The organism is Pseudomonas sp. B392_1p (assembly GCF_052245235.1).
Lineage (GTDB): Bacteria > Pseudomonadota > Gammaproteobacteria > Pseudomonadales > Pseudomonadaceae > Serpens > Serpens gallinarum.
Genome location: NZ_JBQPXM010000003.1, coordinates 1 through 230,686, shown reverse-complemented (window position 1 = coordinate 230,686; position 230,686 = coordinate 1). Strand labels below are relative to the sequence as shown.

The following is a 230,686-nucleotide window of genomic DNA, read 5'->3' as shown; positions in this document are numbered from 1 at the left end:
GCCAACTGCCGCTGAACCCGCTCGACTCCACCGTCGGGTTTGAAATCCTTGAATACGAAGAGGATGCGCATCCTGGCCACGGCCGGAGTTGATTGCACAATGTTGATGGCTACTTTTCGTCTGGCGAGCATGGCCAGTAAATGCATGAAGTTCCTGGGGTAATCGAGCAGGTAACGCTTGATAGTGTGGGGCTCCCTGTACATGCGATAGAAGGCCCGAAGGTTATAGCGATCCACCCAGGTCGGATAAAAATAACCAGGGGTCATGGCTTCCTGACGAATGAATCCACCGCATGAAAAAGCCACGCCAGTGAAACCGTTTGCGCGTGCTTGACGAATGAAGCGCTCTTGATGCCCCGCACCCAGCCCAACAATAAGAATGTCGCTCCCAGCATCACGAATTTCTGCGCAAACTCTCTTTGCCTGTTGCTCTTCAAAATACCCATGGTGGTATCCGGCAATTAGCAAGGCGGGAAAACGCTTTTTGAGCTTGTCGATAAAGCGATCCAACTCTGCAGGTCGAGCACCAACGAGATAAACCTTCTTTTGCTGCGATTCGGCGCGCTGAAACACCTGTTGGGCTATGGAGGTAAAGTCGAAGCTGACCCTGACGATTTTCTGGCCCGTTACTTTCGACAGAAAATATGACAGCAGCATTCCGTCGCAGAAGAAGGCCATGGAATCCTCCTGCGTAGCGTTGAACAAGACACCGATGGATGCAAAATTCAAAAAAGAGAACGAGCTGGCACCGTCCAGCTGGCAATCCGAATAGCTGTCGAGAATGTCGAGTGTAAACATCTGCGCTCAGTAAATATCCTTGGAAAGCAGCGTGAAGGGCGTTTTGAGAAGAATCTTGAAATCCAGCCAGAACGACCATTGGTTTATGTAGAGGAGGTCCTGATTGACGCGCTGCTGCATCTTTTCCACGGTTTCGGTCTCACCGCGATGGCCGGTGATTTGCGCCAGGCCGGTAATACCCGGCTTGATTCGATGGCGAGCCATGTAAGCGCGGATCTTGCCGATGTAATACAGGTTGTGGGGCACCGCATGGGGACGCGGCCCCACCAAGGCCATTTCCCCGGCCACCACGTTGAACAGCTGCGGCAGTTCATCGAGCGAAGTGCGCCGCATGAAACGGCCTACGGCAGTTACACGCTGATCGCCTCGGGTCGCCTGTTTGACCTGATCGTCCTGGTGTTCGCGCATGGTGCGGAACTTCCAGATGTTGATGACTTCGCCATTCCAGCCGTGGCGTTTTTGCTTGAACAACACCGGGCCGGGGGAGGACAGCTTGACTGCAAGGGCGGCAGCCAGCAGCAGGGGACTCAGGAGCAGAATGGCGAGCGCCGCCAGGCTACGCTCCAAAATCTCTTTGCCTAGCTGGGCGCCCGGATGTGAGCTGAGGGGCGTTTCGTTGAGGTAGATAGCCGGAATGGGGCCGATTTCTGCGATCGAATGATTGAGCAGCAGCATGCTGCCAAAATCAGGTATCCAGACCACATCGACATGCAAATCCAACAGGTCGATGTAAATGCTCTCGATGCGCGGCATTTCATTCAATGGCAGGGCGATGTAAACACGACGAATGTGCTGTTGTTGCAGAATGTCCCTCAGATCGGACAGCTCGCCGAGAATTGGCAGACCAACACCGTCTTGGGTGTTTTCCGTGGCAATCATGCCCACCAGCGGCACCCGGTGCGGCTTGCTCAAGTTCCTCGCCAGTTCTTGCGCCAGGGGACCGGTCCCAACGATTACCGAGCGCCTTTCGTTACGCAGCTTGCGGGCATGCAGGCGATTCATCAGATGGAGCGGCACGTAGCTCAGCACCTGGGCAACGAAGCCCAGGACGGCCCAGCTGAACACCAGATCGAGCGAATAGTGATGCAGGGTGTGGGTTACACCTGCGATTGCCAGCAGGCTCCCGATCAACAAGAACCAACCCGCCAGCAGACGCAGCAATCCGGAAAGAAGCCGGTGTCGTTTGTGATAAACCTGCAGCAACGCATAGACATGCACCGAGCCGAGCAGGGTAAGGATGCCCAGCACGCGGTACTGACTGAGGAGCGTGCCGTAACGCGCCTGTACCACCAGAGTCAGCAACAAGCACACCAGCAGCATACCCGCAGCCCACTGAGTCCAGAAGGTCAGCCCGCGGCGCTTGGCGATCAGATTGCGGTGTTGCGGAGCCATCGAATATCAAATCCGCGAGGGTTGATGAGTGATTTTTTCCGCTGCGGCCAAATAGCCATAGTTTTCGTAGTAGTAGCCGTACTTGCGCGCCTTGTTCAGGTCGATCTGATTCAGTACGGCACCCACGATGGGCGCCTTGTCCTGTAACTGCGTAACGCCTTTCATAACCAGCGAGACGGGCGTGCTCTCGGCACGAATGACGTAGAGCACAGCACTGGACAGGGTGGCCAGCAGCATCGAGTCGCTGACCACCTGGGTCGGCGGAGAGTCGATGATGATCCGCTGATAGCGGTTTTGCAGAGTGCGCAGGATTTTCACCAGTCGCGGCGAGGAGAGCAGTTCCTGGGGATTGGTCGGAATCATCCCGGCAGGCAGCATGCTGACTTTGCCAATGGTACGAATGCAATTCTCGAACCTGGCGGTGCCGGCGATCAGATCCGCCAGGCCTGGGGCGCCAACCGGGAAATCAAAGTTGCGCGCCAGGGTCGGGCTGCGCAGGTCGGCCTCGATCAGCAGGACACGTTCGATATGCGCGACGGCAAAGGCGAGGTTGTTGGCCACGGTGCTCTTGCCTTCGTTCGGCACGGACGAGGTGACCAGGATGATCTGCCGCGGAGTATCGGGGTCAGCCAGCACCAGCCCGGTGCGCATGTTGCGGATGGCCTCGCAAAAGCGTCTGTCCTCGTTACGTTCGAACATGTGAGAAAGCTGGTGGCGGGTCTTTTTCGGCACCAAGGGGATAATGCTGAGCACCGGAATGTTGAGCTTGGTCTCGATTTCCTCGGTTCTGCGGAACGTGTTGTTGAGGCCCTCGCGCACGAAGGTCAGGACGATGCCGGTTGCAGTAGCGGCCACGGCAGCGATCAGCAGAATCAGGGGTTTGTTCGGCTTGCTCGGAATGCCGGGAGGAAGGGCCCGGTCAACCACGCGCGCATTGGCGGCATTGATGTCCGAAGTGGCGGCGGTTTCCTTCAGGCGCGTCATGAAGGTCTCGTAGAGCACGCGGTTGCTGTCGACCTCGCGTTGCAGCTCGCGCAAGCGGAATTCCTTGCGGGAAATTTCCTGGATCTGCTCCTTGTTGTCGGTAAACGACTGCGACAGTGAGTCCTCGTTGGCCTGGGCCAATTGATAGTTGCGTTCGATGCCGGCCACGACTTGCTGCACCTGGGCATGCAGGCTGGCAGTCGCCGCAGCCAGCTCCGTGCGGGCGGAGATCATGTTCGGGTGCTTGTCGCCGTAGCGGCGCGACAGCTCCTCCACCTTGGCGCGGGCCTTGGCTTCTTCGGCCTTGAACTGCTGAATCAGGGGATGGCCCAACACCGCCGGCACGCTGGCCAGGCGCTGCAGTCCGCCGGCGCTCATGGCCTGCACCTGGCGATACTGGCTCTCCGCTTCGGCGCGCTGCCGGCGTGCGTCGATCATGCGATTGCCGGTCATGGACAGCACATCCGCACTGATCGTGGCCACACCGTCCACGTCCACCAGGCCTTCGCTTTCCCGGTAAGCCTGCAAGCGGCTTTCGGCGCTGCGCAGCGTGTCGCGCAACTCGGTAAGGCGGGAGTTCATCCAGTCAGCCGAAGACAATGATTGGCTCATGTAGGCATCCAACTGGCTGGCGATAAATCCTTCGGCAAACGCATTGGCCATCTCGGCGGCCAGAACAGGGTCGGGGATTTCGATATGCACGGCCAGCAACTGGCTCTTGTCCAGTACTTGCACGCTCATGCTCTGCATCACACGGTGCGTAACGCCTTTTGCAATGGCGGCTTCGTCCGGTGCAACAACAGGCTCATCGATGTCGGTGCGCAGGTTACGCCACCAGCCCCGTACATCGACGAGCGGAGCGGGCTGCTGCCTTGGATCGAACAGCGGGTGGGTGGTCAGGTTCAAGCCCTTGACGACACGTTCGGCCAAGGCCCTGGCCTTCAACAGCGCCAGTTGAGTCTGCAGGTACTCGCTGGTACTGGCGGAAGGATCATAAAGCTGCTGAAACGTCAGGACCTGGGGCGTCTTTTTTTCGATCAGCAGCGTGGCGGTGGCCTTGTAGAGGGGCGTGAGGTTGACGAGCACTGCGGCCGTCACCAGGCAGACGATGACGACCAGGGCCGCGATATACAGCTTCGCCTGCCACAGCACATTCCAGATCTTCATCACATCGATGACGTCATCGTCTTCATTGGCAATGCGTGCCAGCCCACGATGGTCCTCGCTGAAACCTTGAACACTGTTCATCAAAAGAAGCCCTGCGCGATGGTGATGGTGTCGCCGGGAAGGATGGCGGTGTCGATGGTGGCTTTCTCGGCGATTCGGGTTTCGCCCTGGCCACGTACGATGGTCACGCGCTTGAGCGAAGCCCGTTCCGTCAGGCCGCCGGCCAGCGCGATGGCGCGATCAAGCGTCAGGCCAGGCTGGTAGGGATAACCGCCGGGTTTTTGTACCTCGCCACTGATGTAGAACTCCCGGTAGGTGATCACGCTGACCGTTACCCTGGGTTCGACCAGATAGCCCTCCTTGAGCTTGTCGGTGATCAGCTGCTCGATCTGGTTGGGAGTTAGCCCACGCGCCTTGACCTGACCGATAAAGGGATACGAAAAGGTGCCCGCATCGTTGAGGCGAACCTGGTCGAAGCTCAGGTCCGCCTCGCCGTATACGCTGATGCGTACCACGTCACCCGAAGCCAGCCGATATTGCGCGTCGCCATCCGCAAGGCCCGTGTGTACCGGCACCAGGGCCATCAGGAGAGTGAGTAGAATTCGGCTGATCATGAGCATGAGAGGCTCCGCAAGAGGGGCTCAAAGGCTGCCAGCAACGCTGATTCTGTAGATGTTGCGCTGGTAGCGTTCGTCCGGAACGGTGGAATCGTTATCGCGATAGCGGTATCCCAGCGATACATCGAGCCAGCGTCGCGGGCTGTAAATCAGTTCCAGGCCGGCGCTGAGCAGATCGTCGTCGCGGTCCTGGCCTTCGTATACATACTCGGCCAATCCCAGCGAGAGGTTGGTGGTCACGCGCTCAATCCATTGGTGTCGCCAGGCGAGGGAGGCGCTGCTGGCCTGGATGGCATCGGAGCCGTCGTCGCCTTCGTCGAAGGCCCGCCGGGCTTTCAAGCTGAAGGTTGAATAACTGCGCGGCTCCCAATCGATACCCACTTCCCACATCGGGCTTTTCAGCTCGTCCCGTCGATCGTCGTCGAACTCCTTCTGCTCATAACCGACAAGCACCTTGCCGGTGGTTTTGGCCGTAGCCTCCCACGTGGCGCCAACCAGGATGGCGGTGTTAGTGCTGTTGCGCGGATTGTTGGCGAGCTTGTAGTCGTAATCGGTGTGGCGGACCTCAACCTGTGTGCGGGTATTGCCACCAAGGCGGTGAAACCAGGCGGTGCTCAGACCCGTGGTGTCCCGTTCCTTGTCGGCGTTGAGCAAGCCGCGATTGTCGTAGCGCAACTCTGAGTAGCTCGCGCCAAACTTCAAGCGATTGCGTGCGCTTTGTGCGCCAAAGGCATAGAGGCCGTGCAGCGAGCGACTGTGAAATTTGTCGTTCTCGGTTCGTGCCGCGGTGGAGGTGGTTTCTTCAGCCTTGCGGTAGGTTGCTTCCAGGTCCAGGCGGTGGCGATCGGTGAACTCCATGATGCTGTCGAGCCGGGCCAGGTGATTGGTATGACTGGCCCCATCGGCATCGTGGTAACTGTTGCGAACACCGGCGTAAATCAGGCGATGAGCGCTGTTGCGATCTTCGGCGATCAACTGAAAACCCGGGGCTATGCGGGTGATCCACGAGGATGCTTCGTCAGAAGCCAGTTCGCGAAAATTGTCGTCGTAGGTTTCAGCCAGACTGAGCGTGGGCAGAAATTGAAAGCCCAATACGTTGATTGGCTGTGGCTCTAGGGACCAGGCTGTCAAAGGCAGCACAGGCATCATTAACACGAATGGGAACCTGATTTTTTTCATAAGCATATCCATTGCTTGAGTCCTGTCGGCTCGTCCTTGCAAGTCGTTGAAACTGACTGCGTGCCGCCGGGCACGCTACCGCCCCAAGGTTGCTCGTTGATCCCTGAGAACGGGGTGGTAAAAACGGGAACTGCTGCTTACGGCGGTTTTCGGCCCAAGCCGGTCGGGTAAGTCGAGCTTCGCTGGCGAAGCCGCACCCGACTCAAAACCATGCCATCCAGCAATGCAGAAGGAAGGAGGCACTTAGCAGACCGCAACGAAACGGCTTGATTGCGTTTCAGCCGATCAACGGTAGCAGTGAATGAATGCAGTTAGGGTGGTTTGCCGAGATCGCGACTGTTGGGTCTAAGATGATGACTCTGATGCATGGGTAATCAGGGCACGCGATGCTTTTTTGTGATTGCGCTTCGCTGGCCAATCCTCTGGACTACTCAGGAGAATCTGAGATGGGTCAACAGAAATACGAAGGCTCACGTTCAACAACCGGCGCGGGCGCCCCGGCCCCAAGTGACCGCCATTCTCTAACCATTAATCCCGACGGTCCCATCCTGCTTCACGATGTACATTTCCTTGAGCAGATGGCCCACTTCAATCGAGAAAAAGTGCCCGAGCGCCAGCCCCACGCCAAAGGCGCCGGTGCGTTCGGCGTCTTCGAGACCACAAGTGACATCAGTGCCTATACCAAGGCCGCGCTTTTCCAGCCGGGCAGCAAGACCGAAATGCTTGCTCGTTTTTCGACCGTAGCGGGGGAGGCCGGAAGCCCTGATACCTGGCGTGACGTGCGTGGCTTTTCACTGAAGTTTTACACCAGTGAAGGTAACTACGACCTGGTGGGAAACAACACGCCTATTTTCTTCGTGCGTGACCCGATGAAGTTCCCTCACTTCATTCGCAGTCAGAAACGGCTACCGAGCTCAGGCCTGCGCGACAACCACATGCAATGGGATTTCTGGACCCTCAACCCGGAAAGCGCCCATCAGGTCACCTATCTGATGGGGGATCGCGGGCTACCCCGCACCTGGCGGCACATGAACGGCTATGGCTCGCATACGTTCATGTGGGTAAACCAGGCCGGCGAGCGGTTCTGGGTCAAATATCACTTCCATACGCGGCAGGGCATGGAGTTCTTCACCAACGCCGGAGCCATGGAGATGGCCGGTCGGGATGCCGACTATCATCGCCGTGACCTGTTCGAAGCCATCGCCCAGGGCGATTTTCCCAGCTGGAACCTGCGGGTCCAGATCATGCCATACGAGGATGCGAAGGGTTACCGCATCAATCCCTTCGATCTCACCAAAATCTGGCCGCACAGCGATTACCCGCTGATTGATGTCGGCGTCATGACGCTTAACCGCAACCCCGATAACTTTTTTGCCCAGATCGAGCAGGCTGCATTCTCGCCGGGCAACCTGGTTCCCGGTATTGGCCTATCACCTGACAAGATGCTGCTGGGCCGTGCTTTCGCTTATAACGATGCGCAACGCAACCGCATTGGGACCAATTTCCACCAGCTTCCGGTCAACCAGCCAAAGGTTGCCGTAAATACCTATATGTTCGATGGGCAGATGACCTACGCGCACAGCGGCAACCAACCCGTGTATGCGCCGAATTCGGCCGGGCGATCCTGGGCCGATGAAACGGGACAGGTCGACAACGGCTGGGAGACTGATGGTGGAATGGTGCGTGACGCCTATACGTTACGCGCCGAAGACGATGACTTTTCACAACCGGGCGCATTGGTGCGTGAGGTATTTGACGCTGCGCAACGGGACCGCCTCGTGGAAACGGTGTCGGGCAGTCTGCTGGGAGGCGTACGCAGCCCAGTGCTCGAACGCGCCTTGGACTATTGGAAGCACATCGATCCTGATGTGGGCCGGCGTATCGAGGAGAAGGTTCGAACCGGCGCGGCGGCGGAACCAGCCGCGGGCATGAGCGAAGCGTAATGCGAGGACGCCGCCGGCGGTGGTGCTGGCGGCGCGCAGCTACGGTCAATGATGCGTGCAGTGCGAAACGCGGAGCCGTAGTCATGAAAGTGCGCTGACAAGAACGACAGCCGTGAGAAGAGGCGTTTGTTAAGAGACTGTTACTAAAGAAAGCATATGCAATATCCGATAATCACCAGACCCGGATATTGCATATTGCGTGTTTTGCCGTACCATGCGGTGCGTGATCCAAAGCCAGCCACTGCCAGAAAAACGCCCCATGCCCAAAGTCCCGTTTCCCTTATTCGAAACCTACCACCGCTTCCTGGAGCTGAACTTTCAACAGTTCACCGAAGAGCTGCCCATTGTGCGTGACTATCTGGGCCGCTTTGCGCCCGAGCTGCTGGCGTTCGAGGGTTACCAGGCCGTTCGCGGTTTTTTGAAGTCGTATGCAGGCAACGAGACGACGTTTACTTCTTACCGGACCCATGTCGAGCGCTTGCTGTTATGGGCACTGTTGGTGGCCAACAAGCCCTTGCTGGAACTGCGCCGACGCGATGCCGAAGCATTCATGGAATTCTGCCTGCGGCCTCCCAAGGACTGGGTCGGCCCCATGGTCAAGTCACGTTTTGTGCGCATTGGCGGTCGCAAGAAGCTGGAATCGGACACCTATCAAGTCAACGAAGCCTGGCGCCCGTTCAGTGTCACTGTGCCCAAACGCAATCGGACCCTGGATGGCACAGCCGCCCAGGATCTCGCCGAACGCCCCTATAAAATGTCCCAAGGATCCGTGGCTCAGGTGTTTGCCGTGTGCGGTAGCTTCTTCCAGCACGCCATTGATGAGGGCCTCACCGAGGTCAACCCGTTCCGCGCAGTCAAGCAGAAATCGGTGTACAAACAACGCAATACTCTGGATGTCGCCGGACGCTCGCTCACGCCCTTGCAATGGAGCTACGTGATCGAAACGGCGGAAAAAATGGCCGATGAGGATGAAACCTACGAGCGCACCCTGTTCATCCTTACGACGCTGTTTGCCATGTATCTGCGCGTGTCCGACCTGGTGGGCCGGGACAACTGGGAGCCAACCATGGGTGATTTTCGCAAGGATACGCAGGGCAACTGGTGGTTCAATGTGGTCGGTAAAGGCAATAAAGCGGCCAAAATCAGCGTGCGCGATGACTATATCCAGAATTACCTGCCCCGTTATCGACGCCACCTGGGGCTGCCTGCCCTGCCCTCGCCCCATGAAACCCACCCGCTACTGACCACCCTCAAAGGCCGCGGCGGGCTTTCTGACCGGCATCTGAGGCTGTTACTGCAGGAGGTGTTCGACCGGTCGCTGGAACGCATGCTTGCCGAAGGATGGAGTAACGATGAAGTCGATCACCTGCGTTCAGCTTCGCTGCACTGGCTGCGGCATACCTCGGCCACCTTCGATGCGCCGCGTCGCGACATGAAGGATCTCCAGGCCGACCTGCGTCACAACAGCCTGAGCACTACGCAAAACACCTATTACAACTCCCTGGATGAGCAACGGGCGCATTCGGTGAAAAATCTGCGCATCAAGGAAGACTCCTAAGGAATGACCCCTAAATCATCCTGCGGTCCACGGCCGGCATTCTGCAGGCGCTGAAAATACGCCGGCAAATGCTGTAGCCCATGGCGCGCCGCAGCCTTGCGCACCTCATTGCGCGGGGCGTCGAACTTGACGGTCTCACTGACCACTTTGATGTTTTCCTCCAGACCCATGGCGCACGCAAAACACACGACGCCGTCCATCGACTCATCATCGGCTTCAGCCAGGCCGGTGTTGGCCAGCGCAATGGTTGCGCTACTGATACGCAAGGCACCCGCGGCCATTTCCCGGGCGACTTCTTCGCTGGTCAAGCCAAAGGTCTTGATCGTCTCCAGACTGACCCCCAGGCAGGCGCGTTTAGCCGTCACGGAATACACCACGTAACCGCTTTCCAGTACCCGACCGCAGCCAGCGATATCCGCCAGCATCGCGGTCATCAGGCCTGCGGTGCAGGATTCGGCCGTGGTCAGCATCAGCTGATTTCTCTGCAGAAACTCGACCACGTTCTCAAGGCTGCGCATACGAGATCTCCCGGTGATTGGGTGGCATGGGCTATGGATGCCCAGCAGGCCTGGCAAGTTCACCCGACAGACGCCACTACCGTTGGGGAGGGCAGCGAAACTTTCTCAACGACTGGCCAGTCAGGACTGAGGATGGGGAGACTCCTCATTGCGATGTCACGCCTGGAAGCGCGCCGTCATACGCTTGGTTTGTTGGGGGAAAGAAGATGGGAAACGCTGTTGCAACCGCTCGTCTTGTTGAATCTGAGAAGGCCGCCACGCTGCTGAGCCCTCCCAGGCTCAGCGTTGAAAGTCTGCACACCGATACGAAGAAAATCCTGTTCGTCACCTCGGAATTCGCTGAACTGGTCAAAGTGGGTGGGCTGGGCGATGTGTCCGCTGCGCTGCCCAGGGCCCTGCGCGCCCAGCACGACATCCGGGTACTGATACCCGGTTATCGGCAAGTACTCGAAAGTGGCAATGTCATCCGCATCATTGCCCAACTGCCAGGCCAGGCCGCCTTGCCGCCCTGCCGTATCGGGCGTATGGACCTGGATGATGGTCTGATCATTTACGTCCTGCTGTGCCCGGAGCTTTATGAGCGCGACGGCAAGCCCTACGGCGATAACCATGGCCGGGATTGGGACGACAACCACATTCGCTTTGCCCGTCTGGGCCTTGCCGCCGCGGAAATCGCCGCCGGCTGCCTCAGTTGGCAGCCCGAACTGGTACATGCCAACGACTGGCCGGCCGCATTGGCTCCGGCCTATATAGCCTGGAAAAGACTGCGCACGCCGAGTGTCTTCACCATTCATAACCTGGCTTACCAGGGCTTGTGCGACCCGGCCTGCGGACCGGAACTCGCCCTGCCTGCCGAAGCGCACTCACCGGACAGCATGGAGTTCTACGGCAAGCTGTCGTTTCTCAAGGCCGGCATCGTCTATGCCAGCCACATCACTACCGTGAGTCAGACCTACGCACGGGAAATTACCACCGAGGCTTTTGGTTGCGGCTTGCACGGCCTGCTCAAACGTAAGGAAGAACAAGGCCAGCTCAGCGGCATCACCAACGGCATTGACGAAAGCTGGCAGCCGAAAACCGACCCGCACTTGCTGCAAGGTTTTCAGATCCATGAATGGGAGCTGAAACGGCGCAATGCCCGCCATGTGGACAAGATGTTTGGCCTGCTGCCTTGCGAAGGACCGCTGTTCATCGTCGTTTCGCGCCTGGTGCATCAAAAAGGCCTGGATATGACGCTGAAAATCGCCGACAGCATTGTGGCCGGTGGCGGTCGCCTGGCCATTCTCGGCCAGGGTGAGCCAGCACTGGAGGCTGAATTGCTTGCGCTGGCCGGACGGCACCCTGGGCACATCGGTGTACACATTGGCTTCAACGAAACCGATGCGCGGCGCATGTTTGCTGGCAGCGATTTCCTGCTCATGCCCTCGCGCTATGAGCCCTGTGGGCTGAGTCAGATGTATGCCCAGCGCTTCGCCTCGCTGCCGATTGCCCGCCGCACCGGCGGGTTGGCCGATAGCATCGAGGATGGCGTTACCGGTTTCCTGTTCCAGCATGGCGATGCCGAAAGCTACTTTGAGGCTGTGCAGCGTGCGCTGAATGTCTTCAAACACCCCCAATTGCTCAACGCCATGCGCTGCCAGGCCATGGCAGCGCCGCAATTCTGGGCGCAATCGGTAGAGCCTTACGATCGCCTCTACAAGCGGCTGCTTCAGGAGCAGGCCGCCGTTCGCGTGAGGGGCCGATGAATGCATGGTTCCTTGCTACACGGTGCGGTAATGCAAGGCGATGGCATGACCCGCTTTGCCTTGTGGGCGCCGGACGCCGCTGATGTAGAGCTTGAACTGGGAGATGGCGAACGACACGGTTTGCAGGCACAGGCCGAAGGTTGGTTTGTCACGCACCTGCAATGTTCCGCAGGCACCGCTTACCGCTACTGGATCGACCGCCACCTTCCGGTGGCCGATCCAGCCTCGCGGGCACAGTTGGAAGATGTCGAGGGTTGGAGCCTGGTGGTTGACCACCAGGCCTATCGCTGGAACGTTCCCGACTGGCAAGGCCGGCCTTGGCACGAATGCGTGTTCTACGAGCTGCATGTCGGCCTGCTCGGTGGCTATGCGGGCGTCGAAGCGCACTTGCCGCAGCTGCAACAACTGGGGGTGACGGCCATCGAATTGATGCCGATCGGCGAATTTCCCGGCCAGCGCAACTGGGGGTACGACGGTGTACTGCCGTTCGCGCCGGAATCCACCTACGGCACGCCCGAACAACTCAAGCATCTGATCGACACCGCCCATGAATTGGGGTTGATGGTGTTCATCGATGTGGTCTACAACCACTTCGGCCCGCAGGGCAATTACCTGCATCAGTACGCCAGCCCCTTCTTTCGCAACGATATTCAGACACCTTGGGGCGCCGCCATCGATTTTCGCCGCGCTCAGGTGCGGGATTTCTTCTGCGAAAACGCCCTGATGTGGTTGCTGGATTACCGGGTGGATGGCCTGCGCCTGGATGCCGTACACGCGATTCTCGACAAGGAATTTCTGGTTGAACTGGCCAATCGGGCGCGCGTGGCCGTGGGTGTCGAACGTCAGATTCACCTGGTACTGGAAAACGAGGACAACCAGGTGCGCTTGCTGGAGCAAGGCTTTACCGCGCAGTGGAATGATGACGGCCACAACGTGCTGCACAGCCTGCTGACAGATGAGCGTGAAGGCTATTACGCGGATTTCTGCGAAGAGCGCACCGCCAAACTGGCTCGCGTGCTGAGCGAAGGCTTCGTCTTTCAGGGCGAAACCGACCGCCGCGGTCGGGCACGCGGCGAACCGAGCTGGAAGCTGCCGCCCTACGCCTTCGTGCTGTTTATGCAGAATCACGATCAAGTCGGCAATCGTGCTTTCGGCGACCGCCTGGTAACACTGGCCGATCAGGACGCCCTTAAGGTAGCCGTGGCGCTGATGCTGCTCAGCCCGATGATCCCGCTATTGTTCATGGGCGAGGAATGGGGCTCGGCCCATCCCTTCCTGTTTTTCACCGATTATCACGACGAACTCGGCCGTGCCGTACGTGAAGGGCGCCAAAGCGAATTCGCCGAATTCACCGCCTTTGCAGGGTCCGGCGCGCAGAAGCAGCTTCCCGACCCAAACGCACTGAGTACCTTTGTCAGTTCACAGCCAGAACTCAGCGCCTCACAGCCTGAGCACCATCATTGGTGGGCGTTCTACCGCGACCTGCTGGATTTGCGGCATAGGCATATCGTGCCGCGATTGCGCGGTACTCGCCCGGCTGACGTGAAAATCCTTGCCGAACAGGCTGTTTCGGCCCGTTGGCGCATGGGCGATGACGTGCGCCTGCGCATCGACCTGAATTTTTCCGACACCGACGCCAGCACCGGTCCACTGAGCGAGCGCGCGCAGCTGTTGTTTGGTCTGCGTATCGATGCCGAGCAGCCTGGCACTTTGCCCCCACATAGTCTGCTGGCGACCCTGGAGCCCATGCCATGAGCGATCGGCGTCTTGCTGACCTGGCCTGCGCAGCAGGCTTTAACTTGGAATGGCAGGATGCCCACGGAAAGCTGCAGCACGTAACCCCGGAGGCCCAACGCGCATTACTGGAAGCGCTGGGTTTTCCGGCACAGAGTCCCGAGCAGATCGAGGAAAGCCTTGCCGCCCTGGCCGAACGCCACCGCAACAGCAGCGTCGGCCCGCTGATCCTTGTCGATCAGGGACAGGCTGTATCTCTAGCAGATCATTTCAAGGCCAACACGCCGTTTCGCCTGCAAATCGAAGGGGATCTGCGCATCGAAGGCCGCCTGGATGCCAACATCTGCCTGCCGCCGCTCGACGATTGCGGTTATCACAACTTGATGATCGGCGACGAGCAACTGACCCTGGCGGTGGCGCCTCCGGCTTGTCCTAGCGTACGCAGCCTGAGCGATGGCCAACGTGGGCATGTGTGGGGCATAGGTGCACAGCTTTATGCCCTGCGCCGTGCGGGCGATGGCGGCTTGGGCGACACGCTGGCCCTGGAAGCCCTGGTGCGCCAGGCCGCGGATCACGGCGCCGATGCCCTGGCACTCAGCCCGGTGCATGCCATGTTTACGGCGCTCCCCGAGCACTACAGCCCGTATTCGCCCTCTAGCCGGCTGTTCTTCAATGTCCTGCATGCCTCGCCAGGCTGCATTCTCGGCGAACATGCCGCCGCCCAGGCGATCAAGGCCTGCGGCCTTGAGACTGAATGGCAGCGCCTGGAAGCCCTTGAGCTGATCGACTGGCCGGCCGTGAGCCGGGCCCGGTTGCAGGTTTTACGACAGCTGTATACCAGCTTCAGTGGCGCGGAAAATCTGCTGAGCCCGGATTTCGACAGTTTCTGCGCCCATGGCGGCGAGGCCTTGCTGCAGCATTGCCGCTTCGAAGCGCTGCATGCTCACATGATTGGCCAGGGGCAGCCTGGCGACTGGCGTGTCTGGCCCGAGCAGTACCACGACCCAAAACACCCGGCGGTCAGTCAGTTCGCCAGTGAACATGCCGATGACGTGAAATTTCACGCCTTCGCTCAATGGCTGATCGACCGCTGTCTGCAGCGCGCCCACAGCGCCGCCAAAAGCGCTGGCATGCACATCGGTCTGATTGCCGACCTGGCGGTCGGCGCGGAGCCGGGCGGCAGTCAGGGCTGGTCGCGACAGACCGAGTTGTTGCCGTCGCTGAGCGTGGGCGCGCCGCCGGACATCATCAATCGCGCGGGTCAGAATTGGGGCATCGCCGCGTTCTCCCCTGAGGGTCTGCAGCAGAATGGCTACCGCGCCTTTATTGAGATGCTGCGCGCCAACCTCGCCCATGCCGGCGGGTTACGCATCGACCATGCCATGGGCCTGCAGCGCTTGTGGGTGATTCCCCAGGGCGGCTCGCCCGAAAATGGCGCCTACCTGCGTTATCCCTGTGAGGATTTGCTGCGCCTGATCGCCCTGGAAGCGACACGGCATCAAGCATTGATCGTGGGCGAGGACCTGGGCACGGTGCCCGAAGGCCTGAGCGAACAGTTGGCGCGGCGCGGCGTGCTCGGCATGCGCGTGCTGTATTTCGAGCAGAAAAAGGGACGCTTCACCCCGCCCGAAAAGTGGTCCGCCGACGCCCTGGCCACCACCACCACCCATGATTTGCCGAGTGTCACCGGCTGGCTGGGTGGCCGGGATATCCAGCATCGCCAGGACAATGGTCAGATTGACGCCGAGCGCGCCCGTCTCGACCTGGAGCAACGCGAAGCGGAGAAACACGCCCTGGGCGAACTGTTGCGCCAGCGGGGCCTGCTCGACGAGGGCGTCGAACGCCCCGACGCGCAGCTGGACGCCTGTATTCAGCTGCTCGGTCGCACGCCTGCGCCCTTGGTGCTCCTGCCGCTGGAAGACGTGCTGGCCAGCGAAGAACAACCCAACCTGCCCGGTCCCGGCGACCGCCATCCGAACTGGCGGCGGCGCTGGCCCTGGGACGTAAGCGATCTGCTCGAACGACCCAAGGCCGGTGCCCGCTTGCAGTTGCTCGAGCGCACCCGCCTGGAACAGGATGATCCCGATACGGAAAACGCCCTCAATGACTGATGTGCGCGCCACTGCCCGTTTACAATTTCACCGTGGTTTTACCCTCGACGACGCCTTGCCCCTGGTGGATTATTTTGCCGAGCTGGGCATCAGCCATCTCTATGCGTCCCCGCTGTTCACGGCGCGTCCTGGCTCCCTGCACGGTTATGACGTGCTGGACCCGACGTGCATCAACCCCGAACTGGGCGGCGAAGCGGCGCTGGTACGCCTGGTAGAGGCACTGCACCAGCGGGGCATGGGCCTGATTCTGGATATCGTGTCCAACCACATGGCCGTGGGCGGCGACGGCAATCCCTGGTGGCTGGACGTGCTGGAATGGGGCCAAGCCAGCCCTTATGCGAAGTTTTTCGACATTCAGTGGCGCTCCCACGACCCTTTGCTGCGTGGCCAGCTGCTGGTGCCCTTTCTGCGCAGTGATTACGGCGAAGTGCTCGCCGCTGGTGAAATCGTCCTGAACTTGCAGGCCGAGACCGGCCAGCTCTACGTCAGTCATTTTGATCACCGCTTCCCCCTGCTGCCCGCCTCCTACGCGCGGGTATTGCGGCGCTGCGACCACCCGGCGCTAGGCGCCCTTGCCTCACATTTCGAGGCGTTGTCCAAGCGCAGCCAGGCGCGGCACAAAGCCAAGGCCTTACAGGCGCAACTGGCCGACACCCTGGAAAATGAACAGGCGCTGGCCAGCCTGCAGAACGCCATGAAGAGTTTTCGCCCGGACGCGGAACGGGGCTTCGAACGCCTGCATGCCCTGCTCGAAGCCCAGCATTATCGGCTGGCCAGTTGGCGCACCGCAGCTGATGACATCAACTGGCGGCGCTTTTTCGACATCAATGAGTTGGGCGGCTTGCGAACGGAGCGCACTGAAGTGTTCGAGGCCATTCACGCCAAGGTGTTCGAGCTGGTCGAGCGGGGTTTGCTCGATGGTTTGCGCATCGACCACGTTGATGGCCTGGCCAATCCTCGCGCCTATTGCCGGCGGCTGCGCCGGCGCATCGACCGATTGTGCCCCGACCGACACCTGCCTATCTATGTGGAGAAAATCCTCGGTGCCGGCGAACGGCTGCGCGAGGATTGGGGCGTGGATGGCACCACGGGCTACGAGTTCATGAACCAGGTTTCGCTGCTGCAGCACGACGCCCGTGGCGAGCCGCTGCTAACGGCGTTCTGGCAGGACATCAGCGGCAGGTCCGCAGCCTTTCTCGAAGAGGTCGTCGAAGCGCGGCAATTGATGCTCAGCACTACCTTGGCCGGTGATCTGGAAACCGTGGCCCAGGGGCTGCTGCAGGTGGCGCGTCAGGACATTGCGACCCGCGACCTGACACTCGGCGCAATCCGCCGGGCCTTGCTGGCGTTGATCATGCACTTTCCCGTCTATCGCACCTATGTCGGCGTCTGCGGGCGATCCGATGCGGACCGGGAGGTTTTTCAACAGGCCCTGGACGGCGCACGCGAGGATCTGCCGAAAACCGACTGGCCGTTGCTGGAGCATCTGGATCGCTGGCTGGGTGGCCAGCCGTTGCGCGAACTGCCACCCGGCCAGGCCCGAAAGGAGCGCCGCAAGGTGCTCACCCGCTTTCAGCAACTCACCGCCCCGGCGGCCGCCAAAGCCGTGGAAGACACTGCCTGCTACCGCTCGGCGGTGCTGCTGTCGCGCAATGACGTCGGTTTCGATCCGCAGCATTTCAGCGCGCCACTGTCAGCGTTCAATGCCGCCTGCGCCGAGCGAGCGGAACGTTTTCCGGGCAACTTGCTGGCCACCGCCACGCACGATCACAAGCGCGGCGAGGATAACCGCGCACGCTTGGCAGTGATCAGTGAGCGGGCCGAATGGTTTGTCGAGCGAGCCCGCCATTGGCTGCAACTGGCCGAACCCTTGCGCACCCGAACGGATGCCCTGGTTGCGCCGGCGCCCGCCGACGAGCTGATGCTGTACCAGACCCTGCTGGGCAGCTGGCCGCTGCAGTTGGAGGAAGACGATGGCGCCGCGCTGCAAAGCTACTTGCAGCGGTTGCTGAGCTGGCAGGAAAAAGCCTTGCGCGAAGCCAAGCTGCACAGCAGCTGGAGCGCTCCCAATCAGGCCTATGAAGGGGCCTGTCGCGAGTTCCTCACCCGCCTGCTGACTGACGCCGCCGGCGTGCCGTTGCGACGTGAAATCGCCGCCGCAGCGAACAGCCTGGCGCCGGCCGGTGCCCTGAACGGCCTGGCGCAATGCCTGCTGCGCCTGACCACGCCAGGCGTGCCCGATCTGTATCAGGGCTGCGAGTTCTGGGACTTCAGCATGGTGGACCCTGACAATCGCCAGCCGGTGGATTTTGCCGCCCGCCAGGAGGCGCTTTCCGCTGCGGAAGATCTTCCCGTGCTGTTGCAGGCCTGGCGCGACGGGCGCATCAAGCAGCGCCTGATCCAAGAGGTATTGCGTTTTCGCCAGGCCCATGACGCGCTGTTTCGCCACGGCGCTTACCAGCCTTTGCGGATCAGCGGCGACCAGGCCGACCAGGTCATGGCCTTCGCACGTGTCTGGCGGAACACCTGGGTGATTGTCGTGGTGCCGCTGCAGGCGGCCGGGCTGCTCGGCGACCGGCAGGTTCCCCATATCGATCCGCTGCGCTGGGGTGACACGCAGATCCATCTGCCCGCAGAGCTGGCGGCCACGGAACTGGTCAGCCTGCTCACGCCCGCCCGGCTCATGCCACAGCAAGGCTGTCTTGCCGCGCAACACATACTCGCCGACTTTTCCCTCAATCTGCTGCATGCCCTGGAGACTGCGTCATGAGTGATGAACAGCGCATTCGAGAACTCGCCTATCAGATCTGGGAATCGGAAGGTAAACCCGCGGGCCAGGAAGACCGCCATTGGGCCATGGCCAGCAAGTTGGTCCAGACCGAAAGCGTGCCCGCCGGCAAGCCCAAGTTGAGTTCCCGACGGGCCGGCAAACCACAAGCCACCATGGTGCCGCCCAGTTCGCCCGAAGAAAAAGCCGCCGTGGTCAAGGAACCAAGAAAGCCACGACAAAAGCCTGGCGCGACACCTTTATAGCCCGCCTATAGCCCGCCGCCCTTGAGAGGGGAAACCCTATGCCAAGATCAAAAGCTGGACTGCACCACCCTGCCCCGCAGGTTCTACAGCGCTCGCGGGTTTCTGAAGGGCAGCCCTACCCACTTGGCGCCACGTGGGACGGTCTGGGGGTCAATTTCGCCCTTTTTTCTGCCCATGCTACGTGCGTGGAACTGTGCCTGTTCGATGACAAGGGCACGACTGAACTCGAGCGCATCGAGTTGCCTGAATACACCAACGAAATCTGGCATGGCTACTTGCCCGATGCCCATCCGGGCCTGATTTACGGCTACCGAGTACACGGTCCGTACGAGCCTGAAAACGGCCATCGCTTTAATCCCAATAAGTTGCTCATTGACCCCTATAGCAAGCAGCTGGTGGGCAGCTTAACCTGGTCGCCGGCCCTGTTTGGCTACACCCTTGGCTCCCACGATGCGGACCTGAGTTTCGACACCCGGGACAGCGCCCGTTTCATGCCCAAGGCCAAGGTCATCGACCCCGCCTTTACCTGGGGTGAGCAACCCCCGGTGCGTGTGCCCTGGGAAAACACCATCCTCTATGAAGCGCATCTGCGTGGCATCAGCATGCGCCACCCGGAGGTGCCTGCGGAGCTGCGCGGAACCTGCGCCGGCTTGAAGCACCCGGCACTGCTCAAGCACCTGCGCTCGCTGGGGGTGACCAGCATCGAACTGCTGCCCGTGCATGGCTATCTGGACGACCAGCATTTGCTCGAACAGTCGTTGAGCAATTACTGGGGATACAACAGCATCGCCTTTTTCGCTCCCCAGGCGTCATATCTGGCGAGCGGTAAAATCAATGAATTCAAAGAGATGGTTGCGCATCTTCACAACGCAGGTCTCGAGGTCATCCTCGATGTGGTCTACAACCACACCGCCGAGGGTAACGAACTGGGCCCCACGCTATCCATGCGCGGCATCGACAACGCCACCTATTACCGGCTGATGCCCGACGAGCGTCGCTTTTATATCAATGACTCTGGTACCGGCAATACGCTGGACCTGAGCCATCCCTGCGTATTGCAAATGGTCACCGACTCGCTGCGCTACTGGGCGACGGAAATGCGCGTGGACGGCTTCCGCTTCGATCTGGCAACCATCCTCGCCCGCCATAGCCACGGCTTCGACGAACGCCATGGTTTCCTCGTCGCCTGTCGCCAGGACCCTGTCCTGAGCAAGGTCAAACTGATTGCCGAACCCTGGGATTGCGGCCCCGGGGGGTATCAGGTCGGTGGTTTCGCGCCCGGCTGGATGGAGTGGAACGACCGTTTTCGTGACACCGTACGGGGGTATTGGCGCGGCGACGAGGGACAGTTGCCCGAATTGGCCAGCCGCCTGACCGGCTCGGGCGACAAGTTCAATCAGCGTGGGCGCAGGCCCTACGCGTCAGTCAACTTCATCACCGCTCACGACGGCTTCACCTTGCGTGATCTGGTTTCCTACGAGCAGAAGCACAACGAAGCCAACAACGAGGACAACCAGGACGGCAACGACAACAACATTTCCTCCAATTACGGCTGGGAAGGTCCGACTGACGACCCGGATATTCGTGCCCTGCGCCTGCGCCAGATGCGTAACCTGCTGTCGACACTGCTGCTTTCCCAAGGCACGCCGATGCTGCTGGCCGGCGACGAATTCAGCCGTACCCAGCACGGCAACAACAATGTCTACTGCCAGGACAACGAAGTGGGTTGGGTCGACTGGGACCTCGACGACGAAGGCCGCAGCCTGCTGGATTTCACCCGTCGGCTGATCAAGCTGCGCCGAGCCTACCCGATCCTCCATCGTGGCCGCTTCCTGGTGGGTGAATACAACGAGGAGCTGGGCGTCAAGGACGTCACCTGGCTGTCCCCGGACGGCAGTGAAATGAGCGAAGAGCAATGGCACGATGGCAATGCCCGCTGTCTCGGCATGCTTCTGGACGGCCGCGCTCAGCCCACGGGTATCCGCCGGCGTGGCGACGATGCCACCCTGCTGCTGATTCTCAACGCCCATGACGACGTGGTGAACTTCCATTTGCCGGGAGTCACCCAGGGCACTGCCTGGGAATGTCTGCTTGACACCTACCGGCCCACCCTGCGTCCCCGTGAGCTGCATGACTTTGGCAGTGAGTTCCTGGTGACCAACCGTTCATTGCTGCTGTTCGAGTTGCAACGGGACGAGGCGTAGCGGGCGTATCAATGGACGGACGGACCCTGGCGATCTGAACCCCCCTCCCTTCCCTCAGTCGGACGTTATATCGGCCACCGTACAGCTACCCCAGTGGAGGATCCCATGAAGATTCGCGACGTCATGACCCGCAATGCACAAACCATCTCGCCCGAGCAGAGCATCCGCGAAGCCGCCGACCTGATGGCGCGCATCGACAGCGGTGCCTTGCTGGTCAATGAAGGTGATCGCCTGGTGGGCATGGTCACCGATCGCGATATCACCATTCGTGCGGTGGCCCAGGGGCTGGGCAGTGACACGCCGGTGCGCAAGGTCATGACCGGTAATATTCGCTACTGCTTCGAAGACGAGGACGTGCAGCACGTGGCGCAGAACATGGCGGATATCCAGGTACGTCGTCTGCCGGTGCTCAACCGTGAGAAACGCCTGATCGGTGTGGTGTCCTTGGGCAACATCGCCAGCTCCAACGATGCCAAGACCAGCGACACCGTGCTGCAAGGCGTAACCGAGGCGCATTGATAGCCAAGGTGATCCGGCTACGGGCAGCCGTCGGTGGATGCGCGTGGGGGAGCGGCGGTCGCGCCGCGAAGGCAAAGGCATGGTCGAAGCCCGTGGTAACGCTTCGCTCCAAAAGCCTACCGCCCCTTAGCCGGTCAGACATTCAGCCAGAGGACAGGTGCCATGAAAGCTGTGGTTTTTCACGATGTAGGCGACATCCGACTCGACGACGTTCCTGAACCCACCCTGCAAGCACCCACTGATGCCATCGTGCGGCTAACGGCATCGGCCATCTGCGGCACGGACTTGCACTTCGTGCGGGGGACCGTGGCCGGTATGCAACCAGGCACCATCCTCGGGCATGAAGGCGTCGGCATTGTCGAGGCGCTGGGCGAGGACGTGCGCAACCTGCAGATTGGCGACCGGGTCGTCATCGCCTCGACCATTGCCTGTGGCAACTGCGTCTATTGCCGGGCCGGTTATTACGCGCAATGCGACGTGGCCAACCCCAACGGCCCGCAAGCCGGTACCGCATTCTTTGGCGGCCCGGCCTCAACCGGTCCTTTTCAGGGCCTGCAGGCTGAGAAGGCACGCATTCCTTTCGCGCACATCGGCCTGGTCAAATTGCCCAGCGAAATCAGCGACGACCAGGCGATTCTAATTTCGGACATCTTCCCCACTGGGTATTTCGGCGCCGAAATGGCTGAAATCACCCCCGGGGACAGCGTGGCCGTCTTCGGTTGCGGCCCGGTCGGCCAGTTCGCCATTGCGAGCGCCAAACTGTTGGGCGCTGCGCGCATCTTTGCCATCGACCGGCTGGATGACCGGCTGCGCATGGCCTGTCAGCAAGGCGCCGAAGTCATCAACTTTGAACATGAAGACCCGGTTCAAGCGCTGCATCGCCTGACCGATGGCATTGGCCCGGACCGCGTCATTGATGCGGTGGGCGTGGACGCCGAACACCCCCATAGCGCAACGCCGCAGCCGGACGACAACCGTTTCCATCAGGAAATGGCCGACATCACGCCTCATACCCACCCGGACGGCGCGAACTGGCACCCGGGCACGGCCCCCAGCCAGGTCCTGCAGTGGGCCGTAGAAGCGCTGGCCAAAGCCGGTACGCTGTCGATCATCGGCGTTTATTCAGAGCAGTCGCGCAGTTTTCCCATCGGGTTGGCGATGAACAAGAACCTGACCATCAACATGGGCAACTGTCATCACCGCAAATACATCCCACGCCTGATTGAGCTAGTGCAGAGCCGGCGTATCGATCCGGCGAAGATCATCACCCAGATCAAGCCGATGAGCGATGCCATTGCCGCCTTCGAGGCCTTCGACCGGCGCGACAGCGGCTGGGTGAAAGTGGAGCTGCATCCCCAGCGACAACAATCGCGTAGCGGTGATGAACAGATAACCCCCGGTGAGGCACAACTCGACGATGCCATCGAGGACTCTTTTCCTGCCAGCGACCCTCCTTCGATGACCTCGCCCAAGCGTTCGTGACCGCAAAAAAGACGAAAAGGCCTATGACTGAAGTTCGCATCGGCATTTCCGGCTGGCGCTACGCGCCCTGGCGGGGTGATTTCTACCCCAAGGGCCTCGCCCAGAAGAACGAGCTGCATTTTGCTTCGCGCGCCGTCAGGAGCATCGAAATCAATGGCTCCTTTTATGCGCTGCAGACGCCGCAGCGGTATGCAAGCTGGTACGCCGACACCCCCGACGGGTTCGTATTCAGCGTCAAGGCGCCGCGTTTCATCACACATGTAAGGCGCCTGCGAGAGGTAGAAACCCCAGTGGCAAATTTTTTTGCATCCGGGGTGCTTAGCCTGCGAGACAAGCTTGGGCCCATCCTCTGGCAGTTCCCGCCCAGCTTCAAATTCGACGCCGAGCAGTTCGAGCATTTTCTTAGCTTGTTGCCGCAATCCACCGATTCAGCTAGAGAAACTGCGCAGCACTGCAACGCTGAACTGCGCGAGCCCGGTTATCTGGACCACGATAAAAAGCGCCCACTGCGCCATGCCGTGGAGATCCGCAACAAAAGTTTCGTGGATCCGGCTTTCGTGGCATTGCTGCGCCGTTATCGTGTCGCCCTGGTGGTGGCTGACACAGCGGGCAAATGGCCCTATGCCGAAGACTTGACCGGTGACTTTGTCTACATGCGCCTGCACGGGGATGCCGAGCTGTATGCCAGCGGCTACAGCGAAGAGGCTCTGACACGCTGGCAAAAACGCATCGAAGCCTGGACCCAGGGACGCGAGCCGGCCGATGCCAAGCTGATCAGCGAGGAGCGGGACCAGACGCGTGCGTCTCGTGATCTCTATTGTTATTTTGATAATGACATCAAGGTGCGTGCACCCTACGACGCCCGGCGCTTGCTGGAAAAGCTCGGGCTGGCCGAGGGGCTGGAAACCGTACCGGGACAGGAGGCGCCTCATGACTCATCCTGATGCCCGACTCCGGCAAGCAGCGCTGCCCGCGGTGCAGCGACTGCACATTCTCACCGTAAATACGCACAAGGGCTTCACTCCGTTCAACCGCCGTTTCATTCTCCCCGAGCTGCGCGAGGCGGTGCGCACCTTGTCCACCGACCTGGTGTTTCTGCAGGAAGTCCATGGCACCCATGAACACCATGCCGCGCGGCTGAGCAATTGGCCGCCCACGCCGCAGTACGAGTTTCTTGCCGACAGCATGTGGCCGGAGTACGCCTACGGACGCAATGCCGTGTACCCCCACGGCGACCACGGCAATGCCCTGTTGTCGAAATTTCCGATACTGGCGTTCGATAACCACGATGTCTCCATCGGTCGCCATGAACAGCGTGGCTTGCTGCATTCCGAACTGGATGTGCCGGGCCCCAGGGAAGTGCATGCCATCTGCGTGCACCTCGGCCTGCGCGAAGGCCATCGGCGGCGGCAGCTCAAGCTGCTGTGTCGCTTGCTGGAGGGCTTGCCCAAGGATGCCGCAGTGATCGTTGCCGGTGACTTCAATGACTGGCGCCTGCGTGCTGATCAGCTACTGGCACGCTGTGGCCTGGAAGAAGTGTTCACCCGCGCTCAAGGCACGCCGGCGAAAAGCTTCCCAGCCAGACACCCTTTGCTGCGCCTGGACCGTATCTACCTGCGCAATGCCACCGGGCACGATCCGCAAGTGCTGAGCCACCGGCCTTGGTCCCACTTGTCGGACCATGCGCCGCTGGCTGTAGAGGTACGACTATGACTTTTGCCTGGCGCGGCGGTAATGACGTACAGCTGCTGATCAATGGCGAGGAGTTTTTCCCCAGCGTCTTCGAGAGCATTCGTGCGGCACGCCGGGAAGTCCTCTTGGAAACCTTTATCATTTTCGAGGACAAGGTCGGTATCAAGCTGCAAAAAGCGCTGATCGAGGCCGCCGAACGCGGTGTGACCGTAGAAGTGACCGTCGATGGCTATGGCACCGCGGACCTGAGCTCCGAGTATATTTTGGCTATGACCCGGGTCGGCATCCGAGTGCACATGTTCGATCCCCGTCCTCGGCTGTTAGGCATGCGCACTAACCTGTTCCGGCGCCTGCACCGGAAGATCGTGGTTATTGACGGCGAGCTGGCTTTTATCGGCGGGATCAATTTCTGCATCGACCACCTGGCTGAATTCGGGCCGATGGCCAAGCAGGATTACGCGGTTCGGGTGCGTGGCCCCATCGTTGCCGACATTCATTCGGCTAGTCGCGAGCTGCTCGAACACACCCCTGAGGGCTATCCGGGCGTCGTTCAACCGCGCGATGACCAACCGGCCGGCCGGGTCGCCATGCTGCTGGCGATACGCGATAACGAGGATCACAACACCGACATTGAGGAACAGTACCTGCGCGCCATCCGCAGGGCCCAGCAGCGTTTATTGGTGGCCAATGCCTATTTCTTTCCGGGTTATCGGCTGCTGCGCGAACTGCGCAATGCCGCCCAGCGCGGCGTGCAAGTCACGTTGATTCTGCAAGGCCAACCGGATATGCCCTGGGCGCGAATCTGTGGACGCTTGCTCTACAACTACCTGCTGCGCGACGGTGTGGTGATCCATGAGTATTGTGAAAAACCGCTGCACGGCAAGGTGGCCATAGCCGACCGGGAATGGTCGACGGTGGGCTCCAGTAACCTTGACCCGCTCAGCCTGTCGCTGAACCTGGAAGCCAATCTGTTCATCCGCGATGCGGGCTTCAACCAGCGTCTTTACGAGCATCTGCAACAACTGGCCATAAGCAGTTGCAAGCAGGTGACCTTGCAGCGGGTCATGCGCGGCTACTGGTGGCGCGCTCCGCTGGTTTTTCTTGGTTATCACTTCACCCGTCGTTTTCCGGCGATCGTCGGCTGGCTCCCGGCGCACCAGCCGCGCCTAAAATCCCTGCATCCGGAAACTCCTGTCGAGCATCCGTACAAGCAGGAAAAAACCTCATGACCACGGTCGGCACGTCAGACGCCACCCGCAAGCCCGTCGCGCGCAAATGGCGGCTGCTGAGTCGTTTCTTGTCGCTGGGCCTGCTGATCCTGGTGCCGTTGATGTTATTCCTGCTGGTCAGGAACCTCGACTGGCAAGAGGTCAAGCAGGCGCTCTATGCCTACAGCCCTGGCACTTTGCTGGCTGGGATCGGCATCAGCCTGGCCAGTTATGTGGTGTTCAGCAGTTTCGACCTGCTCAGCCGAACCTATACCGGCCACACCCTACCCGCGCGTCAGGTGCTGCCGCTGGCGTTTGTCTGCTACGCCTTCAACCTCAACCTGGGGTCCTGGGTGGGCGGAGTCGCGCTGCGCTATCGGCTCTATTCCCGACTGGGGCTGGATATCGCCACCATTACCCGAATCTTGAGCATGAGCCTGATCACCAACTGGCTGGGCTTTTTCGTGCTGGGTGGGGTTATTTTCTGTCTGGGTCTGCTTGAACTGCCGGAGAGCTGGAGCATCGGTGCGAAGGGTTTGCGCCTGTGCGGCGTCCTGCTGCTGCTCCTTTCTTTCGCCTATCTGTCGGCATGTGCGTTTGCTCCGAAGCGCACCTGGCATTGGCGCGGCCACCGCATCAGCCTGCCTTCGCTGCGCTTTGCCCTGCTCCAGGCTGGCCTGGGCGCCCTCAATTGGATGTTGATGGCTGGGGTGATTTATCTGCTATTGCCGGAACAGGCCTTTTATTTCTCGGTTCTGGGCATCCTGCTGATCAGCAGCATCGCCGGCGTCATCACCCATATTCCCGCCGGTCTCGGCGTTACCGAGGCCGTGTTCATGGCCATGCTTCAGCACCAGTTTTCCAAGGGCACGATCCTGGCGGCCATGATCGGCTACCGGGCGCTGTATTTCCTGGTGCCGCTGGGCATCGCCTGCGCGGCGTATCTGGTGCTGGAGAAACGCGCCAAGAAAATGCAAGCGCAGACGGCTGGACGTTAGCGAAGTGTGGGTCTCTCTAACACGCCTTATGCTCCTTTGTGTTTTACGTGCTTTTCCATAAAGCCCATGGCAAAGGCAGAGACCACGAAGGTCATGTGGATGATCACGTACCACATCAGCTTGTCGTTGGAGATCTTCTGGGCATCCATGAACATGCGCAGCAAATGAATGGACGATATCGCCACGATCGAAGCAGCAACCTTCAGTTTCAGTGAGCCCGAATCCATCTTGCCAAGCCATTCCAGCTTTTCCATGCCGGCCTTGATGTTCAGTTGCGAGACGAAATTCTCGAAGCCGGAAATCATCACCATCACCACCAGCCCGCCGACCAGGGCCATGTCGATCATCGACAGCACCACCAGGATCAGCTCCGCCTCGCTACGCTCGAACACATGGGGCAGCACATGGAATATTTCCTGGAAGAATTTCAGGGCCAAGGCCAGAAGCGCCAGCGAAAGGCCCAGGTAGATGGGCGCGAGCAGCCAGCGGGCGGTGTAGAGCAGATTCTCCAGAAAGGATTCGATCATTTTCACGGGCAATGAAACTCGGTAGAAAAGCGAAGGGCGCGAAGTATACCGAGCGTCATGGCCCGCAAAAAAGCGAATATTGGTGTATCGCTCTAGAGCGCTTGCGGCCGCAAAATCAGACTTCCTAGCGGCGGCAGGTCCAGACACAGCGACTGCGCCTCGCCGTGGCTGACTTCGTCCAATGTCGCGACTTCGCCCATGCAGCCCGCACCGGAGCCGGCATATTCCTCGGCATCGCTGTTCAAGGCCACCGACCAGGTGCCCGGTAGCGGTACACCGATGCGGTAGTTGGGGCGTGGTACCGGCGTGCAGTTATGCACCACCAGCAACGGTGCGCCATGGGCGCCGCTGCGCAGCCAGGCGTAAACGCTATTACTGCGGTCATCGCCAATCAACCATTGGAAACCTTCCTCTTGCCCATCCAGCTGGTGCAGGGCCGGCTCGTGGCGGTGCAGGTAATTCAGATCGCGGACCAGCCGCTGCACGCCTTGGTGATCGCCGTAACGCAGCAGGTACCAGTCCAGTTCATGGTCATGGTCCCATTCGCGCCACTGGCCGAACTCGCAGCCCATGAACAACAGCTTTTTGCCCGGATGGGTCCACATGATGCTGAGATACAGCCGCAGATTGGCGAATTGCTGCCAGCGATCGCCGGGCATCTTGTCCAGCAACGAGCGTTTACCGTGCACCACTTCATCATGGGAAATCGGCAGGATGAAGTGCTCGGAAAACGCGTAGATCAGCCCAAAGGTCAGGCGGTCGTGGTGATGATTGCGGTTCACCGGGTCTTCCTGGATATAGGCCAGGCTGTCGTGCATCCAGCCCATGTTCCACTTGTACGCAAAGCCCAGGCCGCCTTCCCCGGTTGGCCGGCTTACGCCCGGCCAGGCCGTCGACTCCTCAGCAATTACCAGCGCACCGGGTACTTCGCTGTTGATCACGTCATTGAGGTGGCAGAGAAAATCGATGGCCTCGAGATTTTCCCGGCCACCATGGCGGTTGGGAATCCACTCGCCCTGGTTGCGTGAATAGTCGCGGTAGAGCATCGAGGCCACCGCATCGACGCGCAGCCCGTCGACGTGATAGACGCGCAGCCAGTGCAACGCCGAGGCCAGCATGAAGCCATGCACTTCGGTGCGGCCCAGGTTGTAGATATAGGTATCCCAGTCCTGATGAAAGCCTTCGAACGGGTGCGCATACTCGTACAGCGCGGTGCCGTCGAAGCGCCCGAGACCGTGGGGGTCGGTGGGAAAATGTGCCGGGACCCAATCCAGGATCACGCCGAGCCCTGCCTGGTGGCAGGCGTCGATAAAGGCAGCAAAGTCGCGTGGGCTGCCATAACGTGCGGTGGGTGCGAACTGCCCCAGCGGCTGGTATCCCCAGGAGCCACCGAACGGGTGTTCCATGATCGGCAGCAGTTCGATGTGCGTGAAGCCCAGGTCCAGCGCATACGGAATCAACTGTTCTGCCAGCTCGGGCCACGTCAGTGAGCGACCATCGCGACCGCCCTCGCGCCGCCAGGATCCGACATGCACTTCGTAGATGGACAGCGGGCGCTGATGGCCTTGCACCGTGGCGCGGCGCTGCATCCAGTCATCATCATGCCAGTCGAAGTCGAGAGGTGCCGACACCACCGACCCGGTTGCAGGAGGCGGCTCGCTCGCCAGCGCCATGGGGTCGGCCTTCAACGGCAGCACGCCACCCTGACCGAGGATTTCGTACTTGTAAACTTCGCCGGCTCCCAGGCGCGGCACGAACAGCTCCCAGACCCCGGAAGGATGGCGCAGGCGCATGGGATGGCGGCGACCGTCCCAGGCATTGAAGTTTCCCACCACCGACACGCGCCGCGCATTCGGCGCCCAGACCGCGAAACGCACACCCTCGATGCCTTCATGCCGGGTCAGTTGGGCGCCGAATACCTGGCCCAGTTCGCGGTGGTTGCCCTCGCTGAACAGGTAGATATCCATCTCGCCAAGCAAGGGGCCGAAGGCATAGGAGTCTTCGGTTTCCTGTACTCCACCACTCCAGTGAATGCGGTATCGATAAGCACGAAAGGTGTCGAGGTGCTGGCAGAACAGCCCCGGTGTGGATTGCTGCATGTCCCCCAGACCTTCGCCGCTCTGCGCATCCAGCAGCTCGACGCGCAGCGCACCGGGCAGGTAGGCGCGAATCACCGTACCTTGCACGGTGGCATGGGGGCCCAGAAAGGCGAAGGGATTGCCGTGCTCGGCCCGTACCAGCGCATCAATGGCCGCACGTTCTCCCGCCGACCAGCCGTGTACGTCACTCATGGCTCTGAACTCCCAACGTCTGGCGCGCCAAGGCCGCTAACCCGTGCAAGGGCACCTCAAGCCAGTCGGGACGGAAACGGGCCTCGTAGCAGACTTCGTAGGCGGCCTTTTCCAGGGTGAATAACGCCAGCGCCGCGTCTTCGGCATCGTCTCCCCAGGCATGGGGCACCGGCGCGGCCGCGTGTAGGTAGGCGTCGAGAAAGGCGGTTTGGGCCTGCTGGCGGTACAGCTCGGCAATGGTGCGGCGAGCCTGCTCGGCCTCGGCGGAGCTGTCACTGCCGTGGGCGTTGCGTCTGGCCATGGCGGCGGCATAGTCGATGGAGCGCAGCACGCCGGCGACATCCTTATAGGGACTGTGTCGGGCGCGCCGCTCTTCCAGGCTGCGCACCGGTTCGCCTTCGAAGTCGATCAGATAGGCATCGCCCTTCACCACCAGCACCTGGCCGAGATGCAAATCGCCATGCACGCGAATGCGCAAACCACCACGCAGACTCCCGGCCAGCGTTTCAATCTGGCGCAGTAGCGCATCACGTTGCCCCACCAGCCAGTCAGCGGCCTTGCGCGCTGCGCCGGTCAGCGCATCACGTCGCTGCGCCACGGCGTCCAGGGCATCGTTCACCTGCGCGGCAATGCTTCTGTTCCACTCGGCGCAGTTCTGCTCGTTACTTTGCAACGCCCCAAAATCCGCGTTATCCGACGGTTGAGCGAGCATGTCGTGCATTTCGCCCAGGCGTCGCCCCAGCAAGGTGGCGAAGGACTGCAGCTCGCCCAGGGCGGTGTACTGGTTTTCCTGTTCGGACAATCCCCCTGTCAACTCATCGCGAATGGCGCGCTCCAGATTGTTCTGCGTCCATTGCCAGGCATCGCCCTGATTGCTCAGATAGCCCTGCAGAACCATCAACGTATGCGGCGTGCCCTGCTCATCGACTCGACGTACCTCACCCAGCAGCGGCGCGATATTGGTGAAGCCTCGCTCGGTCAGGAAACCACCCATCTCGGTTTCTGGATGAATGCCCGGCATGACCCGGCGTACCAGCTTGAGCATCATCCGTTCACCGATGAGCACCGACGTATTGGATTGCTCAGCCGCAACCAGTTCGATCTCTTCATCGGGCTGGTCCTGCACACCTGCAAACGCAGAGCTGGGTAAAAACTGAATTTCAAAACCGTTACCAATCAAGGGTTTGGGGTTTCTAAGCTGATGCAGTACCTGTCGAGTGAAATCAGGCAGTGTCAGTGCATCGGTCAGCAGCCCGGCGTGGCGTTTGCGACGCAAGCGCGCAAGGGCCAGTTGCTGTGGCAGCGTGTTGCCGGGTTGAAACTCCGGCACGAAGGCGAGCGGCAGTTGATAGTGCATCGGGCCTTCGTTACTGGTGACTTGCACTTCGCTCAGCACGCACAGATCTTCCGGTGCACCGAATGGAATGGCGTACAACAGCGATACGCCCTCTGCCTGTTTGCCGGCGAACCAGCGCCGCTTGGGCAGATACGCCGGCAGTGACTCCTTCTCTAGCAACGTGCGGGCCGGCGGCTGCAGAAGTTCGAGCAAATCACGCGAGATGACCAAGGTCGGCAGCTCGGGCATGCGTTCGACCGGTGGGGAATGCCAACTGGGCATATGCGCCTCCTCGGCAAGCAAGAACCAGTAAAAACCATAGGGGGGGAGCGTCAGCAGGTAATTCAGCTGGCCAATGGGCGGGAATGAGCTGCCGCCGAGCATTTCCACCGGCACCTTGCCGGCATAGGCGGACAAATCCAGCTCAGCGGCCTGGGCCGCCCGCGACACGTTGGCGACGCACAGGATGATTTCGTGCCGGCCGTCGACACCGGTGTATTCGCGCAGGTAGGCCAGAATGCGCCGGTTGGCCGGTGCGAGCATTTTTAAAGTGCCACGGCCGAACGCCTTTTGCTGTTTGCGAATCGCGAGCATGCGCCGCGTCCAGTTGAGCAGCGAATGGGGATCGCGCGTCTGTGCCTCGACGTTGATGGTCTGGTAGCCATACAGCGGGTCCATGATCGGCGGCAGCACCAGGCGCGCGGGGTCCGCCTGGGAGAAACCGCCATTGCGGTCGCTGGACCACTGCATGGGCGTGCGGACGCCGTCGCGGTCGCCCAGATAGATGTTGTCGCCCATCCCGATTTCATCGCCGTAGTACAGCGTCGGCGTACCGGGCATGGAAAACAGCAGGCTGTGCAGCAACTCAATGCGCCGGCGGTCGCGCTCCACCAGGGGCGCCAGGCGCCGGCGAATACCCAGATTGATCCGCGCGCGCCGGTCGGCGGCGTAGAAATTCCACAGGTAGTCGCGCTCATGGTCGGTGACCATTTCCAGGGTCAGCTCATCGTGATTGCGCAGGAAAATCGCCCACTGACAGTTGGCGGGAATATCCGGAGTCTGGCGGAGAATGTCGGTGATCGGGAAGCGGTCTTCCTGAGCAATCGCCATGTACATGCGCGGCATGAGGGGAAAGTGGAACGCCATATGACATTCGTCGCCGTCCCCCCCTTCCGTTCCACCAAAATACATCTGGGTATCTTCCGGCCACTGGTTGGCTTCGGCGAGCAGCATGCGGTCCGGATAATTGGCGTCGATCTCGGCGCGGATTTTTTTCAGAACGACATGGGTTTCCGGCAGGTTCTCGTTATTAGTGCCGTCGCGCTCGATCAGATACGGGATGGCATCCAGGCGCAGGCCGTCGACACCCAGGTCCAGCCAGTAACGCATGATGCTGATCACCGCACGCAGTACTGCCGGATTGTCGAAATTCAAATCCGGCTGGTGGGAATAAAAGCGGTGCCAGAAGTACTGACCTGCCACGGGGTCCCAGGTCCAGTTGGAGGTTTCCGTGTCCAGGAAGATGATGCGCGTGCCGGCGTATTTTTTGTTGCTGTCCGACCACACATAAAAGTCGCGGGCGCGAGAGCCTTTCTTGGCGTTGCGGGCACGCTGGAACCAGGGGTGCTGGTCCGAGGTGTGGTTGATGACCAGTTCGGCGATGACCCGCAGGCTGCGCTTATGTGCCTCGCTGATGAAACGGCGCACATCGGCCAGGTTGCCGTAATCGGGATGGACGCCCCGGTACTCGGCGATATCGTAACCATCATCGCGGCGCGGTGAGGGATAGAACGGCAGCAGCCAGATGGTGTTCACGCCAAGACTGGCAATGTAATCCAGCTTATTGATCAGGCCGGCAAAATCGCCAATTCCGTCCTGATTGGTGTCGGAATAGGACTTTACGTGCACCTGGTAGATGACGGCGTCCTTGTACCACAGCGGGTCGTTGAGAAAGGCGGCCGGCCTGGGTTTCCTCGCCATGCATATCTCCCTATCAACTGGCCGGACGGATGCGCCAGATCCCGAACGGCAGGTGCCACGGTTCGATGCGCATCCACTGGACCTTGCCATGCCAGGTCCAGCGATGGCCGCTCATGAGATCTTCGCCATGCAGGCTGGCGTTGTCGGGCAAGTCGAATTCCCACAACGGCAATTCGAAATGCGCTTCCTGGGCATGGTGGGGGTCCAAACTGACCGCCACCAGAATGAAGTTATCCAGTTCCGCCGTGCGTTTACCGAAATACAGGATGTTGTCGTTCCACGCGGTGTATGCCTGAAAGCCCAGGTGCGTGTGCAAGGCAGGGTTACGCCGGCGAATCAGGTTCAGCTGGGCGATTTCGCCGACGATGTTCCCAGGCGCACGGAAGTTGCGCGGTTTGATCTGGTACTTCTCCGAGTCCAGGTATTCCTCGCGGCCAGGGATAGGCGCCGACTCGCAGATCTCGTAGCCCGAATACATGCCCCACAGTCCTGAACCCATGGTGGCCAGCACGGCGCGAATCAGAAAACCCGCGCGCCCTGATTCGTGCAAAAAGTAAGGATTAATGTCCGGCGTATTGACGAAGAAGTTCGGTCGATAGCAGTCCCGCCACGGCGGCTCGTTGAGCTCGGTGAAATAGGTCTGCAGTTCTTCCTTGGTGTTGCGCCAGGTGAAATAGGTGTAGCTCTGGCTGAAACCGAGCTTGCCCAGGCGCGCCATCATCGCGGGGCGCGTGAAGGCCTCGGCCAGGAAGATCACCTCGGGATGCCGGCCACGGATATCGGCGATCAGCCATTCCCAGAACGGCAACGGCTTGGTGTGCGGGTTGTCGACGCGAAACAGCGAGACGCCGTGCATGACCCAGCCTTCCACGACGTCGCGCAGTGCCAGCCACAGCTCGGGAATCGCCCCCTCGGCATAGAAATCGACATTGACGATGTCTTCGTATTTTTTCGGTGGGTTTTCCGCATGGCGAATGCTGCCGTCCGGTCGCCAGCTGAACCAGCCAGGATGTTCGCGCAGCCAGGGATGATCCGGGGAGCACTGGATGGCGAAGTCCAGGGCAATTTCCAGGCCCAGGGAACGGGCCACGGCCACCAACTCGTGGAAATCCTCGAAGCTGCCCAGCTGCGGGTGTAAGGCCTCGTGACCGCCCTCCTCGCTGCCGATGGCATACGGACTGCCGGGATCGCCTTCCTTGGCCAACAGGGCATTGTTGCGGCCCTTGCGGTGGGTGTGGCCAATAGGATGAATGGGCGGGAAATACACTACATCGAAGCCCATGGCGACAATTTCCGGCAGCCTGCGGATCACATCCTTGAAGGTGCCGTGGCGGTGCGGGTCATTAGTGACCGAGCGCGGAAACAACTCATACCAGCTGGCGAACTGCGCCAGCGGTCGCTCCACCTCCAATGGAAATACCGGACTGCGGGTGCGGTGCGGATGTTCGGCGGCCAGCGCGATGGTGCTGATCGTCTGCTTGGCCAGCATCACGGCGACTCGCGCGTCATCGCTGCGCGCCGTGCGCAGCTCATCGAGCACCTGCTGCACCTCGGTACGGTGTTCGGCGGGCGCTGTGTGCGCAACGCGACGTATCAGGTTTTCGCCTTCGGTCAGCTCCAGGCTGATCGGCACGCCTGCGCGGTGTTTTTTTTGCAGTTCGTTACAGAAGGACCCGTATTGGTCCCACCAGGCTTCAATGGCAAACACCCAGCGCCCCGGATGGGCCGGCAGCAGCTCGGCCTGCCAGTGGTCGTTGGTGATGAAGGTCAGCGGTACCCGCTGCCAGTGGGTGTAGTTGACCGGTCGCCAGAGCAGCTCGGCGGCAAGCTGATCATGGCCATCGGCAAAGATCACCGCCGATACGGTCACGGGCTGACCACTGATGGCCTTGGCGGCAAAGCGTCCGGCGTCGACCACAGGCTCGACCGATTCGATAGCGATTCGCGGCAAGGTCAGCGCTTCCTCCAGGCCGACGTTACCGTTCAGGCGCCAGGAAGGCTCATGGGGGGTGTCTAGGGGCATCGACGATTCCTTGGTGCTGCGAGCGACTCGAGCAGGCTGGCATGCTGGATCAAGCAACAGCCGACCTGTTATTCCGAGCCCCTGCCCAAGGCAAAGTTCAGCCCTCAAGCCGGGTGGTGCGGTGCCGCGCCAGGCAACATGCGCGGATGAAGACGTATACTCGCGGCCCTTGTTAGCGCCATGAGCCGGTTTTCCATGACGGACGTCCCTACCCCGCTGATGCTGTACCGCCAGGCCATCGAACAGCACGGCTTTCACTCCGATCCCGCCCAGTGGCACGCTGCGCAGTCACTGGATGATTGCCACCGCACTCTGCACAGTCAGTCGGAAAAACCGCAGACCATTGCAGGGATTTACCTGTGGGGCCCGGTCGGGCGCGGCAAAACCTGGTTGATGGACAGTTTTTACCGCAGCCTGCGAGTGCCCGCGCGGCGACAGCATTTCCACCATTTCATGCGCTGGGTGCATCAACGACTGTTTCAGCTGACCGGCACGCCCGATCCGTTGCAGTCGCTGGCCCGGGAACTGAGCGAAGAGGTGCGGGTACTGTGCTTCGATGAACTGTTCGTCAATGATATCGCCGATGCCATGCTGCTGGGCCGGCTGCTGCGGGTGATGTTCGAGGAAGGTGTGGTGCTGGTCGCCACCTCCAATCAGCCCCCGCACCAGCTGTATGCCGAGGGCTACAACCGCGAGCGTTTTCTTCCCGCCGTGGAGGCCATCGACCGTCACATGCAGATTGTCAGCGTGGACGGTGGCCAGGATCACCGTTTGCATCCGGGCGCTGCGCAACAGCGCTACTGGGTTACCGAAGCCGGTCAGCCCAGCGCGCTGGCCGTCTTGTTCGAGCAACTGGCCGGCACCGATCCGGCGTGCAGCGAAGCCCTGTCGATCGGCCACCGCTCCATTGCCGTGGTACGCCAGAGCGAGTCGGTACTCTGGTGCCGGTTCGCCGACCTGTGCGAGCATCCCTTGTCAGCGCTGGACTTCATTGCCCTGGGCGACCGCTTCAGCGCCATTCTGATCGGCGAGGTGCCGAATCTCAGCGCCGCGCCGCGCGAAGGTCGCATCGCCCGTGGCACCGAGGACGGGGTGGAACGGGTCGCGGCCGGTGATCGTCAACTGCCGGAACTGTCGGTGCATGACGACAGCGTGCGGCGCTTTATTGCCCTGGTGGATGAGTGCTATGACCGACGTATCCCGCTGTATCTGGAAGCGGCGGTACCGCTGGATGAGCTGTACACCGAAGGCTACCTGGCGTTTCCCTTTCGCCGCACCTTGAGCCGCCTGCGGGAAATGCAGCTGCAACGCTTTGGTGAATGTATCGAGTGACAGCACATCTGTAGGATGGCGTTGAGCGCAGCGATACCCGTCGCGTGGGCTTGTGACGCTGATGGGCCGAATGATTCAGCAGAGGTGTGCAAGCGTACCTGTAGGGGAGAATTCATTCGCCATTGCACAAGCCATCCGATGTCCGTTGGGCGGTGACGGATGGCAGATGTTCGGCTGTCATCCATACCTTCGATGTTCGTCGCCGCAACGATGTGCTGGGTGCGCAGTGTCCGGCGAATAAATTCGCCCCTACACAAGTCCAGCACCTGGCCTTGCTGATCGTTCCACGCTCCGCGCCTCAGCGAACGCAGCGCTTCAACTCAACCTAAGCGCGCGGCGATCACCCATTCACCACGCTGCCGCCGTTGACATGCAGCACCTGCCCGCACACATAGGACGAGTCGTCGCTGGCCAGGTAGACATAAGCCGGTGCCACCTCGGCCGGCTGTCCGGGACGACCGAGCGGAGTCTCGGCGCCGAAGCTGGCCACCTGTTCGGCGCTGAAGGTCGAGGCGATCAAGGGCGTCCAGATGGGTCCCGGCGCCACCGCATTGACACGAATACCCCGGGACGCCAGGTTGATGGCCAAGGAACGGGTGAATGAAGTGATCGCGCCTTTGGTGGAAGAATAATCCAACAGTTTCGGATTGCCCTTGTAGGCCGTGATCGAGGTAGTGTTGATGATGGTCGCCCCCGGCTTCAGGTGCGGCAGCACCGCCTTGGTCAGCAGAAACATGCCGAAAATATTGGTGCGGAAGGTCTTTTCCCACTGCTCCACGGTGATGTCTTCCAAGGATTCCTGGGGATGCTGTTCACCGGCATTGTTGACCAGGATGTCGATCTGTCCCCATTGCTTAAGTGTTTCCTCGACCACCTTGTCGCAGAAGTCTTCGCCGGCAACATCGCCGGCAAAACCGATGACCTCGCTGCCGCTCTGCTCGATCTCGCTGCGGGTCAGGTCGGCATCTTCATATTCATTCAGATAGAGCATGACGATGCGCGCGCCTTCTCTGGCGTAATGCACGGCCACGGCGCGGCCAATGCCACTGTCCGCTCCGGTGATGATGGCGACCTTGCCTTCAAGCTTGCCGGCAGGCTTGTAGGTTTTTGCCAGATAGACAGGCTGCGGGATCATTTCCTCCTCCGAGCCTGGGCGATGGTCCTGGTGCTGAGACGGCAGGGTTTTCTTGTCTTGCTCGGCCATGATGGTCTCCGGTGGATAGGTGATACATACAAAGCCGACTGAGTGGAGGACCAAGGGTTCAGCTCACCAGACGCACAGCCCGCTACTTCTCTTCCACGCCCAATTGCTCCCACATCGCCCGAGTAATCCGCTGGCGATTGGCATAGCCCTTCCAGGGATCACCCTTCATGTTGTCCAGCCGCTCGTGCAGGTTGTGAATCGTCCACTGGTTTGAGCCGTGTAGCTCGGTCAGTTCGTCACGGGCGATGGGCACTGACACCGCCAGGCCCGGTCGGGCGCGTACCGAGTAGGCGCACACGGTGCTGGCGCCGCGCTGGTTGCGCAGGTAATCGATAAAGATCTTGCCGACCCGGTTCTTCGGCCCCGACGTGGCGGTAAAACGCTCCGGCAACTGACGCGTCAGGAACTGGGCAATCGCCTTGCTGAAGCGTTTCACGGCGTCCCAGTCGTCGCGGCGAGCCAGGGGCACGATGATGTGCAAACCCTTGCCGCCGCTGGTTTTCAGGAACGCTGTAAGTTTTAGCTCATCCAGTACCGTCAGGGTCAGCTGCGCCGCTTCCAGCATGCTGCGCCAGGGCAGCGCCGGGTCCGGGTCGAGGTCGAGGACAAAGTGGTCCGGCGTTTCGATGCGGTCGTGGGTGGCGCCCCAGGTGTGCAGCTCGATGGTGCCCATCTGTACGGCGCCAATCAGCGCCTGCAGGCTGTCGATTTCCATGAGCTGATCGTGCTTGGGGTCCAGCGCGCGATCGAGGTGCTTGATGTGCGGGATGGCCAGGCGCACCGCGTGTTTCTGAAAGAATTGTTCGCCACCTACCCCGTCCGGGGCACGCAACAGGGACACCGGACGGTTGTCCAGCTTGGGCAGAATCCACTCGGCAATGCTGGCGTAGAAGCGCGCCAGGTCGAGTTTCGTCGCGCCGCTTTCGGGGTCAATCACCCGCTGCGGATTACTGATGCGGATCTCCGCCACCAGATCGCCGGCCACCGGGCTGCCGGCCACCGGGCTGCCGGCCACCGGATTGCCGGTGGGCGCGGCCTTAGTGGCGCTGCTTTTCAGCTCGGCAGGTTTCACCGCCCGTTCATGAACAATTTCCTCGGCTGGTTTGTCGCTGCGCTGGGCGATGAACGCCGCCTGGCGCACGATTCCTTCACGGGTCCATTCGGCAAATTCCACCTCGCCCACAAGCTTGGGCTCGATCCAGTGCACGTCCTTGATGGCGGCGCCACGCGGTGGGTTGGCGAGCGGTGCGTCGGCACGTTCCAGTTTGCGCATCTGGGCGTGCAGGGCTTTTAGGCTGTGTTCGTTGAACCCGGTGCCCACCCGTCCGGCGTAGCGCAAGCCGTCCTTGTCATTGACGGCCAGCAACAGCGCACCGAACCCGCTGCGGCTGCCCTTGGGCTTGCTGTAGCCGATAATCACGAATTCCTGGCGCAAGCGGCACTTGAGCTTGATCCAGTCGGGGCTGCGTCTTGATTGATAAGTGCTGCCGGCGCGCTTGCCGATTACGCCCTCCAGGGACATGGCACAGGCACTGGCGAGGATGTCGTGGTGGCTGGCCTGAAAGGCTTCGGAAAAACGCAGCAATGGCTGCGGCTTGTCCATCAACGCCTGTTGCAGCGCCGCGCGCCGTTCCTCTACGGGGCGTTCACGCAGGTCTTCGCCATTCAAAAAGGGCGCATCGAACAGGTAATACACAATTTCCTGGCTGCGCCCCAGGTCAAAGGCATTCTGCAGTGACTGAAAATCCGGCAAGCCTTTCTCGTTGAGCACCACCACTTCCCCGTCCAGCCAGCTGTTGGGCAGGCCCAGCTCGGCAATGGCTTCGGCCTGCTGCGACAAGCGTTCGGTCCAGTCGTTGCCCTTGCGGGTATACAGGCGCACCCCATCGTCGGTAATGCAAGCCAGCATGCGATAGCCGTCAAATTTGATCTCGTACAGCCAGTCGCCCGGTGGCGGACGGTCCACCAGCGTGGCCAGTTCCGGGGTCAGGCTGTCCGGTACCGCGACCGCTGCCTTGCGGGGCTTGGCTGCAGTGGATTTGGCTGTCTTGCTTGTTGGCTTTTTCTCCGTGATCCGCGCGCTGCTCAACACGCTTTCCGGGCGCGCCTGCACGATGTCGTAATCGCTGGCGGGACGCGCCGTACTGTCGCGCTCCTTGATCAACAGCCATTGCTCCTTGTCGCCGCTGCCACGCAGGTGGGTGCGTACCAGCGTCCAGTCGCCGCTGAGTTTTTCGCCCACCAGGGTGAACTTCAGCTTGCCGTCCCGGTACGCCGCGACCGGATCCCCGTGGGGCTGCCAGATGCCATGATCCCAGACGATCACGTCACCCGCGCCGTAATGCCCCGCGGGAATGCTGCCTTCAAAGCTCGCATATTCCAGCGGGTGATCTTCCACGTGGACGGCCAGGCGCTTGTCGTTGGGGTCCAGGCTGGGGCCCTTGGGCACTGCCCAGCTTTTCAAGGTGCCGTCCAGCTCAAGGCGAAAGTCATAGTGCAGACGTCGCGCATCATGCTTCTGAATCACGAAACTCAGCGCCTTGTCGCTGTTGCGGCTCTTTTTTCGCTTCGTGTCGCCGCTCGGCTCAGGCGTGGCGGCGAAGTTGCGCTTGCGCTGGTAATGGCTCAACGAGTCGGCCATGGATGATCCTCACTTGCGCGCGGTCTGGACAGACCGTCGAAAACTACCTGCGTTGGCAAGACGTTGGTAAAACAGCCTCAGCAAGCCGCTTGCGGCTAACGCGCTTTAGCGCGGCCCGAAGGGCGAAACGCAGTGAGTCATGCTCATTTAGAACACCTAAACTGCGCTTCTTCGGCTGTTTTGCCTCGTCTTGCCTGCCTCGCCTACGTTTTCGACGGCCTGTTGCCGGTTTTCTTGCGCGGCGCGGGTTTCTCTTTTGCCGTGTCGGCCTCGTCATCCTTGGGGCTTTCCCCGCGCTTGCCGCTCAGGCTGCGCTTGAGCAGTTCGGTCAGGTCGATGACATCGGCGCTGCGCCGCGCCTCGCCTGCCTCGACACCTTCGACATGGGTGATCTTGCCGGCGCTGGCCTTCTCTTCCACCAGCTCCATGATTTTTTCCTGGAAGGTGTCGCGGTAGTCGTCGGGTTGCCAGTCGCCGCTCATGTCCTCGATCAGGCGCTTGGCCATGTCCAGCTCCGCCTTGGCCAGGTCCGGTTTGCTGACCGCGCCGCCCAGTTCGAGGATCGCCAAGCTGCGCACCTCGGCGGGCCAGCGCAGCTTGACCAGTACCAGCGCATCTTCCAGGGGCATCAACGCCGCCAGGTATTGCCGGGTATGCAGCACGACGCGGGCCAGGGCCACCCGGCCGCTGCCTCTCAAGGCCTCACGCAACAGGGCGTAGACCTTCTCGCCACGCTTTTCTGGGCTCAGGTAATACGGTGTGTCGATGTTCTGCAGCGGGATTTGCTCGCGTTCGACGAAGGTGAAGATATCGATGGTCTGCGTCGATTGCGGATGGGCCGTGCGGATTTCCTCTTCGCTGAGGACCACATAACGCCCCTTCTCGAACTGCACGCCCTTGACGATATTTTCCGAGGTGATTTCCTTGCCGGTCACCTTGTTGATCCGCTTGTAACCGACCGGGTCCATGCTGCGCTTATCCAGCCAGTCGAAGTCCACGCCCTGGCTGGAAGTGGCCGACACCAGGCCCACCGGGATGTGTACCAGGCCGAAGCTGATTGCGCCTTTCCAGATGGATCGAGGCATTGTTGCGATCCTCCAAATTCCTGAAAAGTGACCGCTTACTCCTTGGTTTTCTTTTCCAGACGATCGACAAGGTGCGGCACCAGGTTGAGCACAATCAAGCCCAGCAAGGTACCCAGCACGGCTGTGGCTTCACTGCCCATGCCCACCGACATGCCAATGGCCGCGGTGAGCCAGATGCCGGCCGCCGTGGTCAGTCCTTTGACCTCATTGATGTGGTCGTTTTTCAGTATGGTTCCGGCGCAGAGAAATCCAACTCCGGCGACGACACCCTGAATGACTCGGCTCATGGCGTCCTCAAGGGCACCGTCCAACTGCGGTACCAGCACGAACATCGCTGAGCCCAGCGCGACCAGCATATGGGTACGCACTCCGGCCGCCTTGCCACTATGCTCACGCTCATAGCCCAGCAAGGCGCCCAATAACGCAGCCAGAAACAAACGCAGGGTGACGCGAACGGCCTGGTCCAGCTCGGCGATATCGGAAAACTCATCTGTAAGCGTTTCGACGATTACCGCCCATGCGCTCATCCCGACAATTCCTGCCCCACTGATCTGTAGCGAGTGCTGGCGCAGCGAAGGCAGCGCTGACAAAACATATCTTCCTGACCAAGGCGCACCTGAATGGGTTGTGTCCAGCTGCATCCAGCCAACAGGCAACGGAAAACCATAACGCCTCCTTATGCGGGTTCACCGCAGGATTAGAGCTCAAGGTTTCGACTGCGAAAAGCAAACGATGGTTGCCTCAAGAGACGAAACCGAGCACAAACTTGCGAGACTTCAGCGATGCGGAGGAAAACATAGGAGCAGAATGCCCCAGCCAGCCTGCTTGCTTTTCACCTCCCATAACGGGTCCAGGCGAGTCGTATGACCTGGGCTCATCATTTCCGCCCTCCCACGGGGAGGCCTGCGCCGGGCTGGGAAATCTGGCGGGAATGCGAAAGGAATAAAACGGCTGCGAAATCGATGATTCGGCGGCTGGCCCAAAGAGGAAAACGCGCATGGCAAAATTCAAACTCTGTATATCTATACAGTAATCTGAAAAAAAACCATTTTGTGCAGCCCTTGCGAACGCAGGGGGACAATCGTTGAGGTTTTGCGCGGGTAGAAACGCCGGAGAATGCGGTGGCTTACAACAGCCAAGGCCTCATTCAATCTTCTCGCCGGTTGGGATTTAGTTGCTTACCCCTGTTCCGTTGGTTTTGATCGTATTGCCGATTGGTGCCCTTCGTTCCCTGGTTGGCGTTTTGCTGATTTGCGCTGTTGTCGGCGGGATCAATACGCTTACGGGGCATGACACCCCCCTCAGCGGGTGGCGGAAGCTTCCCGCTTCCGCCGCGCGCAACTTACAGGTTAGTTGCGCTTGCTGCTTTGACCCCCTTTCTTGCCTGCTTCAGAGGCACGTTCGGGGTCATTCTTGAAATTGCCACCACTGACGTGGCCCCCTTTTTTCCCCGCTTCGGAAGCGCGTTGCGGGTCCTCAGCGAAGTTGCCTTTACCACCTTGACGGTCAGCCATTTCTAAATGCCTCTTTTCAGGTTTGGTAAACAGGCGCGTTACGCACCTATATCCATGGATGCCCCTCTCATGAGGAAGTTCGCCTCTTTTTAAGAGCAACATTGCATCGATAACAGTGTTTCAGGCATAGGATGGAACAAGGCAGCTGGCCATGGCGAAGCGCTGAATTGGTGATGCGACCTGTTTATTCAGGTGCGCTTCGTGACTACTCGCCAAGCTTTCCACTACCCCCTGGCATGACGTTCCAAATGTCGGCCGCATATTCGCGAATCGCGCGATCCGATGAAAACCAGCCCGTGCGCGCGGTATTCAAGACCGAAGATTTCCACCAGTGCATGGGACGTTTCCACATCGCTTCGACCCGCAGTTGCGCTTGCCAATAGGCCTCGAAGTCGGCACAAACCAGGAAGCGATCGTGATACTGCAACCCCTCGACCAAGCCGGCATAGCGATTCGGGTCGTCGGGGGAAAACACCCCGTTGCGAATGGCTTCCAGAGCACTGGCCAGGCGCTGCGAGTGGGCGATTTCCGCTGACATGTCCAGGCCGGCCAGCCGACGCATGGCGACTTGCTCAGCGGACATGCCGAAGATGAACATGTTTTCGGTACCGATACGCTCGCTCATTTCCACATTGGCGCCGTCCATGGTGCCGATGGTAAGGGCGCCATTGAGGGCGAATTTCATGTTGCTGGTGCCTGAGGCCTCCATGCCGGCGGTGGATATCTGCTCGGACAGGTCGGCGGCCGGGATGATCACCTCCGCCAGAGTGACGTTGTAATTGGGAATGAACACCACCTTGAGCAGGCCGCGCAAGGTAGGGTCATGGTTGATCGTGCGGCTGATGTCGTTCGCCAGTTTGATGATCAGCTTGGCTTGGTAATAGCTGGCCGCCGCCTTGCCGGCGAAGATCTTTACCCGGGGCACCCAGTCGGTGGCCGGGTCGTTGCGGATCGCCTGGTACAGCGCCACACAGTGCAGCAGGTTGAGCAACTGGCGCTTGTACTCATGGATGCGCTTGACCTGCACATCGAAGATCGCCTCGGTATCCAGCGTGATCCCTAGCCACGACTGCACCAGGTTGGCCAACGCCTGCTTGTTGTGCTGGCGCTGCTCCATGAAGCGTTTGCGAAACGAGGACTTCTCCGCGCAAGGCTCCAGTCTCTGCAGCAACCGCTCGGGGGAATCCAGCAGTTCATCCCCCAGGTGCTCGACCAGCAGGCTGGTCAGTTGTGGGTTGGACTGGTACAGCCAGCGCCGAAAGGTCACCCCGTTGGTCTTGTTGTTGATGCGGTTGGGGTACAGGCGATGCAGGTCGCGGAACACGGTCTCGCGCATCAGTTCGGTGTGCAGTGCGGAAACGCCGTTGACGCTGTGGGAGCCCAGAAAAGCCAGGTTGCCCATGCGTACACGGCGGCCCTGGTCTTCTTCGATCAGCGACACGGAGCGCAACAGCGCAAAATCGTGAATGTCCTTGGCGCGCAACATGTCGATGTGGTGCGCGTTGATCAGATAGATGATCTGCATGTGCCGTGGCAACAGGCGCTCCATCAACGAGACCGGCCAGGACTCCAGCGCCTCGGGCAACAAGGTGTGATTGGTATAGGCCAGGGTGGCTACAGTCAGTTGCCAGGCCTGCTCCCAGGCCAGCCCATGCTCATCCACCAGCAGGCGCATCAACTCGGCTACGGCGATGGCTGGATGGGTATCGTTGAGCTGAATCGCCACCATGTCGGGCAGGCGCTGGATGTCATGGTGTTTGACATGCCGGTGCAGCAAGTCCTGCAGCGAGGCGGAAACAAAAAAGTATTCCTGGCGCAGGCGCAATTCCTGGCCGGCCTCAGTGATATCCGCAGGGTACAGGACCCGGGAAATGCTTTCGGCCTTGACCGCTTCGGCCACGGCACCGAGGTGATCCCCAGCGTTGAAACGCTCCAGCTGTAGAAAACGTTCCGCCCGCGATCGCCATAAACGCAATGTGTTCACGCTGGCGCGCTTCCAGCCGATGATAGGCGTGTCGTAGGCAATGGCCCGCACCGTTTCGGTGGGCTGCCAGCTTTGCCGGCCGAGGCCGTGACTGGCAGCTTGAACCGTGCTGACACTGCCCCCGAAGCCGATGGTATAGCCGACCTCCGAACGTTCAAACTCCCAGGGATTGCCAAAATCCAGCCAGGTTTCGGTGTGCTCGTGCTGCCAGCCGTCGATGATCACCTGGCGGAACAAGCCATGCTCGTAACGAATGCCGTAGCCATGGGCGGCCACGCCCAGGGTCGCCATACTCTCCATGAAACACGCCGCCAAGCGACCCAGACCGCCGTTGCCCAGCGCGGCATCGGGCTCCAGTTCGCTGATGTCCTGCAAATCGACATTCAACTCGGCCAGCGCCTCGCGGGCCGTTTCCATCAGGCCCAGATTGCTCAGATTGTCGATCAGCAACCGGCCGATAAGGAATTCCAGCGACAGGTAATAGACGCGCTTTTGCTCGCTGCGGTCGATTTGCGCAGAAGAGTCTTCCCAGTTGTCAATCAGATAATCACGGGTTGCCAGGGCCACGGCTTCAAACCAGTCATGCTTGCAGGCCGAGGTTAGGTCCTTGCCGGTCGCATATTTGAGTTTTGACAGAATGCGCTCGCGGAACACCGCGACACTCTCGAGGCTGGAACATTCTGGCCGGGACATGAGGACGCCTCTCTCTAGTCGTGGCATTGAGCACCTTCATGCCGTGATGCCTACTGGATGACTAAGCGTGAGGCTGCCGCGAGCGGGCGGGAGTTCCCTCGAACCAATTCCTGGCCCGCCGCTCCACATGGATGACGCTGTGCATTTTGTGTGGGTTTTAGGAGAGTGCCGCCATGCCTCGCGGAAGCAAAGAGAAATACACCGACAAGCAAAAGCGCAAGGCCGAGCATATCGAGGACGGCTACAAGGAAAAGGGCGTTTCTGAGGATGAAGCCGAGGCGCGCGCCTGGGCGACGGTCAATAAGCAGTCCGGTGGCGGTGAGCGCAAGGGTGGCTCTGGTCAGAAGAAGTCGTCGACAGCCAAGACTCAGGATCGCCAGCAATCAGCGCGTCGCGCGGTGGCCACCAAGCACGGCGTGCCCCGCTCCAAGTCCGCCAGCCTGGAAGAGCAGACCAAGGCGCAGCTGCTGGAAAAAGCCCGCGCAAAGAATATTCCCGGCCGTTCCACCATGCGTAAGCAGGAGCTGATCGAGGCGCTGCGAAAGGCTTCCTGAAAGGCTCAGGAAGCCTGACCATCCCACAGCCTGCTCACAGAGGCGCTACCAGCATCTTATCGTTGGCTGAATATAAGCGACTCTCACGCCTCGCCGGCTCGGAGCGCGCCATTTGCGCGGGAACGAACGCTCATCCTTTTGAGCACGGGGCGGGTCGCAAGCGCTGACAACAGGATCAAGGTATATCCCAAGAGCTCTGCTATCTCTTCAAACAACACATAATGTTCAAGCGCGCTGGTTTTCTCGAAAACATCTCCGAGCAACATAAAAACACCCCCAGCCACCAGCAGCGCACCCCCTCTCGAACGGGCAAACTGAATGCCCGCCTTATAATGACGGGAAAACCCACTCAATCCGGCGTATACACATATAACTAAAAGCGCGAGCAGCAGCGACACGTTACGGCCGATACCGGCCCCAATGAATATGACTATATCCGGCAGGTTAAAATCCTCGACATCCAGCTCTCGTAGGAAAAACCCATAACAAAGCAAGGAACAGAACAGTAGCACTAGTCGATCCGGGCGCTTTCCATAAAAAGCCGCCATAAGGTAGACAAAACTGGCCATAGCTAGCAAGCCGGCCTGCAGCGTTTCAATAGGACCATTTTCGTCATAAACAGTGACGTTGTTATTAACAAATACAGCATGGCAGGCCCATAAGGATAATATTAGAAAAGCACTTAGTATCAGCGTGCTCGCCATATTGAGCTTAAGCTTTTTAAACATCGTTTGTTATCCTGTTGAGTTTACTTTAAAAAAAAGCGTAAAACGGCCAGGTGCAGCAAAAAATTGCCCAAGTGATTTAAAGAAGTTGCCAGCAGGCAGCACGGAACGTAATCGCAACTTGATGACTTAATTTCTGGATAAGCCAACCACTTGTATAAGAATTTCACAACATACATGTGTGTGAATGGATAATGAGGAGCGTCTTTATCGCTGCGGCCAGATCAGGTCATGACTATACTTAACTGCCGATTTTCAACAATCCGGGCAATTTGCTATTCTTCGTTGCACACATGCAACAATCGGCAAGATTCATGGACGATGCTAACGATCTGCGCTATTCCGCTGTCACAGTGGCCCATGGCGGTTTTTCCACCACATCACGCGCTACGGGGATTGAAAAATCACGTCTGCTGCACCGCACCACGCGCAGCCTGGCCTTGACCGAAGCAGGTGAACGCTTCTACTTACATCGCCAGTCCACTCTGGAGAGCGTACGCACGAGAGCCTGCCCGCGCTGCAAAGCGAGCCGTCGGGCACGGTGCGCATCAATTGTTCGCTTCTGGTTGCCCAGAGCTACCTGACGCATATTCCCGACTTTCTGCGGAACACCCCAAGGTTGCCGTGGTGATCGACGCCAGCGACCGGGATGTCAATCTGGTGGAAGAACGCTTCGATATCGCCTTACGTTCCACGACCAACCCCTGAATACCCCGGCCTGGTCGCCAGGCCTGCTTTCCTGCACCGCGAGGGTCGCTCCAACCACGTTGAACCGTTATCCACGCTCCCCACCATCTGCGGGCCTTAGCGATTTTTCCCAGTCCGTGCGGGATTCTCCGGTCGGTGTACAACTTATTGATTACATCACATGCACATTCCCGCCGCCTTAGAGCAGCGGGAGTTTTACGCCGAATTTATAACGGGTCGGCAAGAACCCCACGCTATTGATCCGCCTCCGGCGTGGCCAGGCGCTGTGTGTTGTCAGCCTTCAGTAACGGCGCCTTCGCTGCCAAGCCGCCAAAGGAAACAGACGGGTCGACATAACGCATCGCCGATTTCATGTCCTTCCAGCCGATATAGGTCATCAGGGTTTTTAGGTCCCAGCCATTGGCGGTCGCCCAGGTCGCGAAGCCGCGACGCAACGAGTGGCTGGTGTACAGCTCGGCCGGCACGCCGGCGCGCTGCAAAATCTGCCGCAGCAGCGCGATCATGCTGCCGGGGTGCAACCCCTCCTCGCCCAAATGCCCCCAACGGCTGATGCGCCGGAACGCCGCGCCCTGGCTGATCCCCGCGACACCAATCCAGGCCAGATAGGCCTGCACCGGGCACAACTGTTTCAACGCCGGCGCCTGGTAGGTGGTGCCGAGATTTTGCCGGTCACCTTTACCGAACGGCAGGTAGAGCGTCATGCCACTCCCCGCCTCGGCCTGAATGTGTTCAATTTGCAGGCGACACAGCTCATCGCTGCGAAACCCCCGCCAAAAACCCAGCAACACCAACGCCGCATCGCGCCTGCTGCGCAACAGTCGCGCGCTGTTTCCTGCGTTCAGGGCGTCGTCCGCCTCCTGTTCCAGCCAGGCGACGGTCTGCTGCAGATGCTGCAACTGCAACGGCGCCGCCTGTTTTTCCTGGGCTGGATGCAAGGTACGGATACCTTTCAACACCTGGCGCACCAGCGGCGCTTTGGTCGGATCGGGAAAGCCCTGACTGACATGCCACTGCGCCAAAGCCGCCAGGCGTTGCTTGAGCGTGTTCAGCGAAAGCGTCTGCGCGTGGGCTGCCAGGTAGCGCGCGACGCTCTCGCTGGTGGCCGGCAGAAAGCCGCCCCAGCTCACTTCGAAATGCTCAATGGCCGACTGATAGCTACGCCGCGTGTTCTCCCGCGTACTCGCCTGCAGATAGCGCTCGATATCGCTCATGGTCTACTCCCGCCTGCCCAGGCGTACTGAATTGCATCCCCCAGACACCGATTTGCGTGATGACACGGGATAATGCGCCGTTATTCTATCTCATGAATCACAAAATATGAGATGAAATTATATACGTACTAGTATGTAATTACGTGGTATGTAATCCAGTACGAAATAGTAGGAGCGAAGCATGGCCCGTGGCGGCGTTAACAAGGCAATCGTGCAGCGGGCCCGTCAGGCTCTGCTGGATCGCGGCGAGCATCCCAGCATCGACGCGGTACGCGTCGAACTGGGTAATACCGGCTCGAAAACCACCATTCATCGTTATCTGAAGGAGCTGGACGACCAGCCAGCCGCTGCATTGCGCGCCGACCAGCCGTTGAATAAGCAGCTTGCCGGCTTGGTCAACCAACTGGCCGAACAGTTGGCCGAGCAGGCGCAAGAAACCGTGAGTGATGAGCGCGCAGAGCTGGCGCGCGATCGTCTGGCCTGGCAGCAACGCTTGCGGGAGGCGGAACAACGCATTCAGCAACTCGGCGCCGAATGCGAAGCGCTGACGGCACAGTTGCAGGCGGAACAGCTTGCCCACCAACACACGCGTGAGGAATTTCAGCGCCTGCAAGTGGACAATGCACGCGCCCTGCAAGCCTGCCAGGACCTGCAGACACGCGTGCTGGAACGGGATGAACACATTCGCTCCCTGGAAGAAAAGCATCAGCATGCCCGCGATGCCCTGCAACATTACCGCGAGGCCAGCAAGGAGCGGCGCGAACAGGAAGAGCGCCGCCATGCCGCCGAGGTCCAGCACTTGCAGATGGAAATGCGTCAGTTGCAACAGACCTTGATCGTCAAGCAGGACGAACTGACGCGCCTGAATCGCGACAACGAACGCCTGACCAGCGAATCAGGGCAATTGCGCCGTGAAAATCATGCCCGGCAGGACGCTTTACAACGCCAGACAATGGAAATGGCGGAGGTGAAGGAACAACTCATCCAGGCTCTGACAGGTAATCAGGTATTGCAGGCGCGTCTTGAGGCCCAACAAGTCGAAACCCAGCGTCAGGACAGCAGATATGCTGAACAGCAACAGGCCATGGCGACAGCCCAAGCCATGCTGCACGATGAGCGCCTTGAGTTTTACCAGCACCACGCTGCGCAGCGACAGCGCTTGCAGACGTTGAGCGCGCTTCTATCCCGAGCGTCCCAAGCGTTGTCCAAGGATAAAGTTGACGCGCCTGGCGCTTTAGCGGTTGGCGATGGCGCGCTGCTGGGCTGGTTGAGCGAAGCTCAATCGCTGCTGGCGGAAGACACCAGCAGCGAGCCGTAACAGGCCGTTTAAAGTACGGACCTACGTCAGGCCTCTTGGGCGGCGAGGGTTTTCTTGAGTTCGTCCTTGCGGCTTTTCATCTCCAGACCCAACTCATCCAGACGGGCTTTATCGAAGAGTTTCTGGGCTTGCGGGAACAGCTCCTCTTCCTCCTCTTCAATGTGGTGCTCCAGCAATTCCTTGAGCACCTTGAGCCGCCCGGTGAACGGAATGCTGCCCGGGTCGGTATTCAGCAGATCTGGAAGCACCAGGGAATCGACCGTGCGATGCTCCTCCTTAGCTTCGGCCGCCATGACCGCCTCTTCCTTGCCTCCCGCCTGGGTGTAGGCTGGGTAGAAGATTTCCTCTTCGAGGGTGGTGTGTATCTGTAATTCGAGCTGCAGTTTCTGCAGCATTTCCGCGCGACTTTTTACCGCGCGCTCAGTGGTTTTTTCAAGACGATCAAGCAGCTCGCGAACTGTTTCGTGATCTTGTTTGAGCAGGTCGAGGGCATTCATGGTGGCATCCTTGGGCTGATCCGGTTTGTTTAAAGCAGACCCGGCGGGGCTTGCTTGGTTCTGGCCTTTTGGATTAATGGCGCGGACGCTAATGACATGCGCCGCCAAGCGGCGGCGCTGTGTTCACGGGATGTCAAAGTCCCGCCGTGGGCGCTTGCACACTGGTTTCGCAGTGGCAGTCAGCGCTGGGGCACGGCGCTCCGTTCGGATGGCGGTCAGCGCAGGCCTGGCTGCAAAACTGCTGGCCGTCCCGGCTGACCGCATTTCCCGAAACGTCACAGGTGCAACCGGGGCAGGCGCACTTGGATTCAGCCATGGTGTTAATCCTCCTACTAAACGCTTGGTTACCTGCAGGCGTATACCAATGGAATGAAGATTTATGTACAAGTTCCAGAGTTCTTCCAAACGGCTGAAAACGTGCCGTCTGCATGTTTTTCTGAACCCTCCCCGATAAAGACGAGTCCTTTAAAGGAGCCAGCGCGCTGCTGCACCTTAGTTGCATGAGTTGCATGGCGCACACCCTTCATCTACAGGAGATCGATCGATGCCTATTACCACGCTGCTCCGCTCGTTTTTTTTCACAGCACTGATCGCCGCGGTTCCGGCTGCTTGGGCGGCGGATGAAATTCGCGCCCAAGATTTCGTCGATCAGGCATCTGCTGCTGGTGTGGCCGAAATTGAATCGGCCAGAATGGCCCTGCAAAAGAGCCAGTCGCCTGAAGTGCACAACTTTGCGGAACAAATGATCAAAGATCACACCAAGGCCAATGAAGATTTGAAAGAGCTGGCCATGAACAAGCAATTGGAGGTAGCCAGCGAAGCGGACCTGATGAACAAGGCCAAGGCGATGATCCTGGAAATGCGCGAGGGTGAATCCTTTGATCAAGCCTACGCCAACAATCAAGTCAAAGCCCATGAACAGGTGATTGAACTCTTTACGCGTGCATCACAAGGCAGCACTGATAGCGATGTGCAGAAGTTTGCCGAAGATCGACTTCCCGAACTGAAAGAGCATTTGGAAATGGCCAAAAAACTGGCCACAGGTAATTAAGCGGAGCGGCAGGCTGGCCATACTCGGCCACCTGCCAAACCTGCCTATCGGCTTGCAAAGAGCAAACCCTAACAAGGCCCACCGTGCAAAATGCAAGTATCGCTTTAACATTAACCCTGCATTAACCCTGTTAAATCAAGCGCTTGCAGGGCTCACGGATTGGAACGAATAATGCTTGTACTGAAGGGATCTCAACCCACATCAGGAACGGATGATATGAGCGCATCAGACAGTCCCGTCGATTACCTGATCAAGGAACTCGCCAAGGATTACACGATAAAAAGCGAATTCCGACCCGATTCAGCCTTGGTATTATCCTTGAGCCGCCGCACGGACGGCTGTCACGTACTACATAGGGTCATCACCGCTGCGGAGCTTAAATCCCCGGTTCTTATTAATGATGTACTCGAGCGAATGCGTCGCGATCTATTTGTCCAGCAAGGGCCGCTACAACAGAGTCAGATTGGTTATTTTCGAAAAAAACTGCATTTACCTTATTTTAAAGCTCTTTAGTTCTGAAAAAAGCGCCTAGCCGGGCGCTTTTTTTTCGTCTGGGCATTACCGCTGATCCTTCTTTGCGAACCTGCAGCCCGTGTGAGTGCCCCATCAGAAAGGATATCTAGAGCAGGGATAAATGTTCCCTCACGCGGAGAAACCTAATGCGAGCATTGACCTATCACGGCGCCCGCGATGTCCGGGTCGAAGATGTTCCCGATCCCAAACTGCTGCAGGCGGACGATATTATTCTTCGGGTTACCGCCACGGCGATCTGCGGTTCTGACTTGCACCTCTTTCACGGCAAGATTCCCGAAACCCGGGACGGCGATATCTTCGGCCATGAGTTCATGGGCATCGTCGAAGAAACTGGCAGCGCTGTGTCAGCCTTGAAAACCGGCGATCGGGTCATCGTGCCTTTCGTGATTGCCTGCGGTGACTGTTTTTTCTGTCAGCTGAATCTTTATGCCTCCTGCGAAACCACTAACCCAGGGCGTGGTGCGATCCTCAATAAAAAGCAGATCCCACCCGGAGCCGCTTTGTTCGGTTACAGCCACTTGTACGGCGGAATACCAGGTGGGCAAGCGGAGTTTGTGCGGGTGCCGAAGGCCAACACCGGGCCGTTCAAGGTCCCCACGGCCCTGCCGGATGAACATGTTCTGTTCCTTACCGATATCCTCCCCACCGGTTATCAAGCCGTGCTCAATGCCGGAATAGGTCCCGGCTCCAGTGTCGCTATCTACGGGGCGGGCCCGGTGGGCTTGATGAGCGCCGCCTGCGCGCGCCTAGTGGGCGCCGAGCAGATTTTCATGGTCGATCAGTTTGCCCATCGACTCGAGTTCGCCCGTGACGCTTATGGCGTAATCCCTGTCAACTTTGCCGATGACGACGACCCTGCAGCGACTATCATCGGACAAACTGCCGGGCAGCGCGGTGTCGATGCCGCCATTGATGCCGTCGGCTTCGAGGCCAAGGGCAGCACCACCGAAACGGTTCTGTCCACGCTGAAGATCGAAACCAGTGTGGGCAAGGTGCTTCGTCAATGCATTGCCGCCGTACGACGTGGCGGCACCGTGAGTGTTCCTGGGGTGTATGCGGGTTACCTGCATGGGTTCCTGTTCGGTGATGCCTTCGACAAGGGCCTGACCTTCAAGATGGGGCAAACCCACGTACAGGCGCTGTTGCCGGAATTGCTTGAACACATCGAGCAAGGCCGACTGGCCCCCCATGCAATCATCTCCCATCGCCTGGCACTGGAAGATGCCGCCGAAGGCTATGAAATGTTCGACAAGCATCAGAACGAATGCCGCAAGGTCATTCTGTTGCCATGAAACAACCCGAGCAACGAGCCAGTGCCTCGCCACCCGACGAGTTCGTTTCGCGCAATTATCCGATCAACGATGAAATAGCCTTTCAGCGCAAGAGCTGGCGTTTCGAGCGCATCGGGTGGTTCTTGCTGGTTCTCATCGTGCTGCTTACCCTGCTCGGGTTGTTCTCCAAGGGGCCACTGAGTACCGGTCACGTCAGCACTTTCGATGGCGCGTTGCGGGTCGAGTACCAGCGGTTTCAGCGCCATGGGGCGCACGGTCAATTGGTCGTTACCGTGCATGTCGCACCGTCAAGCAGCGCCGCTGTGCGGTTCTCACCGCAACTGCTCGAAAACTTCACGCTGGAAGGTATCTATCCCGAACCACTACACAGCTCCACGCAGCAAGGCGGTTTGTTGTTGGAGAGCCGTGCCGACACCCAGGGTGCCCTGAAATTTTATCTGGCATTGCGCCCTGAGGGGCTGGGCAGCATTCGGCAAAGCGTTCGCCTGAACGAGCAAAAGGTGGAGTTTTTCCAATTCATCTACCCGTGAGGAGGACGCTGCATGGATGCCGTATTGCGAGCCGCTGCCATCTATTTTGCCCTGCTGATCCTGTTCCGCGTGGCTGGACGGCGATCGCTGGCGGAAATTACCTCGTTCGATCTGATTCTATTGTTGATCATTGGCGAGGCGACCCAGCAAGCCTTGCTGGGCGACGATTTTTCGCTCACCAACGCCATTGTGGTGATCGTCACGCTGATCGCTATTGATGTCGGATTGTCCTTGCTCAAGTTACGCAGTCGCAAAATCGATTTATTACTGGATGGCGCGGCGACCATCATTGTTGAGGACGGGAAACCCATGAGGGGACGGATTGCTGAAGCGCGTCTGCAGGAAGCGGACATTTTGCAGGCTGCTCGCCAGGGTCAGGGATTGGAGCGGATGGATCAGATCAAGTACGCCATTCTGGAAAAGAACGGCAAGATATCGATAATTCCTTATTCGTAATGCAAAAGCCGCCGAGCGGAATCCGCGCGACGGCCTTCTTTGCTTAGTGGTCTATCAACTGCGAGCGCGAGCAGCGTCACGCAATGCCTTGATCTGATCGTGATTGCGCAGCACGCCGTCGTACTGGCGCTGGACCACGGCACGAATCTCCGCAGGCAGCGTTTTGTCCAGGGCATTGCGGTAGCTTTTCTTGGCGACATCCTCGCCACGCTCGCATTCGTTGAGGATCGCCTCTTCATCCTTGCCGGTGACCAGTGACTTGAGGTCAACCCAGCGCCGATGCAGATCGCCTGCGACACTGGTACTGCTTTCCGGATCACCGCCCAACTGACGGACCAAACCCTGCAACTCTGCCGCCGCCGCGGCGCAATCCCGGGCGCGATTATTGAACAGCGTTTTCAGGTCCGCCCGTTGCACATCTTCGGCACACACTTTAAAACCGGCCTCACCATCCTTGCTGGTCTCAATCAGGTCGTTGAGTACGGAAATGACTTCTTTAGCATTTTCAGTAGTGATCATACGAAACGTCTCTCCCGGTATGGTCTTGGTAGGGGTTCCATTTCTTGACTGCCCGAACGGGTGCGGAATTCAGTTTTCAGGACTGGCGGTGCACAATCCGCTTCAGGGCGCCTGGATCAGACTCAGCCGTTCGCCCACCACCATCTCGGTCACCCAGTCCACCAGCAGCGTGGTATAGGCCTCTCTAGACACGTCTTCGCTCAGCGAGTGATCCGCGCCGTCGATAATCCGGTGCGTCAATGAATGCGTGCTCTGGAAAGCCGCCCGGTAACTCATGATCGTTGCGTGGGGTACATGCTCGTCATGCTCGGACTCGACAATCAGCACATCGCCGCGAAATTCCGCACAGGCCCGCAAGGCGCGGTTGTCTTCCACCGGAATCAGACGGCTGCGATAACGCGCCAGGTCGGCTTTGTCCAATTCCCGCTTGGGCGTCTGCCACTGGCTATCGCGATAGATCGCCGGCACGCGCAACGCCAGCCATTTGACTGGCCGCAGGCTGGTGAGGATCGCGGCCAGGTAACCGCCGTAGCTGGTGCCGACTACGGCCACCGCCTCCGTGTCGATGGCCGGATGAGCAAGCAGTCGGTCATAGGCGGCCAGCAAATCGCGCAGATTGTCCTCGCGCGAGACCTGTCCCAGTCGCGCCTCGGCTCCCGCATGGCCGCGCAAATCGAACGTCAGGCACACACAGCCCAGCCCGGCAATTCCTTTGGCGCGGATCAGGTCACGCTGCTGACTCCCTCCCCAGCCGTGCACGAACAGCACCCCCGGCACCTTGGCCTTGGGGCTCAGGAAGGTCGCGTCCATGTGTTCGTTATCGATTTCGATACGGGTTTTCTCAGTTCTCGCCGTCATAGGGTTCAACCATTGCGTATTTGATCAGGAAGCCCAATTCCTCGTCGTGTCCGCGAAACACCTCGATGGCGTTGGCTGGCAGCACCTTGTCATGAAAGATTTCGAACGAGGAGGCGCGCACCACTTGCAGCAAGGGATTGTCGATGAATGCCTGCAGGGCACCCACTTCCGCACTGCTGGCCCCGCCCAGTCGCCAGGACTGCTCGAGCACTGCGTTGCGTGTCTCGCCGCGGGCATCGGTGCCGCGAATCAGGTCGTAGTTGCGTCGCGAGGCGAAGAATGACGGGAAGGCTGCACTGACTGCGGCATCGAAAGCTCTGGCCTGCTCAATGCTCTGTTGCACCTGGCCGGCCAGGTCCAGTTGCAGCAAACGCGGGTAATCCCCGCGCACCACTACCAGATCCGAGCCGCCATACATCTGTGCCCCCCGGCCATCTTCGGTTAGGTGCTGAGTGCCGAAATAACTGAGCAGATGCTCGCCCACGCGGATTTGGCCAACGCTGTGGGTGCTGACATTGCTCAGCTCCTCTTCCAGCACGACGCCTTCACTGAAGCGCGCCGCCACGTCCGGAGCGCCGATAAAAGGCTGGAAGGAATGCAGGTCCTTGAACACGCGCTGGTCACGCCCGCCGCTGGCCTGTACAGGTTTGAAGCGCAACGGGCCCGTCGCCAGCAGTGTGCGGGCGGCACGTTCTGCATCCTGTGGCGAAAACACGGTAAAGCCCCTGAGGACCAACCCGGCAATCTGCTCGGCAAAGCCCGGCACCCAGCCCGTGGGGGCGACAGCATCCTCCGACACCAGCGGATGGGTAATTGCCTTGGTGGCAATGAAAGCATGATCTACATAACCACCGAACAGATCGTCTGGCCCTTGCACATTCATTTCACGCGCTTGCTCGCGGCCGACGATGCAGCGGCTGGGCACCAGATAGCAGGGGCGGCCTGCATGTTGCTGGGGGTCGTAACGGCCGCCGTATTCGAGTCCCTGGATATCCGCCAACCAGCGCGCAAGGGTCTGTTGGGTTTCCACCCCATGCCGGGGCGCCTGGGGGTTGGGTGAATAGGTCAGCACCAAGCGCCGTTGCGTTTGTGCCATGGACGCCTCCTGATGAAGCAGTCGAATCGCCCTGCGAACCGAGGGCATGGTCAGGTCAGCAGCATTCCCGCCGCTTAGTTTACGGACCCTGACAACCCCCGCTTTGTTCGTCGATTGGCTGCAAGCAGGTTCGCCAGTGCCTGCCTATATTCAAAGGCATCGGCGCTGATGGACGTTCCCATGTCTTCACTTGATGCTCACCTGAGCCGCTTCACCCGTCTGGATCTGATTCGAGTGGCCACCCCGCTGGAAAAACTCGAACGCTTATCCACTCACATGGGGCGCGATATCTGGATCAAGCGCGATGATCTGACGCCGCTGGCCATGGGCGGCAACAAGGTACGTAAACTGGAATACCTGGCCGCCGATGCACTGCGCGCCGGTGCGGATACCCTGGTCACCGCCGGCGCCATTCAGTCCAATCATGTCCGCCAGACGGCCGCGCTGGCCGCCCGACTGGGGCTGAGTTGCACGGCGCTGGTGGAAAACCCTATCGACAGCGCTGACCACAACTATTTGACCAATGGCAATCGTTTGCTGCTCGACCTATTCAATGCCCAGGTCGAGCCAGTAGTTATGCTGGATGAGCCCGACGCGCAATTGCACACCTTCGCCGAACGGCTGCGCAGCAATGGCAAGCGCCCCTATGTGATCCCGGTGGGCGGCTCCAATGCGCTGGGCGCCCTGGGCTATGTCCGCGCCGGATTGGAACTCGCCGCACAGATCGCTGCCAGTGGCCAGTCCTTTGCCGCCCTGGTGCTGGCCTCCGGTAGTGCCGGTACCCATGCCGGCTTGGCCCTGGCGCTGGCGTATACGTTTCCGCAGCTGCCGGTCATCGGCGTTACCGTGTCGCGACGCACCGAAGAGCAGCAACCCAAGGTGCAAAGCCTGCTGGAACGTTGCGCCGCCCTGCTGGGCGTCGAGCTGCCGGCCCGTTGCCAGGTAACACTCTGGGACGACTATTTCATCCCGCGCTACGGTGAGCCTAACGAGGCCACGTGGGCCGCGATCCGCCTGCTGGCAGGTATGGAGGGCGTCCTGCTCGACCCCGTGTATACCGGCAAGGCCATGGACGGACTGTTGGATGGCATCGGCCTGCAGCGCTTCGCTGACGGCCCGTTGCTGTTCCTGCACACCGGCGGTGCCCCTGCGCTGTTCGCCTATCACCCCGCAGTACTCGACTGACTTCCTTTGGATGGAGTGCGCCATGAACCTGACCCTGTTTCGCGATTTCTTTCTCGTCCTGCTACTTGCCGCCGGCTTCGCCGGCCAGGCCAGTGCCGGCGAACTGCTCAAGCAGATCCAGGCCAACGGCCAGATCCGCGTCGGCCTGGAAGGCACCTACCCGCCGTTCAGCTTTCAGGATGCCAATGGCCAGCTGGATGGTTTCGAAGTCGAATTCGCCCGCGCACTGGCCAAGGAACTGGGTGTGGAGGCGCAACTGCAGCCGACCAAATGGGATGGCATCCTTGCGGCGCTGGAATCCAAACGACTGGATGTGGTGATCAACCAGGTCACCATCAGCGAGGAGCGCAAGCAGAAATACGATTTCTCCACGCCCTATACGGTTTCCGGGGTGCAGGCGCTGGTGCGCAAGGGGCAAGAAGCACAATTCGCCTCGCCGCAGGATCTGGCCGGCAAGAAGGTCGGCGTCGGCCTGGGCACCAACTATGAACAGTGGCTGCGGGAAAACGTTCCGCAAGCCGATGTCCGCACCTATGACGATGACCCCACCAAGTATCAGGACCTGCGGGTCGGCCGCATCGATGTCATTCTCATCGACCGCCTGGCCGCGTTCGAGCTGATCAAGCAGACCCGCGGCGACTTGGCCATAACTGGCGAACCCTTCGCACGGCAGGAAGCCGGAATTGCCCTGCGCAAAGGCGAGCCGGAATTGCTGGCCGCACTCAACCAAGCCATCGACACCTTGCGCGCCAATGGCACCCTGGCGACCTTGTCGAAGAAGTGGTTCGACGCTGACGTCACGCAATGATCGAGCCGTTGCAGCTGGTCTGGGATTCAGCGCCCTTTCTGCTTCGGGGCGCTGGCTACACCGTGTTTCTCAGCCTCGGCGGCATGTTCTTAGGGTTACTCCTCGGTTTTGTCCTGGCCTTGATGCGCCTGTCGCGCTTCAAGGCCCTGGCGTGGACTTCCCGCATCTACGTGTCGTTCATTCGCGGCACGCCGTTACTGGTGCAGCTGTTCATGATCTATTACGGGTTGCCGCAACTGGGCCTGCAACTCGATCCCCTCCCCTCGGCCTTGATCGGTTTTTCCCTGAATATGGCTGCGTATATCTCCGAGATTCTGCGCGGCGCCATCGCCTCGATCGATCGAGGCCAGTGGGAAGCGGCAGCCAGCATCGGCATGACCCCGGCACAGACCCTGCGCCGGGCAATCCTGCCTCAAGCCGCGCGCACTGCCTTGCCCCCGCTGGGCAACAGCTTCATCTCCCTGGTGAAAGATACCTCTCTGGCCGCCACCATCCAGGTGCCGGAGCTGTTTCGTCAGGCGCAACTGATCACCGCGCGCACCTTCGAAATTTTCACCATGTACCTGGCTGCCGCCGTGATCTACTGGGTGCTCGCCACCTGTCTCTCCAGCGTGCAGAACCGCCTGGAAGCCCGGGTCAACCGGCACAGTCGGGATACCTGACGCCATGATCGACGTGCATGGACTGAGCAAGAGCTTCAAGGGGCAGCAGGTACTCAAGGGCATCGACCTTAAGGTGGCGGCTGGTGAGGTGATAGCGATCATTGGCCCCAGTGGCTCGGGCAAAACGACGCTGCTGCGCTGCCTGAATCTGCTGGAAGTACCCGATGGCGGCAGTATTCGGGTAGGAAGCATTCAGATCGATGCCAATCGACCTCTCCACCGTCAGAAAGAACGGATCCGCACGCTGCGCCAGCATGTCGGTTTCGTCTTTCAGAACTTCAACCTGTTCCCGCACCGCACCGCGCTGGAAAACATCATGGAAGGCCCGCTGGTCGTCAAGAAAGAACCACGCAGCAGCGTTCTTGAACGTGCCCTTCAGTTGTTGGCAAAAGTCGGCTTGGCGGGCAAGGAAGACGCCTACCCGAGGAGCCTTTCCGGTGGGCAGCAGCAGCGCGTCGCTATCGCCCGTGCGCTAGCCATGCAACCCGATGTGATTCTGTTCGATGAGCCCACCTCAGCGCTGGACCCGGAACTGGTCGGCGAAGTGCTGGCGACCATTCGCGACCTGGCCGCTGAAAAACGCACCATGGTGATCGTCACCCATGAGATGAACTTTGCCCGCGACGTGGCCAACCGGGTGATCTTCATCGACCAGGGTGTCATCGTCGAGCAAGGCGAAGCCAAAGCCCTGTTCGCCTCTCCGCAGCACGCACGCACCCGCCAATTCCTGCACAAGTTCCTCGGCGATTCTTCGCACTGACCTTTTTGATACCCCGCCCACAACCTTTGGCACCGCCTTGGCGTGCATTGAACTTCATTCAGCACCCAATGCCTGAACATTGTGTCGATTTCATTGTGCAGCCTGGGTTAAGGAAAACCCTGTTCTGCCGTTAATAAGTAAAGGATGGCTGAAGCACAGTTTCATTACGCGGTGCGTCACACGCCATTCTCAAAAACTGCTTGCATGAGGCCGTAGGGATATGGACGCGAAGACTGCCAGTGAGATGCAACCCCGGCTGGGCGGCCCATGCCGTCAACTTGCCCTGATTGAAGACGTTAATATCGATGCACTGGTGCCTCCCGGCCGACGCGCAGTGATCCTAGCGGCTCACCCAGGCGATGAAGTGCTGGCCTGCGGCGGGCTTTTGCAGCTTCTCAGCCATCGCGGTCATGCCTTGCAGCTGATTTCCATCACCGATGGCCAGGCTGCGCCAAGCAGGCAGTCCTCGCCTGAAGGACACAGCGTGGCCTGTGCAATGGAAAGCACGGACTCGTTACGCCGTCTTGGCATTCCGCTGGTCCAGTTGAAAACCATACGCGGCCGTTTTCAGGCCGGCGACATCGAAAACCAAGAAAACGCCCTGCTGGATTTCCTGATGCGCCACCTGCGCCCCAATGATGTGGTCTTCTCACCCTGGCGTAGCGACAGTAGCGCAGACCATGAAGCGGTTGGCCGGGTCGCGCAAAGCTGCACGGTGTTACTCGGCGCCCAGCAAGTGGAAATGCCGCTCAATGCATGGCGCGGCACGTCAGTGGATGATCCGCGTATTCCCTGGTGGCGGGCCCGCAAGCTGGCACTCGACATTACGGCCTTGGCGCGCAAACGGCATGCCATGAATTCCCAGGCCAGTCATTGTCTGGCCCCCAAGACCGTCGACCGCAACACCAATGAACGCGAGCAGTTACAGCTGCATTGGGAGCTATTCTTCGTCTGAGCTTTTGCCTGCGCCAGGCAGTCTTTCCTTTTTCGCTTTCCCTTCTTACGTAGTGCGATCGTGGCTAACCCGCCTGGGGATCGAGCATGGCTGTCTTATTGCCATCTTCGCCAGGTGCCTTACCGACGATCAAACGCTAAACTGCGCGCCTTTTTAGATGCCGCCTTATGGAGAACACTATGAAACAGCCGTTGGATACAGGAATAACCCCCAGCGCCGAAAGCCTGAAGGGGCAAACAGGCATGGCCCGCATTCTGAAAGCGACGGGTTACTCGATGGCCGGACTCAAGGCAGCGTTCACCGGCGAAGCAGCATTTCGGCAATTGATCATGCTCAACCTGATTCTGATCCCCGTGGCCTTCTACCTGGACGTCAGCAAGGCAGAACGGGCGATATTGATCGCTGTGGTGTTTCTTGGCCTGATCGTGGAGATTCTCAATTCGGCCATCGAGGCGACAGTGGACCGTGTGTCCTTGGATATCCACCCGCTGGCCAAGCGCGCCAAGGACATGGGCAGCGGCGCGCAGTTTCTATCATTGTCGCTGATCGCGTTGATCTGGGCGGTCATTCTGTTCTGATTGACGCTCGTGTCGTTTATCCCCGCGATCACCACTGATCAACACTCCCGGAACTTCCTCACACTGACTCTCTCCATTGTGATGGAGACCGCCCCAACCTGCCGGGAGATGATCATGACTATCCATCCCGATATTCCCCAGCCGGACCCCATCGTCTATGACACGCCCAGTGACTATGGGCATTCGCCCAGCCATGAACCCATGGATGAAAGCCATCCCTGCGAACCCGGCAGTGGCAAGGTCAAGCCCAGTGAGGAACCGCTGAATTCCTGATTCCACGATCGCTTGATTGACTCTTTGTGATCGTGCGCACCCGCAAGGTGGGCCGTGATAGGTGCTCAACTTGTCGCTTGGGCATGCCTGTTAATCAGCCCTGCGATTCAGAAATCGTACCCATAGCGTGACCATCTCGGCCTACCTCACAGGCCCCCCCGCAGCAGCCACGGCTACAACCACCTATTTTCATTCATTTTTGTAAAACAGCCGAGAATGGGCGGAACCTTGTGTTGTGCACGATTGCCGGCACAGGACTTGCAGTAATGTTGTGGTTACGTCTTCGTGCTAAAGGTTCTATTTATAAAAAGGGAACTCATGAATAAAAGCCTTTCCATAAGTCTTTGCCTAGCAGCAGCGCTGCTGAGCGCCTGCGCGCTAGCCGAGCCCATCACCATCAAGTTCGCCCATGTGGTGACCGATAGTACGCCCAAGGGTCAAGGCGCGAGACTGTTCAAGGAGCTGGTGGAACAACGTCTCGGCGATCAAGTGCGCGTCGAGGTATACGCCAACTCCAGCCTCTACGGCGATGCTGACGAAATGGAGGCGTTGCGCGAGAACAAGGTGCAGCTGCTCGCCCCTTCGTTGGCCAAATTCGAGACCTATACACCGCAACTGCAGGTGTTTGACCTGCCTTTCCTGTTCGATGACCTGGCGGCGGTAGACCGTTTTCAGCGTCGTGCCAAGGGGCGTCAACTACTGCAATCAATGGCTGATCACAATATCGTCGGACTGGCGTATTGGCACAACGGCATGAAACAGCTCTCGGCCATCCGTGCGTTACGCACGCCCCAGGATGCAAGAGACTTAAATTTCCGCATTCAACATTCCGCCGTATTGGAAGCACAGTTTCAGCAGCTCGGCGCAAAAACTTCCAAACTACCGTTTTCCAGCGTGTATACCGCCCTCAAGAGCGGTCAGGTACAAGGGGCGGAAAATCCCTGGTCGAATATCTACAGCCAGAAATTCCATGAAGTGCAGCCCTACATCATCGAAACCAACCACGGCGTGCTGGACTACATGCTGGTGAGCAACTCCCGCTTCTGGTATTCAATTCCTCATCACATCCGCGTCGAGCTGGAAGGGATCATCGATGAGGTGACCTATGCCGTGAACCAGCAGGCTGCTGAGCTCAACATCGGCTACCGCCAGAAAATCCAGCAATCCGGCTACAGCCAGGTACTGCAACTTAGCAGCGCCGAACGGCAAGCCTGGCGCGAGGCAATGGAGCCCGTCTGGCGTCACTTCGAGACCCAGATCGGCACGGACATCATCAAGGCCGCTCGCGCGGCCAATCGCAAGCCGCAATAAGCCATAGCCTGGCATGGAAGCCGGGCCGCAGGGCTGAGCCATAACTGCCCCATCCATCCTCATCCCGCGGGCGGAGCGGAACTATTCGTCTTGCGCCAGGTTGCGACTCTCCCAACCGCCTCCCAGCGCAGCAATCAAACGCACGCTGGCGCTGAGCCGACTTCCCAAAAGTGTCAGGTTGTTGCGCTCATTGTTGAGTGCGCTGGCCTGAACGTTGACCACACTGTTGAAATCCACCGTACCGGCGCGGTACTGGTTCTCGATCAGGCGCAGGGATTCGCGGGCAGCCTCCATCGCTTGTTGCTGTAATGCTTGCTCGGTTTCCAGCACGCGCAATTGCACCAGCGCATCTTCCACCTCACGAAACGCATCCAGCACCGTTTGCCGATACTGCGCAACGGTCTGTTCCCAGGCCGCTTCGCTGCGCTCAAGCTCGGCACGCCGGGAGCCTCCATCGAAAATCTGTGCCGCCAATGCCGGTCCCAGCGACCAGTAGCGATTCGGCAGGCTGATCCAGTCGGCGAAACTGCTGCTGCGATAGCCACCGCTGGCCGACAGGCTCAAGTCCGGAAACCAGGCGCCTTTCGCCACGCCAATCTGCGCGTTGGCGGCAATCACGCCGCGCTCAGCTGAAGCAATGTCGGGTCGTCGTTCCAGCAAGTGCGAAGGCAGCGCTGGAGGAATGACCGGCAATGGCGGAATCTGTTCGCTGGGAGTAATGGCGAACCCGGCGGGTGGCGCACCGGTGAGCACAGCCATGGCGTGCTCCAACTGGGCGCGCTGCCACTCCAGGTCCACGGCTTGGGCCTGGGTGCTTCTCAGCTGGGTCAGCGCCTGGGTCACGTCGGATTTGGGCACGATGCCCGCGCGGTACTGGTTTTCGGTCAGGCGCAGCGAACGCTGGTAAGCATCGACCGTGGCGTCGAGTAGCCGCTTCTGCTCATCGAGCACACGCAGTTGCAGGTAGTTCTGCACCAGCTCCGCCTGCAAACTGAGCTGCGCCGCCGCCAGGTCCGCCTGGCTGGCTTCGGCGCTGGCGCGGCTGGCTTCCAGACCTCGACGCAGGCGACCCCAGACATCCAGCTCCCAGCTCAGCCCGAGGTTGGCATCGAAAACCTCCCCGGGACCCGCTCTGAGCTGCGTATCGCTAAGTTGCGTGCTGCGGCTGCCAGAGGACGCGCGGCTCACGCCAACCCCGGCGGACAGGATGGGAAAGAACGCCGCCCGCGCACCGCGTACCAATGCTCGCGCCTGACGGTACTGGGCTTCAGCCACGGCCAGGTTCTGGTTAGACACATTCAGCTGGGATACCAGCGCATTGAGTTGAGGATCGCCATACAGCTCCCACCAGGCACCCCGTTCCAGGGCGTCGCTGGGCGCGGCGGGCTTCCAACCTTCGACCTGACGAAAGTGCGCAGGCGTTTCCACTTCCGGACGCTGATAATCCGGGCCGATGGCGCAGCCTGTCAGCAGGGCAACAATGACAAACAAGGGGCTCAGGGCAAATGCGTTCATAACACCCGATTCAGTTTTAGGGGCTTGGCGAAAGGAAAGTTTCATAACAGCCGCTCCAGTGCCGCATCACTGCGCGCACCGCGCCGACGGTTGAAGCGGTGGCGCAGGTGATCAAAGAACAGATAAACCACCGGCGTGCTGTACAAGGTCAGCACTTGGCTGAGCAACAGACCGCCAACAATGGCCAGGCCCAGTGGCTGGCGCATTTCCGCGCCTTCGGCCATGCCCAGCAGCAGCGGCAAGGCGCCGAGGATCGCGGCCAGTGTAGTCATCAGGATGGGGCGAAAACGCTGCAGGCAGGCGCGGCGGATCGAGTCCTCGGGACTCAGGCCTTCCGTGCGCTCCAGCTCCAACGCCAGATCGATCATCAAAATGGCGTTTTTCTTGACCACGCCAATCAAGAGGAACAATCCGAGCAGCGAGATAAGGCTGAACTGCCCGCCCGTCAACTGGATGGCCAGCAAGGCACCAACACCGGCCGAGGGCAGCGTTGACAGGATGGTCAGCGGATGGATATAGCTCTCGTAGAGCACGCCGAGCACGATATACACCACCAGCAGCGCGCCAAGAATCATCAGCGGCTGAGCCTCCTGGGTCTGCTGCATGGCGCCGGCCGTACCACCCAGCAGGCCTTGCACCTCGGTTGGCAGGCCAACCCGCGCCACCGCTTGTTGAATCGCCAGGTTGGCTTCATCGGCGCTGTAGCCCGGCGCGATGGAGTAGCCGATGCTTTCCGCGGCAAACTGCCCGCGGTGGTGCACCCGGTCCTCTTCCAGGCTGCGTTCCCAGCGGGCCAGCATGGACAGCGGGACCCGTGCGCCCTCGGCAGCAATCAGCTGGACCTGATCCAGCGCCTCGGGGTACTGGGCATAACGCGGGTCGATCTCCATCACCACGCTGTACTGGTTGAGGCTGTCGTAGATGGTGGAAATCTGCCGCTGGCTGAAGGCGTTATTGAGCACCCCGGTGATCATCGCCATGTCCACGCCGAGGCGCTTGGCGATTTCGCGGTCGATCACCAGGCTGATCTGCTGGGCACCCTCGCCTTCGCTGGCGTCGATGTCGGTGAGCTGCGGCAGCGCCCGCAATGCGTCGCGCACCCTGGGCAGCCAGGTGCGCAGATCGTCCAGATCGCCAGCCAGCAGGGTGTATTCGTTGTCTGTGGCGCGGCCCTGACGGCCGCCGAATTGCAGGTCCTGATCGACCATCAGGAAGATCCGCCCGCCGGGAATCTTCGGCAGGCTGTTACGCAGCCGATCGACCACCTGCTGGGCGCCGATGCGCCGTTCGGCAATGGGCTTGAGGCGCACGATCATGAACGCGTTATTGATCCCGCCACTGCCGCCGATGAAGCCGGCCACGCTTTCCACCGCCGGATCGGTCAGCAGTGCCTGGCGGTAGCGTTCCATCTTCGGCTGCATGACCTGGAACGACAGGCCATCATCGCCACGGATAAAGCCGACCAGTTGGCCGGTGTCCTGCTGCGGCATGAAGGTCTTGGGCACGTCGATGTACAGGTAAACGTTCAACGCAATGGTCGCCAGCAAACCAACCAGCATCAGTCGGGCATGGGCCAGCGCCCAATCCAGGCTTCGCGCGTAACCACTCAGTACCCGTGCCTGCAGCCGTTGGCCACAGCGCGCCAAAGCGCCGGGCTCGTTCGCTTTGGCGGGTTTCAGCCAGCGCGCGCAGAGCATCGGCGTCAGGCTCAGCGACACCACCAGGGAAATCAGGATAGCCACGGCCAGAGTAATCGAGAACTCGCGGAACAGTCGCTCAACGATGCCACCCATGAAGAGGATGGACAGGAAGACCGCCACTAGCGAAGCGTTCATCGCCAGCAGCGTGAAACCCACCTCCTGCGCACCCTTGAGTGCTGCCGTCAGAGGCTTTTCGCCGTTCTCGATATGCCGAGAAATATTCTCAAGCACCACGATAGCATCGTCCACCACCAGTCCTGTCGCGACGATCAACGCCATTAGCGACAGGTTGTTCAGCGAGAAACCCAGCAGGTACATGGCGGCGAAACTGCCGACCAGCGACACCGGCACCGCCAGCGCCGGAATCAGCGCCGCCCGCCAACGGCCCAGAAACGCGAACACCACCAAAATCACCAGCGCCACGGCAATCAGCAGCGTGCGTTCGGCTTCGTGCAGGGTGGCGCGGATCACCGAGGAGCGCTCCATGGCAACCTCCAGCTCCACGCTGGCGGGTATGACCTCGCGCAACGCCGGCAGCAACCCGTTGATCGCGCCGATGGTTTCCAGGATGTTGGCGCCGGCCTGGCGATTGACCACCACCAGCACCGCCTCCTGGTCGTTGTAGAAGCCGCTGTTGTAGCGATCCTCCACCCCATCGCTGACCCGAGCCACATCGCCCAGCCGCAAGGCGGCGCCGTCCTGATAACGAATCACCAGCGAGCGGTAGTCGGCGGCCTTGTCGAGCTGATCGTTGGCTTGAATCTGCCAGTGCCGGTCATCATCCGAAACCGCACCCTTGGGTCGCTGGGCATTGGCGGCACTGATGGTCTGGCGCACTTCGTCCAGGGCTACGCCGTACTGGTCGAGCAGGCGTGGCTGCAATTCGACGCGCACCGCAGGCAGCGAGCTGCCGCCCACCTGCACCTCGCCCACGCCGGCCACCTGGGACAACTTCTGACCGATGATCGATGAAGCGACATCGTAGAGCTCGCCCTTGCCAAGCATATTGGAGGTCAGCGACAGCACCATGATCGGCGCCTGGGACGGATTGATCTTGCGGTAGGTGGGCATGCTGCGCATGCCGCTGGGCAGCTGGTTGCGCGCCGCGTTGATGGCAGCCTGCACCTCGCGGGCGGCAGCGTCGATGTCGCGGTCCAGATCGAAAAGGATCGTGATGCGCGTGTTGCCCTGGCTGCTGCGGCTGGTCATCTCGCTGATCCCGGCGATGCCGCCCAGCGAGCGTTCCAGCGGCGTGGCCACGGTGGCGGCCATGATCTGCGGACTGGCGCCGGGCAGGTTGGCCTGCACAGTGATCGCCGGAAAATCCATCTGCGGCAGCGGCGAGACCGGCAACAACCCGAAGCTCAACGCACCGACCAACAGGATCGCCACACTGAGCAACAGCGTGGCAACCGGGCGGACGATGAAGGGCGCTGACAAATTCATGAGCGGCAGCCACAAGCGGCAAGCGGCAAGCCGCAAGACAAAAGCACCGAGGTGCAGGCGCGCGACAATCCGGCGTTCGCCCCTAGCTTGCCGCTTGAAGCTTGAAGCTTGCAGTTCATACCACCGCCACCCCTGCCGCACTGCGCCCCATGAATCGGCGGCTGAGGCGGTCGAAGTACAGGTAGATCACCGGCGTGGTGAACAATGTGAGCACCTGGCTGAGTAACAGGCCGCCGACCAGAACCAGGCCCAGAGGCTGACGTAATTCGGCACCGGAACCCGTGGCCAGCATCAGCGGCACAGCGCCAAACAAGGCCGCCAAGGTAGTCATCAGGATCGGCCGGAAGCGCAGCAAGGCGGCCTGATGGATAGCCGCCTGCGGGTCCATGCCCTGATGGCGTTCGGCTTCCAGGGCGAAGTCGATCATCATGATGGCGTTTTTCTTGACGATACCAATCAGCAGGATGATGCCGATGATGGCAATCAGGCTCAGGTCGTTGCCCGAGAGCAGCAAGGCCAGTAAGGCGCCGACCGCAGCGGAAGGCAGCGTGGACAGAATGGTGATCGGGTGGATATAGCTCTCGTAGAGTACGCCGAGCACGATGTACATGGTTGCCACGGCGGCGATAATCAGCAGCAAGGTACTCGATAGCGAAGCGCGAAACGCTTCAGCCGCGCCCTGGAACTGGCTGACGATGCCACCGGGCAGGCCAATCTCCTGCTCGATCCGCTCGATGACGTCCACCGCTTCGCCCAGCGATACGCCCGGCGCCAGGTTGAAGGACAGAGTCACCGCCGGGAATTGGCCGATATGGTTGACCAACAGCGGCGTGGCGCGCTCCTCGATGCTCGCTAGGGAGGACAATGGCACCTGCCCTCCCGCAGCAGTGGCCACATGTACCTGACGTAGCGCTGCCGGACCGAGACGATCGGCGGCCTGGGTTTCCAGCACCACGCGGTACTGGCTGGCCTGGGTATAGATGGTCGAGATCTGCCGCTGACCGAAAGCGTCATAGAGCGCGTTGTCGATGTCAGTGACGCTCACTCCGAGGCGTGCGGCAGCATCACGGTCGATGTTGAGGTACACCTGCAGGCCACGGTTCTGGAGATCGCTGGCCACGTCGCGCAGCTCCGGCTGCTGACTCAGCGCCTCCACCAATCGGGGCGTCCATTGCCGCAGCAGCTCGTCTTCCGGTGACTCCAGGGTGAACTGGAACTGCGTGCGGCTGACCCGATCTTCAATGGTCAGGTCCTGTACCGGTTGCAGGTACAGCTCGATGCCCGGGATCTGCGCCAGACCCGAGCGCAAGCGGTCGATCACCTGGCTGGCGGTGACGTCGCGCTCGGCATGGGGTTTGAGATTGATCAGCAGGCGACCGCTGTTCAAGGTGGCGTTATCACCGTCGACACCGATGTAAGAAGACAGGCTGGCCACCGCTGGGTCCTCAAGGATCACCGCCGACAGGCGCTGCTGGCGCTCGCTCATGGCGCGGAACGAAATGCTTTGCGGCGCCTCGGAAATGCCCTGAATCACACCAGTGTCCTGCACCGGGAAAAAACCCTTGGGCACAATCACATACAGCAGCACGGTCAGCCCCAGAGTGGCGATGGCGATCAGCAGGGTCAGCGGCTGGTGACGCAGAACCCACTGCAGGCCAACGTCGTAACGGGCAATCAGCCCATCGATCCAGGCGCCGCTGGCACGGTAGAAGCGGCTTTGCTCTTCCTCGCGTTCATGCTTGAGAAACAAGGCGCACATCATTGGCGTCAGGGTCAGCGACACCACCAGGGAAATTAGGATGGCCACCGCCAGGGTGATGGCGAATTCCCGGAACAACCGGCCGACCACATCGGCCATGAACAGCAGCGGAATCAGCACGGCGATCAACGAGAAGGTCAGCGAGATCAGCGTAAAGCCGATTTGCTTGGCACCCTTGAGTGCCGCCTGTAACGGCGTCTCGCCCTCCTCCAGGTGACGGGCGATGTTCTCCAGCATAACGATGGCGTCGTCGACCACGAAGCCGGCAGCCACGGTCAGGGCCATCAGCGTCAGGTTGTTGATCGAGAAACCGGCCAGGTACATGAAGCCGAAGGTGCCGATCAGCGACAGCGGCACGGCAATTGACGGGATCACCGTGGCCGACAGTTTGCGCAGGAACAGGAAGGTCACCAGCACCACCAGCGCGACGGCAAGCATCAGCTCGAACTGCACGTCCTTGACCGCCGCGCGGATGGTCTGGGTACGGTCGGTAAGCACCATGACGTCGAGATTGGCCGGCAGGCTGGCGGTAATTTGCGGCAGCAGCTCCTGAATCCGATCGACCACCTCGATGACGTTGGCGCCCGGCTGACGTTGGATGTTCACCAACACCGCGGCGTTCTGGTTGGCCCAGGCAGCCAGGCGCTCGTTCTCGGCACCGTCGTGAATGGTCGCCACATCCTTGAGGCGCAAGGCGGCGCCATTCTGATACGTGAGGATCAGTTGCTGGTATTCCTCGACGGATTTGAGCTGGTCGTTGGCATCCAATTGGGACACCCGCGTCGGGCCGTCGAAGTTGCCCTTGGGCTGGTTGACGTTGGAACTGGTGATCAGCGCACGCACATCGGAGAGGTTCAGGCCGTAAGCGGCCAGCGCCTCGGGATTGACCCGGATACGCACCGCCGGGCGCTGCCCGCCGGCCAGGCTGACCAGGCCGACGCCGCTGATCTGCGCCAGTTTTTGCGCCATGCGCGTGTCCACCAGATCATTGACCTGGGGCAGCGGCATGCTGGGAGAGCTGATCGCCAGCGTCATTACTGGGGTATCCGCCGGGTTGACCTTGTTGTACACCGGCGGGGCCGGCAGATCGTTGGGCAGCAGGTTGCTGGCCGCGTTGATCGCCGCCTGGACCTCCTGTTCGGCGACGTCCAGGTTCACCTCCAGCGTGAAGCGCAGGGTAATCACCGAGGCGCCACCGGAACTGGTCGAGGACATCTGCGAAAGGCCCGGCATCTGCCCGAACTGGCGCTCCAGCGGGGCGGTCACCGCACTGGTCATCACCTCGGGGCTGGCGCCCGGATACAACGTCATGACGCGGATGGTCGGGTAATCCACCTCGGGCAAGGCCGAAACCGGCAACAGCCGGTAAGCGATCACCCCGCTGAGGAAGATCGCCACCATGATCAGCGTGGTGGCGACCGGACGAAGAATGAAGGACCGCGAGATGTTCATGCGTTGGGTGCTGCGGAATGGGTTACCTGGGCCGGGGTGTCGGAAATCACCTCCACCACCGAACCGTTGCGCAGGCGGTCGGTGCCTTCCAGCACCAGGCGCTCACCGGGCTCGACGCCACTTTCCACCAGCGTGGTTGCGCCGTCGCTGAGTCCGACTCGCACATCGCGCAGTTGTACCTTGTCGCCCTCGCCCACCACATACACGAAGGTGCCGCGCGAGCCGTACTGCAAGGCGGCGGAAGGAATCAGCAAGGCCTGCTCGCGGGTGCTGACGCGCAGGCGGACATTGACGAACTGATTGGGGAACAGACGCTGATCGGCATTTTCGAACCGTGCCTTGAGGCGCAGGGTGCCGGTAGCGGTGTCGATCTGGTTGTCCAGACTGTGCAACTGCCCCTCGGTCAGAAGGTTGCGCTCGCTGCGATCCCAGGCTTCCACCTGCAGCTCGCGGCCGTTGCGCAATTGTTCAAGCACTTGCGGCACGTCGCCCTCCGGCAAGGTGAAACTCACCGCAATAGGTTGGGTCTGGGTAATGCTCACCAGCACGGTGCTGTCATTACTGGCCAGCAAGTTGCCGATATCGACCTGGCGCAGGCCGAGACGCCCGGGAATGGGTGCGCGGATTTCGGTGAATTGCAGATTCAGGCGTGCCTCTTCCACCGCCGCCTGATTGGCCTTGATCTGCCCCTGATACTGGGCCACCAGTGCCTGCTGGGTATCCAGGGTCTGCTTGGCAATGGAGTCTTCGGCATACAGTCCCTGATAGCGGGACAGATCGATTTCAGCGTTTTTCAATTGCGCGCGAGTCTGCTGCAACTGCCCTTCTGCGAGACGCAGCGCAGTCTGGTAAGGGCGTGGATCGATCACCGCCAGCAGGTCGCCGGCCTCTACCTTCTGGCCTTCCTCAAACAACACCTTGACCAGTTCACCCCCGACGCGGGCACGCACATTGGCGGTGTTGTAAGCAGTAACAGTGCCCAGCGCCTTGAGCTCGACAGGAAAATCGCCACGGCTGACCTCGGCCACCCGCACCGGCACCGGACCGTTGAAACCGAAGCGGCCGCCCGGACCGGCAGGCGCCTTGCTGCCACTGCTCGGCCACAACCACCAGACCAGCGCGGCGGCCACCACAAGGGCCAGCACCCACCACCAACGGCGGAAAGAACGTGAAGAGGAAGACAGACTCGACTCGGACATGACGGGCAATCATCAACAAAGGAGTCAGCACGATAAGGACAAGCGGCAGACAAGCAAAGGAGATTTACCGCTCCTTTACCCCTAACAGCTAAAGGGTCGCCGTGATTTTGCTACTGGGGTGAATAGGTGCGGGTCGCGCTGGCTTTCCGAACGCAGTGGCTAGCCAGGCTCTTTGATCCACATCGGAGTCAGCCGGCTCACCTCGGGAGCGCCCGCCAGCAGCGGCTCGACGGCTTCGAGGTAAACGGCATAGTTGGGATGAGCCAGAAACGCCTCTGCTGCTTCCGGCGAGGCATAGCACTGGAAGGCACAGATCGAGTTCGGATCGGCATCATCGAAGCAGTAGAAATAGTCAGTATGCCCGGCGTTGGCTGCAATGGCGGGAGCCATGTGTTTCATCCATACAGCCCGTACCTCATCACGCTTGCCGGGACGGGTCTTGTGCCTGATAAACAACGCGGTCTGCGACATTTTGCAATCCTCGGTGTGCGGTGAAAGCGAAAAGCGGCCTGCGGAAGACTCCGCAGGCCGCAGGCACTTACAGCGCAGCCAGGGCAGACGTGTAATTGGGCTCCTGGCCGATTTCGCTGACCAGTTCGCTGTGCAGGACCTTGTCCTGCTCGTCCAGAACCACCACCGCACGGGCGGCCAGACCGGTCATCGGACCTTCGGCAATGGCGACGCCGTAGGTTTCCAGGAACTCGCGGCCACGCATGGTCGACAGGTTGACCACATTGTCCAGGCCTTCGGCGGCGCAGAAGCGCTTCTGGGCAAACGGCAGGTCGGCGGAGATGCACAGCACGACTGTATTGCTCAACTTGCCGGCTTCAACGTTGAATTTGCGCACACTGGTGGCGCAGGTCGGCGTGTCAACGCTCGGGAAGATATTCAGCACTTTGCGCTTGCCGGCAAAGCTGGCGAGGGTGACGTCGGCAAGATCCTGGCCCACCAGGGTGAACGCCGGCGCCTGCTGGCCAGCCTGCGGGAGGTTGCCGGAAACTTCGATGGGATTGCCACGCATGGTCACTTGAGTCATTGGATATATCCTTCTTGATGGGAATTGCTGACCTGCTATTTAAGCAGGTCCGGTAGACATCCGGACGACGAGCTTAACAGCCGCATTCGGTCTCCACAGCAGTAACCGCACGGATGATCGAAGCCGAGCCGGAGTATTGTTGGCCGCCTGGATCAGAAATCCCTTCGATAGAAGATATCCAGCGAGCTGGCCAGCCCGCTGGCTGCTTCCAAAAACACCCGGCGGCTCAAGCGGTAGCGCAGCGCCAGGGTATTGACTGGCTCGAACACGCCTACCCCGTAGCTCAGGCTCAGGCGATCGGAAATCCGCCCGCTGGCCACCACGCTGGTGCTGCCACCGCTACCTTCAGTTTCCAGCAGGAAATCCCTGATCCCCAGTTGGCGCGCGATATTGCCGGTGATGCCCGCACTGCCAGCCAATCCCAGCCCCAGAGCTGCCTGAGCAAGCAAGGCGCTGTCTCCCGTGTCGTCGTCACCACCCCCCAGCGGTCGCCCGAGAACCAAATAAGACAGGGCCTGCTCCTGGCTCATGGCCGGCTCGGAAAAAATCTGCGTGCGCGGCGCAGCGGCGCTGCCGCTGATTCTCAACCCGGCAATCACGTCATCAACCCGGCGAATGGCTTCGACATCCAGGAAAGGCTGATCGATGGGACCCACAAACAACAAGCGTGCCCGGCGAATGGTCAGGCGCTGACCATAGGCGCGGTAACGGCCTCGGTTCAAACTGAGCTCGCCACGAGTGTCGAGGTTGTCGCCGATATGAATGCCACCGGCCACCTCTGCGGTTAACCCAAAACCCGAAAAGCTTAGTTCTTCCTGGCCAACCACGACGTCGATATCCATGCGCAGGGGTAATGCTGCCTTCTGCTCCGGTGCTTCCTCGCCGACGATCACCGCATCCGAAGACAATTTCACGGTCGAAGGCGGCAATTCGCGGATGGTGATGGCGCCTCTGGGCACCTCCACCCTGCCGCTCAAGGACAACGCCTCATCCGTCATGGCAATACGCAGGTCAGGCGCCACTTCCAGCTCGGCGTAGGGGGCGATTACCACAGGTAAGCGGCTGCCCTGAATACTCACATCCACTTGCAGGGTTGGCTGCCACGCAATGCTGCCGCCGATACGGCCCTGCCCTTGGCTGCCGCTGCGCCAGTTGCCGTTCAGGCTCATCTGCTGGCCAGCAATGCGCGCCTGCACCTGCAAGTCTTCAATGGCCATGGGGAGCTCGCCGCCGGACACATGGCCGTCGGACAAGCGCACTGCGCCTTCAACCAGCGGCGCTTGCAGGCTGCCGGCGAGGCGGCCACTGCCGTTAATCTGTCCTTCCAGGCGCGCCACCTGCGGCACGAAGGGGCGCGCCACAGCCAGATTCAGCCCGCGCAGGGAGAAATCACCGCTCAGGGGTTTGATCTCCTGGCGCGGGTCAATACGCGCCTGCAACGTCAGCTCACCCAGCTGGCTGCCATCGAAACGCAGGTTCACGTCGACCTGTTCAGGCTTCAATTGGCTGTCCAGGCGCAACTGGCGATAGGGAAACTCCACCCATTTGTCCTGTTCGCGTTCAGGGTCGCGCAAGCGCAGGGTACCCTGCCCGGCATCGACCAGAATCCGCCCATTCGGGCCGCGGGCCGGCAGGTCCAATGCAACCTCGGCATTCAACTGCCCCTCCCACCGGAAATCGTCCGGCAACCAGGCCGCCAGGCTGTCGAGGGGGAAATCACGCAAACGGTAGCGAATCCGCGGATCCGGCATCAGCCGCTGCTCTTCGCCACACAAGCTGGCCGCCCCGGACCGCCAACAATGCGCCCCGACCGTCAACTGGCCATCGGCGAGGCGTTCGATCGGTGCGGCTTGCTGTAGTTGCCAGCGCTGTCCTGCGGCAGCGAGCAGCGCTTCACTGAGCTGACCCTGCCAGTGCCAGCCGCGCTCAGAATCACCTTCCAACTGGCCGGCCAGGTCGAGTTCGGCCTGTAGGTTTTCTCCGTCCAGGCGCAGGATCACGGCCTGTTCCTGTAGGTTTCCCTGGCCGCTCAGGATCAGCTCGCCCAGCTCGGTTTCGCCGGAGCGAATCCCCTGCGCCTGCACATTGAGATGGGCTCGCTGCTCCTGATCGAGGCGCGCCTTGAGGACCAGGCTGGCGATACGTTGCTCATCCAGACGCAATTGCTGGCCTTGCAGGTCCAGTCTGGCCTGCGGCACCTCGCGCGAACCGGCCAGGTCCAGGCGGCCATTGACGCTGCCGCGCAAGCCGGGCCACAGCTGGTTGAGTTTGCCCAGGGAGATATTCACCTGGCCTTGCAGTTGCTCATTCAGTCCGCCCTGCCCCTGGATACGGTTGTCGCCCAGGCGCAGATCCAGTCGTGGCAACTGCCAGAAAGGCCCCGCTGCGCTGGCCTCGAGCTGCAGCACCGTAGGCTGATCACGCAGCTGGCCCTGCAGCTGGATGCTCGCGTGCGCGTGCAGATCTTCTCCTTGCAGGCGACCTTCGCTGCGCAGCGGGCCGCCCAGCAGCCCCGGCAGTTCGGCAACCCAGTAGGACGGATCGAATTGCTCCAGCTGCAAGGCGGTTTTCCAACTGATGGTATCGGCGAAGCCCAGACTCAACTGCCCTTCGGCGCGGCCCTGCCCCGCCTGTACCTGTAGCGAGGGCAGATGCACTTGGGTCAGGTCGCCGCTGACCGGGCTGGCCACGCTGAAGGGCCCCGCCGGCCCCTGCAGCTGAGCATCAAAATGGCCCAGGTAATTGCCGTCGCGGTAATGCACCTGGGCGTGCAACTGCTCCAGGTCCACCGGCGGCTCGTCCATGGGATACAGCCGCAACCAGGGGAAGGCCTGCCAGTCCAGTGTCGCATCAGCAACAAATCCTTCCTGCCAGTCCAGCTGGCCCTCGAGTTGCACGTGCTGTTGCTCACCGGCGTCCAGGCGCAGTGCCTCGATAGTCGCCCCTTGGGCCGTTACCCGGCCGGCAAGGCGCAGCTCCATCGGCGCCTCGCGGGCGGGCAGGCGCGCCGAACCATTGATGCGGTAGCCGGCCTGCAGATCCCCCTCCGCCTGCAGGTTGAGTCGATCGAGCGTCAGGGTGTCGGGCAACGCCGTGCTCGCTTTGAAACCGTCGGCGCGTAAACGCAGGGTGGCTGGAAGATTTTCTACCAATGGCTGCACATCGCCTTCGAGCCGCCCTTGCAGATAGCCCGTGCTGTTGACGATCACCTGCAAATTTCTTTGCAGCTCGCCACGGGCTTGCAGCGTCAGCGACCAGTCGCGTCCATCCGGCGCGGGCAACTTTAGTGTGCCGGACGTCGTCAGGGGCCAGTTTCCTTGCGGGTCGAGTTGCCCCTGCAGAACCAGCTGCAGCTCATCACGTCGTACGCGCAGGCTGTCGATGCGCAGCCCGGTCGCGGTCCAGTGGGCGTTGAGTTGCAGGTCGCGCAACTGCTCCTGGCCATTGAGCACCAGGCGATCAATGCGCGCGTTGGTCACCTGTATGGCTAGTGGCAGGCGCAGGGTCGGCAGCGACAGCGGGCCGCTGTCTTCGGAGGGCTCACCGGGCGGGAAGTCGAGAATAACCTCTTCGGCCGACAACTCCTTGATGCACAGCCTCAGGCGCAATAAACAGCGTGGCGACCAGTTGAAGCCCGGCGCCACCACCTCGACACGGCTTTCGCCCTGCTGCCAGGTCAGCTGTTCGGCGCGCCACTGGGTCGCCAGTCGGCCCTCGAACCCTTGCATGCTCAGGCCCGGCACTCGCGTCATCAGCCAACGGCTGCCCGCCTCGCTGCCCAGCAGTATCGCCAAGGCCACTACCAGCAAGGCAATAACCGCCAGCAGACCCATCAAGGTCCATTTCACGCCCGTCCTCACAACTCCGGCCCCATGGAAAAGTGCAGGCGTACGCCCTTTTCGCCATCCAAAGGCGTGGCCAGGTCCAGGCGCAATGGTCCGACCGGGGATACCCAGCGAATACCGAAGCCAACACCCGTCATCAGCGACGGCAACTCCAGCGAATTGAATGAATTGCCCTGGTCGACAAAGGTCGCCAGGCGCCAGGTGGGGGTCAGTGAATATTGATACTCGGCGCTGACAGCGACCATGTAGCGGCCGCCAATGCGATCGCCCTGGGAGTTGGTGGGCGACAGGCTCTGGTAGTCGTAGCCGCGTACGCTCTGGTCACCCCCGGCGAAGAAGCGCAGCGAGGGCGGCACCGTGGTGTAGTCGTCGGTCCAGCTGCCGCCAAGCTGCACGCGTCCGAGCAGGCGATGGCGGTCAGCCAAGGTGGTGAGGCCCCGCAACCCCGCCTCGCCGTGCACCAGGCTGGCATCTGAAAGAATGCCTTCCTGGGCTGCGGAGACCTCGAACTGCACACGATAGCCTCGGCTGGGATCGAGCCGATTGTCGCTGTTCAGGTAGGAATAACCGATGCCCGGCATCAACAGGGTACTGATTCCTGAGTCATCGCCCAGGCGGTATTCTTCATGTTGCCACTTCAGCGAAATCACCCGCTGCCAGCCGTTCGGGCGCAGGCTGTGCCATTCCGGCCCGACGGTCAGCAAGCGGCTCAGGCTGTCAGTATCGGCCAATTCTTCATACTGATAACCGCCGGCCAGACGCAACTTGTCGGTCAGCGGTTTATCGCCGGGCATGTCATACCACAGGCCGATGTTTTGCCGTGGGGCAGACAATTCGGTTTCCACCCCGTAGCTGTGTCCCTGAGGATTGCGCCAGTGACGCGTCCAGTTGAAGCGTCCACGCGGGCCCACGTCGGTGGAGTAACCCAGACCGACACCAAAAGTGCGCGGTTTGCGCGTGGTCAATTGCACATCGATGGGCATCACGCCGCCCTGCGCCGTGGCCGGTGTGGCGTCGACCCGCACACTTTCGAAGTAGCCACTGGACTGCAAATTCAGGTGCAGCTCGGCAATCAGCTCGCTGTCGTAAGGCGTGGCGGGCTCGAACGGCACCATGCGTCGCAGCAGCTCATCATCGAAGGGCGAATCGCCACTGAAGCTGACGTCGCCAAAACGGTAACGCTCGCCGCTCTGGTAGATCAGCTCGATGTCGGCGTAACCTTCTGCCGGGTCGATCTGCAGTTGCTGACGGTCGAAGCGGCCGGAAAAATAGCCATAGCGCGCGGCCTGGCTCTCGATGCGGCTTTTGACGCTTTCATAGTTTCCATGGTGCAGCTGCTGGCCAGGCCGCAGCTCGGAAAGATCCGGCAAGGTAAAGGTGCGTTGTTGCGCAGCCGGCCCCTCGATGCGCACGGTAACGTTGCGCAAGGTTACCGGCTCTCCCCGTTCAATGCGTACCGTCAGCCTGGGTGTTGCGCTGTCACTCACTTCGGTCGTAATCCGCGTCTGGTAATAACCGAGGGCCTCGGCAGCCTGACGGGCCTGAGCGGCGGCGGTGCGGCTGCGTTGTAGCAGCGCGGCGCGGTCCAGGTCTTCCAGCTCACCGATATAGCCTTCGACGTTTTCCTTGAGGGCGGCATTATTCGGCGTGACACGCACACGCAATTGGTCGGCAAATATCGGCGCTGCCAGCAGAAACAGCAGCACGCCGAAGCCTTTTCTACGAATCGACATGGCCGCGCATGCTAACACGAGGTTTATGGGGCCCCTCTAACCAAATGTGGGCATTGGGGCTCATCCTTGCGAACTGGACAGCACGTGTGGACTGGCATGGAAAAAGACCTGTTCACGAATCGGCCCAAGCGCCACTTCGCCAATATTCTGATAGCCGTGGCCCCGGAAAAACTCCAGGTTACGGTTGTTGCTAGTAGACAGCACAATGCCCCGCGAGTGGGCATCCTGGGCACACCAGTCATGCACTGCAGCAAGCATTTGCTCGCCGTAGTGCTGACCCTGCTGGCTGGGCTGAATGCCGAGCAGCGGCAGCAGGTGAAACGCATCCGACGGCACACAGGCCATGACCGCCTCGTGATAGTCCAGGTAGCGCCGGGTGGAACGAAAGCCTGCGGTGAGCAGCATGCGCAGCCGCCAGGGCCAGCTTTCAGTGACCTCCAGGCGCCGTTGGGGCGGTGAAATCAAGGCCACGCCAATCAGGCGATCATCGAGCATCAGCCCCAGCGCAGGACGCTGTTCACCGACGTGCTTGCGCATCAATTCGCGAATCGTCGCGCGCAGCCGATGGTCATAACCGGGACGATCGGCTTCGAACAGGTACCTGAAGGTGGGATCATCGCGGTAGGCGTGATACAGCAGCGAACTGGCTTCGGGGCCATAGCCGCGGTCAAGTGCGCACACGTTGGCAGGTCTGGCGGGCTGGCTTCCGGGCATGGAGGTCTCCCCCTTGTCGTTATGGTTGGTAGTCGGCAAAAGGACGGTAGCCGGTCGCCATGGACACTGCCATGGCAGGGTCTATTGATGCTTCATCGCGACCGCGCCGGAGCCTGTCCGCGAGGCAAGGCACGAGGCGCAAAGTTTGGTCATTCCAAATGAGCGACGAGAAACGCTGCATCGCGGAAAAACAGGCCCGGCCCATGGGGTTGCGCGAAAAATCTCGCCATGCGGTGTTGTGGGACTTGGCAAGGGAACAACCATTGCCTGCGTCCCACGCCTAGCCTGGCGAGATTTTGCGCAGCAACGCGGCTTGCGATGAAGCATCAATAGACCCTAGCATCGCAGTTTTCTCAGGACCTGCCGCAATGAAGTTGGTTTCGTTCAATATCAATGGTCTGCGCGCTCGCCCGCATCAGCTGGCGGCCCTGATCGACAAGCACCAGCCCGACGTGATCGGTCTGCAAGAGACCAAAGTCTCCGATGAGCAGTTCCCTCTCGCCGATGTACAGGCACTGGGCTATCACGTGCACTACCACGGCCAGAAAGGCCATTACGGTGTGGCCCTGCTCTCGCGTCAGGCGCCGCTGGAGGTCTACAAGGGCTTTCCTACCGATGGCGAAGAATCCCAGCGGCGCTGGATCGGCGGCCGTTTCGCCACCGCCGACGGACAGACCATCCATGTTTTCAACGGGTACTTCCCACAGGGCGAAAGCCGCAATCACCCGGTGAAGTTTCCAGCCAAAACGCAGTTTTATGCCGACCTGCAGCGTCTGATGGAAGAGCGATTCCAGCCGCAAGAAGCGGTGGTGGTAATGGGCGATTTCAATATCTCCCCCCAAGATTGCGACATCGGCATCGGTGCTGAGAATGCCAAGCGCTGGCTGCGCACCGGCAAATGCAGCTTTCTGCCTGAAGAGCGCGAGTGGCTGGAGCGTTTGAAGGGCTGGGGTCTGGTGGACAGCTTCCGCCACTTGTATCCGGAGGTTAATGATCGCTTCAGCTGGTTCGATTACCGCAGCCGCGGTTTTGAAGACGTACCCAAGCGCGGCCTGCGCATCGACCTGATCCTCGCCTCGCTGGGCTTACAGGAGCGGATCAAGGACGCCGGCATCGACTATGAACTGCGCGGCATGGAAAAACCGTCTGATCATGCACCGGTCTGGCTGGAAATTATCTAGGTTCCGACCGAAAAGGACCTGTTCGGCAATTGCGATAGAACGTCACATGATTGACACATTACGAATCTAGCCTGCGCGGCATTATTTACACGGAAAAGTAACCATGCCGCGCGCTGTCGCACACCGATTCGGACGTCTCACCCACACGTTTTGTGTATCCCTCGCGCTGTGCGGCTGTGTACTACCCAGCGTGGTACAGGCCGAAAGCCCAACCGAGACCGTCCTGCGTATCCAGGGCTCCAACACCATTGGCGCCAAGCTGGCTCCGGCGCTGGTCGAAGGGTTGTTTCAACGACAGGGATTACGAGGCATCCGTACTGTGCAGGGGGCCCGCGCGAACGAACAGCGCGTGGTCGCCTACACCCCCCAGGGGCGGCTGGTGCAAGTCGTCATCGCCGCCCACGGCTCCAGTACCGGTTTCACCGCCTTGCACTCCCATACGGCCGAATTGGCCGCTTCCTCCCGCCCGGTCAAAGACAGCGAGGTCGCAGCTCTGGCGGCTTTCGGCGATCTGCGCTCCGCCAGTGCCGAACAGGTGATCGCCATCGATGGCCTGGCGATCATCGTGCATCCAAAGAACCCCCTTCAGCATCTGGATACGAAGCAACTGGCCGCAGTGTTTGCCGGCGAGCTGAACAACTGGAGCGCAGTGGGTGGTGCCCCTGCTCCAATCACTCTGTATGCCCGCGATGACCAATCCGGCACCTACGACACGTTCAAGGAGCTGGTGCTCAATGCCGATGGCCGCACGCTGGGGCCGGCTGCCCAGCGCTTCAAGTCCAATGACCGCCTCGCCCAAGCGGTGCTGGCTGACCGTCACGGTATCGGCTTTGTCGGCCTGGCATCGGTCGGCCAAAGCAAGGCGCTGTTGATTTCCAACGGTGAAGGCCTTCCCCTGCCGCCCAACGCCAACACTCTCGCCACCGAGGACTATCCGCTGTCCCGGCGTTTGTTCATTTACAACCTGCCAGGCGAGCAAAACCCGTGGGCCCAGCGATTAATCGACTTCGCGCATGGCCCGCAAGGTCAGGCCATCGTGGAAAATGTCGGTTTCATTTCCCAGAACGTGCGCACCATGCGCATCACGCCCAGCGAACAGATGCCCGTTGCCTACCGGCAGCTGGCGCGTCAAGCGCAGCGTCTATCAGTGAATTTTCGTTTCCAGGAAGGCAGCGCCCAGCTGGACAACAAGGCGCTGCGCGATATCGATCGGGTACGCGAGTACCTGCGCGCCCACGAGATGTCGGGAAGCCAGGTGACATTGGTGGGGTTTGGCGATGCCAAGAACAACGCGCAGCGTGCCGACCTGCTGTCGCGACTGCGCGCCATGGCTGTGCGTCGAGAATTGCGCAGGAATGGCGTCGTTATCAGCAGTATTGTCGGCATCGGCGATGAAATGCCGGTGGCAGCGAACGACCTGGAAGACAGTCGCCTGAAGAATCGACGCGTGGAGGTCTGGGTCAACCGAGCCTTCGGCAACGATCTGTTACCTGAACCCATTGCCGTGACGCCTTGAGAGGCATAGCCTATATGGGTTGTGACGCCGGGCCCCTCTGGCGATGAGTAAGCGTTTCTCATCGTGATGTCGGAGTCACTTTTTTTCCGACACCTTTGAAGGGGCCTGCGCAATGCTTGAATTCCTCACGACTCCATTATTTGGTACAGCCACGTGGCTGTGGCTGTGCTTCCTGTTCATTGTGATTGCACTGCTGGTGCTCGACCTGGGCGTCCTGCATCGCACTGAACGCGAAATCGAAATGCGCGAAAGCCTGCTGTTGTACAGCGGCTATTTCAGCGTGGGTGTGCTGTTCGGGGTGTGGGTCTGGTTTGAACTGGGCTCGCAGAGCGCGCTTGAGTTCTATACCGGCTTCCTGGTCGAACAGTCGCTGTCCATGGACAACGTGTTCGTCATGGCGATGATCTTTGCGGCCTTCGGCATTCCCCGCCGTTACCAGCACCGCGTGCTGTTCTGGGGCATTATCGGGGTGGTCGTGCTGCGCGCCATCATGATCGGTCTGGGCGCCGCCCTGGTAGCCGAGTTCGCCTGGATTCTCTACCTGTTCGGCGCCTTCCTGCTCTACTCCGGCGTGAAGATGTTCCTCGAGAAGGAAGAGGAACACCCGGACATCGAAAACAACCGCTTCGTTCGCTTCGCGCGTAAACACATCCGCGTGACCGATACCCTGCATGGCGGCAAGTTCCTGGTGCGCGTGCAGCCGGAAGGCGCTTCCCATCCGTTGCTGTACGCCACACCGCTGCTGCTGTGCCTGGTGCTGATCGAGCTGGCCGACCTGGTGTTCGCCGTGGACAGCGTGCCAGCGGTGTTCTCCATTACCCAGGATCCGTTCATCGTCTACACCTCGAATATCTTCGCCATTCTCGGTCTGCGTTCGCTGTACTTCGCCCTGGCCGCGCTGATGCACCGTTTCGTGTACCTCAAGTACGCGCTGGCGTTGGTGCTGGTCTTCATTGGCGGCAAGATCCTTCTGCACGACTTCTACAAGGTACCGGCGCTGCTCTCGCTGTGCATGACCTTTGGCCTATTGGCCGGTGGTGTACTGCTATCGTTGATCAAGACGCGTAATCAGCCAGCCGAGGTGAAAGTCGAGGCCAAGGAAAGCCATAGCTGACAACACAAACAGGGCGCCGCCAGGCGCCCTGTTTGTATCGGTAGTTCGCTTACACTGCATCTTTGGCCTGCTGGCCACGCGCCGACCGAAACCTGGGCAACAGCTTGGGCACTTGATGCCGGTAGTCCCTGTATTCCGGGTGCGCATCGATCAGGTCGCGCTCCTCAAAGCTGATCGCCGCGACAATATAGGCGGCGGTCACCAAAGCAAACAGCATATGGGTAACGCTCATCTGCGGCGTGCACCAGATGGCAAAGAACCAGCCTACGTATAAGGGATGGCGCACCAGTCGGTAGGCGCCCGGCGTCTTGAACGGCAAGTCGGTGTAAGCTTTGCCCCGCAACTGCAGCCACACCTGGCGCAAGCCGAACAGATCGAAGTGATTGATCAGGAAGGTGCTGTACAGCAACAACACCCAACCGAAGGCGAAGCCTGCATACATCAGCCATTGCCCGGCCCGACTTTCCAGTGTCCACACGTCCCCGCCCAGCGGCTGCCAGAAATAAAACAGCAGAATCAGCGCCAGGCTGGAGAACAGCACATAGGTGCTGCGTTCGGCGGCTACGGGGATGATCTGCGTCCACAGCGCCTTGAAAGCCGGGCGCGCCATCAGGCTGTGTTGCACGGCGAAGATTGTCAGCAGCAACAGATCGATGGCCAGGGCCGGGCCTGACGCCAGCTCGGGAGGACCATCAATGGTGCGCGGCACGCCGGGCAGATTGCCGAGAAAGGCAATGGCATAGAGAAAGGTGGCAAAGAACACGGCATAGCTGGTGATGCCATAGAGGAAGATCAGATAGCGCTTCATGGGATAAATCCTGCCTCGTCGTGAAGAAACTGCGGATGTGCAGTCGAGGTCAGGGTGCGCCGGCTGTGTATCGGCACGATGTCGGGGTGCAGCGGTTTTGTAGCCTTTTGGTTTCAGCCGGTCATGCCGGCAGGTTGGTGCGTAGCCAGGTATATAGCGCCGATTCGTCCAACGGTTTGTGCCACACCGCACGCACGCCAAGGGCCTGCACGTGCGCTTTATCGAGCTGATCACTGAAGCCGCTATAAAGCGCAATGGGAAGATCGGGCCGTGCGGCCAGTAGACGCTCGGCCAGTTGCAGGCCGGTCAGGCGCGGCATGCATTGATCCAGGATCAGCAGATCCCAGGCCGCTGGGTCCAGCTGTAGCTCACCACAAGCCTGCTCGGCATCCGACCACACCTGGACATCCAGGCCCCACTGCCGCAGCCGCTCGCTCATGAACTCAGCCACCAGCGGCTCGTCATCAACTACCGCCACGCGCCCATGCAAGGGCCTGCAGGCGTGCTCCATGGACAGCAATGGCGGAATCAATACCTGGAAGCAGGTGCCCTTCCCCGCCTGTGTGCTCAGCTGCAGATGTCCGCCGTATTCGTGAACAATGCCGTGCACCATGGACAACCCCATGCCACTGCCCTGCCCCGATGCCTTGGTGGTGAAGAACGGCTCGAACATCTGCCGCTGCACCCACTCGGCGATGCCAGGCCCGGAATCTTCAACGCCCAGCACCAGGTAATCGCTGACAAACGCCTGCTGGCACGACGCGCAGATGCCACGCTGTGGTCCGCCACGGCGCAGCGCAATGCGCAGCTGACCGCAGCCGCCCATGGCGTCGCGGGCGTTGATGCACAGGTTCATCAGCACTTGCTCCAGTTGCACCGGGTCAAACAGCACCGGCGGCAGATCGCGGGACAATTGCAGGTCGATCTCGATACCGGGCGGCATCGTCGACTGTAGCAGCTGCCGAAACTCGCCAATCAACCGCTCCAAGTCCAACGCTTGCGGCTGGCCGTGACTGCCGCGACTGAAGATCAGCATCTGCTGGATGAGGTCGCGGGCCTTCTCCGCCGAATGCCGGACCCGCGCCAGGTAATGCCCAAGCTGTGCATCGTCGCGCTCCTCGGCGTGCTCCTCGGCCATGTGCGTGTAGCCGAGCATGCCGGTCAGCAAATTATTGAAGTCGTGGGCGATGCCACCGGTGAGATGGCCGATAGCTTCCATACGTTGCGCCTGGCGTAAATGCTGCTCCAGCTCGGCGCGCTGCTGCTCGGCCTGCTTGCGCTCGCTGATGTCGCGGGTAAACGCCAGGATGCGCTCGACTCCGGCAATACTCGCTCGTTTCAGGCACACCTCGTCCCAGTGCAGGCTGCCATCGCGGTGGCGGCGCAGCCACTCGAAACGCTGCGGCCCCTGCTCGCGAGCCAGAGCCAGCCAGCGCTGGACATCCGCGCCGCTGTACGGCGAATACCCGACGCTGAAGGCCTCTACGCCCTGAGCCAGCATTTCTTCATAGCTGTAGCCGTAGATGGCGCAGGCGCTCGGATTCACATCCACCAGCGCACCGCTGTCCAGGTCGTGCACGAAAATCGCATCCATCGAGGACTCGAAGATCGACCGGTAGCTGGTTTCGGCATCCAGGCGCTGCAATTCGGCGGCGGCACGTACGGAAAAGATCTTCAGAACCGCCTCGACACGGCTGCGCTCCGGCAGCGACTGGCTATGGCCCACGGAAATCAACCCCAACGCTCGTCCATCGCTGGCGAACAGCGGGTAGCCGGCATAGCTGTCGAGGCTGAACAGACGCAAGGCATCACTGGCGGCATATCGCTCGCGGGCGCCTTGTTCGACGAAATGAAAGCGCTTGCCGAACACTTCCTGGCAGGGTGTGCCGGCCAGCTCATAGCGCACATTGGGGATCAACCGCCCCGCATGGTAGAGCGCCAGGGTATCCAGGCTGTCACTGTCTGGGCGCGCGGCACGACTGACGAAGGCGAAATCGGCGTGCAGCGACAACGCCAGGTAACGGGCGATGGCCGCGAAAACAGCGTCGCCGGTGGCGGACGAAACGCCCAGCGCAACATGGCTCAGCGCTTCTTCGATGCGCTTGCGCTCGCTGATGTCGGTGGCGATGCCGCACACGGCGATGACCCGCCCTGCAGCGTCGAACACTGGGAACTTGCTGGACAGGTACACCCAATTGCCATTGGGGGACTGCACCTGTTCCTCCACCTCAATGGGCTGGCCTTGGCTGATCACCAGCTGGTCATTACAGCGCAGGGCATCGGCTACTTCAGGAACAAACAGTTCATGGTCACTGCGTCCCAGCACCTGTTCTGCCGTGCGCTGGAAGAAACGTTCGAACGCGGGGTTGACCAGCCGATAGCGGCCGGCAAGATCCTTGATGAAGATCACCGCGCTACTGTTGTCAACGATCTGCCGCAGCGGATGATCCACGTCCGTGGCTGTCAACGGTGGGAACGACGGGTGCATGGTTGTGCTCCGCCCACTGGCTATGCCCTGAGTATAGAGAGGCACCGTCTGCTGCCAGACCTAGTGGGCGTGGCTGAAACAATTGAAACAGAGGGTTGCGCATCAGAATCAGCCAGAAACCAGCATGTAGCCGACTCCACGCAGAGTGCGGATGATCTGCGGTTTTTCCGGATCGTCCTCCAACTTGCGCCGCAGACGGGCGATGCGGATGTCGATGGAGCGGTCGTAGGGATTCCAGTCGCGGTGCTGGGTCAGATTAAGCAATTGGTCGCGGGACAACGGGCGGTTCGGACGCTGGGCAAACGCTTGCAACAGGTCGAACTCCATGGCGGTCAGTTCGATTTCAGTATTTTGGTCGTCGCGTAATTGGCGGCGTTGCATGTCGAGTCGAAACCGCCCCAGACGCAGCGTATCGGTATTTTCTGTTGGCTTCGTGACGGGCAGTGCCGGCCGGTAACGGCGCAGCACGCTCTTGACCCGTGCCAGCAGCTCACGCGGATCGAAGGGTTTGCCCAGGTAATCATCGGCGCCGACTTCCAGGCCGATGGTGCGATCCAGCGGCGTACCGGCGCCGGAAATCATGATCACCGGCAAATCGTGACGCTCGCGCAGAAAGCGCGCCAGGCTCAGGCCATCCTCGCCGGGCAGGCCGAGGTCCAGCAGCACCAGGTCAGGCAACTCCTGCTCCAAGGCCTGGCGCAGCGCTGTGCTGTCGGCGCACAGCTGCACCTGATAACCGTGACCGCCGAGGTAGTCGTGCAACAACTGCCGCACCTCGGCGTCATCATCCACCACCCATACCCGCGCCTGGCCCGTCATACACAGCCCTCGCCGCCTCACTCACAGCATAGTCAGGGCCCGTCGGCATTCCCGCTAAGCGGCGCTCAGCGGCTGGCGCGCAGCAGCTCCTTGGGCACGTATTTGCGCAGTTCATGCTTGCCGATCGTGGCGCGGTGCACTTCGTCCGGGCCGTCGGCCAGCCGCAGAGTCCGTTGCATGGCGTACCAGTAGGCCAGCGGGAAATCACCGGAAACTCCTGCGCCGCCGTGCATCTGGATCGCTCGATCGATCACCTTCAACGCCACGTTCGGCGCCATCACTTTGATCTGTGCGATCTCGCTGGCCGCCACCTTATTGCCCACAGTGTCCATCATGTAGGCGGCGTTGAGGGTCAACAGCCGCGCCATGTTGATCTCCATGCGCGAGTCGGCAATGAGGTCGAGATTGCCGCCCAGGCGCGCCAACGGCTTGCCGAATGCCTGACGCGACACCGAGCGCTTGCACATCAGCTCCAGCGCGCGTTCGGCCATGCCGATCGAGCGCATGCAGTGGTGGATGCGCCCCGGCCCGAGACGCCCCTGGGCGATTTCAAAACCCCGGCCTTCGCCCAGGATCACGTTTTCGTAGGGCACCCGCACATTCTCGAACAGCACCTCGGCGTGGCCGTGGGGCGCGTCGTCGTAGCCGAACACCGGCAGCGGGCGGACGATGGTCACGCCGGGCGCATCGCTGGGCACCAGGATCATCGAATGCTGCTGGTGACGCGGGTTATCCGGGTTGGTCAGACCCATGAAGATCATGACCTTGCAGCGCGGGTCGCAGGCGCCGGAGGTCCACCACTTGCGACCGTTGATGACCCACTCGTCACCCTCGCGCCGGGCGTTGGCCTGCATATTGGTGGCATCCGAGGACGCCACGTCGGGTTCGGTCATGGCAAAAGCGGAACGGATTTCGCCGGCCAGCAGCGGTTCCAGCCATTGTGTCTTCTGCTCGACACTGCCGTAGCGCACCAGCACTTCCATGTTGCCGGTGTCTGGCGCCGAGCAGTTGAACGGCTCGGGACCGAGCAGCGAGCGGCCCATGATCTCGGCCAGGGGTGCGTATTCGGTATTGCTCAGGCCCGCGCCGTAGTCGGATTCCGGCAGGAACAGATTCCACAGGCCCTCGGCTTTGGCCTTGGCTTTCAGGGCTTCCATGATCGCGGTTGGCTGCCAGCGATCCCCTTCGTTCACTTCGCGCTCGAAGACTGCCTCGGCGGGATACACATGGTTTTCCATGAACGCAGTGACACGTTCACGCAGCGCCTGAACCTTGGGGGAGTACGCGAAATCCATGGCCGGTTACCTTTAAGGATGAGGTGTGACTCGATGCTAGGACACTCGGCCATGATTTATCTAGATTATTGTCTGCGTGTATTGCTATTCATAAGCTGGATATGATCAGGCTGCTAGAGACAACCGCCTGATAAAAATAAAGCGTGCCGGAGGGCCCATATGAACCTGCAAAAGGTCGATCTCAACCTGTTCATCGTGTTCGATGCCATTTACAGCGAAGCCAACCTGACCCGCGCCGGGCAAATCGTCGGCATTACCCAGCCGGCGGTATCCAATGCGCTGTCGCGCCTGCGGGAAACGTTCAACGATCCGCTCTTCATACGCACCGCCCAGGGCATGGTGCCCACCCCCATGGCACAGAACATCATCGGCCCGGTGCGCAATGCCTTGCAGCTGCTACGCGTTTCAGTCCAGGAAAGCCGGGTATTCAATCCTGCCGGGGCCAGTAAAACCTTTCACATCAGCATGACCGACCTCAGCGAGGCGCTGCTGCTACCGCCGCTGCTGCAGCGTCTGAGTCGCATGGCGCCGCAGGTAAAGATCGAAAGCATGTTGTCGCGCCGCCGGGAGACCACCAAGGAGCTGGCATCGGGGCGCCTCGACTTCGCTGTCGACCTGCCCCTCAACAGCGATCCGCAGGTCCGCCACGTCAAGTTACTGGATGACCGGTTCGTCTGCACCCTGCGCCAGGGCCATCCCCTGGCCAAGGAACAACTCAGCCTGGAGGAGTACCTTTCGCTCAGTCATATCCACATTTCCAGCCGGCGCAACGGACTCGGCTATGTCGATTTGGCCCTGGGCAAGCTAGGCCTGCAACGCAAGGTGGTGTTGCGTTCCCAGCATTATCTGATGGCCTCCAGCGTGGTGCAGCAAACGGACCTGGCCATGACCGTCCCCGAGCGTTTTGCCCGTCAGCACGGGCTATTCGCCGTTGAATTGCCGGTGCTGGATGTGCCGCGCCTAGCGAGCCATTTGTACTGGCATGAAAGCACCGAGCAGGATCCCGCCAATCGCTGGATGCGTGAACAGCTCATCGACATTGCTCAGAAAGTGAACTCTCAGGCTTAGACTCACCATCAAATAATAATCTCAACCTACTGATATATACCGAGATTGTATTAGCTAATTAAAGCGAACGATGAAGCCAAGAGGCATCAAGTTTCTTGCTTGACGTTAACGACAAGTAAGCTTAACGTTAACGTCAACGCAACACAGGATTTTCGTGCATGGGTGTACCGATTTACAGCATTTCCGATCTGGCCCGCGAGCTGGATATCACCACGCGCGCCATTCGCTTTTATGAAGAACAAGGCATGCTCAGCCCCCAGCGGCGCGGTCAGGAACGTATCTACTCCCCACGCGACAAGGTGGCGTTGAAGCTGATCTTGCGCGGTAAGCGCCTGGGTTTCTCGCTGGCCGAATGCAAGGAACTGATCGACCTCTACGAGCCAAGCAGCGGCAACCGCAAGCAATTGGAGACCGTCCTAGCCAAAATCGGCCAGCGCCGCGCGCAGCTTGAACAGCAGTTGCTGGACATCCAGCACATGCAACTGGAACTGGATACCGCCGAGGAGCGCTGCCACGCCGCCATGGCCGCCACTACCTGACAAGTAGCCCAGCTCTAAGCTTCATTTCCCGACTCTAAAAACAACAGGTGAACCATGAGCTACCCCACCCTCGATTTCGCCTTGGGCGAAACCCTCGACATGCTGCGCGAGCAGGTGCAGGCCTTCGTCGCAGCCGAGCTGGCCCCGCGCGCCGCGCAAATCGACCGCGATAACGAATTCCCCGTGGACATGTGGCGCAAGTTCGGCGATATGGGCCTTCTGGGCGTGACTGTGGGTGAGGAGTATGGCGGTGCCGGCCTGGGCTACTTGGCCCACGTGATCGCCATGGAAGAAATCAGCCGCGCCTCGGCGTCCGTAGCCCTCTCCTACGGCGCCCACTCCAACCTGTGCGTCAATCAGATCAATCGCAACGGCAGCGCCGAGCAGAAAGCCAAGTACCTGCCCAAGCTGATCAGCGGTGAGCACATTGGCGCCCTGGCCATGAGCGAACCCAACGCCGGCTCCGATGTAGTGAGCATGAAGCTGCGCGCCGACAAGCAAGGCGACCGTTACGTGCTCAATGGCAGCAAAATGTGGATCACCAACGGCCCCGATGCCGACACCTATGTGATCTACGCCAAGACCGACATCAATGCCGGCCCGCGCGGCATCACCGCGTTCATCGTCGAGCGCGACAGCAAAGGCTTCTCGCGCAGCCCGAAGCTGGACAAGCTGGGCATGCGCGGTTCGAACACCTGCGAGCTGGTGTTCCAGGATGTCGAGGTCCCGGAAGAGAACATTCTCGGCACCCTCAATGGCGGTGCTAAGGTGCTTATGAGCGGCCTCGACTACGAGCGCGTGGTGCTCTCCGGCGGACCGACCGGGATCATGCAGGCGTGCATGGATGTGGTGGTGCCGTACATTCATGACCGCCAGCAGTTCGGCCAAAGCATCGGCGAGTTCCAGCTGATCCAGGGCAAGGTTGCCGACATGTACACTCAGCTAAACGCCAGCCGCGCCTACCTGTATGCCGTGGCACAAGCCTGCGACCGTGGCCAGACCACCCGCAAGGACGCCGCCGGCGTGATTCTCTACACCGCCGAGCGCGCCACCCAGATGGCCCTGGACGCCATCCAGATTCTCGGCGGCAACGGCTACATCAATGATTTCCCCACCGGCCGCCTGCTGCGCGACGCCAAGCTCTACGAAATCGGCGCCGGCACCAGCGAAATCCGCCGCATGCTGATCGGCCGCGAGCTGTTCAACGAGACCAAATAAAGCCGTTGGAGGCGTGAGGCTGCAGGCTGGACGCAAAACCACTACAGCCTCGTTCAGCCGCAGTCGTAGGGCGGAAAACCGCGAAGCGTTTTCCGCCAGAGCCGGTGGATGGACAAAGCGCCATTCACCCTACGGAATGAATCGGAGCCAGACCATGGCCATCCTGAATACCCAGATTAATCCCCGTTCCCCGGAGTTCGCCGCCAACAGCGCGGCGATGCTCACTCAGGTCAACGACCTGCGTGCCCTGCTGGAACGGGTCCAGCAAGGTGGCGGTGCCAAGGCGCAGGAGCGCCACACCTCGCGCGGCAAACTGCTGCCCCGTCAGCGCATCGACCAGTTGCTTGACGCCGGCTCGCCCTTTCTGGAAATCGGTCAACTGGCCGCCCACGAGGTGTACGGCGAAGACGTGCCGGCCGCCGGCGTCATTGCGGGTATCGGCCGCGTCGAAGGCATCGAATGCATGATCGTGGCTAACGACGCCACGGTAAAAGGCGGCAGCTACTACCCGTTGACTGTGAAGAAGCACCTGCGCGCGCAGACCATCGCCCAGCAGAACCGCCTGCCGTGCATTTACCTGGTGGACTCCGGCGGCGCCAACCTGCCGCGGCAGGATGAGGTGTTCCCGGATCGCGAACACTTCGGGCGGATTTTCTTCAACCAGGCGAACATGAGTGCCATGGGCATTCCGCAAATTGCCGTGGTGATGGGGTCGTGCACGGCCGGTGGCGCCTATGTGCCGGCCATGGCCGACGAAGCCATCATGGTGCGTAACCAGGCGACCATTTTCCTCGCCGGTCCGCCACTGGTGAAGGCCGCCACGGGCGAAGTTGTCAGCGCCGAAGCGCTAGGCGGCGCTGACGTGCACTGCAAGATCTCCGGTGTGGCCGACCATTACGCAGAAAATGATGAACATGCCTTGGCACTGGCGCGGCGCTGCATCGCCAACCTCAATTGGCGCAAGCTTGGCCAGGTACAGAGCCGCACTCCAATTGCACCACGCTACGCAACCGATGAGCTGTACGGCGTAATTCCCGCAGATAGCAAACAGCCCTTCGACGTGCGCGAGGTGATTGCACGCATCGTCGATGATTCGCAGCTGGACGAATACAAGACATTGTTCGGTACCACGCTGGTGTGCGGCTTCGCTCACCTGCACGGCTACCCGGTGGCGATCCTCGCCAACAACGGCATCCTGTTCGCCGAGTCGGCGCAAAAAGGCGCGAATTTCATCGAACTGGCCTGCCAGCGGGGGATTCCGCTGCTGTTTCTGCAGAACATCACCGGTTTCATGGTCGGCCAGAAATACGAGGCCGGCGGCATTGCCAAGCACGGTGCCAAGCTGGTGACCGCCGTGGCCTGCGCCCAAGTGCCGAAATTCACCGTGATCATCGGCGGCAGCTTCGGTGCCGGTAACTACGGCATGTGCGGGCGCGCTTACGATCCGCGTTTCCTGTGGATGTGGCCGAACGCGCGCATCTCGGTGATGGGCGGCGAACAGGCCGCCGGCGTGCTCGCCCAGGTCAAGCACGAGCAGGCCGAACGTGCCGGGCAGTCGTTTTCCGCTGAAGAGGAGCAGCAACTCAAGCAGCCGATCCTCGATCAGTACGAACACCAGGGCCATCCTTATTACTCCAGCGCTCGCCTGTGGGACGACGGCGTCATCGATCCTGCGCAAACCCGCGACGTACTGGGCCTGGCGCTGTCAGCCAGCCTCAACGCCCCGATCGAGCCGACCCGCTTCGGCGTGTTCCGCATGTGAAGCAGCGACAAGCAACAAGAAAAACTGCAGAACCGCTTGCGGCTTGTAGCCTGAAGCTTGCAGCTCAAAACGGAGTTTTCCATGAACGACTTCCAGACCATCCAGCTCGAAACCGACCCGCGCGGCTTCGCCACCCTGTGGCTGAATCGCCCGGAGAAGAACAACGCCTTCAACGCTCAGATGATCCGTGAGCTCACTGCGGCCATCAAAACCTGCGGCGAGGATGACTCCTTGCGCTTCCTGCTGCTGCGCGGGCGCGGCAAGCATTTTTCAGCCGGTGCGGACCTGGCCTGGATGCAGGAAAGCGCCCACTTGAACTTTCACGCCAACCTGGAGGATTCACAGCGCCTGGGCGAGCTGATGTACAGCCTGCAACAGCTGCGCGTGCCAACCTTGGCCGTGGTCCAGGGCGCCGCCTACGGCGGCGCGGTGGGCCTGATCGCCTGCTGCGACATGGCCATTGGCACCGAGAGCGCGCGCGTCTGCCTGTCGGAAGTCCGCGTCGGTCTGATGCCGGCGGTGATCAGCCCATTCGTGGTGCATGCCATTGGCCGCCGCGCGACACGTCGCTATGCCTTGAGCGCCGAAGCCTTCGACGGCGAACGTGCGCGCGAGCTGGGCCTGTTTGCCGAATGCTATGGCGAGGACGGCCTCGACGCGGCCGTCGAACACTGGATCGGGCAATGGATGCTGAACAGCCCGCAAGCGATGGCCGCGTGCAAGGACCTGCTCAACGAAGTGGGTCATGGCGCCTTGAGCCTTGCCCTGCGCCGCCACACGGAAAGCGCCATCGCCCGCATCCGCATCAGCGAGGAGGGCCAGGAAGGCCTGAAAGCCTTCCTCGAAAAGCGCAAACCGAACTGGCAGAGCCACTAGCTGCAAGCTGCAAGCTGCAAGAAAATACTGGAGCGGAAAATAATGATTACAACGCTGCTGATCGCCAACCGGGGCGAGATTGCCTGCCGCATCATGCGCACGGCCAATGCCCTGGGTATCAAGACCGTGGCCGTGCACAGCGACATCGACCGCCAGGCGCGCCATGTGCGCGAGGCGGACCTGAGCGTGGATCTGGGGGGCGCCAAACCGGCGGAAAGCTACCTGCGCATCGACGCCATCATCGCCGCCGCCCAGGCATCCGGCGCCCAGGCCATTCACCCCGGTTACGGTTTTCTGGCTGAAAATGCCGCCTTTGCGCGCGCCTGCGAGCAAAACGGCCTGCTGTTTCTCGGACCACCCGCCTCGGCCATCGACGCCATGGGCAGCAAGTCCGCCGCCAAGGCCTTGATGGAAACCGCTGGCGTGCCCTTGGTGCCCGGTTACCACGGCGAGGCGCAGGACGTGGAAACCTTCCGCGCCGCCGCCGAGCGCATCGGCTACCCGGTGCTGCTCAAGGCCGCTGCCGGCGGCGGCGGCAAAGGCATGAAAGTGGTGGAGCGCGAGGCTGACCTGGCCGAAGCCCTGCAATCGGCGCAGCGCGAGGCGCAGTCGGCCTTTGGCGATGCGCGCATGCTGGTGGAAAAATACGTCCTCAAGCCGCGTCACGTGGAAATCCAGGTATTCGCTGACCAGCACGGTAATTGCCTGTACCTCAACGAGCGCGACTGCTCCATTCAGCGTCGCCACCAGAAAGTCGTCGAAGAAGCACCCGCGCCGGGCCTGTCCGCTGAACTGCGCCGCGCCATGGGCGAAGCGGCGGTCAAGGCCGCCCAAGCCATCGGGTATGTCGGCGCCGGCACCGTGGAATTTCTGCTGGACTCCCGCGGTGACTTCTTTTTCATGGAGATGAACACCCGTTTGCAGGTCGAGCATCCGGTGACCGAAGCCATCACCGGCCTGGACCTGGTGGCCTGGCAGATTCGCGTGGCGAATGGCGAAGTGTTGCCGATCACGCAGGATGAAGTTCCTCTGAACGGCCATGCCATTGAAGTGCGTCTATATGCCGAAGACACCGAGCAGGACTTCCTGCCCGCCTCGGGCACGCTGACGCTGTATCGCGAACCCGCCACCGGACCCGGACGCCGGGTGGACAGTGGCGTCAGCGAAGGCGACAGCGTCTCGCCCTTTTATGATCCGATGCTGGCCAAGCTGATTGCCTGGGGTGAAACCCGCGAAGAAGCCCGGTTGCGCCTGCTGAGCATGCTGGACGAGCTGGCGGTGGGCGGTTTCAAGACCAACCTGCCGTTCCTGCGTCGCGTCTTGGCTCATGCGGCCTTTGCTGCGGCCGAGCTGGACACCGGCTTTATCCCCCGCTACCACGCCGATCTGCTACCGCCACCGACTGAGCTGCCACAGGATTTCTGGCAACTGGCCGCTGCAGCCTTTATAAACAGCGAACCTGCTCGTCAGCGCACGGACGATGCGCATTCGCCCTGGACCTCCACCAATGGCTGGCGTGCCGGACTGCCGGCACAACGCATCGTGCACCTGCGCTGCAACGGCATTTCCCAGGTCATTCGCCCGTCTGGCAATGCGCAGTTGTGCGGCGATCAACTGCTGTACACCAACGCCTCCGGCGTCCAGCAACGCCTGCAGGCCATCCGCCAGGGCGATACTCTGTACCTGGAATGGAACGGTGAATTGCAAGTGGTGACCCGTGTCGATGCCATCGCTGAAGTAGAAGCCAGTCATGCGCACCACGGCGGCCTTGTGGCGCCCATGAACGGCAGCATCGTGCGTGTATTGGTTGAACCCGGCCAGGCCATCAAGGCCGGTACGGCGCTGGTGGTACTGGAAGCCATGAAGATGGAACACAGCATTCGCGCGCCGCAAGCCGGGACGATCAAGGCGCTGTATTGCGCAGAAGGCGACATGGTCAGCGAGGGCGCGGCCCTGGTGGAGCTGGAAGAATGAGCCTGCCGCAACGCGCCCGCCTGGTCGAAGTCGGCCCACGGGACGGTCTGCAGAACGAGAAACTACCGATCAGCGTGGCTGACAAGGTGCGCCTGGTCGATGACTTGAGCGCTGCAGGACTGAGCTATATCGAAGTCGGCAGTTTTGTATCGCCCAAATGGGTGCCGCAGATGGCCGGCAGCGCCGAGGTGTTTGCGCAGATACAACCCAAGCCTGGCGTCACCTACGCAGCCCTGACGCCCAATCTGCAGGGCTTTACAGCGGCTCTGGAGGCGGGCGTCAAGGAAGTCGCTGTATTCGCCGCCGCCTCGGAAAGCTTTTCGCAAAAGAACATCAACTGCTCCATTGCCGAAAGCCTGCAACGCTTCATGCCGCTCATGGGCGCCGCGCGGCAAAACGGCATTCGCGTGCGCGGCTATGTGTCCTGCGTGCTGGGCTGCCCGTATGAAGGCGAGATCTTCCCGGCGCAGGTGGCCCAGGTGGCCCGGGAGCTGTTCGCCATGGGCTGCTACGAGATTTCACTGGGCGACACCATCGGCGTCGGCACGCCGGGCAAGACCCGTCAGCTGCTCGAGGTGGTTGCCCGGGACATCCCCCGCGAACGCCTGGCCGGGCACTTCCACGACACCTACGGCCAGGCGCTGGCAAACATCTATGCCAGCCTGCTGGAAGGTATCGCGGTGTTCGACAGCTCCGTCGCCGGCTTGGGAGGTTGCCCTTATGCGCGGGGCGCCAGTGGCAATGTGGCCAGCGAAGACGTGGTTTACCTGTTGCAAGGACTGGGTATCGACACCGGCGTGGATCTGCAACGACTGATCGCCGCTGGCGAGCGCATTTGCGCGCTGCTCGGCCGCCAAAATGGCTCGTGTGTGGCACAGGCGCTCGCCGCAGCTCGGGCTGATCCCTGACTGAACCACCCCATAACGGCGGCGCGTCCAGCGCCGTTATGGATTAGCCGAATACCGCTCGAGCAAAGGGTTGCCGAAGCGTTGCAGATAAGCCCGTGCGATTTCCCGGGCGCCCAGGTTATTCAGATGGTCCGCATCCCGATAGAGAGGTATGCCGTTGAGCACCGTCTGGCAACGCGCTTCGTCGCAGATGACCTCGCGGGGATTGATCCAGGCCACCTGGGGATATCCAGCGCGTATCTCCGCCTTGAATCGTTCGAAGTTGGCCAGGCGTTGACGGACCGGGGCGACGTCGATGGAGCAGTCCGGCATGTTCTTGAGCAGGCAATGAGCATGGGCCGATGAGGGCAACGTGGGAACATCCTCAAGCATGATCACCTCATGCCCCTGCTCCACCAGCCAGCCAATGGCCGCCAGAAAAGCGCGGTGATGGGTCGAACTGGCCAGGTAGGCATCCCAATACGCCGACACGAAAACCGTCATCGGGCGCTTGCTCAGGTATTCGGTCAGCGCACGGCTGCGATCTATTTTCTCGCTGTCATTCCCGAATACCGTGGCTGCATGCTCGGCCAGAACGAAAGGCGTAGAGGCCTGGGTCACCAGCAGCAGTGAGCGGTCCGTACCGGCAATCAGCTCTTCGACAAACCCCATCAGCGCAATGGCGTGGGAGTCGCCAATCAGAATGCTGTTGGGCTCGCCTTGCGGTGCCGGTACGCCGAACAGACATTTGGCCGAGGTATTGAACTGGTAATAAGGTCCTTTGAAACAGGCTTTATACAGGTCCGTATCGTCATTCTGCTCGATGATCTTGTAGAGCTCGCGGCGCTCTTCCGGAATACGGAAACTGATGTCATCTGCCAGTCGGATGGTGACCTGCACCGCCCACATCAACACCGCAGGCGCCAACACCATCAGCAGAAGCAGCTTGCCCAGTCGCCACTGCGTGTAGCGGAAAGGGTTTTCCACCAAGCGATAACTGAGCCAGGACAGCAGAATGACTCCGGCGACCATGGACAGGCGGATCGGCCAGGTGAGCTCCACCAACTGGTAATGGAGCAACGCCACAATCGGCCAGTGCCAGAGATACAGCGAATATGAAATACCACCCAGGAAGACCATCCAGCGCAGGCTGAGCAGCCGCGCCACCCAGGTACCAGGCTGGTGCAGTCCTGCGTAAATGATCAACGCGGTGCCCAAGGTCGGCCACAAGGCGTTGTAGCCGGGGAAATGATCGCTGTTATCCAGCAGCAGGCCGGTGGCGACGATCAAAACCAAGCCCGTGGTCGCGACTATCTGTGCCATCCAGGATTGCAACACCGGCAAGCGGCTTGCGTGCAGGGCGACGCCGGCGCCAAGCAGCAACTCGAACAACCGGGCCGGCAACAGGTAATAAGCGGCCTTGGGGGCTGTTTCCGCCAGATACACAGACAGCAACAAAGCAAGCAGCACGATGAACAGGAAGACGCGTACGCCACCCCAGCTCCGGAAGCAGCGCCAGACCAACAGCAGCGTCAGCGGCCAGAGCAGGTAAAACTGCTCTTCGACCGCCAGCGACCAAGTATGCAGGAGCGTGAGTGATTGGGTTTCAGGCGCGAAATACTGATTCAGCTCGCTGAAATAATAAAAGTTGCTGACGCCGACCAAAGAACTCAGCCAGCTCTTGGAAAAAACGTAGTAGTCGTCGTCTAGGTAATACGGCGAAATCAGCAGGAAGCTGGCCGTGGACACCAGCAGAAACACCGGAACCAGGCGTCGGATTCGGCGTGCATAGAAATCAGCGAAGCTGAACGTGCCTTGCGCCATGGAGCGCATCAGCAACTGGGTGATGACGAAGCCGGAAATGACGAAGAAGACATCGACGCCAATAAACCCGCCGGTGATGCCAGGAAACTGATAGTGGTAAGCAATGACCAGGAGAACGGCAAGCGCCCTGAGTCCTTCGATATCGGTGCGGTAATGCATGGCAACCTAAAGAGATACCGGAAACCCGGCCAGAAAAAGTCCGGCATTATGCATAACACCCGGCAGCACCTGCAATCCGCGGATTGATATCGGCCTGATATCGCAAGAGCCGAACCCAGCATAGCGCCACTCATTCAGCTGCCGGCAAGCCCCTTACGGATATGCCGGGTACGATCTGCCGCTGGCCGAACCAGCCCTGGTTGGCCTCCACGGCAAACCGCGCAGGCGCGCTGGAGCATTTGACTTGCAAGTCATGGGGTTCGAGGTCGATGAGATTGATAACCCGCCCCTGCTCATCAAGGAAGGCTGCCGACAGCGGCAATGGCGTATCTTTCATCCACAAACATTGACGCTTCAAGTCAGGGAATCTGAACAGCATGCCGGCTGATTCCGCCAGCTCGGTGCGCCCCATCAGGCCCTGTTGACGTTCTTGCTGACTGGACGCGAACTCGACCTGCAGGCGATGCTCTCCGAACAACAGGGGTAAAAGTCCGGGTTCGGCCAGTGCCGGGCCGGCCAGAATACTGGCCAATAGAAACAGGCGCATGGAGTGGTTCCTTGTCACAGGATCAAAGATCAGGACTATAGGCGAGGCTATATCGCTCGCCAAACCGCCCTTCCTTTTCGAATCGCATCGCTGCAGGTAACGCATGGATACCAGCCTCAAGGATTACCAACGGGTACGCCAACTCGCCATCCGCTCGCTGTTTGAAATCGTCGAGCAGTCCAGCGCGGGCACGATCATTGTCGACCGCAATGCCAATATCGTCTGGATGAACGAGCGCTATGCCCAACGCTTCGGCCTGGCCAGCGCCCAGGAAGCCATTGGCAAACCTTGCGAAAGTGTGATTCCCAGCAGCTTGATGCGCGAAGTGGTAACCACAGGCCAACCCCTGCTGCTGGACATGCTCGATACGTCCACCGAACCGCTGGTGGTGATGCGCCTGCCGATTCGTGACGATGCCGAACAGGTCATCGGCGCCATCGGCTTCGCCTTGTTCGGTCGGTTGAAAAGCCTGGCCCCCTTGCTGACCCGCTATCAACAGATGCAGGAAGAACTGGCCTCGACCCGTTCGTTATTGCGCGCACGCCAGGCCAAGTACAACTTCGCGAACTTCATCGGTACCAGCGCCGCCAGCCTGGAGGTCAAGCGCCGCGCCAGACGCAGTGCAGGCACGGATTCGCCCGTGCTACTGCTGGGCGAAACCGGCACCGGCAAGGAGCTCCTGGCCCACGCCATCCACAGCACCTCCCCGCGAGCTCACAAGGCTTTTGTCAGCGTCAATACCGCAGCCATCCCGGAAACACTGCTGGAGGCCGAGTTCTTCGGCACCGCACCGGGGGCGTTTACTGGGGCGGATCGCAAGGGACGTGCCGGCAAGTTGCAGATTGCCCAGGGTGGCACTCTGTTTCTTGATGAAATTGGCGACATGCCTTTGCCACTGCAGAGCAAGCTGTTGCGCGTATTGCAGGAAAAAGAATTCGAGCCGGTCGGCTCCAACGAGGTGATCAGCAGCGATATTCGCCTGATTGCCGCAACCTCCATCGACCTCGAAGTAGCAGTGCAGCGGGGCGAGTTCCGCGCCGACCTGTATTACCGCCTCAACGTTCTACCGATTCGCGTACCACCGCTGCGCGAGCGCCTCGAAGACTTGCCGGCCCTGTGCGAAGCCATCTTTGATGAGTTTGGCAACCACCATGAGCTTGCTCCTCAAGCTCTCGAACTTCTCTCTCGCCATGCCTGGCCGGGGAATATCCGCGAACTGCGCAACGTGCTGGAGCGCGCCGCACTGCTCAACGACGAGGCCGTGTTGAGCGAGGAAGCGCTGCGCACCGCCATTGGCGTCCTGCACCCGCTAACCGCGCCCGCGTCGTCACGGCACACCCTGCCCGCCTTGGGTGACTTCCAGCAGGCACGGCTGCAGTTCGAGCGACAGTTCATCTCAGCGGCACTGGCCGAGCACTGCGGGAATGTCGACGCGACGGCCCGCCAACTGCGGATGGGGCGCTCGACCCTATACAAGAAAATGGCTGCGCTGGGCATTGTGTCTTGATAGCGAGACACCAGTCTCGAGAAAGAGACAGCGCGGGACCCCTGATGCAACCTGGCTTTGTCTTGGATTTAGTCAGCGATTTTTCTCCGTTTGGAGAAACCACTGCCCAGCCCTTATCAAAAATAAGCAAAAAATACTTATAAATCAGCGTGTTACCGATATGGCACAAAACTCGCTATAGCTTCGCTGCGGCTCGTTCCGCACCTAAAACAACAACAAAAATGCCTGCCACGAAGCCGCCCGCCTGGAAACACCACACCCGCGCCAGATTGCTTCGTAGCAGTGCCCAAGGAGAATTCCGATGAGTGTCATCGTCGCCCTTGCTGCATTGATACTGCTGATGGTGGCCGCCTACCGCGGTTACAGCGTCATCCTCTTTGCCCCCATTGCCGCCATGGGGGCCGTCCTGCTCACTGACCCTTCTGCCGTGGCACCCGCCTTCACCGGCCTGTTCATGGACAAAATGGTCGGCTTCGTAAAGCTGTACTTCCCGGTATTCCTGCTCGGTGCCGTGTTCGGCAAACTGATCGAGCTGTCCGGTTTCTCGCGCTCGATCGTGGCCGCTGCCATCCGTCTGCTCGGCACGCAACAGGCGATGCTGGTCATCGTCCTGGTCTGCGCCCTGCTCACCTACGGTGGCGTCTCGCTGTTCGTGGTGGTGTTCGCCGTGTATCCCTTCGCGGCGGAGATGTTCCGCCAGAGCAACATTCCCAAGCGCCTGATACCGGCGACCATCGCCCTAGGCGCCTTCACCTTCACCATGACTGCGCTGCCCGGCACGCCGCAAATCCAGAACATCATCCCGACCGCCTTTTTCAGCACCAATGCCTGGGCAGCGCCCTGGCTCGGCGTCGCCGGTACGTTGTTCATGTTTTTCGTCGGCATGCTGTATCTGCGCCGGCAGCTGAACAAGGCCCAGCGCGCGGGCGAAGGCTATGGCACAGACCTGCGCAACGAGCCAGACACACCGGATGACATCAAATTGCCGAACCCCTGGCTGGCCCTGTCGCCGCTGCTGGTGGTGGGAGTCTCCAACCTGGTGTACACCAACCTGATTCCGCAGCTGTATGGCCAGAGCCACATCCTGCAATTGCCGGGCATGAGCGCGCCTATCCAGACCGAAGTAGCCAAAATCACCGGCATCTGGGCCGTTGAGGCGGCGCTGCTGACCGGGATTGTGCTGGTGCTGGTGTGCTCGTTCCGCACCGTCAAGGACAAGCTCGCCGAAGGGACCAAGACTGCCGTCGGCGGCTCGCTGCTGGCTGCCATGAACACTGCGTCTGAGTACGGGTTCGGCGCGGTGATCGCCGCTCTGCCCGGGTTCATGCTGGTGGCCAATGCCCTGGAAAGCATCCCCAACCCGCTAATCAACGAAGCGATCACCGTCAACCTGCTGGCCGGGATTACCGGTTCGGCGTCCGGCGGCATGAGCATCGCCCTGGCCGCCATGTCGGAAAGCTTCGTCAGCGCCGCCAATGCCGCCGCAATTCCCCTGGAAGTTCTGCACCGCGTGGCGTCGATGGCCAGTGGCGGGATGGACACCCTGCCCCACAACGGCGCCGTGATCACGCTATTGGCGGTCACCGGCCTGACCCACCGCGAGGCGTACAAGGACATATTCGGTATTACGCTGATTTCCACCGTCGCCGTGTTTTTCATAATCGGCGTGTACTACGCGACCGGCATCGTCTGATCCCCATCGATGCGGCGCAGGCGAGCAGACCGCCTGCGCCCCCTGAACGAGACAACACCCATGATCTTGAAAGGCAAGACCGCTCTGGTCACCGGCTCCACCAGCGGCATCGGCCTGGGCATCGCCCATACCTTGGCCGCCGCAGGTGCCAATTTGATTCTCAATGGCTTCGGCGATGCCGACGCTGCGATTAGCGACGTAAAACGCCACGGCGGCAAGGTCGCTCACCACCCGGCGGACGTTGCCGATCCGGAGCAAATCGCCGCCATGAGCGACTACGCGCAACGCGAATTCGGCGGCATCGACATCCTGGTCAACAATGCCGGTATTCAGCATGTGGCGCCGGTGGAGGAGTTTCCGGCGGAACGCTGGGATGCAATCCTGTCCATCAACCTGTCCTCGGTGTTTCACACCACGCGCCTGGCTCTGCCGGGGATGCGCCAGCGCGGCTGGGGGCGGATCGTCAACATCGCCTCGGTGCATGGGCTGGTGGGTTCTGCGCAGAAATCTGCCTATGTCGCCGCCAAGCATGGAGTGATCGGCCTGACCAAGGTCGTGGCGCTGGAGACCGCGACCACCGCCATTACCTGCAATGCCATTTGCCCGGGCTGGGTACTGACGCCGCTGGTGCAAAAGCAAATCGACAGTCGCACCAGTCAGACCCAGGGGAATGTCGCCCAGGCCCGCCAGGAGCTACTGGCTGAAAAACAGCCTTCGCTGGATTTCGTCACACCTGAACAACTGGGCGAGCTGGTGTTGTTCCTGTGCAGCCAGGCAGCCAATCAGGTTCGCGGCGCCGCCTGGAACATGGACGGCGGCTGGACCGCGCAATAACAAACCTCAAGCGTGACCCGAGCCGCTCCGCTGGAGCGGCTTTCGGTGATGGTTTACCACGCGGCTAGAATCCAACAAGAAATTGCACACTGAGGCCTTTCCCATGCCTGCGCCCCTCTGGTCTCCCTCTATTGAGCACATTGCCAATACCCGAATGGAGGCGTTCCGACGATATGTCGAGCAGCGCCACGGCCAATCGCTACCCGATTACCCCACTCTGCATGCTTGGAGCGTGGAACACCGCGCCGAGTTCTGGCAGTCCATTGTTGAGTTCTTTCAGATTGCTTTTCACGAGCAGCCCCAGAGCGTGCTCGACGAAGGCACGTCTATGCCTGATGCGCGCTGGTTTCCCGGCGCCACGCTGAATTTCGCTGAACACCTGCTGCGCCGCCGCGACGATCATCCGGCGCTGGTGGCCGTGGGCGAAGACGCAACGCGCGAGCAGCTCAGTTATGCCGAGCTGGCCAGGCATGTCGCCGGTCTGCATGAGAGTTTGCGTGAAGCAGGCGTCGGGGTTGGTGACCGGGTTGCCGCCGTCATGCCCAATACCTGGCAGACGGTGGTGGGCATGCTCGCCACCGCCAGCCTGGGTGCGACCTGGTCCAGTTGCTCACCGGATTTCGGTACTCACGGTGTGATAGACCGTTTCGGCCAGATCGAACCCAAGGTGCTGCTGGCCTGTGCCGGCTATCGCTACGCCGGCAAGACCCTCGACCTGACCAGCAAGCTCAACGAAATCCTTGCCGAACTACCGACGCTGGAACTGCTGATCCTGGTGCCCTACGCCCGCCCCGAAGCGCGGGCTGGCGAATTCAACACCGCGGCGCGGGTTGTGCTGTGGCAAGACGTTTACCAGCCTGGCGGTGAGCCTAGCTTTACGCCAGTCGCCTTCGCCCAACCGCTGTACATCCTGTATTCCAGCGGCACCACCGGCGTGCCGAAATGCATTGTGCACAGCGTGGGCGGCACCTTGTTGCAACACGTGAAGGAACTGGGGCTACATACCGATCTGCGACCGGATGACACCCTGTTCTATTTCACCACCTGTGGCTGGATGATGTGGAACTGGCTGGTATCCGGGCTGAGCCAGGGCGCTACCCTGGTGTTGTACGACGGCTCGCCCCTCCACCCCGCTCCGGAACGCCTGATCGATCTGATCGACAGCGAGGACATCAGCATTTTCGGCACCAGCGCCCGCTATCTGGCCGCTCTGCAGAAAGCCGGCGCCAAGCCCATCGATACCCACCGCCTCAGCCGCCTGAAAGCCATTCTGTCCACCGGCTCGCCCTTGGCTCACGAAAGTTTCGACTACGTGTACCGCGGGATCAAAGCCGACCTGTGTCTGTCATCCATTTCCGGCGGCACCGATATCGTTTCGTGCTTCGCTTTGGGCAATCCAACCTTGCCCGTGTGGCGTGGCGAGTTGCAATGCAAGGGCCTGGGCATGGCGGTCGAGGTGTGGAACGAGCAAGGCCAACACGTGATTGGCGAGAAAGGCGAGCTGGTCTGCACTCGACATTTTCCGTCGATGCCAGTGGGTTTCTGGAACGACCCGCAGGGAAGCCGCTTCAAGTCAGCCTATTTCGAGACCTATCCCGGCATCTGGGCCCACGGCGATTATGCCGAAGAGACCATCCATGGCGGTCTGGTAATTCACGGCCGTTCCGATGCCGTCCTCAACCCCGGCGGCGTGCGCATTGGCACGGCGGAGATCTACCGCCAGGTTGAAAAGGTCGAGGACATACTGGAGGCCATCGCTATTGGCCAGGAATGGCAGAGCGATGTGCGCGTGGTGCTCTTCGTACGTTTGCGCAACGGCTTGTTATTGAACGACGAACTGCAGACCCGTATCCGCCAGGTGATCCGTGCCAATACCTCGCCGCGACATGTGCCGGCGAAGATCATCCAGGTCGCGGACATTCCTCGCACGCTCAGCGGCAAGATCGTCGAGCTGGCCGTGCGCAATGTGGTGCACGGCCAGCCGGTGAAGAATACCGATGCCCTGGCCAACCCCCAGGCGCTGGAGCTGTTCCGCGATCTACCGCAACTACGGGACTGAGCGACCCGGCAGCTCAGACCCGGTTGTGGTTGACATTCAATCCGAACGTCCAGCGGCCAGTGCCCGAATTCGCTGTTCCTGCTCGCGCAATTCGGGAGTAAGTGCCTCGCCAAAATCCTCCACGTCGAAAATCGGTCGGATCTCGATCTCCGAGTCGCCAGGCATCGGGTTGGGACATCGCTTGACCCAGTCAATGGCCTCGGCCAAAGAGGACACCTGAAGTATCCAGAAGCCCGCAATCAGCTCTTTGGTTTCCGCAAAGGGCCCGTCGATCACGGTACGCTGGCTGCCGGAAAACCTAACCCGAGCGCCTTTCGAGCTGGGCTGCAAGCCTTCTCCGGCCAGCAACACGCCGGCTTTGGCCAACTCTTCGTTGTAACGACCCATGGCGGTCAGCAATTCCTCGCTGGGCATAATGCCCGCTTCGGAGCTTGGGTCGGCTTTGACAATCACCATAACGCGCATGGCTTTGCCTCCTGTCGGTTTGGTTGAGACCGGCTGAGCGGCCCGTGCACTTAGTCGAACAGGACGAAGTGGAATCGACAGCGTTGGATCAGGACTTCGATTTGCGCAACTGGATATACAGGGATTCGACCTTCTCGCGTGCCCAGGGCGTCTTGCGCAGAAAGGTCAGGCTCGACTTGATACTCGGATCGCTTTTAAAGCAACGGATATCGACGCGTTGCGCCAGCCCTGGCCATCCGTAGTGACCAACCAGTTCGGTAAGCAGAGTTTCCAGGGTGACGCCATGCAGAGGATTGTTCGCGGCGGGTTTCATGTGGCACTTCAACTGAATAAAGTTGGCAGCTTAGTGGACCGGACTCTGTGCGCCTAGCCCACTCTATTACCATGTTCGGTTGCCTGGCGTTGAGCACCACGCGGGAAGCCGGCAGAATGCCGACCCCGGAATCGAGGAGAACCCACATGGCCAAAGCCATGGCGCGCCATATCCTGGTCAAGACCGAAGCAGAAGCCGAGCAGTTGAAGAAGCGCCTGGCCAATGGCGACGCATTCGATGTGCTGGCCAGAAAACACTCTATTTGCCCCTCCGCAAAACGTGGCGGCGACCTGGGCGAAGTCCGGCCCGGGCAGATGGTCAGGGTAATTGACCAGGTAATCTTCAAGAAACCCATCCGCATCGTCCACGGCCCGGTGAAATCCCAGTTTGGTTATCACCTGGTTCAGGTCTTTTACCGCGACTGAGCACACGCCCCTTCCACTGATCAACCGGGCTCTCACGCGGAGGTTCGTGAAACGTCCAACGCCGGTATAGGGGTGGTATTAAGTGAATGGTATCCATCGACGCAGCGCTGCACATGAACTACCGGTCCATAAACAGAAAAACCGGCACAAGCCGGTTTTTCTGTTTATGGATGCGGAGCTCTAGCGTCGGTTAAACCACAACGCCCTGGCTGCGCAGGTAATCGTCGTAGGACCCGCTGAAATCGGTCACGCCATCTTCCGACAACTCAATGATGCGGGTGGCCAGGGAACTGACGAACTCACGATCATGGCTGACGAAGATCAGCGTGCCCGGATAGTTCTCCAGCGCCAGGTTGAGCGCCTCGATCGACTCCATATCCAGGTGGTTGGTCGGTTCGTCCATGATCAGCACGTTGGCCTTTTGCAGGATCAGCTTGCCGAACAGCATGCGGCCCTGCTCTCCCCCGGAAATCACCTTCACGGACTTGAGGATGTCATCGTTGGAGAACAGCATGCGGCCCAAGGTGCCGCGCACCAGTTGCTCGCCGCCTTGAGTCCACTGTCCCATCCAGTCAAACAGGGTGACATCGTCCTCAAAGGCGTCGGCATGATCCTGGGCGAAGTAGCCGACCTCAGCACTCTCGGTCCACTTCACTTCGCCACTCATCGGCGGGACTTCGCCGACCAGCGTACGCAGCAGCGTGGTTTTGCCGATACCGTTGGGGCCGATAATGGCTACATGCTCACCCGCCTCGATCTGCAGGTTCAGGTTGCTGAACAGCGGCACGCCGTCGTAACCCTGGCTGAGCTTCTCCACGGTTACGGCTTGGCGGTGCAGCTTCTTGGTCTGCTCAAAGCGAATGAAGGGGCTCACGCGGCTGGACGGTTTGACCTCGGCCAGCTGGATCTTGTCGATCTGTTTGGCGCGGCTGGTGGCCTGTTTGGCTTTCGAGGCGTTGGCCGAGAAGCGGCTGACGAAAGTCTGCAGTTCGGCGATCTGGGCCTTTTTCTTGGCGTTGTCGGAGAGCAGTTGTTCACGCGCCTGGGTGGCGGCCGTCATGTACTCGTCGTAGTTGCCCGGAAACAGGCGCAGCTCGCCATAATCCAGATCCGCCATGTGGGTGCACACGCTATTGAGGAAGTGGCGGTCGTGGGAAATGATGATCATGGTGCTGTTGCGTGCGGTAAGGACGCTTTCCAGCCAACGGATGGTGTTGATATCCAGGTGGTTGGTCGGCTCGTCGAGCAGCAGCACATCCGGATCGGAAAACAGTGCCTGGGCGAGCAGCACCCGCAGCTTCCAGCCCGGCGCCACTTCGCTCATCGGACCAAAGTGCTGTTCCAGCGGAATGCCCAGACCAAGCAGGAGTTCACCCGCGCGGGACTCGGCCGTATAGCCGTCCATCTCGGCAAACTCGGTCTCCAGCTCCGCCACGGCCATGCCATCTTCTTCGGTCATTTCCGGCAGCGAATAAATGCGATCGCGCTCGGCCTTGACCTTCCACAACTGTTCATGGCCCATGATCACCGTGTCGATCACGGTGAAGTTTTCGTAGGCGAACTGATCCTGACGAAGTTTGCCCAGACGAGTATTGGGTTCGAGCATCACCTGACCCGCAGAGGGCTCCAGCTCGCCGCCGAGAATTTTCATGAAAGTCGACTTGCCGCTACCGTTGGCACCGATCAGGCCATAACGGTTGCCATTGCCGAATTTGACGGAAACATTCTCGAACAGAGGCTTGGCGCCAAACTGCATGGTGATATTGGCGGTTGAAATCACGAATCTGGATCCTGCTTGAGCACGCGCGAGCGCAAAAAGGGCGCGATTGTAGCGTGTTTATGCTCGGTCAGGGTGGTCAGCCTCCCAGTGGCAACACCAGCCGCTCGACCCAGAACAGTTGATGCACTAGCACGATGGCCCAGAACACCAGTTGAAAGGATTGCTTGCGGGTTTTGTGGCGAAACTTTTGCTGGGCGAGCAGCGCGCCAGGCCAACCGCCGAGCAGTTCACCGAGGTGCAGCAGGTTTTCCGGCACACGCCAGCCGGCCACACGCGCGCGACGCTTGTCATGCCAATAGAGAGCAAACATCAGCAGACTGGCCACCCCGTAGAGCGTCAGAATCCAGGGAGCGTCCCACACCCACCAGACCCGTAGCGAACCATACAGCGGCAAGGCGCAGAGCAAGCCGAAGGCCAGCCATTTCAACGCCCTGCCCCGCCCGGCTTTTATCCGCCTGCCCATTATAAGGCTGTTGAAAACGTAGGCGAGGCAGGCAAGACGAGGCAAAAACAGCCGAAGAAGCACAGTTTAGGTGTCCTAAATGAGCATTCTGAGGCTGCTTTTAACGACGTATCGCCAACGTGGGTAGTTTTCAACGGTCTTAGCCCTGCGCCGTGCTCCAGTCGATAACGCCGAACTGCCAGGTGGCGAGGATCAGCAGGCCAAAACCAATGCGGTACCAGGCAAAGGATGCATAACTGTGACTGGCGATGAACTTGAGCAAGGCCCGCACGGCCAGCATGGCGAAAATAAACGAGGTGACAAAGCCGATGGCGAAAACTGGCAGATCGCCCGGCTGGAACAAATCACGGTACTTGTAGCCGGAGTACACCGCCGCCCCCACCATGGTCGGCATGGCCAGGAAAAAAGAGAACTCGGTCGCCGCCTTGCGCGACAGACCAAACAGCAGGCCACCAATGATTGTCGAGGCCGAACGCGAGGTACCGGGAATCAATGCCAGGCACTGGGCGCAGCCGACTTTCAGCGCATGGGTCCAATGCATGTCATCGACCGTATCGGCTTGGATGGCGTGGCTACGTTTTTCCGCCCAGAGCATCACCACCCCGCCAATGACCAGCGCGGTGGCCACGGTAATGGGATTGAACAGAAAATCGTGGATCAGGTCGGAAAAAATCACCCCGATCACGGCTGCGGGCAAAAAAGCGATCAACAGATTGGCAGTGAAACGCTGAGCCGAGCGTTCCTTGGGCAACCCCACCATCACATCCAATATCTTGCGGCGGTATTCCCAGACCACCGCGAGGATCGCGCCCAGCTGGATGATGATATTGAACGCCAGAGCACGTTCACCACCAAAGCCGATCAGGTCCGCGACGATGATCTGGTGTCCCGTGCTCGATACCGGCAAAAACTCGGTGAGTCCTTCGACAATACCCAATATCAACGCCTGAACGGCAATCCAAAGATCCATAAAGCTCCCTAGTCCGCGCGGCCTTGCCACACGGGCAAACTCAAAAAATACGTGGGAAAAGATGCCGGCAGGTCTCCCTCCCAGCGGCCGGCGGAAATCCTACCAGAAGCAGACCTGCATGCGGCGGCTTCGTCTAAAGGCTCATGGACTTTATGTCACAGCAGCCGCAGGCTCATTCATTGATTCAGGGCAAGTTAGCCGATTACGACGCTCGTATTCTGCAACTTATAAATAGTTTTTTATAAGAGTTAACCCCCCCATGATATCTCTACGCAATCTTCGCATTCGACATCGTCTCTGGCTGATCCTCGCCGTCTCGATCGTCATGTTGGTCTTGCAGGGGGCACTTCAGCTTAATCAGCTGAACAAGGACCTGCACAGCAACAAGGCAGAAAAAAATCAGCATTTGGTAGAGAGCGCCATTGGCATTCTCAGCCATTTTCATCTGCTGGAAACCGAAGGACTGCTGAGCCGCGAAAAGGCGCAGGAATTGGCCAAGACGCAGGTTGGCAAGTTGCGGTATGGCGACAACGACTATTTCTGGATCAATGACCTGTTTCCACGCATGGTCATGCACCCGACCAACCCGAAACTGGACGGCCAATCGCTGAAAGAATACGCAGACCCTAATGGCAAACTGCTGTTCAACGAAATGGTCGCGGTGGTACGCAAGCAGCAAGCCGGCTCAGTGAACTACAGCTGGCCAAAGCCAGGTGCCGACGCGCCGGTTCCCAAGGCCTCCTATGTACAGCTGTTCGAACCCTGGGGCTGGGTGCTTGGCACGGGCGTGTATACCGATGATGTAGAGGCGCAGTTCCTGTCGCAGAGCATTGCGGCGTCAACTACCGGCCTGGGTATCACCTTGTTGATGGCGCTGTTACTGGCGCTCATAGCCCGCAGCATTGTACGGCCGGTAAACGAGGCGGTCGAAGCCATGGCCAATATCGCCAGTGGCGAAGCCGACCTGACCCTCCAGTTGGATGCTCGCGGGCGCGATGAAATCTCCAACCTGGCTCGTCATTTCAACACCTTTACCGGCAAGCTCCATGGCACTGTGCAACAGATGCTCACCGCTGCGCGCTCAATGGACCAGTCCGCGCACTCCCTGGGCACGGTCGCCAACAACGCCAAGCAAACCAGCCAGCAACAGTCCGAACAGATGGAGCAGGTGGCCACGGCAGTCAACGAAGTCAGTTATGCCGTGCAGGATGTAGCCAAAAATGCGGATCAGGCTGCAGAAGAAGTGAAGCAGGCAGAAAGCCTGGCATCCCAGGGCCAGCACAACATTGACCAAAGCCTGCAGCAGATCGATCACCTTTCCACCACCATCTCCGAGGCCGTGGACGTCATGCAGGGTTTGGCGGGCGAGAGTACGCAGATCGGCAGTGTCGTCGAGGTCATTCGCGGCATTGCGGAGCAAACCAACCTGCTCGCTCTGAATGCCGCCATTGAAGCCGCACGCGCCGGTGAACAGGGACGTGGATTCGCCGTCGTTGCCGACGAGGTGCGCCTGCTCGCCCAACGCACCCAGCAGTCGACGTCGGAAATCCAGGCCATGATCGAGCGGCTGCAAAGCAACTCCATCGCAGCGGTACGCGTCATTCAGGACAGCAGCCAGGCCACACAACTCACCGTTGAACAGGCCGGCCAGGCCCGTGACAGCCTGAGCCAGATTGCTCAGAGTCTTCGCACCCTGGCAGACACCAACTCCTCGATCGCCAGCGCCACGCTGCAGCAATCCCATGTGATCGACGACATCAACCGCAATGTCACCCAGGCCGCCAGCTTGGCCCATGACACAGCCGAAACTTCAAATCAGACCAGCAGTGCCAGCCAGCAATTGGAGCAGTTGGCTGGCCAGTTGAACAAGCAGCTGGGGCAGTTCCGGCTGTAAGACCCTTGCCCCGTCGCGCTGATTGGCGTGGCGGGGCTTTTTCACTGGGTATAGGCCCAATCCCTAGCGCCAAATCCGGTAGGCTGCTTCTTCCAGGCGGGTCAGACCTTGCTGGTGATACTTCCAGTTGAGTTCAAGCACATCCTTCTGTGCCATCCACTCGACTGTCCAGGCGGCGCCAAACAAGCGCCGCACCTCTGCTTCACTCACCGCAAAGGGCGGCCCCGCCTTTTCTTCCTGGGCATAGTCGAGAGTGACCAGCAAACCGCTGCAGGTCCCGGGCAGGATGGCCGTGAGATGGGCCGCATAGCGCTCGCGCATCTCAGCAGGCATGGCAATCAGCGCCGCCCGATCGTAGAAGGCGCGACAGTTAGCTACATCGTCAGCAGTTAACGCGAAGAAATCGCCGCACCAAAGCTCGATCAATCCGCTCTGGTAACGGGTGAATGCCCCCGTCTGGCTAATCTCTGGCTGCAAGCCATGCTCGGTAAAAAATGCCCGTACCGCCGTCTCCGCCAGCTCGACGCCCAGCACCGCATGGCCTTGGCCCGCCAGCCACGACAGGTCAAGGCTTTTGCCGCACAACGGCACCAGCACACGCGCCCCTGCCTCCAGCTGCAACGTTGGCCACAATTGCTCGAGCCAGGGGTTTACCTTGTTCAGGTGGAAGCCGATTTCGTTGCGACTCCAGCGAGCCTGCCAAAAATCTTCATGCATGGTCCATATCCCTTAAGGGCTGTATGAAAATCAACTGAGCGCAGGCACTCCTCATAGCCCACCCGCAGAGCCAGATTGTCCCACGTCCATAGTCGTGGAACGACAGCAGGCGATACAGGTTCTACTTCTGACACCCAGTAAATGGAGCGGATTCGTCATGAGCATCATGGTCACCACTCAATCCAGTGACAGCTATCGCCATACCATCATGGTGGATGAAGAGCATGAACTGATCACTGATATGCCCAAATCAATGGGTGGCGAAGGCAGCGCACCAGAGCCACACGACTATTTCGACGCAGCCCTGGGCGCCTGTAAGGCTCTCACCGTGACCCACTACGCCCGCCAGCACGATATTCCGCTGACAGGCGTCAGTGTCGAGGTGAGCCACGACTCCAGTCGCGAGAAGGAAGGTTTTTACCCGATGACGGTCGAGCTCACTCTCAGGGGTAATCTGACTGACGAACAGCGCGCCGAATTGAAACGAGTTGCTGATCGCTGCCCCCTGCATAAACTCATGACCCAGGTTGAAGTGAGCATTGAAACCCGGCTCAGCCAAGGAGCGTTCAGCCAGTAGCGGTGCTGCACCTCGTATCGGAACAGCGCCGCGCAGGTCCATGCATTCGAAGGATAAAAAAACCGCCGTCCCAAACGGGACAGCGGTTTTTGACTTTGCTTGACGAATCAACCCGCAAGGCTGATCCGACAGGTTCAGGCCGACAACTCTACCAGCAACTTGTTAAGGCGCTGCACGTAAGCAGCCGGATCCTTGAGGCTGTCGCCCGCCGCCAGGGCAGCTTGATCGAAAAGGATGCGCGAAAGGTCGGCGAAGCGGTCTTCGTCGGCCTCGGCATCCAGTTTCTCAATCAGCGGATGCTGCGGATTGAATTCGAAGATCGGCTTGGAGTCAGGCACTTTCTGTCCGCTGGCTTCAAGGATCTGGCGCATCTGCAGTCCCAGATCCTGCTCGCCGATGGCAAGAATTGCCGGCGAATCGGTCAGGCGGTGCGAGACGCGAACGTCGGCAACCTGTTCGCCCAGCGTGGTTTTCAGCCGCTCGACCAGCCCTTCTTTGGCCTTGGCGACTTCTTCCTGGGCCTTCTTGTCCTCTTCCGAATCCAGGTTGCCCAGATCCAGGTCGCCACGGGCCACGTCGACAAACTGCTTGCCGTCGAACTCCGTCAGGTAGCTCATCAGCCACTCATCAATACGATCGGTGAGCAGCAGCACTTCGATGCCTTTCTTGCGGAACACTTCCAGGTGCGGGCTGTTCTTCACCTGATCGTAGGACTCGCCGGTCAAGTAGTAGATCTTGTCCTGGCCTTCCTTCACGCGGCCCAGATAGTCAGCCAGGGATACCGACTGCTCGGCGGAACCGGCATGGGTGGACGCAAAGCGCAGCAAGCCGGCGATCTTTTCCTTGTTGGCAAAGTCTTCCGCCGGACCTTCCTTGAGCACCTGACCAAAGGCTTTCCAGAACGCGGTGTACTGCTCGGGCTCGTTCTTGGCCATCTTCTCCAGCATGTCCAGCACGCGCTTGGTCAGCGCCGACTTCATGCTGTCGATGACCGGATCTTTTTGCAGGATTTCGCGAGAGACGTTCAGCGACAGGTCGTTGGAGTCGACCACGCCCTTGATAAAGCGCAGGTACAGCGGCAGGAACTCGTCGGCCTGGTCCATGATGAACACGCGCTGCACATAGAGCTTCAGGCCCTTGGGCGCTTCACGCTGGTAGAGGTCGAACGGCGCACGGCCCGGCACGTAGAGCAGCGAGGTGTATTCGAGTTTGCCCTCGACCTTGTTGTGACTCCAGGTCAGCGGATTTTCGAAGTCATGGGCGACGTGCTTGTAGAACTCCTGGTACTCCTCGTCCTTCACTTCAGTACGCGGGCGGGTCCACAGCGCACTGGCGCGGTTGACGGTTTCCCACTCGGGCTCCGCAGGTTTGTCCTTCTCTTCCCCAACGTGCTCTTTAGGCAATTCGATGGGCAAGGCAATGTGGTCGGAGTATTTCTTGACGATGTTGCGCAGGCGCCAACCGTCGGCGAACTCTTCTTCACCGCTCTTCAGGTGCAGGACGATGCGTGTGCCACGCTCGGCTTTTTCGACGGTGGCAACGTCGAACTCGCCCTCGCCTTTCGATGACCAGTGCACGCCTTCGCTGGCGGGCGTACCGGCACGGCGACTGTAGACATCCACCTTGTCGGCGACGATGAAGGCCGAATAGAAGCCCACGCCAAACTGGCCAATCAGCTGGGAATCCTTCTTGGCGTCACCGGAGAGGTTTTTCATGAAGTCGGCAGTGCCGGACTTGGCGATGGTGCCCAGGTGAGAAATAACATCCTCACGGCTCATGCCGATGCCGTTGTCTTCGAGGGTGACGGTCTTGGCGTCCTTGTCGAAGCTCAGACGAATTTTCAGCTCGGCGCCGCCTTCCAATAATTCGGGCTTGGCCAGCGCCTCGAAGCGCAGCTTGTCGGCGGCGTCGGACGCGTTGGAAATCAGTTCACGGAGGAAAATTTCCTTGTTGGAGTACAAGGAATGGATCATCAGGTGAAGCATCTGCTTCACTTCGGTCTGGAAGCCCAGGGTTTCTTTTTGAGTTTCCACACTCATGGTCATCAAACTCCACGTGGATGGTACGGATCGCAGTTGCGACGGATAACCCAGCAAATGGGGTCACCACCAGCCATTTCAAGGGCTTGGAGTTTATTACTGCAACAATTCGATGCGCTGGATTTCCTGGGTGGCCAGATTGAACCGTACCTCACCCGGCCCTCCCCGCACTTGGCGAATCTGCATTCGGCCCTCCTCATCCAGCCCCAGGAAGACCCCTTCGGCGACATGCCCGCGCAAGGTCTGCACCCGCAACCGGCGATTGGTGAAGTCGCCTGGAGCCGCCTGCAGGCGCTCCAGGGAAAAGTCGCTCGACATCTGAGGAGACGCTATCGACCGCAGGCGCTGTTCATTCAGCTGAACCGAGGCCGGAGGCCGAGTCGCGGTCACGGGTAATTCTGGATAACGGTCACCCAGAACCTGCCAGCCATGGTTAGGATGTTTTTGCATTTTCAAGGGCAGACGCACGGTGCGCGCACCCATTTTCACGCGCACATGCACATCCAGATATTGGGCTGACCAGTCCAGCCCCGAGATGCTCAAAACTTCCACTTCGGGCTGTACGAAACGGCGCTGCAAGTAATCACCGATGACATGCAGAACGGTGTCCTCAGAGTCGAAGTGGGTGTCGACCTGACCATCTTCGCGATAACGCAGGTGATCGGTAAACAGTTCGACGCGTCCGGTCAAGCGCGTCTGGTACGGTGCCGGCAAGGCCAGGTGTAGATCACCGACCATGCGGTTGGGCGCCTTGCGCTGCAGATGGAGGTGCAAGGTATAACCCTGCTCAAGATGGTGGGCTTCGGGCAGATTTTGCTCAGGCAACAGGCGGCTGATTTCCACCACGGGCACATCGACGTGATCCTGCGGAAGGATGTCCAGGCGCAGCGTTTGCTCTTCCTCGCCTTGCGGCAGGCGGATCAGTAATTCACGCCGGGCAAAAAAATCGCGTCCTTCGCGCAGACGCAACACGCCATTGATCAATTCGCCCTGCTCGGGCTTGAACTTCTCACCCCAGAGCTGGCCTTGCAGGGTGGTTTGCAGTTGGGCCTGCGGTGGCTGTAGCCACTGCAGGGACAGAATGGCGCGCAGGCGCTCGGTATCGCGGCTGGCCAACTGGCTCAGTCCACTGAACAGCACCACACAGCCGAGCGCACCGATGAACAACGGCAAACGCCCTCGCGACCAGTGACGCCACGCAAACGCAAGCCCCAAAGGTGGCACCAGGCTCGCAATGCCCCAGCCAACGCTCACTGAAAAGGCACGCAGGCTTAGCCAGACGAGGCACAGCATGATCAGCAGCAGGCCGCCCAGGATCAGCAAGGCATCCATGAAACATCCTTAAAAAATGCGGCCATTACCTACTGTCAGGGTTCGTCGACCTTGAAGTGGACGCGCGCGGTGGCAATCGGCTCGGTTTGCGTTGTTTGCCAGGCGGTGATCGACACGTTAGCGACGCGGCGTCCCTGACGCCACACCTGGCATGAAGCGTAGGTGTCACGATAATGACCGGCCCGCAGGTAATCTATCGAGAAGTCGATGATTTTCGGCAAATGTGGCGTACCCATGAACATCAGCAGGTGCAACATGGCCGCATGTTCCATGAAACCTGCGATAACGCCACCATGCAGTGCCGGCAATACCGGGTTGCCAATATTGTCGGCATTAGTCGGCAGGCGGAACACCATATCGTCTCCCAGGCGTAGGCATTCGATGCCGATGAGCCGCGCATAAGGCACCAGATCGAGCAGAGCCGAGTAATCGTTCTTCTCATTGGCTTCTTGTACCAGCGAGTTAAAATTCTGCGGACTCATGTCTTGTCCCTCAACGTACCCGCCTTGACGTGTGCGCCCTTGCCTAAGCGCATGAAGGTGCCGACTGCGTGAGCGATTGGCTGCTGCGGATCATCCTGATAGGCATAGCCGCGGGTGAAGATCACCGTCGGAGTGACCCGATAGCACTCGGCGAAGCTGTAGACATCCTTATGCGGATCGGCCGGATGCATGTAGTCGATACGCAGGTCGAGGGTCGGGCAGATTTCCATTTCAGGCAGGAAGCAGACGGTTGAAATTCCGCAGGTGGTGTCCATGAGCGTGGTGATCGCCCCGCCGTGGATCACGCCGGTCTCCGGATTGCCGACGATTTTTTCGCTGTAAGGCAAGCACAGAGATAAGCCCTGGGCATCCGCCTGCATTATCCGCAAGCCAAGCACTTGGCAATGTCGCAAAGCATTCAGAAACTGCTTTCCCCGTTCAACGATGAGAATGTCACTCATGCAACAGCAACCACGTCAGCTGAAAAGGGGCGAAATGATAGCGCAGGGGTTGATTCACCAATGTAACTATCCGTAAAGGGGGCGCGAGCAGCCGCTCACTCTATGACCGCCCTCCTCACCGTACCTACCTTGCGCTGATCTCTGAGCCGTCTCAGACGTCTCGCGGCTCATCGTCTACGGCAGTCTGTGTGTAGAGCATTACCTGCAAGACTTTTGAATGAAATTCACGCCGATACAACACCAGTACCACGCCTGCGGTAACTCCCATGTAGACCCAGGGATGAATGAACCAGGTCAGGGTAGCCAGGCCGAAATAATAGGCGCGCAAACCGAAGTTGAAGTGATTGGCCGCCATCGAAATCACCCTGGCGGAACGATTGGCGAATGACTTGCGCTCCTGGTCGCTGACATTGCGCTCACCGATCAGAGGCGCCGAGCCGATCAGTACGGCGGCAAAGTTGTATTGACGCATGCACCAGCTGAACGTGAAGAACGCATAGACAAAAATCAACGCCAGGGCCAACAGCTTGAGCTCGGACAGCTGACGACTCACCGGTTGGGTCAAGGGCAGTTCCGCCAGCAACGAGAAGGCCTGTTCCGAAGCGCCCAGGGCGGTCAGCACACCGGCGAGGATGATCAGCGTACTCGATGCAAAGAATGACGCGTTGCGTTCTAGACTGCCGATCACGTTGGCATCGGCGATCCGGTTGTCACGCAGCAACATGCGCCGCATCCAGTCTTCTCGATACAAATGCAGCACGCTGGCCAGGCAGGGGGTGTCCCTGCCCTTCCAGATCGCGTAACGGGTATACCCCGCCCAACACAAGGTGAACCAGAGAAAGGCCAGCACGTCCGGCAGGTTTATCGCGAAATTCGACATAGGGGAATCTCCTTCTATGCCGAACGATTATACCCATAGGCCGGCCTGTCCCAGCATCAGGCCGGCGTGCGTAGCGGCCCTGGCAGCATTCGGTCAACCGCCACAGCAACCAGCAGCGTAATCAGCACCGGCACCACCCAGCCTATGCCCAGCTCAGCCCATGGCAATTGCGAGAACACGCCCGGGACCAGTGCATCAAAACCGGCGGCAACCAGGCCGTCGACGATGCCGAACAGCAGCGTGACCCCCATCACAGGACGAAACACCCGTGCTGACGAACGCCACAGCCGATCCGCCAAAGCCAGACCCACCAGCACAATCGCCAAGGGGTAAAGACCAACCAGCACGGGGACCGACACTCGGATCAACTCGTTCAACCCCTGGTTGGAGACCAGCAGGCTGAACAGAACGAACACCCATACCACCTTGGCGTAGGACACCTGCAACAGCTCACTGAAGAACTCGCCGCAGGCTGTGATCAGCCCAACCCCTGTGGTCAGGCACGCCAGAATGATGACCGCAGCCAATAGCAGCAAGCCAGGATTACCAAAGGTCTGCTGTACATAGGCCGTGAGAATTTGCCCGCCATTACTGGCCTGGCCGGCGATGGCCTGGCTGGTAGCTCCGAGGTAGAACAGTGACAGATAGACCAGCGCCAGGCCGGTACCGGCGATGATGACCGCAATGATCGAATAGCGGGTGACCAGGTTGGGCATGGTCACACCTCGATCACGGATTGCCGTGGCGATCACCACGCCAAACACCAAGGCACCCAGAGCATCCATGGTCAGGTAGCCTTCTAGGAAGCCTTTCATCAGCGGCTGAGCCTGATAGGCCTCGACGCTACCACCGACCGGCCCGGCTGGCGCGAATACCGCTGCGACACCCAGCAAGATCAGGGCTATCAGCAACACCGGCGTGATCACTTTCCCCACACGGTCCAGCAACTGGCCAGGCTTGAGGGACAGGAACAGCACAACCCCAAAATAAACACAGGTGTAGGCGAACAATGCCAAGGCGCTGTCGCCGGTGAACGGCACCACGCCAATCTCGAAGGAGACAACGGCCGTACGTGGCGTGGCGAACAGCGGGCCAATGGCCAGATAGACAGCCACCGCCAGCAGCGTGCCCGCCCATTTGCCCAGCGGCGCAGTGAGCGCCGGCATACCGCCACCGACCCGCGCCAGCGCCACCACCGTCAGCAACGGCAGGCCGACGCCGGTGAGCAAAAAGCCCAATGCCGCTTTCCAGACATACTCTCCCGCGGCCATACCGGCGCTGGCGGGGAAAATGATATTGCCGGCGCCCAGAAACAGCGCGAAGGTCATGAAGCCTAGGGCAAGAAGATCAGAACCTTTAAAACGAGTCATGAAGAGAAGTACCACTTCCAGAAAAAACAATAAGGAGTCCGTGGGGCTTCCCGAAGGATGGGGGAAACTCAGGTTCCGCGTGATGAACGGAACGGGTAGCAGGCCACCTCTTGTGAAGGCGGCAGGCCAGGTCGCAGAGCCTAGCTGCTCGACGCACACATATGCCCTGATACGGATCAAGTTGACGCGTGAAGCGTGGAGTACGACAGGCTCCGGTGAACTCAATCACGATCAAGCTCGAAACAGGCCTGTGACGGGGTATTGTGCCGGAGTCCACCCAGCACGTCCCGCGTATTTGGTCAGAAAAAAAGAGGCCACCTCAAGGGTGGCCTCTTTCTATTCAGCAACAGACTCAGGCCTGCTTGATCGGCCAGCCCGTCAGCTCGGCCAGTGCCTTACCGATATCAGCCAGCGAACGCACGGTCGTCACCCCTGCGTCCTGTAGAGCTGCGAATTTTTCGTCTGCCGTACCCTTGCCTCCCGAAATGATTGCCCCGGCATGCCCCATGCGCTTGCCGGGCGGTGCGGTAACACCGGCAATGTAGGAGACCACCGGCTTGGTCACATTAGCCTTGATATAAGCTGCGGCTTCTTCCTCGGCGCTGCCACCGATTTCGCCGATCATGACAATGGCTTCGGTTTGAGGGTCTTCTTGGAACAGCTTGAGAATGTCGATGAAGCTGGAGCCCGGGATCGGATCGCCGCCGATACCCACGCAGGTAGATTGGCCGAAACCGGCGTCAGTGGTCTGCTTCACAGCTTCATAGGTCAGCGTGCCGGATCGCGAGACAATGCCCACTTTGCCGGGCATGTGAATGTGACCAGGCTGAATGCCGATCTTGCACTCGCCGGGCGTGATCACGCCCGGACAGTTCGGGCCGATCAGGCGCACGCCCATCTGGTCGCACTTGATCTTGACCTCGAGCATATCCAGGGTCGGGATGCCTTCGGTGATGCAGACGATCAGCTTGATGCCGCCGAACGCCGCCTCCAGGATCGAGTCCTTGCAGAACGGTGCCGGCACATAAATCACACTGGCGTCGGCGCCAGTGGCCTCCACAGCTTCCTTGACCGAGTTGAACACCGGCAACCCAAGGTGTGTAGTGCCACCCTTGCCCGGCGTTACGCCGCCGACCATTCGGGTGCCGTACTCGATGGCTTGCTCGCTGTGAAACGTGCCCTGCGAGCCGGTAAAGCCTTGGCAGATAACCTTGGTGTCTTTATTGATCAGGACGCTCATTGGTTGCCCTCCGCGGCGTTGACGACCTGCACGGCGGCATCGGTCAGACTGGATGCAGGAATGATGTTAAGGCCACTATCAGCCAGCACCTTGGCGCCCAGCTCGGCATTGTTGCCCTCCAGGCGAACCACCACCGGCACCTTGACGTCGACTTCTTTCACCGCGCCGATGATGCCCTCGGCAATCATGTCGCAACGCACGATGCCGCCGAAGATGTTCACCAACACGGCCTTCACATTGCTATCGGAAAGAATGATCTTGAAGGCTTCGCTGACCCGCTCCTTGGTCGCACCACCGCCGACATCGAGGAAGTTGGCCGGCTTGCCGCCGTGCAGGTTGACGATGTCCATGGTGCCCATGGCCAGGCCAGCGCCGTTGACCATGCAGCCGATGTTGCCATCGAGCGCTACATAGTTGAGTTCGAACTTGCTCGCGTGAGCTTCGCGAGGATCATCCTGCGACGGGTCGTGCATGCCACGCAATTTGGGTTGGCGGTACAGGGCGTTGCCGTCAATGCCAATCTTGGCATCCAGACAATGCAGGTTGCCGTCGGCCTTGATCACCAGCGGATTGACTTCCAGCAGCGCCAGGTCGTAGTCCTCGAACAGCCTGGCCAGGCCCAGGAAAATCGTGGTGAACTGCTTGATCTGGTCACCTTTCAGGCCGAGCTGAAACGCCAGATCGCGTCCCTGAAACGGCAATGCGCCGACCAGCGGGTCGATGGTCGCCTTGAGAATCTTCTCGGGCGTTTCGTGGGCAACTTTTTCGATTTCCACGCCACCTTCGGTGGAGGCCATGAATACGATGCGCCGGGTGGAGCGATCAACCACCGCACCGAGGTAGAGCTCCTGAGCGATATCGGTGCAGGACTCGACGAGAATCTTGCTCACCGGCTGGCCGTTGGCATCGGTCTGGTAGGTCACCAGGCGCTTGCCCAACCAGTGGGCAGCGAAGTCCCTGGCCTCTTCCCGGCTTTTCACCAACTTCACGCCGCCGGCCTTGCCTCGTCCGCCAGCGTGCACCTGGGCCTTGACCACCCAGATGTCACCGCCGATCTTGTCGCAAGCTTCGGCAGCCTGTTCCGGGGTATCCACGGCGAAATGCCTAGACACCGGCAGGCCGTACTCAGCGAAAAGCTGCTTACCCTGATACTCGTGAAGATTCATGCTTACCTACCATCTTTTGGAGAATTGTTGGTATTGCGCAAGGGATGCCGCCTATTTTAAGGGCACCCTTCCCGACGTGCTGATCGGGAAAACATAGTCAATCCAGAGCGGTTTATCGCGCTAAACCTAAAGACTTTACTGAGTCCTACGTAAAAAAACCAACCCTCGTATCCAGATAGCAAAAAATCCCCGGGGCTTACGCCCTCGGGGATTCTGATACCGCAGAATCAGATTCTGCGACGCTACCCTTTCGCTATTAACGCTTCTTGCGGTTAGCCACGTGAATGGCATGACCGTTTACAGCCAGAGCCGCCTCATGCAGCGACTCGGAGAGCGTCGGGTGCGAGAAGACCATCATACCGAGGTCTTCGGCGCTGGTGCCGAATTCCATCGCAATGGCGCCTTGCTGAACCAGCTCGGCAGCACTTGGGCCAATGACATGCACACCGAGAACGCGGTCAGTCTTGGCATCGGCAACGACCTTGACGAAACCAGCGGTTTCGTTGGCGGCCATCGCACGTCCGCTGGCCGCGAACGGAGCGACGCCGACGTTGACGTCAACGCCTTCGGCCTTCAGTTGCTGCTCGGTCTTGCCGACCCATGCGATTTCCGGGTGGGTGTAGATGACGCTCGGGATCAGGTCGTAGTTCATTTGGGTCTTGTGACCGGCGATACGCTCAGCAACCATCACGCCCTCTTCCGAGGCCTTGTGGGCCAGCATCGCACCGCGTACCACGTCACCGATGGCATAAACGCCCGGTACGCTGGTCGCGCAGAAGTCGTCGACGAACACAAAGCCGCGCTCATCCATGGTCACACCACTGTCAGCGGCCAGCAGATTGCCGGTCACTGGACGACGGCCCACAGCGACGATCAGCTTGTCGAAGGTCAGCTCCTGTTCGCCGGCGGCGTCAGTAAACTTCACAGTGACCTGCTTGCCCTTGATTTCCGAGCCGGTAACACGAGCACCCAGACGGATGTTCAGACCCTGCTTGGTGAGAATCTTCTGGGCTTCCTTGGCAACTTGATCATCGGCGGCCGGCAGGAACTTGTCCATGGCTTCGATGACGGTCACTTCCGAACCCAGACGGGCCCATACCGAACCCAGTTCCAGGCCGATCACGCCCGCGCCGATCACGCCCAGCTTGGCCGGAGCGCTCTGGAAATCCAGTGCACCAGTGGAGTCGACGATGATGTCCTGATCGACCGGAGCCGGCGGGATGTCTACTGGCTTCGAGCCAGAGGCCAGGATCACGTTCTCGGCTGCCAGGATTTCAACACTGCCGTCGAGCTTGGTGACTTCAACCTGCTTGCCCGCCAACAACTTGCCGTGACCTTCGAACAGGGTCACGCCATTGCTCTTGATCAGCGCCGCAACACCGCCGGTGAGGTTTTTGACGATTACGTCCTTGCGGCCGACCATCGCCGGTACGTCCATGTTGACGTCACCGGTGGTAATGCCGTGAACCTTGAAGCCTTCGCGGGCTTCATGGAACTTGTAGGAGCTGTCCAGCAGCGCCTTGGAAGGAATGCAGCCTACGTTCAAGCAGGTGCCACCCAAGGCGGTCTTGCCTTCCTTGCCCTGGTACTTTTCGACCAAGGCAGTCTTCAGACCCAGTTGAGCAGCCCGAATCGCAGCCACATAGCCGCCAGGGCCCGCACCGATTACAACGACGTCGAATTTCTGACTCATGACGTTTCCTCTTTGAATGTTTCAGGCAGAAGCAGCAGAGCCCGGTCTTGCCGGGTTCTGCCTTGTGCGATCTTCGATTAGATGTCCAACAGCAGGCGTGCCGGGTCTTCCAGCAGTTCCTTGATGGTCACCAGGAAGGTCACGGCTTCTTTGCCATCAAGCAGACGGTGATCGTAGGACAGGGCCAGGTACATCATTGGCAGAATCACGACCTGGCCATCAACGGCCATCGGGCGCTCCTGGATCTTGTGCATGCCGAGAATAGCCGACTGCGGCGGGTTGACAATCGGGCTGGACAGCAGCGAACCAAAGACACCACCGTTGGAGATCGTAAAGGTACCACCGGTCATCTCTTCAATGGTCAGCTTGCCTTCTTTGGCTTTCTTGCCATAGGCAGCGATGCCGCCTTCGATCTCGGCCAGACTCATGAACTCGGCGTTACGCAGCACCGGTACCACCAGGCCACGGTCGCTGGATACGGCAACGCCGACGTCCTGGTAGCCGTGATAAACGATGTCGTTACCGTCGATGGAGGCGTTGACGCCCGGCTGACGCTTCAGCGCCTCGACAGCGGCCTTGACGAAGAAGGACATGAAGCCCAGGCGTACGCCATTGTGCTTCTTCTCGAACAGGTCCTTGTACTTCTTGCGCAGGTCCATGATCGGTTTCATGTTGACTTCGTTGTACGTGGTCAACATGGCCATGGTGGACTGTGCTTCGACCAGGCGCTGAGCAACCTTGGCACGCAGACGGGTCATCGGCACACGCTTCTCGACACGGTCGCCTGCGGCAAATATCGGCGCGTCGCCGGCCGGAGCAGCCGGCTTGGCAGCTGCTGGGGCAGCCGGCTGAGCAGCAGCGGCAACGGCGTCTTCCTTGGTGACACGACCGCCCTTGCCAGTGCCGGCAATGCTGTTGCGGTCGATGTTGGCTTCGTCAGCGATCTTGCGCGCAGCGGGCGACAGGATCTGCTCACCGCCAGCGGCAGCAGGCGCTGCTGCCGGAGCAGCCGCGGCGGCGGCAGCAGGAGCGGCCGGAGCTGCGGCAACAGCACCGGCGTTCAGGGTGCCCAGCAGTTCGCCGGACAGCACGGTTTCACCCTCGCCCTTGACGATTTCGCCAATTACACCGTCGGCTTCGGCCAGCACTTCCATCACAACCTTATCGGTCTCGATGTCAACGATCAGCTCGTCGCGCTTGACGGCTTCGCCCGGCTTTTTATGCCACGTGGCAACGGTGCCATCGGCGACCGATTCCGGGAAAGACGGGGCTTTGATTTCAATAGCCATTTGCAAAATTCCTATCTATTCGTTTTCTTCTGGACGAGGGCTTAACCCGCGAAGGCGTCTTGAAGCAATTTTTCTTGCTGTTCAGCGTGCATCGATGCGTAACCACAGGCAGGTGCGGCAGAGGCTTCACGGCCGGCATATTCAAGGAACAGGCCCTTCTGGTGAGCACTTGCGACACGACGCATGTGGTGCTGGCTGCAATACCAGGCCCCTTGGTTCATCGGCTCTTCCTGACACCAGATGACGCGCTTGAGGTTCTTGTAGGCCGAGATGGCTTCGGCCAGATCCTCTTCGGGGAACGGATACAGCTGCTCGATGCGAACAATGGCGACATCTTCGCGACCTTCGTTACGACGCTTGGCCAGCAGGTCGTAGTACACCTTGCCGGAACACAGGATCAGACGCTCGACCTTGGACGGATCGAGAGCGTCGATTTCCGGGATTACGGTCTGGAACGAACCTTCAGCCAGATCTTCCAGCGTCGAGATTGCCAGCGGGTGGCGCAGCAGCGACTTGGGCGTCAGCACGATCAGCGGCTTGCGCAGCGGACGAATGACCTGACGACGCATCAAGTGGTAGATCTGCGCAGGGGTAGTCGGCACACAGACCTGCATGTTCTGCTCGGCGCACAACTGCAGGAAGCGCTCCAGACGCGCGGAGGAGTGCTCCGGGCCCTGCCCTTCAAAACCGTGCGGCAGCAACACGGTCAGACCGCACAGACGGCCCCACTTGTGTTCGCCACTGGAAATGAATTGATCGAACACTACCTGTGCACCGTTGGCGAAGTCGCCGAACTGAGCTTCCCAGATCACCAGCGCGTTGGGCGTGGTAGTGGCGTAACCGTATTCGAACGCAAGCACGGCTTCCTCGGAAAGGAAGGAATCGTACAAGTCGAAACGCGGCTGACCTTCAAACAGGTTTTTCAGCGGGATATAAGTCCCGGCGTCCTTCTGATTATGCAGCGCCGCGTGGCGGTGCGAGAAGGTACCGCGGCCGACATCCTGGCCGGTCATACGGATCGGATGGCCATCATGCAGCAAGGTGGCGTAGGCCAGAGTCTCGGCATAACCCCAGTTGATCGGCATCGCACCGGCGGTCATCTTCTGACGATCTTCGTAGACCTTGCCAACCTGGCGCTGCATCACAAAGCCTTCCGGGATACGGGTCAGGCCAGTGGCGATCTCGCGCAGCTTGTCCAGCGGCACGCGAGTGTCGTGGCGAGCAGTCCAGGCATGTCCCAGATAACGGCTCCAATCAACGAAGAGCTCTTCGTTCGGTTCTAGCACCAGACTCTTGGCCACATGCTGACCGTTGTCCAACGCGGTGCGGTACTCGTCGATCTTTGCCTGGATACGCTCGGCACTCAGCACACCGGCCTGCGCCAGGGCATCGGCATACTGCTCACGAGTGGTCCGCTGTTTGGCGATCTTCTGGTACATCAGCGGCTGGGTGCCGCTCGGCTCATCGGCCTCGTTGTGACCGCGGCGACGGTAGCAAACCAGGTCAATGACCACATCGCGCTTGAACTGCATGCGATAGTCGATGGCCAACTGAGTCACGAACAGCACAGCTTCCGGATCATCGCCGTTCACGTGCAGGATCGGCGCCTCGATCATCTTCGCCACGTCGGTTGCATACTCGGTGGAACGAGCATCCGCCGGGTTGCTGGTGGTGAAGCCGACCTGGTTGTTGATCACGATATGGATCGTGCCACCGGTCTTGAAGCCGCGAATCTGCGACATCTGGAAGGTTTCCATAACCACGCCCTGACCGGCGAACGCCGCGTCACCGTGGATGGAAACAGGCAAGACTTTGTCGCCGATCGGGTCGTTACGACGATCCTGACGGGCGCGCACCGAGCCCTCGACCACGGGAGAAACGATCTCCAGGTGGGAAGGGTTGAACGACATCGCCAGGTGAACTTCGCCACCGGGAGTCATCACGTTGGAGGAAAACCCCTGGTGATACTTGACGTCGCCGGAGCTCAGGCCTTCGACCTTCTTGCCCTCGAATTCGTCGAACAGGTCGCGCGGGTTTTTACCGAAGGTATTGACCAGCACGTTCAGGCGGCCACGGTGGGCCATGCCAATGACGATTTCCTTGAGACCATAAGAACCCGAACGCTGGATGATCTCATCCATCATCGGGATCAGGCTTTCACCGCCTTCCAGACCAAAACGCTTGGTACCCGGGTACTTGGTGCCCAGGTATTTCTCCAGGCCTTCAGCTGCAGTCAGACGCTCGAGCAGGTGGCCCTGAACGTCAGCAGAGAAGGTCGGACGACCACGTACGCTTTCCAGACGCTGGGCAAACCAGTTGCGCTGCTCGGAATCAACGATATGGTTGAATTCGGCACCAATGGTGCGGCAATACGTCTCTTGCAGGGCCTGGTGAATTTCCCGCAGAGTTGCCTTTTCCTTGCCAATGAACAATTCACCGGTACGGAATGTGGTATCCAGGTCAGCATCCGTCAACGCGTAACGGCTGACCGATAGATCGGCAGGCACGGCACGTTCCCACAGCCCGAGCGGATCCAGCTTCGAGGCCTGATGGCCGCGTGTGCGATAGGCTTGGATCAGGCGCAGGACTTCAACCTGCTTCTTTTCGTGCTCGCTGCTGACACTCGCGGCCGAGACCGGCTGCGCGCGACGCTGATTCTTGGCAAGCAGAACGAAATGATCACGCACGGTGGAATGCGCTACATCGGTGGCGGGACTGCCATCGGTCGGCAGTTTTTGGAAATACGTGCGCCACTCTTCAGGCACAGCATTGGGGTCGTGCAGGTAGAGCTCATAAAGCTCTTCCACATAGGCAGCGTTACCACCAGAAAGGTGGGCACTGTTCCACATGCGCTGCATTACGCTTTCTTGCATGCTTGGTCACCCTCGGTAAGGGGACTCCATCGGCGTGAGACCGCAGTACGGCGTGCCTGAGCTCTGAAGCGGCTTCAAGTAAGCCCCACGGGACCCGCGATAGCCGGGTTCTTGCCCGGATGCCCCTGATAATTCAGTACTTTCAAAGGGGTCAAGGCTTTGTGAGCTTCAACCCCGCTTAAAACTACGCTGCCGGGATAAGCCGACAGCGTAGGTGTAACGGGTACAGCGCGCTTTTTGTATCAGGTACCGCTCTGCAGCAACATGTTGCGAATGTGACCGATGGCCTTGGTCGGATTCAGACCCTTTGGGCACACACTCACGCAATTCATGATGCCGCGGCAACGGAAGACACTGAACGGGTCATCCATTGCAGCCAGACGCTCTTCAGTCTTGGTATCCCGGCTATCGGCCAGGAAACGGTAAGCTTGAAGCAAAGCAGCCGGACCCAGGAATTTATCCGGGTTCCACCAGAACGACGGGCAGCTAGTGGAGCAGCACGCGCACAGAATGCACTCGTACAGTCCGTCCAGCTTCTCACGCTCCGCAGGGGTCTGCAGGCGCTCGATGGCCGGAGCCGGGGTATCGTTCTGCAGATACGGCTGCACCTTCTCGTATTGCTTGTAGAAGATGCTCATATCGACGACCAAGTCACGAATGACCGGCAGACCGGGCAGCGGGCGAATCACCAGCTTATTGCCCTTCACCACGGCAGACAGCGGAGTGATACAGGCCAGGCCGTTCTTGCCGCTCATGTTCATGCCATCGGAGCCGCAAACGCCTTCACGGCAGGAACGACGGTAGGAGAACCCTTCGTCCTGTTCCTTGATCAGCGCCAGCACGTCAAGGACCATGATGTCCTTGCCGTCGATCTCGACATTGAATTCCTGCATGAACGGAGACGAATCACGTTCTGGGTTGTAGCGATAAACGCTAACTTGCAAAGTCTTGGGCAGCGACATATCCATCACCCTTAATAAGTACGTACTTTCGGCTCGAATGCCGGGACGGTCTTCGGCGCGAAGTTGACGGCACGCTTGGCAACGCGCTTCTCACCCGGGAAGTACAGGGAGTGGCACAGCCAGTTCTGGTCGTCGCGCTCTTCAAAGTCTTCACGAGCGTGAGCACCACGAGACTCGGTCCGGGTATCGGCTGCGATTGCAGTCGCTTCGGCCACTTCCAGCAGGTTCTGCAGCTCGAGCGCTTCGATGCGCGCGGTGTTGAAGGCCTGGCTCTTGTCATTGATCTTGACGTTGGCGATACGCTCGCGCAGGTCAGACAACTGAGCGATGCCCTTCTTCATGTATTCGCCGGTACGGAATACACCGAAGTAGTTCTGCATGCAGTTCTGCAGTTCTTTACGCAACGGCGCCACGTCTTCACCGGTGCTGCGCTCGTTGACACCCGCCAGGCGAGCGAGGGAAGCATCGATATCGCTCGAGCTGGCGCCACGCGCGTCGACGCCTTCTTTCAGAGCCTTTTCCAGGTGAATGCCGGCGGCACGACCGAACACCACCAGGTCAAGCAGCGAGTTGCCACCCAGACGGTTGGCACCGTGCACGGAAACGCACGCCACTTCGCCTACGGCGAACAGGCCTTCAACAATCTTGTCGTTGCCATTGGCATCCTGAGTGATTGCCTGACCATGGATGTTGGTGGCGACACCACCCATCATGTAGTGGCAGGTCGGCACAACCGGAACCGGAGCGACAACCGGATCGACATGGGCGAAGGTCTTGGACAGCTCGCAGATACCTGGCAGACGGCTGTGCAGCACTTCTTCGCCGAGGTGATCAAGCTTGAGCATCACGTGATCGCCATCCGGACCGCAACCGTTGCCAGCCAGGATTTCCTTGACCATGGAACGTGCCACGACATCGCGGCCAGCCAGGTCCTTGGCGTTCGGAGCGTAACGCTCCATGAAGCGTTCGCCATGCTTGTTGATCAGGTAACCACCCTCGCCGCGGCAACCTTCGGTCACCAGCACGCCAGCACCGGCAATACCGGTCGGGTGGAACTGCCACATTTCAATGTCCTGCACCGGCACGCCAGCACGCAGCGCCATGCCCACACCGTCACCGGTGTTGATCAGGGCGTTGGTGGTGGAGGCATAAATGCGACCGGCACCGCCAGTGGCGAGAACCACGGCCTTGGAGCGGATATAGACGGTTTCGCCGGTTTCGATGCAGATCGCGATCACACCGACGATGGCACCATCCTGGTTCTTGACCAGATCGACCGCGTACCACTCGTTGAGGAACGAGGTGCCGGCCTTCAGGTTGGCCTGATAAAGCGTGTGCAGCAGGGCGTGACCGGTACGGTCGGCCGCAGCGCAGGTACGGGCGGCCTGGCCACCCTTACCGAAATCCTTGGACTGGCCACCGAACGGACGCTGATAGATGCGGCCCTGCTCGGTACGGGAGAATGGCAACCCCATGTGCTCGAGCTCGAACACGGCTTCAGGGCCTACGGAACACATGTATTCGATAGCGTCCTGGTCACCGATGTAGTCGGAGCCTTTGACGGTATCGTACATGTGCCAGCGCCAATCGTCGTTCGGGTCGGCCGAAGCGATGGCACAGGTAATGCCACCCTGGGCGGAAACGGTGTGCGAACGAGTCGGGAACACTTTGGTCACGACAGCGGTCTTGTGACCACCTTGCGCCAGCTGCAGCGCGGCACGCATGCCGGCGCCGCCGCCACCAACGATGATGGCGTCATAAGAAAGAGTGCGAATGCTAGACATGAATCAGATACCCCACAGAATCTGCACACCCCAGACGAACAGCACGAACTGAAGCACGCCGCATGCTGCCTGGAAGAAAAAACGCAACACAGTCGCCCAACGACCAAACGCCATCGGGGTCAGGTAGTCAGTCGAGATGGTCCACATGCCAACCCAGGCATGCACGACAATCGCCAACATGGCCAGCAAACTGAAGATGCGCATTGCATTGTGGGAGAACAGAGCGTGCCATTCGGCATAGCCCAGGTTCGGATTGACCAGCAGAAAACCAATCAAAAATACAAAGTATGCCGCCAAAACAACAGCAGAAACACGCTGAGCCATCCAGTCATAGAGGCCCGAACGCGAAAAATTTGTGACGTTGGTTACCATACCCACACCCCAGCCAGGACAATCAACACAACGGACAGGGCAATGACGATTTTGGAACCCGCCTTGCCACCTTCCAGCGTCTCACCGACACCGGCATCCATGAACAGATGGCGCGTACCGGCCACCAAGTGATACAGCAGAGCGGACAGCAGACCCCAGGTCACGAACTTGGCCAGCGGACTGGTCAGACACGCCTTCACCTCTGCGAAGCCTTCCTCGGAAGCCAGGGACTTGTCGAGTGCAAACAGCATCACGGCAAGGCCAAGGAAAAGGATGACTCCAGAGATACGGTGAAGAATGGACGTGTAAGCAGTGACAGGGAGTTTTATTGTCCTAAGGTCTAGGTTTACAGGTCGTTGGCTATTCACGGCTTCTTTTCACACTGAGAGCCCTAAAAAACAGGGCATAGTTGTCGGGAAGTGCACTGGTCAGGTACCAACCCACTGGGAGTGACAACCACCAGAAACACAGGCGCAAAGCCCCTGGCGGCCGGTCGCAGAGTATAGACAGTTAGCCCACTAATAACAACGCAGCCCTCCTCCACCAAGGGCGAATAGCCATCCATTTGCAATTCGCGTAAAAAGCACCCCCACCCAATGGATAAGGAGAAAAATTCCTTCATTCATATGGGGTTGCGCAAATTGACTTTCAAGCTTATCGCTCTATAGTGATGCCGGCCCTGATGGGGGGCCGTCTGATGATTCCAAGCAAAACTAGGAGGCCATTCATGGCTGACAAAAAAGCGCAGTTGATCATCGAGGGCGCTGCCCCCGTAGAACTGCCCGTTCTTACTGGCACCGTAGGCCCTGATGTAATTGACGTCCGTAGCCTGACCTCCACGGGTCGTTTCACCTTTGACCCAGGTTTTATGTCGACCGCCTCTTGTGAGTCGAAAATCACTTATATTGATGGCGACCAGGGCATCCTACTGCACCGCGGTTATCCGATCGAACAGCTCGCCGAGCAGTCCGACTACCTGGAAACCTCCTACCTGCTGCTCAACGGCGAACTGCCGAACGCCGAGCAGAAGGCCAAATTCGTCAACACCATCAAGAACCACACCATCGTTCATGAACAGCTGAAGTCCTTCCTCAATGGCTTCCGTCGTGACGCACACCCGATGGCTGTCATGTGCGGCATTGTTGGTGCGCTCTCTGCCTTCTATCACGACTCGCTGGACATCAATAACCCGCAGCACCGTGAGATCTCCGCGCATCGCCTGATTGCCAAGATGCCGACCATTGCCGCCATGACCTACAAGTACTCAATGGGTCAGCCCATCATGTACCCGCGCAATGATCTGAACTACGCGGAAAACTTCCTGCACATGATGTTCAACACCCCGGCCGAGATCAAGCCAATCAGCCCGGTGTTGGCAAAGGCCATGGATCGCATTTTCATCCTGCATGCGGACCATGAACAAAACGCATCGACTTCCACCGTTCGTCTGGCAGGCTCCACTGGCGCCAACCCGTTTGCCTGTATCGCCGCTGGTATCGCCGCGCTGTGGGGCCCGGCACACGGTGGCGCCAACGAAGCCGTGCTGACCATGCTGGACGAGATCGGCACCGTCGAGAACATCGATAAGTTCCTGGCCAAAGCCAAGGACAAGAACGATCCGTTCAAGCTGATGGGCTTTGGCCACCGCGTGTATAAGAACTTCGACCCGCGCGCAAAGGTCATGAAGCAGACCTGTGACGAAGTACTGGGCGAGCTGGGCATCAACGACCCGCAGCTTGAGCTGGCGATGAAGTTGGAAGAAATCGCCCTCAAGGATCCCTACTTCGCCGAGCGCAACCTGTATCCGAACGTTGACTTCTACTCGGGCATCATCCTCAAGGCTATCGGCATCCCGACCAGCATGTTCACCGTGATCTTCGCCATGTCGCGTACCGTTGGCTGGATCTCGCACTGGAAGGAAATGATCGAAAGCGGCCAGAAGATCGGCCGTCCGCGTCAACTGTACACAGGTGCAACACCGCGTGATTTCGCTCCGCTAAACGAGCGCACGTAACACGCACCCATAAAAAAGGCTGCTTCGGCAGCCTTTTTTATGGGCGGAGGTTCATCACGTGCGCCGCCCCAGCCAACGCACGTTGACCTCAGGGCTTTTCAGCCAGGTCGCGCAATCCTTTCAGTGTGTTGAACGGCGCATCAACGACAAAGCTGTTGGCCAGCCAGGACGGAACACTGCCGCCTGGCTCGGTATGCAACTGGTAGGTCACTTGCACCGCATCGTCACCCTTCGGCTCGAGTTTCCACAGCCCATCGACCTTGGCAACACGCACATAACCCTTCTCTTCTGGCAGATAAGAGGGAACGCCCAAGAGATGGCGAACCAGCCCACCGTCAGGGGTCGTTTCGGTACTGACTTCGATAATCGAATCCCGCGGTGTTACCGGCCAAGGCGTATTGAAATAACTGTGAGTCCAGCTTTTCCCACCCTCCTGCTTGATCAATTCCTGCTTCTTGCACTCACGGATCCATGAGCATGAGCCTGCCACATCATCTTGCAGCGCCTTGACCTCGGCCATCTCGGCCTTGATGGTCACCACACCACGATAAGCCTTGTATTTCGAGCCCTCGACGGGCGCCAGATACACTTGTATGCCCTCTTCATCCTTCGCCAGTTGCCAATCTTCTGCCTGCACCGCTCCCGCAACCAGCAAGGCCAGCCCTATGCACAGAGATGAAGAATGAACGTTTCCCATGTTGTTTTTCCTTCTTCTTGAGTTCATCACCCAGCATAATCGGACTTACGCTACGCCTACGTCATGCAGTTGCTTGTTCCAGCCAGCCCAACAGCTGGATGGCCTCTTCCCGACTGTCACCACAAACCGCTCTGTCCGCCTGAAACGCGGCACACACGGACGGCCGTCCGGGCTGATCGAATATTCCACATAGATTCTCCTCGGTCAGGTGCAGGCATCGCTGGCCAGCGGCCTTGCCATTGGGCATGCCCGGAATGGGCGAACTAATGGAGGGAGCAATACAGCAGGCACCACAACCCGCGCGGCACTTCATGGCTACGGATCTCATCGAGTGTCAAAACAGGGGCGTGATTCTACCCGCCCAATAATTTTCTTTGGAATTCTTCGTTACGGCGCAAGACGCTTACCCAAAGCGAGAGTGGCCGCTCACTCGGAATTGGCCCACCAGCTGTTGCAGTTTGCGAGTGGTTTGCCGCACTCGCTCGGCGCTGTCATTCAATACACCGAGGGTCGACCCCATGTCTGCCGAAGCCTGTTCCACACCCCTGATCGTCTGCCCGTAGTGCAGGCTGCGCTCCTTGAGCTGATGGATGATTTCGAAGATGCGCTCAACAGCAACTTGTAGCTGGGCGGTCTCGGTGGAGGCTGTTTCGTTCAGCGCCAGGCTGTTGTCGACGTTCTGTATGCCCTCATCCATAAAGGCCACGGCCCGTCGGGTTTCAGCCTGCAAGCTGCCGACCATGCGGCCGATTTCTTCCGCAGCCTGGGCCGTTCGCTGCGCCAAGGTACGCACCTCTCCCGCCACCACGGCGAAACCGCGACCATGCTCGCCTGCCCGCGCTGCCTCAATCGCTGCATTGAGGGCGAGCAAATTTGTTTGCGCGGTGATATCACCGATGATCCCTACGAACTTGTCGATTTCCGCCATACGACTATCGAGCAACCGCACACTCTGCGCCGAATGCTCGACCACGCCGCGGATCGACTGAGTACCCTGGCGCACTCTCTCAAGGCGCTCGCGGGCGCCTACCATCACTTCATCCATGGCCTGTTGCATTTCTTCAGCCGTCATTGACGCCTGCTGGATCTGACCCAGCTGCTCCTCCACCAGCAACAGCAGCTCATGCACCGTTTCGGCAACGTCGCGTGTGGTGTGCCCCGCCTCGCTGCTGCGTGCGAGCATCACATCGTTATCCTGGCGCACGCGGGTAGTGACCTGAATCACCTGACCAACAATTCCATCCAGACTATCGAGGAAACTGTTGATCCAGCGCCCCATATCGCCGGTCTCATCGTTGCCTAGACGCGCGGTATCCAGGCGCTGCTTCAAATTGCCCTCGCCTTCAGCCAGGGTCCGGATCAGCTCGGTCATCTCCTGCATTCGGGCTTCCAGCCGACTCGGTCCAAACAGGGCGAAAGCGCCCGCACCCAGCACGACCAGGCCGGCATCGAGCGCATCCAATGCCAGTAAAGACAAGCCGCTGTAATGGTGCAGAGCGCTGCGGATGACAAACAGCACCAGTGCCGTGGCCAGGTAAACCTTCATCAACCCCGTGCTCAGCGAGCGCCTGCGATACACCTCCTCCAGGTCGGCCTCGCACATCATGCCCCAGCGGTCCGGAGAACCCGGCAACTGGAAACTCAGGCCCTTACCGATGACCGGCACATGGCGGTAGTCCGCATACCCCGGATAAGTCACGAACAGGTTGCTTCCGTGAGCGATGGTATCCCGCACGCCGGGATGCAACTGACCCGTAGCCGGGTCGGTAAAGCGCAGCTCCAGTTCGGTGTGTCGACGCACTCGCACCAGGCCCCAGGCGGTATGCACACCTGCCTTGAGGTTTTCACCGTGACTGAAGGTGCCATCTTCGAAGCGCGAACGCGACAAGGCCGTACCCGCAGTGATTTCCGGTGCGAAGACAGACTCCACCATGAACAGATAGTTATCGCCAGATTCGGGGAACACATGCCCGGCCTCGCGCTGGATCAAATCGCCCAGCACATCGTTCGGCACCCGCGCGCAGAGGCAGCCAAGCACGCGTCCGTCGACTCGGATCGGCTGATAGAACATCACGGTCACAGCATCGTGAAACGACGACGTGGTCGGCCCGATTCGCTCGGTCAACGGATCACAGTACGGGCCGTGCAAAAAGGGCTGGCGTAGCCCCTGGGCTAACGCCTTGGTGTGCCGCACAGACTGACCAACATGCTCCTCCCACGTGGACGCCAGCACACTGCCCTCGCTGTCCACCACGAACAATTCAGCGCAGTCGGGCACATGATTCAGCTTACTCACCAGCGTGGCGCGGTCGATCGCCGGAAAACATACCGCGAGGTTCTCAGCCAGCTCGGTCAACTGCTCCCAGTAACCTTGCGTCCATTGCTGAAGACGCTTGACCCGCACCTGGGCAATGCCTTCAAACGTCTGCTCCAACTGAGGCTGAATACCCCGATTCAACCAACATGACCAGCTCATTGCCAACTTGCCGGTCTTTCCGGTCCAGGGTAGCCAGCCGCGCTCGGCCGGACTCAGGTGTGCCTGTGAATTACGAGAACGGGTCATGCAGATTCCTTACTGCGATAGCAATCACAAAAGGACATAGCAACTACCGGACCAGCCCACTTACACGCACCCAAACAGCAAACACAGGGAACGCTACGCACCAATCAGGTGCACCCAACAAAACCCCGCGCATAGCAATGCGCCATTATGGATCACCTCAACTGGCTGGCCGCAAGGCGTCCAACAACGTGTCCAGGCTGTAACCCAGACGCGGCGCCAGTGCTTCAGCACGTGCCCGCAGGCCTTGCATATCCAGCTCCTGATCCAGGTCAGCCGGCACCAGCAACGCCACGTTGCCTTCCTTGACCGGGCATTCCCAATAATGGCGATGGAACAATCCGCGCAACAAGGGTGCGCCCAGCGGTTTGCCGTCATTGGTGGCCCACTGATTGATCACCAGCCAGCCGTCCGGATTCAGCTTGGCCTGGCACGCCTCGAGGAAGGTCCAGGCCAGATGCCCGGCGCCTGGCCCCTGATCGGTGTAGAGGTCGACGAACAGCAAATCGGTGGTTTCCGCGCTTTCCAGCAATTTCAAGGCATCGCCGATTCGAATGGTCAGGCGTGGATCATCATCCAGTCCCAAGTACTCAATGGCCAGGCGCGGCACGTCCGGGCGCAGCTCAATGACCTCGACATCCTCAAGTGGCAGGAATTTCAGGCACGCCTGGGTCAGGTTGCCGGCGCCAAGACCAAGAAACAGCGCTGACTCCGGCGCCGCGTGGCACAGCGCGCCGAGTAACATGGCGCGGGTGTAGTCGTATTCCAGCCAGGCTGGATCGGCCGTAAATACGCAGCTTTGCTCGACGGCATCGCCAAATTCGAGAAAGCGATACTCGCCCACCTCCACCACCCGCACCACACCAAAGGCATCATGCACCTCGGCCAGTAGTACTTCTTCGCGCTGATCACTTTCGTTCACGGACGCACCTCCGGATGCCACGGTGTACAACAGCCCACTGTACCGCCCAATCGCCGCGCCACTATGGAAATAGCCTGTGCCCGATGCGCCAGCACCAGAAGAATAGGTTTCATTGACCGCCTGACCTGCTGGATATGTCGTCCGCCGCTGGCGGACCCAAAGACTGCCTATGCTTGCGGAAGCTGGACAGAAACACAATCGGCACAACCCGCCGGAGATCTGTCTGCCTGACTTGATCAGCCGCCAGCCTCGCGTTTGCGTGTGCCGCAAACCACGCTGGCACTGCGCCAATCTGTCAAAGATCAACATCGCCAAAGCCCTGATCGGGTTACCATGCCGCTCTTTCCGATCCGCCACAGCGAGTACCCTGATGTCGCAAGCCTGGAGTCCTGAAAGCTGGAGAACCCGCCCCATCCAGCAGCAACCCGAATACCCCGATGCGGCCCACTTGGCCCAGGTTGAACAAACACTGGCCAGCTATCCGCCGCTGGTATTTGCTGGTGAAGCCCGTGAACTGCGCCGTCAGTTCGCCGACGTCACCCAAGGCCGGGCCTTTCTGCTCCAGGGCGGCGATTGCGCGGAAAGCTTTGCCGAATTTTCTGCTGCGAAGATTCGCGACACCTTCAAGGTCTTGCTGCAAATGGCGATCGTCATGACCTTCGCCGCCGGCTGCCCGGTAGTGAAGGTCGGACGCATGGCCGGCCAGTTCGCCAAACCGCGTTCTTCCGGCAGCGAAACCATCGGCGATGTTACCCTGCCCGCCTACCGTGGCGATATCGTCAACGGTATAGGCTTTGACGAGACAAGCCGCGTACCCGACCCCGAGCGGCTGCTGCAGGCCTATCACCAATCCACTGCCAGCCTCAACCTGCTACGTGCCTTCGCCCAGGGCGGCTTTGCCGATGTGCACCAAGTGCATCAATGGAACCTGGATTTCATCGCCAATTCGACCCTGGCCGAGAAATACCAGCAGTTGGCCGGCCGCTTGGATGAAACCCTGGCCTTCATGCGCGCCTGCGGCTTGGACGGCGCACCGCAGCTGCGTGAGGCCAGTTTCTTCACCGCCCATGAGGCGTTACTGCTCAACTACGAGCAAGCCTTCGTGCGCCAGGACAGTCTCACCGGCAACTGGTACGACTGCTCGGCGCATATGTTGTGGATCGGCGATCGCACCCGCCAATTGGACGGCGCCCATGTAGAATTCCTGCGCGGCGTCGGCAACCCGATCGGCGTCAAGGTCGGCCCGAGCATGGACCCGGACGAGCTGATTCGCCTGATCGACATCCTCAATCCGGACAACGACCCCGGCCGCCTCAACATGATTGCGCGCATGGGCGCAGGCCATGTGGAGCAGCACCTGCCCGCACTGATCCGCGCCGTACAGCGGGAGGGCAAACAGGTGCTGTGGAGCTCCGACCCTATGCACGGCAACACCATGAAGGCGTCCAGCGGCTACAAGACCCGCGACTTCGCAAGAATTCTCACCGAAGTGCAGCAATTCTTCGCTGTGCATCACGCTGAGGGGACCTATGCCGGTGGCATCCACATCGAAATGACCGGCCAGAACGTCACCGAATGCATCGGCGGCAGCCGACCGATCACCGAGGCGGGCTTGTCGGACCGTTATCACACCCACTGCGACCCGCGCATGAATGCCGACCAATCCCTGGAGCTGGCCTTTATGATTGCCGAAAACCTCAAGCAGATTCGCCGCTAGCCTTTTGCGAGACTGGGTGGGATCTCCATCCAGTCGTGTCGGCGGCAGAGCCCAGTAACCGTCAAGCGAACCGCTTACGCAACCAGGCCCCACTGCTCACCAGGCTGATGCCCAGCAGCACCAAGACCGCCCCGCCCAAAAAGCTGATGCTCAACGGCTCGTCCAGCAACAGCACGCCAAAGCCCACCCCGAACAGCGGCGTCATGAACGAGAACACCGCCAGGTTGGACGCAAGATAGCGGCGCATCAGCCAGAACCAGGCGAAATAGCTGAAGAACGACACCACCACGCCCTGGAACAGCACGCTGGCAACCGCCACCGGGGTTATCCGTATGGGAGTGATTTCACCCAACGCGATGGCAATCCCAGCCAATAGCACGGCAGCCACGGCCAACTGATAGAACAAGGTCAGCGCCGGCGGTGCTTCAGACAGCCGAGAACTGCGCACCACGACGGTGGTCAGTCCCCAGGAGAGCCCCGCCAACAGCCCCAGACCATCACCGAGCAGCATGTGGCGGTCGAGAGTCGTGCTGAGCACGCTGCCGCCGAACGCAAGACAGATACCAATGAAGCACACGCCAATGCCCAGCCATTGCAGCGGCAGCAGCCGTTCGCTGGGCAACAGCAGGTGCAGTGCCAGGGCGGAAAAGATCGGTGCCGTATAGAGAAACACCGCCATGTGCGAGGCGGAGGTGTAGCGCAACCCCAGGGCAATGAACAAAAACTCCAGGGCAAACAGCACACCGGCCAACAGTCCGGCGCCCAGATTGTCCCGGCCCATGGCGCTCCAACCGCCCCGCCAGAGCATCAGCAAGGCGACCAGAAAAGCTGCGATGCCCGAGCGCAGGGTCGCCTGCAATACGGGCGCCACATCGGCGGCCGCCAGTTTGATCGCCACCTGCTGGAAACCCCAGATCACGCACAAACCCAGCATCACTTGGAACAAAAAACCATCCGCACTTTTCCGGCTGCCGGTCATGGCTGGGCCTCGAGACCATCTGGGCAAGAACACATCAACACATCACATTCCATCAATCCGAGCATCAAAAAACGGAGCCCCGCCAGGCAGGGCTCCGTCACTGTTTTCGCTGACCACGTGCGTGGCTCAATGTTTCAGCGGATCATCCCAGAATGGCCGCTGGCTCTCCACTTCGATATCCGCGCGGCTCACGCCGATGTCCTTGAGGGTGGCATCGCTGAGCGCTGCCAGTTGTTGCCGTTGGCGGTACAGCTGATGCCAGCGGCGCAGCTGCCGGGCCGCTCCGGACGCCAGCGCCGACAGTGAGGCACCGCTGTTGCGCCGCATGTCGATGACGTGGATATAACCTTTTTGACCTTTCATCTGTCTGCCCTCCGAGTGGGTTGGCAACAGTTTCTCGCCGGGCCTAAGATCAATCCAACGAATGTTTCTTATGCTATCCATCTGGAGGATTGATCAATGGCCACCTACCCCGGCATCGATACCGAATTGCTGCGCAGCTTCGTCGCCATCGCCGACCACGGTGGCTTCACCCGCGCGGCGGATGTGGTTAATCGCACGCAATCAGCCATCAGCATGCAGATGAAGCGCCTGGAAGACGACGTGCTGGAACGCCAGCTGTTCGAGCGCGACGGTCGTCAGGTTCGGCTTACCGCCGAAGGCCAGGTACTGCTCGGCTACGCGCGGCGCATCCTCAAGCTGCAGGGTGAAGTGATCACCACCCTGCGCCAGCCGCATATGGTCGGCGCGGTACGCATCGGCACCCCTGACGATTATGTGATGCGCTTTTTACCCGGCATCCTGTCGCGCTTTGCCCAGGCCTACCCGCTGGTCCAGGTAGAAGTGCATTGCGAGTCGTCTACCCAGTTGCTGCAACGCCAGGACTTGGACTTAACCATCGTCACCCGCAAGCCAGGCGATGAAATCGGACAACTGTTGCGTCAGGACCCTTTGCTCTGGCTCGAGGCGCCCGGCTTCGATGTGCATGAACAGCGGCCGCTTCCCCTGGCGATGTTCAATACCGACTGCTTCTGCCGCGCCTGGACCTGCAACGCGCTGGACGCCCAGGAAATCGATTACCGAGTTGCCTATACCAGCCCCAGCCTCTCGGCGATCATGGCCGTGGTCAGCGCCGGCCTCGCCGTAACCGCCCAGATGCAGAGCGTGATCCCTTCGGATTTGCGCGTTCTCAGCGAAGCCGATGGCTTGCCGAAATTACCGCAAAGCAGCATTGTGCTGCTGCGCAACCCGCACAACGTCTCGCCCGTCAGCGAGACCTTGGCCGAGCATATCGTCGAGGGGTTCCGGCTTTGATCTGAGCGAAAAAACCTGGCATGGCGTGTTAAGCGCCATGCCGGATGGGATTCAGGCCTTGAGACCCAAGCCCACCGCGCAGATCACCAGGAAGCCGCAGAACAGCAGTTTCAATTTGCGCTCGGGCAAGCCATAGGCCAGCTTCACGCCCCAGCTGATGCTGAGCAGTCCGCCGATGGCCAACGGTATGCCCATGAGCCAGTCGACCTGGCCGTGCAGGCTGTAGCTGACCAGGGTCACTGACGTGCTCGGAATAGCCAATGCCAAGGACAGCCCCTGGGCCATCACCTGGGTGGTGCCGAACACGCTGGTCAGCACCGGTGTCGCCACCACAGCTCCACCCACGCCCAGCAACCCTCCGGCCGCGCCGGCCACCGCACCCAGTGGCGCCAGCCAGGGCCAGGAATAACGCAAGGTAGTGCTGCCCGCCTGAGGACGGAAATAAATCCGCGTGAAGTTGTAGGCCGCCAGCAGGATCAGAAACACCACGAATGCCTTGCGCATGAAACCGGGATCCTGGGTCACCGCCCATTTGGCCCCGATCACTGCGAAGAAGAAACTGGTGATCCCCAAGGTCAACGCATAGCGCAGGTTAATGCGGTTACGCTGGTTGTAACGCCACACCGCCAACAGCACGTTGGGCACCACCATCACCAGCGCCGTGCCTTGGGCCATCTGCTGATCCAGCCCGAACAGCACACCCAGCGTCGGAATGGCAATCAACCCGCCACCAATGCCGAACAACCCACCCACCGTACCAAGCAACAGACCAAGAACCAGATTGATGAGCAGATCGAGCAAATTCATGAAGACTCCTTTAAATCAGGCCGCCATGCTAGCCAGCGGCCGCTATTCTGGAAACGTGCTATCGCGCACAATGGCTTTGCGTTTTTTGCATAAGCGATAGCCATGAATCCCGATCAGCTCACCAACCAACTGACCCTGTTTCTTGATGTCCTGGAATGCGGCAGTTTTTCTGCCGCCGCTCGCCGTCATCCGCTGACCCCTTCTGCCGTAGCCCGGCGCATCGACTCGCTGGAAAAGTCCCTCGGCAGCAGTCTGTTCCTGCGCAGCACCCACGCAATCCGCGTGACACCGGCCGGCCTGGCTTTTGCGCAGCGGGCACAACGCATTCTCAGTGAACTGCACCAGGCACGTGCAGAGGCCGTCTCATTGAGCAGTGTTCCGGAAGGTCAGATTCGCATCGATGCCCCGGCCCCCTTCGGACGCCGTCGCCTGGCCCCAGTCATCGCCGAGTTTCTGCAGCTGTACCCCGGCCTCGATGTACAGCTGCGCCTGATCGACAGCTTTGTCGATCTGCGCGGCGACCACTTGGGCGAGGTTGATCTGGTGCTACGCATCGGCCCGGTGGCCGACACCCGCCTGATTGCCACACCCCTTGCACCGCTGATCCGCGTGGTCTGCGCCAGCCCGGCCTATCTGGAACGTCGCGGAATTCCCAGCCACCCCAGCGAGTTGCTGGAGCATGATGGCCTCGACTGGGACGGCCTGACGCCACAGTACGCCTGGCGCTTTATGGTGGATGAACAATTGCAGCAATTCCGACCTCGCCGTCAGCGCATGAGCACCAACAATGCCGAAACCCTGGTATATGGCGCCCTCGCCGGCCTGGGTATCGCCCACCTGCCGACCTGGCTGGTCAGTGAGCACCTGCTGCGCGGCGAACTGGTGCCTGTGCTCTGCCCGGATGGTCTGCCGGCCCCAGAACCCAGCAGCATCTATGCCCTCAACCTCAACCGGGAAACCCACTCACGCACCCGATTGTTGCTGGGCTTCATGCGCGAGCGTTTTGGTGAGCTGCCGCCCTGGGACCAGGCACTGCGTGCCCGCCTGCAGCCGGCAGGGGCAACCTCGAATACCCATCAGACAGAGGAGTAGCAATGGACGGGCACCGCTCGTCGCAGGTGATTCATACGCCCTGGCAATCGCTACGCTGTAGGTATCGACCTTCCCATCAAGGACATTCCCTTGGCCGGATCCAGTCTGCTCGCGCTAATCGACGACATCGCCACCCTCCTCGACGACGTATCGGTAATGACCAAGGTGGCCGCGAAGAAGACCGCCGGGGTCCTCGGGGACGACCTTGCCCTCAATGCCCAACAGGTCAGCGGGGTCAATGCCGAGCGCGAACTGCCCGTCGTCTGGGCGGTGTGCAAGGGCTCGCTACTTAACAAGGTCATTCTGGTCCCCGCCGCGCTCCTGATCAGTTTCTTCCTTCCTTGGGCGATCACCCCGCTGCTGATGATCGGCGGTGCGTTCCTATGTTACGAAGGCTTTGAAAAAATCGCTCACAAGCTATTGCACAGCCCCACAGAGGAGGCCACCGAACGCCAACTGCGAATCGAGGCCATCGCCGACCCCGCCGTCGACATGCGCACGTTTGAACGCGACAAGATCAAAGGCGCAGTGCGTACCGACTTCATCCTGTCAGCGGAAATTATCGCCATCACCCTGGGGGCCGTTGCCGGGGCGCCCTTCGTGCAGCAAGTCATAGTGCTGTGCGGCATTGCCCTGGTCATAACGGTTGGGGTTTACGGGCTGGTGGCCGGCATCGTCAAGCTTGATGACCTGGGCCTGCTGCTCACCCAGAAAACCTCTCAACTTACCCAGTCCATCGGGCGCGGCATTGTTGCGACGGCGCCATATCTGATGAAAACCCTGTCTATCGTCGGCACCGCAGCCATGTTCATGGTCGGCGGCTCGATCCTGGTGCATGGCCTGGCGCCCGTGCATCACGTCATTCAGCACAGCGCTGAGTTGGCTGGCAACCTACCGGCTGGCGGTCTTGTTTCGATCCTCACCCCGACGCTGCTCAGTGCGCTGTTCGGAATTCTTGCCGGCGGTGTGGTGGTCGCCGCCGTCATGCTGTTTAAGCGCTTGCGCACCGCGGTCGCCTTGTGACGGTATCGTCATTCTGGATTGAATACCCACGCATGAAACAGCTTCTTGTCTCCCTGTTCTGCATAACCGGTGCGCTGCTCAGCGCACCGCTTCACGCCCTTGAGGTGTGGCACTCCAACACGGTGTGGGCCGGTCAGGGCCAATGCGCCGCGGTGTTCTCCTTCGACAGCGATCTGCAAGACGTCAGTGAGCTGCGCCTCAGCGTGTCCGGACTCAACCCGGCCGGGGAAACCATCCTCAGCGGTGAATTGGAAATTGATCAGTTCGGTCAATCCTCGGCCGATCGTTACGCTGAAGCCTACCTGGAAGGCGAAGCGCTGTGCGGTAGCGACCTGGTCATTCAGGTCGAACAGGCCACCGCGCTCCTGAATGGCAAACCCACCGATCTACTGACGACCGATACGCTCAGGGTGCTGGACTTCAAACCGCTGAAAATTCAGCTCTGACAGGCAGTTGCCCTTCAGGGCTGATTGAAGGCTCCACCACTGTCGCTGACGATTCGTCCATCCACCAGCTCGATGCTGCGCCGGCAACTGCTGGACAAGCGTGGGTCATGGGTAACGACTAGCACCGCGCAGCCGTATTCGCGGTTGATGCGGCGAAACAGCTCGAAAACGCTTTCCGCCGTCCGGGTATCCAGGTTGCCGGTGGGTTCGTCGGCCAGCAGCAAGGCCGGGCGCGTCACCAGAGCGCGAGCAATGGCCACGCGCTGTTGCTGTCCACCGGACAGCTGGTTGGCTTTCTGGCCGGCGAAATCCGCCAACCCCACCTCGGCCAGCAGGCCGCGTGCCAATTCGATGTCCTGCGCGGTCGGTTTGCCATGGCGGATCATCAGCGGCATCAGCACATTGTCGAGCACGCTGAACGCCGAGATCAGGTGGTGAAACTGAAACACGAAGCCGATGGCTTCGTTGCGCAGGCGGGTGCGGGCTTCGTCGTCCATGTCGCGGGTCGGTCGACCGAGCAGGTACAGCTCGCCGTCCGTGGGTGAGTCCAGCAGGCCGATGACATTGAGCAAGGTGCTTTTGCCCGAGCCGCTGGGCCCGATCAGCGCTGTCAATTCGCCTCGTTGCAGGCGCAGGTCCAGACCGTGCAGCACTTCTAATTCCAGCGGTGTGCCGGGGTTATACGCCTTGCGCAGCCCCGTCAGGCGCAAGACGTCTTCGGGATCAGACATAGCGGATCGCCACAGCCGGGTCATAACGTGCGGCGCGCCGTGCAGGCGCCGCGGCGGCCAGCACGCCGGTCACCGTGGCCACCGCCATGGCGATCGGCACCAGGCTCGCGTCGACATTGATGATGAACAGCTTGGGGCCGAAGATATTGAACACCTGAATCAGCGACCAGCCGACCAGCCCGCCAAACCCGGAACCCACCAAGCCGAGCAGGCCGCCCTGCACCAGAAACACCCGCAGGATCTGCCGACGGGGGCTGCCCATGGCACGCAGAATGCCGATTTCACGGGTGCGCTGCACCACGCTGACCGCCAGCACACTGGCAATCCCGAAGGCCACCGACAGGCCGACAAAGATACGGATCATCTGCGTGGTCATGCTTTGCGAGCGCAGCGCATTGAGCAACTGGCCGTTGGTGGCCATCCAGCTTTCCGCCTGCAAACCCGTGAGTCGCGCCAAGCGCTCGGCAATGACCTGCGCCTGGAAAATCTCTCGCACGGTAGTGTCGATGACCGTCACACCGCCAGGCAGATCGAGCAGACTCTGGGTTTGCTTCAGGTCGAGATAGACATAGCGCGAGTCCAGTTCTCGCACACCCAGTTCAAAGATCCCGGTAACCATCACAATGGCCTCGCGCCCCTCCCCGGCATCCAGGCGCAGCTTGTCACCGATACCCAGCCCCAGGTCCTTGGCCAACTCACTGCCCACCACGGCATTACCGGCGCTGACGTCGAAGCGCCCGGCAATCAGGTCATGGCTGACGGGAATGATCTTTTCGTAGCGTTCCGGCTCGATTCCCAGCAGCGCCACCGACATACGCGCCACGCCGCGTCGAGCCATGGCCGGGCCGCTGACCAGCGGCGACACAGCGAGCAGTTGCGGCTGCTCGTCGAGAGCATCGCGCACATCTTGCCAATTGCTGATGGAGCGCAAACGCTGCGCGCGAGGACTTTCCAGCACCAAGGCAACCGTGCCCGGCGGGACGGGCACGACGCGGTTCACCTCATCGGGTGGCAACATACGGATATGCGCCTGGGTACCCAGGGTGCGTTCGACAATGTTTGCCTGCAGGCCGGTAATCAGCGCCGTGATAAAGACGATCACCGCCGAGCCTACGGTAATGCCGACGATGATCAGCAGCGTCTGCATGCGGTTGTCGGCCAGAAAGCGCAGCGCAATCTTCCATTCGAACCACAGGGCGTCGATCAGATTCATGACTTACTGCACCACGCCGGCCGGCAGTGGTTGGGACGATACGCGCACGCGCTGCCCTTCCTCGGCATCGGCGGCCAGCACCCAGTCACCGGACTGCAACCCCTTAAGCACTTCACTCAGAGCAGTGCTGCGCAGCCCCAGGCGCACGCCAACCCGCTCGACCTGCCCGTCACGCACTCGTAGCACCTCAGCATGAGGTCCGTCACGGCTGCGCAGCGCATCGTTGGCCACCACCAGCGCCTGATCGCGGCGCGCGGTTTCGATATTCACCGAGACGGTCATGCCCTGGCGTAGAAAATCGGCGGGACTGTCCAGCTGCAAATGCACATCGAGGGTGCCGCGCGCCACGTCCACCGCCGGCGCCAGGTAGCTGACGCGGGCGTCCAGGACACGCTCCGGCCAGGCATCGGCAATCACCTTGGCGCGTTGGCCGAGCGCCAAGGGTGCCAGGTTCTTTTCATCCAGGGGCAGCAGAATCTCGCGGCTGTCGGCGCGTGCGATTTCCAACAGGATGTCACCCGGCCTGACCAGATCGCCCGGCTCGACCTGGCGGGTCTGCACGGTTCCGGCGTATTGGGCCAGTATTCGTGTTTTCGCCAGGGTAGCGCGGGCCTGGGCCAACCGCTCCAGCAGTTGCTGCTCTTCACTGCCCCCGACTGCCAGGGCATCGACCTGCAGCTTGGCCCGGTCTCGCGCCACGCGGCGTGCAACCTCAGTGTTGCGCGCCTGCTCGCGGGCCTCGCTGGACAGTAATTTGCGGTCGAACAAGGCATCGCGGCGCTGCAGTTCGCGGCTTGCCTGATCAAGATTGCTTTGCGCTTCGCGCAGCGCCGCGACGGCCTGGGGGCGACTGGAGTCGGTCAATTGCCGTAGCGCAGCCTCGGCTTCGCGCACCCGCGCCTGCTGGTCCTCGTCATGCAGCACGATCAACACGGTACCCGGTTGAACCTGATCGCCCTCACGCACATGGCGCGCTTTGACCACACCCGTCAGCTCACTGCCAACGCGCGCCAGCGACTGACTGCTGACTTCACCGCTGGCCACCACGCGCTGCACCAAAGGGCGGGATTCAACCTGATACGCTGGCAACTGCGGACCTTGCCACTGGCGCCAGACTACCAGCGACAAGACTATCAATATCAACAGCGCCAACAAGAAAGCAGGCTTTTTCAAGGTGGCCAGAGACAAGGTGAGCGACTCCTTATGCCCACGTAGCACAAAAGCGCTACGAAAAAACCTAGCCTACACAGCGCCCACGTATCTGCCCAGAGGGCATATGCCGCAGCAGCAGGATAATCGTGCGGCATCCATCTCCGATTGCCTTAGGCGCACCCTGGCTTACGTCTTCTCCGGACAAGGCCCCTGCTTGAACATCTCCTCGGCACGCCGCTTCAACTCATCCGGTGCTACATCCTCGACATGGCTGGCCAGCGACCACACATAGCCATAGGGATCACGCAGACTGCCGGAGCGATCGCCGTAGAACATGTCCTGGGGCGGCATCAGCGCCTCGGCACCGGCAGCCACGGCCTGATTGAAGAAGGCATCGACATCGTCCACATACAGGTACAGCCCCAGCGCGGAAAAATCCCGCGGCGCGCCGGCAACGGCAGGGTCCCACGGCTCACCCAGCATAAAGCGCGCCTCGCTCACCTTGAGTTCAGCATGCCCTACCCGCCCATCGGGCCCATCCAGGCGCATGACTTCCTGGGCGCCAAAGGCTTGCTTGTAGAACTCAATGGCCTCACTCGCGTGGAGAATGCTCAGATAGGGCGTGATGCCGGCATAGCCATCTGGTATCGCTTTGACGTTCATGGTCGTGTTCTCGTCATTCGGGTTTGAGGTCAAGCAATGCCTTACCGCTTTCCATGTCGAAAGGCGTCGACCAGTGTTCATGCACAGTGCGCCATTGTCCGTCGAGCTTGCGAAATGCGCCGGTAAAACGCATCCAGCCCGACTGCTGCTCGCCCTTTTCGTTGGTTCCGCCACACCGGCACAGGCCATAGGCAAACGCCAGCTCGGCGTCGGCACTAATTTTCAGGTCGTGCAACTCGAAGGTCATGGGTCCGGTGCACATTGTCATGCAGTATTCCCAGTGCTTGCGATACGCCTCAAGCCCCTTGAACTGCAGTTGCGCGATGGCATCGAAGGCGAGGATATCCGGCGCATAGTGAGCAACGATGCCGTGAATGTCCCCGGAGCGCACCGAGTGACTCCAATGCTCCAGCAAGACACGAATTTCGGACTCGTTCATGGTTTCGCTAGCGGTGAATTTCATAGTCAGTTCCTCTCGAAAGCAGTAGGGACATCCGCATGCACATTCAACGTACGTACCGGACGCACCTCCACAGCCCCGACACGCACCGGCGGAATCCGTGCAGCGATCTGCATGGCCTCATTGAGATCCCGAGCTTCTATCAAGTAGAAGCCCGCCAACTGCTCTTTGGTTTCCGCGAAGGGGCCGTCGGTGATGGACAGCTGGCCATTGCGCATTCGCAACGTGGTTGCGGTTCTTACCGATTCCAGCGCTTCTGCCGCAATCAGCCGGCCACTACTGCGCAACGCATCTCCGCACGCCTGGCACTCCTCATCCCGCGGGCTCTCAGGCAAGCTGTGCAACAACTGTTCGTCGCTGTAGACGAGACAGAGGTATTTCATGGCAACCTCCTTGGTAATGGACGCACTCACTGTTTGGTCGATTGGCCCAGGGAAAATTCGACAATCACTCGCCCGGTTCATCGCAGGTTCTCCAACTGCCGCAGGCAATGCTGCAAATAAGCCCGGTCCGGTGCTTGCCGAACCCTCTGCAAGGCCTGCCGATAGGCTTCCTGGGCCTCGCGCACCAAGCCCAGCCGCCTGCACAAATCGGCGCGCGCCGACCAAGCCAGGTAGTAGCCCGTGAGTTCGCCTTGCGCCAGCAGTTGATCGACCACCTGCAAACCGGCCTGAGCACCGTCACGGCGCGAAACAGCCATGGCGCGATTCAGTTCGATCACTGGCGATGGCGAGAGCAATAACAACGCATCGTACAGACCAACGATTTCTACCCAGTCGGTGGCCTCACTGCTCAAGGCCTGCGCATGCACGGCGGCAATCGCCGCCTGCAGGCTGTAGACGCCGAATCGCTGGGAGCGCAGCGCACGTCCCACCAGCGCCTGCCCTTCGTCGATCAACCCGCGGTCCCATAGCGCGCGGTCTTGAACATCCAGCAACACCGGCTCCCCCGTGGACGAAATGCGCGCCGGACGCCGCGCCTCGTGCAACAGCATCAGCGCCAGCAGCCCCATTACTTCGGGCTCGGGCAATAACTCAACCAGCAGGCGACACAAACGTATCGCCTCGCCCGACAGCTCGCTACGCACAAGCCTGTCGCCCGAAGATGCGAAATAACCTTCGTTGAAGATCAGATAAAGCACCCGTAACACCGCATCCAGTCGCTCCGGCAGCTCGGCCTGTGCGGGCACCTCATAAGGAATGGCGGCCGTGCGGATCTTATGCTTGGCGCGTACGATGCGCTGGGCCATGGTGGACGGCGACACGAGAAAAGCGCTGGCAATAGCCTCAGTGCTCAGATCACAGATTTCCCGCAGCGTCAGCGCTACCTGAGCATCTCCATTCAACGCAGGATGGCAGCAGGTAAAGATCAACCGCAGCCGATCATCCTCAACGCTGGGCTGTTCGACATCGCTCTCCCAGACCTGCTCGCTCAATTGCCGCAGCAGTTCTGGCTGCGAGGCACCGAACCGTGCCTGGCGGCGCAACTGGTCTATGGCCTTGAAGCGCCCTGCGGACACCAGCCAGGCACGGGGGTTGTTCGGCACGCCGCTGTGCGGCCATTGCTCGACCGCCGCGACAAAGGCTTCCTGCAACGCCTCCTCTGCCAACTGAAAATCACCGAGCAGGCGGATCAGGGTCGCCAGAACGCGCCGCGATTCCTCGCGATAGAGCGCCTCGACCATGCCCTGCAACGCCTCGCTCATACCCACCTCGACGTGCCCCGTTGGATCATCGACATAGTGGACGCGAGGGCAGTCCAAACATTCCTACCGGTTGTCTGATTGCCAGCACTCCCTACGACTGGGCTGCTGACGTACTTGGGAGCCGCACCGGTTTGACGGTCCAGTCGAGGATACTTCGCTTGCTCGCCCAACTCTGGGGGCCGCGGATCGTGCCCCTACGCCACCGAGCCATCGCAAGGCACGGCCTGCAGGATCCATAAAAGAACCAAAAAAAACCGCAGCTGGGCTGCGGTTTTTTCATGCTACGAAGAGATCAGTGAGCGAACAGCGAGCTTCCCGCCTTGCCGGCCAGCTTCTCCGGACGGATCAGGAAACGTGCCAGACCCGGCAGCAGCAACAGCGCGCCAATCATGTTGACGATGAACATGAAGGTCAGCATCAAGCCCATGTCGGCCTGGAACTTGATCGCCGAGAACATCCAGGTGGCCACGCCGATGGCCAGGCACAACCCGGTAAACAGAACCGCCTTGCCGGTGGATTTCAGCGTCTCGTAGTAGGCCTCTTGCAACGGCAATCCAGCGCGCAGGAAACTTTCCAGGCGGCTGTAGATATAGATGCCGTAGTCCACGCCGATACCCACCCCCAGTGCAATCACCGGCAAGGTCGCAACCTTCATGCCGATGCCCAGGAAGGCCATCAGCGCGTTACCGAGGATCGAGGTAAGGATCAACGGCAGCACGATGCAGATGGTTGCGGCAATGGAGCGGAATGTGATCAGACACATCACGGCAACGCAGATGTACACCAGGGTCAGGATGGTCAGCTCGGAGGTGGCGATCACCTCGTTGGTGGCCGCCTCGATCCCAGCGTTGCCGGAGGCCAGCAGGAACTGCAGGCCGTCGCGGTTGTTCTGCGCCGCGAACGCTTCCACTTCGGCGGTGACCCGTTTCAGGGTCGCGGCCTTGTGGTCTTCGAGGAACACCAGCACCGGCGCCAGCGAGCAATCGGTGTTGTACAGCCCCTCGGCGCGGGCGATGGAGTTGTTCAGGATGATCTCGTTGCGCGACAGGGCCTCCCATTTCAGGCTGCCCTCGTTCATGCCCTTGATCACCTGTTTGGAGACGCTGACCATGGATACGGCCGATTGCACACCGGTCGTGTTTTCCATCTTCCACATCAACTCGTCAACGGCCGACAGGGTGTCGTAGCGCGAACAGCCCTCGGCGTCGGTCTTTACCATGACCACCAATACGTCCGAGCTGGTCGAATAGTGGTTGATGATGAAATTGTTGTCCTGGTTGTAGCGCGAGTCCGGGCGCAACTCCGGTGCGCCCTGGTCGAGGTCGCCGATCTGCAAGTGCTGTTTCTGGTACAAGAAGCCGCCAATCCCCATGGCCAGCGCCAGCACCACGGATATCGGTGCCACCATCGGATGGGCCACATTGGACAGCAGGCGCCAGAACGGGTGTTCGTTGGCCGCATAGCGTTTGCTGTGCTGTACCGCCGACTTGCTGATACCCAGGTAAGAAATGGCCACGGGCAGCAGGATCAGGTTGGTGAAGACGATGACCGCCACACCGATCGAGGCGCCGATAGCCAGTTCGTGGATCACACCGATATCGATGATCAACAGCGCGATGAAGCCCACCGCATCGGCCAGGATGGCGATCATCCCCGGCAGGAACAGCTGACGGAAGGTCAGCCGCGCGGCGGTCAGGGCATTGTCCGAACCGCTGGAATGCTGCGCGATACCGTTGATTTTCTGCACACCATGGGAAATACCGATGGCGAAGATCAAGAACGGTACAAGCATTGAATAGGGGTCGATGCCGAAGCCGACCAGGTTCATCAGGCCCAACTGCCAGATTACCGCAATCAGCGTGGTGACCAGTACGGAAATGGTACTGCGCATGCAGTGGGTGAACAGCAAGAGCAGCACCATGGTGATCAGGAAGGCGACGCCAAAGAACAGCACCACCATCATCAGGCCGTCGATCAGGTCGCCGACCTTCTTGGCGAAGCCGACGATGTGGATTTCCACATTGGGGTTTTCTGCCTGGTATTTGGTGCGGATCTTTTCTTCCAGGTCATGGGAGAAACGCTGATAGTCCAGCTGCAGGATGCGGCTCTGGTCCTGCGGGTCGGCAAAGGTTTCCAGCAACGGCACGTCGATGATGCTCGACTTGAAATCGTTGGCTACCAGGCGGCCAATCTGCCCGGATTTCAGAACGTTGCTGCGCAGTTGTTCGAGGCTGGCGGCGGAGCCGTCATAGGATTGGGGGATAACTTCGCCCCCATCGAAACCCTCTTCGGTCACTTCGGTCCAGCGCACGCTGGGACTCCACAGTGACTTCAGCGCGGAGCGGTCGACGCCCTGGATGTAAAACACCTCGTCATGGATCTGCCGCAGCGTTTCCATGTACTCCTGGCTGAAAATATCGCCATCCTTGGCCGCCACGGCGATACGCACGGTATTGCCAAGGTTGGCCAGGTCATCGCGAAACTCGAGCATCTTCTGGATGTACGGATGCTCCAGCGGAATCATTTTCTCGAAACTGGTCGAGGGCTTGACCTGCAAGGCGTGGAAGCCCAGAAACAAAGTGACCAACAGGCAGGCGAAGATCACCACCAGCCGGTTGTTAAAAATTAGCCGTTCAAGCAGACCGGCGTGGTTCTGGCGATGAGTGCTCATGAAAAATCCCCGGACTTAGTGGTGTTCGGCCAATTGGGCGGCAGTACTGCCGGAGCGGTGGATACCACCCTGTCCGACCAGCAGCAAACGACCGTTCTGATCCGCACTCACGGCGGAAAGAGACTGACGGTCGGGGCGGTTGAAGACCGAGAAACTGCGGCCATCATTTTGGCTGACCAGCACGCTGCCCCCGTGTCCGACGATGACCAGCGTGCCGTCCGTTAGCAACGAGCCACCACTGAGGCCGAATTCCAGCGAACCATTGCCAGGCACATTTACCTGCACGGATTTCCAGTTAGCACCGAAATCGCTTGAACGGTAAAGATGGCCACGCAGGCCATAGATCACCAGGGTGTTCGCCTGCTGAGTGCCCAGCGCACCGAACAGCGAGCCGTCGTACGGGCTTTCCAGACGCTCCCAGGTTTCGCCCCAATCTGCGGAGCGGAACAAGGCCCCCATTTCGCCGACGATCACCAGTCCGGCATTCTTCACGGCGGCGATGGCGTTGAGGTGCTGAGCGTCGTCGTTGTCGAGGCGGTCGCTGACATCCTCCCAGCTTTGCCCACCGTCGTGGGTTTCCAGCAGCGCGCCGTAGGCCCCAACGGCCAAGCCGTGCTGGCGATTTTCGAACCAGACATCCAGCAGCGGTGCTTCACGCTCGAGATCCTCGAACTGTTTCTGCCAGGTGGCACCGCCATCACGGGTGGCGAGAATCTGCGCATCATGTCCGACAACCCAGCCATAGTGGTCGTCGACAAAGGTAGCGGCGGTGAGAAGTTGACGGGTGGGCACCCGGGCCTGAACCCAGTTCACCCCATTGTCATCGGAGAACAGAATATGTCCGCGTTCGCCGACGGTGACCAGACGGGCACCCGCATGCACGATATCCAGCGCCAGACTGCTCACGGCCTTCGGTGATTCCAGGGCGTACTGCAACTCGTCCCCTTGCGCCATGGCGGGCGTGGCCAACAGGGCCAGGGCAGAAATCATCCCGCACAGAGAAAGCGCTCTCGCCAGCGGCGAATGGAAATTGAATGCCGACACGCGGAAGGCATCCGCACGCAGGCCGGCATTAGTGCGCCGCACAACGGGCTCACTCATACAGCGTTCTCCCCTTATTGTTATTTTGGAATGCCGTCATTTTTGACGGTCTGCCTATCCTAGGCAGCTTTGAAAAGCCCTGACAATCGGCGCAACGTTATCTTTTGTTAAGCCATCACCCTGATTGATGGCCCAATCGACAGTTTGAGAGAAGATGTGCAGTAGGCAGGTAAAATCAACCTCAAGCTTGCAGTCTGACCAATGCATCACGCAGATACGGAGGAATCGCCACGGGTCGATTGCTCTGCCGGTCGACGAACACATGCACGAAGCGCCCTGCTGCACAGGCTTCCTCGACTCCGTGCTTGAAGACCGCCAGCTCGTACTGCACTGAACTGTTCCCCAGCGTAGCGACCCGCAGCCCAACCTCGATGCGGTCCGGGAATGCCAAGGAGGCATAGTAATCGCAGGCAGAACTGACCACAAAACCGACCACGTCGCCTTCATGGATATCCAGACCGCCCTGCTCGATCAGGTAGGTGTTTACCGCGCTGTCGAAAAAACCGTAATAGGTCACATTGTTGACGTGACCGTAGATATCGTTGTCGTGCCAGCGGGTTGTGATCAACTGCAGATAGGGGTAGTCGCTACGCAGCGCTTGGGGTTGTGACGGCATAACTGAATTCCTGACACATTGAACAAAGCCTTTCCACCGGAAAGGCGCTACATCCATACGGGACCAGTGGCCTCAGGCCGCCGCTTCAACCAGGCCGTTACGCATGGCCAGAGCGTCCTGCTGGAAACCACGGGATGCCTGGAACAACAGTCCCATGGTGAGCAACAGACTGATGGGGATCAGCAGCATCGCGTCGTGCAGCCCGATGGACTTGAAGGCTTCGGTCATCTCGCTGGCACCGGCGCTGAGCATGGCTGCGTGCGCGTAGTAGTCGGACAGCAGCCCCACGACGACAGGGCCTAGGCCGCCCCCCAGCAGGTAAAGACCGGCAAAGAACAGGGCCATGGCGGTCGCCCGCAGACGTGGTTCGACCACATCCTGCAGGGCGGTGTAGACGCAGGTATAAAAGTTGTAAGAAAACAGCCAGCCGATACTGAAGACCGCCACGAAGAGCGCGAAATCGATCTGCCCCGCCAGCAGGGCCCAGCCTGTAGTCAGCGTCGCGATCAGCATGCTCAGGGTGGCAAACAGCAACCGCCCGCGCGCCCACTTCTGATGGATACGGTCGGCAATCCAGCCCCCCAGCGTCAGCCCCAGCAATCCGGTCAGGCCGACGATGACCCCGGTGGCCATCGCCGCGGAACTTAGCGGCACCCCAAAATAACGCATCATCATCGGCACCATGAAGGCGTTGCAGGCATAGGTGGCGAAGTTGAAGCACAACCCGGCCAGCATCAGCCACCAGAAGGTGCGAATGGCCAACACCTTGCGCATCGGTTTGTCGACCTTGGCTTGCGAGACCACCACCGCCTCGGCCGCGCCCCGCCTGGGCTCCTTGATGAGAAAAATGAACAGCGCCAGCACGATGCCCGGGACAGCGGCTATGAAGAAGGGCGCGCGCCAACTGTCGAAGAGCTCGACCATGTAGCCAATGGTAAAAAACGCCAGCAGCAGGCCCAGCGGCAACCCCAGCATGAAGATCCCCATCGCCCGGGAGCGCTTATGGGCAGGGAACAAGTCACCGATCAGTGAATTGGCCGCCGGCGCATAGCTGGCCTCGCCAATCCCGATCCCCATGCGCACCAGCAAGAAGCTCCAGTAATTCCAGGCCATACCGTTGACCGCGGTCAGGCCGCTCCAGGCGATCAGCCCCCAGCCCATGATTTTGCGCCGCGCGCCGGTATCGGCCATACGGCCTAGTGGAAGGCCCGCCAGCGCATAAACGATGGTGAATGCAGTACCAAGCAGGCCTAGCTGAAAATCGCTGAGGTTCCACTCCAGCCGTAGCGGCTCGTTGATGATCGCCGGGATGGTTCGGTCAAAGAAGTTGAACAGATTTGCCAGGAACAATAGAAACAACACGCGCCACGCGTTGACTGCTTGGTGTGGGTTCTGCATGGGACAGACCTCTTTTTTATTATTGGACCACCGATCTCCGCACACGCCGGAGTACACCACCACTCTAGAGCCTTGGCAGGTGCTTTGGCGCATAGATTCGCAAGACGAATATCAGCCAATGAATGCTGAGTACTAGGTAGCCACTCCTCTGCGCTGACACGCACAAAAAAAAGAGCTACCCAGCGAACCGGGTAGCTCTCTATCCACGCTGACACAGTTTCGGCAGTTTGACCCCAGCTCATTCAGAGCTTGAAGCGAGCCACCAGGCGGTTCAGTTCCGCCGCCAGGCGTACCAGTTCTTCGCTGATCTGCGAGTTCTGGGTCGCCTCGGTGGACGTAGTATCTGCGCTCTGGCTGATGGAGATGATGTTACGGTTGATCTCCTCGGCCACCGCGCTCTGTTCTTCGGCGGCGGTCGCCACCTGGGCGTTCATGTCATTGATCAGGGTAACTTCATTGGCAATGGCACTCAGGCTATCCGCCGCCCTGGCAACGAAGTCAGCACCGGAGCGAGCCTGGGACTGCGCCCCTTCCATGGCATTCACCGCATTGCGCACGCCGCCCTGCAGCTGCTCGATCATTGCCTGGATTTCTTCTGTGGACTGCTGGGTGCGAGACGCCAGCGTGCGCACCTCGTCGGCCACGACGGCGAAGCCACGGCCCTGCTCACCCGCCCGCGCCGCCTCGATGGCCGCATTGAGGGCCAGCAGGTTGGTCTGCTCGGCGATGCCGTTGATCACCCCCACGACCATGCCGATTTTCGCGCTATCGTTTTCCACCCGCAGGATGACGCCAGCAGCTTTCTCGATTTCGCGAATCAAGATCTCGATGCCCTTCAGCGCGTCGTCGGCCACTTGCACACCGGCGCGCGTCTCGTCGTCGGCACTGCGTGAAGCGGTGGCCGTCTGGCTGGCATTTTTTGCCACTTCCTGGACGGTGGCACTCATCTCGTTCATCGCCGAGGCGACCATATCGGTTTCGGTGCGCTGCTCCATCACGGCGCTCAGCGTCTTTTCCGCAACCCTGGAGACACGTTGCGAGGCATTACCCAGCTTGTCAGTGACCCCGGCCACAGCTCCCAGGCTCTGACGGAACTTTCCGATCATCTCGTTGAAGGCGTGCCCCATGGCACCGATCTCATCCTGGGCTTGCACCTTCACAGCAAGGCTCAGGTCCTCGTCACGGGCCATGTGCTCCATGGTGTGACGCATGGCGGTGATGCGGCTGATGATTACCCGACGCACCGTATAACCCATGATCACCACACCAGCCACCAGCAGGACCAGCTGTATGAGGGCCGAAATCAGAATATTGCGATCGACCTCGGCGTCCAGCTTGGACAGGTCATAGCTGATGCGCACAGCGCCCACCACGGCATCTTCCCTGACCTGGTGACACGCCAGGCAATCGGTGCCGCGATAGTCCTTCTGCGCAATGATCGGGTTGATCACCGTAAGGAGACGACCATTGGCGTTTTCCCTCACATCGATGACCGATTCCCCGGCCAGCGCGCGCCGGTCCATGGCATCGGCAGGCGCCTGGTGATCGTAACCGGGCCCGAAGACGCGGGTGATTTCCTCATCGCGGATGATGCGTGCATCGACAACGCCAGGGCGGGCGAGAATCTTGTCGCGCAACACGCTGCGCTGAGCCATGGTGCCGGTCAGCATCATGGTGTTGATGCTGTCGAAATAGGAGTCGGCGGCGTCCTTGGTCTGCTGCTCGACTACTTGCAGTACCAGTCGCTTCTCGGTACTGGCCGCATACAGCAGAGAGACGAGCATGAGCAGGCTCAGCACCAACAGCAAAGCCAGGTTGATCTTGGTCTGGACAGACATCTGTCGTTTGGCGGTAGTGCTCATGTTGCTCCTTAGTGCTTCCTCGCCGGCGCGGCAGGAAACCCCAGCACGAGAATCAGGGAGGTGTAGGGCATGGTTTCTCACCGCTATCGGCGAGAGGCTGAAACCTGATGGTTTCCATGGGGTGTAATCACCCCAGGCGTGATATTAAATGAGTGGCCACCACCACATATTGCCCTGGAGCAATGAATGAGCGGGTATGCATTGCAAAAACCGGCACAAAAAAAAAGCGTTACCCAACAATCGGATAACGCTTTGGTCATCTTGCGGGATAATCAGCTGAGGCTTTTACTCACCACCTCATAAACATCTGCGGACAGCTCTCCACTGGCCAGAATGCGCTTCAGCTCACCCTGGATTAGCGCCTGACGAGTCGCGTCGTACTTGCGCCAGCGAGTCAGCGGCGCCAACTGGCGGGCGGCGATTTGCGGGTTGAAGCCATCCAGGGCAATCACCTGATCGGCAAGAAAGCGGTAACCGCTACCATCGGCGGCGTGGAAATTGATCAGGTTCTGATTAGCGAAAGCACCGATCAACGCCCGCACCTTGTTGGGGTTCTTGAGGTTGAAGGCCGGATGCTGCATCAACTGCTGAACGCGCGCCAAGCCGCCGGGCAGCGGGCTGCCGGCCTGCACGCTGAACCATTGGTCCATGACCAGCGGGTTGTCCTTGAAATGTTCGGCAAACTTGGCCAGCGAGGCGGCCTTTTCCGCCTCGAACGGCGAGTTGACCAGCACCGCCATGGCATGCAGGCGCTCGGTCATGTTGTCGGTCTGCTCGAACTGCTCAAGGCACGCGGCCAACACCTCATCCTTGCCGCTTTCCATCAGGTACGACAGCGCAATGTTCTGCAGGGCGCGGCGCGCGAACTCTGCAGCCTCGGCGACATAGGCTCGCTCACGGGAAATGGCGCGATTTTCCTGGTAACGCGCCCACAGCGGCTCAAACAGCTCGGCGGCGATCTGCTTGCGGGCGAACTCACGGGCAGCGTGAATCGCCTCCACATCGGCCACTTCGCTGATTTCCGCCAGATAGGCTTCGCCGGGCAGGCTGAGCATCTCGGCAACCATCGCCTGATCCAACTGGCCGTTCTCCAGGACCGTGCGCAGCGCAGCAATCAAGCGCTGATCCAGCGCCAGGGCCTTGCCGGCCTGATGCTGGGCGATCAGCTCCTGTAGGATCTGCACCGCCAACTGCTGCCCGGCCTCCCAACGGTTGAAACCATCGGAATCGTGCTGCATGAGAAACATCAACTGGTCGCGGCTGTAGGGGAAACTCAGTTTGACCGGCGCGGAAAAGCCTCGCAGCAGCGAGGGCAGTGGCTGCTCGGCGATGTCCACGAAGGTGAATGACTGCTCGGCCTCGGTCAGCGACAGTACGCGACTAGTGCCCAGGGCCTCGGCCTCACCCTGAAGACGCAGCGGCAATTCAACGCCCTGGGCGTTCAGCAGACCCAATTCCACCGGGATGACAAACGGCTGCTTTTCCGGCTGGCCAGGGGTAGCCGGGCAGCTCTGCTTGAAGGTCAGAGTGTAGGTCTGCGCGGCGGCGTCATAGGCCTCGCGAACGTCCAAACGCGGCGTGCCGGCCTGGCTGTACCAGCGTTTGAACTGGGTCAGGTCGACGCCGCTGGCATCTTCCATGGCCTTGATGAAGTCGTCGCAGGTCACTGCCTGGCCGTCATGGCGTTCGAAGTACAGGTCGGAACCCTTGCGGAACGCCTCGGCGCCGAGCAGGGTGTGGATCATGCGCAGCACTTCGGCACCCTTCTCGTACACGGTCAGGGTGTAGAAGTTGGAGATCTCCATGTAGGAATCCGGGCGCACCGGATGGGCCATGGGGCCGGCATCTTCAGCGAACTGGTGGGTACGCAGATAGGCCACGTCTTCGATGCGCTTGACCGTGCGCGAATTCATGTCGGCACTGAATTCGGCGTCGCGGAATACGGTAAAGCCTTCCTTGAGGGACAACTGGAACCAGTCACGGCAGGTCACGCGGTTGCCGGACCAGTTGTGGAAGTATTCATGGGCCACGATGCCTTCGATGCGCTGATGCGCGGCATCGGTGGCGGTCTCGGCCTTGGCCAGCACGGCGCTGGAGTTGAAGATATTGAGGCCCTTGTTCTCCATGGCGCCCATATTGAAATCGTTGACCGCAACAATCATGAAGATGTCCAGGTCGTACTCGCGGCCATACACCTCTTCGTCCCAGCGCATGGATTTCTTCAGGCTGTCCATGGCGTGCTGGCACTTGTCAATGTTTTCCGGCTCGACGTAGATACGCAGGGCGACTTCACGGGCGCTCATGGTGGTGAAAGTGTCTTCCACACACCAGAGGTCACCGGCGACCAGCGCAAACAGGTAAGCCGGTTTTTTGAACGGATCCTGCCAGGTGGCCCAATGGCGACCGTTGTCACCGTCGCCACTGGCAATCGGGTTGCCGTTGGACAGCAGAACCGGGTAGCGCTGCTTGTCCGCGCTGACCGTGGTGGTGAAGCTGCTCATCACGTCCGGGCGGTCGAGGTAATAGGTGATCTTGCGAAAGCCCTCGGCCTCGCACTGGGTGCAGAACATGGTGCCGGACTTATACAGGCCTTCCAGCGCGGTGTTGGTTTCCGGGTGGATACGCACCGTGCTGTCCAGGGTAAAGCTGGCACTGTCCGGCTGCACTGTCAGTTCGCTGGGGCTGAGCAAGTAGTCAGCGGCCGTCAGGTCGCGGTCGTCGAGGCGCAGCGACAACAGCTCCATATTCTGGCCGTTGAGCACCAGCGGCGGCAGCCCCGGGCCGGCCTCAGGGTTGCGGCGCATCACCAGCTGGGCATGCACCAGACTGTGATCCTCGTACAGCTCGAAGGTCAGGCTGGTCTCGTCGATCAGATACTCGGGTACCTGGTAGTCCTTGAGATAAATGGTTTTCGGCTGTTCGGTACGCATGGGAACCTCTGAGAGCGTCAAGCGGTAACTTCAAGCGGCAAGTAAAAATCCGATGACTTCTATGCCAGGTGGAAGTGCATTCGTTAAATAGTACGGCTACTGCTTGCCGCGACGGAATACGCAGTGAACTTGCGAACGTTGATCACCCCGGTATCCAGAATCAAATACTGACCCTTGATACCCATCAAGGTGCCTTCGACCACCGGGGTCTTTTCCAGGTCCAGGCTGACGATCTTGCTCGGATACGCCTGGACGGGATAGCGGATCTCCACCACTTCGGCATCCCTCAACGGCTGGATCGCCTGCAAGCCATAACGCCCCTGCAGCGATTCAAGTCCCTCGGCGCAGGCCTTGAAGACCTGTTCGCGCACTGCCGGCAGGTCCACCGGCTCAGCATCGCCCTTGAGCAGGGCGCGCCAATTGGTACGGTCGGCCACTTGGGAACGCAACAAGTCTTCCACCAGCCCGGATTGCTGCCGGGTCGCCACACGCAAGATTGGCAACGCCTGGCTGGCGCCCTGATCGAGCCAGCGGGTGGGCAGCTGGGTGCCGCGCGTGATACCGACCTTGATGCCCGAGGAATTGGCCAGGTAAACCACGTGATCGGTCATGCAGAACTGCTCGCCCCACTGCGGATCGCGGCAGGTGCCCAACTCGTGGTGGCAGCGCTCCGGGCTCATGATGCAGGTGTCGCACTGCGGCAGTTTCTTGAAGCAGGGATAGCAGTATCCCTGACTGAAGCTCTTGTTGGTCTTGCGTCCACAATGGGTGCAATTGATGGCGCCCAGGTATTCCAGGCGCAAGCTCTTGCCGATCAAGGGATTGACCGGAACCCGTTCGTCACCGAGGCGCAACGCATACTGTGCCTGTTCGCCCAGTTCGACCGCCATTTTCTCCAGCGCACCGCGTGCCAGCTCTTGCATCAGTGGCGGGTTCCGGAGGCCGGCGCAAACAGGTCACTGACCAGCTCGGCGGCTTTTTTCTTCTTCGAGCCGCACTCCTGGCCACCCATGTAGCCGGTACGCTCTTCCTCGGGCAGATTCTTCAATTCCCAGGCGATCATTGCCTGCAGGCAAAGCTCTTTTTGTTCCACAGACAACAGTCGCCCGTCGCCCCATTTTCCGATCTCGACGGCCTGCTTGAGGTTCTCGTAGATCTCGGGGGTGATGTTTTCGATGGCTTGGATAAAGGACATGGTCGGCTCCCAGAAGAAATTCCAGGCATTCTACCGGGCTGTACCGATTAAGGGAAAAGCCGGGACTCTAGGCCTTCGTCCGCCTGCCGTGTCGAGCAAGCCAGCCGCCTAAAAGCCCCGTGGCACATCCCACCAGCAACCCTCCGACATGGGCCGCATTGGCAATGGCGCCCAGGCCCAGCACCGTCACCAGACCCGATAGGCAGATCAATAGCCATGCCAGCATCAGCACCACCACACCCGGCGGCAATCGGTAGGCTGCGCACGGCGCCAGTTTCTGGAACAACCAGCAATGGCCCAACAGTCCGTAGAGCACCCCGGACAAACCGCCAAAAATGCCCACACCGCCAAACCCATACTGGGCCAGGTTGGAGACCAGGCTGAACAGCAATGTGAAGCCGAGCAACATCCAGGGGCCTTGACGCGCCTCGATGCGTCGGCCCAGCTCCCAGTACCAGAGGCTGTTCATGGCCAGGTGCAGCCAGCCGAAATGTACAAACATGGGTGTAAACAGCCGCCACCACTCACCGCTTTCAAGCGTGAACCCGAGGTTGGCGAAATAGATGTATTCCTCAGTGATGCCGTAGTCGGTGAAGCTCAACCAGCGGATCGTTTGCAGGTTCTCACCGGCCCAGGTAATAGCGAAAGCCGCCAGGGTCAGCAGCAGCATCACGGCGGTCAGCGGCGTGGCACGCAAGCGCTGCAGCAAGCCCGGCGTGTCTTGCCGGGGCGGCTCGATTACCAGGTGCGGATCACCTTGGGGGTACTGGGCATAGAGCTCACGTACCTGTTCGGCCAGGGCCTCTCCCGGCACCCACAACACCTGCCCTCCCGATTCCTCACTGACCCGGCAGGGCACGTCGAGGCGCTGCAGCATGGCGAGGAAACCGCTCAGGTCGGTGTCCAGGGGTGTACGCAGGGCTGCTACCGGACTCATCGTGGAGCCTCCTCGCGCTTGACATCGACCCAAACAAATTTATCGGCCTGTAACCGGCGTTCCTGATCCAGGCGATACGCCACCAAGCGACCGGACAGCACCGCACTGTAATCCAGACACGCCAGATTATGGCGAATCGGCGCCGGCCGACCACTGAGCCAGTAGTGGCCGACGAACAGTAGCGGCTCATCGGCGCCATAACGCAACAGTTCACGCTTCTGTCGCGATGACAGCGGCGTCTGCGCGACCTCTTCGGGTAATGGCTCGGGCTGGAAAACAATATCCCCGTAGGTCTGCGGGTTCTCCTCCCAGAACTTGGTGCGAAAAAAGGAACGGGGAAAGCCCTCGCGGCTGGTCAGTACTACGCCTTCGGGCAAGCGCATGTCCATCCCGCGCAACAGGCGCTCGCAGACCTGGGAAGCAAAGCTGCCCGGTCGGCCAGCCGCGCGCACGAAATCCCGATCGATACGGCCCTGCGGGTCGCGAGCACGCAACATCTGGATCAGGTCGTGATCCCAGCAAGCATGCACCAGACGGAAAAAACCGCCGTCGAGAAACAGCGGCAAAGTCTGGAACCAGCCGACAAATTCCTTCCATTCCGCTGGATAGGCCGCGAACTGACTGTGTGTCTCCTGCAGCAGTCGGGCGTTGCGCGGCGTATGTTCGCGCACGAAATAACGCCCATTACCCGGCAGGACAGGTGTATTCCAGCCCAGCGCACTGAATTCATGATTGCCCATGATGCACAGCGCCTGGCCCGCCTCCACCATGTCGCGTACCACATGCAACGCCTCACGAATATGCGGGCCACGGTCAATGATGTCGCCGAGAAACAGTGCCATGCGACGCGGATGCCGCCAGACGCCCGCTTCCTTGCGGTAGCCGAGCCGATCGAGCAGACGCTCCAGTGCTTTGGCACAGCCGTGCACGTCGCCGATCACGTCATAGCCGCGCGCCGGGTCGAGCATCGTCGTCATTCGGTAGTGCCCAGGCGGCTGTCCCAGCCCAGCTTGGTGCGGCAGATCTCGTAGTAGTTGTGGTCCAGCGGATGGATCAGCCGCAGCTTCTGCGCCTTCTTGCGAATCGTCACGGTATCGCCCGGCGCGCAGGTGAAGTGGTTCTGGCCATCGCAAGACACCTGCGGGTAGATCTGCAACTTGGGTGACACGACGACCTTCAGCTCACTGTTGCCGTCCACCACGATGGGCCGGCTGGAGAGTGTGTGCGGGTACATCGGCACCACGACGATGGCGTCCAGTTTAGGATGCATGATCGGCCCGCCTGCGGAAAGCGCATAGGCGGTGGAGCCGGTCGGGGTGGCGATGATCAGTCCGTCGGACTTCTGGCTGCTGACAAATTGCCCGTCGATATACAACTCGAATTCAATCATCCGCGTCGATTTGCCAGGGTGTAGCACTACATCGTTGAGCGCATCGCCCTGACCGATCGGCTCGGTATGCCGACGTACCTCGGCTTCCAGCAGGAAGCGGCTTTCCACGCTGTACTGACCGTCCAGCACTTCACCAACCTTCTCTTCAAGGTCGTCCGGGCGAATATCGGTAAGAAACCCCAGACTGCCCCGGTTGACGCCCAGCACCGGCACCTTGTAGCGGGCCAATGCCCGGGCTGCGCCCAGCATGCTGCCGTCACCGCCGACCACGATGACCAGATCGCACGCCTCGCCCAGGCTCTTGCGGGTACTGGTCTGCAAGCCGTGTCCGGGCAGCACCTCAGCAATGGTGTCCTCGAGAATCACATGCAGCTGGCGATCCAGCAGAAAGCGCTTGAGCCGGCGAATGGTATCCAGCACCTGAGAACTGCCCAGGCGGCCGATAATGCCAATATTGCGAAACTGCTCCATGGAACTCCTGCCGGCGGCGCGCGGTAAATGATGTCGGGATTATGGGTGAAAGCCCGTGGTAGCAGCAAACCAGCAGCACCCATCTGCGGTAATCGTGATGATTACCCCTAACGTATCCGCGAGCGAGCATGGCGATACGCAGCCCCTGTTGGCTATGCTCGACCACATGCAACCCTTCCTCTCCCTCGCCGGTCTGCTCGATGAACTGCGCCAACCCGTGGTGCGCGACTTGGCCTGGACGCTGACCTCACCGCCGCTGCTGGCCGACACGCTCTGGCCCCAGCGCCATCCGCTAAGTGCCAGCCCCTGGGCGCACCAGCCGGGGCAGCTCGCCGACTGGCTGCGTGGCCTGGAGCAGAGCCCCCAGCCGCTGCTGGAATGGCTGGATCGCAGCCCTCTGCGTCGTCTTGGGTTGTATTACGAACGCCTATGGCAGTTCGCCCTGCGCGCCGCACCCGGCGTCGAACTGCTGGCCGCCAATCTGCCGATCCGTCTGGGCGGACGCACCCTGGGCGAGCTCGACCTGTTACTGCGCGATGCCGAAGGCGTGCATCACCTGGAATTGGCCATCAAGCTTTACCTCGGCCCGCAGCACGGTGACGGCATCGACCCAGCGCGCTGGCTGGGCCCTGGCAGCCAGGACCGCCTGGATCTCAAGCTCAGCCACCTCAATCGCCATCAGCTTCCCATGTCCAACAGCCGCCAGGGTCGCGAAGTGCTCGCCGACCTGCGCCCCGATCCGGTGCAGGCGGCGCTCTGGCTGGGCGGCTATTTCTTCTATCCCTGGCCCTTAGGCTGCGCGGCGCCGAGTGGCGCACAACCCGGCCATTGCCGAGGCCGCTGGCTGTACCGTCGGCAGCTCACCGAGTTTTTCGCCCAGGCCTCTCCCGGCTGCTGGCAAACCTTGCCGCGCCAGGCCTGGCTCGCCCCAGCACGACTGGCCTGCGCAGAGCTTTGGAGCCCTGCGCAATGGCTCAGTTGGCTGGCGCAATTACCCGAGCAGGCGTCGGCCCAATTGCTGGTGCGTCTCGAAGAACGAGCCGAGGATGATTGGCATGAGGCCGAGCGCGTGTTTGTCATGCCTGACCCGTGGCCGGATGCTCTTGCGGGGGTATAAGCCCAGCACAGGAAAACAGCACCCAGCCCGTCGGTCAGAGATGAACATCACATTCCGTTGGCGAGGCGCACGCTCAGTTTTTCGGTGAATCCACCGAGCCGGCTAGTCGGTCCAATTCCCCCTGCAGCGCCCGCCTCCCCTGCAACCCGCCGGTGTGCACGAAAATCACCCGACTGCCGGGTGCGAAACACCCCGCCTCGACCTGGGAACGCAAGGCCAGCAGCGCCTTGGCGGTATACAACGGCTCGAAGGTCATGCTGCTGCCCACCTCACTGGCGTGCAAGAACGCGGCAAGCTCGGCATCCACCCGGGCGAAGCCGCCCCGGCTGGCATCCAGGAGGTGATAGCCGGTATCTGCCACGCCCGCCGCCGCGAACGTTTCTGCCAAACGCCGGGCCACGCCATGATCGTCTGGCACCGCCAGGGCACCGTACACCGGACACTGCCCTGCCTCGCCGAGCACCAGGCCGGCCAGCGTCGTGCCGGTCCCAGCAGCCAGCCACCACGCGTGATAATCGCTCCAGCCGAGCCCAGCCATTTGCCGCCGCGCCATGTCGACCAATTCGATGCAACCCTGCGCACCGGGCAGCCCGCCGCCGCCTTCCGGCACCGGGTGCAGAGCGGGATAGCGTTGCAACCAGGGTTGCCAGAAATCCGCCTGATGCCGCGCGCGATAACCGCCGTAACCGAGCCAGTGCAGCTGCATGCCGAATGCTCGCAAATCGCATACCGTCGGCGTTTCGCACGGCTCGCCACGCAGCAGGCCGACGGTGGAAAATCCAAAGCGTTCGCCGGCAGCCGCCACGGCGTGCAGATGGTTGGAATGGCTGCCCCCCAGACTGATCAGACCGGCATGCCCCGCCGCCTTGGCAGCCTGTAGATACGGCTTGAGCTTGAACCACTTGTTGCCGCTCAGCAGCGGATCGATCAGGTCCAGACGCAACACCGCCACGTCGACGCCCGCACGCGTCAGCCAGTCCAGTTTCAGGGGGTGTAACGGAGCCCGGGGCGTCCAGTCGGAAAGGTCCACACGCATACGCCTGCAAAAAGATCTGCAATGCTGCGGTAAAAAGGCCAGGCGGGCAATCTGTAGGAAAAAGACGCGGCTTAGCAGTTGGCACAGCCACACATCGCAACGGAATCAGCTGGTGCGCGTGCACGCACTGGCCTTGTGACGTGAGCAGCAGTTGCTTTCTCCACGAACAAAGCGGCTCGGCGTATCCACACGGTCGACCGGCATGCCGCAGCGCTCTCCGCTGGTGAGCGTCCCGCTGCACGCAGGGTTCTGGTAATGCTCCAGCCAGTCCCGGTAATGATCGGCTGAGACGAAACACTTGGCCGCCACGTAGGCCTGCGGGTCCTGTTGGTAACGAGCAATGTCCTGCGCACTGATGGTCAGGTGGCCAGCGCCAGGGTGATAGGCCACGAACATAACGCCCAGTTTGGCCAGACGCTGCAACTGGTCACCTTGCCCAGCCAACTGGTCGCGCTCGCGCGTGAGGCGGTCGATTTCATCCTGCATCTGGTTGTCCAGCTCGTTGCGATAGCCCAGCTCCACTTCTAGGATCGACAGCTGTTCCTTGTGCTCGGCCACTGCCGCCGCGATACGCGCCTGCAACTCTACCTCGAACTGGCCGCGCAGCACCTCGGCCTCACTGCGATCATGGGTTTCCAGCAGGCGTAACTGACGGCTCAACTCTTCGCGGGCTTTCTGGAATCCATCGGCCTGGCTGTGCAAGCGCTGTTTGAGCGAGGCGTTGAGTTGTTCCTGCTGGGCAAGCGCCTGTTGCAGATCATCGGCTTCCTGGCGAAGCAAAATCTGCTGCTGCTCCCCCGCCAGGCGCAAGCGCGCCAATTCTTCCTCATGCTGGCGGGCCAGGCTGTTGAGGCGCAAACGCTGCTGTCGAATCAATTGCGCGGTTCGTTGGCGATGCTCGAAATCAACTGTTTTGACCGCATCGTGCCCGGCAACGGAGGCCAGCTGCGGCTCTTCCGCCAACAACCCCAGGTTGTTCCGGCGCACGGCATCGCGCAGCAACACCAGATCACTCTGCCCGGGCTTGAGATTTGGATCCCACATGTGCATCTGGTGCCAGGACACCGGACACTGGCTGCGACAGGCCAAACGAATGGGCCCACCACCCAAGTCCGGGCCACGACCAGCGTGATCGGCGATATGACGCAACGGCATGTTCCAGCCGGTGTCGGCGTTGCCATGGGTGTCGAAGTCGATCAGGAAGAACACCGCCGCGCGAATGTGCAGGCGCGGATCGATCAGGACAAAGACCACCCGTACCTGCTGGTCGGCGAAGTCCTTAAGGTGAACGACGCGGTCGAGAACCGCTTCGAATTCGGGAAACAGCATTTCTTTGCAGATGCCGCGATGATTGAAAAACATCACGGCCTCGACCATCTGCGGTTTGTGCTGGGGCTTCATACATTTCTCCCGGCGCCGGACACGCGCTGCCACTTACCGGCGTATTCGGCTTGAGGCAGAGCGTCCATTTATCAGGCGGGCAGTCTAGGAGAAACCCTTATCGCGGGGGTGTGTACTGCTTGGCATCGCCTTTCGCCGCCGATCGTAGATCGACCGACGGCGACGACAACATCAACGAATTAAAGTTCAGCGGCCAGTCGCGATCCCTGGTTGATGGCGCGCTTGGCATCTAGCTCAGTGGCCACATCCGCCCCGCCAATCAGGTGCACATTCTGCCCGGCGGCGACCAGGCCATCGTGCAGCTCACGCAGCGGCTCCTGGCCGGCGCAGATGATCACCGTATCTACCGGCAGCACCTGGGGCTCGCCGCCGGCGATGCTGACGTGCAGACCGGCGTCGTCGATCTTCAGATATTCGACCGTGTTGAGCATCTTCACTTGCTTGTTCTTCAGCCCGGTGCGGTGAATCCAGCCGGTGGTCTTGCCCAGGCCGTCGCCGACCTTGGTTTTCTTGCGCTGCAGCAGGTACACCTCGCGCGCAGGTGCTGGCGGCTTCGGCTGGACGCCGGCGACACCGCCACGGGCTTCCAGCCCCAGGTCGATGCCCCACTCCTTCCAGAACGCTTCGCGGTCCAGGCTGGTGGACGCACCGTCGTGAGTGATGAACTCCGAGACATCGAAACCGATGCCGCCAGCACCGATCACCGCGACTTTCTGGCCGACCGGCTTGCGCTCAAGTATGGCGTCCAGATACCCGATTACCTTAGGGTGCTCGATGCCCGGGATCGCCGGCGTGCGCGGCGCGATACCGGTGGCCAGGATGATTTCGTCAAAGCCACCCTTGAGCAGGTCATCAACCGTGACCCGAGTGTTGAGCTGCACCTGTACGCCGCTGGAGGTCAGCTTGTTGCCGAAATAGCGTAGGGTTTCGTAGAACTCCTCCTTGCCCGGCACACGCTTGGCGACGTTGAACTGGCCACCGATCTCGCTGCCGGCATCGAACAGCGTCACGCTGTGGCCACGCTCGGCCGCCACGGTGGCGGCAGACAGACCCGCCGGGCCGGCGCCAACCACGGCGATCTTCTTCGCCTGGGCTACCGCAATGTAGTTCAATTCGGTCTCATGGCAGGCTCGCGGGTTGACCAGGCAGCTGGTCAGCTTGCCGCCGAAGGTGTGGTCCAGGCACGCCTGGTTGCAGCCGATGCAGGTGTTGATCTCGTCACTGCGCCCTGCGGCCGCCTTGTTGACGAACTCCGGGTCGGCCAGGAACGGACGGGCCATGGACACCATGTCCGCGTCGCCGTCGGCCAGCACCTGTTCGGCTACTTCCGGGGTGTTGATGCGGTTGGTGGTAACCAGGGGAATCTGCACCGCGCCGCGAAGCTTGGCCGTGACCTTGGTGAAGGCCGCGCGCGGCACCTTAGTGGCGATGGTCGGAATGCGCGCCTCGTGCCAGCCGATACCGGTATTGATGATGGTCGCGCCAGCGGCCTCGATGGCCTTGGCCAGGGTGACGATTTCTTCCCAGACGCTGCCGCCCTCGATCAGGTCGAGCATCGACAGACGGAAGATGATGATGAAGTGAGGGCCCACAGCCTCGCGTACGCGGCGCACGATCTCAACCGCCAGGCGCATGCGGTTCTCGTAGCTGCCACCCCAGCGGTCGGTGCGCTGGTTGGTGTGGGCGGCGAGGAACTGGTTGATGAAGTAGCCTTCCGACCCCATGATCTCGACGCCATCGTACTCGGCTTGCTGAGCCAAGGTGGCGCAATTGACGAAGTCCTGGATCTGCTGCTCGATGCCCTCTTCATCCAGTTCGCGCGGTTTGAACGGGTTGATCGGCGCCTGGATAGCGCTTGGGGCCACGGACTTCGGGCTGTAGGCATAACGACCGGCGTGGAGGATCTGCATGCAGATCTTGCCGCCCGCCTCGTGCACGGCCTGGGTGACAATTTTGTGCTTTTCCGCTTCTTCAACAGTAGTGAGTTTGGCTGCGCCGGAGTACACCGCGCCTTCCACGTTCGGGCCGATACCGCCGGTTACCATCAGGCCGACACCGCCCCGGGCGCGCTCGGCAAAATAGGCGGCCATCCGCTCGAACCCGTTGGGTTGCTCCTCCAGGCCGGTGTGCATGGAGCCCATCAGAACGCGGTTTTTCAGCGTGGTGAAGCCCAGGTCCAACGGGGCAAGCAGGTGCGGGTAGCGAGCTGCAGTCATGGCAATTTTCCCTCAATCAATCACGGTTTTGGCGCCTCGTCGGGAAGACGCTTGTTATGCAACCGACGATAAGGAGCAGATGCACCCGGCTCAATGATCGAAACTGACAACTTACTGATCCTAATGAACAGCACGCCTTGGCAAGCCTGCCCGCTCCGCCTACCCTGTCGCCCATGATGCGCAAACTCGTGATTCTCCTGCTTTCCCTGATGATCGGCGGCGTTTTGCTGGCCGCTTTCCTCGTCTGGGCCGAACAGCGCCCCAGCGCCCATTACCTGTCCGATTTGCGCAGCCAACTGCTGGGCGATCCGCCGGCACAGACCGCCCATGGCAATCTGCTGATCATCCGTCCGCAGTTGTTCCCGCTTGATTACCAGAGTCCTGCGCACCTGCGCCTGAAACTCGTCGCAGCCCTGGATAACGCCGGCAACGCCGGCCTACTCGGCCCACGCACATTGGTCGTATTGCCCGAGCACATCGGCACCTGGCTGCTGGCCGTCGATGAAAAGCCCGAGTTTTACCGCGCACGCACCCGGCAGCAGGTGCGCAACTGGCTGTTGCTGGGCAATCCCGTCCTGGCGCTGGAAGTACTGCTGCGCAACCTCGACGCCGACCGCCTAGACGAAGCCTTGCTGCGCATGAAAGCCGAGCGCATGGCCAGCGATTACCAGCAGCTGTTCGCCAACCTGGCCCGTGACTATGGCGTGACGCTGCTGGCCGGCTCGATCCTGCTACCCGAGCCTCATATCGAAAATGGCCTGCTCAAAAGCGGCGATGGTCCGCTGCGCACCATCAGCCTGGTCTTCGGCCCTGACGGGCGCATCAGCGGCCAGCCCTACCTAGAAGACTGGCCGTGGGAGTCGCGCACCACCGACGTGCAGGACGTGGTGGTCGCCGGCCTGCATTACCGCATCGAACGCGATTGGCAGCCCGGCTGGCCACAAAGCCAGGTGCAATTGCCGGATGGGCGCAGCAGCCCACCGCTGTTTTTGCGCGGCCAGTTGAGCTGGCCGATCGGCGGCGCGCCGCGCAGCGTGCAACTCACGCCTGAGCAGGCGCCGCAAGCCAGCCAGGCCCCCGGCAGCCATGTACTCAACCAGTGGGTCAGGCCGTGAAACTGCAGCGGGTGCGCCTCGGGGATCTCTCGGTGGGCAGCGTGCACAGTCTCGCCGACGCTGTCCGCCTGCATGACCACGATCCCGCCCCACTGCTGGAACAATACGAACTGGATGCGGCGCGCCTGGCCGTACCGCGCGCACGACTGTCGATTCCGCGCTACATGCGCCTCGGCCACGCCGCCATCCAGCTCTGCGGGCAACCCGGCCTGGGCCTGGACATGGGCCGTCTCAGCCATATCGGCCAGGTCGGTCTGGCCGGTGTCACCGCCGCCCAGGCGCCCACGGTGCGCGAGGCGGCGCGCACGCTGATTCGCTTCGAACCGCTGTACGCCTCAAACTATCGCGGTCAATCAAGCTTCGTTGAAGACGCCGGCGGCGCCTGGCTGAGCTTCTACTCGATCAGCCCCTATAACGCCTACAACCGCTTCGTGGTCGACTCGCTGCTGGCCGGCTGGCTGACCCAGCTGGGAATACTGGCCGGCCAGCCGCTGCGAGCGGAGAAAGTCGACATCGAATTTGCTGCACCCGACTATGCCGAGCGTTACGCCGAACTGTTCGGTGGCTCGGTGGAGTTCGCCGCCGAGCACAACCGCCTGCGTCTGAACCAGGCCACACTGGCACTGCGCAACCCGGCCCATTGTCCGAGCACCTGGCATCACCTGCTGGAAATCTGCGAAGCCGAGCTGCAGCAACTGACCCGCACCCGCAGCCTGACCGAGCGCGTCGGCCAGTTGCTCGGCCCGCTGCTCAATGGCCGCGAGCCGGACCTCGAGGAAGTCGCCAACCGCCTGCAATTGCCCAGTTGGACACTGCGCCGCAAGCTGGCCGAGGAAGGCTCGCAGTTTCGCAGCATTCTCAACGATACCCGCCGCGATCTGGCGATGACCTACATCCGCGATACCGAGCTGACGTTTGGCGAAATCGCCTACCTGCTCGGCTTTTCCTCGGCCGAAGCCTTTCAGCGCGCCTTCAAACGCTGGTGCGGGCAGACACCGGGCGAGTTTCGCCGCAACCACCGACAGAGCGCGGTGACGTCTTGAACGGCGCCATGCAAAATTCACCCATGAACACACTGATCCCTGACTGCTGTAAACCGCTGCAACCTCACTGGCCGCTTCCCCAGCCTTTGTCCGGCGCCTACTTGGTCAGTACCCGCTTCGACGCGAGTCGGCTGAACGCCGACGATTTCGCCCGCTGCGAGATCCCCGCCGTTCCGGGCGCCAGCAAACGCCAGTGCGAATACCTGGCCGGACGCCTGTGTGCCCGGCACGCCCTGTGGCAACTGACCGGGCACGCCAGCGTTCCTGCCGTGGGTGAGGACCGCGCGCCACAGTGGCCAGCGGGCATCGTCGGCTCCATCACTCACAGCGCCGGCCATGCCGCCGCCCTGGTTGCCCATGCCAACAACTGGCGCGGCCTCGGCATGGACCTGGAGCGACTGCTGAGCCCCGAGCGCAGCCAGCGCCTGGCCGGGGAAATTCTCACCAGCCATGAACTGTTGCGCCTGCAACAGCTCGATCCGGCGTTACACCCCTGGTTGATCAGCCTGACCTTTTCCGCGAAAGAAAGCCTGTTCAAGGCGCTGTATCCCCTTGTGGGGCAGCGCTTCTACTTTCAGGACGCGCAGGTGCTGGAGTGGTCGCCCACCGGGCGACTGCGCCTGGGCCTGCTGAAAAGTCTGAATGGGGAGTGGGTGCGGGGAACGGAGGTCGAGGGGCAGTTTGCCGAGCTGGAAAGCCAGCTGTTGACACTGGTGAGCATTGCGAATCAAACAGCAACGTAACGGCACCCACCCCACTGGGACTTCGCTACTCGTTGCTGGGTGCCATCAGGTCATTCACTTCAGCGAAGGTGATCGCCTCGGCCATGAACGCGAAGGTGCCCGTTTGCTGGATCTCCTGTGCCGCCCGCACCAGGCCTCCCAAGGCAGCCCGGGCCAACGAGCTTCCCAAGCTGATCCGGCGCACGCCCGCGTCAGCCAATTCGGCGACGCTAAAGACGATTCCGCCAAACCCTATCACCACGTTGACCGGCCGCTGGACTTCCGTACAGACCATACGTATGGCCTCAAGCGTGGGTAATGCAGGCGCATACAACACGTCCGCGCCCGCCTTCTCGAAGGCGAGAAGCCTGCGAATCGTGTCGTCCAGATCACAGCGGCCCACGCTGAAATTCTCTGCACGGGCAACAAAGGTGAACGGGAAAGGCAAGTTGCGGGCAGCTTCCACCCCGGCCTGAATGCGCTCCACCGCATGGTTGAAGTCATAAATGGGGTGATATTTCTCTCCGGACGCGTCCTCAATCGAGCCCCCTACCAGACCTGCCTCAGCGGCCATCCTGATGGTCTGTGCGACGTCTTCGGGTGAATCGCCAAAGCCGTTTTCCAAATCTGCACTGACCGGGAGCGACGTCGCATCAACGATGCTGGCGGCATTTTGCAGCACTTGCGCTCTGGTCAGCATTCCCGCCGAATCCTTTACTCCCAGACTAAAGGCCAATCCGGCGCTGGTTGTGGCCAACGCCTTGAATCCCATGGCGGTCAGTAGGCGAGCACTGCCCGCGTCCCAGGGGTTGGGCAAAATCAGGGGCGGGTTCTCCGCGTGAAGTCTTTGAAACGCAACGGCTTTAGCCTGCAGGCTCATGGTGCATCTCCCATGGTTCGATCACTGCTGCTCTTGAGTGGCAGCCCAACTCGAGGAATCCTGTCGTAGATTAGCCTGCGCGCTCAGCCGTCACCGCGAAGGTCCAGGGCCTCGCAATACGTTTTTTGAATTCCCGAGCCACTAGGTGCAGGGTAGACTTCGCGCTCACTTAACCGAAGCGAAGCCCAGTCCATGGCCATTACCAAAGACCAATTGCTTACCGATATCGCCGAGTCCACCGACGTCCCCAAGGCTACTGCGCGCGCCATGCTCGAACAGCTCAGCGCCATTGTCAGTGATGCCCTGGAACACGGCGAAGAGTTGACGCTGCCGGGGATTGGCAAACTCAAGGTCAGCGAGCGCCCGGCTCGTACCGGCCGCAACCCGCAAACCGGCGCGACCATGTCCATCGCCGCCAAGAAAGTGGTCAAGTTCGTGCCGGCCAAGGCGCTGAACGACGCCATTAACGGCTGATCAACGCTCAACGCCAGGCCCGGCATTAAAGCCGGGCCTGGCGGTTTCGCGACCACCCCCCGCTCTCTCCCTGTACCGATGCTCCGCGCTCATGCATTGATGGCGTCACAGCTCACTGTCAGCTGCCGCTTGCCGCCACGCCCGTGGCGACTTGCCACTCCAGCGTTTGAAAGCCCGTGAAAATGCCGTTTCATCGGCATAGCCCAACTGCAAGGCCAATTCGGTGATCGACTGTTCCGAGTGACGCAATTGCTGTTGCGCTTCGCCATAGCGCACCTGATCCAGAACTTGGCGAAACGTTTGCCCCTGCGCTTGCAGCGCGTTCTGCAGCATGCGTGGATGGCGGCCCAGCAGGCGGGCCACCACCGGCAGGCTGGCTTCGCCGGTGGTCAGAATCGATTCCAGAACAAAACTGGTCTGTGCCACCACATCCTGGGGCGCACTGTCGGCATCGGTGAATTGGCCGATCAGATGGGATTTAAGCTGGCTGCGCTGTTCCACCGGACGCTGATGAATAATCGCCGGCTCGGCGCTGAAGCCATTATGCGGCTGCGCGAAAATCACCTCGCAACCGAAGAACGCCTCGTAGTGGCCGGGCTCAGTCTGCGCTTCATGACTTAAGCCCACCCTGCCCGGGCGCCAGGCATCACCGAACAGGCTGGCAAGCGAGCGGTGCACCACGCCCATGCCCAGCTCCAGCAGTTGACGCAGATCGACCCGCTCGCGCAATGCCACCGCATACCGCACTTCCAGGGTGTCCTCCTGCTCCACGACCGACAACTCAATGCCCTGGGCGTGCAAGTGCACGTATTTCTGGGTCAGCTTGAGCACCTCGGGAAAGCTTTCCGCCTGGGCCAGCAACAGGCCGAAGGGCCCCAGCACCAAGTAGTCGTGATAGCGGCTGAGCTGCAAGCCGAACAGCGGATTGCCGGACTCCGCAGCCGCCAGGCTCAGTGCCTGGGCAAAGCGCGCATAGGGCACGTAGAGATCGCGGCGGCGCAGCACTACGGGATCGAGTGCACAGCGCTTAAGCACATCGTAGGGGTTCAGGCCGTTGTCCCGGCACAGGCTATCGAAGCCGATGAAAACCGCGCTGCGGGCGATCTGGGTCATGGTTGCACCTGAGCTGAAGACACCACCACGCTCCCCTTCTCTTCGCAAAATGTCAACTTTCCATTCGCAAAATGTCAGGACGTGTTCAAGGGCTCTGCCTATGCTCGCAGCACAACAAGAATAGAGAAGTGGTTATGAGCGAAACCCTGTACCGCACCGAGGTGCTGGTCATCGGTGCCGGACTCGCCGGCATCAGTACGGCCCTGGAACTGCTTGACCAAGGCAAGCGCGTGATACTGCTCGATGCCGCGACGCGCCAAGCCTGCGGCGGCCAGGCCAACGATGCATTCGGCGGCATGCTGCTCAGCGAAACGCCCGAGCAGAAACGCAACGGCATCCAGGACTCGGCCGAGCTGCTCTATTCAGACTGGCTGCGCGCCGCGCAATTTACCGGCAATCACCCGTGGGGCTCGCGCTGGGCGGCGCTGTATGCCGAACGTAACCGCGCCGATATTTACGATTGGCTGCACGGTTACGGCATTCGCTTCTTCCCTGCCGTGCAGTGGGTGGAGCGTGGCAATCAGGGCGATGGCAACTCGCTGCCCCGCTACCACGTGGCCTGGGGTTGCGGACGCGGCGTGGTGCAAACGCTGGCCCAGCGTTTGTTCAATCATCCCCAGGCGCACCTGCTGGAGTGCCTGTTTGATCACCGGGTTGAAGCCCTGGAGCATCAAAGCTCAACCGTAGTCGGCTGTTCCGGCAAAGGACCGCACGGCGACTTTCGTGTTCAGACCGAGCATGTGGTGATCTGCAGCGGCGGCATCAACGGCAATCCGGCCAAGGTGCGCCAGCACTGGGACAGCACAACCTACGGTCCCTGCCCGAGCGATCTGCTGATGGGCACTCCGCCCAGCGCCGATGGCGCCTTACACGATCGCGTGCAGGCTCTGGGCGGTCAGGTAGTCAATCTCGGTCAGATGTGGAACTACGCCGCCGGCATCGCCCATCCCGAGCCGCAGTACCCCGATCATGGCCTGAGCCTGATTCCACCGCGCTCGGCGTTGTGGCTGGACAGCCGTGGCCGACGCATCGGCCCGCAGCCCTTGGTCACCGGCTTCGACACCCATGACCTGTGCAAGCGCATTGGCCATTTGCCCGATCAATACAGCTGGCAGGTGATGAACTGGCGCATCGCGATCAAGGAAATGGCCATTTCCGGTACTGACAGCAACCCGCTGTTCCGCGACCGTAAACTCGTGCCGCTGATCTGGCAGACCCTCACCGGCAACAAGGCACTGGTGCGCTGGATGCTGGATCACTGCCCGGACGTGGTCAGCGCCGACACCCTGGATCAGTTGGCCGAGCGCATGTCGACCTTGGGACCGGTGGCGGTGGACCTGCACGGCATGCACACGGATATCCAAGCCTACGACTCGATGCTGGCCCGCGGCCCAGCCCTGCACAACGACGACCAGATCCGCCGCATTCACCACCTGCGACAATGGCGCAGCGACCGCTTGCGCACCTGTCGCGCCCAGCCGATTCTCGACCCCAAGGCCGGTCCTCTGATCGCCATCCGCGAACGCATCATCAGCCGCAAGAGCATGGGCGGCATGCTGACCAACCTGGATTCACGGGTGCTGGACGGCCAAGGGCAACCCATTGCCGGCCTGTATGCCGCCGGCGAAGCTGCCGGCTTTGGCGGCGGCGGGATCAGCGGAATACGCTCCTTGGAGGGAACCTTCCTGAGCAACTGCATCTTCAACGGACGCCGCGCGGCCTGGGCCATCGCAGGTGTCGAACGCAACGCATAGCGTGTCGGTTACGCTCGGCGAACCCGACTCACTGAAATCCGACAAAAAAATAATGAAAAGGAACAGGACATGAAAAAGACCGGTGCGGCACTGGCCCGCTTTGCTCTCGAACAATTGGGCGTCAAATACACCTTTGGCATTCCTGGGGTACACAACACCGAGCTGTACGATGAATTGAATTCGTCGGAAAGCATCCAGCCGGTGCTGGTCACCCACGAGTGCGGCGCAGCCTTCATGGCCGACGCGGTCAGCCGCACCAGCGACAGCATCGGCACCCTGGTGATTGTCCCGGCGGCGGGCGTTACCCATGCCGCCAGCGGCATCGGCGAAGCCGGGCTGGATGGCATTCCCATGCTGATCATTTCCGGCGGTATCCACAGCGAGAGACCGTACCGTTACCAACTGCACGACATCGACCAGCACAGCCTGTTGGCGCCCATCACCAAGGCCACGTTTCGCATTGCCGCCCACCATGAGGTCATTCCAACCCTCTACGAGGCTTACCGGATCGCCACCGGCGGCGAGCCGGGCCCAGTGTTCGTCGAGCTGCCCTACAACATCGGCAACTTTCTCGGCGAGGTTGACGAGATGCCGGCGTTCGAGCCCATCAAGGCACCCGCCGAGCTGGATATGGACACCCTTCGCCAGGCTGCCAAGCAATTGGTCGAGGCACGACGGCCCGGCCTGTTCCTCGGCTGGGGCTCGATCGGCGCGCAACCTGAGCTGATACGTCTGGCCGAATTGCTCGGTGCACCGGTGGCAACCACCTTGCAAGGCTTGAGCGCGTTCCCGGGCAACCATCCGCTGCACACCGGCATGGGCTTCGGCGCCTATGCCGTGCCGGCGGCCACCCGCGCCTTCGCCGATTGCGACTGCCTGCTAGCGGTCGGCACACGCTTTTCAGAAATCCCCACCGGCAGTTACAGCATGCCGGTGCCGGCCGCGCTGATTCATGTGGACATCAATCCGCAGGTGTTTAACGCCAACTTTCCCGCGCAGCTGACCCTTGAAGGTGACGCCGCCCTGATCATTCCCGCCTTGCTGCGCGAGGTCGAAGCCCTGCAACCGACCGCCCGCGACCAGGCCATGGCCGCCCGCATCCAGCAGGACAAGGCGGCTTATCGTGATGAATGGTTCAAGCACAACAGCGGCGACCGGGTGAATCCGGCACGCTTCTTCACTGAACTGCGCCTGCAACTGGATGACGAGGCCATTCTGGTGGCCGACGACGGCAACCATACCTTTCTGCTCGCCGAGTTGATGCCGATTCACGGCCCGCGCCGCTACCTGTCGCCAAGCGACTTCAACGCCATGGGCTACTGCGTGCCGGCGGTGATCGGCGCCAAACTGGCCAACCCCGACGCCACCGTGGTCGGCATTGTCGGCGACGGCGCCCTGCGCATGACCGGCCTGGAAATGATCACCGCCAGCCAACTGGGTCTTGGCGTGCCGGTATTCGTATTCAGCGACGGCGAGCTGTCGCAGATCGCCCAAGCCCAGCAAATTCCCTATAACCGCAAGACCTGCACAGTCCTCAAGGCCCTGAATATCAAGGCTCTGGCCGAAGCCACCGGCGCGGCCTTCGTCGCCATCGACAACGACGCCGGCTGCGGCGAGGGAATTCGCCAAGCCTTGCAACTGGCCGCCGAAGGTCGCTCGGTATTCGTTGATGTGCGCATCGATTATTCCAAGCGCACCCGGTTCACCGAAGGCGTGGTCAAGGCCACGCTGAAACGCTTTACACCACGGGACAAGGTGCGGGTCATCGGCCGGGCCCTGTTGCGCAAGGTGACGGGCTGAACGCGGCGGCAAGTCGCCGTTGGTTGCCGCACGAACCCGCAGGGCCGGTTGCACCGCGCCCCGCCGGTTCGCGTCTAGAACCCGCGCGAAATCGTTAAAGAGCCGAACTGATCATGTCCGCGCTGCCCGGCAAATTCATGGCTGCGCCAGACACTGGCGAATGCCACTTGCCAATGGTCCCAGGTCAGCACCACCCCGGCCTTGGCATCGCCCACCCATTCATTGCGGTCCACCGAATGACTGGACTTGAACGTATTGCCGTCCAGCAGCATGTTTTGCGCCATGTAGCGACCTTCCAGATGAACAAAGCCGTACCAGGCAAAAGCACTTCCAGGCGTGAAATGCAGATCGCCGCTTTGCCCGGGGGTCACTGAAGGAATGCCGAAGCTGCGATCCAGCCGACGGCCGAACCTCATCCCGACTCCGCTGGAACCGTAGGTATAGAGATTGCCCACAGCCAAACCGAGGCCGGGACCGTATTCGAGCTCCAGTCCGCCGAACGAACCCTTGCGCCACCACTGCTGACCGTATGCCAGATTGACGAAGGGCTCGTTACGCAACTGGTTGCGCCAACCATTGGGCTCGCTGCTGTCGAACACTTTGTGCAAGCCACGCTGCACTTTTTCGGCGCCAACGGCCGGGCCTACCAAGCCGATATCCAGGTGCATTTCCCGCGTCAGACGCCAGGCTTCATGTGGTTGGTCGGCGAACCATGACACCCCGGCGAAGGCCAGCCCCGCATAGGGACGGTCGTCTTCGACCAGATAACGGGCATCGATGTCGTTGGGTGTGTAGATCTGATAACCAAAGCGATAGGCGACATTTGCCACCTCGCCGGCACTCCAGCCCGGCAGTGCTTCGGCAACGCCTCGGGTCCAGTGCTCCGCCGTAGGTTCAAAGGACCAGAACGCCTCGATCCCGCCGCTGTAGTGGCCATCGCGATTGTCATAGGACAGCAGGTCGTTTTCGACCTTGAACGACAGGGTTTGCGCCGTGGCAACCCCGGGCAGGAAGACAAGCAGAAGACACCTGATACGCAGTTTTCCCTTGAGCGAAGTCATCACGATCCTTTCAAGCCTGCACATAGACTCAACTTAGAGCGAAGCGGCAACCCTTTCGTTCAGCGGTTTACGCGCTGATTGCGCTGGCATGACCGGCACCATCCGGCGTGGAGACGGTCGAGATAAGAGTCGATTGTGTAGTAGCCAGGGAGGTTCGCGTGGCACTACTGGGTTCGGATCTCGTCGTGTTCTTCGGTGCGTTCGGTGATCTGGCTTACAGGAAAGTGTTTCCGGCGCTGCACGCGCTGGTGCGCAACCGTGAATTAGGGGTGCCGATCCTCTGCGTCGAGCGTCCCGGTCGCACGCTTGAGGCCTTACGTGAGCGAGCCCGCGCCAGCGTACAGGAGCACGGTGAAGCTGACCCCGGAACCTTTGCCCGATTCAGTGCGCAACTGCGCTACATCGCCGGCGATTACACCGAGCCGGCCACTTACCAGCGGCTAAAGGAGGCATTGGACGGCGCACGGCGGCCCCTGTGCTACCTGGCTATTCCACCCAGCCTGTTCCCTGTCGTGGTGCGCGGCCTGGCCGCTGCCGGGTGCGGGCCGGAAACACGGGTGGTGGTGGAAAAACCCTTCGGCCGGGACCGGGCATCGGCCCATGCCTTGAACCAGACCTTGCACCAGGCGTTTCCCGAATCGGCGATCTTTCGCATCGACCATTACCTGGGCAAGGAAGCGGTGCAGAATCTGACCTATTTCCGTTTTGCCAACAGCTTTCTCGCGCCGCTGTGGAACCGCGACTACATCGACAACGTGCAGATCACTCTGGCCGAGCGTTTTGGGGTGGAAGGTCGCGGTCGTTTCTACGAAGAGGTCGGGGCGCTGCGCGACGTGGTGCAGAATCACCTGTTGCAGATCATCACCTTGCTGGCCATGGATGCGCCCCGGGAACAAGGCGCCGCCGCACTGCGGGCCGAAAAGCTGCGCCTGCTGCAAGCCATCCGGCCCTTGGCGCCCGAGGAGGTGGTGCGTGGTCAGTTCCGCGGCTATCACGATGAGCCAGGTGTCGCAAAGGACTCGGTGGTGGAGACGTTCGCCGCCCTGCGACTGCACATCGACAACGCGCGCTGGGCCGGCGTGCCTTTTTACATCCGCACCGGCAAGTGCCTGCCGATCACCCGCTGCGAGATCATGGTTTATCTGAAAGAACCGCCGTGGGCAGTGTTCGACGAACCCATCCAGCCGCAGAGCAACTATTTTCGTTTCTGCCTCAGCCCCGACGTCACCCTGTCCCTCGGGGCGCGCGTCAAGCAGCCGGGTGAGGCCATGCGCGGCGAAGCGGTGGAATTGATCGCCCGTCACCAGCTTCAGCACGCCGAATCGCCCTATCAGCGCCTGCTCGGCGATGCGCTGCGCGGTGACCGCACGCTGTTCGCCAGTGATGAGTGCGTCGAAGCCGCCTGGGCGGTGGTCGAGCCGGTCCTCGGCCAGACCACTGCGCCGCTGCCTTATGAGCCTGGCAGCTGGGGACCGGCGGCGGCCGCCCTCGTGGTGGAGGCCGGCGACGGCTGGCATGACCCGCGCCCCCAGGACATTCCGCCATGTTGAGACAGGACAGCTGGGCATTTTTGCTCGATGTCGACAATACCCTGCTCGACAACGACCGCTTCGCCAGCGACCTGAGCGCACGGCTGGAGCAGGACTTCGGCGCGGCCGAATGCCAACGCTACTGGACGCTCTACCGCGAACTGCGCCAGCAACGGGGCTACGCCGACTACCTCGGTGCGCTGCAAGCCTTTCGCAGCGGCTGCGGCAGCCCGTCAGCGTTGCTGCACATGGCGGGATTCATGCTCGACTACCCCTTCCAGGCGCGACTTTATCCGCAGGCCCTCGCGGTTATCGATCACCTGCACAAACAGGGTACGACGGCGATTGTTTCTGACGGTGACGTGGTTTTCCAACCCCGCAAGATCCAGCGGTGCGGCCTGTGGGACGCTGTCGCCGGCAGGGTACTGGTATGTCTGCACAAAGAGCGTGAAGTCGAGGCGATCCTTCAGCGTTTTCCTGCGCAGCACTACGTCATGGTCGATGACAAACCCCTGCTCCTGGCCGCGCTCAAGCGCCAGCTCGGCACTCGCCTGACCAGCATTTTTATACGCCAGGGCCACTACGCCGAGGCGGCGAACGGCCAATTGATCGACCCGCCCCCCGATCTCACCCTCGCACGCATCGGCGAGCTGTGCCGGTTGCAACGTGCCAATTTTCCCAGTTGAGGCCTATCGATGAAGCATTCGACTTTTTCGGCCCTGACCCAGCGCCCGCAATGGCAAGCCTTGCTGGCCCATGCCCGAAGCATGAGCCCACGGCATTTGCGTGAGCTGTTCGCCGCCGACCCGACGCGGGGTGAGCGTCTCTGCATCGAGGCGGTTGGCCTGTATCTGGATTACGCCAAGCAACGCATCGACGATGAAACCCTGCGCCTGCTCCTTGAACTCGCACGAGCCTGCCAGCTGCCAGAGAGCATCGAGGCGATGTTTCGTGGCGACCGAGTCAATCGGGTGGAGAACCGTCCCGCCCTGCATGTAGCGTTACGCGCCCCCGCAGGCGCGCATATCACCGTGGACGGCCGCGATGTAATCCCCGATGTTCACGCCGTACTGGATCGCATGGCCCGCTTCACCGAGCAGGTGCACAGCGGCGCCTGGACTGGTCTAACCGGCAAGCCGATGCGCAACATCGTCAACATCGGCATTGGCGGTTCGGACCTCGGCCCGGTCATGGCCTACGAAGCGTTGCGCCATTACAGCCACCGCGACCTGCGCTTCTTTTTCGTCTCCAACATCGACCCCACCGACCTCAGCGAAACTTTGCGCGAGCTGGACCCGGCCGAAACGCTGTTCATCGTTTGCTCGAAAACCTTCACCACCCAGGAAACCCTGGCCAATGCCCATGCGGCCCGAGCCTGGTGCCTGCAGGCGCTTGGCGATGAAGCAGCGGTCGCCCGGCATTTCGTGGCGGTGTCCAGCCATCCGGAGGAAGTGGCCCGCTTCGGTATCGATCCGGCGCATATGTTCATCTTCTGGGACTGGGTGGGCGGGCGTTACTCGATGGATTCGGCCATCGGCCTGTCGACCATGCTCGCCATCGGCGCCGAACACTTCCGTGCCTTGCTGGACGGCTTGCATGCCATGGACGAGCACTTTCGCCACACGCCTCTGGAGCGCAACCTGCCGGCGCTGATGGGCTTGCTGACAGTGTGGAATGTCAACTTCCTCGGGGTCTCGGCCGTTGCCGTGCTGCCCTATGAGCAATACCTGAAACGCTTTCCCGCGTACCTGCAGCAGCTGACCATGGAAAGCAACGGCAAGCATGTGACCCTGGGCGGTGAGCGGGTCGATTACGACACCGCGCCGATTTACTGGGGTGAACCGGGCACCAATGGCCAGCACTCGTTCTATCAACTGATCCATCAGGGCACCCGATTGATCGCCTGCGATTTCATCGGCTTTTGTCAGTCGCTCAATCCATTGGGCACCCAGCATGATCTGCTGATCGCCAACCTGATCGCCCAAGGTGAGGCGCTGGCCTTTGGTAAGCGCGAGGAAGAATGGCGCGCCCAGGGTGCGTCACAGGCGTTGGCGCCCCACCGTGCCTGCGAGGGCAACCGCCCCAGTAGTACGCTGCTGGCCGAACGCCTCGACCCCTTCACGCTGGGTACGCTGGTGGCCCTGTACGAACACAGCGTGTTCGTACAGGGCATGATCTGGCAGATCGACCCCTTCGACCAATGGGGCGTCGAGCTGGGCAAGGCCCTGGCCAAACGGATCGCGACGGAAATCGCCCAACCTGAGCCGGGCGAGTTGAGCCATGACAGTTCCAGCAACACGCTGATCCGCCGCTACCGCCAGCACAAGGCGATCCGCCCATGAACCGTATCAACCCGCTGGCTGGTCAACCCGCCCCGTCCTCCTCGCTGGTCGATGTGCCCGCCTTGCTGGCCGCCTATACCGACTGGCGCCCCGACCCGTACATTCCCGAGCAACGGGTTGCCTTCGGCACCTCCGGCCATCGCGGCAGCTCACTGACCCGCAGCTTCAACGAATGGCACCTGCTGGCCATCGCCCAGGCGATCTGCGACTACCGTCAGGCTCAAGGCATCGACGGGCCGCTGTACCTCGGCATCGACACCCACGCGCTGTCGCAGCCAGCCCTGGAAAGCACCCTGGAAGTGCTGGCCGGCAATGGCGTGAACACGCTGATCGCCAAAGACGGCGAATTCACCCCGACGCCGACCATTTCCCACGCAATCCTCACCTACAACCGGGGCCGCAACGCCGGGCTGGCCGACGGCATCGTCATCACCCCCTCGCACAACCCACCGGCCGATGGCGGCATCAAGTACAACCCGCCCCACGGCGGGCCGGCGGATACCGTCATCACCGCCCGTATCGAGGCGCGCGCCAACACCCTGCTCGAAAACGCCTTGCGCGGCGTGCGCCGCTTACCCCTCCCGCAGGCGCGCAACGCCGCGCGGGAACACGATTTTTTGCACGCCTATATCGAGGATCTGGAGCAGGTGGTGGACTTCGCGGTGATCCGCGCCGCCGGCCTGCACCTGGGCGTCGACCCGCTCGGCGGCGCGGGCGTGCATTACTGGGCACCGCTGGCCGAACGCTACGGCCTCGACTTGCACGTGGTCAGTGAGGCGGTGGATCCGACCTTCGCCATGATGTCCCTGGACTGGGACGGGCAGATCCGCATGGACCCTTCCTCGCCTTATGCCATGCAGCGGCTGATCGGCCTCAAGGATAGGTTTGATGTCGCCTTCGCCTGTGACACCGACCACGACCGTCACGGTATCGTCACCCCCAGCAGCGGGCTGCTACCGTCGAATCATTACCTGGCGGTGCTGATCGACTACCTGTTCCAGCATCGGCCGCAGTGGCGCCCCGATACCGCCATTGGCAAGACCCTGGTCAGCAGCGCACTCATCGACCGCGTGGCGCAGCGCCTCGGCCGGCGGCTGTACGAAGTACCGGTGGGGTTCAAGTGGTTCGTCAACGGCCTGCATGAGGGCAGCCTGGGTGTTGCCGGCGAGGAAAGCGCTGGCGCCACCTGCCTGCGCCGCGATGGCACGGTCTGGACTACCGACAAGGACGGACTGGTGCCCGCACTTCTGGCGGCGGAAATGACCGCCCGCTGCGGCCGCGACCCTGGCGAGCTGTACCGCGACCTGGTGGCGGAACTCGGCGAACCCCTGAATGATCGCGTCGACGCCGCTGCCACGTCCGAGCAGAAGGCGCGCCTGAGCCAGCTTTCGCCCGCGCAAGTGACCATCAGCCAACTGGCCGGCGAGCCGATTCTCGAGGTGCTCGACCACGCACCTGGCAATCACGCTCCCATCGGCGGCATCAAGGTGATCGCCGCCAGCGGCTGGTTCGCCGCGCGCCCCTCCGGCACCGAGGCGATCTACAAGATCTATGCGGAAAGCTTCAAGGATCAGTCCCACCTGCAGGCCATCCTGCGCGAAGCCCGCCAGATCGTCGATACCGCGCTCCATTCACCTGCGGAGTAACCGCCATGGCTTCCGATCTCGATCAACGCTGCATCAATACCCTGCGGTTTCTCTCGGTGGACATGGTGCAACACGCCAACAGCGGCCACCCCGGCCTGCCGCTGGGCGCCGCGCCCATGGCCTATGTGCTGTGGATGCGCTGGCTCAGGTTCAACCCCGCCAACCCGCAGTGGCTGGGGCGCGACCGTTTCGTGCTCTCCGCCGGGCATGGCTCGGCGCTGCTGTACAGCCTGCTGCACCTGACCGGTTACGACCTGCCGCTGGACGAGCTCAAGCGCTTTCGCCAGTGGGGCAGCAAGGCGCCCGGACATCCCGAGCGCGGCCACACGCCCGGCGTGGAAATCACCACCGGGCCACTCGGCCAGGGTCTGGCCAACGCGGTGGGTATGGCCATCGGCGAGGCGCACCTGGCGGCGTGCTACAACCGCCCCGGCCATACCCTGATTGATCACCGCACCTTCGCCCTAGTCAGCGACGGCGACCTGATGGAAGGTGTGGCCAGCGAAGCCGCCTCGCTGGCCGGCCATTTGCGCCTGGGCAAGCTGTGCTGCCTGTACGACGACAACGAAGTGACCCTGGCCGCCGGCGCCGACATCTGTTTTTCCGAGGATCGCGCCGCGCGCTTCGCCGCCTACGGCTGGCATACCCAGGTGGTGGAGGACGGCAACGATCTTCACGCCCTCGACGCCGCCCTGCACGCGGCCCATGCCCAGGACACCCGCCCCTCGCTGATCCTGGTGCGCAGCCATATCGGCTTTGGCTCGCCGTTGCAGGACTCCTACCAGGCTCACGGCTCGCCGCTGGGCGCGGACAATGTGCGCCAGACCAAGCAGCGGCTCGGCTGGCCGCTGGACCCGGAGTTCCTCATCCCGCCCGAGGTGCAGGCGCAGTTTCACCTGGCCGGGCTACGCGGCGCCGATGACGAGGCGGCCTGGAATCAGCGTCTGGTCAATTATCGCCAGGCGTTCCCGGCGCTGGCCGAGGAGCTGGAACAGCGCCTGGAAGGCGAACTGCCGTCCGGCTGGGATGCCGACATCCCAGTGTTCCCCGCCGACGCCAACGGCCTGGCCAGCCGCGAGGCCAGCGGCCAGGTCATGAACGCCATCGCCCCACACTTGCCGGTACTGTTCGGCGGCTCGGCAGACCTCAACCCTTCCACCAAAACCGTCTTGAAGGGCCAGGGCGATTTCAATTCCGCGCTTACCCTAGGCAAGGACGAACAGGGTTCCAGCGGTGGCGGCTGGAGCCATGCCGGGCGCAACCTGCACGTCGGCGTGCGCGAACACGCCATGGGTGCCATTGCCAACGGCCTGGCCGCCCATGGCGGGTTCATTCCGTACGGCGCCACCTTTCTGATCTTCTCCGACTACATGCGCCCACCGATGCGCCTGGCGGCGCTGATGGGCTTGCATGTGGTGCAGGTGTTCACCCACGACAGTCTGGCCCTCGGCGAGGACGGCCCGACCCACCAGCCGGTGGAGCAACTGGCCAACCTGCGGGCGGTGCCGAACCTCACGGTGATCCGCCCCGCCGACGCCAACGAAACCGCCATAGCCTGGCGCATCGCCCTGGAAACTCGCCACCGCCCGGTGGCGCTGATGCTCAGTCGCCAGGAACTGCCAACCCTGGACCGCAGCCGCTATGCCAGCGCCGAGGGCGTGCGCCACGGCGCCTATGTAGTGAGCGAGCCAGCGGGGGGCAATCCCCAGTTGATCCTGATCGCCAGCGGCTCGGAAGTCGCGCTGATCCTCGAGGCCGCCGAGCGTTTGCAGGCTGAAGGCATCGCCGTGCGCTGCGTATCGATGCCCAGCTGGGAGCTGTTCGAGTCCCTACCCCAGGTCAAGCGCGACGCGGTGCTGCCGCCAACGGTGAAGGCGCGCCTGGCAGTGGAACTCGGCGTTTCCCAGGGCTGGGAGCGCTACACCGGCTCCGAGGGCGCCATGCTCGGTGTCGAACGCTTTGGCGCCTCCGCCCCCGGGCCCGTGCTGCAACGGGAGTATGGGTTCACCGTGGAAAATGTCTGTGCGCGGGCCAGAAAGCTGCTGGGTACCTAGGGTCTGTTCCCGTTTCGCGCCCGGCCGCGACGGAGCCAGTTTTTGCGCGAGACAAGGCACGAGTCACGCAGTTTGGTCGTTCCAAATAAGCGACGAGAAAACGCTGTCGCGCAAAAACTGACCCATCCCTTCGGGTTGCGCGGCAAATGACGCCATGCGGCGTTGCGTGATTTGGCAAGGGAACAACCATTGCCTGCATCCCGCGCCTGGCCTGGCGTCATTTGGCGCAGCAACGCGGCTCGTGCCGAAACGGGAACAGACCCTAAGCTGACAACCGCACATGTGCCCAGCCGTCTGCGGCCGCCCCTTATTCTTTCTTGATCGCATGCCCGCCAAATTCATTGCGCAGGGCGGCCAACAGCCGGTCGGCATAGGATTCGGCGTCCCGCGAGCGCAGTCGTTGCAGCAACGCCAGCGTAATCACCGGCGCCGGCACATTCAGCTCGATGGCTTCCGCCACGGTCCAGCGGCCTTCGCCGGAATCGGCCACATAGGGCGCGATGCCCGTCATCTGCGGGTTCTTCTGCAACGCATCGCTGCATAGGTCCAGCAGCCAGGAGCGCACCACACTGCCCTCGCGCCAGATGTCGGCGATCTGCGCCAGATCAAGATCAAACGCCTCCTTATGCCGCAGGATGGCAAAGCCTTCGGCATAGGCCTGCATCAAGCCGTATTCAATGCCGTTGTGCACCATCTTGCAGAAATGTCCGGCGCCAGCGGGCCCGACCCGCCCCCAGCCCCGCTCCTTGCCCGGCGCCAGCGTTTCGAAGATTGGCCGCAGGCGTTCCACCGCCGCCTCCCCGCCACCGATCATCAGGCTGTAGCCCTCGGCCAACCCCCAGATGCCGCCGCTGGTGCCGCAGTCGAGGTAATCGATGCCCTGTTCGGCAGCCATCTCGGCGCGGCGCGGGGTGTCGTGGTAATTGGAGTTGCCGCCATCGATCAGGGTATCGCCGGCGCCCAGCAGTGGCAGCAGGTTGGTCAGGGTGGCATCGGTGACGTCACCAGCCGGTACCATCAGCCACAGCAGCCGCGGGGTTGGCAGCTTGGCCACCAGTGTCTGCAGCGATTCGGCGCTCTCGCCGCCTTGCTGCTCCAGCGCGCTGCGCGCCTCGGGCTTGGGGTCCAGCCCCACTACCTGGTGGCCGCCGCGCAGCAGGCGCTGCGCCATGTTGGCGCCCATGCGTCCCAAACCGATCATGCCGAGTTTCATATGGAGGCCTCGCTATGCCACGCCATGAGAACGGATCTCTGCACCGTTCCAGCCCCAGCACCTGCGCATAAGGGCTTCACCGCTAGGACCCTCACGTCGGCATACGCGTTCACCTGCCGCTTCGCCATCGCCGAAAACGAAAAAAACGGCCAAGGGCCGTTTTTTTCGTGGAAGCATGCAGCGGGCGTTGATGCGCTCGGCTTACTTTTGCTCTTGCAGCGACTCCACACCCACCTCGTCCCACAACTCCTGAGCCAGGTGGAAGGTGTGGTTGGCTGCCGGAATGCCGCAGTAGATCGCCGATTGCATCAGCACTTCTTTGATCTCGTCGCGGGTCACGCCGTTGTTCTTCGCCGCCTTGAGGTGCAGCTTCAATTCGCCTTCGCGGTTCATGCCGATCAGCATGGCAATGGTGATCAGGCTGCGGGTATGGCGCGGCAGGCCGGGGCGGGTCCAGATGTCGCCCCAGGCGTGGCGGGTAATCATTTCCTGGAACTCTTCGGTGAAGGGCGTCAGGGTTTCCAGGCTGCGGTCCACGTGGGCATCGCCCAGTACCGCACGGCGCACTTGCATGCCGGCTTCGTAACGCTGTTTCTCGTCCATTGTCTGGCTCCGTATCAAGTCTTCTGTTAATCGAGGGCGCCGAGTCGGCGATGCTCAGTCACGACGCGGGTCACCCACGTTTGTGCCAAGCCAAGGTAATGGGCCGGATCGAGCAAACGATCCAGTTCTTCTGCAGAAAGTTGCGCACTGACCTGTTCGTCATCGCCCAGCACAGCGCGAAGATGCCGCTGCTCGGCCACAGCACGGCGGCAACACTGTTCGACCAGGTGATGGGACGCGTCACGACCGATGCGTTGCGCCAAGGCAATGCTCACGGCTTCCGCCAACACCAGGCCTTGTGTGAGCTCCAGATTGGCGCGCATGCGCTCAGCATCCACTTCCAGGCCGGGTACGACAATCAAGGCCTGGGCGAGTGCTCCGGAAACCAGGCAGCAGATCTCCGGCAAGGTTTCCCATTCGGCGTGCCACAAACCCAGGCTGCGCTCATGCTCCTGGGGCATCGCGGCGAACAGGGTGGAGACCAGACCGGGCACGCGGGTGGCCGCGCCGATCAGTACCGCCGCGCTCACCGGGTTGCGCTTGTGCGGCATGGTGGACGACCCCCCCTTGCCTGGCGCGGACGGCTCGAACGCCTCGCCCACGTCGGTTTGCATCAGCAGCGACAGGTCGCGACCAAACTTGCCCAGCGTGCCGGCGATCAGGCCCAGTACGCTGCCGGCCTCGACAATGCGGTCCCGCTGGGTATGCCAGGGCTGCTCGGGCAGCGTCAGTTGCAACTCATTGGCCAGCGCGACCGACACCGGCAGCGCCTGCTCACCCAGGGCGGCCAGTGTGCCGGCGGCACCGCCGAACTGCAGGCACAGCAAGCGAGGCTTGAGCTCGGTCAGCCGCTGACGGTGCCGGTTCAGCGCGTCGAGCGTTCCCGCCAGCTTCATGCCAAGCGTCACCGGCGTGGCGTGCTGCAGCCAGGTGCGCCCCGGCAATACGGTGCTGGCGTGTTTTTCCGCCTGCACCGCCAAGGCGTCGGCCAAGGCCGAAAGATCCGCTTCGATCAGTCCCAACGCCGCGCGCAGTTGCAGAACCAGCCCGGTATCCATGGCGTCCTGGCTGGTGGCGCCCAAGTGCACATAGCGCTCGGCTTCGGCATCGTTCTGGGCGATCTGGCGGCCTAGGGCCTTGACCAGCGGAATCGCCGAGTTACCCGCCGTGGCAATCGCCTGGGCCAGCGCAACGGGATCGTACAGAGCCGCCTGGCAGGCCGCTTCGATAGCCGGCACGACACGCCCGGGGATCAGCCCGACGGACGCTTCAGCGCGGGCCAGCGCGGCTTCGAAGTTGAGCATGCCCTGCAGGCGACCCCGGTCGGAAAACACGTCACGCATGGATGCCTGGGTAAAGTAGGCATCGAAAAGCTGATTGCTGACACTCACGATTCAGCCTCCTGAAAAGAACAGAACGACGCGGCATTCGCCATGTCGAGCGCTTGCAACTGCTGCAGGCGACTATGGGTACGGGAAAAATCAGTATGACTGCCGGCGCGACACAGCACCGCCGGCCGGTCGACACCGCCCAGACGCAGGCGCACGCCGCTGTCGTAGGCAATGTCGATGAAATTTAGAAACCGCTGTTGCACGTCGATACCTTCGCCGTCCAGCGAGGGCACGGTGCCCACGGTCAGCTCGGCAAAGTGTTCGCACAGCCAGAGGTAATCCGCACTGGAACGCGGACCGCGGCACAGCTCGGCGAAATCCAGCCAGGCGCGCTTGTTCTCTCGGGCAACCAGACGCAACGGGCGTCGATTGACCTCGATGACCAGCTCACGCTCGGCGTGCGCGGGCGGTGCCAGGGGCGTGGCGGCCCAGTCTGCGTCGTCCGCCAGGGGCCAGCAGAACTGTCCCCAGTCCCGGGTGGACTCGCGGCGGTAGTCCTGACCGCCGTCCAGCTCCAGCACTTCGAAGCGTGCGTCGATCAGTTTGATCGTGGGCAGGAATCGCTCGCGGTACAACGGATTGGGACACAGCTTCGACGGTGGGTAATTGGACGTGCAGACCACGCCAACCCCCTCGTCTACCAGCACTTTGACCAGGCGGCCTAGGAGCATGGCGTCGCCAATGTCATGCACATGGAATTCATCGAAGCACAACAGACGGGTGCTCCCAGCCAACTCACGAGCAGCCAGGACCAACGGATCGGGTTGACCAGCATAAGCGCGGACAAGGGTTTGCAGTTCGGCCAGGAATGCGTGGAAATGCACCCGCCGTTTTTCGACCAAGGGTGCGGCGGCGAACAGCGCGTCCATGACGAAGCTTTTGCCGCGCCCTACGCCACCCCACAGGTAAACGCCGGCGGCGGGACGACGCAGCAATGAACGGCGCCGCCCCAGAAACGCCGACAGCCATTGACCCAGAAGGTCAACGGCCGCCCGTTGCGCCGCGTCGGCCCGGTAACCCCGGGCCGCGAGACGGGTTTCGTATTCCTGCCGGAGCAGTTGCCCCGGCGATGTATCAGAAGTCAAAAAAAACCGTCTCGTTTTCGCCCTGGATGCGGATATCGAAGCGGTACACCACCTTGCCATCCCGCTCTTCGCGCGTGGCGATCAGCGTCTGGCGGCGCTCGGGCTGTTCGATCAGGTTGAGCACCGGATCGGCCGCGTTGGCGTCGGCTTCGTCATCAAAATAGATGCGGGTCGCCAGTTGGATGTTGATCCCGCGGGCAAACAGCGACACGTTGATGTGCGGCGCTTGCGGACGGCCATCGGCTGCCTTGACCACACCCGGCTTGACGGTCTCGATGGTCCATTCGCTACCGGCATCGAAGGTGGTGGCGGTACGGCCAAAACCATTGAACGGCTTGTCGAGGTTGTACTCCTCGTCGTACACGCCTTCGTGGTTGGCTTGCCAGACCTCCAGGAAGGAGTCGCGCACCAGGTGACCGTTGCCGTCGAACACACGGCCGATCACGGTGATGTGCTCACCGGGGGCCTCGGGTTTGGCCATCTGGTTCCAGATTTCCTGTTCGCGGGTCGGGTTACCGGCCGCGGCCAGAGCCAGGCCGATATGAACGTAGGGACCGGCGGTCTGGGAGGTGGTCTCGCGGAGCAGATTGATCTCAGTCATGGTCGCCTCCTCAGACGTTCTCAAACCAGGTTTTGCGCTGACCGCGCAGGACGATGTCGAAACGGTACGCCAGGCAATCCATGGGGTTGTTTGCGGTCAGGTCCAGACGCGCAATCATGGTTTGCACCGCTTCCGGGTCGTTCACAGCCTTGACGATCGGGCACTGCGGAATCAGCGGATCACCTTCGAAGTACAGCTGGGTGATCAGCTTGGTGCAGATCGCCGGGCCGCTGATGGAGAAGTGAATGTGCGCCGGACGCCAGTCGTTCGGGTTGTTACGCCACGGATACGGACCCGGCTTGATGGTGCGGAAATGGTAACGCCCTTCGCTGTCGGTCAGCGCACGGCCCACACCGCCGAAGTTCGGGTCGAGGGGCGCCAAGTAACGGTCGTTCTTGTGGCGGTAGCGGCCGCCGGCGTTGGCTTGCCACATTTCCACCAGGGTATGCGGGATCGGCTTGCCAAACTGGTCCACCACACGGCCGTGAACGATGATGCGTTCACCGATCGGCAGCGCACCGGTATTGAAGTTGAGCAGCAGATCGTTGTCGTGCCGGCCCATGTTCAAGTGCGTGAAGTCCGGACCGGTGGTCTCGGAAATTGACTGGGGAATGCTGACCAGTGCCTGGCGCGGGGAACGCCCTACCGAGGTCTTGTAGTCCGGGGTCAAGGCTTTGGGGTGCCACGTGCGGTCACGCATGACAAAACGACGTTCTTGAGCGTCGGACATGTCGATCTCCTGTTGTGTGATGACGGAGGGTCGCTGTTCTGAACGGACCAAGTCTCGGTCAATTTCCGCCGGGGGAAAATTGAAACCTTGCACGCCTCGCATAACCCTCAGGTTATCTAATGGCGTGTCGCTCCTTCCCTCCGCCTGAAAAAACGCCCAAACCTGGGCTTGGGCGTTTTCTTGGCGTTAACTGGCAGGAAACCTGCCGCCAGCATCAGAAATCGTTTTCGAGATCGATGCCGGACTTGCCGGGTGCGAGGATGTTGTTCGGGTCCAGTGCACGCTTGAGGGTGTGTTCCAGCTTGCGTTTGACCGGGCCGTAGCTCTGCGCAACACGCTCCTGGAAGTGCGGGTTCACGCGGTATACCGCGTAGCCCTTCTCCTCGAAGACGTCCAGAAGCTCATTGAAGCAGGCATCCGCGCGCTTGGTTTCTTCCGGGTTGCTGCGGTCATACAGCACATCGATGACGTGGTGCATGTCGCGCCAGCCGACGATGAACTCACCGACGTAGTCCAGGCCGTGCTTGTTGAGGATGCCCTTGGCCAACTCGTACTGCTTGTCGCACTCGCTGCCGCGAGCCTGGCTGACGGGTGCGAACCACATGGAGCCACCGCCCCCACGCCAGTTGTACAGGCCGAATTCCTGCAGGTTCGGGATGCCTTTCATCATCTCGGACCGGTACTTGAATGGCTGGGTATTGCCCGCCTCTTTCTCGGTGACCAGCTTGCCCTTGCCGAGCTTCTTCAGCGCGTCAGTGACGATCTTGAAGTTGACGTCGATCTGCTCCTGGGTGCCGTACAGGCAGGCATAGACGTTCCAGGCGCCGAGGTCCTTGTCCTTCTGAATCTGCTTGAGGATGGCGTCCGGGGTGGCACCCGGCTCGGTGATGTAGTCCGAGCGGCGCACGCCAGCGGCTGCAGCTTCCCAGATGGTGGCGGCGATCACCACAGAGTTGGGGATGATCTGGGCCAGACGCAGCGGACGAATGAACTCGACGATCTCGGCGATATCGGTCTCTTCGGGAAACTTGATCTCGAACGGCTTGAACACCGGCGGCTTGGGCATCAGCCAGAAGCCCATCTTGGTGCAGATGCCATAGTTTGCCTGAGTGAACATGCCGTCCAGGGTCGGACCGTAGCCCCACTTGAACACCTGCCAGGCGTTGTCGCCCTTCACGCCGCCCATACCGGTGCGGTAGACGTCACCGTTGGCCAGGACCACTTCCATGCCGCACTGCATCATGAAGTGCTCGCCGTACGGGGTGTAGCCCACGCCACGGTCCATGGTGTTGCCCAGCGGGCCGGCAATCGCCGACGGCGCGGAGAAGGACAGCATCAGCGGGATGTTGTTTTCCTGCAGGTAGTCATACAGCTGACCGTAGGTCACGCCGGGCTCAACCAGGGCGGTACCCAGCTCAGCGTCGACGTGAAGGATCTTGTTCATCTTCTTCAGATCGAGAATGACCTGACCGCGCTGCCCTGGGGCGGCGGAACCATAACCGAAGTTGCGGCCGGTGGAGATGGTCCAGACCGGGATCTTGTGTTCGTTGCAGATCTTCACCACGCCCTGGATCTGTTCCACAGTGGTGGCGGTGACGGCTGCCGACGGCGCATGGTTAGCGTTCTCCGTGGACATCATGATCTTGTTGTAGGGGACGAGCTGCTCGTTTTTCACCAGCACATTGTCATCGCCCAGCAAGGCACGGAACTTGGTCACGGCCTTTTGGAACTCGGCCGCAGTTACTCCCTGCGGCAGAAGCTGATTGGTTTGATCGGTCATGCGGATTGGCTCCTACCGGTCTCGATCGAGAACGAAACGAAATGGCCGCTCAGCGGCAAATGTTGAACGCCGACCTGCGGCATGGGACGTGTTTCAGGGCTACCCAGCGCGGCCAGTACATGACCCAGCGAGGCCACCCACTGGGCGGCGGCATCGGCACGTTTGGCGGAAGCGCTCAGCTCCATGAGCATCCCCTGACGGCCTTGACGCTGTTCGTGCAGCGCGAAACCCGCGCCACACTGGTTCAGCTCCTGGCCGAAACGCGTGGCACAACCGGCGGCGCCCTCTGCGGTGAGCAGCTGGTGCCGCGAGCCGCGTGCATCCACGCCGTGCTGGCCCAGCCACTGGATCTCGGCCCCGGCACTGCGTGCCAGATCCACAATCAGCGTGGCGCTGGCGTCATCCAGCAGGCCGATGATGCGTTGCGGTTGCGGGCTGTTGAGCAGCGCCGACACCTGACGAATGTGTTCCAGCCCCGAATCAGTGTGCTGAAATTTCAACGCGGGGTTGTGCGTCTGCGCCCCCAGCATGAAAGCTGCGCCGACGGTGCTGTCACTCACCAGCACCAACGCCGGCTCGACCGGTGTGCGGAACAGGCCGGCGGCCAGGCTGACCCCACTCGCGCTCAGGGCCAAGCCAGACAAACCACTCAGCGCTGCGCCCTTGAGAAGAGAGCGACGGGCGAGGTTCATGGCTTGCTTCCTTCCGTCTTGGCCGCCCGGGCCGGGGACTTCTGAATGTATTCCCCCACTTCCTGCAGCGACTTATCGTCGATATAGGACGCAGTGAACGCCGGCATGGCACGGAAACCGTTACGCACGATGGCGGTGATGTATTCCGGCGGCAGTCCGCGACCGAAGAGTTCGGGGCCGACGCCAATGTCGTGGCAATGGCCGCACACTTTTTCGTAGACATTCTGACCGCCGCGCCATTTTCCATCCCCGTCAGCGGATGCTGCGCCAGACAACATCAACAGCGGGAGGGACAGGCCAAGCACGCAGGACCGCCAGCAGGCCTTTCGGCTCTGGTATGGGAACATGTGTTGCTCCTCTCTTAAGTTATGAGTGATAGGGAAATCAGAACGGGTAGCGGCGCGGGGCGTGCTGTACGGTGATCCAGTGATCGGTGGTGAATTCCTCGATCGCCCAATCGCCGTTGAAGCGGCCCAGACCCGAGTTCTTCTCACCGCCGAAAGGCGCGTTGGGCTCATCGTTAACCGGAATGTCGTTGATGTGCGTCATGCCTGCACGGATGCGACGGGCGAACTGTACGCCACGCTCCAGGCTGGAGGTGAACACGGCGCTGGACAGGCCGTACTCGCTGCTATTTGCCAGTTCGAGGGCATGTGCCTCGTCGCGGGCGCGCTGAATGCCGACCAGCGGGCCGAAGATTTCTTCCCGGGCGATTTCCATGTCAGCCGTCACGTCGGCAAATACATGAGGAGGCATTACGTTGCCCTGGGGCTCGCCTGCCACCATCACGCGAGCGCCTTCGGATCTGGCGGTCTCGATCTTTTCTTGCAGACCGGCCAGTTGCTTGGCATTGATTACCGGGCCAACCACAGTTTCCGGCTTGCTCGGGTCGCCATAGGGCAGCGACTTGACGCGCTCGGCGTAACGGTTGACGAAGTCCTCGTACACGGACTCCTCAACGATGATGCGGTTGATCGCCATGCAGATCTGACCCTGGTGCAGGAACTTGCCCACCACCGCGGCATTCACCGCCTGATCGAGGTCAGCGTCGGCCAGTACCACGAAGGGGCTGTTGCCACCCAGTTCCAGCGCTACATGTTTGAGGTGTTCGCCACCGGCGGCAATACGGCCGATGTTGCGACCAACCTGGGTCGAACCGGTGAAGGAGATGAAGCCCGGCACTTCGTGCTCGACGAAGGCATCGCCGATTTCGCTACCGGAGCCAACCAGCACGCTGAGCGCGCCCTTGGGCAGGCCCGCCTCTTCGAAAATGCGCGCCAGCAGCAGGCCGCCGGTAACCGGAGTATCGCTGGCCGGCTTGATCACGCACGCGTTGCCCAGGGCCAGGGCCGGGGCCAGGGAGCGAGCGGTAAGGTGCAGCGGAAAGTTCCACGGGCTGATGATGCCGATCACACCCAGCGGCTCACGGTAGACGCGGCTTTCTTTACCGGGCACATCGGAGGCCAGGATACGGCCATGCACGCGGCTCGGCAGGCTGGCGGACTCCTGCGTGATGGCGCGCGCTGCGCCCCATTCGATTTGAGCCTTGATACGGGTGCTGCCCGACTCACGGATGATCCAGTCGATAATCTCGTCGCGGCGCTCATCAAAAATACGCACGGCATTGAGCATCACCGCAGCGCGCTCGGAAGGTCCGCGCGCCGCCCAGTCGACCTGTGCTTCGCGAGCGCTGCGGTAGGCCTCGTCCAGATCCTCACGGTTGGCCAGGGGGATCTGCAGCAGCTTCTCCTGGGTAAAAGGGTCCAGAACATCGAGGTCCCGGCCCGAACGGCCGGCACGCCACTCACCGGCGATCAGTTGCAGATTCAAATTCTCATAGGCAGCAAGGCGTTGAGACATGGAGTTTCTCCTACGCATCTCAAATAACAGTAGTTAGGTCGCGCCAATGTGTATCGGCTGTCCGACTGGCGTCACTTTGGCGCTCGTGACCGGTACGACATCAAGAAGGATGGCGCACGCATTCCAAGAGCGCTTTTGTTGTAGCTGTCAAAATACCTTCATCAAAATACATACCAACCCGTTAACTTTCGATTTATCCCTTTAAAATCAAGTACTTATACGGTTTTCTAAGCCCATCCCCTTACCTGGCCAATGTGCTAACAGGCAAAAACCATTACGAAAATACTGCGAAACTGAGAATTTACTGCATCCACAAATGCAATAATGTTCGGTAATCGAACACTTCCAAGGGAATGCATTCTCACAGCAACTGCTTCGTCGACATACTGCAACCCCCTTCTCCAGAGGCGAATAATGAAAGGCAACCCAGCAAAATCTTCCGTCGACGACAACCGCCTCGCAGGCCGACTCCATCTGCTTGTCAACACTACCGACACCCTCCGGCACAGCGGGATTCCCAGCGCCGAACACTTGGCACAGACCCTGGCCTTCGCGCCGCAGGATGGCTTCGTCTGGCTGTGCGGCCAGCGCATGATGCTGATGCAGCACGCCTCGTTTACCGCCATGCGCCGCGAGCTGGTCACCTCCCTGGGCATGGACAAGGCTCGAGAGCTGATGACCCGGCTGGGCCGGGATGCCGGCACCCGAGACGCGCAAAAGGTCATACAACGATGGCCCGAGGGGAATCACGCCGCGCTGTACTCCGCAGGTCCGCACCTGCACATGCTGCGAGGCATGGTGAATGTCGAAGCGATACGCTTCGAAATCGACAGCAGCCAGGGGCATTTCTATTCCGAGTTCCTTTGGCACGAATCATTTGAAGATGACGAGCACATCAGCAGCCACGGACTCGGAGATTATTCCGCTTGCTGGCTGGGTATCGGCTATGCCAGTGGCTACGCGTCCGCGATTACCGGACGCCGGATCGTCTTTCGCGAAGTCGAATGCCGCGCCATGGGCCATTCGGCCTGCAGGGTCATCGGCAAACCGGCGGATCGCTGGGAGGACGCTGAGAATGATCGTATTTCGCCGGGCGCGCAGACTCCTTATGCGCCAACGCTCGCGGAAGGGCCTCTCTACTACTACGAAACCCTGGATGCAGCCGGCGAACAGTCGCCCATGGTGGGCGTGTCTCCTGCCTTTCAAACGGCCAAACGGTTGCTGGAAAAAGTGGCACCGACTCGGGCAACCGTGCTATTGACCGGTGAGTCGGGGGTGGGTAAAGAACTCTTCGCCCGCACCCTGCACCAGGCGAGCCGTCGCCACGACAAACCCTGGGTCGCGCTCAACTGCGCCACGCTGCCGGAAAACCTGGTGGAATCCGAACTGTTCGGTGTGGAACGCGGCGCCTTTACGGGTGCCGATCGCTCACGCCCGGGCCGCTTCGAGCGGGCCAATGGCGGCACCCTGTTTCTCGATGAAATCGGCACCCTGAGCCTGAGCGCCCAGAGCAAGATCCTGCGCGCCTTGCAGGAAGGGGAAATCGAGCGGGTTGGCGGCAACCTGCCCACAAAGGTAGACGTGCGCATCATCGCCGCTACCAATGCCGACCTGCGCGCCGAAGTGGCGGCCGGGCGCTTTCGTGAAGACCTGTTCTACCGCTTGAATGTCTTCCCCATTCATTTGCCGCCCCTGCGCGAGCGACGCGAGGATATTCCGCTGCTGGCTAATCACTTCCTGCGGCACTTCTGCCATCTGTACGAGTGTCCTGTCGCAGGGGTGAGCTCGCGCCTGGCCAACACCCTCCTCACCTACGGATTCCCGGGCAATATCCGTGAGCTGCAAAACCTCATTGAACGCGGAGTCATCGCCGCCACTGCAGGCGAAGCGCTGGACTTGCAGCATATTTCGCTAGGCAAGGGAGAGTCGTTCACCGCACTGCAGGGCCTCACCAACAAGGGTCGACTGGAAGCCACAAGCCAACCCGCTAACGCGACTGCTACTGCTACTGCTACTGCTATTCATGAAAGCTTTACAGCACCCGCACCTGCGAACTTCGCACACCCTGCGGAAAGCGCCTTCCACAAGCTGCAGGCGTTCATCACCGGCGAACGCAACCAGCTGGGCATCAATCTTGGCGAAGTCGAGCAGCTCCTGGTCCGCCTGGCCATGGACAGGTGCAACGGCAATATCACCGCGGCGGCGCAAGTGTTGGGCATGAGCCGGGCCCAGGTCAGCTATCGACTCAAAGCGCGTTAAAAGCGGAACCCCCAGACCCGGGGGTTCCGTCGCCATCACAGTGGCACGGTCAACTTCAACCAGAAGGCATCGCCATCGGCGCGGTTGCGCACACCTGCTTCATTTTGCCATTTGCCGCTCAGCGCCCAACCGGACGGACTGCTGTACTGCACGGACGGGCCGATGGCAAAGGCCCGCCCACGATTGTCGGACACCCGATCACCGTCCTGCCGGTCGTCACTGATTTGCTTGTAGACGTAACCGCCGACTCCCACCACCCAGCCATTGCCCAGCCCCCACCCCAGCGCATAGTCGGCATGCAGCTCGCGGCCGGACTTGTAGTCCGTATCGGGGTTTTCGAAATTGTATTCGTGCATCAGGCGGACATCGGCATTCAGGCCAACGGGATCCATGTAGGTCACCGCATACACCGCCTGGATGGTTGCGTAGTTGTTGCCCAGGTTCACCAGATCGTTTCGGTCATATTCGCTGCCGGTGGGCACCACGAAGTCGACGCCCACGGCGGTGTGCAATTTGTCACTGTGGTGAAAACCGACTACCGGGCCAAGGTGAGCATCGCCGATGCCGCGTTTGTGGTCGCGTTGACCGTTGAGGTTGAGGCGAATGTCATTGAGCGGCAGCAGGGCATGGAATCCCAGGTCCCCCCCTAGCACCTTGTGCTCGGTGACCCAGATAAAGCGCGGTACCAGCGTGGTGACGCGCAGATCGAAACTCACTCCGAGCCGGTCGCCGGAATTGTCGCGCAGCTCATTGGCCGTGTAGTTGCCGGCGAACAACTGACCATAGGTGCCCGGCGGCGGAAGGATGCCCATCAGGTAGTTCTCGATACCCATCGGCCAGGATGAGCCGCCGCCCTCGGTAGCCTGGGCGGTGGTGATACAGCCTCCCAGGATGATTCCCAACGCGAGCTGCTGGAAGCCGAGAAGCGGGGCACGAAGGTGAGTGGGAAATTTTTTCATGGAGGTCAGCCTGATCATCTTGAAGGGATCGCCTCCTCTCTGACCATGCAGAAGCCAACCTGATCGAAAACTTTATTCTTTGAGCGCGAGCCGCGGGCTCTGTGCCTTAGGGGTACTCGCCGCCTGTGGAACCAAGCTCGGTATTGCCCGTCGCATTCACCGAGGCCCGAAAGGCATTGGGCGATTGGCCACTCAGGCGCTTGAAAAAACGCGAAAAATAGGTCGGATCGCTGAACCCCAGATTATCCGAGAGCCGGCTGATGGTCATGCCGGTATAAATCAGGTCGCGCTTGGCCTCCAGCAGCAGCCGCTGGTGTATCACCTGCAGGGCGCTCTGCCCGGTCAGCTGCCGGCACAGATTATTCAGGTAGGTACCGGAGACTCCCACACGGTGGGCATAGTCCTCCACCGACAGGTGCTCGCGGTAATGCCCCTCCACCAGCTTGATGAAACTTGCCAGATATTCGCGGCTGCGTTCCGTGCTCCTGGCGCCCAAACTTTGCCGGCGCCGGCAGATCCAGATCATCAAGGTGCTCACCATCGACTGCAACAATGTGTCCCGGAACGGCTTGCTGCCTTCATATTCAGCCAGCAGCGCCGCGAACAAGGTGTCGATGTAATGGCGTGAGTCATCGACCGGATAACAATCCGCTCCACTCAGGTGCGGCCCCAGCTCCGCCTCGAATCGCGCGACCAGCGGTGCCGCCAGCGTCAGCACATAGCCTTCAATATCTTCAGGGAACTGAAAACCATGCACGCAGAGCGGCGGCACCACCTGAAGTGAGGCCTGCTCGATGTTGTGACGTTTTCCCTCGATCTCGACCCGCGAATGCCCGCGCTGGATGTAGAACAGCTGAAAGAGATCCGCATGGCGATGGGGTTGAATTTCCCACTGGTGCAGGCTGCTACGCCTGGAGATCGATTCACAGTGCAGCAAGTCGGGCGTGGGCCAGATTTGCTGTTCGCCATACAGCTTGAAAACGGGGACCGTCGGACTATCCAGAGGTTGCATAGGTGTTCCACACATTTTGTGTTATGGGCTGTGACGAAATGGCCGGTAATCGAACGCTGTGTTCAAAAGTGCAATGATTCAGAGGATTATTACCTTATTGTGACGGCGTATTTAGGAAAAATGCAGGGGAATTCTTCCAACCCCAGCTGCCTCCATGAGTGAGCGGCTTTTTCGGGACTAAATAATGAAAACTCAGGTAGCTATTATTGGTGCTGGGCCGTCGGGTCTTCTTCTTGGTCAACTGCTGCACACAGCAGGTATTGAGGCCGTCATTCTCGAACGCCAAACCCCTGAATATGTCCTGGGCCGTATCCGTGCCGGTGTACTGGAACAAGGTACCGTCGACATGTTGCGTGAGGCCGGTGTGTCCGCGCGCATGGACGCCGAAGGCTTGGTCCATGATGGCGTTGAACTGCTGGTCGGTGGCAAGCGTGTACGCGTCAATCTCAAGGAGCTCACGGGCGGCAAGACCGTGATGGTCTACGGCCAGACCGAAGTGACTCGCGACCTGATGGAGGCCCGCACTGCCAGCGGAGCCCTGACCATTTATTCCGCCGCCAACGTACAGCCCCATGACATGAAGGGTGAAAAGCCCTATGTCACCTACGAAAAAGATGGCCAGACCCACCGCCTCGACTGCGACTACATTGCCGGCTGCGATGGTTTCCATGGCGTTTCGCGCAAAAGCATCCCCAGCGAAGTACTGACCGAGTACGAGCGCGTGTACCCCTTCGGCTGGCTGGGCATGTTGTCCGATACTCCGCCTGTGCATGATGAACTGATCTATGCCCACCATGATCGCGGTTTCGTCCTCTGCAGCCAGCGCTCGCTGACCCGCAGCCGTTATTACCTCCAGGTGCCCCTGACGGACAAGGTCGAAGAGTGGTCCGACGAGCGTTTCTGGGACGAACTCAAGACGCGTCTGCCGCAGTCCCTGGGTGACCGGATGGTGACGGGCCCGTCGCTGGAGAAAAGCATCGCCCCGCTGCGCAGCCTGGTGGTAGAACCCATGCAGTACGGCAAGCTGTTCCTGGTCGGTGACGCTGCGCACATCGTGCCGCCCACAGGCGCCAAGGGTCTCAACCTGGCCGCTTCGGACGTGTGCTACCTGTACCGGATCCTGGTCAAGGTATTCAAGGAAGGTCGCACCGACCTGCTGGAAAAATACTCGGAAATCGCCCTGCGCCGCGTCTGGAAGGGTGAACGCTTCAGCTGGTTCATGACCAACCTGCTGCACGATTTCGGCGAGCACAAGGACGCCTGGGATCAGAAGATGCAGCAAGCCGACCGCGAGTACTTCCTCAACTCCCACGCCGGCCTGGTGACCATTGCCGAAAACTACGTGGGCCTGCCCTACGAAGAGATCGTTTAAGCCACCTAGTGAAGCCCACTCCGCCTGCCCTTCCGGCAGGCGGAGTCGTTTTTGGGGCTTGAAAATTCGCTCCAAGAACCATTGCCAAGCATCGGCTTCAGGTCGTGGGCGCTTTTCACATCCGCCCATCGGCGGCGCCTGGCGGACAACGAACTGCGGTTGTCCACCCTACGGCGTGCTTAATGAAAAGGCGGCGACGAGCCCAGGCGCACGCGAAACTCTTCCGCCACCTCGCGCAAGTGCTCGATGCACCACTGCGTTCCCACCGAGGGCGTATGCGTCGGGTTGCTGCAAATGCCGAGCGATCCCCCCGGGTCCTTGATACCCACTTCCAGTTCCGCCAGCTCGTCCTTTTCCAGATCCAGCAGCACCGCGTCACGCGGCGCGACCCAGACCGCATCGCTGAGCAGCACGTAACGACGACTCAGAGCGATGGACAGCGTTTCCAGACGCTGCTGCGGCAGACTGGCGCCACATTGCACATACAGGCTTTCTGCATCACGACGGATGGTGGTATCAGCCGACGGCAGTACCACAGGGTAGTTCTCCAGCGCCTCAGCCTGCACAGGACTGCCAAGCAGCGCATGCCCAGGACGCACCACGAGCACCAGCGGCTCGTGATAGAGGTGCTCGAACGAAAGTCCTTCGATCAACGGACTTTCCGTCATCCGCCCGACCACCAGGTCCAGCTCACCCACCCGCAGCAAGCCCAGCAGGTGAGCGCTCGGCCCGCCGACCACACTGATCCGCAAGGCCTCATGCTGTTCATGCAGACGACGCACCACCTCCGGCAGAAACGCGCTTTCCACGGTACTGAGCGCGCCCAGGCGCACGCTGGAGGCGTCATGGGCGTGGCTGCCCAGACTGCGCACACCTTCGCGCAGCGCCTGCACACTGACACCGGCATAACGCAGGAAAGACTGACCTGCGCGGGTCAACACCACTCCGCTCTTGCTGCGCTCGCACAGCGAGGCGCCCAAGAACTCTTCCAGTTCGCGCAGCGTTTTTGACACGGCCGGGGGGCTGATCGCCAGGACCGAGGCCGCTCGGGCAAGGCTTCCCTGGCGCGCAATCTCCAGGAAGCAGGTCAGATGGCGAAGCTTGATGCGGTTATCGAGATTCATGGCGAGCGCGGAGGAGGAAAAGTCGCAACCATAGGCGCTTGGTCGCTGCCACGCCAGTGCGGCCAGGTCGCCGCCTTGAGGTTTACTTGAATTGAATCCAACAGACGAAACAAGGCCCCGGTGTCCTGCCGACACCGGGGCCTTGTGTTCGATCAGCGCGTGAGGAAATCCAGCAGCGCCTGGGTGAACCTCTCGCCAACTTCAACATTGGACAGGTGAGCGGCATGGAAATCCACCTGTTCGGCGCCGCGAATACGCTCCTGCATGAAGCGACCGTCAGCCGGAGTGGTGACAGCGTCCTCGGTACCGCACACGATCAGGGTCTTGGCCTGGATCGCACCCAACTGCTCGCGGAAATCGCCATCGCGTACGGCAGCGCAATTGGCCGCGTAGCCCGCCGGAGAGGTGGCAACCAGCATGGACACCACGCGGTCAGCCTCTTGCGGCTCGGCGGTGGCGAACTCCGGTGTAAACCAACGGGCGATGGTGGCATCGCGCAGGTCGCGCATGGCTTGCTGACCACCGGCGCTGACGGTGTCGATGCGCGAATTCCAGCCCTCGGCGTTGCCGATTTTCGCTGCGGTGTTGCACAGCACCAGGTGGGTAATGCGCTCGGGGGCGTTAATACCCAGCCACTGACCGATCAGCCCGCCCATGGACAAGCCGCAGAACGCCGCCTTGTCGATCTTCAGCGCATCCAGCAGGGCCAGCACGTCGGAGCCCAGCTGCGCGATGCTGTAAGGCCCTTCGGTGACCAGCGAGGCGCCATGGCCACGGGTGTCATAACGCACCACACGGAAGGACTTGGCCAGCGCGGGAATCTGCGTATCCCACATACCCAGGTTGGTACCCAGGGAGTTGGACAACACCAGGACCGGTGCCGCGTCGGGACCGTCGATGCGGTAATTCAGTTCGCCATCGGCAAGCTGTAGGGAAGGCATAGGAACTCCTCGAAAAAGATCACTGCGACGTAAAAACAGTCTGGGTGGGGCCGATTTCACATCGGCTTTGTGAAGCCTCTGCTGCCGACATTAAGTCGGCCCCACAATGGGTTTCAGTCACGCTAAGAACCTGCTTCGCAAACGCGCGAGCAGGTCCACCCATCAGACGCGTTCCAGTGCCAGCGCCAGCCCCTGGCCTACACCAATGCACATGGTAGCCAGCCCCAGCTTGCCGCCGGATTTTTCCAGCTGATGCACAGCCGTCAGGACCAAGCGTGCGCCACTCATACCCAGCGGATGCCCCAAGGCAATCGCCCCGCCGTTGGGGTTGACCGCGGCCGCGTCGTCGGCCAGGCCGAGGTCACGCATGCAGGCCAGGCCCTGGGCGGCGAACGCTTCGTTCAGCTCGATCACGTCGAACTGCTCGATGGCGATGTCCAGGCGAGTCAGCAGCTTACGCACCGCCGGCACCGGGCCGTAGCCCATGATGCGCGGCGCAACACCGGCGCTGGCCATGCCCAGCACCTTGGCGCGGGGCGTCAGGCCGTATTTTTCCACGGCCTCGCGGGAGGCCAAGATCATGGCCGCCGCGCCGTCGTTGACGCCCGAGGCGTTGCCGGCGGTGACCGTCTTGTCCGGGCCATTGACCGGCTTGAGCTTGGCCAAGGCTTCGGCGGAGGTGTCCGGACGCGGATGTTCGTCGGTGTCGACGACGGTCTCGCCTTTACGGGTCTTGATCACCACCGGGACGATTTCTTCAGCGAAAAAACCTTCTGCCTGGGCGCGACCGGCCTTTTGCTGGCTGCGCAGGGCGAAGGCGTCCTGATCGGCGCGGTTGATGCCAAAGTCATCCGCGACGTTGTCGGCAGTCTGCGGCATGGCATCGACGCCGTGCAGTTCCTTCATTTTCGGGTTCACGAAGCGCCAGCCGATGGTGGTGTCTTCGATCTTCTGCGTGCGGCCGAAGGCGGTCTCGGCCTTGCCCATTACATAGGGCGCGCGGGACATCGACTCGACGCCACCGGCGATCGCCAGCTCCATCTCGCCGCAGGCAATGGCACGAAACGCACTGCCCACCGCATCCAGGCCCGAAGCGCAGAGACGGTTGAGAGTCACCCCCGGCACGCTGTCCGGAATCCCTGCCAGCAGCAGCGCCATGCGCGCCACGTTGCGGTTGTCTTCGCCGGCCTGGTTGGCGCTGCCCATGAAGACTTCGTCGATGGCCGCCGGGTCCAGCTGCGGGTTGCGCTCCAGTAGAGCCTTGAGCGGGATCGCCGCCAGGTCGTCGGCACGCACGGCGGACAGCGCACCGCCGAAACGGCCGATGGGCGTGCGCACGGCGTCGCAGATAAAGACTTCGCGGGTCATTCGTCACCTCCGGCCTGCCCGTGGGCGATGGCGGTACGCTCTTCCAGGGCACGCAGGGCGTCGAGCTCATGCTGGGTCGGCGCCTCGGTTTCCACCACCTGCTCGGCAAAGCGAATCGGCCAGCCGGTGGCTTCGATGATCTGCTCGCGGGTCACGCCCGGGTGAATCGAGGTGACGATGAATTCGTTGCTGCCGGCTTCCGGCTCCATGATGCACAGGTCGGTGATGATCGCCACCGGACCGGCACCCGGCAGGCCCAGGCGCTGGCGATGATCGCCGCCTTCGCCGTGGCCGACCGAGGTGATGAACGCCAGCTTGTCGACGAAGGTGCGGTGGCCCTGCTTGAGGATGATGAACACCCGCTTGGCCGAGCCGGCGATTTCCGGCGCGCCGCCGGCACCCGGCAGGCGCACTTTCGGGTTGTGGTAATCACCAATCACCGTGGTGTTGATATTGCCGAACTTGTCCACCTGGGCGGCGCCGAGGAAGCCGACGTCGATGCGCCCGCCCTGCAGCCAGTAGCGGAAGATTTCGCCCGTGGGTACGACGGTATCGGCGGTCTCGGCCAGTTCGCCATCGCCAATCGATAACGGCAGTACCGTCGGCTTGGCGCCGATGGGGCCCGATTCGTAAATCAGGGTCACGTCCGGCGCATGGGTCAGGCGCGCCAGGTTGGCCGCCTTGGACGGCAGGCCGATGCCGACGAAGGTCACGTCGGTATTGCCCAGCCGGCGGGCTGCGGCCACGGTCATCATTTCATTGGTGTTGTAGGCGCTCATTACTTGGCCTCCTGGGCCAGCTTGGCCTTGAACTCGTTGAAATCGGCGGTACCGCGAATGTAGCGGTCGATCCAGGCGATGAATGCCTCACGGTCGCGGGCGATGGGGTCCCAAGCCTTGTAGAAGGCGTTGTCACGCTCGTAATAACCATGGGCATAGGACGGATGGGCACCGCCCGGCACTTCGCACACAGCGGTGAGTGCCCAGGTCGGCAGCACGCAGGCGTTCATCGGTGCCTTGAGGTCGTCGACGATTTCTTCGACGGTGACGATGCAACGCTTGGCGGCCAGGGCGGCTTCTTTCTGCACACCGAGGATGCCTTGAATCAGCACATTGCCCTTGCGGTCGGCCTTCTGCGCGTGGATCACGGTCACGTCCGGGCGCACACTCGGTACGGCAGCCAGCACTTCACCGGTGAATGGGCAGGTAACGGTCTTGATCAGCGGGTTGACCTTGGGCAGGTCCGAGCCGGCGTAGGCACGCAGCACGGCGAACGGCAGGCCCGAGGCGCCAGCGACGTAGGCGTTGGCCATGTCGGCATGGCTGTGTTCTTCGATTTCCAGCGGCTTGGGCCACTGCTTCTCGACGGCATCGCGCATGCGGTGCAGGGAGCCAACACCGGGGTTTCCGCCCCAGGAGAAAATCAGTTTCTTCGCGCAACCGGCGCCCATCAACAGGTCATACACCAGGTCCGGCGTCATGCGGATCAGGGTCAGATCCTGCTTGCCCTGACGGATGATTTCATGAGATGCCGCAGTCGGGATCAGGTGGGTGAAGCCTTCAAGGGCGATGCTATCGCCGTCGTTGACGAAGCGCTGGATCGCTTCGCTCAGGGGGATGATTTCAGCCATGTCGGAATCTCGTGTTGAGTCAGGGATGCTGGGCATCCGATGGACAAAACAGTACGCCGCGGTGCCGGCCAGAACAATTCGATTATCGATTCACCGTTCGATAATCGAACACAATTACCTGTTTGAGTCGTTCTTGACGAATGCTGAAGTTCGGCGTGATGCGACGCCTGACAGTACCTTTCCGGCTCGAGATGAAATCCTCAGACGAGGTTACTCGCTCTGCTTTCTCGGGTCTCGTTGTCGGCATCAGCAACCGATGAACGCGGCACTGCTGTGCGCCGTGCCGTCAGTAACAGATGCGCGCCGATGCCGAACACCAACCCCCAGAACGCGGCGGATAGGCCGAGGAAGGACATTCCCGACGCAGTTACTAGAAAGGTGATCAAGGCAGCCTCGCGATTGGCTGGCGCCGACATCGCACCGCCCAGCGCACCTCCGATGGCTGCCAGCAACGCAAGTCCAGCCAGCGCTGCGATCAGCGCCGCGGGAAAAGCGGTAAAGAACGACACCAGGGTGGCGCCGAAGATGCCCAGCACCAGGTAAAACACACCGCCAACGACTCCGGCGACGTATCGCCGGGCCGGGTCTTCATGGGCTTCCTTGCCGGTGCAAATGGCGGCGGTGATCGCCGCCAGGTTCAGTCCGTGGCAAAAGAAGGGCGCCAGCAACAGAGAGCCCAGCGCGCTGCTGCTGATCAACCGGCTGGCCGGCGTCTGATAGCCATCGTTGCGCAAGACAACCATGCCCGGCACGAACTGCCCGGTGAGTGCCACCACCACCAGCGGCAAGGTCACGTTGAGGATGACCTGCCAGCTGAAGTCGGGGCTGATCCACACCGGCGTGGCCAAGCCGATAACCAGCGCCTCGCTGCGCAGTTCGCCGGTGATAAGTGTGCACAACACGCCCACCACCAGCACGGCGAGCACCGCATAACGTGGCAACAGCCGTTTGCACACCAGGTAGGCCACCAACATGGTCAGCACCAGCCAGGGCTGATCTTGCATGGACACGAACAGATCGGTGCCGAACCGAAACAGAATCCCGGCCAGCATCGCGGCGGAGATCGCGGCCGGCAACTTACCGATCAACCGATCAAAGGTACCGGAGAGGCCAACCAGCAAGATGATCAGACTGGAAACCAGATAGGCGCCCACCACCTCGTTGAGGCTGATGCCAGGCAATAACGTGACCAGCAGTGCGGAGCCGGGCGCCGACCAGGCAATGATGACCGGCACCTTGTAGCGCAGGCTGAGGACGATACCCAACACCCCGCTACCCATGGAAATGGCCCAGACCCAGGACGACAGCACGTCATGGGGCAGGTCTGCAGCCTTGGCTGCTTGAAAAATGATTACCAGGGGGCCTGCGTAGGAAATGACGGTTGCAATAAAACCGGCAACCACAGCGGAGAGGGAGCAGTCCTTCAGTAGCGCTTTCATAGTGCCTCGCAAGTCAGGCATGGCCATCCGTGGCGCTGCCCGGATCGCTCTTGTTGTAGAGGTGACGCGGTGGAACGGTGGAATGAAGCCGGTAAAGGTGGTGGATGAAAAGAGCGTCATCCACCCTACGAAGCCTGGCGCTTGTGTAGGGTGGATGGCGCTTTACCATCCACCTTGTTAATCAGCAAAGGTCGCCTGGGGATCAGGCCTCTTGCAGGGCACGCGGACGATTGCTGCGCTGTTCTGCCGTCGGGACTGCTGCCTTCTGCAGCTGGAAGTCGAATCGCACTTCGGCGAAGCGCCCTTCCACGCCGCGTGCGCGCGCAGCTTCGGCACCCTCGCAGAAGCGAATGTCACCCACCAGCCCGTCGCGGGTGGCGTAGGCGAAGTCGTCCCACAGGTACTGGTCGCCTGACAGGTTGATCTGCGTGGTCAGGTGACGATGACCCGGCGCTGAAATGAAGAAGTGAATATGCGCGGGGCGCTGCCCGTGACGCCCCAGCAGATCGAGCACTTCCTGGGTCGGACCATCGGGCGAGCAGCCATAGCCGGAGGGCACGATGCTGCGGGCGCGGTAGCGGCCCTGGGCATCGGTGATGATGCGACGGCGCAGGTTGTACTCGGACTGGCTCTGGTCGAACCAAGAATAGTTGCCCTGGGTGTTGGCGTGCCACACATCCACTGTGGCGCCGGCGATCGGCGCGCCATCCACATCGAGCACCTGACCGTCGAGGAACATCACCGTGGCGACGCCGTCTTCGCTGCCGTCGTCCATGCGCGTCTCGCCCTCGGATATTGGCGCACCGGCCACGTAGAGCGGGCCTTCGATGGTGCGCGGCGTACCGCCCATCAGGCCATCCTGCTCGTCCTTGGCGTCCTGCAACAGATCGAGGTAGTGCTCAAGCCCCAGGCCGGCGACCAGCAAGCCAGCTTCGTTACGGCCACCGAGACGATTGAGGTAATCCACGGCCTTCCAGAATTCGTCCTGAGTGATCGCCAGGTCTTCGATGAGTTTCGCAGTGTCCACCAGAATGCGGTTGATCACCGTCTTCATGCGGCGGCTGCCTTCGTCGTTCTTGAAGCCGCTGGCTTCCTTGAAGAAGTTCTGCACGTGCTCGGAGTGGGAAATTTTTACAGTCATGGCTCAGGCCTCATTGTTGTAATTGTTGTCACGGGGTTAACTGACCGGGGCATGCCCGGCTTGGAACGGAATCAGCTGTCGTCATCGCGGATCGAGGACGGATGGCGGCACAGCGGATTGACTTCGATGTCCATGTAGGGAAACAGCGGCAGCCGCATCAGGGTGTCGTGCAGTGCCTGCACGCTGGGCACATCGAACACGCTGTAGTTGGCGTACTGGCCGGCGATGCGCCACAGGTGACGCCAGGTGCCTTCGCGCATCAGGCCCTGGGCCAGTTCCTTCTCATCGGCCTTGAGCCTGGCGGCCTTGGCCGGGTCCATGTCGACCGGCAGCTTTACGGTCATCTTTACGTGGAACAGCATGTGCGAAACCTCCTGTCAGGTGCGGCGGAAGAACGCCAGGCGCTCTTCATCGAGGGTCAAGCCAAGGCCGGGCGAGCGCGGCACTTCCAGCTGGAAGTCGCGGTAAACCGGCGCCTCGGTGACGATTTCTTCGGTGAGCAGCAACGGGCCGAACAGCTCGGTGCCCCAGCTCAGCGTGTTCAGGGTGACGAAGGCATGGGCCGAGGCCAGGGTGCCGATGGCGCCTTCGAGCATGGTGCCGCCGTACAGGGCGATCCCCGCCGCTTCGGCAATCTGTGCGGTGCGCAGCACCGCGCGCGGGCCGCCGTTCTTGGCGATCTTCAGGGCAAAGATACTGGCGGCGCCGTCGGCGGCGAGGCTGAAAGCGTCTGCCACGCTCTCGATGGATTCATCGGCCATGACCGGCGCCGGACTGCGCTGATTCAGGCGCACCTGGCCTGCACGGTTAATGCGCGAAATCGGCTGCTCGATCAGGTCGATGCCGTTGTCACCGAGCACCTGGCAGGCGCGGATCGCCTGGGACTCATCCCAGTACTGATTGACATCGACACGCACGCTGGCGCGCTCGCCCAGGGCTTTCTTGATGGCGATGACGTGCTTGAGGTCCGCGCTCACCTCGTTGGCACCGATCTTCAGCTTGAAGATGCGGTGCCGGCGCAGGTCGAGCATCTGCTCGGCTTCGGCGATGTCCTTGGCGGTGTCGCCGGAGGCCAGGGTCCAGGCAACTTCCAAGGCGTCGCGCACACGTCCCCCAAGCAGTTCGCTGACCGGCAGCCCGAGGCGCTTGCCCTGGGCATCGAGCAGCGCGCTTTCCAGGCCGGACTTGGCGAAAGTGTTGCCCTTGGCCGCCTTGTCCAGCCGCAGCATCGCGGCGTTGATGTTGCTCGCATCCTGCCCCACCAGCAGCGGGCCGAGGTGGCTGTCGATGTTGGTCTTGATGCTCTCCGGGCTTTCATTGCCGTAGGCCAGGCCACCGATGGTGGTGGACTCGCCGATGCCTTCGATGCCATCGCTGCAACGCACGCGGATGATCACCAGCGTCTGCTTCTGCATCGTGTGCATGGCCAGCTTGTGCGGGCGGATGGTCGGCAGATCGACGATGACGGCGTCGATGCTTTCAATCAGGGTGTGGCGCATAACGGCTCCCCAAGTTCTGGTTCAGTGATCAGGCTTTCGCCGCCGACAGACCGGCTGGCGCGAGAGTGCTGCTGCGCTGGCCGGAAAGGGCGAAGACCGCCATGGCCAGCGCGGCGATCAAGCCCGGAATGGCGAAGGCCATGAAATTCAGTTGCAGCGGCAGGTTGATGCCCATCAGCGCACCGCCCAGCAGCGGGCCGACGATGGCGCCATTGCGGCCGATGCCGGACGCCCAGCCAAGGCCGGTGGAGCGGATCGACAGGCCGTAAAACTGCGCGGCGCTGGCATAGAGCAGGATCTGCGTGCCAATGGTGGTCGCGCCGGCGATGGTGATCAGTGCATAGAGCACCGGCATCGGCGTCTTGATGCCGAGCAACGCGATGGAAACCGCCGCCAGGGCGAAAAACACCACCACCACTTTGGCGAGGTTCAAACGATCACCCAGCCAGCCGCCGAGGATGGCACCGAACATGCCGCCGAAATTCAGCGCCAGCAGGAAGGACAGGCTCGATCCCAGGCTGTAACCGGCGTTGGCCATCAGCTTTGGCAGCCAGGAACCCAGCGCATAGACCATCAACAAGCAGCAGAAGAACGCCACCCAGATCGACAGGGTGCGCACGCCGCGTCCATTGCGAAACAGCTCCAGCACCGACGCGCTCTTGCCCTTGACCTCGGACATGACCAGTTCGTCGCCGAGGCTGAGTGCACGGCTCGGATCGATTTGGTTGAGCAGCCTGCGCGCTTGCTCAGTTCGTCCCTGGCGCACCAGGAAGCCCACCGACTCCGGCAACTTCCAGAGAATCACCGGCAGCAACAGCAGCGGCACGGCCGCAACGAAAAACATCGCTTCCCAGCCGAAGCGCGGCAGCATGTAGATGCCAAGGCCGGCGGAGAACATGCCGCCCAGCGAATAGCCGCTGAACATGATCGCCACCAGGGTACTGCGCAGTTTTTTCGGCGCATACTCGTTCATCAGCGCGACCACGTTGGGCATCAGGCCACCGCAGCCGAGGCCGGCAAGAAAGCGCAGTACGCCGAATTGCGTCGGTGTGCTGGCAAAGCCGTTGATCACGGTCGCCACGCTGAACAGCAGGAAGCAGATGGCAATGCCTTTCTTGCGCCCGATGCGGTCGGCCAGGGTGCCAAAGATCAGGGCGCCGAACATCATGCCGAACAGCGCATAGCTGCCCAGCGCGCCGGCTTGCAGCGGGGTCAGCCCCCACTCCTGCATGATGACCGGCAAAACCACGCCGTAGATGAACAGGTCATAGCCGTCGAAAATCAGCAACAGTGCGCACAGGCACATGACCAGCCAGTGGAACTGACTGAAGCGGGCGTTATCGATGATGTCGTGAACATCTACTTTTCGCATGGCAAGAATCTCTATTGTTTTTGTAATCAGGATTCGCCGCAGCAAGCCTATTGGCGCACTGCGATTTCTTGCGTAGTGCTTATTCGTTCAAGGCCGGCGCCCGAAATCAGCCGAGATCGCCGCCCCCTACCGGCAGGGTCACGCCGGTGATGTAGCTGGCCTCGTCGGAGGCCAGGAACAGGATTGCGCCGGCCTGCTCGTCGATGGTTCCGTAGCGCTTCATCAGGGTGGAATCGACGGTTTGGTCGACGATCTGCTGGTACCAGAGCTTCTCTTGCTCGCTCTGCTCGGCGCTGTTGCGCGGAATGCGCCGTGGCGGCGCTTCGGTGCCGCCGGGGGCCGTGGCGTTGACGCGAATGCCACGCTGCGCATTTTCGAACGCCAGGCAGGCGGTCAGCGCATTCACGCCGCCCTTGGCCGCGCCGTAGGGCACGCGGTTAAGGCTGCGGGTAGCGATCGAAGACACATTGACGATGGCGCCCGCGCCCTGCTCCAGCATGTGCGGCAGCGCGGCATGGCAGCACCACAGCGTGGGGTACAGCGAGCGTCGCACTTCGGCTTCGATTTCGTCTTCCAAGTAATGCTCGAAGGGCTTGGCCCAGATAGTGCCGCCGACGTTGTTGACCAGAATGTCGATACGTCCGAAACGCTCCTTCGCCACAGCCATCACCCGATGACAGTCGGCAAACCGCTCAAGATCGGCGGTCAGGGTGAGTACCTCAACGCCCCTCGCCCCCAGCTCATCGGCCAGCTCGTGGACCACCTCGGAACGGTCCACTGCTACCAGCCTTCCACCCTCAGCGACGATACGCTCGGCGACGCGACGGCCAATCCCTTGTGCCGCACCGGTGATAACGGCGACTTTGTTTTCAAAACGCTTGTGCATCTACCCAACCTCAGCAATGGCAAGGATTGCGGTGGGTAACGCTGCGCGGTTACCCACCCCACGAACCGCTGACATCGGCCCTCAGGCACTGGCGGCAAATTTTTCGTAGTAGAAGTTCGCCGGTTGCAGCCCCTGTTCGCGAATGAACTGACTGACCGCTTCGACCATCGGCGGCGGGCCGCACAGGTAGACGTCGACCTCCCCATCGTTGAGGTGCCTGGGCTCGATGTGCTGGGTGACATAGCCCTTGAGCGGGTACTGGCTGTCCGGGCTGGCGACGCAGGCGCTGTAGGTGAAGTTGGGAATGCGCGCGGCGAAGGCCTCGAGCTTGTCCATCTCCACCAGGTCATGGTCGTGGGTGACGCCATAGATCAGGTGCAACGGATGCTCACTGCCCTGCTCGGCAATCTTTTCCAGCATGGCGGTGAACGGCGCGAGGCCCGTGCCGCCGGCCAGCAACAGCAGCGGGCGCTTGATGTCTCGCAGGTAGAAACTGCCCAGTGGGCCAACCAGGGTCAGGCTGTCGCCGGATTTCGCCAGACCGGTGAGAAAGCTGCTCATCAGCCCGCCCGGCACGTTGCGGATCAGGAAGCTGACTTCGCTATCACGGGGCATGGAGCTGAACGAGTAGGCGCGGGTCTGGTCGCTACCCGGCACTTGGAGGTTGACGTACTGCCCCGGCAGAAACGCCAGCTGAGCCAGCGAATCGCCCTTGATTGACAGCGAGATAGTGCTCTCGGACAGTTGGCGCACCGTGCTGATGGCCGCCTCATAGCAAACCTGCTCGGTCTTGCACACCTGAGAAGAAGCCGGCACGCGAATCACACAATCGCTCTCGGCGCGCATCTGGCAGGTCAGCACGTAGCCCTGCTCGGCTTCGTCTTCGCTCAGCGCATCCTCGATGTACTCCTCCCCCAGGTCATAGCGGCCGGCTTCGGCGAAGCATTTGCAGGCACCGCACGCGCCGTCGCGGCAATCCAACGGGATATTGATGCCTTGACGGTAGGCGGCATCGGCCACGGTTTCGCCCAGGCTGGCGTCGATGAACCGCGTGACGCCGTCTTCGAAATTCAATGCGATCTTGTGAGTCATGGCGGCGCCCTCAGAGGTGGTACACATCGATCATCTGGCGGATGTAGTCGTTCTTCAGCACCACTTTCTTAGCCTTGATCAGCGGGTTCTCGCCGCGCACATCGAGGGTGTAGAAATTGGTGCCGTAGAAATGGTCCACGGTCTTGTAGCGAAAGCTCATCGTGTGCCAGTTGTAACGCAGCGTGCAGAAACCATCTGCCTGCTCGAGCAGCTCGAGGTTGCTGATGTTGTGCGAGGTGCGGGTATCGGGAATGGTGGCGCTGGAGCGCTCGGTCTTGATGCGGAATATCCGGTCTTCCAGACCGCCACGGTTGCCGTACCAGATCAGCGAGATCTCGCGCTGCGGGTCTTCGGTCAGTTGATCGTGATCGTCCCAGGCCGGCATCCAGAAACTGGCATCCGGCGCGTAGAGCTCCAGCCAGCTGTCCCACTCCTTGTCGTCGAGGTAGCGCGCTTCGCGGTAGAGGAAGTCTCGGGCGGCGTCGTAGGTGATGGTCATTACGCGCCCTCCACGTGGATCAGCTGCGCCTGCTCGGCCTCGACGGCCTTGATCATCTGCTCCTGCCAGTAGCGGTGCTGCATGACGAACAGGCCTTCGTCCTCGGAGCGCACACCGCTGAGCAACGGATGCAAGTCGATTTCCCTGGCGCCCTCATCGGGGCCGTCGATCCAATGCTTGGCACCACGGGACATATCGTTCCATTCCATGGCGCGTCCTTGGTAGCCCTGCTGGCAGGCGCGGAACTCCTCGAGATCGTCGGGCGTGGCCATGCCGCTGACGTTGAAGAAGTCTTCGTACTGGCGGATGCGGGTGGCGCGCGCTTCAGCGCTTTCGCCTTTCGGGGCAATGCAGTAGATGGTGACTTCGGTCTCGTCCACCGAGATCGGCCGGGCGATGCGCAGCTGCGAGCCGAACTGGTCCATCAGGTACAGGTTCGGGTACAGGCACAGATTGCGTGAGTTGCCGATCATCCAGTCCGCGCGAGCCTCGCCGACTTCGGCGACCAGCTCATCGCGGCGGCAAAACAAGGGGCGGTCTTCGGGGTTGTCCCAGCGCGTCCAGAGCAACAGGTGGCCGTTCTCGAAGGAGTAGAAACCCCCGCCCTTTTTCCCCCAACCACCGGCACTCATGGTGCGGATCTCTTCGCCGGCCTCGCGCAATTTGCGCTGGTTCTGGGTGGCGGCGTAGTTCCAGTGCACGGCGGTGACGTGGTAGCCATCGGCGCCGTTCTCCGCAGTCAGCTTCCAGTTGCCACCGAAGACGTAGCTGGAGGACCCGCGCAGCACTTCGATGCCATCGGGAGACTGGTCGACCACCATGTCGATGATCTTCTTCGACTCACCGAGGAAGTCTTCCAGCGGCGCGACGTCTTCGCGCAGGCTGCCGAACAGGAAGCCGCGATAGGACTCGAAGCGCGCGACTTTCTTTAGGTCATGGGAACCGTCGCAGTCAAAACTGTCCGGGTAACCGGCTTCCTTGGGGTCTTTGACCTTGAGCAGCTTGCCGGAGTTATTGAAGGTCCAGCCATGGAACGGGCAGGTATAAGTCGCCTTGTTGCCCCGCTTGAAGCGACAGAGCATCGCGCCGCGATGGCTGCAGGCGTTGATGAAGGCATTGAGCTCACCGTCCTTGTTGCGCGCAATGAAGATCGGCTGACGGCCCATGTGGGTCGTGTAATAGTCGTTCTTCTCGGGAATCTGGCTGTCGTGGGCAAGGTAGATCCAGTTGCCCTCGAAGATGTGCTTCATCTCCAATTCGAACAGACGCTCGTCGGTGAACATTTCGCGCTTGCAGCGAAAGATGCCTTTGTCAGCATTGTCCTCAACAAGCGAATCAAGGTAGTCGCTTCCCAGGTTCATCGCCGGGGCCTCCATTGTTATTGTTCAGGCGAGACCAAGGCTATTCCTGCAATGTCGGTCGCAATATCCGCTTTGTGCAGCATCGCTATCCGTTTTCTGCAACGCATCGATTGATTAAAAAGCGTCCGCTGTGCCGACAAAGGCAGTGATTTATTCACATAAAAAAAACCGCCGAAAAGCCGAAGAAACGGCAACGGCGGACGGGTATGGGGAGCGGGATAAGCCGGGTTTCCACACTCGATGGGGAAACCCGAACTTGAGTCCTTTAGCGGCTTTGCCGGCGCAAGGTCTCGGAAGGCAACTCGCCAAAGCGAGCCTTGTAGCTTTCAGAAAAGCGGCTCAAATGCATGAAGCCGTAATCCAGGGCGATCTCCGTCACACTGCGCACATGGCAGGACGGATCGCTCAGGCAAGCATGCACGCGGTCCAGCTTGCGATCACGCACATACTGCTTGGGCGTGCAATTCAGGTGGCGCTCGAACAACGCATACACCGAGCGCTGACTGACTTTCGCCAGGGCGGCCAGTGTGTCGATGCCGGGGTCTTCCTTGAGATGCTCATCGATGTACTGGATCAACTGCTCGAACGGTACAGCCTGTGGGATCGGCGCTTCGCGACGAATGTTGTTGGGCACCTTGCTGAGCAGCTTGCTGGCCACGATGCGTGTGTAATGCTGCTGGGTTTGCAGGCCATTGTCGTCAGATTCCGCCTCCAGGCAGATCAGGTCCACCAGGCGCATGAAATCCTGCAGATCTTCCAATCGGTGCAGCCGGCGGGTGAAACGCACACCTTCCCGGGGCAAGTTCCAGCGCTGCTCCTCGCAGCAGGCTGCCAAGAGGCTGGTGGGCAATTTGATGATCAGTTTTTCGCAATCCTGGCCGTAGGTCAGATCGACCGGATCATCCGGGTTGATCATCAGCAAATCGCCGGGTTGCAGGCGCTGCTCAACGCCACGGCTGCACCATAGGCTGCTGCCCTTGAGCTGAAGTTGCAGGTGAAAAATACTTTCCAGCGCCGGGGACGTAATCCGCGCCTGGCCGCCATAACGGATGCGACACAAGTCCACACTGGCAAACTTGCGGTGGCTGAGACTGGCTGTAGCGTGCCGATTCCTGGGCATGCGGATGCTATGCATGCCCAGATGCTGGTTGACGTAATCCGAGACGGCATAAGGGTCTGCACGCTCGAAAATCGCGCTTTTTTCGTGCAAGAGCATGGGGTACACCTGTTTCTTATAGTTGTTTTGAAGGTCGTTACGGCCCTCTGTATCGCCGGATAGCGATGCACCGAGTTTAGGCAGGCGGCACTCGATACACCGCAGGGGCTACTAAAGAACTAGCCCTGTTTGCACAGCATGTATCGCTTAAGGAAACAAGCAACCATCTCAATGCGAAAACGGGCGATTACCGCCCGAAAGACTCAACCCAAGGTCGCGAAGAGCTGCTCGCTCAACTCCCGGCTGGTGGCCAGCATGATCGGCAGGTAACGTTGTTCAAGCTCGGCCAGCGGCACGCGCCCCGCATGTGTGCTGACGTTCATGGCCGCCAGTACATGGCCACTGGAATCACGCACCGGCACCGCCAGGGAGCGCAGGCCCTGCTCCAGCTCCTGATCGACAATGCACCAGCCCTGGGTACGGATCTGCAGTAAACATTCCCAGAGCTGTTCGGGCGTGTGCAGCGTGCGGCTGGTTTTGGGCTGCAGCTCGGCGGTGGCCAGGTAATCCTGCAGGCTGGCGTCATCCATGGCCGCCAGCATGATCCGCCCCATAGAGGTGCAATAGGCCGGTAAGCGACTGCCCACGCTCAAATCGATGGATATCAACCGCTGAGGTACCGCTGAACGAGCGATATACAGCACCTGCTCGCCTTCCAGGGTGGCCAGGCTGCACGCCTCGTGCAATTGCTCGGTCAGGCGGTCCAGATAAGGCTGGGCGGAGACGGCCAGCGGCGTGGAAGACAGGTAGGCATGCCCCAGGGTCAACACTTTCGGCAGCAGTGAGTAGGTACGCCCGTCCGAGCTCGCATAACCCAGCTGAATCAAGGTGTACAGACAACGCCGTACTGCGGCACGGGGAATGCCAGTGCGATGGCTGATCTGGGCAATGGTCAGGTGACGCTTGCGCTCCTGGAACGCCGTGATCACGGCCAGCCCTCGGGCGAGCGAGCTCATAAAGTTGGGATCGCCACTGAACTCTTCGATACGCTTCGCCGGAGAAACATACGGCGGAGGAGCCAGGAACGTGGTGGTCTGACGCTCTTCAGTCATGGAGTACTCCGGTTGAGGCCGCGATACGGCCGATTATCGAAATGATGCCCGATAATCGCAACAAACACACTGCGCGGCCAGCACGAGCGCACCCTCGGAAAATTACATTCGAGCCTGCCGGTGAAAAGGGGAAAGGGTTTCAGCCAAAAAACCTGTCGGTTTTTTTTCAGGCACAAAAAAAAGCGGCCATGAAGGCCGCTTTTTGTGGTTTCGCAGAACTCGCATGAGTGTGGCGAAACCGTATATGGCGCAGTGGACGGGACTCGAACCCGCGACCCCCGGCGTGACAGGCCGGTATTCTAACCGACTGAACTACCACTGCGCGTCGGTTGGACTTTCGTCCGTGGAACTCTTGCTAACGTCTGAACGACTTGCCAAAGCTTGTCGCCCTCAAGCCCGATACAACATCATCGAACTTGGCTAAATATGGCGCAGTGGACGGGACTCGAACCCGCGACCCCCGGCGTGACAGGCCGGTATTCTAACCGACTGAACTACCACTGCGCGTCGGTGGACTTTCGTCCGGTGCCCCTTACGGAGCTTCGCAAAGATGATGGTGGCTGATGACGGGATCGAACCGCCGACCCCCTGCGTGTGATGCAGGTGCTCTCCCAGCTGAGCTAATCAGCCATCGGCCTTGCGAGGCGCGCAATTTACTCAGAGGGCGCTTTCAAGTCAACCCTCTTTATGAAGTTTTTCTAAATTTTTGATTTTTCAGGCATTTTTATAAACCCAGCCGGCACACCCAAGCACCTCATTTGCCCACCCAAGGGCGACATTAGAACGCCACACGCAACGTCAGTCGCGCTGCGATGCGTCCATCCCCCTGCCGATCCAGTCCAGCCTCCTCGATCCTTACCCCCTGTGCTTGCAGGTCACCGATCCAACTGAGCAAACGATCAAAGCCGGCAGGCTGCAGGCTGACCTGTACCCCCCCACTCCCCTCGCTATCCAGCCGCTCGACCGCCAACCCTTTTTCGGTAGCCGACGCCGTGACCAACCCCTGGAGACGCGCCGGATCGAGGCTAACGGCTGGCCGGCGCTGGAGGTCCATGACCTCAGGCGCCCGCACCTGCAAATAGCCATGCAGCTCGCGCTGCTGCTCAAGGTACCGCAGCGCCTCGACCTTCTGGCTTGAGACGGGGCGCCAGATGCCCAGATACAACAAGGTGCCCAGTAGAAACACAGCCAGCAAGCCCAGCATCAGGCGCTCACGCCTTGCCAGGTGCTGCCAGCGCTGCGCCAACGGCGAGGCATGCAATTGGGCTATTACCTGTTCACGATTCCAGACCGCCATTTAACCTCCGATCACCAAACGCGCACTGACACCCTCCGCCTCGCGACTTGCCGAGCCCAGCTGCACGGCCAGGCCGGCATCGATCAAGCGCTCCCGCACACGCTCCAGCGCCTCGAAGCTTGGCGCCTGCACCTGCAGCGCCAGATCACCGCGCGCGGCGCTGAAGTCCAGCTGCTGCACGCGCAGTTGCACACTTTCATCCAGCAACGCGCCGCTGGCCTGCCCGAGCAACCCAAGCAGTCCCTCGCCCGTAGTGTTCGCCGACCCGGCCAGATGCTGATCGAACTGCTGGCGCAGGTTGATCAGCTTGCGGTCGTCGGGAAACAGCTCCTGATACAGCTGGGTACTGGCGCGGGCAATGTCTTCGCCCGCCCGCTGCAACTGCCAGCCCTGGGCCAGGTTGAAGCCCCATTGCAGGAGCAGGCACACCCCCAGCGCACCGAACACGGGCAGCCAGCGCCACCCGGCGTGGGCATGCTCCTGTACGGCAAACTCCCCCTGAGCCAGGTTGCACCCCCCAGCCTGACGGCTTAGCCAGACATGCGGATCCTGCTCGTACAGGCTTTCCCAACCAGCGGGCAACGATATCCCCTGCGGAACACAGGCCCGCAGCGGCTCCGGGCATTGTTTCGCCAGCTCCGGTCCGTCCTCTTTACTCAGTGCCAGGCGTGTCGGCGGCAGCCCGCCAAGCAGCCAGCGGCCGTCGAGCCAGCACAGCCAGGTGGCGTCCTCGGGCAATAGGTCCGCATCGACCCGAATCTGCCCTGGCGGCTCGGCGCACAGTGCCAGCCAGTCGCTCAACCAGTCACGACGTACGGCGAACACCCGATGACGCCCGTCCGCCAGGGGTGCCCCCAGCGCCAGATGCATCTGCTCAATGTCCTCAGCCAGCCACTCTTCGACGGCGAAAGGCAGCGCCTTGCGCAACCAGCGCTTTTTCTGAGTAGGCAACTGCACACTGCAAGAAGTGACCGCCTCCACGGGCAGTATCAGGCGCCATGGACCATGCAATACGGCACAGACGTCCTCGAAAGGCTCCGACCGGCATACACCATCGCGCACCCAGTGCACGTCCAGCTGGGGATCAACCCCCCAGACCGCTGCCGGTGGCAGGAAGACCCAGGTTTCAGTCATCGCTACGCCCCTCGCTCGCGATCGGCGACAATCCAGGCTGCCCAAGATCACGGGCCAGGACACGCACCCGGCCATCGTTGCCACGTTGCAGCAGACTTACCAGCACCTGTCGTCGCGTTCCCATTTCGACCTCGCTGATGACCTGAAAAAATTGACTCCCAACTGCCAGTCTCCTAGCTGTCACCTGCTGCGCAGCAGGGCCCAGCTGAGCAAAAAATTCATCAAGCGTGCGAAAGCCTCGAGCCCCCCGCACCGCCGCCAGTGCCAACGCCACGTCGGGCGATAGCTCCTCGGCCAGACTGGACAACACCAGAACACTTGCCGTGTTGACGTTCAAGGGTGCCTCCGGCGGCAAAGCGCTGACATACGGCAACAGCAATCGATAGTCCTGCTCACGCATGCCCAACAGCAGCCGCAATTCCGAGACATCCGCCAGCGGCCGGTTGGCGGCCCGATAAGGAGGCTTGAGCAACAGGTAATCGTTGTCCTCGGCACCATTGAGCACACTGACCTGCTCATCGAAATCCAGCCAATCACGCAACCGTCCGGCATAGGGCGCGCCGATGTTGAGTCGTCGCAGCAGGCGCTGGAAGCGCTCAAAGGCAGCGCGATCCAGACGGCCTTCGCGCACCAGGCTGTTCAGATTGAAGCGGCCGCTGAGATCTTCGATGCGTACCCGCAATTCGCCGCCCTCATCCAGGGCAAAGGTTTTCAGCGGCGCGGCCCATGGCTCGCCGAGATGATCGACGGTAGGCCCTGCTTCACCCTGACGCAGGTCGCGCAGCAACAACGCCTTGGCCAGGGCTTCGCCCCCTTGGGCGTAATGCCAGGCCTGGCGCTGAATAAGCATATTGGAGCTACTGCGGATAGCCAGTTGCTGTCGCGCAATCAGACCTGAGCAAACCACGGTTACTACCGCCACCACGAGCAGCACGGTAATCAGCGCCACCCCACGCTGACGCCTCACAAAGAAAGCTCCGGCATGGGCACGTCAGCATCGTCGTCATCAGACGGACCCAGTGCGCCGGGAATGGCTTTATCGGGCAGGCGAAACAGCCGACGCAGCGAACCGTAATGCCGATGCTCGAGTATCAGTTCTACAGCCCTGGGCAATTCCGTCATGCTTTCTTCATTGGCCACCATCCCGCTGGGCCAGCTGTTCTGCCAATTGCCGTCCTGATCCAGGTAGCGCAAGCGCCAGGACAGCACATCGTCCAACACCTGCTGTACCTGAGGTTGACTGTCCTGGGCCTGATCCAGCACCCGCCAGTAATGGCGCTGCCAGGTGGTGCCGTCCAGTTGCCAACGCACCCGCTGCAAACGTGAACGCACCACCCCGGTGGGATTGCGCCACCCCGTGCGGGTAAGCGCGACCGTGACGCCCTCGCCGGTGATGTTTCCTCCTTCGAACGCGGCATCCATGTTGCCGTAAGGCGCCCGCACAGGACGTGCCAGCGTCTGCTGCACGTCCCGCTCAAAAGCAGCCATGCCACGCACCAACTCGCGCAGTCGCAGCTCCTGCTCGCGGGTTGTACTGTCGGTGCGCACCACGCTGCCGAGCATCTGATAGGTGCCCAACCCCAACAGGCCAAAGATGGCGATGGCGATCAGCAGCTCCAGCAAGGTAAAGCCTTGTGAGTCCCTCATGGCCGCGTCTCGATAAAACCGCTGAGGCTGACCAGTGCCCGCTGGTCAAAGTCTGCCGGCGCATCGCCGGCCAGTACCCGCAAGGTAACGCGGCGCAGCGCCGGATCAGTCGTCGCTTCGACCTGGCTCTGCCACTGCCAGCGCCGTCCTGCATACTCGAGCTTGCCCTGTTGGCGCCCTTCGGCAGGGGGTTGACGTTGCAATTGCAGTTCGATCAGGCGGTTGTCGGCAATCCACAGGGCCAGCGTCTTGTCCTCCAGGCGTGCGGCAGTCTGCAGGCTGCGGGCACTGGCGGTCAGCGCGCTGGCGGCTACCAGAGCAAAGATGGCCAGGGCCACCATGACTTCCAGCAAGGTAAAGCCTCGCACCTGCTTCATCGGGCAGTTCTCGAGTTACTCAGCACTTCAACCTTGGGCAGGCGAAAGCCATCGCTGGCCAATTGGAGGCGAGCCCCACCGGCACGCAGCTCGGACACTTCCAGACGAAACGGGCTGAGTTCGCCGTTGGACAGAAGCAACACCTGCGGCACCGAGTTCCGATTGGCCGGTTTGCCTGGGGAACGCTTATCGGGGGAAGTGGGCGGTGCCAGCTTCAACGCCTGGCCTTCCAGTTCGAGGTCCAGCCGCGCCCATTCCGGCAATCGATGCGGCGGCTTGTCATTCAGAGGCGACCAGCGCCCGCTGCGCTCGTCATAACCCAGCGCCTGGTACGCCCCACTCTCGATACGCAATCCGTATTCGCGGTTGTCGAGCACCGCCTCGTCAGCCAGTACGCCGATCAATCCGGCCAGGCGTTCGGCCTCGATATTCAATTCCCGCGCCGGGCTGGCGATGCCACCCGCAAGCATCGCCAAGCCAGCCAGGCTGCCGATCAGCACCAGCACCACCAATAGCTCGATCAGAGTGAAGCCCCGAGCGCGGGTCATGGCAATCAGATGTCCCAGTTGCCGATGTCGGCATTCAGGTCGCTGCCACTTTCCTTGCCGTCGGCGCCCAGCGAGTACAGATCGAACGCCCCCTTGGTGCCCGGCGCCAGGTACTGGTAGGGATTGCCCCACGGATCGACCGGCATGCGCTTGAGATAGCCGTCCGGGTTCCAGTTGCGCGCCGGCGGATTGCCGGACGGCTTGCGCACCAATGCTTCCAGCCCCTGCTGGGTATTCGGGTAGCTGTGGTTGTCGAGCTTGTACATGTCCAAGGCCGCCGAAATCGCCTTGATGTCGCCCTTGGCCACGGTGACCTTGGCCTGATCCGGACGACTCATGATCTGCGGCACCACCAGGGCGGCAAGAATGCCGAGGATCACCACCACCACCATGATTTCGATCAGCGTGAAACCGCGTTGCTTGTTCACAGCATTACCCCACCAGTTGATTGAGAGACAGAATCGGCATGAGGATGGCCAGCACAATGACCAGCACCACGGTGCCCATGAACACCAGCATGAACGGCTCGAACAGGCCGACCAGCAGGGCCACCTGCGCGGCCAGGTCGTTTTCCTGGTTGCGCGCGGTGCGTGACAGCATCTGATCCAGTTCACCGGAGCGCTCACCGCTGGCGATCATGTGCAGCATCATCGGCGGGAACTGGCCGCTGGCCTCCAGCGCGCGGGTCAGGCTGCCGCCTTCGCGCACCTTTTGCGCGGCACCCAACACCTCCTCACGGATCAAGCGGTTGGCGATCACCTGGGCCGCAATATTCAGCGCCTCCACCAGTGGGACCCCGCTGCGGGTGAGGATCGCCAGCGTCGAGGCGAAGCGCGCGCAGTCGGTGGCCCTGGACAAGCGACCGAGCAGTGGTACGCGCAACAACAAGCCGTGCCAGCGTCGGCGCAACTGATCGTCGCGCAGCGCCTGGCGCAACCCCAACCCCATTCCCAGCGCCACTAACAGAACCAGCCAGCCCCAATTGCGCACCCCGTCGCTGAGGGCGATCAGGCCCCGGGTCAAGGTCGGCAGCGTCTGTCCTGAATCGATGAATACGCGCACCACGTCCGGCACCACGTAACCCAGCAGAAAACCGACGATCAGCAACGAGGCGATCATCAAAATCAGCGGATAGAGCAGTGCCAGCTGGATCTTCTGGCGCGACTGTTGGCGCTGCTCGGTGTAATCGGCCAGTTGTTCGAGCACAGGCCCCAGGTGGCCGGCATGCTCGCCGGCCGCCACGGTGGCGCGGTACAGCTCGGGAAAGGCGGCGGGAAATTCTTTGAGGCTCGCAGCCATGCTGTGGCCTTCCAGCACGCGGGCGCGCACCGCCAGCAGCATGGCCTGGATGCGCGGCGCCCGGGCTTGCGCGGCGGCGGCGCCGAGGGCCTCCTCGATGGGCAGCGCGGCCTGCACCAAGGTGGCCAAGTGGCGGGTCAGCAAAGCCAGGTCGCGGGCCGACAGGCCTCGTACGAAACGCCAGCCGCCGGCGGCCGGCTCACGGGTGCGCGTGGCCTTGACCTCCAGGGGCATGAGGTGACGTTCGCGCAACAGCTGACGCACCTGCCGACTGCTGTCGGCTTCCAGCACGCCCTTCTGCTGTCGCCCGCGAGGGTCGAGAGCCAGGTATTCGTAGGCAGCCATGCCTATTCTTCCCGCGTCACGCGCAGGACTTCTTCCAGCGTGGTGACGCCTTCCAGCACCTTGCGCCGGCCATCCTCGCGAATGCTTGGCCCCAGACTGCGGGCGTGGCGGGTCAGCTCCTGCTCGGCAGCGGCGTTGTGCACCAGGCTGCGCATCTGCTCATCGAACACCACCAACTCGTAGATACCGGTGCGCCCGCGATAGCCATGTTGGTTGCAGGCCGAGCATCCCCTGGGGCGGTAGATCAACGGCGCCGCGTGACTGGCCACGCCCAGCAATGCGCAGGACGCCGCATCGGCGTGCACCGCTTCCTTGCACTGTTCGCACAGGACGCGCACCAAGCGTTGGGCCAACACGCCGAGCAGCGACGACGACAACAAGAATGGCTCGATGCCCATGTCCACCAGCCGGGTGATCGCCCCCACCGCGCTGTTGGTGTGCAAGGTAGAGAGCACCAGGTGTCCGGTCAGCGAAGCCTGCACGGCGATCTCGGCGGTTTCCTTGTCGCGGATCTCACCGACCATCACCACATCCGGGTCCTGACGCAGGATGGCGCGCAGGCCACGGGCAAAGGTCATTTCCACCCGGGCATTGACCTGCGTCTGGCCGATGCCTTCCAGGTGATATTCGATGGGATCCTCAACGGTGAGAATGTTACGCGTGCGGTCGTTGAGGGTGACCAGGCTGGCGTACAGGGTGGTGGTCTTGCCCGAGCCGGTGGGACCGGTGACCAGCAGGATGCCGTGGGGTTTGTGCAGGGTATCTTCCAGGCGCGGGCGATCCGTGGCACTCATGCCCAGGTGCTGCAGATTGAGGCGCCCGGCTTGTTTGTCGAGCAGGCGTAGCACCACCCGTTCGCCGTTGGCCGACGGCAGCGTAGAGACACGGATATCCACCTCACGCCCGCCCACCTTGAGTGAAATGCGCCCATCCTGCGGGATACGCTTTTCGGCGATGTCCAGGCGCGCCATGACCTTCAGGCGCGACACCAGCAGGGCGGCGAGTTCGCGCTTGGGCTCAAGCACTTCGCGCAGCAGACCGTCGACGCGAAAGCGCACCACCAGGCGTTTTTCGAACGTTTCCAAGTGGATGTCCGAGGCGTTTTCCTTGATTGCCTCGCCGAGAATGGCGTTGATCAGGCGGATGATCGGCGCATCGTCCTCCTGCTCGAGCAGGTCCTCGGTTTCCGGCACCTGTTCGGCCAGGGCCGCCAGGTCCAGGCTGCCGCCGATGTCCTCGGCCAGTTGCATGGAGGCGGAATCGTGCTGATAGGCCGCCGCCAGCGCCCGCTCGAACTCCTCGCCGGACAACGGCCGCAAGGCCAGGCTGCGTCCGGCGAAGCGCTGCGCCTCGGCCAGCACGCCGAGTTCCACCGCCGGGCGATAACCGACACAGGCGAGCCCCGACTCGCTCAGCAACACCACGCCGTGCCGACGGGCAAAGCTGAACGGCAGACGTCGTAATGGTGCTTCCACCTGGCTATTCATCCACACCCGTACCTCGATCATGACCTTAATAAGGTTTTAGTCGATTTTCATACACCCAGAGCCGACACAAAGTTCGGCTTATCAGTCCGGCAACTGCTTCTATGCTCAACACGCCAACCCATAACAAGAAAGCTAATGGAGTACTCTTTGCCCAAGACCGGGAGCCTGCACTGGCTGCAACGGCACAGCCCAACTGTGCTCGGCGCTTTTCTGTTGGCGGCCATGAGCATCAGCCTGGCGTGGCAGAGCGCTGAATGGCTGCGCGTGTTAAAAGCCCCGCCACCGCCTGTCGAATACACGGCGCCTCCGTCAGCTCCTCAAGTCCCGCTGGAAAAACTGACACTGCTTTTTGGCCCGAACCTCACCGAGTCACTCGCGCCGCCGGCCACCACACTGCGCCTGACCCTGCATGGCAGCTTCGTCAATGCCGACCCTCTACGCTCCAGCGCGATCATCCAGCGCAATGGCGACCGGCCTCAGCGGTTTGCCATAGGGGGCGAACTGGAGTCCGGCGTGCGCTTGCACGCGGTCTATGCTGACCACGTCGAAATCGAACGCAACGGCCGCCGGGAAACCTTGCACTTTCCCAGTCGCGGCCGTGCGGGCAATGCCCCGGTACTCAGCACGCCGCTCACCCCCGAAGAGCAAGCCGCACAACTCAGCGCTCTACAGGACGATAGCTTGCGCCAGCTGCGTGAACGCCTGGCCAGCCTGCGGCAAAAGCTCAACACCTCAGGCACGCGCACAACCGACACGCCACCCTCTATCGAACAGCCCACGGAAAGCGACTGACCGATGCCCTCGACTTTTTCGCGTCTGACCCTCGCCCTGCTCACCGCCAGCCTGCTCACCGCCTCACTCGCACTGCAGGCGGCCAACGGCGTGCCGCCCGCTGGCTCAGCCCGCAGCCAGCAGGCCGAGCGCTGGACCATCAACCTCAAGGATGCCGACATCCGCGAGTTCATCGATCAGGTCGCGGCCATCACCGGCGAAACCTTCATCATCGATCCACGGGTCAAGGGGCAGATCAGCGTCACCTCCAGCGCCCAGCTGTCGCTGCGCGAGGTCTACCAGCTGTTTCTCTCAGTGATGACCACCCACGGTTACAGCGTGCTCACCCAGGACGGGCAGTCGCGGGTGGTGCCCAACGCCGAGGCGAAAACCGAAGCCAACGCCCCGCGCGACAGCGCCGACCACCTGGAAACCCGTCTGATCCAGGTGCAGCACCAATCGGCCAGTGAACTGCTGCCGCTGATCCGCCCGCTGGTGCCGCAGTACGGCCACCTGGCCGCCATCCCCAGCAGCAATGCGCTGATCATCAGCGATCGCCGCGCCAACATCGCCCGCCTCGAGCAACTGATCCAGCAGCTCGACCAGCAGAGCGGCCACAACTACAGCGTGGTCAACCTGCAGCACGCCTGGGTGATGGATGCCGCGGAAACCCTGAACAACACCCAGGCCAAGGGCAGCGGTGCGCAGGTGATCGCCGATGCGCGCACCAACCGCCTGGTGCTGATCGG

The 230,686-nt window shown here is 60.9% G+C and carries 197 protein-coding genes, 3 tRNA genes and 2 pseudogenes (1 of these 202 cut by a window edge); 70 read left to right on the top strand and 132 right to left on the bottom strand.

Features of this window, described 5'->3' with window-relative positions; translation table 11 throughout:
- The 5 genes in view from ACTV8E_RS05610 to ACTV8E_RS05590 are tightly spaced (at most 27 nt apart) and all read right to left on the bottom strand, a layout consistent with a single transcriptional unit that may run on beyond the window.
- On the bottom strand, positions 1-797 hold the beginning of the coding sequence (locus ACTV8E_RS05610) for a WecB/TagA/CpsF family glycosyltransferase (RefSeq protein WP_443198800.1). Its footprint begins 1,012 nt before the window's first position; only the first 797 of its 1,809 coding nucleotides appear in the window; the start codon lies at positions 795-797; its stop codon lies beyond the left edge, outside the window.
- 6 nt (positions 798-803) lie between these two features.
- Complete coding sequence (locus ACTV8E_RS05605; protein ID WP_443198799.1) at positions 804-2,189, bottom strand: undecaprenyl-phosphate glucose phosphotransferase; 1,386 nt, start codon at positions 2,187-2,189, stop codon at positions 804-806.
- Positions 2,190-2,195: 6 nt separating this feature from the next.
- On the bottom strand, positions 2,196-4,421 hold the full coding sequence (locus tag ACTV8E_RS05600) for a GumC family protein (protein WP_443198798.1): 2,226 nt from the start codon (positions 4,419-4,421) through the stop codon (positions 2,196-2,198).
- Entirely contained in the window at positions 4,421-4,954 is a 534-nt protein-coding gene (locus ACTV8E_RS05595; RefSeq protein WP_251836159.1) for a polysaccharide biosynthesis/export family protein, read from the bottom strand. Before ACTV8E_RS05595 ends, ACTV8E_RS05600 begins: the two co-directional genes overlap by 1 nt.
- Before the next feature lie 27 nt (positions 4,955-4,981).
- Entirely contained in the window at positions 4,982-6,136 is a 1,155-nt protein-coding gene (locus ACTV8E_RS05590; protein ID WP_273535111.1) for an outer membrane beta-barrel protein, read from the bottom strand.
- Positions 6,137-6,582: 446 nt separating this feature from the next.
- Between ACTV8E_RS05590 and ACTV8E_RS05585 the strand changes: the two genes are divergently transcribed.
- Positions 6,583-8,079, top strand: a complete 1,497-nt coding sequence (locus ACTV8E_RS05585; RefSeq protein ID WP_443198797.1) for a catalase — start codon at positions 6,583-6,585, stop codon at positions 8,077-8,079.
- A 259-nt stretch (positions 8,080-8,338) separates the two neighbouring features.
- Complete coding sequence (locus ACTV8E_RS05580) at positions 8,339-9,637, top strand: tyrosine-type recombinase/integrase (protein WP_273535113.1); 1,299 nt, start codon at positions 8,339-8,341, stop codon at positions 9,635-9,637.
- On the opposite strand, the gene ACTV8E_RS05575 is transcribed toward ACTV8E_RS05580, so the two are convergent.
- Positions 9,634-10,155, bottom strand: a complete 522-nt coding sequence (locus ACTV8E_RS05575; protein WP_251835972.1) for a CinA family protein — start codon at positions 10,153-10,155, stop codon at positions 9,634-9,636. The genes ACTV8E_RS05580 and ACTV8E_RS05575 overlap by 4 nt on opposite strands.
- A gap of 206 nt (positions 10,156-10,361) precedes the next feature.
- On the opposite strand from ACTV8E_RS05575, the gene glgA reads away from it, so the two are divergent.
- The 12 genes from glgA to ACTV8E_RS05515 all read left to right on the top strand — a co-directional run bounded on the left by glgA (position 10,362) and on the right by ACTV8E_RS05515 (position 26,881).
- Positions 10,362-11,900: a glycogen synthase GlgA gene (glgA, locus tag ACTV8E_RS05570; protein ID WP_443198796.1), complete on the top strand. Its 1,539-nt coding sequence runs from the start codon at positions 10,362-10,364 to the stop codon at positions 11,898-11,900.
- On the top strand, positions 11,901-13,655 hold the full coding sequence (gene treZ, locus ACTV8E_RS05565) for a malto-oligosyltrehalose trehalohydrolase (RefSeq protein ID WP_443198795.1): 1,755 nt from the start codon (positions 11,901-11,903) through the stop codon (positions 13,653-13,655). It begins immediately after the preceding gene.
- Positions 13,652-15,745 (top strand): 4-alpha-glucanotransferase, encoded by a 2,094-nt coding sequence (gene malQ, locus ACTV8E_RS05560; RefSeq protein WP_443198794.1) that lies wholly within the window; start codon positions 13,652-13,654, stop codon positions 15,743-15,745. Before treZ ends, malQ begins: the two co-directional genes overlap by 4 nt.
- Positions 15,738-18,515: a malto-oligosyltrehalose synthase gene (locus ACTV8E_RS05555; protein WP_443198793.1), complete on the top strand. Its 2,778-nt coding sequence runs from the start codon at positions 15,738-15,740 to the stop codon at positions 18,513-18,515. Before malQ ends, ACTV8E_RS05555 begins: the two co-directional genes overlap by 8 nt.
- Positions 18,512-18,778 (top strand): DUF2934 domain-containing protein, encoded by a 267-nt coding sequence (locus ACTV8E_RS05550; protein ID WP_273535118.1) that lies wholly within the window; start codon positions 18,512-18,514, stop codon positions 18,776-18,778. The genes ACTV8E_RS05555 and ACTV8E_RS05550 overlap by 4 nt, the downstream gene beginning before the upstream one ends.
- Before the next feature lie 38 nt (positions 18,779-18,816).
- On the top strand, positions 18,817-20,982 hold the full coding sequence (gene glgX / locus ACTV8E_RS05545; RefSeq protein WP_443198792.1) for a glycogen debranching protein GlgX: 2,166 nt from the start codon (positions 18,817-18,819) through the stop codon (positions 20,980-20,982).
- A 105-nt stretch (positions 20,983-21,087) separates the two neighbouring features.
- Positions 21,088-21,501 (top strand): CBS domain-containing protein, encoded by a 414-nt coding sequence (locus ACTV8E_RS05540; protein WP_251835979.1) that lies wholly within the window; start codon positions 21,088-21,090, stop codon positions 21,499-21,501.
- A gap of 162 nt (positions 21,502-21,663) precedes the next feature.
- Positions 21,664-22,983, top strand: a complete 1,320-nt coding sequence (locus ACTV8E_RS05535; RefSeq protein WP_273535120.1) for a zinc-dependent alcohol dehydrogenase — start codon at positions 21,664-21,666, stop codon at positions 22,981-22,983.
- Positions 22,984-23,006: 23 nt separating this feature from the next.
- The gene (locus ACTV8E_RS05530; RefSeq protein WP_443198791.1) at positions 23,007-23,927 is read left to right on the top strand and encodes a DUF72 domain-containing protein; all 921 of its coding nucleotides are present in this window, start codon (positions 23,007-23,009) and stop codon (positions 23,925-23,927) included.
- Positions 23,914-24,696 (top strand): endonuclease/exonuclease/phosphatase family protein, encoded by a 783-nt coding sequence (locus ACTV8E_RS05525; RefSeq protein WP_251835982.1) that lies wholly within the window; start codon positions 23,914-23,916, stop codon positions 24,694-24,696. Before ACTV8E_RS05530 ends, ACTV8E_RS05525 begins: the two co-directional genes overlap by 14 nt.
- Positions 24,693-25,904 carry a cardiolipin synthase ClsB gene (clsB, locus tag ACTV8E_RS05520; protein WP_273535122.1) on the top strand — a complete coding sequence of 404 codons (1,212 nt, stop codon included), beginning with the start codon at positions 24,693-24,695 and terminating at the stop codon, positions 25,902-25,904. The genes ACTV8E_RS05525 and clsB overlap by 4 nt, the downstream gene beginning before the upstream one ends.
- Positions 25,901-26,881 (top strand): lysylphosphatidylglycerol synthase domain-containing protein, encoded by a 981-nt coding sequence (locus ACTV8E_RS05515; protein WP_443198790.1) that lies wholly within the window; start codon positions 25,901-25,903, stop codon positions 26,879-26,881. The genes clsB and ACTV8E_RS05515 overlap by 4 nt, the downstream gene beginning before the upstream one ends.
- A gap of 26 nt (positions 26,882-26,907) precedes the next feature.
- On the opposite strand, the gene ACTV8E_RS05510 is transcribed toward ACTV8E_RS05515, so the two are convergent.
- The 4 genes from ACTV8E_RS05510 to ACTV8E_RS05495 all read right to left on the bottom strand — a co-directional run bounded on the left by ACTV8E_RS05510 (position 26,908) and on the right by ACTV8E_RS05495 (position 35,038).
- Positions 26,908-27,405 (bottom strand): TIGR00645 family protein, encoded by a 498-nt coding sequence (locus ACTV8E_RS05510; protein ID WP_251836160.1) that lies wholly within the window; start codon positions 27,403-27,405, stop codon positions 26,908-26,910.
- Positions 27,406-27,500: 95 nt separating this feature from the next.
- Positions 27,501-29,699: a 1,4-alpha-glucan branching protein GlgB gene (glgB, locus tag ACTV8E_RS05505; RefSeq protein ID WP_443198789.1), complete on the bottom strand. Its 2,199-nt coding sequence runs from the start codon at positions 29,697-29,699 to the stop codon at positions 27,501-27,503.
- Positions 29,692-33,015 carry a maltose alpha-D-glucosyltransferase gene (gene treS, locus ACTV8E_RS05500; protein ID WP_443198788.1) on the bottom strand — a complete coding sequence of 1,108 codons (3,324 nt, stop codon included), beginning with the start codon at positions 33,013-33,015 and terminating at the stop codon, positions 29,692-29,694. Before treS ends, glgB begins: the two co-directional genes overlap by 8 nt.
- Positions 33,016-33,028: 13 nt before the next feature.
- The gene (locus tag ACTV8E_RS05495; protein ID WP_443198787.1) at positions 33,029-35,038 is read right to left on the bottom strand and encodes an alpha-1,4-glucan--maltose-1-phosphate maltosyltransferase; all 2,010 of its coding nucleotides are present in this window, start codon (positions 35,036-35,038) and stop codon (positions 33,029-33,031) included.
- Between the two features lie 195 nt (positions 35,039-35,233).
- On the opposite strand from ACTV8E_RS05495, the gene zapE (ACTV8E_RS05490) reads away from it, so the two are divergent.
- Complete coding sequence (gene zapE, locus ACTV8E_RS05490) at positions 35,234-36,370, top strand: cell division protein ZapE (RefSeq protein WP_443198786.1); 1,137 nt, start codon at positions 35,234-35,236, stop codon at positions 36,368-36,370.
- 340 nt (positions 36,371-36,710) lie between these two features.
- On the opposite strand, the gene ACTV8E_RS05485 is transcribed toward zapE (ACTV8E_RS05490), so the two are convergent.
- The 7 genes from ACTV8E_RS05485 to ACTV8E_RS05455 all read right to left on the bottom strand — a co-directional run bounded on the left by ACTV8E_RS05485 (position 36,711) and on the right by ACTV8E_RS05455 (position 45,491).
- Positions 36,711-37,574 (bottom strand): SDR family oxidoreductase, encoded by an 864-nt coding sequence (locus ACTV8E_RS05485; RefSeq protein WP_443198785.1) that lies wholly within the window; start codon positions 37,572-37,574, stop codon positions 36,711-36,713.
- 82 nt (positions 37,575-37,656) lie between these two features.
- On the bottom strand, positions 37,657-40,215 hold the full coding sequence (gene ligD, locus ACTV8E_RS05480; protein ID WP_443198784.1) for a DNA ligase D: 2,559 nt from the start codon (positions 40,213-40,215) through the stop codon (positions 37,657-37,659).
- Between the two features lie 203 nt (positions 40,216-40,418).
- Complete coding sequence (gene ku, locus ACTV8E_RS05475; RefSeq protein ID WP_443198783.1) at positions 40,419-41,300, bottom strand: non-homologous end joining protein Ku; 882 nt, start codon at positions 41,298-41,300, stop codon at positions 40,419-40,421.
- Positions 41,301-41,335: 35 nt separating this feature from the next.
- Positions 41,336-41,827: an MgtC/SapB family protein gene (locus ACTV8E_RS05470; protein WP_273535130.1), complete on the bottom strand. Its 492-nt coding sequence runs from the start codon at positions 41,825-41,827 to the stop codon at positions 41,336-41,338.
- A complete protein-coding gene (locus ACTV8E_RS05465) occupies positions 41,824-41,967 on the bottom strand; it encodes a PSPA7_2676 family Cys-rich small protein (protein ID WP_286010277.1) in 144 nt (47 codons plus the stop codon). Before ACTV8E_RS05465 ends, ACTV8E_RS05470 begins: the two co-directional genes overlap by 4 nt.
- A gap of 682 nt (positions 41,968-42,649) precedes the next feature.
- Entirely contained in the window at positions 42,650-42,814 is a 165-nt protein-coding gene (locus tag ACTV8E_RS05460) for a general stress protein (RefSeq protein ID WP_251835993.1), read from the bottom strand.
- Between the two features lie 205 nt (positions 42,815-43,019).
- The gene (locus ACTV8E_RS05455) at positions 43,020-45,491 is read right to left on the bottom strand and encodes a glycogen/starch/alpha-glucan phosphorylase (RefSeq protein ID WP_443198782.1); all 2,472 of its coding nucleotides are present in this window, start codon (positions 45,489-45,491) and stop codon (positions 43,020-43,022) included.
- A gap of 173 nt (positions 45,492-45,664) precedes the next feature.
- Here ACTV8E_RS05455 and ACTV8E_RS05450 point away from each other — a divergent pair, with 173 nt between their 5' ends.
- Positions 45,665-46,045, top strand: a complete 381-nt coding sequence (locus ACTV8E_RS05450; RefSeq protein ID WP_443198781.1) for a Rho termination factor N-terminal domain-containing protein — start codon at positions 45,665-45,667, stop codon at positions 46,043-46,045.
- Between the two features lie 83 nt (positions 46,046-46,128).
- On the opposite strand, the gene ACTV8E_RS05445 is transcribed toward ACTV8E_RS05450, so the two are convergent.
- Positions 46,129-46,773 (bottom strand): hypothetical protein, encoded by a 645-nt coding sequence (locus tag ACTV8E_RS05445; protein WP_443198780.1) that lies wholly within the window; start codon positions 46,771-46,773, stop codon positions 46,129-46,131.
- Between the two features lie 938 nt (positions 46,774-47,711).
- The gene (locus tag ACTV8E_RS05440; protein ID WP_443198779.1) at positions 47,712-48,689 is read right to left on the bottom strand and encodes a site-specific integrase; all 978 of its coding nucleotides are present in this window, start codon (positions 48,687-48,689) and stop codon (positions 47,712-47,714) included.
- Between the two features lie 181 nt (positions 48,690-48,870).
- On the opposite strand from ACTV8E_RS05440, the gene ACTV8E_RS05435 reads away from it, so the two are divergent.
- Positions 48,871-50,007 (top strand): DNA-binding protein, encoded by a 1,137-nt coding sequence (locus tag ACTV8E_RS05435; RefSeq protein ID WP_443198778.1) that lies wholly within the window; start codon positions 48,871-48,873, stop codon positions 50,005-50,007.
- 26 nt (positions 50,008-50,033) lie between these two features.
- On the opposite strand, the gene ACTV8E_RS05430 is transcribed toward ACTV8E_RS05435, so the two are convergent.
- Together ACTV8E_RS05430 and ACTV8E_RS05425 are read right to left on the bottom strand one after the other, a co-directional pair.
- Positions 50,034-50,504, bottom strand: a complete 471-nt coding sequence (locus ACTV8E_RS05430) for a hemerythrin domain-containing protein (RefSeq protein WP_443198777.1) — start codon at positions 50,502-50,504, stop codon at positions 50,034-50,036.
- 133 nt (positions 50,505-50,637) lie between these two features.
- On the bottom strand, positions 50,638-50,820 hold the full coding sequence (locus ACTV8E_RS05425) for a metallothionein (protein ID WP_443198776.1): 183 nt from the start codon (positions 50,818-50,820) through the stop codon (positions 50,638-50,640).
- A 228-nt stretch (positions 50,821-51,048) separates the two neighbouring features.
- Between ACTV8E_RS05425 and ACTV8E_RS05420 the strand changes: the two genes are divergently transcribed.
- The 5 genes from ACTV8E_RS05420 (at position 51,049) to ACTV8E_RS05400 (ending at position 54,367) form a co-directional block, all read left to right on the top strand.
- On the top strand, positions 51,049-51,555 hold the full coding sequence (locus ACTV8E_RS05420; protein ID WP_443198775.1) for a DUF4142 domain-containing protein: 507 nt from the start codon (positions 51,049-51,051) through the stop codon (positions 51,553-51,555).
- Positions 51,556-51,726: 171 nt separating this feature from the next.
- Positions 51,727-52,068 carry a DUF3509 domain-containing protein gene (locus tag ACTV8E_RS05415; RefSeq protein ID WP_443198774.1) on the top strand — a complete coding sequence of 114 codons (342 nt, stop codon included), beginning with the start codon at positions 51,727-51,729 and terminating at the stop codon, positions 52,066-52,068.
- A 146-nt stretch (positions 52,069-52,214) separates the two neighbouring features.
- On the top strand, positions 52,215-53,381 hold the full coding sequence (locus ACTV8E_RS05410) for a zinc-dependent alcohol dehydrogenase (RefSeq protein WP_251836002.1): 1,167 nt from the start codon (positions 52,215-52,217) through the stop codon (positions 53,379-53,381).
- Positions 53,378-53,911, top strand: coding sequence for a hypothetical protein (locus tag ACTV8E_RS05405; RefSeq protein ID WP_443198773.1), 534 nt, complete (start codon positions 53,378-53,380; stop codon positions 53,909-53,911). The genes ACTV8E_RS05410 and ACTV8E_RS05405 overlap by 4 nt, the downstream gene beginning before the upstream one ends.
- 12 nt (positions 53,912-53,923) lie before the next feature.
- Positions 53,924-54,367 carry a DUF421 domain-containing protein gene (locus tag ACTV8E_RS05400; RefSeq protein ID WP_251836004.1) on the top strand — a complete coding sequence of 148 codons (444 nt, stop codon included), beginning with the start codon at positions 53,924-53,926 and terminating at the stop codon, positions 54,365-54,367.
- Between the two features lie 54 nt (positions 54,368-54,421).
- Here ACTV8E_RS05400 and ACTV8E_RS05395 read toward each other — a convergent pair whose 3' ends face one another.
- The 3 genes from ACTV8E_RS05395 to ACTV8E_RS05385 all read right to left on the bottom strand — a co-directional run bounded on the left by ACTV8E_RS05395 (position 54,422) and on the right by ACTV8E_RS05385 (position 56,840).
- Entirely contained in the window at positions 54,422-54,886 is a 465-nt protein-coding gene (locus ACTV8E_RS05395; RefSeq protein ID WP_251836005.1) for a PA2169 family four-helix-bundle protein, read from the bottom strand.
- Positions 54,887-54,988: 102 nt separating this feature from the next.
- Positions 54,989-55,744, bottom strand: a complete 756-nt coding sequence (locus ACTV8E_RS05390) for an alpha/beta hydrolase family protein (protein WP_251836006.1) — start codon at positions 55,742-55,744, stop codon at positions 54,989-54,991.
- A complete protein-coding gene (locus ACTV8E_RS05385) occupies positions 55,728-56,840 on the bottom strand; it encodes a DUF3182 family protein (protein WP_443198772.1) in 1,113 nt (370 codons plus the stop codon). The genes ACTV8E_RS05390 and ACTV8E_RS05385 overlap by 17 nt, the downstream gene beginning before the upstream one ends.
- 180 nt (positions 56,841-57,020) lie before the next feature.
- On the opposite strand from ACTV8E_RS05385, the gene ACTV8E_RS05380 reads away from it, so the two are divergent.
- The 8 genes from ACTV8E_RS05380 to ACTV8E_RS05345 all read left to right on the top strand — a co-directional run bounded on the left by ACTV8E_RS05380 (position 57,021) and on the right by ACTV8E_RS05345 (position 63,372).
- Positions 57,021-58,025: a D-cysteine desulfhydrase gene (locus ACTV8E_RS05380; RefSeq protein ID WP_443198771.1), complete on the top strand. Its 1,005-nt coding sequence runs from the start codon at positions 57,021-57,023 to the stop codon at positions 58,023-58,025.
- A gap of 22 nt (positions 58,026-58,047) precedes the next feature.
- Complete coding sequence (gene tcyJ, locus ACTV8E_RS05375) at positions 58,048-58,833, top strand: cystine ABC transporter substrate-binding protein (protein ID WP_273535144.1); 786 nt, start codon at positions 58,048-58,050, stop codon at positions 58,831-58,833.
- On the top strand, positions 58,830-59,495 hold the full coding sequence (gene tcyL, locus ACTV8E_RS05370; protein WP_251836010.1) for a cystine ABC transporter permease: 666 nt from the start codon (positions 58,830-58,832) through the stop codon (positions 59,493-59,495). The genes tcyJ and tcyL overlap by 4 nt, the downstream gene beginning before the upstream one ends.
- Before the next feature lie 4 nt (positions 59,496-59,499).
- The gene (tcyN, locus tag ACTV8E_RS05365) at positions 59,500-60,255 is read left to right on the top strand and encodes an L-cystine ABC transporter ATP-binding protein TcyN (protein WP_443198770.1); all 756 of its coding nucleotides are present in this window, start codon (positions 59,500-59,502) and stop codon (positions 60,253-60,255) included.
- Positions 60,256-60,475: 220 nt separating this feature from the next.
- Complete coding sequence (locus ACTV8E_RS05360) at positions 60,476-61,210, top strand: PIG-L deacetylase family protein (RefSeq protein ID WP_443198769.1); 735 nt, start codon at positions 60,476-60,478, stop codon at positions 61,208-61,210.
- 179 nt (positions 61,211-61,389) lie between these two features.
- Positions 61,390-61,788 (top strand): diacylglycerol kinase, encoded by a 399-nt coding sequence (locus ACTV8E_RS05355; RefSeq protein WP_443198768.1) that lies wholly within the window; start codon positions 61,390-61,392, stop codon positions 61,786-61,788.
- A gap of 114 nt (positions 61,789-61,902) precedes the next feature.
- Positions 61,903-62,061 carry a hypothetical protein gene (locus ACTV8E_RS05350; RefSeq protein WP_251836014.1) on the top strand — a complete coding sequence of 53 codons (159 nt, stop codon included), beginning with the start codon at positions 61,903-61,905 and terminating at the stop codon, positions 62,059-62,061.
- Between the two features lie 318 nt (positions 62,062-62,379).
- Positions 62,380-63,372 (top strand): TRAP transporter substrate-binding protein, encoded by a 993-nt coding sequence (locus tag ACTV8E_RS05345; RefSeq protein ID WP_443198767.1) that lies wholly within the window; start codon positions 62,380-62,382, stop codon positions 63,370-63,372.
- 81 nt (positions 63,373-63,453) lie between these two features.
- On the opposite strand, the gene ACTV8E_RS05340 is transcribed toward ACTV8E_RS05345, so the two are convergent.
- From ACTV8E_RS05340 to ACTV8E_RS05300, 9 genes are all read right to left on the bottom strand, one after another.
- Entirely contained in the window at positions 63,454-64,887 is a 1,434-nt protein-coding gene (locus ACTV8E_RS05340) for an efflux transporter outer membrane subunit (RefSeq protein ID WP_443198766.1), read from the bottom strand.
- 41 nt (positions 64,888-64,928) lie between these two features.
- The gene (locus tag ACTV8E_RS05335) at positions 64,929-68,033 is read right to left on the bottom strand and encodes an efflux RND transporter permease subunit (protein ID WP_443198765.1); all 3,105 of its coding nucleotides are present in this window, start codon (positions 68,031-68,033) and stop codon (positions 64,929-64,931) included.
- 115 nt (positions 68,034-68,148) lie between these two features.
- Positions 68,149-71,244 carry an MdtB/MuxB family multidrug efflux RND transporter permease subunit gene (locus ACTV8E_RS05330; RefSeq protein WP_443198764.1) on the bottom strand — a complete coding sequence of 1,032 codons (3,096 nt, stop codon included), beginning with the start codon at positions 71,242-71,244 and terminating at the stop codon, positions 68,149-68,151.
- The gene (locus ACTV8E_RS05325; protein ID WP_443198763.1) at positions 71,241-72,443 is read right to left on the bottom strand and encodes an MdtA/MuxA family multidrug efflux RND transporter periplasmic adaptor subunit; all 1,203 of its coding nucleotides are present in this window, start codon (positions 72,441-72,443) and stop codon (positions 71,241-71,243) included. The genes ACTV8E_RS05330 and ACTV8E_RS05325 overlap by 4 nt, the downstream gene beginning before the upstream one ends.
- Before the next feature lie 159 nt (positions 72,444-72,602).
- Positions 72,603-72,914 carry a putative quinol monooxygenase gene (locus ACTV8E_RS05320; RefSeq protein ID WP_251836020.1) on the bottom strand — a complete coding sequence of 104 codons (312 nt, stop codon included), beginning with the start codon at positions 72,912-72,914 and terminating at the stop codon, positions 72,603-72,605.
- A 67-nt stretch (positions 72,915-72,981) separates the two neighbouring features.
- On the bottom strand, positions 72,982-73,479 hold the full coding sequence (gene tpx, locus ACTV8E_RS05315) for a thiol peroxidase (RefSeq protein WP_251836021.1): 498 nt from the start codon (positions 73,477-73,479) through the stop codon (positions 72,982-72,984).
- 152 nt (positions 73,480-73,631) lie between these two features.
- Positions 73,632-77,312 (bottom strand): translocation/assembly module TamB domain-containing protein, encoded by a 3,681-nt coding sequence (locus ACTV8E_RS05310; RefSeq protein ID WP_443198975.1) that lies wholly within the window; start codon positions 77,310-77,312, stop codon positions 73,632-73,634.
- Positions 77,313-77,335: 23 nt separating this feature from the next.
- On the bottom strand, positions 77,336-79,057 hold the full coding sequence (locus ACTV8E_RS05305; RefSeq protein WP_443198762.1) for an autotransporter assembly complex protein TamA: 1,722 nt from the start codon (positions 79,055-79,057) through the stop codon (positions 77,336-77,338).
- A gap of 60 nt (positions 79,058-79,117) precedes the next feature.
- Complete coding sequence (locus ACTV8E_RS05300; protein ID WP_273535151.1) at positions 79,118-79,771, bottom strand: GNAT family N-acetyltransferase; 654 nt, start codon at positions 79,769-79,771, stop codon at positions 79,118-79,120.
- A 368-nt stretch (positions 79,772-80,139) separates the two neighbouring features.
- Here ACTV8E_RS05300 and xthA point away from each other — a divergent pair, with 368 nt between their 5' ends.
- The 3 genes from xthA to ACTV8E_RS05285 all read left to right on the top strand — a co-directional run bounded on the left by xthA (position 80,140) and on the right by ACTV8E_RS05285 (position 83,582).
- Positions 80,140-80,952: an exodeoxyribonuclease III gene (gene xthA, locus ACTV8E_RS05295; RefSeq protein ID WP_443198761.1), complete on the top strand. Its 813-nt coding sequence runs from the start codon at positions 80,140-80,142 to the stop codon at positions 80,950-80,952.
- Positions 80,953-81,055: 103 nt separating this feature from the next.
- Positions 81,056-82,468, top strand: a complete 1,413-nt coding sequence (locus tag ACTV8E_RS05290; RefSeq protein ID WP_443198760.1) for a substrate-binding domain-containing protein — start codon at positions 81,056-81,058, stop codon at positions 82,466-82,468.
- Between the two features lie 112 nt (positions 82,469-82,580).
- Positions 82,581-83,582, top strand: coding sequence for a TerC family protein (locus ACTV8E_RS05285; protein WP_443198759.1), 1,002 nt, complete (start codon positions 82,581-82,583; stop codon positions 83,580-83,582).
- 49 nt (positions 83,583-83,631) lie between these two features.
- Here the strand turns inward: ACTV8E_RS05285 and mddA are convergent, their stop codons facing one another.
- From mddA to ACTV8E_RS05265, 4 genes are all read right to left on the bottom strand, one after another.
- Positions 83,632-84,390, bottom strand: coding sequence for a methanethiol S-methyltransferase (gene mddA / locus ACTV8E_RS05280; protein ID WP_443198758.1), 759 nt, complete (start codon positions 84,388-84,390; stop codon positions 83,632-83,634).
- Positions 84,391-84,511: 121 nt separating this feature from the next.
- The gene (locus tag ACTV8E_RS05275; RefSeq protein WP_443198757.1) at positions 84,512-86,878 is read right to left on the bottom strand and encodes a PAS domain S-box protein; all 2,367 of its coding nucleotides are present in this window, start codon (positions 86,876-86,878) and stop codon (positions 84,512-84,514) included.
- A gap of 108 nt (positions 86,879-86,986) precedes the next feature.
- On the bottom strand, positions 86,987-87,697 hold the full coding sequence (locus ACTV8E_RS05270) for a response regulator (RefSeq protein ID WP_443198756.1): 711 nt from the start codon (positions 87,695-87,697) through the stop codon (positions 86,987-86,989).
- A gap of 65 nt (positions 87,698-87,762) precedes the next feature.
- Positions 87,763-88,992, bottom strand: coding sequence for an acyl-CoA dehydrogenase (locus tag ACTV8E_RS05265; protein ID WP_251836031.1), 1,230 nt, complete (start codon positions 88,990-88,992; stop codon positions 87,763-87,765).
- 159 nt (positions 88,993-89,151) lie between these two features.
- On the opposite strand from ACTV8E_RS05265, the gene ACTV8E_RS05260 reads away from it, so the two are divergent.
- From ACTV8E_RS05260 to ACTV8E_RS05230, 7 genes are all read left to right on the top strand, one after another.
- Complete coding sequence (locus ACTV8E_RS05260; protein WP_443198755.1) at positions 89,152-90,060, top strand: LysR family transcriptional regulator; 909 nt, start codon at positions 89,152-89,154, stop codon at positions 90,058-90,060.
- A 158-nt stretch (positions 90,061-90,218) separates the two neighbouring features.
- On the top strand, positions 90,219-90,599 hold the full coding sequence (locus ACTV8E_RS05255; RefSeq protein WP_443198754.1) for a MerR family transcriptional regulator: 381 nt from the start codon (positions 90,219-90,221) through the stop codon (positions 90,597-90,599).
- A gap of 54 nt (positions 90,600-90,653) precedes the next feature.
- Complete coding sequence (locus tag ACTV8E_RS05250; RefSeq protein ID WP_443198753.1) at positions 90,654-91,817, top strand: isovaleryl-CoA dehydrogenase; 1,164 nt, start codon at positions 90,654-90,656, stop codon at positions 91,815-91,817.
- A gap of 154 nt (positions 91,818-91,971) precedes the next feature.
- Positions 91,972-93,579, top strand: a complete 1,608-nt coding sequence (locus ACTV8E_RS05245; protein WP_443198752.1) for a carboxyl transferase domain-containing protein — start codon at positions 91,972-91,974, stop codon at positions 93,577-93,579.
- A gap of 81 nt (positions 93,580-93,660) precedes the next feature.
- Positions 93,661-94,455, top strand: coding sequence for a gamma-carboxygeranoyl-CoA hydratase (locus ACTV8E_RS05240; RefSeq protein WP_443198751.1), 795 nt, complete (start codon positions 93,661-93,663; stop codon positions 94,453-94,455).
- A 42-nt stretch (positions 94,456-94,497) separates the two neighbouring features.
- Positions 94,498-96,429 carry an acetyl/propionyl/methylcrotonyl-CoA carboxylase subunit alpha gene (locus tag ACTV8E_RS05235; RefSeq protein WP_443198750.1) on the top strand — a complete coding sequence of 644 codons (1,932 nt, stop codon included), beginning with the start codon at positions 94,498-94,500 and terminating at the stop codon, positions 96,427-96,429.
- A complete protein-coding gene (locus ACTV8E_RS05230) occupies positions 96,426-97,337 on the top strand; it encodes a hydroxymethylglutaryl-CoA lyase (protein ID WP_443198749.1) in 912 nt (303 codons plus the stop codon). Before ACTV8E_RS05235 ends, ACTV8E_RS05230 begins: the two co-directional genes overlap by 4 nt.
- A 36-nt stretch (positions 97,338-97,373) precedes the next feature.
- Here the strand turns inward: ACTV8E_RS05230 and ACTV8E_RS05225 are convergent, their stop codons facing one another.
- Positions 97,374-99,299, bottom strand: coding sequence for an acyltransferase family protein (locus tag ACTV8E_RS05225; protein WP_443198748.1), 1,926 nt, complete (start codon positions 99,297-99,299; stop codon positions 97,374-97,376).
- Positions 99,300-99,429: 130 nt separating this feature from the next.
- Positions 99,430-99,846, bottom strand: coding sequence for a DUF192 domain-containing protein (locus ACTV8E_RS05220; RefSeq protein ID WP_273535166.1), 417 nt, complete (start codon positions 99,844-99,846; stop codon positions 99,430-99,432).
- A gap of 103 nt (positions 99,847-99,949) precedes the next feature.
- On the opposite strand from ACTV8E_RS05220, the gene ACTV8E_RS05215 reads away from it, so the two are divergent.
- The 4 genes from ACTV8E_RS05215 to ACTV8E_RS05200 all read left to right on the top strand — a co-directional run bounded on the left by ACTV8E_RS05215 (position 99,950) and on the right by ACTV8E_RS05200 (position 105,939).
- Complete coding sequence (locus ACTV8E_RS05215; protein ID WP_443198747.1) at positions 99,950-101,353, top strand: sigma-54 interaction domain-containing protein; 1,404 nt, start codon at positions 99,950-99,952, stop codon at positions 101,351-101,353.
- 301 nt (positions 101,354-101,654) lie between these two features.
- Positions 101,655-103,046 (top strand): GntP family permease, encoded by a 1,392-nt coding sequence (locus ACTV8E_RS05210; RefSeq protein ID WP_443198746.1) that lies wholly within the window; start codon positions 101,655-101,657, stop codon positions 103,044-103,046.
- 60 nt (positions 103,047-103,106) lie between these two features.
- Complete coding sequence (locus ACTV8E_RS05205) at positions 103,107-103,880, top strand: 3-hydroxybutyrate dehydrogenase (RefSeq protein ID WP_443198745.1); 774 nt, start codon at positions 103,107-103,109, stop codon at positions 103,878-103,880.
- Positions 103,881-103,983: 103 nt separating this feature from the next.
- A complete protein-coding gene (locus ACTV8E_RS05200; RefSeq protein ID WP_443198744.1) occupies positions 103,984-105,939 on the top strand; it encodes an acetoacetate--CoA ligase in 1,956 nt (651 codons plus the stop codon).
- A 36-nt stretch (positions 105,940-105,975) separates the two neighbouring features.
- Here ACTV8E_RS05200 and ACTV8E_RS05195 read toward each other — a convergent pair whose 3' ends face one another.
- Positions 105,976-106,404, bottom strand: coding sequence for a YciI family protein (locus tag ACTV8E_RS05195; RefSeq protein ID WP_251836045.1), 429 nt, complete (start codon positions 106,402-106,404; stop codon positions 105,976-105,978).
- Between the two features lie 88 nt (positions 106,405-106,492).
- Entirely contained in the window at positions 106,493-106,717 is a 225-nt protein-coding gene (locus tag ACTV8E_RS05190) for a VF530 family DNA-binding protein (protein WP_443198743.1), read from the bottom strand.
- Between the two features lie 146 nt (positions 106,718-106,863).
- Here ACTV8E_RS05190 and ACTV8E_RS05185 point away from each other — a divergent pair, with 146 nt between their 5' ends.
- Positions 106,864-107,142, top strand: coding sequence for a peptidylprolyl isomerase (locus ACTV8E_RS05185; protein ID WP_251836047.1), 279 nt, complete (start codon positions 106,864-106,866; stop codon positions 107,140-107,142).
- A 190-nt stretch (positions 107,143-107,332) separates the two neighbouring features.
- Here ACTV8E_RS05185 and ACTV8E_RS05180 read toward each other — a convergent pair whose 3' ends face one another.
- The 3 genes from ACTV8E_RS05180 to ACTV8E_RS05170 all read right to left on the bottom strand — a co-directional run bounded on the left by ACTV8E_RS05180 (position 107,333) and on the right by ACTV8E_RS05170 (position 110,355).
- On the bottom strand, positions 107,333-108,922 hold the full coding sequence (locus tag ACTV8E_RS05180; RefSeq protein WP_251836048.1) for an ABC-F family ATPase: 1,590 nt from the start codon (positions 108,920-108,922) through the stop codon (positions 107,333-107,335).
- 76 nt (positions 108,923-108,998) lie between these two features.
- The gene (locus ACTV8E_RS05175; RefSeq protein WP_443198742.1) at positions 108,999-109,385 is read right to left on the bottom strand and encodes a DUF1294 domain-containing protein; all 387 of its coding nucleotides are present in this window, start codon (positions 109,383-109,385) and stop codon (positions 108,999-109,001) included.
- A gap of 139 nt (positions 109,386-109,524) precedes the next feature.
- Positions 109,525-110,355 (bottom strand): undecaprenyl-diphosphate phosphatase, encoded by an 831-nt coding sequence (locus ACTV8E_RS05170; protein WP_443198741.1) that lies wholly within the window; start codon positions 110,353-110,355, stop codon positions 109,525-109,527.
- Between the two features lie 259 nt (positions 110,356-110,614).
- On the opposite strand from ACTV8E_RS05170, the pseudogene ACTV8E_RS05165 reads away from it, so the two are divergent.
- A pseudogene (locus tag ACTV8E_RS05165) lies at positions 110,615-111,391 on the top strand (cache domain-containing protein); the annotation flags it as partial.
- 27 nt (positions 111,392-111,418) lie between these two features.
- Positions 111,419-112,249, top strand: coding sequence for a methyl-accepting chemotaxis protein (locus ACTV8E_RS05160; RefSeq protein ID WP_443198974.1), 831 nt, complete (start codon positions 111,419-111,421; stop codon positions 112,247-112,249).
- Positions 112,250-112,312: 63 nt separating this feature from the next.
- On the opposite strand, the gene ACTV8E_RS05155 is transcribed toward ACTV8E_RS05160, so the two are convergent.
- Positions 112,313-112,966 (bottom strand): thiopurine S-methyltransferase, encoded by a 654-nt coding sequence (locus ACTV8E_RS05155; RefSeq protein ID WP_443198740.1) that lies wholly within the window; start codon positions 112,964-112,966, stop codon positions 112,313-112,315.
- 157 nt (positions 112,967-113,123) lie between these two features.
- On the opposite strand from ACTV8E_RS05155, the gene ACTV8E_RS05150 reads away from it, so the two are divergent.
- On the top strand, positions 113,124-113,543 hold the full coding sequence (locus tag ACTV8E_RS05150; RefSeq protein WP_443198739.1) for an OsmC family protein: 420 nt from the start codon (positions 113,124-113,126) through the stop codon (positions 113,541-113,543).
- Positions 113,544-113,677: 134 nt separating this feature from the next.
- On the opposite strand, the gene htpG is transcribed toward ACTV8E_RS05150, so the two are convergent.
- From htpG to sdhC, 15 genes are all read right to left on the bottom strand, one after another.
- Complete coding sequence (gene htpG / locus ACTV8E_RS05145; protein ID WP_443198738.1) at positions 113,678-115,582, bottom strand: molecular chaperone HtpG; 1,905 nt, start codon at positions 115,580-115,582, stop codon at positions 113,678-113,680.
- A 96-nt stretch (positions 115,583-115,678) separates the two neighbouring features.
- Complete coding sequence (locus ACTV8E_RS05140) at positions 115,679-116,914, bottom strand: MFS transporter (RefSeq protein ID WP_443198737.1); 1,236 nt, start codon at positions 116,912-116,914, stop codon at positions 115,679-115,681.
- A gap of 35 nt (positions 116,915-116,949) precedes the next feature.
- Entirely contained in the window at positions 116,950-117,396 is a 447-nt protein-coding gene (locus tag ACTV8E_RS05135) for a PaaI family thioesterase (RefSeq protein ID WP_443198736.1), read from the bottom strand.
- Positions 117,393-117,857 (bottom strand): PaaI family thioesterase, encoded by a 465-nt coding sequence (locus ACTV8E_RS05130; protein WP_443198735.1) that lies wholly within the window; start codon positions 117,855-117,857, stop codon positions 117,393-117,395. Before ACTV8E_RS05130 ends, ACTV8E_RS05135 begins: the two co-directional genes overlap by 4 nt.
- A gap of 151 nt (positions 117,858-118,008) precedes the next feature.
- Positions 118,009-118,737: a DUF599 domain-containing protein gene (locus ACTV8E_RS05125; RefSeq protein ID WP_443198734.1), complete on the bottom strand. Its 729-nt coding sequence runs from the start codon at positions 118,735-118,737 to the stop codon at positions 118,009-118,011.
- 56 nt (positions 118,738-118,793) lie between these two features.
- On the bottom strand, positions 118,794-120,107 hold the full coding sequence (gene brnQ, locus ACTV8E_RS05120; RefSeq protein ID WP_443198733.1) for a branched-chain amino acid transport system II carrier protein: 1,314 nt from the start codon (positions 120,105-120,107) through the stop codon (positions 118,794-118,796).
- Between the two features lie 352 nt (positions 120,108-120,459).
- On the bottom strand, positions 120,460-121,347 hold the full coding sequence (sucD, locus tag ACTV8E_RS05115) for a succinate--CoA ligase subunit alpha (RefSeq protein WP_443198732.1): 888 nt from the start codon (positions 121,345-121,347) through the stop codon (positions 120,460-120,462).
- Entirely contained in the window at positions 121,344-122,513 is a 1,170-nt protein-coding gene (gene sucC / locus ACTV8E_RS05110; RefSeq protein WP_443198731.1) for an ADP-forming succinate--CoA ligase subunit beta, read from the bottom strand. The genes sucD and sucC overlap by 4 nt, the downstream gene beginning before the upstream one ends.
- A 256-nt stretch (positions 122,514-122,769) precedes the next feature.
- Complete coding sequence (gene lpdA / locus ACTV8E_RS05105; protein ID WP_443198730.1) at positions 122,770-124,206, bottom strand: dihydrolipoyl dehydrogenase; 1,437 nt, start codon at positions 124,204-124,206, stop codon at positions 122,770-122,772.
- Between the two features lie 77 nt (positions 124,207-124,283).
- On the bottom strand, positions 124,284-125,495 hold the full coding sequence (gene odhB / locus ACTV8E_RS05100; RefSeq protein ID WP_251836064.1) for a 2-oxoglutarate dehydrogenase complex dihydrolipoyllysine-residue succinyltransferase: 1,212 nt from the start codon (positions 125,493-125,495) through the stop codon (positions 124,284-124,286).
- Between the two features lie 41 nt (positions 125,496-125,536).
- Complete coding sequence (locus ACTV8E_RS05095; protein ID WP_443198729.1) at positions 125,537-128,368, bottom strand: 2-oxoglutarate dehydrogenase E1 component; 2,832 nt, start codon at positions 128,366-128,368, stop codon at positions 125,537-125,539.
- A gap of 242 nt (positions 128,369-128,610) precedes the next feature.
- A complete protein-coding gene (locus ACTV8E_RS05090; protein WP_251836066.1) occupies positions 128,611-129,330 on the bottom strand; it encodes a succinate dehydrogenase iron-sulfur subunit in 720 nt (239 codons plus the stop codon).
- A gap of 11 nt (positions 129,331-129,341) precedes the next feature.
- On the bottom strand, positions 129,342-131,114 hold the full coding sequence (gene sdhA, locus ACTV8E_RS05085; RefSeq protein ID WP_251836067.1) for a succinate dehydrogenase flavoprotein subunit: 1,773 nt from the start codon (positions 131,112-131,114) through the stop codon (positions 129,342-129,344).
- A gap of 3 nt (positions 131,115-131,117) precedes the next feature.
- Positions 131,118-131,486, bottom strand: coding sequence for a succinate dehydrogenase, hydrophobic membrane anchor protein (gene sdhD, locus ACTV8E_RS05080; protein ID WP_251836068.1), 369 nt, complete (start codon positions 131,484-131,486; stop codon positions 131,118-131,120).
- Entirely contained in the window at positions 131,480-131,854 is a 375-nt protein-coding gene (gene sdhC, locus ACTV8E_RS05075) for a succinate dehydrogenase, cytochrome b556 subunit (protein WP_251836069.1), read from the bottom strand. The genes sdhD and sdhC overlap by 7 nt, the downstream gene beginning before the upstream one ends.
- Before the next feature lie 359 nt (positions 131,855-132,213).
- Between sdhC and gltA the strand changes: the two genes are divergently transcribed.
- Positions 132,214-133,500 (top strand): citrate synthase, encoded by a 1,287-nt coding sequence (gene gltA / locus ACTV8E_RS05070; RefSeq protein ID WP_251836070.1) that lies wholly within the window; start codon positions 132,214-132,216, stop codon positions 133,498-133,500.
- A gap of 88 nt (positions 133,501-133,588) precedes the next feature.
- Here the strand turns inward: gltA and ACTV8E_RS05065 are convergent, their stop codons facing one another.
- The 4 genes from ACTV8E_RS05065 to ACTV8E_RS05050 all read right to left on the bottom strand — a co-directional run bounded on the left by ACTV8E_RS05065 (position 133,589) and on the right by ACTV8E_RS05050 (position 137,679).
- On the bottom strand, positions 133,589-134,197 hold the full coding sequence (locus ACTV8E_RS05065) for an START domain-containing protein (protein WP_443198973.1): 609 nt from the start codon (positions 134,195-134,197) through the stop codon (positions 133,589-133,591).
- A 61-nt stretch (positions 134,198-134,258) separates the two neighbouring features.
- The gene (locus tag ACTV8E_RS05060) at positions 134,259-134,510 is read right to left on the bottom strand and encodes a YkgJ family cysteine cluster protein (RefSeq protein WP_251836072.1); all 252 of its coding nucleotides are present in this window, start codon (positions 134,508-134,510) and stop codon (positions 134,259-134,261) included.
- 90 nt (positions 134,511-134,600) lie between these two features.
- Positions 134,601-135,230, bottom strand: a complete 630-nt coding sequence (locus tag ACTV8E_RS05055; RefSeq protein WP_443198972.1) for a methyl-accepting chemotaxis protein — start codon at positions 135,228-135,230, stop codon at positions 134,601-134,603.
- A 1,687-nt stretch (positions 135,231-136,917) separates the two neighbouring features.
- Positions 136,918-137,679 (bottom strand): spermidine synthase, encoded by a 762-nt coding sequence (locus tag ACTV8E_RS05050; RefSeq protein ID WP_251836074.1) that lies wholly within the window; start codon positions 137,677-137,679, stop codon positions 136,918-136,920.
- Between the two features lie 370 nt (positions 137,680-138,049).
- Between ACTV8E_RS05050 and ACTV8E_RS05045 the strand changes: the two genes are divergently transcribed.
- On the top strand, positions 138,050-139,396 hold the full coding sequence (locus ACTV8E_RS05045; protein ID WP_443198728.1) for a class II 3-deoxy-7-phosphoheptulonate synthase: 1,347 nt from the start codon (positions 138,050-138,052) through the stop codon (positions 139,394-139,396).
- A gap of 61 nt (positions 139,397-139,457) precedes the next feature.
- Here ACTV8E_RS05045 and ACTV8E_RS05040 read toward each other — a convergent pair whose 3' ends face one another.
- Both ACTV8E_RS05040 and ACTV8E_RS05035 read right to left on the bottom strand, forming a co-directional pair.
- Positions 139,458-140,375 (bottom strand): DMT family transporter, encoded by a 918-nt coding sequence (locus tag ACTV8E_RS05040; protein ID WP_443198727.1) that lies wholly within the window; start codon positions 140,373-140,375, stop codon positions 139,458-139,460.
- Positions 140,376-140,501: 126 nt separating this feature from the next.
- Complete coding sequence (locus tag ACTV8E_RS05035) at positions 140,502-140,738, bottom strand: DUF1127 domain-containing protein (protein WP_337955280.1); 237 nt, start codon at positions 140,736-140,738, stop codon at positions 140,502-140,504.
- 96 nt (positions 140,739-140,834) lie between these two features.
- Between ACTV8E_RS05035 and ACTV8E_RS05030 the strand changes: the two genes are divergently transcribed.
- Positions 140,835-141,689, top strand: coding sequence for a LysR substrate-binding domain-containing protein (locus ACTV8E_RS05030; RefSeq protein WP_443198726.1), 855 nt, complete (start codon positions 140,835-140,837; stop codon positions 141,687-141,689).
- 51 nt (positions 141,690-141,740) lie between these two features.
- Here ACTV8E_RS05030 and ACTV8E_RS05025 read toward each other — a convergent pair whose 3' ends face one another.
- Positions 141,741-142,490, bottom strand: a complete 750-nt coding sequence (locus ACTV8E_RS05025; protein WP_443198971.1) for a sulfite exporter TauE/SafE family protein — start codon at positions 142,488-142,490, stop codon at positions 141,741-141,743.
- 108 nt (positions 142,491-142,598) lie between these two features.
- On the opposite strand from ACTV8E_RS05025, the gene ACTV8E_RS05020 reads away from it, so the two are divergent.
- The 3 genes from ACTV8E_RS05020 (at position 142,599) to ACTV8E_RS05010 (ending at position 145,057) form a co-directional block, all read left to right on the top strand.
- A complete protein-coding gene (locus ACTV8E_RS05020; RefSeq protein WP_443198725.1) occupies positions 142,599-143,588 on the top strand; it encodes a LysR family transcriptional regulator in 990 nt (329 codons plus the stop codon).
- A gap of 90 nt (positions 143,589-143,678) precedes the next feature.
- Positions 143,679-144,611 carry a DUF808 domain-containing protein gene (locus ACTV8E_RS05015; RefSeq protein WP_443198724.1) on the top strand — a complete coding sequence of 311 codons (933 nt, stop codon included), beginning with the start codon at positions 143,679-143,681 and terminating at the stop codon, positions 144,609-144,611.
- Between the two features lie 32 nt (positions 144,612-144,643).
- Positions 144,644-145,057 (top strand): IrmA family protein, encoded by a 414-nt coding sequence (locus ACTV8E_RS05010; RefSeq protein WP_251836080.1) that lies wholly within the window; start codon positions 144,644-144,646, stop codon positions 145,055-145,057.
- 14 nt (positions 145,058-145,071) lie between these two features.
- On the opposite strand, the gene ACTV8E_RS05005 is transcribed toward ACTV8E_RS05010, so the two are convergent.
- From ACTV8E_RS05005 to ACTV8E_RS04915, 19 genes and pseudogenes are all read right to left on the bottom strand, one after another.
- Positions 145,072-145,788: an ABC transporter ATP-binding protein gene (locus ACTV8E_RS05005; RefSeq protein ID WP_443198723.1), complete on the bottom strand. Its 717-nt coding sequence runs from the start codon at positions 145,786-145,788 to the stop codon at positions 145,072-145,074.
- Positions 145,781-147,001 carry an ABC transporter permease gene (locus tag ACTV8E_RS05000; RefSeq protein ID WP_443198722.1) on the bottom strand — a complete coding sequence of 407 codons (1,221 nt, stop codon included), beginning with the start codon at positions 146,999-147,001 and terminating at the stop codon, positions 145,781-145,783. The genes ACTV8E_RS05005 and ACTV8E_RS05000 overlap by 8 nt, the downstream gene beginning before the upstream one ends.
- Positions 147,002-147,004: 3 nt before the next feature.
- Positions 147,005-148,189 carry an efflux RND transporter periplasmic adaptor subunit gene (locus ACTV8E_RS04995; protein ID WP_443198721.1) on the bottom strand — a complete coding sequence of 395 codons (1,185 nt, stop codon included), beginning with the start codon at positions 148,187-148,189 and terminating at the stop codon, positions 147,005-147,007.
- Positions 148,190-148,339: 150 nt separating this feature from the next.
- On the bottom strand, positions 148,340-148,816 hold the full coding sequence (locus ACTV8E_RS04990) for a VOC family protein (protein ID WP_251836084.1): 477 nt from the start codon (positions 148,814-148,816) through the stop codon (positions 148,340-148,342).
- 13 nt (positions 148,817-148,829) lie between these two features.
- Complete coding sequence (locus ACTV8E_RS04985) at positions 148,830-149,279, bottom strand: YybH family protein (RefSeq protein ID WP_273535198.1); 450 nt, start codon at positions 149,277-149,279, stop codon at positions 148,830-148,832.
- A 2-nt stretch (positions 149,280-149,281) separates the two neighbouring features.
- On the bottom strand, positions 149,282-149,659 hold the full coding sequence (locus ACTV8E_RS04980; RefSeq protein ID WP_273535199.1) for a YciI family protein: 378 nt from the start codon (positions 149,657-149,659) through the stop codon (positions 149,282-149,284).
- 77 nt (positions 149,660-149,736) lie between these two features.
- Positions 149,737-150,981: an RNA polymerase sigma factor gene (locus tag ACTV8E_RS04975; protein ID WP_443198720.1), complete on the bottom strand. Its 1,245-nt coding sequence runs from the start codon at positions 150,979-150,981 to the stop codon at positions 149,737-149,739.
- Positions 150,982-151,273: 292 nt separating this feature from the next.
- The gene (locus ACTV8E_RS04970; RefSeq protein ID WP_443198719.1) at positions 151,274-153,652 is read right to left on the bottom strand and encodes an efflux RND transporter permease subunit; all 2,379 of its coding nucleotides are present in this window, start codon (positions 153,650-153,652) and stop codon (positions 151,274-151,276) included.
- Between the two features lie 15 nt (positions 153,653-153,667).
- A complete protein-coding gene (locus ACTV8E_RS04965) occupies positions 153,668-154,753 on the bottom strand; it encodes a WD40/YVTN/BNR-like repeat-containing protein (protein WP_443198718.1) in 1,086 nt (361 codons plus the stop codon).
- A gap of 181 nt (positions 154,754-154,934) precedes the next feature.
- On the bottom strand, positions 154,935-155,369 hold the full coding sequence (locus ACTV8E_RS04960) for an acyl-CoA thioesterase (protein ID WP_251836089.1): 435 nt from the start codon (positions 155,367-155,369) through the stop codon (positions 154,935-154,937).
- Between the two features lie 72 nt (positions 155,370-155,441).
- Positions 155,442-156,767, bottom strand: coding sequence for a spinster family MFS transporter (locus ACTV8E_RS04955; protein WP_251836090.1), 1,326 nt, complete (start codon positions 156,765-156,767; stop codon positions 155,442-155,444).
- A 242-nt stretch (positions 156,768-157,009) separates the two neighbouring features.
- On the bottom strand, positions 157,010-157,738 hold the full coding sequence (locus ACTV8E_RS04950) for a methyl-accepting chemotaxis protein (protein WP_443198970.1): 729 nt from the start codon (positions 157,736-157,738) through the stop codon (positions 157,010-157,012).
- 132 nt (positions 157,739-157,870) lie between these two features.
- Positions 157,871-158,023 (bottom strand): annotated as a pseudogene (locus ACTV8E_RS04945) (HAMP domain-containing protein); the annotation flags it as partial.
- An 878-nt stretch (positions 158,024-158,901) separates the two neighbouring features.
- Entirely contained in the window at positions 158,902-161,559 is a 2,658-nt protein-coding gene (pepN, locus tag ACTV8E_RS04940; protein ID WP_443198717.1) for an aminopeptidase N, read from the bottom strand.
- An 83-nt stretch (positions 161,560-161,642) separates the two neighbouring features.
- The gene (locus ACTV8E_RS04935; protein WP_443198716.1) at positions 161,643-162,482 is read right to left on the bottom strand and encodes a DUF2797 domain-containing protein; all 840 of its coding nucleotides are present in this window, start codon (positions 162,480-162,482) and stop codon (positions 161,643-161,645) included.
- Positions 162,482-162,754, bottom strand: coding sequence for a YeaC family protein (locus tag ACTV8E_RS04930; protein ID WP_251836094.1), 273 nt, complete (start codon positions 162,752-162,754; stop codon positions 162,482-162,484). Before ACTV8E_RS04930 ends, ACTV8E_RS04935 begins: the two co-directional genes overlap by 1 nt.
- A 67-nt stretch (positions 162,755-162,821) precedes the next feature.
- On the bottom strand, positions 162,822-163,691 hold the full coding sequence (locus ACTV8E_RS04925; RefSeq protein WP_443198715.1) for a rhomboid family intramembrane serine protease: 870 nt from the start codon (positions 163,689-163,691) through the stop codon (positions 162,822-162,824).
- Positions 163,688-164,659, bottom strand: a complete 972-nt coding sequence (locus ACTV8E_RS04920) for a metallophosphoesterase (protein WP_443198969.1) — start codon at positions 164,657-164,659, stop codon at positions 163,688-163,690. Before ACTV8E_RS04920 ends, ACTV8E_RS04925 begins: the two co-directional genes overlap by 4 nt.
- A 5-nt stretch (positions 164,660-164,664) precedes the next feature.
- Positions 164,665-165,552 carry an NAD(+) kinase gene (locus ACTV8E_RS04915; RefSeq protein ID WP_443198714.1) on the bottom strand — a complete coding sequence of 296 codons (888 nt, stop codon included), beginning with the start codon at positions 165,550-165,552 and terminating at the stop codon, positions 164,665-164,667.
- Between the two features lie 166 nt (positions 165,553-165,718).
- Between ACTV8E_RS04915 and ACTV8E_RS04910 the strand changes: the two genes are divergently transcribed.
- Complete coding sequence (locus ACTV8E_RS04910; RefSeq protein WP_443198968.1) at positions 165,719-166,669, top strand: DUF1853 family protein; 951 nt, start codon at positions 165,719-165,721, stop codon at positions 166,667-166,669.
- A 73-nt stretch (positions 166,670-166,742) separates the two neighbouring features.
- Here the strand turns inward: ACTV8E_RS04910 and ACTV8E_RS04905 are convergent, their stop codons facing one another.
- The 3 genes from ACTV8E_RS04905 to ACTV8E_RS04895 all read right to left on the bottom strand — a co-directional run bounded on the left by ACTV8E_RS04905 (position 166,743) and on the right by ACTV8E_RS04895 (position 171,322).
- A complete protein-coding gene (locus tag ACTV8E_RS04905; RefSeq protein ID WP_443198713.1) occupies positions 166,743-167,705 on the bottom strand; it encodes a 1-aminocyclopropane-1-carboxylate deaminase/D-cysteine desulfhydrase in 963 nt (320 codons plus the stop codon).
- A gap of 105 nt (positions 167,706-167,810) precedes the next feature.
- On the bottom strand, positions 167,811-169,106 hold the full coding sequence (locus ACTV8E_RS04900; protein WP_443198712.1) for a chromosome partitioning protein ParA: 1,296 nt from the start codon (positions 169,104-169,106) through the stop codon (positions 167,811-167,813).
- Positions 169,107-169,285: 179 nt separating this feature from the next.
- Positions 169,286-171,322, bottom strand: coding sequence for an FAD-dependent oxidoreductase (locus ACTV8E_RS04895; protein ID WP_443198711.1), 2,037 nt, complete (start codon positions 171,320-171,322; stop codon positions 169,286-169,288).
- Between the two features lie 173 nt (positions 171,323-171,495).
- Between ACTV8E_RS04895 and ACTV8E_RS04890 the strand changes: the two genes are divergently transcribed.
- Genes ACTV8E_RS04890 through ACTV8E_RS04880 form a run of 3 tightly spaced genes read left to right on the top strand, consistent with a single transcriptional unit; the run spans position 171,496 to position 174,223 of the window.
- The gene (locus ACTV8E_RS04890) at positions 171,496-172,437 is read left to right on the top strand and encodes a hydrolase (protein ID WP_273535212.1); all 942 of its coding nucleotides are present in this window, start codon (positions 171,496-171,498) and stop codon (positions 172,435-172,437) included.
- Positions 172,434-173,480 carry an AraC family transcriptional regulator gene (locus tag ACTV8E_RS04885; protein WP_443198710.1) on the top strand — a complete coding sequence of 349 codons (1,047 nt, stop codon included), beginning with the start codon at positions 172,434-172,436 and terminating at the stop codon, positions 173,478-173,480. The genes ACTV8E_RS04890 and ACTV8E_RS04885 overlap by 4 nt, the downstream gene beginning before the upstream one ends.
- Before the next feature lie 23 nt (positions 173,481-173,503).
- The gene (locus ACTV8E_RS04880; RefSeq protein WP_443198709.1) at positions 173,504-174,223 is read left to right on the top strand and encodes a 4'-phosphopantetheinyl transferase family protein; all 720 of its coding nucleotides are present in this window, start codon (positions 173,504-173,506) and stop codon (positions 174,221-174,223) included.
- A gap of 25 nt (positions 174,224-174,248) precedes the next feature.
- Here the strand turns inward: ACTV8E_RS04880 and ACTV8E_RS04875 are convergent, their stop codons facing one another.
- Positions 174,249-175,082: an isocitrate lyase/PEP mutase family protein gene (locus ACTV8E_RS04875; RefSeq protein WP_251836104.1), complete on the bottom strand. Its 834-nt coding sequence runs from the start codon at positions 175,080-175,082 to the stop codon at positions 174,249-174,251.
- Between the two features lie 192 nt (positions 175,083-175,274).
- Here ACTV8E_RS04875 and ACTV8E_RS04870 point away from each other — a divergent pair, with 192 nt between their 5' ends.
- Entirely contained in the window at positions 175,275-175,556 is a 282-nt protein-coding gene (locus tag ACTV8E_RS04870) for an HU family DNA-binding protein (RefSeq protein WP_251836105.1), read from the top strand.
- Positions 175,557-175,661: 105 nt separating this feature from the next.
- Here the strand turns inward: ACTV8E_RS04870 and ACTV8E_RS04865 are convergent, their stop codons facing one another.
- Entirely contained in the window at positions 175,662-176,669 is a 1,008-nt protein-coding gene (locus ACTV8E_RS04865; protein WP_443198708.1) for an AraC family transcriptional regulator, read from the bottom strand.
- Between the two features lie 134 nt (positions 176,670-176,803).
- On the opposite strand from ACTV8E_RS04865, the gene ACTV8E_RS04860 reads away from it, so the two are divergent.
- Both ACTV8E_RS04860 and ACTV8E_RS04855 read left to right on the top strand, forming a co-directional pair.
- Positions 176,804-178,423, top strand: coding sequence for an FAD-binding dehydrogenase (locus ACTV8E_RS04860; RefSeq protein ID WP_443198707.1), 1,620 nt, complete (start codon positions 176,804-176,806; stop codon positions 178,421-178,423).
- Between the two features lie 69 nt (positions 178,424-178,492).
- Entirely contained in the window at positions 178,493-180,223 is a 1,731-nt protein-coding gene (locus ACTV8E_RS04855; protein WP_443198706.1) for a thiamine pyrophosphate-binding protein, read from the top strand.
- A gap of 74 nt (positions 180,224-180,297) precedes the next feature.
- Here the strand turns inward: ACTV8E_RS04855 and ACTV8E_RS04850 are convergent, their stop codons facing one another.
- The gene (locus tag ACTV8E_RS04850; RefSeq protein ID WP_443198705.1) at positions 180,298-181,284 is read right to left on the bottom strand and encodes a lipid A deacylase LpxR family protein; all 987 of its coding nucleotides are present in this window, start codon (positions 181,282-181,284) and stop codon (positions 180,298-180,300) included.
- A 158-nt stretch (positions 181,285-181,442) separates the two neighbouring features.
- Here ACTV8E_RS04850 and zwf point away from each other — a divergent pair, with 158 nt between their 5' ends.
- The 5 genes from zwf to tkt are packed head-to-tail and all read left to right on the top strand — an operon-like array spanning position 181,443 to position 188,855.
- Positions 181,443-182,834, top strand: a complete 1,392-nt coding sequence (gene zwf, locus ACTV8E_RS04845; RefSeq protein ID WP_443198704.1) for a glucose-6-phosphate dehydrogenase — start codon at positions 181,443-181,445, stop codon at positions 182,832-182,834.
- Positions 182,828-183,499, top strand: coding sequence for an HAD family hydrolase (locus ACTV8E_RS04840; protein WP_443198703.1), 672 nt, complete (start codon positions 182,828-182,830; stop codon positions 183,497-183,499). The genes zwf and ACTV8E_RS04840 overlap by 7 nt, the downstream gene beginning before the upstream one ends.
- 9 nt (positions 183,500-183,508) lie before the next feature.
- The gene (gene pgi, locus ACTV8E_RS04835) at positions 183,509-185,155 is read left to right on the top strand and encodes a glucose-6-phosphate isomerase (protein ID WP_443198702.1); all 1,647 of its coding nucleotides are present in this window, start codon (positions 183,509-183,511) and stop codon (positions 185,153-185,155) included.
- Positions 185,152-186,801, top strand: a complete 1,650-nt coding sequence (gene pgm, locus ACTV8E_RS04830) for a phosphoglucomutase (alpha-D-glucose-1,6-bisphosphate-dependent) (RefSeq protein ID WP_443198701.1) — start codon at positions 185,152-185,154, stop codon at positions 186,799-186,801. Before pgi ends, pgm begins: the two co-directional genes overlap by 4 nt.
- Positions 186,802-186,806: 5 nt before the next feature.
- Positions 186,807-188,855, top strand: a complete 2,049-nt coding sequence (gene tkt, locus ACTV8E_RS04825; protein WP_443198700.1) for a transketolase — start codon at positions 186,807-186,809, stop codon at positions 188,853-188,855.
- A 307-nt stretch (positions 188,856-189,162) separates the two neighbouring features.
- Here the strand turns inward: tkt and gnd are convergent, their stop codons facing one another.
- The 10 genes from gnd to pchA form a co-directional block, all read right to left on the bottom strand.
- Positions 189,163-190,068: a phosphogluconate dehydrogenase (NAD(+)-dependent, decarboxylating) gene (gnd, locus tag ACTV8E_RS04820; RefSeq protein ID WP_443198699.1), complete on the bottom strand. Its 906-nt coding sequence runs from the start codon at positions 190,066-190,068 to the stop codon at positions 189,163-189,165.
- Between the two features lie 201 nt (positions 190,069-190,269).
- Positions 190,270-190,671 carry a 4-carboxymuconolactone decarboxylase gene (gene pcaC / locus ACTV8E_RS04815; RefSeq protein ID WP_084344018.1) on the bottom strand — a complete coding sequence of 134 codons (402 nt, stop codon included), beginning with the start codon at positions 190,669-190,671 and terminating at the stop codon, positions 190,270-190,272.
- A 26-nt stretch (positions 190,672-190,697) separates the two neighbouring features.
- Positions 190,698-192,065 carry a 3-carboxy-cis,cis-muconate cycloisomerase gene (locus ACTV8E_RS04810; RefSeq protein WP_443198967.1) on the bottom strand — a complete coding sequence of 456 codons (1,368 nt, stop codon included), beginning with the start codon at positions 192,063-192,065 and terminating at the stop codon, positions 190,698-190,700.
- The gene (gene zapE / locus ACTV8E_RS04805) at positions 192,059-193,147 is read right to left on the bottom strand and encodes a cell division protein ZapE (protein ID WP_443198698.1); all 1,089 of its coding nucleotides are present in this window, start codon (positions 193,145-193,147) and stop codon (positions 192,059-192,061) included. Before zapE (ACTV8E_RS04805) ends, ACTV8E_RS04810 begins: the two co-directional genes overlap by 7 nt.
- Positions 193,137-193,748 carry a protocatechuate 3,4-dioxygenase subunit alpha gene (pcaG, locus tag ACTV8E_RS04800; protein WP_443198697.1) on the bottom strand — a complete coding sequence of 204 codons (612 nt, stop codon included), beginning with the start codon at positions 193,746-193,748 and terminating at the stop codon, positions 193,137-193,139. Before pcaG ends, zapE (ACTV8E_RS04805) begins: the two co-directional genes overlap by 11 nt.
- Before the next feature lie 10 nt (positions 193,749-193,758).
- The gene (pcaH, locus tag ACTV8E_RS04795; RefSeq protein ID WP_251836118.1) at positions 193,759-194,478 is read right to left on the bottom strand and encodes a protocatechuate 3,4-dioxygenase subunit beta; all 720 of its coding nucleotides are present in this window, start codon (positions 194,476-194,478) and stop codon (positions 193,759-193,761) included.
- A gap of 214 nt (positions 194,479-194,692) precedes the next feature.
- Complete coding sequence (locus ACTV8E_RS04790) at positions 194,693-196,258, bottom strand: FAD-binding oxidoreductase (protein WP_443198696.1); 1,566 nt, start codon at positions 196,256-196,258, stop codon at positions 194,693-194,695.
- Positions 196,255-196,950, bottom strand: coding sequence for a hypothetical protein (locus tag ACTV8E_RS04785; protein WP_251836120.1), 696 nt, complete (start codon positions 196,948-196,950; stop codon positions 196,255-196,257). Before ACTV8E_RS04785 ends, ACTV8E_RS04790 begins: the two co-directional genes overlap by 4 nt.
- Entirely contained in the window at positions 196,947-197,297 is a 351-nt protein-coding gene (locus ACTV8E_RS04780; RefSeq protein ID WP_251836121.1) for a c-type cytochrome, read from the bottom strand. Before ACTV8E_RS04780 ends, ACTV8E_RS04785 begins: the two co-directional genes overlap by 4 nt.
- A gap of 37 nt (positions 197,298-197,334) precedes the next feature.
- Positions 197,335-198,810, bottom strand: coding sequence for a 4-hydroxybenzaldehyde dehydrogenase (gene pchA / locus ACTV8E_RS04775; RefSeq protein WP_443198695.1), 1,476 nt, complete (start codon positions 198,808-198,810; stop codon positions 197,335-197,337).
- 414 nt (positions 198,811-199,224) lie between these two features.
- On the opposite strand from pchA, the gene ACTV8E_RS04770 reads away from it, so the two are divergent.
- Entirely contained in the window at positions 199,225-201,069 is a 1,845-nt protein-coding gene (locus ACTV8E_RS04770) for a sigma 54-interacting transcriptional regulator (protein ID WP_443198694.1), read from the top strand.
- A 35-nt stretch (positions 201,070-201,104) separates the two neighbouring features.
- Here ACTV8E_RS04770 and ACTV8E_RS04765 read toward each other — a convergent pair whose 3' ends face one another.
- Together ACTV8E_RS04765 and ACTV8E_RS04760 are read right to left on the bottom strand one after the other, a co-directional pair.
- On the bottom strand, positions 201,105-202,028 hold the full coding sequence (locus tag ACTV8E_RS04765) for a SphA family protein (RefSeq protein ID WP_443198693.1): 924 nt from the start codon (positions 202,026-202,028) through the stop codon (positions 201,105-201,107).
- Between the two features lie 106 nt (positions 202,029-202,134).
- A complete protein-coding gene (locus ACTV8E_RS04760) occupies positions 202,135-203,040 on the bottom strand; it encodes a helix-turn-helix domain-containing protein (protein ID WP_443198692.1) in 906 nt (301 codons plus the stop codon).
- A 184-nt stretch (positions 203,041-203,224) separates the two neighbouring features.
- Here ACTV8E_RS04760 and pobA point away from each other — a divergent pair, with 184 nt between their 5' ends.
- A complete protein-coding gene (pobA, locus tag ACTV8E_RS04755; RefSeq protein ID WP_443198691.1) occupies positions 203,225-204,412 on the top strand; it encodes a 4-hydroxybenzoate 3-monooxygenase in 1,188 nt (395 codons plus the stop codon).
- A 179-nt stretch (positions 204,413-204,591) separates the two neighbouring features.
- Here the strand turns inward: pobA and pcaQ are convergent, their stop codons facing one another.
- The 28 genes from pcaQ to gspE all read right to left on the bottom strand — a co-directional run bounded on the left by pcaQ (position 204,592) and on the right by gspE (position 229,187).
- The gene (gene pcaQ, locus ACTV8E_RS04750; RefSeq protein WP_443198690.1) at positions 204,592-205,536 is read right to left on the bottom strand and encodes a pca operon transcription factor PcaQ; all 945 of its coding nucleotides are present in this window, start codon (positions 205,534-205,536) and stop codon (positions 204,592-204,594) included.
- 152 nt (positions 205,537-205,688) lie between these two features.
- Positions 205,689-206,477 carry a 3-oxoadipate enol-lactonase gene (gene pcaD / locus ACTV8E_RS04745; protein ID WP_443198689.1) on the bottom strand — a complete coding sequence of 263 codons (789 nt, stop codon included), beginning with the start codon at positions 206,475-206,477 and terminating at the stop codon, positions 205,689-205,691.
- Positions 206,478-206,639: 162 nt separating this feature from the next.
- Complete coding sequence (gene pcaF, locus ACTV8E_RS04740) at positions 206,640-207,845, bottom strand: 3-oxoadipyl-CoA thiolase (RefSeq protein ID WP_251836129.1); 1,206 nt, start codon at positions 207,843-207,845, stop codon at positions 206,640-206,642.
- A complete protein-coding gene (locus ACTV8E_RS04735; RefSeq protein WP_251836130.1) occupies positions 207,842-208,624 on the bottom strand; it encodes a CoA-transferase subunit beta in 783 nt (260 codons plus the stop codon). Before ACTV8E_RS04735 ends, pcaF begins: the two co-directional genes overlap by 4 nt.
- Positions 208,624-209,475, bottom strand: coding sequence for a CoA transferase subunit A (locus ACTV8E_RS04730; RefSeq protein WP_443198688.1), 852 nt, complete (start codon positions 209,473-209,475; stop codon positions 208,624-208,626). Before ACTV8E_RS04730 ends, ACTV8E_RS04735 begins: the two co-directional genes overlap by 1 nt.
- Before the next feature lie 200 nt (positions 209,476-209,675).
- Complete coding sequence (locus tag ACTV8E_RS04725; protein ID WP_443198687.1) at positions 209,676-210,914, bottom strand: benzoate/H(+) symporter BenE family transporter; 1,239 nt, start codon at positions 210,912-210,914, stop codon at positions 209,676-209,678.
- 202 nt (positions 210,915-211,116) lie between these two features.
- Positions 211,117-212,055, bottom strand: coding sequence for a catechol 1,2-dioxygenase (gene catA, locus ACTV8E_RS04720; RefSeq protein ID WP_443198686.1), 939 nt, complete (start codon positions 212,053-212,055; stop codon positions 211,117-211,119).
- A gap of 71 nt (positions 212,056-212,126) precedes the next feature.
- On the bottom strand, positions 212,127-212,417 hold the full coding sequence (gene catC / locus ACTV8E_RS04715; protein WP_084344039.1) for a muconolactone Delta-isomerase: 291 nt from the start codon (positions 212,415-212,417) through the stop codon (positions 212,127-212,129).
- A 15-nt stretch (positions 212,418-212,432) separates the two neighbouring features.
- The gene (locus ACTV8E_RS04710) at positions 212,433-213,554 is read right to left on the bottom strand and encodes a muconate cycloisomerase family protein (RefSeq protein WP_443198685.1); all 1,122 of its coding nucleotides are present in this window, start codon (positions 213,552-213,554) and stop codon (positions 212,433-212,435) included.
- A 28-nt stretch (positions 213,555-213,582) separates the two neighbouring features.
- Positions 213,583-214,926, bottom strand: a complete 1,344-nt coding sequence (locus tag ACTV8E_RS04705; RefSeq protein ID WP_443198684.1) for an MFS transporter — start codon at positions 214,924-214,926, stop codon at positions 213,583-213,585.
- A gap of 106 nt (positions 214,927-215,032) precedes the next feature.
- Positions 215,033-215,812, bottom strand: a complete 780-nt coding sequence (locus ACTV8E_RS04700) for a 1,6-dihydroxycyclohexa-2,4-diene-1-carboxylate dehydrogenase (RefSeq protein WP_443198683.1) — start codon at positions 215,810-215,812, stop codon at positions 215,033-215,035.
- A gap of 81 nt (positions 215,813-215,893) precedes the next feature.
- Positions 215,894-216,904, bottom strand: a complete 1,011-nt coding sequence (gene benC, locus ACTV8E_RS04695; RefSeq protein ID WP_443198682.1) for a benzoate 1,2-dioxygenase electron transfer component BenC — start codon at positions 216,902-216,904, stop codon at positions 215,894-215,896.
- A 10-nt stretch (positions 216,905-216,914) separates the two neighbouring features.
- Positions 216,915-217,403: a benzoate 1,2-dioxygenase small subunit gene (gene benB / locus ACTV8E_RS04690; protein WP_443198681.1), complete on the bottom strand. Its 489-nt coding sequence runs from the start codon at positions 217,401-217,403 to the stop codon at positions 216,915-216,917.
- Positions 217,403-218,764 carry a benzoate 1,2-dioxygenase large subunit gene (gene benA, locus ACTV8E_RS04685; protein ID WP_443198680.1) on the bottom strand — a complete coding sequence of 454 codons (1,362 nt, stop codon included), beginning with the start codon at positions 218,762-218,764 and terminating at the stop codon, positions 217,403-217,405. Before benA ends, benB begins: the two co-directional genes overlap by 1 nt.
- A 265-nt stretch (positions 218,765-219,029) precedes the next feature.
- Positions 219,030-219,980 carry an AraC family transcriptional regulator gene (locus tag ACTV8E_RS04680; RefSeq protein WP_251836141.1) on the bottom strand — a complete coding sequence of 317 codons (951 nt, stop codon included), beginning with the start codon at positions 219,978-219,980 and terminating at the stop codon, positions 219,030-219,032.
- A gap of 203 nt (positions 219,981-220,183) precedes the next feature.
- Positions 220,184-221,032, bottom strand: coding sequence for an IclR family transcriptional regulator (locus ACTV8E_RS04675; RefSeq protein ID WP_251836142.1), 849 nt, complete (start codon positions 221,030-221,032; stop codon positions 220,184-220,186).
- Positions 221,033-221,277: 245 nt separating this feature from the next.
- Positions 221,278-221,354 (bottom strand) — tRNA-Asp (locus ACTV8E_RS04670).
- Positions 221,355-221,459: 105 nt separating this feature from the next.
- Positions 221,460-221,536 (bottom strand) — tRNA-Asp (locus tag ACTV8E_RS04665).
- Positions 221,537-221,586: 50 nt separating this feature from the next.
- Positions 221,587-221,662: transfer RNA gene (locus ACTV8E_RS04660), tRNA-Val, on the bottom strand.
- A 148-nt stretch (positions 221,663-221,810) separates the two neighbouring features.
- Positions 221,811-222,329 (bottom strand): type II secretion system protein M, encoded by a 519-nt coding sequence (locus tag ACTV8E_RS04655; protein WP_443198679.1) that lies wholly within the window; start codon positions 222,327-222,329, stop codon positions 221,811-221,813.
- Positions 222,330-223,463: a type II secretion system protein GspL gene (gene gspL / locus ACTV8E_RS04650; protein WP_443198678.1), complete on the bottom strand. Its 1,134-nt coding sequence runs from the start codon at positions 223,461-223,463 to the stop codon at positions 222,330-222,332. It lies immediately after the preceding gene.
- Complete coding sequence (gene gspK, locus ACTV8E_RS04645) at positions 223,456-224,430, bottom strand: type II secretion system minor pseudopilin GspK (RefSeq protein ID WP_443198677.1); 975 nt, start codon at positions 224,428-224,430, stop codon at positions 223,456-223,458. The genes gspL and gspK overlap by 8 nt, the downstream gene beginning before the upstream one ends.
- On the bottom strand, positions 224,427-225,110 hold the full coding sequence (gspJ, locus tag ACTV8E_RS04640) for a type II secretion system minor pseudopilin GspJ (RefSeq protein ID WP_443198676.1): 684 nt from the start codon (positions 225,108-225,110) through the stop codon (positions 224,427-224,429). The genes gspK and gspJ overlap by 4 nt, the downstream gene beginning before the upstream one ends.
- Positions 225,107-225,487, bottom strand: coding sequence for a type II secretion system minor pseudopilin GspI (gene gspI / locus ACTV8E_RS04635; RefSeq protein ID WP_251836147.1), 381 nt, complete (start codon positions 225,485-225,487; stop codon positions 225,107-225,109). Before gspI ends, gspJ begins: the two co-directional genes overlap by 4 nt.
- On the bottom strand, positions 225,484-226,035 hold the full coding sequence (gene gspH, locus ACTV8E_RS04630) for a type II secretion system minor pseudopilin GspH (RefSeq protein WP_443198675.1): 552 nt from the start codon (positions 226,033-226,035) through the stop codon (positions 225,484-225,486). The genes gspI and gspH overlap by 4 nt, the downstream gene beginning before the upstream one ends.
- Positions 226,036-226,040: 5 nt before the next feature.
- Positions 226,041-226,463 (bottom strand): type II secretion system major pseudopilin GspG, encoded by a 423-nt coding sequence (gene gspG, locus ACTV8E_RS04625; protein ID WP_273534776.1) that lies wholly within the window; start codon positions 226,461-226,463, stop codon positions 226,041-226,043.
- Positions 226,464-226,467: 4 nt separating this feature from the next.
- The gene (gene xcpS, locus ACTV8E_RS04620) at positions 226,468-227,679 is read right to left on the bottom strand and encodes a GspF family T2SS innner membrane protein variant XcpS (protein WP_443198674.1); all 1,212 of its coding nucleotides are present in this window, start codon (positions 227,677-227,679) and stop codon (positions 226,468-226,470) included.
- A 2-nt stretch (positions 227,680-227,681) separates the two neighbouring features.
- Complete coding sequence (gspE, locus tag ACTV8E_RS04615; protein WP_443198673.1) at positions 227,682-229,187, bottom strand: type II secretion system ATPase GspE; 1,506 nt, start codon at positions 229,185-229,187, stop codon at positions 227,682-227,684.
- Positions 229,188-229,301: 114 nt separating this feature from the next.
- On the opposite strand from gspE, the gene ACTV8E_RS04610 reads away from it, so the two are divergent.
- Complete coding sequence (locus tag ACTV8E_RS04610; protein WP_443198672.1) at positions 229,302-229,958, top strand: type II secretion system protein N; 657 nt, start codon at positions 229,302-229,304, stop codon at positions 229,956-229,958.
- Positions 229,959-229,961: 3 nt separating this feature from the next.
- The coding region (locus tag ACTV8E_RS04605; protein ID WP_443198671.1) for a secretin N-terminal domain-containing protein at positions 229,962-230,686 on the top strand (725 nt) is incomplete at its 3' end.

Coding starts and splice junctions, on each gene's coding strand:
- ACTV8E_RS05605 (WP_443198799.1), bottom strand. CDS start 2,189: ATGGCTCCGCAACACCGCAATCTGATCGCCAAGCGCCGCGGGCTGACC.
- ACTV8E_RS05600 (WP_443198798.1), bottom strand. CDS start 4,421: ATGAACAGTGTTCAAGGTTTCAGCGAGGACCATCGTGGGCTGGCACGC.
- ACTV8E_RS05595 (WP_251836159.1), bottom strand. CDS start 4,954: ATGATCAGCCGAATTCTACTCACTCTCCTGATGGCCCTGGTGCCGGTA.
- ACTV8E_RS05590 (WP_273535111.1), bottom strand. CDS start 6,136: ATGAAAAAAATCAGGTTCCCATTCGTGTTAATGATGCCTGTGCTGCCT.
- ACTV8E_RS05585 (WP_443198797.1), top strand. CDS start 6,583: ATGGGTCAACAGAAATACGAAGGCTCACGTTCAACAACCGGCGCGGGC.
- ACTV8E_RS05580 (WP_273535113.1), top strand. CDS start 8,339: ATGCCCAAAGTCCCGTTTCCCTTATTCGAAACCTACCACCGCTTCCTG.
- ACTV8E_RS05575 (WP_251835972.1), bottom strand. CDS start 10,155: ATGCGCAGCCTTGAGAACGTGGTCGAGTTTCTGCAGAGAAATCAGCTG.
- glgA (WP_443198796.1), top strand. CDS start 10,362: ATGGGAAACGCTGTTGCAACCGCTCGTCTTGTTGAATCTGAGAAGGCC.
- treZ (WP_443198795.1), top strand. CDS start 11,901: ATGCATGGTTCCTTGCTACACGGTGCGGTAATGCAAGGCGATGGCATG.
- malQ (WP_443198794.1), top strand. CDS start 13,652: ATGAGCGATCGGCGTCTTGCTGACCTGGCCTGCGCAGCAGGCTTTAAC.
- ACTV8E_RS05555 (WP_443198793.1), top strand. CDS start 15,738: ATGACTGATGTGCGCGCCACTGCCCGTTTACAATTTCACCGTGGTTTT.
- ACTV8E_RS05550 (WP_273535118.1), top strand. CDS start 18,512: ATGAGTGATGAACAGCGCATTCGAGAACTCGCCTATCAGATCTGGGAA.
- glgX (WP_443198792.1), top strand. CDS start 18,817: ATGCCAAGATCAAAAGCTGGACTGCACCACCCTGCCCCGCAGGTTCTA.
- ACTV8E_RS05540 (WP_251835979.1), top strand. CDS start 21,088: ATGAAGATTCGCGACGTCATGACCCGCAATGCACAAACCATCTCGCCC.
- ACTV8E_RS05535 (WP_273535120.1), top strand. CDS start 21,664: ATGAAAGCTGTGGTTTTTCACGATGTAGGCGACATCCGACTCGACGAC.
- ACTV8E_RS05530 (WP_443198791.1), top strand. CDS start 23,007: ATGACTGAAGTTCGCATCGGCATTTCCGGCTGGCGCTACGCGCCCTGG.
- ACTV8E_RS05525 (WP_251835982.1), top strand. CDS start 23,914: ATGACTCATCCTGATGCCCGACTCCGGCAAGCAGCGCTGCCCGCGGTG.
- clsB (WP_273535122.1), top strand. CDS start 24,693: ATGACTTTTGCCTGGCGCGGCGGTAATGACGTACAGCTGCTGATCAAT.
- ACTV8E_RS05515 (WP_443198790.1), top strand. CDS start 25,901: ATGACCACGGTCGGCACGTCAGACGCCACCCGCAAGCCCGTCGCGCGC.
- glgB (WP_443198789.1), bottom strand. CDS start 29,699: ATGAGTGACGTACACGGCTGGTCGGCGGGAGAACGTGCGGCCATTGAT.
- treS (WP_443198788.1), bottom strand. CDS start 33,015: ATGGCGAGGAAACCCAGGCCGGCCGCCTTTCTCAACGACCCGCTGTGG.
- ACTV8E_RS05495 (WP_443198787.1), bottom strand. CDS start 35,038: ATGCCCCTAGACACCCCCCATGAGCCTTCCTGGCGCCTGAACGGTAAC.
- zapE (WP_443198786.1), top strand. CDS start 35,234: ATGACGGACGTCCCTACCCCGCTGATGCTGTACCGCCAGGCCATCGAA.
- ACTV8E_RS05485 (WP_443198785.1), bottom strand. CDS start 37,574: ATGGCCGAGCAAGACAAGAAAACCCTGCCGTCTCAGCACCAGGACCAT.
- ligD (WP_443198784.1), bottom strand. CDS start 40,215: ATGGCCGACTCGTTGAGCCATTACCAGCGCAAGCGCAACTTCGCCGCC.
- ku (WP_443198783.1), bottom strand. CDS start 41,300: ATGCCTCGATCCATCTGGAAAGGCGCAATCAGCTTCGGCCTGGTACAC.
- ACTV8E_RS05470 (WP_273535130.1), bottom strand. CDS start 41,827: ATGAGCGCATGGGCGGTAATCGTCGAAACGCTTACAGATGAGTTTTCC.
- ACTV8E_RS05465 (WP_286010277.1), bottom strand. CDS start 41,967: ATGGTTTTCCGTTGCCTGTTGGCTGGATGCAGCTGGACACAACCCATT.
- ACTV8E_RS05460 (WP_251835993.1), bottom strand. CDS start 42,814: ATGGCTGACCGTCAAGGTGGTAAAGGCAACTTCGCTGAGGACCCGCAA.
- ACTV8E_RS05455 (WP_443198782.1), bottom strand. CDS start 45,491: ATGTCCCGGCCAGAATGTTCCAGCCTCGAGAGTGTCGCGGTGTTCCGC.
- ACTV8E_RS05450 (WP_443198781.1), top strand. CDS start 45,665: ATGCCTCGCGGAAGCAAAGAGAAATACACCGACAAGCAAAAGCGCAAG.
- ACTV8E_RS05445 (WP_443198780.1), bottom strand. CDS start 46,773: ATGTTTAAAAAGCTTAAGCTCAATATGGCGAGCACGCTGATACTAAGT.
- ACTV8E_RS05440 (WP_443198779.1), bottom strand. CDS start 48,689: ATGAGCGATATCGAGCGCTATCTGCAGGCGAGTACGCGGGAGAACACG.
- ACTV8E_RS05435 (WP_443198778.1), top strand. CDS start 48,871: ATGGCCCGTGGCGGCGTTAACAAGGCAATCGTGCAGCGGGCCCGTCAG.
- ACTV8E_RS05430 (WP_443198777.1), bottom strand. CDS start 50,504: ATGAATGCCCTCGACCTGCTCAAACAAGATCACGAAACAGTTCGCGAG.
- ACTV8E_RS05425 (WP_443198776.1), bottom strand. CDS start 50,820: ATGGCTGAATCCAAGTGCGCCTGCCCCGGTTGCACCTGTGACGTTTCG.
- ACTV8E_RS05420 (WP_443198775.1), top strand. CDS start 51,049: ATGCCTATTACCACGCTGCTCCGCTCGTTTTTTTTCACAGCACTGATC.
- ACTV8E_RS05415 (WP_443198774.1), top strand. CDS start 51,727: ATGCTTGTACTGAAGGGATCTCAACCCACATCAGGAACGGATGATATG.
- ACTV8E_RS05410 (WP_251836002.1), top strand. CDS start 52,215: ATGCGAGCATTGACCTATCACGGCGCCCGCGATGTCCGGGTCGAAGAT.
- ACTV8E_RS05405 (WP_443198773.1), top strand. CDS start 53,378: ATGAAACAACCCGAGCAACGAGCCAGTGCCTCGCCACCCGACGAGTTC.
- ACTV8E_RS05400 (WP_251836004.1), top strand. CDS start 53,924: ATGGATGCCGTATTGCGAGCCGCTGCCATCTATTTTGCCCTGCTGATC.
- ACTV8E_RS05395 (WP_251836005.1), bottom strand. CDS start 54,886: ATGATCACTACTGAAAATGCTAAAGAAGTCATTTCCGTACTCAACGAC.
- ACTV8E_RS05390 (WP_251836006.1), bottom strand. CDS start 55,744: ATGACGGCGAGAACTGAGAAAACCCGTATCGAAATCGATAACGAACAC.
- ACTV8E_RS05385 (WP_443198772.1), bottom strand. CDS start 56,840: ATGGCACAAACGCAACGGCGCTTGGTGCTGACCTATTCACCCAACCCC.
- ACTV8E_RS05380 (WP_443198771.1), top strand. CDS start 57,021: ATGTCTTCACTTGATGCTCACCTGAGCCGCTTCACCCGTCTGGATCTG.
- tcyJ (WP_273535144.1), top strand. CDS start 58,048: ATGAACCTGACCCTGTTTCGCGATTTCTTTCTCGTCCTGCTACTTGCC.
- tcyL (WP_251836010.1), top strand. CDS start 58,830: ATGATCGAGCCGTTGCAGCTGGTCTGGGATTCAGCGCCCTTTCTGCTT.
- tcyN (WP_443198770.1), top strand. CDS start 59,500: ATGATCGACGTGCATGGACTGAGCAAGAGCTTCAAGGGGCAGCAGGTA.
- ACTV8E_RS05360 (WP_443198769.1), top strand. CDS start 60,476: ATGGACGCGAAGACTGCCAGTGAGATGCAACCCCGGCTGGGCGGCCCA.
- ACTV8E_RS05355 (WP_443198768.1), top strand. CDS start 61,390: ATGAAACAGCCGTTGGATACAGGAATAACCCCCAGCGCCGAAAGCCTG.
- ACTV8E_RS05350 (WP_251836014.1), top strand. CDS start 61,903: ATGACTATCCATCCCGATATTCCCCAGCCGGACCCCATCGTCTATGAC.
- ACTV8E_RS05345 (WP_443198767.1), top strand. CDS start 62,380: ATGAATAAAAGCCTTTCCATAAGTCTTTGCCTAGCAGCAGCGCTGCTG.
- ACTV8E_RS05340 (WP_443198766.1), bottom strand. CDS start 64,887: ATGAACGCATTTGCCCTGAGCCCCTTGTTTGTCATTGTTGCCCTGCTG.
- ACTV8E_RS05335 (WP_443198765.1), bottom strand. CDS start 68,033: ATGAATTTGTCAGCGCCCTTCATCGTCCGCCCGGTTGCCACGCTGTTG.
- ACTV8E_RS05330 (WP_443198764.1), bottom strand. CDS start 71,244: ATGAACATCTCGCGGTCCTTCATTCTTCGTCCGGTCGCCACCACGCTG.
- ACTV8E_RS05325 (WP_443198763.1), bottom strand. CDS start 72,443: ATGTCCGAGTCGAGTCTGTCTTCCTCTTCACGTTCTTTCCGCCGTTGG.
- ACTV8E_RS05320 (WP_251836020.1), bottom strand. CDS start 72,914: ATGTCGCAGACCGCGTTGTTTATCAGGCACAAGACCCGTCCCGGCAAG.
- tpx (WP_251836021.1), bottom strand. CDS start 73,479: ATGACTCAAGTGACCATGCGTGGCAATCCCATCGAAGTTTCCGGCAAC.
- ACTV8E_RS05310 (WP_443198975.1), bottom strand. CDS start 77,312: ATGGGTCTGCTGGCGGTTATTGCCTTGCTGGTAGTGGCCTTGGCGATA.
- ACTV8E_RS05305 (WP_443198762.1), bottom strand. CDS start 79,057: ATGTCGATTCGTAGAAAAGGCTTCGGCGTGCTGCTGTTTCTGCTGGCA.
- ACTV8E_RS05300 (WP_273535151.1), bottom strand. CDS start 79,771: ATGCCCGGAAGCCAGCCCGCCAGACCTGCCAACGTGTGCGCACTTGAC.
- xthA (WP_443198761.1), top strand. CDS start 80,140: ATGAAGTTGGTTTCGTTCAATATCAATGGTCTGCGCGCTCGCCCGCAT.
- ACTV8E_RS05290 (WP_443198760.1), top strand. CDS start 81,056: ATGCCGCGCGCTGTCGCACACCGATTCGGACGTCTCACCCACACGTTT.
- ACTV8E_RS05285 (WP_443198759.1), top strand. CDS start 82,581: ATGCTTGAATTCCTCACGACTCCATTATTTGGTACAGCCACGTGGCTG.
- mddA (WP_443198758.1), bottom strand. CDS start 84,390: ATGAAGCGCTATCTGATCTTCCTCTATGGCATCACCAGCTATGCCGTG.
- ACTV8E_RS05275 (WP_443198757.1), bottom strand. CDS start 86,878: ATGCACCCGTCGTTCCCACCGTTGACAGCCACGGACGTGGATCATCCG.
- ACTV8E_RS05270 (WP_443198756.1), bottom strand. CDS start 87,697: ATGACGGGCCAGGCGCGGGTATGGGTGGTGGATGATGACGCCGAGGTG.
- ACTV8E_RS05265 (WP_251836031.1), bottom strand. CDS start 88,992: ATGGATTTCGCGTACTCCCCCAAGGTTCAGGCGCTGCGTGAACGTGTC.
- ACTV8E_RS05260 (WP_443198755.1), top strand. CDS start 89,152: ATGAACCTGCAAAAGGTCGATCTCAACCTGTTCATCGTGTTCGATGCC.
- ACTV8E_RS05255 (WP_443198754.1), top strand. CDS start 90,219: ATGGGTGTACCGATTTACAGCATTTCCGATCTGGCCCGCGAGCTGGAT.
- ACTV8E_RS05250 (WP_443198753.1), top strand. CDS start 90,654: ATGAGCTACCCCACCCTCGATTTCGCCTTGGGCGAAACCCTCGACATG.
- ACTV8E_RS05245 (WP_443198752.1), top strand. CDS start 91,972: ATGGCCATCCTGAATACCCAGATTAATCCCCGTTCCCCGGAGTTCGCC.
- ACTV8E_RS05240 (WP_443198751.1), top strand. CDS start 93,661: ATGAACGACTTCCAGACCATCCAGCTCGAAACCGACCCGCGCGGCTTC.
- ACTV8E_RS05235 (WP_443198750.1), top strand. CDS start 94,498: ATGATTACAACGCTGCTGATCGCCAACCGGGGCGAGATTGCCTGCCGC.
- ACTV8E_RS05230 (WP_443198749.1), top strand. CDS start 96,426: ATGAGCCTGCCGCAACGCGCCCGCCTGGTCGAAGTCGGCCCACGGGAC.
- ACTV8E_RS05225 (WP_443198748.1), bottom strand. CDS start 99,299: ATGCATTACCGCACCGATATCGAAGGACTCAGGGCGCTTGCCGTTCTC.
- ACTV8E_RS05220 (WP_273535166.1), bottom strand. CDS start 99,846: ATGCGCCTGTTTCTATTGGCCAGTATTCTGGCCGGCCCGGCACTGGCC.
- ACTV8E_RS05215 (WP_443198747.1), top strand. CDS start 99,950: ATGGATACCAGCCTCAAGGATTACCAACGGGTACGCCAACTCGCCATC.
- ACTV8E_RS05210 (WP_443198746.1), top strand. CDS start 101,655: ATGAGTGTCATCGTCGCCCTTGCTGCATTGATACTGCTGATGGTGGCC.
- ACTV8E_RS05205 (WP_443198745.1), top strand. CDS start 103,107: ATGATCTTGAAAGGCAAGACCGCTCTGGTCACCGGCTCCACCAGCGGC.
- ACTV8E_RS05200 (WP_443198744.1), top strand. CDS start 103,984: ATGCCTGCGCCCCTCTGGTCTCCCTCTATTGAGCACATTGCCAATACC.
- ACTV8E_RS05195 (WP_251836045.1), bottom strand. CDS start 106,404: ATGCGCGTTATGGTGATTGTCAAAGCCGACCCAAGCTCCGAAGCGGGC.
- ACTV8E_RS05190 (WP_443198743.1), bottom strand. CDS start 106,717: ATGAAACCCGCCGCGAACAATCCTCTGCATGGCGTCACCCTGGAAACT.
- ACTV8E_RS05185 (WP_251836047.1), top strand. CDS start 106,864: ATGGCCAAAGCCATGGCGCGCCATATCCTGGTCAAGACCGAAGCAGAA.
- ACTV8E_RS05175 (WP_443198742.1), bottom strand. CDS start 109,385: ATGGGCAGGCGGATAAAAGCCGGGCGGGGCAGGGCGTTGAAATGGCTG.
- ACTV8E_RS05170 (WP_443198741.1), bottom strand. CDS start 110,355: ATGGATCTTTGGATTGCCGTTCAGGCGTTGATATTGGGTATTGTCGAA.
- ACTV8E_RS05160 (WP_443198974.1), top strand. CDS start 111,419: ATGCTCACCGCTGCGCGCTCAATGGACCAGTCCGCGCACTCCCTGGGC.
- ACTV8E_RS05155 (WP_443198740.1), bottom strand. CDS start 112,966: ATGCATGAAGATTTTTGGCAGGCTCGCTGGAGTCGCAACGAAATCGGC.
- ACTV8E_RS05150 (WP_443198739.1), top strand. CDS start 113,124: ATGAGCATCATGGTCACCACTCAATCCAGTGACAGCTATCGCCATACC.
- htpG (WP_443198738.1), bottom strand. CDS start 115,582: ATGAGTGTGGAAACTCAAAAAGAAACCCTGGGCTTCCAGACCGAAGTG.
- ACTV8E_RS05140 (WP_443198737.1), bottom strand. CDS start 116,914: ATGGATGCCTTGCTGATCCTGGGCGGCCTGCTGCTGATCATGCTGTGC.
- ACTV8E_RS05135 (WP_443198736.1), bottom strand. CDS start 117,396: ATGAGTCCGCAGAATTTTAACTCGCTGGTACAAGAAGCCAATGAGAAG.
- ACTV8E_RS05130 (WP_443198735.1), bottom strand. CDS start 117,857: ATGAGTGACATTCTCATCGTTGAACGGGGAAAGCAGTTTCTGAATGCT.
- ACTV8E_RS05125 (WP_443198734.1), bottom strand. CDS start 118,737: ATGTCGAATTTCGCGATAAACCTGCCGGACGTGCTGGCCTTTCTCTGG.
- brnQ (WP_443198733.1), bottom strand. CDS start 120,107: ATGACTCGTTTTAAAGGTTCTGATCTTCTTGCCCTAGGCTTCATGACC.
- sucD (WP_443198732.1), bottom strand. CDS start 121,347: ATGAGCGTCCTGATCAATAAAGACACCAAGGTTATCTGCCAAGGCTTT.
- sucC (WP_443198731.1), bottom strand. CDS start 122,513: ATGAATCTTCACGAGTATCAGGGTAAGCAGCTTTTCGCTGAGTACGGC.
- lpdA (WP_443198730.1), bottom strand. CDS start 124,206: ATGAGTCAGAAATTCGACGTCGTTGTAATCGGTGCGGGCCCTGGCGGC.
- odhB (WP_251836064.1), bottom strand. CDS start 125,495: ATGGCTATTGAAATCAAAGCCCCGTCTTTCCCGGAATCGGTCGCCGAT.
- ACTV8E_RS05095 (WP_443198729.1), bottom strand. CDS start 128,368: ATGCAAGAAAGCGTAATGCAGCGCATGTGGAACAGTGCCCACCTTTCT.
- ACTV8E_RS05090 (WP_251836066.1), bottom strand. CDS start 129,330: ATGTCGCTGCCCAAGACTTTGCAAGTTAGCGTTTATCGCTACAACCCA.
- sdhA (WP_251836067.1), bottom strand. CDS start 131,114: ATGTCTAGCATTCGCACTCTTTCTTATGACGCCATCATCGTTGGTGGC.
- sdhD (WP_251836068.1), bottom strand. CDS start 131,486: ATGGTAACCAACGTCACAAATTTTTCGCGTTCGGGCCTCTATGACTGG.
- gltA (WP_251836070.1), top strand. CDS start 132,214: ATGGCTGACAAAAAAGCGCAGTTGATCATCGAGGGCGCTGCCCCCGTA.
- ACTV8E_RS05065 (WP_443198973.1), bottom strand. CDS start 134,197: ATGGGAAACGTTCATTCTTCATCTCTGTGCATAGGGCTGGCCTTGCTG.
- ACTV8E_RS05060 (WP_251836072.1), bottom strand. CDS start 134,510: ATGAAGTGCCGCGCGGGTTGTGGTGCCTGCTGTATTGCTCCCTCCATT.
- ACTV8E_RS05055 (WP_443198972.1), bottom strand. CDS start 135,230: ATGGTAGGCGCCCGCGAGCGCCTTGAGAGAGTGCGCCAGGGTACTCAG.
- ACTV8E_RS05045 (WP_443198728.1), top strand. CDS start 138,050: ATGTCGCAAGCCTGGAGTCCTGAAAGCTGGAGAACCCGCCCCATCCAG.
- ACTV8E_RS05040 (WP_443198727.1), bottom strand. CDS start 140,375: ATGACCGGCAGCCGGAAAAGTGCGGATGGTTTTTTGTTCCAAGTGATG.
- ACTV8E_RS05035 (WP_337955280.1), bottom strand. CDS start 140,738: ATGAAAGGTCAAAAAGGTTATATCCACGTCATCGACATGCGGCGCAAC.
- ACTV8E_RS05030 (WP_443198726.1), top strand. CDS start 140,835: ATGGCCACCTACCCCGGCATCGATACCGAATTGCTGCGCAGCTTCGTC.
- ACTV8E_RS05020 (WP_443198725.1), top strand. CDS start 142,599: ATGAATCCCGATCAGCTCACCAACCAACTGACCCTGTTTCTTGATGTC.
- ACTV8E_RS05010 (WP_251836080.1), top strand. CDS start 144,644: ATGAAACAGCTTCTTGTCTCCCTGTTCTGCATAACCGGTGCGCTGCTC.
- ACTV8E_RS05005 (WP_443198723.1), bottom strand. CDS start 145,788: ATGTCTGATCCCGAAGACGTCTTGCGCCTGACGGGGCTGCGCAAGGCG.
- ACTV8E_RS05000 (WP_443198722.1), bottom strand. CDS start 147,001: ATGAATCTGATCGACGCCCTGTGGTTCGAATGGAAGATTGCGCTGCGC.
- ACTV8E_RS04990 (WP_251836084.1), bottom strand. CDS start 148,816: ATGAACGTCAAAGCGATACCAGATGGCTATGCCGGCATCACGCCCTAT.
- ACTV8E_RS04985 (WP_273535198.1), bottom strand. CDS start 149,279: ATGAAATTCACCGCTAGCGAAACCATGAACGAGTCCGAAATTCGTGTC.
- ACTV8E_RS04980 (WP_273535199.1), bottom strand. CDS start 149,659: ATGAAATACCTCTGTCTCGTCTACAGCGACGAACAGTTGTTGCACAGC.
- ACTV8E_RS04975 (WP_443198720.1), bottom strand. CDS start 150,981: ATGAGCGAGGCGTTGCAGGGCATGGTCGAGGCGCTCTATCGCGAGGAA.
- ACTV8E_RS04970 (WP_443198719.1), bottom strand. CDS start 153,652: ATGAGCACTCATCGCCAGAACCACGCCGGTCTGCTTGAACGGCTAATT.
- ACTV8E_RS04965 (WP_443198718.1), bottom strand. CDS start 154,753: ATGAGTGAGCCCGTTGTGCGGCGCACTAATGCCGGCCTGCGTGCGGAT.
- ACTV8E_RS04960 (WP_251836089.1), bottom strand. CDS start 155,369: ATGCCGTCACAACCCCAAGCGCTGCGTAGCGACTACCCCTATCTGCAG.
- ACTV8E_RS04955 (WP_251836090.1), bottom strand. CDS start 156,767: ATGCAGAACCCACACCAAGCAGTCAACGCGTGGCGCGTGTTGTTTCTA.
- ACTV8E_RS04950 (WP_443198970.1), bottom strand. CDS start 157,738: ATGGTCGCCTCGGCGATGAACGAGATGAGTGCCACCGTCCAGGAAGTG.
- pepN (WP_443198717.1), bottom strand. CDS start 161,559: ATGCGTACCGAACAGCCGAAAACCATTTATCTCAAGGACTACCAGGTA.
- ACTV8E_RS04935 (WP_443198716.1), bottom strand. CDS start 162,482: ATGCAAGAGCTGGCACGCGGTGCGCTGGAGAAAATGGCGGTCGAACTG.
- ACTV8E_RS04930 (WP_251836094.1), bottom strand. CDS start 162,754: ATGTCCTTTATCCAAGCCATCGAAAACATCACCCCCGAGATCTACGAG.
- ACTV8E_RS04925 (WP_443198715.1), bottom strand. CDS start 163,691: ATGAGTCCGGTAGCAGCCCTGCGTACACCCCTGGACACCGACCTGAGC.
- ACTV8E_RS04920 (WP_443198969.1), bottom strand. CDS start 164,659: ATGCTCGACCCGGCGCGCGGCTATGACGTGATCGGCGACGTGCACGGC.
- ACTV8E_RS04915 (WP_443198714.1), bottom strand. CDS start 165,552: ATGGAGCAGTTTCGCAATATTGGCATTATCGGCCGCCTGGGCAGTTCT.
- ACTV8E_RS04910 (WP_443198968.1), top strand. CDS start 165,719: ATGCAACCCTTCCTCTCCCTCGCCGGTCTGCTCGATGAACTGCGCCAA.
- ACTV8E_RS04905 (WP_443198713.1), bottom strand. CDS start 167,705: ATGCGTGTGGACCTTTCCGACTGGACGCCCCGGGCTCCGTTACACCCC.
- ACTV8E_RS04900 (WP_443198712.1), bottom strand. CDS start 169,106: ATGAAGCCCCAGCACAAACCGCAGATGGTCGAGGCCGTGATGTTTTTC.
- ACTV8E_RS04895 (WP_443198711.1), bottom strand. CDS start 171,322: ATGACTGCAGCTCGCTACCCGCACCTGCTTGCCCCGTTGGACCTGGGC.
- ACTV8E_RS04890 (WP_273535212.1), top strand. CDS start 171,496: ATGATGCGCAAACTCGTGATTCTCCTGCTTTCCCTGATGATCGGCGGC.
- ACTV8E_RS04880 (WP_443198709.1), top strand. CDS start 173,504: ATGAACACACTGATCCCTGACTGCTGTAAACCGCTGCAACCTCACTGG.
- ACTV8E_RS04875 (WP_251836104.1), bottom strand. CDS start 175,082: ATGAGCCTGCAGGCTAAAGCCGTTGCGTTTCAAAGACTTCACGCGGAG.
- ACTV8E_RS04870 (WP_251836105.1), top strand. CDS start 175,275: ATGGCCATTACCAAAGACCAATTGCTTACCGATATCGCCGAGTCCACC.
- ACTV8E_RS04865 (WP_443198708.1), bottom strand. CDS start 176,669: ATGACCCAGATCGCCCGCAGCGCGGTTTTCATCGGCTTCGATAGCCTG.
- ACTV8E_RS04860 (WP_443198707.1), top strand. CDS start 176,804: ATGAGCGAAACCCTGTACCGCACCGAGGTGCTGGTCATCGGTGCCGGA.
- ACTV8E_RS04855 (WP_443198706.1), top strand. CDS start 178,493: ATGAAAAAGACCGGTGCGGCACTGGCCCGCTTTGCTCTCGAACAATTG.
- ACTV8E_RS04850 (WP_443198705.1), bottom strand. CDS start 181,284: ATGACTTCGCTCAAGGGAAAACTGCGTATCAGGTGTCTTCTGCTTGTC.
- ACTV8E_RS04840 (WP_443198703.1), top strand. CDS start 182,828: ATGTTGAGACAGGACAGCTGGGCATTTTTGCTCGATGTCGACAATACC.
- pgi (WP_443198702.1), top strand. CDS start 183,509: ATGAAGCATTCGACTTTTTCGGCCCTGACCCAGCGCCCGCAATGGCAA.
- pgm (WP_443198701.1), top strand. CDS start 185,152: ATGAACCGTATCAACCCGCTGGCTGGTCAACCCGCCCCGTCCTCCTCG.
- tkt (WP_443198700.1), top strand. CDS start 186,807: ATGGCTTCCGATCTCGATCAACGCTGCATCAATACCCTGCGGTTTCTC.
- gnd (WP_443198699.1), bottom strand. CDS start 190,068: ATGAAACTCGGCATGATCGGTTTGGGACGCATGGGCGCCAACATGGCG.
- pcaC (WP_084344018.1), bottom strand. CDS start 190,671: ATGGACGAGAAACAGCGTTACGAAGCCGGCATGCAAGTGCGCCGTGCG.
- pcaG (WP_443198697.1), bottom strand. CDS start 193,748: ATGACTGAGATCAATCTGCTCCGCGAGACCACCTCCCAGACCGCCGGT.
- pcaH (WP_251836118.1), bottom strand. CDS start 194,478: ATGTCCGACGCTCAAGAACGTCGTTTTGTCATGCGTGACCGCACGTGG.
- ACTV8E_RS04790 (WP_443198696.1), bottom strand. CDS start 196,258: ATGACCGATCAAACCAATCAGCTTCTGCCGCAGGGAGTAACTGCGGCC.
- ACTV8E_RS04785 (WP_251836120.1), bottom strand. CDS start 196,950: ATGAACCTCGCCCGTCGCTCTCTTCTCAAGGGCGCAGCGCTGAGTGGT.
- ACTV8E_RS04780 (WP_251836121.1), bottom strand. CDS start 197,297: ATGTTCCCATACCAGAGCCGAAAGGCCTGCTGGCGGTCCTGCGTGCTT.
- pchA (WP_443198695.1), bottom strand. CDS start 198,810: ATGTCTCAACGCCTTGCTGCCTATGAGAATTTGAATCTGCAACTGATC.
- ACTV8E_RS04770 (WP_443198694.1), top strand. CDS start 199,225: ATGAAAGGCAACCCAGCAAAATCTTCCGTCGACGACAACCGCCTCGCA.
- ACTV8E_RS04765 (WP_443198693.1), bottom strand. CDS start 202,028: ATGAAAAAATTTCCCACTCACCTTCGTGCCCCGCTTCTCGGCTTCCAG.
- ACTV8E_RS04760 (WP_443198692.1), bottom strand. CDS start 203,040: ATGCAACCTCTGGATAGTCCGACGGTCCCCGTTTTCAAGCTGTATGGC.
- pobA (WP_443198691.1), top strand. CDS start 203,225: ATGAAAACTCAGGTAGCTATTATTGGTGCTGGGCCGTCGGGTCTTCTT.
- pcaQ (WP_443198690.1), bottom strand. CDS start 205,536: ATGAATCTCGATAACCGCATCAAGCTTCGCCATCTGACCTGCTTCCTG.
- pcaD (WP_443198689.1), bottom strand. CDS start 206,477: ATGCCTTCCCTACAGCTTGCCGATGGCGAACTGAATTACCGCATCGAC.
- pcaF (WP_251836129.1), bottom strand. CDS start 207,845: ATGACCCGCGAAGTCTTTATCTGCGACGCCGTGCGCACGCCCATCGGC.
- ACTV8E_RS04735 (WP_251836130.1), bottom strand. CDS start 208,624: ATGAGCGCCTACAACACCAATGAAATGATGACCGTGGCCGCAGCCCGC.
- ACTV8E_RS04730 (WP_443198688.1), bottom strand. CDS start 209,475: ATGGCTGAAATCATCCCCCTGAGCGAAGCGATCCAGCGCTTCGTCAAC.
- ACTV8E_RS04725 (WP_443198687.1), bottom strand. CDS start 210,914: ATGAAAGCGCTACTGAAGGACTGCTCCCTCTCCGCTGTGGTTGCCGGT.
- catA (WP_443198686.1), bottom strand. CDS start 212,055: ATGACTGTAAAAATTTCCCACTCCGAGCACGTGCAGAACTTCTTCAAG.
- catC (WP_084344039.1), bottom strand. CDS start 212,417: ATGCTGTTCCACGTAAAGATGACCGTAAAGCTGCCGGTCGACATGGAC.
- ACTV8E_RS04710 (WP_443198685.1), bottom strand. CDS start 213,554: ATGCGCCACACCCTGATTGAAAGCATCGACGCCGTCATCGTCGATCTG.
- ACTV8E_RS04705 (WP_443198684.1), bottom strand. CDS start 214,926: ATGCGAAAAGTAGATGTTCACGACATCATCGATAACGCCCGCTTCAGT.
- ACTV8E_RS04700 (WP_443198683.1), bottom strand. CDS start 215,812: ATGCACAAGCGTTTTGAAAACAAAGTCGCCGTTATCACCGGTGCGGCA.
- benC (WP_443198682.1), bottom strand. CDS start 216,904: ATGACTCACAAGATCGCATTGAATTTCGAAGACGGCGTCACGCGGTTC.
- benB (WP_443198681.1), bottom strand. CDS start 217,403: ATGACCATCACCTACGACGCCGCCCGAGACTTCCTCTACCGCGAAGCG.
- benA (WP_443198680.1), bottom strand. CDS start 218,764: ATGAACCTGGGAAGCGACTACCTTGATTCGCTTGTTGAGGACAATGCT.
- ACTV8E_RS04680 (WP_251836141.1), bottom strand. CDS start 219,980: ATGCTCTTGCACGAAAAAAGCGCGATTTTCGAGCGTGCAGACCCTTAT.
- ACTV8E_RS04675 (WP_251836142.1), bottom strand. CDS start 221,032: ATGACTGAAGAGCGTCAGACCACCACGTTCCTGGCTCCTCCGCCGTAT.
- ACTV8E_RS04655 (WP_443198679.1), bottom strand. CDS start 222,329: ATGGCGGTCTGGAATCGTGAACAGGTAATAGCCCAATTGCATGCCTCG.
- gspL (WP_443198678.1), bottom strand. CDS start 223,463: ATGACTGAAACCTGGGTCTTCCTGCCACCGGCAGCGGTCTGGGGGGTT.
- gspJ (WP_443198676.1), bottom strand. CDS start 225,110: ATGAGGGACTCACAAGGCTTTACCTTGCTGGAGCTGCTGATCGCCATC.
- gspI (WP_251836147.1), bottom strand. CDS start 225,487: ATGAAGCAGGTGCGAGGCTTTACCTTGCTGGAAGTCATGGTGGCCCTG.
- gspH (WP_443198675.1), bottom strand. CDS start 226,035: ATGACCCGCGCTCGGGGCTTCACTCTGATCGAGCTATTGGTGGTGCTG.
- xcpS (WP_443198674.1), bottom strand. CDS start 227,679: ATGGCTGCCTACGAATACCTGGCTCTCGACCCTCGCGGGCGACAGCAG.
- gspE (WP_443198673.1), bottom strand. CDS start 229,187: ATGATCGAGGTACGGGTGTGGATGAATAGCCAGGTGGAAGCACCATTA.
- ACTV8E_RS04610 (WP_443198672.1), top strand. CDS start 229,302: ATGGAGTACTCTTTGCCCAAGACCGGGAGCCTGCACTGGCTGCAACGG.